Annotated in this window: 191 protein-coding genes, 2 tRNA genes and 32 pseudogenes (1 of these 225 cut by a window edge); 114 read left to right on the top strand and 111 right to left on the bottom strand. The window is 69.5% G+C overall.

The window, feature by feature from the left end; all coding sequences use genetic code 11:
• Nucleotides 1-283: the final stretch of an NADP-dependent oxidoreductase gene (locus CGL27_RS12295; protein ID WP_119986563.1), read on the top strand. 644 nt of this gene lie to the left of the window's left edge; 283 of the gene's 927 nt are visible here — the last part of the coding sequence; the start codon falls outside the window, past its left edge; its stop codon occupies nucleotides 281-283.
• A gap of 122 nt (nucleotides 284-405) precedes the next feature.
• Nucleotides 406-1623 (top strand): lipase, encoded by a 1218-nt coding sequence (locus tag CGL27_RS12290; RefSeq protein ID WP_119986562.1) that lies wholly within the window; start codon nucleotides 406-408, stop codon nucleotides 1621-1623.
• Nucleotides 1624-1663: 40 nt separating this feature from the next.
• On the opposite strand, the gene CGL27_RS12285 is transcribed toward CGL27_RS12290, so the two are convergent.
• The 4 genes from CGL27_RS12285 to CGL27_RS12270 all read right to left on the bottom strand — a co-directional run bounded on the left by CGL27_RS12285 (nucleotide 1664) and on the right by CGL27_RS12270 (nucleotide 3758).
• Nucleotides 1664-2002 carry a DUF202 domain-containing protein gene (locus CGL27_RS12285; protein ID WP_119986560.1) on the bottom strand — a complete coding sequence of 113 codons (339 nt, stop codon included), beginning with the start codon at nucleotides 2000-2002 and terminating at the stop codon, nucleotides 1664-1666.
• Between the two features lie 18 nt (nucleotides 2003-2020).
• Nucleotides 2021-2392: a DUF202 domain-containing protein gene (locus tag CGL27_RS12280; protein WP_119994362.1), complete on the bottom strand. Its 372-nt coding sequence runs from the start codon at nucleotides 2390-2392 to the stop codon at nucleotides 2021-2023.
• A 101-nt stretch (nucleotides 2393-2493) separates the two neighbouring features.
• Nucleotides 2494-3030: an NUDIX domain-containing protein gene (locus CGL27_RS12275; protein WP_078640568.1), complete on the bottom strand. Its 537-nt coding sequence runs from the start codon at nucleotides 3028-3030 to the stop codon at nucleotides 2494-2496.
• 29 nt (nucleotides 3031-3059) lie between these two features.
• Nucleotides 3060-3758, bottom strand: a complete 699-nt coding sequence (locus CGL27_RS12270; protein ID WP_119986558.1) for a hypothetical protein — start codon at nucleotides 3756-3758, stop codon at nucleotides 3060-3062.
• A 274-nt stretch (nucleotides 3759-4032) separates the two neighbouring features.
• On the opposite strand from CGL27_RS12270, the gene CGL27_RS12265 reads away from it, so the two are divergent.
• The 4 genes from CGL27_RS12265 to CGL27_RS12250 all read left to right on the top strand — a co-directional run bounded on the left by CGL27_RS12265 (nucleotide 4033) and on the right by CGL27_RS12250 (nucleotide 8421).
• A complete protein-coding gene (locus CGL27_RS12265; protein ID WP_078640566.1) occupies nucleotides 4033-5688 on the top strand; it encodes an FAD-binding dehydrogenase in 1656 nt (551 codons plus the stop codon).
• Nucleotides 5689-5856: 168 nt separating this feature from the next.
• Nucleotides 5857-6591: a molybdopterin-dependent oxidoreductase gene (locus CGL27_RS12260; protein ID WP_119986557.1), complete on the top strand. Its 735-nt coding sequence runs from the start codon at nucleotides 5857-5859 to the stop codon at nucleotides 6589-6591.
• A complete protein-coding gene (locus CGL27_RS12255; RefSeq protein ID WP_237298797.1) occupies nucleotides 6575-7249 on the top strand; it encodes a cytochrome b/b6 domain-containing protein in 675 nt (224 codons plus the stop codon). Before CGL27_RS12260 ends, CGL27_RS12255 begins: the two co-directional genes overlap by 17 nt.
• A 218-nt stretch (nucleotides 7250-7467) precedes the next feature.
• Complete coding sequence (locus CGL27_RS12250; RefSeq protein WP_240450971.1) at nucleotides 7468-8421, top strand: glycoside hydrolase family 6 protein; 954 nt, start codon at nucleotides 7468-7470, stop codon at nucleotides 8419-8421.
• 173 nt (nucleotides 8422-8594) lie between these two features.
• Here the strand turns inward: CGL27_RS12250 and CGL27_RS12245 are convergent, their stop codons facing one another.
• On the bottom strand, nucleotides 8595-9782 hold the full coding sequence (locus tag CGL27_RS12245) for an IS701 family transposase (protein ID WP_119994361.1): 1188 nt from the start codon (nucleotides 9780-9782) through the stop codon (nucleotides 8595-8597).
• Nucleotides 9783-10050: 268 nt separating this feature from the next.
• On the opposite strand from CGL27_RS12245, the gene CGL27_RS12240 reads away from it, so the two are divergent.
• A protein-coding gene (locus tag CGL27_RS12240; protein WP_240450477.1) for an IS5 family transposase occupies nucleotides 10051-10982 on the top strand; the annotation gives its coding sequence in 2 pieces (ribosomal slippage) (nucleotides 10051-10467 and nucleotides 10470-10982; 930 coding nt in all).
• A 34-nt stretch (nucleotides 10983-11016) separates the two neighbouring features.
• Here CGL27_RS12240 and CGL27_RS12235 read toward each other — a convergent pair.
• Nucleotides 11017-12870, bottom strand: coding sequence for a cellulose synthase catalytic subunit (locus CGL27_RS12235; RefSeq protein ID WP_240450970.1), 1854 nt, complete (start codon nucleotides 12868-12870; stop codon nucleotides 11017-11019).
• A gap of 343 nt (nucleotides 12871-13213) precedes the next feature.
• On the opposite strand from CGL27_RS12235, the gene CGL27_RS12230 reads away from it, so the two are divergent.
• Entirely contained in the window at nucleotides 13214-14407 is a 1194-nt protein-coding gene (locus CGL27_RS12230; protein ID WP_078640562.1) for a glycosyltransferase, read from the top strand.
• 23 nt (nucleotides 14408-14430) lie between these two features.
• Here the strand turns inward: CGL27_RS12230 and CGL27_RS12225 are convergent, their stop codons facing one another.
• Nucleotides 14431-15396, bottom strand: a complete 966-nt coding sequence (locus CGL27_RS12225; RefSeq protein WP_119986551.1) for an AraC family transcriptional regulator — start codon at nucleotides 15394-15396, stop codon at nucleotides 14431-14433.
• Between the two features lie 81 nt (nucleotides 15397-15477).
• Between CGL27_RS12225 and CGL27_RS12220 the strand changes: the two genes are divergently transcribed.
• Complete coding sequence (locus CGL27_RS12220) at nucleotides 15478-16350, top strand: NAD(P)H-binding protein (protein ID WP_240450476.1); 873 nt, start codon at nucleotides 15478-15480, stop codon at nucleotides 16348-16350.
• 34 nt (nucleotides 16351-16384) lie between these two features.
• Here the strand turns inward: CGL27_RS12220 and CGL27_RS12215 are convergent, their stop codons facing one another.
• The 8 genes from CGL27_RS12215 to ribA form a co-directional block, all read right to left on the bottom strand.
• Entirely contained in the window at nucleotides 16385-18934 is a 2550-nt protein-coding gene (locus CGL27_RS12215; RefSeq protein ID WP_119986547.1) for a SpoIIE family protein phosphatase, read from the bottom strand.
• A gap of 42 nt (nucleotides 18935-18976) precedes the next feature.
• Nucleotides 18977-19222, bottom strand: a complete 246-nt coding sequence (locus tag CGL27_RS12210) for a hypothetical protein (RefSeq protein ID WP_205587680.1) — start codon at nucleotides 19220-19222, stop codon at nucleotides 18977-18979.
• Between the two features lie 102 nt (nucleotides 19223-19324).
• Nucleotides 19325-19450 carry a hypothetical protein gene (locus CGL27_RS53120; RefSeq protein WP_276147835.1) on the bottom strand — a complete coding sequence of 42 codons (126 nt, stop codon included), beginning with the start codon at nucleotides 19448-19450 and terminating at the stop codon, nucleotides 19325-19327.
• Nucleotides 19451-19471: 21 nt separating this feature from the next.
• A complete protein-coding gene (locus CGL27_RS12205; protein ID WP_119986546.1) occupies nucleotides 19472-20386 on the bottom strand; it encodes an NAD(P)H-binding protein in 915 nt (304 codons plus the stop codon).
• A gap of 2 nt (nucleotides 20387-20388) precedes the next feature.
• Complete coding sequence (locus CGL27_RS12200; protein WP_119986544.1) at nucleotides 20389-22521, bottom strand: xanthine dehydrogenase family protein molybdopterin-binding subunit; 2133 nt, start codon at nucleotides 22519-22521, stop codon at nucleotides 20389-20391.
• Complete coding sequence (locus CGL27_RS12195; protein WP_119986542.1) at nucleotides 22518-23507, bottom strand: xanthine dehydrogenase family protein subunit M; 990 nt, start codon at nucleotides 23505-23507, stop codon at nucleotides 22518-22520. The genes CGL27_RS12200 and CGL27_RS12195 overlap by 4 nt, the downstream gene beginning before the upstream one ends.
• Complete coding sequence (locus CGL27_RS12190) at nucleotides 23504-24010, bottom strand: 2Fe-2S iron-sulfur cluster-binding protein (RefSeq protein ID WP_119986540.1); 507 nt, start codon at nucleotides 24008-24010, stop codon at nucleotides 23504-23506. The genes CGL27_RS12195 and CGL27_RS12190 overlap by 4 nt, the downstream gene beginning before the upstream one ends.
• A gap of 168 nt (nucleotides 24011-24178) precedes the next feature.
• Nucleotides 24179-24835 carry a GTP cyclohydrolase II gene (gene ribA / locus CGL27_RS12185; RefSeq protein ID WP_119986538.1) on the bottom strand — a complete coding sequence of 219 codons (657 nt, stop codon included), beginning with the start codon at nucleotides 24833-24835 and terminating at the stop codon, nucleotides 24179-24181.
• A gap of 95 nt (nucleotides 24836-24930) precedes the next feature.
• Between ribA and CGL27_RS12180 the strand changes: the two genes are divergently transcribed.
• Both CGL27_RS12180 and CGL27_RS51955 read left to right on the top strand, forming a co-directional pair.
• Nucleotides 24931-25680 (top strand): creatininase family protein, encoded by a 750-nt coding sequence (locus CGL27_RS12180; protein ID WP_078640552.1) that lies wholly within the window; start codon nucleotides 24931-24933, stop codon nucleotides 25678-25680.
• Nucleotides 25680-26318, top strand: a pseudogene (locus tag CGL27_RS51955) (RibD family protein); the annotation flags it as partial. The gene CGL27_RS12180 and the pseudogene CGL27_RS51955, both read left to right, overlap by 1 nt.
• A gap of 273 nt (nucleotides 26319-26591) precedes the next feature.
• Here the strand turns inward: CGL27_RS51955 and CGL27_RS51950 are convergent.
• The 5 genes and pseudogenes from CGL27_RS51950 to CGL27_RS12155 all read right to left on the bottom strand — a co-directional run.
• Nucleotides 26592-27347 (bottom strand): annotated as a pseudogene (locus CGL27_RS51950) (lysylphosphatidylglycerol synthase transmembrane domain-containing protein); the annotation flags it as partial.
• Between the two features lie 86 nt (nucleotides 27348-27433).
• On the bottom strand, nucleotides 27434-28270 hold the full coding sequence (locus tag CGL27_RS12170) for an SAM-dependent methyltransferase (RefSeq protein WP_119986534.1): 837 nt from the start codon (nucleotides 28268-28270) through the stop codon (nucleotides 27434-27436).
• Nucleotides 28267-29373: a glycosyltransferase family 4 protein gene (locus CGL27_RS12165; RefSeq protein WP_119986532.1), complete on the bottom strand. Its 1107-nt coding sequence runs from the start codon at nucleotides 29371-29373 to the stop codon at nucleotides 28267-28269. The genes CGL27_RS12170 and CGL27_RS12165 overlap by 4 nt, the downstream gene beginning before the upstream one ends.
• On the bottom strand, nucleotides 29370-29768 hold the full coding sequence (locus CGL27_RS12160) for a 6-carboxytetrahydropterin synthase (RefSeq protein ID WP_078640548.1): 399 nt from the start codon (nucleotides 29766-29768) through the stop codon (nucleotides 29370-29372). Before CGL27_RS12160 ends, CGL27_RS12165 begins: the two co-directional genes overlap by 4 nt.
• A 78-nt stretch (nucleotides 29769-29846) precedes the next feature.
• Entirely contained in the window at nucleotides 29847-30845 is a 999-nt protein-coding gene (locus tag CGL27_RS12155) for a zinc-binding alcohol dehydrogenase (RefSeq protein WP_119986530.1), read from the bottom strand.
• A 118-nt stretch (nucleotides 30846-30963) separates the two neighbouring features.
• On the opposite strand from CGL27_RS12155, the gene CGL27_RS12150 reads away from it, so the two are divergent.
• A complete protein-coding gene (locus CGL27_RS12150) occupies nucleotides 30964-31707 on the top strand; it encodes a CDP-alcohol phosphatidyltransferase family protein (RefSeq protein ID WP_119986528.1) in 744 nt (247 codons plus the stop codon).
• Nucleotides 31708-31735: 28 nt separating this feature from the next.
• On the opposite strand, the gene CGL27_RS12145 is transcribed toward CGL27_RS12150, so the two are convergent.
• Nucleotides 31736-32443 carry an SDR family NAD(P)-dependent oxidoreductase gene (locus CGL27_RS12145; RefSeq protein WP_119986526.1) on the bottom strand — a complete coding sequence of 236 codons (708 nt, stop codon included), beginning with the start codon at nucleotides 32441-32443 and terminating at the stop codon, nucleotides 31736-31738.
• Between the two features lie 102 nt (nucleotides 32444-32545).
• On the opposite strand from CGL27_RS12145, the gene CGL27_RS12140 reads away from it, so the two are divergent.
• From CGL27_RS12140 to CGL27_RS12130, 4 genes are all read left to right on the top strand, one after another.
• Nucleotides 32546-33385, top strand: a complete 840-nt coding sequence (locus CGL27_RS12140) for a helix-turn-helix transcriptional regulator (RefSeq protein WP_119986525.1) — start codon at nucleotides 32546-32548, stop codon at nucleotides 33383-33385.
• Nucleotides 33386-33609: 224 nt separating this feature from the next.
• Entirely contained in the window at nucleotides 33610-33768 is a 159-nt protein-coding gene (locus tag CGL27_RS50000) for a hypothetical protein (RefSeq protein ID WP_014059559.1), read from the top strand.
• Complete coding sequence (locus CGL27_RS12135; RefSeq protein ID WP_078640543.1) at nucleotides 33765-34313, top strand: sigma-70 family RNA polymerase sigma factor; 549 nt, start codon at nucleotides 33765-33767, stop codon at nucleotides 34311-34313. The genes CGL27_RS50000 and CGL27_RS12135 overlap by 4 nt, the downstream gene beginning before the upstream one ends.
• On the top strand, nucleotides 34310-35107 hold the full coding sequence (locus tag CGL27_RS12130) for a hypothetical protein (protein ID WP_078640542.1): 798 nt from the start codon (nucleotides 34310-34312) through the stop codon (nucleotides 35105-35107). Before CGL27_RS12135 ends, CGL27_RS12130 begins: the two co-directional genes overlap by 4 nt.
• A 15-nt stretch (nucleotides 35108-35122) precedes the next feature.
• On the opposite strand, the gene CGL27_RS12125 is transcribed toward CGL27_RS12130, so the two are convergent.
• The 8 genes from CGL27_RS12125 to CGL27_RS12090 form a co-directional block, all read right to left on the bottom strand.
• The gene (locus CGL27_RS12125; RefSeq protein WP_203348401.1) at nucleotides 35123-35272 is read right to left on the bottom strand and encodes a hypothetical protein; all 150 of its coding nucleotides are present in this window, start codon (nucleotides 35270-35272) and stop codon (nucleotides 35123-35125) included.
• Between the two features lie 80 nt (nucleotides 35273-35352).
• Nucleotides 35353-36021: a potassium-transporting ATPase subunit C gene (locus tag CGL27_RS12120; RefSeq protein ID WP_119986523.1), complete on the bottom strand. Its 669-nt coding sequence runs from the start codon at nucleotides 36019-36021 to the stop codon at nucleotides 35353-35355.
• 5 nt (nucleotides 36022-36026) lie between these two features.
• Nucleotides 36027-38165 (bottom strand): potassium-transporting ATPase subunit KdpB, encoded by a 2139-nt coding sequence (kdpB, locus tag CGL27_RS12115; RefSeq protein WP_205587679.1) that lies wholly within the window; start codon nucleotides 38163-38165, stop codon nucleotides 36027-36029.
• Nucleotides 38165-39826 carry a potassium-transporting ATPase subunit KdpA gene (gene kdpA, locus CGL27_RS12110; protein ID WP_119986521.1) on the bottom strand — a complete coding sequence of 554 codons (1662 nt, stop codon included), beginning with the start codon at nucleotides 39824-39826 and terminating at the stop codon, nucleotides 38165-38167. The genes kdpB and kdpA overlap by 1 nt, the downstream gene beginning before the upstream one ends.
• A 32-nt stretch (nucleotides 39827-39858) precedes the next feature.
• Nucleotides 39859-39948, bottom strand: coding sequence for a K(+)-transporting ATPase subunit F (kdpF, locus tag CGL27_RS12105; RefSeq protein WP_037770757.1), 90 nt, complete (start codon nucleotides 39946-39948; stop codon nucleotides 39859-39861).
• Nucleotides 39949-40253: 305 nt separating this feature from the next.
• Complete coding sequence (locus CGL27_RS12100) at nucleotides 40254-40847, bottom strand: TetR/AcrR family transcriptional regulator (RefSeq protein WP_078640539.1); 594 nt, start codon at nucleotides 40845-40847, stop codon at nucleotides 40254-40256.
• Nucleotides 40848-40977: 130 nt separating this feature from the next.
• Entirely contained in the window at nucleotides 40978-41832 is an 855-nt protein-coding gene (locus tag CGL27_RS12095; protein WP_162952966.1) for an oxidoreductase, read from the bottom strand.
• Nucleotides 41833-41976: 144 nt separating this feature from the next.
• Complete coding sequence (locus CGL27_RS12090; RefSeq protein ID WP_119986517.1) at nucleotides 41977-42828, bottom strand: helix-turn-helix transcriptional regulator; 852 nt, start codon at nucleotides 42826-42828, stop codon at nucleotides 41977-41979.
• Between the two features lie 86 nt (nucleotides 42829-42914).
• Here CGL27_RS12090 and CGL27_RS12085 point away from each other — a divergent pair, with 86 nt between their 5' ends.
• Nucleotides 42915-43697 carry an SDR family oxidoreductase gene (locus CGL27_RS12085; RefSeq protein ID WP_119986515.1) on the top strand — a complete coding sequence of 261 codons (783 nt, stop codon included), beginning with the start codon at nucleotides 42915-42917 and terminating at the stop codon, nucleotides 43695-43697.
• A gap of 89 nt (nucleotides 43698-43786) precedes the next feature.
• Here CGL27_RS12085 and CGL27_RS12075 read toward each other — a convergent pair.
• A tRNA-Leu gene (locus tag CGL27_RS12075) sits at nucleotides 43787-43874 on the bottom strand.
• 233 nt (nucleotides 43875-44107) lie between these two features.
• Here CGL27_RS12075 and CGL27_RS12070 point away from each other — a divergent pair.
• Both CGL27_RS12070 and CGL27_RS50945 read left to right on the top strand, forming a co-directional pair.
• Nucleotides 44108-45445 (top strand): M20/M25/M40 family metallo-hydrolase, encoded by a 1338-nt coding sequence (locus CGL27_RS12070; RefSeq protein WP_119986511.1) that lies wholly within the window; start codon nucleotides 44108-44110, stop codon nucleotides 45443-45445.
• A 327-nt stretch (nucleotides 45446-45772) separates the two neighbouring features.
• Complete coding sequence (locus CGL27_RS50945; RefSeq protein WP_119986509.1) at nucleotides 45773-46672, top strand: chaplin family protein; 900 nt, start codon at nucleotides 45773-45775, stop codon at nucleotides 46670-46672.
• A gap of 211 nt (nucleotides 46673-46883) precedes the next feature.
• Here the strand turns inward: CGL27_RS50945 and CGL27_RS12060 are convergent, their stop codons facing one another.
• Complete coding sequence (locus CGL27_RS12060) at nucleotides 46884-47072, bottom strand: DUF5703 family protein (protein WP_014059547.1); 189 nt, start codon at nucleotides 47070-47072, stop codon at nucleotides 46884-46886.
• Between the two features lie 47 nt (nucleotides 47073-47119).
• On the opposite strand from CGL27_RS12060, the gene CGL27_RS12055 reads away from it, so the two are divergent.
• Entirely contained in the window at nucleotides 47120-47803 is a 684-nt protein-coding gene (locus CGL27_RS12055) for a hypothetical protein (RefSeq protein WP_119986507.1), read from the top strand.
• A gap of 112 nt (nucleotides 47804-47915) precedes the next feature.
• Here the strand turns inward: CGL27_RS12055 and CGL27_RS12050 are convergent, their stop codons facing one another.
• Both CGL27_RS12050 and CGL27_RS12045 read right to left on the bottom strand, forming a co-directional pair.
• A complete protein-coding gene (locus CGL27_RS12050; protein WP_240450475.1) occupies nucleotides 47916-50690 on the bottom strand; it encodes a helix-hairpin-helix domain-containing protein in 2775 nt (924 codons plus the stop codon).
• Nucleotides 50687-51667 (bottom strand): aldo/keto reductase, encoded by a 981-nt coding sequence (locus CGL27_RS12045; protein WP_119986505.1) that lies wholly within the window; start codon nucleotides 51665-51667, stop codon nucleotides 50687-50689. The genes CGL27_RS12050 and CGL27_RS12045 overlap by 4 nt, the downstream gene beginning before the upstream one ends.
• 127 nt (nucleotides 51668-51794) lie before the next feature.
• On the opposite strand from CGL27_RS12045, the gene CGL27_RS12040 reads away from it, so the two are divergent.
• A complete protein-coding gene (locus CGL27_RS12040; RefSeq protein ID WP_119986503.1) occupies nucleotides 51795-52844 on the top strand; it encodes an LLM class F420-dependent oxidoreductase in 1050 nt (349 codons plus the stop codon).
• Between the two features lie 414 nt (nucleotides 52845-53258).
• Nucleotides 53259-54065 (top strand): hypothetical protein, encoded by an 807-nt coding sequence (locus CGL27_RS12035; RefSeq protein ID WP_078647302.1) that lies wholly within the window; start codon nucleotides 53259-53261, stop codon nucleotides 54063-54065.
• 31 nt (nucleotides 54066-54096) lie between these two features.
• On the opposite strand, the gene corA is transcribed toward CGL27_RS12035, so the two are convergent.
• On the bottom strand, nucleotides 54097-55089 hold the full coding sequence (corA, locus tag CGL27_RS12030) for a magnesium/cobalt transporter CorA (protein ID WP_078640531.1): 993 nt from the start codon (nucleotides 55087-55089) through the stop codon (nucleotides 54097-54099).
• 97 nt (nucleotides 55090-55186) lie between these two features.
• Between corA and CGL27_RS12025 the strand changes: the two genes are divergently transcribed.
• The 4 genes from CGL27_RS12025 to mshC all read left to right on the top strand — a co-directional run bounded on the left by CGL27_RS12025 (nucleotide 55187) and on the right by mshC (nucleotide 58982).
• Entirely contained in the window at nucleotides 55187-55882 is a 696-nt protein-coding gene (locus tag CGL27_RS12025) for a histidine phosphatase family protein (RefSeq protein WP_078640530.1), read from the top strand.
• A gap of 124 nt (nucleotides 55883-56006) precedes the next feature.
• Complete coding sequence (locus CGL27_RS12020; protein ID WP_078640529.1) at nucleotides 56007-56597, top strand: DUF3090 domain-containing protein; 591 nt, start codon at nucleotides 56007-56009, stop codon at nucleotides 56595-56597.
• A complete protein-coding gene (locus CGL27_RS12015) occupies nucleotides 56561-57505 on the top strand; it encodes an SCO1664 family protein (protein WP_205587678.1) in 945 nt (314 codons plus the stop codon). Before CGL27_RS12020 ends, CGL27_RS12015 begins: the two co-directional genes overlap by 37 nt.
• A gap of 247 nt (nucleotides 57506-57752) precedes the next feature.
• On the top strand, nucleotides 57753-58982 hold the full coding sequence (gene mshC, locus CGL27_RS12010; RefSeq protein WP_119986499.1) for a cysteine--1-D-myo-inosityl 2-amino-2-deoxy-alpha-D-glucopyranoside ligase: 1230 nt from the start codon (nucleotides 57753-57755) through the stop codon (nucleotides 58980-58982).
• Between the two features lie 176 nt (nucleotides 58983-59158).
• Here mshC and CGL27_RS12005 read toward each other — a convergent pair whose 3' ends face one another.
• A complete protein-coding gene (locus tag CGL27_RS12005) occupies nucleotides 59159-60310 on the bottom strand; it encodes a PAC2 family protein (protein ID WP_119986497.1) in 1152 nt (383 codons plus the stop codon).
• Between the two features lie 260 nt (nucleotides 60311-60570).
• Here CGL27_RS12005 and CGL27_RS12000 point away from each other — a divergent pair, with 260 nt between their 5' ends.
• From CGL27_RS12000 to CGL27_RS11970, 7 genes are all read left to right on the top strand, one after another.
• Entirely contained in the window at nucleotides 60571-61956 is a 1386-nt protein-coding gene (locus CGL27_RS12000; protein ID WP_240450969.1) for an enolase C-terminal domain-like protein, read from the top strand.
• Entirely contained in the window at nucleotides 61953-62729 is a 777-nt protein-coding gene (locus CGL27_RS11995) for an SDR family oxidoreductase (protein WP_119986493.1), read from the top strand. The genes CGL27_RS12000 and CGL27_RS11995 overlap by 4 nt, the downstream gene beginning before the upstream one ends.
• A gap of 135 nt (nucleotides 62730-62864) precedes the next feature.
• The gene (locus CGL27_RS11990; protein WP_119986492.1) at nucleotides 62865-63899 is read left to right on the top strand and encodes a sugar ABC transporter substrate-binding protein; all 1035 of its coding nucleotides are present in this window, start codon (nucleotides 62865-62867) and stop codon (nucleotides 63897-63899) included.
• Nucleotides 63900-63901: 2 nt separating this feature from the next.
• A complete protein-coding gene (locus tag CGL27_RS11985) occupies nucleotides 63902-65488 on the top strand; it encodes a sugar ABC transporter ATP-binding protein (RefSeq protein ID WP_119986490.1) in 1587 nt (528 codons plus the stop codon).
• A complete protein-coding gene (locus CGL27_RS11980) occupies nucleotides 65485-66522 on the top strand; it encodes an ABC transporter permease (RefSeq protein ID WP_078640521.1) in 1038 nt (345 codons plus the stop codon). Before CGL27_RS11985 ends, CGL27_RS11980 begins: the two co-directional genes overlap by 4 nt.
• Before the next feature lie 20 nt (nucleotides 66523-66542).
• A complete protein-coding gene (locus CGL27_RS11975; RefSeq protein WP_203348399.1) occupies nucleotides 66543-67565 on the top strand; it encodes an aldo/keto reductase in 1023 nt (340 codons plus the stop codon).
• A gap of 2 nt (nucleotides 67566-67567) precedes the next feature.
• Entirely contained in the window at nucleotides 67568-68419 is an 852-nt protein-coding gene (locus tag CGL27_RS11970; protein WP_119986489.1) for an amidohydrolase family protein, read from the top strand.
• A gap of 22 nt (nucleotides 68420-68441) precedes the next feature.
• On the opposite strand, the gene CGL27_RS11965 is transcribed toward CGL27_RS11970, so the two are convergent.
• From CGL27_RS11965 to CGL27_RS11940, 6 genes are all read right to left on the bottom strand, one after another.
• Nucleotides 68442-69113 carry a FadR/GntR family transcriptional regulator gene (locus tag CGL27_RS11965; protein WP_078640519.1) on the bottom strand — a complete coding sequence of 224 codons (672 nt, stop codon included), beginning with the start codon at nucleotides 69111-69113 and terminating at the stop codon, nucleotides 68442-68444.
• Between the two features lie 159 nt (nucleotides 69114-69272).
• Nucleotides 69273-69743: a hypothetical protein gene (locus CGL27_RS11960; RefSeq protein WP_014059527.1), complete on the bottom strand. Its 471-nt coding sequence runs from the start codon at nucleotides 69741-69743 to the stop codon at nucleotides 69273-69275.
• A gap of 344 nt (nucleotides 69744-70087) precedes the next feature.
• Nucleotides 70088-71698, bottom strand: coding sequence for a glycerol-3-phosphate dehydrogenase/oxidase (locus CGL27_RS11955; RefSeq protein WP_078640517.1), 1611 nt, complete (start codon nucleotides 71696-71698; stop codon nucleotides 70088-70090).
• A 3-nt stretch (nucleotides 71699-71701) separates the two neighbouring features.
• Nucleotides 71702-73249 (bottom strand): glycerol kinase GlpK, encoded by a 1548-nt coding sequence (gene glpK, locus CGL27_RS11950; protein ID WP_119986487.1) that lies wholly within the window; start codon nucleotides 73247-73249, stop codon nucleotides 71702-71704.
• Between the two features lie 33 nt (nucleotides 73250-73282).
• Nucleotides 73283-74077, bottom strand: a complete 795-nt coding sequence (locus tag CGL27_RS11945) for an MIP/aquaporin family protein (protein WP_119986485.1) — start codon at nucleotides 74075-74077, stop codon at nucleotides 73283-73285.
• Between the two features lie 276 nt (nucleotides 74078-74353).
• Entirely contained in the window at nucleotides 74354-75118 is a 765-nt protein-coding gene (locus CGL27_RS11940) for an IclR family transcriptional regulator (RefSeq protein WP_078640514.1), read from the bottom strand.
• Between the two features lie 227 nt (nucleotides 75119-75345).
• Between CGL27_RS11940 and metH the strand changes: the two genes are divergently transcribed.
• From metH to CGL27_RS11920, 4 genes are all read left to right on the top strand, one after another.
• A complete protein-coding gene (metH, locus tag CGL27_RS11935; protein WP_119986483.1) occupies nucleotides 75346-78852 on the top strand; it encodes a methionine synthase in 3507 nt (1168 codons plus the stop codon).
• Between the two features lie 149 nt (nucleotides 78853-79001).
• Nucleotides 79002-79703 (top strand): HAD family phosphatase, encoded by a 702-nt coding sequence (locus CGL27_RS11930; protein WP_078640512.1) that lies wholly within the window; start codon nucleotides 79002-79004, stop codon nucleotides 79701-79703.
• Between the two features lie 338 nt (nucleotides 79704-80041).
• Nucleotides 80042-81640 carry an ABC transporter substrate-binding protein gene (locus tag CGL27_RS11925; RefSeq protein ID WP_119986480.1) on the top strand — a complete coding sequence of 533 codons (1599 nt, stop codon included), beginning with the start codon at nucleotides 80042-80044 and terminating at the stop codon, nucleotides 81638-81640.
• 51 nt (nucleotides 81641-81691) lie between these two features.
• The gene (locus CGL27_RS11920) at nucleotides 81692-83287 is read left to right on the top strand and encodes an ABC transporter substrate-binding protein (protein WP_119986478.1); all 1596 of its coding nucleotides are present in this window, start codon (nucleotides 81692-81694) and stop codon (nucleotides 83285-83287) included.
• 86 nt (nucleotides 83288-83373) lie between these two features.
• Here CGL27_RS11920 and CGL27_RS11915 read toward each other — a convergent pair whose 3' ends face one another.
• Complete coding sequence (locus CGL27_RS11915; RefSeq protein WP_009719179.1) at nucleotides 83374-84045, bottom strand: response regulator transcription factor; 672 nt, start codon at nucleotides 84043-84045, stop codon at nucleotides 83374-83376.
• Nucleotides 84046-84162: 117 nt separating this feature from the next.
• Nucleotides 84163-85107: a RecB family exonuclease gene (locus CGL27_RS11910; RefSeq protein WP_078640509.1), complete on the bottom strand. Its 945-nt coding sequence runs from the start codon at nucleotides 85105-85107 to the stop codon at nucleotides 84163-84165.
• Nucleotides 85108-85190: 83 nt separating this feature from the next.
• Between CGL27_RS11910 and CGL27_RS11905 the strand changes: the two genes are divergently transcribed.
• The 3 genes from CGL27_RS11905 (at nucleotide 85191) to CGL27_RS11895 (ending at nucleotide 88182) form a co-directional block, all read left to right on the top strand.
• The gene (locus CGL27_RS11905; protein WP_119986476.1) at nucleotides 85191-86441 is read left to right on the top strand and encodes a site-2 protease family protein; all 1251 of its coding nucleotides are present in this window, start codon (nucleotides 85191-85193) and stop codon (nucleotides 86439-86441) included.
• A gap of 49 nt (nucleotides 86442-86490) precedes the next feature.
• A complete protein-coding gene (locus CGL27_RS11900; protein WP_014059516.1) occupies nucleotides 86491-87456 on the top strand; it encodes a tRNA (adenine-N1)-methyltransferase in 966 nt (321 codons plus the stop codon).
• A 126-nt stretch (nucleotides 87457-87582) separates the two neighbouring features.
• Nucleotides 87583-88182 carry a hypothetical protein gene (locus CGL27_RS11895; protein ID WP_119994358.1) on the top strand — a complete coding sequence of 200 codons (600 nt, stop codon included), beginning with the start codon at nucleotides 87583-87585 and terminating at the stop codon, nucleotides 88180-88182.
• An 18-nt stretch (nucleotides 88183-88200) separates the two neighbouring features.
• Here CGL27_RS11895 and CGL27_RS11890 read toward each other — a convergent pair whose 3' ends face one another.
• Nucleotides 88201-88524, bottom strand: a complete 324-nt coding sequence (locus tag CGL27_RS11890) for a ferredoxin (RefSeq protein WP_043236825.1) — start codon at nucleotides 88522-88524, stop codon at nucleotides 88201-88203.
• A gap of 224 nt (nucleotides 88525-88748) precedes the next feature.
• On the opposite strand from CGL27_RS11890, the gene arc reads away from it, so the two are divergent.
• The 5 genes from arc to prcA all read left to right on the top strand — a co-directional run bounded on the left by arc (nucleotide 88749) and on the right by prcA (nucleotide 94422).
• Nucleotides 88749-90515: a proteasome ATPase gene (gene arc / locus CGL27_RS11885; protein WP_078640505.1), complete on the top strand. Its 1767-nt coding sequence runs from the start codon at nucleotides 88749-88751 to the stop codon at nucleotides 90513-90515.
• 259 nt (nucleotides 90516-90774) lie between these two features.
• Nucleotides 90775-92286, top strand: a complete 1512-nt coding sequence (gene dop, locus CGL27_RS11880; RefSeq protein ID WP_078640504.1) for a depupylase/deamidase Dop — start codon at nucleotides 90775-90777, stop codon at nucleotides 92284-92286.
• A gap of 135 nt (nucleotides 92287-92421) precedes the next feature.
• On the top strand, nucleotides 92422-92640 hold the full coding sequence (locus CGL27_RS11875) for a ubiquitin-like protein Pup (protein ID WP_078640503.1): 219 nt from the start codon (nucleotides 92422-92424) through the stop codon (nucleotides 92638-92640).
• 109 nt (nucleotides 92641-92749) lie between these two features.
• Nucleotides 92750-93595, top strand: coding sequence for a proteasome subunit beta (prcB, locus tag CGL27_RS11870; protein WP_078640502.1), 846 nt, complete (start codon nucleotides 92750-92752; stop codon nucleotides 93593-93595).
• Between the two features lie 53 nt (nucleotides 93596-93648).
• Nucleotides 93649-94422, top strand: a complete 774-nt coding sequence (prcA, locus tag CGL27_RS11865; RefSeq protein WP_078640501.1) for a proteasome subunit alpha — start codon at nucleotides 93649-93651, stop codon at nucleotides 94420-94422.
• A 137-nt stretch (nucleotides 94423-94559) separates the two neighbouring features.
• Here prcA and CGL27_RS11860 read toward each other — a convergent pair whose 3' ends face one another.
• The gene (locus tag CGL27_RS11860; RefSeq protein ID WP_119986474.1) at nucleotides 94560-95540 is read right to left on the bottom strand and encodes a LacI family DNA-binding transcriptional regulator; all 981 of its coding nucleotides are present in this window, start codon (nucleotides 95538-95540) and stop codon (nucleotides 94560-94562) included.
• 452 nt (nucleotides 95541-95992) lie between these two features.
• Here CGL27_RS11860 and CGL27_RS11855 point away from each other — a divergent pair, with 452 nt between their 5' ends.
• The 11 genes from CGL27_RS11855 to CGL27_RS11805 all read left to right on the top strand — a co-directional run bounded on the left by CGL27_RS11855 (nucleotide 95993) and on the right by CGL27_RS11805 (nucleotide 107274).
• The gene (locus tag CGL27_RS11855; RefSeq protein WP_119986472.1) at nucleotides 95993-97276 is read left to right on the top strand and encodes an MFS transporter; all 1284 of its coding nucleotides are present in this window, start codon (nucleotides 95993-95995) and stop codon (nucleotides 97274-97276) included.
• A 9-nt stretch (nucleotides 97277-97285) separates the two neighbouring features.
• Nucleotides 97286-98647, top strand: a complete 1362-nt coding sequence (gene pafA / locus CGL27_RS11850; RefSeq protein WP_078640498.1) for a Pup--protein ligase — start codon at nucleotides 97286-97288, stop codon at nucleotides 98645-98647.
• 113 nt (nucleotides 98648-98760) lie between these two features.
• Nucleotides 98761-99756 (top strand): FKBP-type peptidyl-prolyl cis-trans isomerase, encoded by a 996-nt coding sequence (locus tag CGL27_RS11845; RefSeq protein ID WP_078640497.1) that lies wholly within the window; start codon nucleotides 98761-98763, stop codon nucleotides 99754-99756.
• A 39-nt stretch (nucleotides 99757-99795) separates the two neighbouring features.
• Nucleotides 99796-100170, top strand: coding sequence for an FKBP-type peptidyl-prolyl cis-trans isomerase (locus CGL27_RS11840; protein WP_078640496.1), 375 nt, complete (start codon nucleotides 99796-99798; stop codon nucleotides 100168-100170).
• Nucleotides 100171-100284: 114 nt separating this feature from the next.
• On the top strand, nucleotides 100285-101250 hold the full coding sequence (locus CGL27_RS11835) for a WYL domain-containing protein (RefSeq protein WP_119986470.1): 966 nt from the start codon (nucleotides 100285-100287) through the stop codon (nucleotides 101248-101250).
• 19 nt (nucleotides 101251-101269) lie between these two features.
• Nucleotides 101270-102229, top strand: a complete 960-nt coding sequence (locus tag CGL27_RS11830; RefSeq protein WP_119986468.1) for a WYL domain-containing protein — start codon at nucleotides 101270-101272, stop codon at nucleotides 102227-102229.
• The gene (locus tag CGL27_RS11825; protein WP_119986466.1) at nucleotides 102222-102485 is read left to right on the top strand and encodes a hypothetical protein; all 264 of its coding nucleotides are present in this window, start codon (nucleotides 102222-102224) and stop codon (nucleotides 102483-102485) included. The genes CGL27_RS11830 and CGL27_RS11825 overlap by 8 nt, the downstream gene beginning before the upstream one ends.
• A 10-nt stretch (nucleotides 102486-102495) precedes the next feature.
• Nucleotides 102496-102699 (top strand): hypothetical protein, encoded by a 204-nt coding sequence (locus CGL27_RS11820; RefSeq protein ID WP_119986465.1) that lies wholly within the window; start codon nucleotides 102496-102498, stop codon nucleotides 102697-102699.
• Nucleotides 102700-102981: 282 nt separating this feature from the next.
• Entirely contained in the window at nucleotides 102982-103272 is a 291-nt protein-coding gene (gene tatA, locus CGL27_RS11815; protein WP_119994357.1) for a Sec-independent protein translocase subunit TatA, read from the top strand.
• A gap of 66 nt (nucleotides 103273-103338) precedes the next feature.
• The gene (gene tatC, locus CGL27_RS11810) at nucleotides 103339-104304 is read left to right on the top strand and encodes a twin-arginine translocase subunit TatC (protein ID WP_119986463.1); all 966 of its coding nucleotides are present in this window, start codon (nucleotides 103339-103341) and stop codon (nucleotides 104302-104304) included.
• Between the two features lie 147 nt (nucleotides 104305-104451).
• Nucleotides 104452-107274, top strand: a complete 2823-nt coding sequence (locus tag CGL27_RS11805; RefSeq protein ID WP_119986461.1) for a DEAD/DEAH box helicase — start codon at nucleotides 104452-104454, stop codon at nucleotides 107272-107274.
• 23 nt (nucleotides 107275-107297) lie between these two features.
• Here the strand turns inward: CGL27_RS11805 and CGL27_RS53115 are convergent, their stop codons facing one another.
• From CGL27_RS53115 to CGL27_RS11785, 4 genes are all read right to left on the bottom strand, one after another.
• Complete coding sequence (locus tag CGL27_RS53115) at nucleotides 107298-108743, bottom strand: IPT/TIG domain-containing protein (RefSeq protein ID WP_276147929.1); 1446 nt, start codon at nucleotides 108741-108743, stop codon at nucleotides 107298-107300.
• A 222-nt stretch (nucleotides 108744-108965) separates the two neighbouring features.
• Nucleotides 108966-109748 carry an IPT/TIG domain-containing protein gene (locus CGL27_RS11795; protein WP_119986457.1) on the bottom strand — a complete coding sequence of 261 codons (783 nt, stop codon included), beginning with the start codon at nucleotides 109746-109748 and terminating at the stop codon, nucleotides 108966-108968.
• Between the two features lie 518 nt (nucleotides 109749-110266).
• A complete protein-coding gene (locus CGL27_RS11790; RefSeq protein ID WP_119986455.1) occupies nucleotides 110267-111148 on the bottom strand; it encodes a siderophore-interacting protein in 882 nt (293 codons plus the stop codon).
• 46 nt (nucleotides 111149-111194) lie between these two features.
• On the bottom strand, nucleotides 111195-112106 hold the full coding sequence (locus CGL27_RS11785) for a 5'-3' exonuclease (RefSeq protein WP_119994356.1): 912 nt from the start codon (nucleotides 112104-112106) through the stop codon (nucleotides 111195-111197).
• A gap of 292 nt (nucleotides 112107-112398) precedes the next feature.
• On the opposite strand from CGL27_RS11785, the gene CGL27_RS11780 reads away from it, so the two are divergent.
• From CGL27_RS11780 to CGL27_RS51930, 6 genes and pseudogenes are all read left to right on the top strand, one after another.
• Nucleotides 112399-113487 carry a glycine betaine/L-proline ABC transporter ATP-binding protein gene (locus tag CGL27_RS11780; RefSeq protein ID WP_240450473.1) on the top strand — a complete coding sequence of 363 codons (1089 nt, stop codon included), beginning with the start codon at nucleotides 112399-112401 and terminating at the stop codon, nucleotides 113485-113487.
• On the top strand, nucleotides 113480-116098 hold the full coding sequence (locus CGL27_RS11775; protein ID WP_119986451.1) for an ABC transporter permease/substrate binding protein: 2619 nt from the start codon (nucleotides 113480-113482) through the stop codon (nucleotides 116096-116098). Before CGL27_RS11780 ends, CGL27_RS11775 begins: the two co-directional genes overlap by 8 nt.
• A gap of 418 nt (nucleotides 116099-116516) precedes the next feature.
• Nucleotides 116517-118148 carry a TROVE domain-containing protein gene (locus tag CGL27_RS11770; RefSeq protein ID WP_119986449.1) on the top strand — a complete coding sequence of 544 codons (1632 nt, stop codon included), beginning with the start codon at nucleotides 116517-116519 and terminating at the stop codon, nucleotides 118146-118148.
• A gap of 176 nt (nucleotides 118149-118324) precedes the next feature.
• A complete protein-coding gene (locus tag CGL27_RS11765) occupies nucleotides 118325-119062 on the top strand; it encodes a helical backbone metal receptor (protein ID WP_119986447.1) in 738 nt (245 codons plus the stop codon).
• Between the two features lie 46 nt (nucleotides 119063-119108).
• A pseudogene (locus tag CGL27_RS53110) lies at nucleotides 119109-119939 on the top strand (alpha/beta hydrolase); the annotation flags it as partial.
• Between the two features lie 195 nt (nucleotides 119940-120134).
• On the top strand, nucleotides 120135-120869 hold the full coding sequence (locus CGL27_RS51930; protein ID WP_240450967.1) for a virginiamycin B lyase: 735 nt from the start codon (nucleotides 120135-120137) through the stop codon (nucleotides 120867-120869).
• A 263-nt stretch (nucleotides 120870-121132) separates the two neighbouring features.
• Here the strand turns inward: CGL27_RS51930 and CGL27_RS11755 are convergent, their stop codons facing one another.
• Both CGL27_RS11755 and CGL27_RS49985 read right to left on the bottom strand, forming a co-directional pair.
• On the bottom strand, nucleotides 121133-124432 hold the full coding sequence (locus CGL27_RS11755; protein ID WP_119986443.1) for an amidohydrolase family protein: 3300 nt from the start codon (nucleotides 124430-124432) through the stop codon (nucleotides 121133-121135).
• A 31-nt stretch (nucleotides 124433-124463) separates the two neighbouring features.
• Nucleotides 124464-124715: a hypothetical protein gene (locus CGL27_RS49985; RefSeq protein WP_162952965.1), complete on the bottom strand. Its 252-nt coding sequence runs from the start codon at nucleotides 124713-124715 to the stop codon at nucleotides 124464-124466.
• Between the two features lie 16 nt (nucleotides 124716-124731).
• Here CGL27_RS49985 and CGL27_RS11750 point away from each other — a divergent pair, with 16 nt between their 5' ends.
• Nucleotides 124732-125682 (top strand): alpha/beta hydrolase, encoded by a 951-nt coding sequence (locus CGL27_RS11750; protein ID WP_119986441.1) that lies wholly within the window; start codon nucleotides 124732-124734, stop codon nucleotides 125680-125682.
• A gap of 33 nt (nucleotides 125683-125715) precedes the next feature.
• Here the strand turns inward: CGL27_RS11750 and CGL27_RS11745 are convergent, their stop codons facing one another.
• Together CGL27_RS11745 and CGL27_RS11740 are read right to left on the bottom strand one after the other, a co-directional pair.
• Nucleotides 125716-126645 carry a transketolase gene (locus CGL27_RS11745; RefSeq protein ID WP_119986439.1) on the bottom strand — a complete coding sequence of 310 codons (930 nt, stop codon included), beginning with the start codon at nucleotides 126643-126645 and terminating at the stop codon, nucleotides 125716-125718.
• Nucleotides 126646-126676: 31 nt separating this feature from the next.
• Complete coding sequence (locus CGL27_RS11740; protein WP_119986437.1) at nucleotides 126677-127378, bottom strand: transketolase; 702 nt, start codon at nucleotides 127376-127378, stop codon at nucleotides 126677-126679.
• Nucleotides 127379-127615: 237 nt separating this feature from the next.
• On the opposite strand from CGL27_RS11740, the gene CGL27_RS11735 reads away from it, so the two are divergent.
• Nucleotides 127616-127692: transfer RNA gene (locus CGL27_RS11735), tRNA-Pro, on the top strand.
• A 448-nt stretch (nucleotides 127693-128140) separates the two neighbouring features.
• On the opposite strand, the gene CGL27_RS11730 is transcribed toward CGL27_RS11735, so the two are convergent.
• Entirely contained in the window at nucleotides 128141-129253 is a 1113-nt protein-coding gene (locus tag CGL27_RS11730; RefSeq protein WP_119986435.1) for an integrase core domain-containing protein, read from the bottom strand.
• Nucleotides 129254-129462: 209 nt separating this feature from the next.
• On the opposite strand from CGL27_RS11730, the gene CGL27_RS11725 reads away from it, so the two are divergent.
• Nucleotides 129463-129864 carry a hypothetical protein gene (locus tag CGL27_RS11725; RefSeq protein WP_119986433.1) on the top strand — a complete coding sequence of 134 codons (402 nt, stop codon included), beginning with the start codon at nucleotides 129463-129465 and terminating at the stop codon, nucleotides 129862-129864.
• A gap of 267 nt (nucleotides 129865-130131) precedes the next feature.
• Here CGL27_RS11725 and CGL27_RS11720 read toward each other — a convergent pair whose 3' ends face one another.
• A complete protein-coding gene (locus CGL27_RS11720; RefSeq protein ID WP_119986431.1) occupies nucleotides 130132-130740 on the bottom strand; it encodes a hypothetical protein in 609 nt (202 codons plus the stop codon).
• Nucleotides 130741-131624: 884 nt separating this feature from the next.
• Here CGL27_RS11720 and CGL27_RS11710 point away from each other — a divergent pair.
• Nucleotides 131625-132737 carry an integrase core domain-containing protein gene (locus tag CGL27_RS11710; protein WP_119986429.1) on the top strand — a complete coding sequence of 371 codons (1113 nt, stop codon included), beginning with the start codon at nucleotides 131625-131627 and terminating at the stop codon, nucleotides 132735-132737.
• Between the two features lie 104 nt (nucleotides 132738-132841).
• On the opposite strand, the pseudogene CGL27_RS51925 reads toward CGL27_RS11710, so the two are convergent.
• Both CGL27_RS51925 and CGL27_RS50930 read right to left on the bottom strand, forming a co-directional pair.
• Nucleotides 132842-133555: pseudogene (locus CGL27_RS51925) on the bottom strand (aminotransferase class III-fold pyridoxal phosphate-dependent enzyme); the annotation flags it as partial.
• A gap of 74 nt (nucleotides 133556-133629) precedes the next feature.
• Nucleotides 133630-134460: a hypothetical protein gene (locus CGL27_RS50930; RefSeq protein ID WP_205587677.1), complete on the bottom strand. Its 831-nt coding sequence runs from the start codon at nucleotides 134458-134460 to the stop codon at nucleotides 133630-133632.
• 191 nt (nucleotides 134461-134651) lie between these two features.
• On the opposite strand from CGL27_RS50930, the gene CGL27_RS50925 reads away from it, so the two are divergent.
• Nucleotides 134652-135287, top strand: a complete 636-nt coding sequence (locus tag CGL27_RS50925) for a hypothetical protein (RefSeq protein WP_205587676.1) — start codon at nucleotides 134652-134654, stop codon at nucleotides 135285-135287.
• On the opposite strand, the gene CGL27_RS11695 is transcribed toward CGL27_RS50925, so the two are convergent.
• From CGL27_RS11695 to CGL27_RS11680, 4 genes are all read right to left on the bottom strand, one after another.
• Nucleotides 135262-136098 carry a carbohydrate ABC transporter permease gene (locus tag CGL27_RS11695; RefSeq protein WP_119986427.1) on the bottom strand — a complete coding sequence of 279 codons (837 nt, stop codon included), beginning with the start codon at nucleotides 136096-136098 and terminating at the stop codon, nucleotides 135262-135264. The two genes, CGL27_RS50925 and CGL27_RS11695, sit on opposite strands and share 26 nt — an antisense overlap.
• A complete protein-coding gene (locus CGL27_RS11690; protein WP_119986425.1) occupies nucleotides 136095-137084 on the bottom strand; it encodes a sugar ABC transporter permease in 990 nt (329 codons plus the stop codon). Before CGL27_RS11690 ends, CGL27_RS11695 begins: the two co-directional genes overlap by 4 nt.
• A 2-nt stretch (nucleotides 137085-137086) precedes the next feature.
• Entirely contained in the window at nucleotides 137087-138388 is a 1302-nt protein-coding gene (locus tag CGL27_RS11685) for a sugar ABC transporter substrate-binding protein (protein ID WP_119986423.1), read from the bottom strand.
• An 85-nt stretch (nucleotides 138389-138473) separates the two neighbouring features.
• Nucleotides 138474-139718: an aminotransferase class V-fold PLP-dependent enzyme gene (locus CGL27_RS11680; protein ID WP_119986421.1), complete on the bottom strand. Its 1245-nt coding sequence runs from the start codon at nucleotides 139716-139718 to the stop codon at nucleotides 138474-138476.
• Nucleotides 139719-139958: 240 nt separating this feature from the next.
• Between CGL27_RS11680 and CGL27_RS11675 the strand changes: the two genes are divergently transcribed.
• Nucleotides 139959-140657: an FCD domain-containing protein gene (locus tag CGL27_RS11675; protein ID WP_119986419.1), complete on the top strand. Its 699-nt coding sequence runs from the start codon at nucleotides 139959-139961 to the stop codon at nucleotides 140655-140657.
• Between the two features lie 76 nt (nucleotides 140658-140733).
• Here CGL27_RS11675 and CGL27_RS11670 read toward each other — a convergent pair whose 3' ends face one another.
• Together CGL27_RS11670 and CGL27_RS11665 are read right to left on the bottom strand one after the other, a co-directional pair.
• A complete protein-coding gene (locus tag CGL27_RS11670) occupies nucleotides 140734-141315 on the bottom strand; it encodes an integrase core domain-containing protein (protein WP_119986417.1) in 582 nt (193 codons plus the stop codon).
• A 9-nt stretch (nucleotides 141316-141324) separates the two neighbouring features.
• A pseudogene (locus CGL27_RS11665) lies at nucleotides 141325-142196 on the bottom strand (integrase core domain-containing protein).
• Between the two features lie 3 nt (nucleotides 142197-142199).
• Here CGL27_RS11665 and CGL27_RS51920 point away from each other — a divergent pair.
• Nucleotides 142200-142367, top strand: coding sequence for a hypothetical protein (locus tag CGL27_RS51920; RefSeq protein ID WP_240451082.1), 168 nt, complete (start codon nucleotides 142200-142202; stop codon nucleotides 142365-142367).
• Nucleotides 142368-142603: 236 nt separating this feature from the next.
• Here CGL27_RS51920 and CGL27_RS11660 read toward each other — a convergent pair whose 3' ends face one another.
• From CGL27_RS11660 to CGL27_RS11650, 3 genes are all read right to left on the bottom strand, one after another.
• Entirely contained in the window at nucleotides 142604-143353 is a 750-nt protein-coding gene (locus tag CGL27_RS11660; RefSeq protein WP_119986415.1) for a sulfite exporter TauE/SafE family protein, read from the bottom strand.
• 145 nt (nucleotides 143354-143498) lie between these two features.
• Nucleotides 143499-144863, bottom strand: coding sequence for an MBL fold metallo-hydrolase (locus CGL27_RS11655; RefSeq protein WP_119986413.1), 1365 nt, complete (start codon nucleotides 144861-144863; stop codon nucleotides 143499-143501).
• A gap of 251 nt (nucleotides 144864-145114) precedes the next feature.
• On the bottom strand, nucleotides 145115-145804 hold the full coding sequence (locus CGL27_RS11650) for a rhodanese-like domain-containing protein (RefSeq protein ID WP_119986411.1): 690 nt from the start codon (nucleotides 145802-145804) through the stop codon (nucleotides 145115-145117).
• Nucleotides 145805-146109: 305 nt separating this feature from the next.
• On the opposite strand from CGL27_RS11650, the pseudogene CGL27_RS11645 reads away from it, so the two are divergent.
• A pseudogene (locus CGL27_RS11645) lies at nucleotides 146110-147166 on the top strand (NAD(P)/FAD-dependent oxidoreductase).
• 18 nt (nucleotides 147167-147184) lie between these two features.
• Here CGL27_RS11645 and CGL27_RS11640 read toward each other — a convergent pair.
• A pseudogene (locus tag CGL27_RS11640) lies at nucleotides 147185-147487 on the bottom strand (cupin domain-containing protein); the annotation flags it as partial.
• On the opposite strand from CGL27_RS11640, the pseudogene CGL27_RS51915 reads away from it, so the two are divergent.
• The 3 pseudogenes from CGL27_RS51915 to CGL27_RS51905 all read left to right on the top strand — a co-directional run.
• A pseudogene (locus tag CGL27_RS51915) lies at nucleotides 147488-147613 on the top strand (IS630 family transposase); the annotation flags it as partial.
• Between the two features lie 51 nt (nucleotides 147614-147664).
• Nucleotides 147665-147766 (top strand): annotated as a pseudogene (locus CGL27_RS51910) (IS630 family transposase); the annotation flags it as partial.
• Between the two features lie 48 nt (nucleotides 147767-147814).
• Nucleotides 147815-147985: pseudogene (locus tag CGL27_RS51905) on the top strand (IS5/IS1182 family transposase); the annotation flags it as partial.
• 261 nt (nucleotides 147986-148246) lie between these two features.
• Here CGL27_RS51905 and CGL27_RS11625 read toward each other — a convergent pair.
• From CGL27_RS11625 to CGL27_RS11615, 3 genes and pseudogenes are all read right to left on the bottom strand, one after another.
• Nucleotides 148247-148975, bottom strand: coding sequence for a DJ-1/PfpI family protein (locus tag CGL27_RS11625; protein ID WP_119986409.1), 729 nt, complete (start codon nucleotides 148973-148975; stop codon nucleotides 148247-148249).
• 225 nt (nucleotides 148976-149200) lie between these two features.
• Nucleotides 149201-150481 carry an IS701 family transposase gene (locus CGL27_RS11620; protein WP_119986408.1) on the bottom strand — a complete coding sequence of 427 codons (1281 nt, stop codon included), beginning with the start codon at nucleotides 150479-150481 and terminating at the stop codon, nucleotides 149201-149203.
• 70 nt (nucleotides 150482-150551) lie between these two features.
• A pseudogene (locus tag CGL27_RS11615) lies at nucleotides 150552-152232 on the bottom strand (ISAzo13 family transposase).
• A 90-nt stretch (nucleotides 152233-152322) separates the two neighbouring features.
• On the opposite strand from CGL27_RS11615, the pseudogene CGL27_RS11610 reads away from it, so the two are divergent.
• Nucleotides 152323-152499, top strand: a pseudogene (locus tag CGL27_RS11610) (transposase); the annotation flags it as partial.
• A 32-nt stretch (nucleotides 152500-152531) separates the two neighbouring features.
• Nucleotides 152532-153289, top strand: a pseudogene (locus CGL27_RS11605) (MMPL family transporter); the annotation flags it as partial.
• Nucleotides 153290-153371: 82 nt separating this feature from the next.
• On the opposite strand, the gene CGL27_RS11600 reads toward CGL27_RS11605, so the two are convergent.
• Entirely contained in the window at nucleotides 153372-154073 is a 702-nt protein-coding gene (locus tag CGL27_RS11600) for a TMEM175 family protein (protein WP_119986406.1), read from the bottom strand.
• Nucleotides 154074-154205: 132 nt separating this feature from the next.
• Complete coding sequence (locus CGL27_RS11595) at nucleotides 154206-154610, bottom strand: hypothetical protein (RefSeq protein WP_119986404.1); 405 nt, start codon at nucleotides 154608-154610, stop codon at nucleotides 154206-154208.
• Between the two features lie 107 nt (nucleotides 154611-154717).
• Between CGL27_RS11595 and CGL27_RS11590 the strand changes: the two genes are divergently transcribed.
• The 4 genes and pseudogenes from CGL27_RS11590 to CGL27_RS11575 all read left to right on the top strand — a co-directional run.
• A complete protein-coding gene (locus CGL27_RS11590) occupies nucleotides 154718-155752 on the top strand; it encodes a helix-turn-helix transcriptional regulator (RefSeq protein ID WP_162952964.1) in 1035 nt (344 codons plus the stop codon).
• A gap of 130 nt (nucleotides 155753-155882) precedes the next feature.
• Nucleotides 155883-156425, top strand: coding sequence for an RNA polymerase sigma factor (locus CGL27_RS11585; protein ID WP_119986400.1), 543 nt, complete (start codon nucleotides 155883-155885; stop codon nucleotides 156423-156425).
• Nucleotides 156422-157123, top strand: a complete 702-nt coding sequence (locus CGL27_RS11580) for an alpha/beta hydrolase (protein WP_119986398.1) — start codon at nucleotides 156422-156424, stop codon at nucleotides 157121-157123. Before CGL27_RS11585 ends, CGL27_RS11580 begins: the two co-directional genes overlap by 4 nt.
• 363 nt (nucleotides 157124-157486) lie before the next feature.
• A pseudogene (locus tag CGL27_RS11575) lies at nucleotides 157487-158413 on the top strand (IS481 family transposase); the annotation flags it as partial.
• 21 nt (nucleotides 158414-158434) lie between these two features.
• On the opposite strand, the gene CGL27_RS11570 reads toward CGL27_RS11575, so the two are convergent.
• On the bottom strand, nucleotides 158435-159043 hold the full coding sequence (locus CGL27_RS11570) for a TetR/AcrR family transcriptional regulator (protein ID WP_119986396.1): 609 nt from the start codon (nucleotides 159041-159043) through the stop codon (nucleotides 158435-158437).
• 160 nt (nucleotides 159044-159203) lie between these two features.
• Between CGL27_RS11570 and CGL27_RS11565 the strand changes: the two genes are divergently transcribed.
• The 4 genes and pseudogenes from CGL27_RS11565 (at nucleotide 159204) to CGL27_RS11555 (ending at nucleotide 162135) form a co-directional block, all read left to right on the top strand.
• Nucleotides 159204-159917: an SDR family oxidoreductase gene (locus CGL27_RS11565; protein ID WP_119986395.1), complete on the top strand. Its 714-nt coding sequence runs from the start codon at nucleotides 159204-159206 to the stop codon at nucleotides 159915-159917.
• 161 nt (nucleotides 159918-160078) lie between these two features.
• Nucleotides 160079-160504 (top strand): helix-turn-helix domain-containing protein, encoded by a 426-nt coding sequence (locus tag CGL27_RS51900; RefSeq protein ID WP_240450472.1) that lies wholly within the window; start codon nucleotides 160079-160081, stop codon nucleotides 160502-160504.
• On the top strand, nucleotides 160411-161241 hold the full coding sequence (locus tag CGL27_RS11560) for an IS630 family transposase (RefSeq protein ID WP_346345786.1): 831 nt from the start codon (nucleotides 160411-160413) through the stop codon (nucleotides 161239-161241). The genes CGL27_RS51900 and CGL27_RS11560 overlap by 94 nt, the downstream gene beginning before the upstream one ends.
• Before the next feature lie 77 nt (nucleotides 161242-161318).
• A pseudogene (locus tag CGL27_RS11555) lies at nucleotides 161319-162135 on the top strand (IS5 family transposase).
• Between the two features lie 173 nt (nucleotides 162136-162308).
• On the opposite strand, the pseudogene CGL27_RS11550 reads toward CGL27_RS11555, so the two are convergent.
• The 4 genes and pseudogenes from CGL27_RS11550 to CGL27_RS11535 all read right to left on the bottom strand — a co-directional run.
• Nucleotides 162309-162566, bottom strand: a pseudogene (locus CGL27_RS11550) (IS701 family transposase); the annotation flags it as partial.
• Nucleotides 162567-162596: 30 nt separating this feature from the next.
• Nucleotides 162597-163677, bottom strand: a pseudogene (locus CGL27_RS11545) (integrase core domain-containing protein).
• A 108-nt stretch (nucleotides 163678-163785) separates the two neighbouring features.
• Entirely contained in the window at nucleotides 163786-164043 is a 258-nt protein-coding gene (locus tag CGL27_RS11540) for a hypothetical protein (protein ID WP_240450471.1), read from the bottom strand.
• 119 nt (nucleotides 164044-164162) lie between these two features.
• Nucleotides 164163-164759: a dihydrofolate reductase family protein gene (locus tag CGL27_RS11535; RefSeq protein WP_119986393.1), complete on the bottom strand. Its 597-nt coding sequence runs from the start codon at nucleotides 164757-164759 to the stop codon at nucleotides 164163-164165.
• 1195 nt (nucleotides 164760-165954) lie between these two features.
• Between CGL27_RS11535 and CGL27_RS11530 the strand changes: the two genes are divergently transcribed.
• Entirely contained in the window at nucleotides 165955-166302 is a 348-nt protein-coding gene (locus CGL27_RS11530; RefSeq protein WP_119986391.1) for a MerR family transcriptional regulator, read from the top strand.
• Between the two features lie 548 nt (nucleotides 166303-166850).
• Here CGL27_RS11530 and CGL27_RS11520 read toward each other — a convergent pair.
• The 3 genes and pseudogenes from CGL27_RS11520 to CGL27_RS53465 all read right to left on the bottom strand — a co-directional run.
• Nucleotides 166851-167932: pseudogene (locus CGL27_RS11520) on the bottom strand (integrase core domain-containing protein).
• A 256-nt stretch (nucleotides 167933-168188) separates the two neighbouring features.
• Nucleotides 168189-168356 (bottom strand): hypothetical protein, encoded by a 168-nt coding sequence (locus tag CGL27_RS50920; RefSeq protein WP_205587675.1) that lies wholly within the window; start codon nucleotides 168354-168356, stop codon nucleotides 168189-168191.
• A 4-nt stretch (nucleotides 168357-168360) separates the two neighbouring features.
• A pseudogene (locus CGL27_RS53465) lies at nucleotides 168361-168492 on the bottom strand (integrase); the annotation flags it as partial.
• Nucleotides 168493-168615: 123 nt separating this feature from the next.
• Here CGL27_RS53465 and CGL27_RS11505 point away from each other — a divergent pair.
• Both CGL27_RS11505 and CGL27_RS11500 read left to right on the top strand, forming a co-directional pair.
• Nucleotides 168616-168804 (top strand): annotated as a pseudogene (locus CGL27_RS11505) (isocitrate/isopropylmalate family dehydrogenase); the annotation flags it as partial.
• 172 nt (nucleotides 168805-168976) lie between these two features.
• A complete protein-coding gene (locus tag CGL27_RS11500; RefSeq protein WP_119986386.1) occupies nucleotides 168977-170092 on the top strand; it encodes a M20/M25/M40 family metallo-hydrolase in 1116 nt (371 codons plus the stop codon).
• A 94-nt stretch (nucleotides 170093-170186) separates the two neighbouring features.
• On the opposite strand, the gene CGL27_RS11495 is transcribed toward CGL27_RS11500, so the two are convergent.
• Nucleotides 170187-170912, bottom strand: coding sequence for a TetR/AcrR family transcriptional regulator (locus tag CGL27_RS11495; RefSeq protein WP_119986385.1), 726 nt, complete (start codon nucleotides 170910-170912; stop codon nucleotides 170187-170189).
• A 190-nt stretch (nucleotides 170913-171102) separates the two neighbouring features.
• On the opposite strand from CGL27_RS11495, the gene CGL27_RS11490 reads away from it, so the two are divergent.
• The 6 genes from CGL27_RS11490 (at nucleotide 171103) to CGL27_RS11465 (ending at nucleotide 178853) form a co-directional block, all read left to right on the top strand.
• Nucleotides 171103-172812 (top strand): peptide ABC transporter substrate-binding protein, encoded by a 1710-nt coding sequence (locus tag CGL27_RS11490; RefSeq protein ID WP_119994354.1) that lies wholly within the window; start codon nucleotides 171103-171105, stop codon nucleotides 172810-172812.
• Nucleotides 172794-173873 (top strand): ABC transporter permease, encoded by a 1080-nt coding sequence (locus tag CGL27_RS11485; RefSeq protein ID WP_240450470.1) that lies wholly within the window; start codon nucleotides 172794-172796, stop codon nucleotides 173871-173873. Before CGL27_RS11490 ends, CGL27_RS11485 begins: the two co-directional genes overlap by 19 nt.
• Nucleotides 173870-174778: an ABC transporter permease gene (locus tag CGL27_RS11480; protein WP_119986383.1), complete on the top strand. Its 909-nt coding sequence runs from the start codon at nucleotides 173870-173872 to the stop codon at nucleotides 174776-174778. The genes CGL27_RS11485 and CGL27_RS11480 overlap by 4 nt, the downstream gene beginning before the upstream one ends.
• Complete coding sequence (locus CGL27_RS11475) at nucleotides 174775-175824, top strand: ABC transporter ATP-binding protein (protein ID WP_119986381.1); 1050 nt, start codon at nucleotides 174775-174777, stop codon at nucleotides 175822-175824. The genes CGL27_RS11480 and CGL27_RS11475 overlap by 4 nt, the downstream gene beginning before the upstream one ends.
• Nucleotides 175821-176858, top strand: coding sequence for an oligopeptide/dipeptide ABC transporter ATP-binding protein (locus CGL27_RS11470; RefSeq protein ID WP_119986379.1), 1038 nt, complete (start codon nucleotides 175821-175823; stop codon nucleotides 176856-176858). Before CGL27_RS11475 ends, CGL27_RS11470 begins: the two co-directional genes overlap by 4 nt.
• Before the next feature lie 99 nt (nucleotides 176859-176957).
• Nucleotides 176958-178853 carry a prolyl oligopeptidase family serine peptidase gene (locus CGL27_RS11465; protein ID WP_119986378.1) on the top strand — a complete coding sequence of 632 codons (1896 nt, stop codon included), beginning with the start codon at nucleotides 176958-176960 and terminating at the stop codon, nucleotides 178851-178853.
• Nucleotides 178854-178985: 132 nt separating this feature from the next.
• Here CGL27_RS11465 and CGL27_RS11460 read toward each other — a convergent pair.
• The 5 genes and pseudogenes from CGL27_RS11460 to CGL27_RS11445 form a co-directional block, all read right to left on the bottom strand.
• Nucleotides 178986-179705, bottom strand: a pseudogene (locus CGL27_RS11460) (integrase core domain-containing protein); the annotation flags it as partial.
• Between the two features lie 289 nt (nucleotides 179706-179994).
• Complete coding sequence (locus CGL27_RS11455; RefSeq protein ID WP_162952963.1) at nucleotides 179995-180477, bottom strand: tyrosine-type recombinase/integrase; 483 nt, start codon at nucleotides 180475-180477, stop codon at nucleotides 179995-179997.
• A gap of 31 nt (nucleotides 180478-180508) precedes the next feature.
• Complete coding sequence (locus CGL27_RS11450; protein WP_346345717.1) at nucleotides 180509-181525, bottom strand: IS3 family transposase; 1017 nt, start codon at nucleotides 181523-181525, stop codon at nucleotides 180509-180511.
• The gene (locus tag CGL27_RS53460) at nucleotides 181522-181968 is read right to left on the bottom strand and encodes a hypothetical protein (protein WP_346345718.1); all 447 of its coding nucleotides are present in this window, start codon (nucleotides 181966-181968) and stop codon (nucleotides 181522-181524) included. The genes CGL27_RS11450 and CGL27_RS53460 overlap by 4 nt, the downstream gene beginning before the upstream one ends.
• 81 nt (nucleotides 181969-182049) lie before the next feature.
• Nucleotides 182050-182400, bottom strand: a pseudogene (locus tag CGL27_RS11445) (transposase); the annotation flags it as partial.
• Between the two features lie 983 nt (nucleotides 182401-183383).
• On the opposite strand from CGL27_RS11445, the pseudogene CGL27_RS11435 reads away from it, so the two are divergent.
• The 3 genes and pseudogenes from CGL27_RS11435 to CGL27_RS11425 form a co-directional block, all read left to right on the top strand.
• A pseudogene (locus tag CGL27_RS11435) lies at nucleotides 183384-184457 on the top strand (integrase core domain-containing protein); the annotation flags it as partial.
• 89 nt (nucleotides 184458-184546) lie between these two features.
• On the top strand, nucleotides 184547-186175 hold the full coding sequence (locus CGL27_RS11430) for an ISAzo13 family transposase (RefSeq protein ID WP_119986369.1): 1629 nt from the start codon (nucleotides 184547-184549) through the stop codon (nucleotides 186173-186175).
• A 71-nt stretch (nucleotides 186176-186246) separates the two neighbouring features.
• A complete protein-coding gene (locus tag CGL27_RS11425; protein ID WP_119986369.1) occupies nucleotides 186247-187875 on the top strand; it encodes an ISAzo13 family transposase in 1629 nt (542 codons plus the stop codon).
• Between the two features lie 183 nt (nucleotides 187876-188058).
• Here CGL27_RS11425 and CGL27_RS11420 read toward each other — a convergent pair.
• Nucleotides 188059-188927: pseudogene (locus tag CGL27_RS11420) on the bottom strand (integrase core domain-containing protein).
• Here CGL27_RS11420 and CGL27_RS51895 point away from each other — a divergent pair.
• From CGL27_RS51895 to CGL27_RS11410, 3 genes and pseudogenes are all read left to right on the top strand, one after another.
• The gene (locus CGL27_RS51895) at nucleotides 188868-189101 is read left to right on the top strand and encodes a hypothetical protein (protein ID WP_240451081.1); all 234 of its coding nucleotides are present in this window, start codon (nucleotides 188868-188870) and stop codon (nucleotides 189099-189101) included. The pseudogene CGL27_RS11420 and the gene CGL27_RS51895 overlap by 60 nt on opposite strands.
• 243 nt (nucleotides 189102-189344) lie before the next feature.
• Nucleotides 189345-189650: pseudogene (locus tag CGL27_RS11415) on the top strand (sulfite exporter TauE/SafE family protein); the annotation flags it as partial.
• Between the two features lie 276 nt (nucleotides 189651-189926).
• Nucleotides 189927-190109 carry a hypothetical protein gene (locus CGL27_RS11410; protein ID WP_240450468.1) on the top strand — a complete coding sequence of 61 codons (183 nt, stop codon included), beginning with the start codon at nucleotides 189927-189929 and terminating at the stop codon, nucleotides 190107-190109.
• A gap of 26 nt (nucleotides 190110-190135) precedes the next feature.
• Here the strand turns inward: CGL27_RS11410 and CGL27_RS11405 are convergent.
• The 3 genes and pseudogenes from CGL27_RS11405 to CGL27_RS11395 all read right to left on the bottom strand — a co-directional run.
• Nucleotides 190136-190306: pseudogene (locus CGL27_RS11405) on the bottom strand (IS701 family transposase); the annotation flags it as partial.
• Between the two features lie 321 nt (nucleotides 190307-190627).
• Nucleotides 190628-191815 carry an IS701 family transposase gene (locus tag CGL27_RS11400; protein WP_119994352.1) on the bottom strand — a complete coding sequence of 396 codons (1188 nt, stop codon included), beginning with the start codon at nucleotides 191813-191815 and terminating at the stop codon, nucleotides 190628-190630.
• Nucleotides 191816-192026: 211 nt separating this feature from the next.
• Entirely contained in the window at nucleotides 192027-192491 is a 465-nt protein-coding gene (locus tag CGL27_RS11395) for a MarR family winged helix-turn-helix transcriptional regulator (protein ID WP_119986367.1), read from the bottom strand.
• 127 nt (nucleotides 192492-192618) lie between these two features.
• On the opposite strand from CGL27_RS11395, the gene CGL27_RS11390 reads away from it, so the two are divergent.
• From CGL27_RS11390 to CGL27_RS11380, 3 genes are all read left to right on the top strand, one after another.
• On the top strand, nucleotides 192619-193356 hold the full coding sequence (locus CGL27_RS11390; RefSeq protein ID WP_037953782.1) for an SDR family NAD(P)-dependent oxidoreductase: 738 nt from the start codon (nucleotides 192619-192621) through the stop codon (nucleotides 193354-193356).
• Nucleotides 193357-193497: 141 nt separating this feature from the next.
• The gene (locus CGL27_RS11385; RefSeq protein WP_119986365.1) at nucleotides 193498-194457 is read left to right on the top strand and encodes an LLM class flavin-dependent oxidoreductase; all 960 of its coding nucleotides are present in this window, start codon (nucleotides 193498-193500) and stop codon (nucleotides 194455-194457) included.
• Complete coding sequence (locus CGL27_RS11380; RefSeq protein WP_020867395.1) at nucleotides 194417-194803, top strand: VOC family protein; 387 nt, start codon at nucleotides 194417-194419, stop codon at nucleotides 194801-194803. The genes CGL27_RS11385 and CGL27_RS11380 overlap by 41 nt, the downstream gene beginning before the upstream one ends.
• Nucleotides 194804-194816: 13 nt before the next feature.
• On the opposite strand, the pseudogene CGL27_RS51890 reads toward CGL27_RS11380, so the two are convergent.
• A pseudogene (locus CGL27_RS51890) lies at nucleotides 194817-195400 on the bottom strand (transposase); the annotation flags it as partial.
• A gap of 816 nt (nucleotides 195401-196216) precedes the next feature.
• Between CGL27_RS51890 and CGL27_RS50915 the strand changes: the two are divergent.
• The gene (locus CGL27_RS50915; RefSeq protein ID WP_205587673.1) at nucleotides 196217-196360 is read left to right on the top strand and encodes a hypothetical protein; all 144 of its coding nucleotides are present in this window, start codon (nucleotides 196217-196219) and stop codon (nucleotides 196358-196360) included.
• Between the two features lie 75 nt (nucleotides 196361-196435).
• On the top strand, nucleotides 196436-197116 hold the full coding sequence (locus CGL27_RS50910) for a hypothetical protein (protein ID WP_205587672.1): 681 nt from the start codon (nucleotides 196436-196438) through the stop codon (nucleotides 197114-197116).
• A gap of 388 nt (nucleotides 197117-197504) precedes the next feature.
• Here CGL27_RS50910 and CGL27_RS11365 read toward each other — a convergent pair whose 3' ends face one another.
• The 10 genes from CGL27_RS11365 to CGL27_RS11320 form a co-directional block, all read right to left on the bottom strand.
• Nucleotides 197505-198416, bottom strand: a complete 912-nt coding sequence (locus tag CGL27_RS11365; RefSeq protein WP_119986361.1) for a phosphatase PAP2 family protein — start codon at nucleotides 198414-198416, stop codon at nucleotides 197505-197507.
• Between the two features lie 285 nt (nucleotides 198417-198701).
• Nucleotides 198702-199658: a hypothetical protein gene (locus tag CGL27_RS11360; RefSeq protein WP_119986359.1), complete on the bottom strand. Its 957-nt coding sequence runs from the start codon at nucleotides 199656-199658 to the stop codon at nucleotides 198702-198704.
• Nucleotides 199655-199996 (bottom strand): helix-turn-helix transcriptional regulator, encoded by a 342-nt coding sequence (locus CGL27_RS11355; protein ID WP_119986357.1) that lies wholly within the window; start codon nucleotides 199994-199996, stop codon nucleotides 199655-199657. Before CGL27_RS11355 ends, CGL27_RS11360 begins: the two co-directional genes overlap by 4 nt.
• A 111-nt stretch (nucleotides 199997-200107) precedes the next feature.
• Nucleotides 200108-201193 carry an integrase core domain-containing protein gene (locus tag CGL27_RS11350; RefSeq protein ID WP_119986355.1) on the bottom strand — a complete coding sequence of 362 codons (1086 nt, stop codon included), beginning with the start codon at nucleotides 201191-201193 and terminating at the stop codon, nucleotides 200108-200110.
• Complete coding sequence (locus CGL27_RS11345; RefSeq protein ID WP_240450467.1) at nucleotides 201190-201723, bottom strand: IS5 family transposase; 534 nt, start codon at nucleotides 201721-201723, stop codon at nucleotides 201190-201192. The genes CGL27_RS11350 and CGL27_RS11345 overlap by 4 nt, the downstream gene beginning before the upstream one ends.
• Nucleotides 201724-202108: 385 nt before the next feature.
• Nucleotides 202109-202837, bottom strand: a complete 729-nt coding sequence (gene npdG, locus CGL27_RS11340) for an NADPH-dependent F420 reductase (RefSeq protein WP_119986353.1) — start codon at nucleotides 202835-202837, stop codon at nucleotides 202109-202111.
• 45 nt (nucleotides 202838-202882) lie between these two features.
• A complete protein-coding gene (locus CGL27_RS11335; protein ID WP_119986351.1) occupies nucleotides 202883-204292 on the bottom strand; it encodes an NAD-dependent succinate-semialdehyde dehydrogenase in 1410 nt (469 codons plus the stop codon).
• Nucleotides 204293-204385: 93 nt separating this feature from the next.
• Nucleotides 204386-205129 carry a transglutaminase family protein gene (locus CGL27_RS11330; protein WP_119986349.1) on the bottom strand — a complete coding sequence of 248 codons (744 nt, stop codon included), beginning with the start codon at nucleotides 205127-205129 and terminating at the stop codon, nucleotides 204386-204388.
• Nucleotides 205130-205176: 47 nt separating this feature from the next.
• Entirely contained in the window at nucleotides 205177-206238 is a 1062-nt protein-coding gene (locus CGL27_RS11325; protein ID WP_119986347.1) for an LLM class flavin-dependent oxidoreductase, read from the bottom strand.
• Nucleotides 206235-207065, bottom strand: coding sequence for a GntR family transcriptional regulator (locus tag CGL27_RS11320; RefSeq protein WP_240450466.1), 831 nt, complete (start codon nucleotides 207063-207065; stop codon nucleotides 206235-206237). The genes CGL27_RS11325 and CGL27_RS11320 overlap by 4 nt, the downstream gene beginning before the upstream one ends.
• A gap of 161 nt (nucleotides 207066-207226) precedes the next feature.
• On the opposite strand from CGL27_RS11320, the gene CGL27_RS11315 reads away from it, so the two are divergent.
• The 5 genes from CGL27_RS11315 (at nucleotide 207227) to CGL27_RS53455 (ending at nucleotide 212765) form a co-directional block, all read left to right on the top strand.
• Nucleotides 207227-207538, top strand: a complete 312-nt coding sequence (locus tag CGL27_RS11315) for a putative quinol monooxygenase (protein ID WP_119986343.1) — start codon at nucleotides 207227-207229, stop codon at nucleotides 207536-207538.
• A gap of 68 nt (nucleotides 207539-207606) precedes the next feature.
• On the top strand, nucleotides 207607-208920 hold the full coding sequence (locus tag CGL27_RS11310; protein ID WP_119986341.1) for an MFS transporter: 1314 nt from the start codon (nucleotides 207607-207609) through the stop codon (nucleotides 208918-208920).
• A gap of 288 nt (nucleotides 208921-209208) precedes the next feature.
• Nucleotides 209209-211773: a bifunctional FO biosynthesis protein CofGH gene (locus tag CGL27_RS11305; protein WP_119986339.1), complete on the top strand. Its 2565-nt coding sequence runs from the start codon at nucleotides 209209-209211 to the stop codon at nucleotides 211771-211773.
• Nucleotides 211774-211775: 2 nt separating this feature from the next.
• Nucleotides 211776-212429, top strand: coding sequence for a 2-phospho-L-lactate guanylyltransferase (gene cofC, locus CGL27_RS11300; RefSeq protein ID WP_119986337.1), 654 nt, complete (start codon nucleotides 211776-211778; stop codon nucleotides 212427-212429).
• 81 nt (nucleotides 212430-212510) lie between these two features.
• Nucleotides 212511-212765: a hypothetical protein gene (locus CGL27_RS53455; RefSeq protein ID WP_162952959.1), complete on the top strand. Its 255-nt coding sequence runs from the start codon at nucleotides 212511-212513 to the stop codon at nucleotides 212763-212765.
• 21 nt (nucleotides 212766-212786) lie between these two features.
• Here CGL27_RS53455 and CGL27_RS11290 read toward each other — a convergent pair.
• The 3 genes and pseudogenes from CGL27_RS11290 to CGL27_RS11280 all read right to left on the bottom strand — a co-directional run.
• Nucleotides 212787-213985: pseudogene (locus tag CGL27_RS11290) on the bottom strand (IS30 family transposase).
• Between the two features lie 75 nt (nucleotides 213986-214060).
• Nucleotides 214061-215158 (bottom strand): integrase core domain-containing protein, encoded by a 1098-nt coding sequence (locus CGL27_RS11285; RefSeq protein WP_119986335.1) that lies wholly within the window; start codon nucleotides 215156-215158, stop codon nucleotides 214061-214063.
• A gap of 124 nt (nucleotides 215159-215282) precedes the next feature.
• Nucleotides 215283-216261, bottom strand: a pseudogene (locus tag CGL27_RS11280) (IS110 family transposase); the annotation flags it as partial.
• A 229-nt stretch (nucleotides 216262-216490) separates the two neighbouring features.
• Here CGL27_RS11280 and CGL27_RS11275 point away from each other — a divergent pair.
• A pseudogene (locus CGL27_RS11275) lies at nucleotides 216491-216948 on the top strand (IS5 family transposase); the annotation flags it as partial.
• 24 nt (nucleotides 216949-216972) lie between these two features.
• On the opposite strand, the gene CGL27_RS11270 reads toward CGL27_RS11275, so the two are convergent.
• The 3 genes from CGL27_RS11270 to CGL27_RS11260 form a co-directional block, all read right to left on the bottom strand.
• Nucleotides 216973-218343 carry an FAD-linked oxidase C-terminal domain-containing protein gene (locus CGL27_RS11270; RefSeq protein WP_205587914.1) on the bottom strand — a complete coding sequence of 457 codons (1371 nt, stop codon included), beginning with the start codon at nucleotides 218341-218343 and terminating at the stop codon, nucleotides 216973-216975.
• A 330-nt stretch (nucleotides 218344-218673) separates the two neighbouring features.
• Nucleotides 218674-219528, bottom strand: coding sequence for an alpha/beta hydrolase-fold protein (locus tag CGL27_RS11265; protein WP_119986333.1), 855 nt, complete (start codon nucleotides 219526-219528; stop codon nucleotides 218674-218676).
• Nucleotides 219525-220751 (bottom strand): amidohydrolase family protein, encoded by a 1227-nt coding sequence (locus tag CGL27_RS11260; RefSeq protein ID WP_119986331.1) that lies wholly within the window; start codon nucleotides 220749-220751, stop codon nucleotides 219525-219527. The genes CGL27_RS11265 and CGL27_RS11260 overlap by 4 nt, the downstream gene beginning before the upstream one ends.
• 86 nt (nucleotides 220752-220837) lie before the next feature.
• Between CGL27_RS11260 and CGL27_RS11255 the strand changes: the two genes are divergently transcribed.
• The 3 genes from CGL27_RS11255 to CGL27_RS11245 all read left to right on the top strand — a co-directional run bounded on the left by CGL27_RS11255 (nucleotide 220838) and on the right by CGL27_RS11245 (nucleotide 223864).
• A complete protein-coding gene (locus CGL27_RS11255) occupies nucleotides 220838-221440 on the top strand; it encodes a TetR/AcrR family transcriptional regulator (RefSeq protein ID WP_205587671.1) in 603 nt (200 codons plus the stop codon).
• Nucleotides 221441-221934: 494 nt separating this feature from the next.
• Complete coding sequence (locus CGL27_RS11250; RefSeq protein ID WP_119986328.1) at nucleotides 221935-223245, top strand: FAD-dependent oxidoreductase; 1311 nt, start codon at nucleotides 221935-221937, stop codon at nucleotides 223243-223245.
• A gap of 358 nt (nucleotides 223246-223603) precedes the next feature.
• Entirely contained in the window at nucleotides 223604-223864 is a 261-nt protein-coding gene (locus CGL27_RS11245) for a hypothetical protein (protein WP_119986326.1), read from the top strand.
• A gap of 26 nt (nucleotides 223865-223890) precedes the next feature.
• On the opposite strand, the gene CGL27_RS11240 is transcribed toward CGL27_RS11245, so the two are convergent.
• Nucleotides 223891-225147 carry a helix-turn-helix domain-containing protein gene (locus tag CGL27_RS11240; protein WP_119986324.1) on the bottom strand — a complete coding sequence of 419 codons (1257 nt, stop codon included), beginning with the start codon at nucleotides 225145-225147 and terminating at the stop codon, nucleotides 223891-223893.
• A gap of 434 nt (nucleotides 225148-225581) precedes the next feature.
• Nucleotides 225582-225887 (bottom strand): annotated as a pseudogene (locus CGL27_RS11235) (LysR family transcriptional regulator); the annotation flags it as partial.
• Between the two features lie 231 nt (nucleotides 225888-226118).
• Here CGL27_RS11235 and CGL27_RS11230 point away from each other — a divergent pair.
• Nucleotides 226119-226964, top strand: coding sequence for an IS5 family transposase (locus CGL27_RS11230; RefSeq protein WP_119986322.1), 846 nt, complete (start codon nucleotides 226119-226121; stop codon nucleotides 226962-226964).
• A 31-nt stretch (nucleotides 226965-226995) separates the two neighbouring features.
• Here the strand turns inward: CGL27_RS11230 and CGL27_RS11225 are convergent.
• Nucleotides 226996-227376: pseudogene (locus tag CGL27_RS11225) on the bottom strand (LysR family transcriptional regulator); the annotation flags it as partial.
• A gap of 135 nt (nucleotides 227377-227511) precedes the next feature.
• Between CGL27_RS11225 and CGL27_RS51880 the strand changes: the two are divergent.
• On the top strand, nucleotides 227512-228294 hold the full coding sequence (locus CGL27_RS51880; RefSeq protein WP_240450465.1) for a DUF664 domain-containing protein: 783 nt from the start codon (nucleotides 227512-227514) through the stop codon (nucleotides 228292-228294).
• Between the two features lie 233 nt (nucleotides 228295-228527).
• Here the strand turns inward: CGL27_RS51880 and CGL27_RS11215 are convergent, their stop codons facing one another.
• Nucleotides 228528-229511 carry a LysR family transcriptional regulator gene (locus CGL27_RS11215; protein ID WP_162952958.1) on the bottom strand — a complete coding sequence of 328 codons (984 nt, stop codon included), beginning with the start codon at nucleotides 229509-229511 and terminating at the stop codon, nucleotides 228528-228530.
• Nucleotides 229512-229833 lie beyond the last annotated feature (322 nt).

The following is a 229833-nucleotide window of genomic DNA, read 5'->3' as shown; positions in this document are numbered from 1 at the left end:
GCTCGACCCGGTCGGCGGCGACGCGCTCGCCGTCTCCGCCGAACTCCTCGCCCCCGAAGGCCGCCTGGCCTCCATCGCCGATCCCGCCGTCCTCGGCCTCGGCGGCCACTACGTCTTCGTCCGCCCCGACCCCGACGACCTCCAGGACCTCACCGACCTCGCCGAGCGCGGCGCCCTCGGCGTCGAGGTCGCCGCGGTCTTCCCCCTCCGGAAGACGGCGGACGCCCAGCGTCTCAGCATGGAGGGTCACGTCAGGGGCAAGATCGCCATCGCGGTGGACTGAGCGACAGGGGTCACCGTCTTGGTGGCCCTGAGAAACCGGCCCGGACACCCCATGGAATGCCAGGGGGCGCCTCCGCCTCCCGGCCGAGGCGTGCTCGCGAACGCCCGGGCAGAGTCGGCCCTATGCGAATCCATACAGGTCTCACCACGTCGGCGGCCCTCGCCCTCGCGCTGATCGTCGGCGCGGGTACGGCCGCCTCCGCCGCCGGTCCGGCCGACCCCGTGCGCTTCGAACTGCCCGCACCGACGGGGCGGCATTCGGTCGGGGTGACCGAACTCCATCTCGTCGACCGGGCCCGGACCGACCCCTGGGTGACCGGCGGCAAGAGGGAGCTGATGGTCAGCGTCTGGTATCCGGCGCGTTCGGTGAGCGGGTACCCCCGCCAGCCTCATATGCCGCCCGGCACCGCCCGTGCCGTGGACGAGTCGGGCTCGTTCGGCCTGGCGGCTCCCGGGGAGGTGGACTGGGCCGCCACGCGGACCGACGCCGCCACCGCCGCCCCGGCGGACGACCACGCGCCCCGGCCGGTCGTGCTGTACTCGCCGGGCCTTGGGAGCACCCGCTCGCTGGGAACGTCCACGGCCGGGGAACTCGCCAGCCGCGGCTATGTGGTGGTCACCATGGACCACACTCATGAGACGTCCCCGGTCGAGTTCCCCGGCGGCCGGGTCGAGCTTCAAAAGGACCCCTTGACCGGTCCGGGGAAGCGCAAGCAGGCCATCGAGACCCGGGTGGGCGACACCCGCTTCGTGCTCGACCAGTTGGCCGTCCTGCGGGACGGCGGAAATCCCGATGCCGCGGGGCGTCGGCTGCCCCGCGGCCTGGGCAAGGCGCTCGATCTGACCCGGGTCGGCATGTACGGCCACTCGGCGGGGGGAATCACCGCGGCCGAGGCCATGCGCGTCGATGGCCGCATCGACGCGGGCATCGACATGGACGGCACGCTCAAATACAGCGGCACCGAATTCGTCCCGGCCGCGGTGGAAGGGCTGAACCGGCCCTTCATGCTCATGGGCAAGGCCAATCAGACCCACCTGAACCAGCCGTCCTGGCAGTCGCTCTGGGACCACTCGACCGGCTGGCAGCGCGACCTGAGCCTGGAACGGGGCGGCCACTTCAGCTACACCGACGCCCAGACGATCGTGCCCGCGCTGGACGACCGCCTGGACATCCCGGCGCAGCGGCGCGAGCAGGTCATCGGGACCGTGGTTCCCGGGCGCAGCACCGCCGCCCAGCGCGCCTACCTCCCCGCCTTCTTCGACCAGCACCTGCGGGGCCTGCCGCGAGACCTGCTGGACGGGCCGTCCCCCTCCCATCCCGACGTGCGCTTAGTCCAGTAGGCGCGACGGCCATGGGCGGGGGCCAGTAGGCGGCGCGGCCTCAGCGCAGCATCGCCGCCCCCAGAACGGCCAGGGCGAGGGTGCAGGCCACCGCGGCCACGGCCGCCCGCGGGGACAGGGCGGGCGGACGTGGCATGCGCATGGCCCGGATGCGGCGGTGGGCCAGTGCCAGGAAGGCCGGCCAGGCCACCACCACCAGGGCCAGGACCACGAGCGAGGCCGGGTCGATACCGCTGTGCAGGGTCTGCCGCCCCGCGAGCGAGGCGGCCACCGCGCACGCCAGCGTCGTACGCCGCCAGGCCAGCCGCGTCCGCTCCGGCTGGAGCCCGGGGTCCCGGTCCCGCGTTGGTGGTCCGTGCGTCCCCTTCCCGTCCAGCATCGCCTCACACCTCCCGGGTCACGCGCCCCACCCGAAGGCGGCCACGATCACCATCAGCAGCGCGACCACCCCGACCGCGAGCCCCAGCACCACCGGGAAGCGGGACATCGGCAGGTCCTCGCCCCGCCGCATGGCCCGCTCGCAGCGCACCCAGTGGCTGATGGCCCGCAGCGCGCACAGCGCGCCGCCCGCCAGCAGGATGAGCGCCAGCGCGAGCCGCAGCGGCCGGGCTGTCTCCGGGAGGAACTGGTCGACCGCGAATCCGCCGCCCACCAGCGCCATCGCGGTGCGCAGCCAGGCGAGAAAGGTCCGTTCGTTGGCGAGTGAGAAGCGGTAGTCGGGGGTGCCGCCCTCTTCCCGTAGCCGCTCGGGCGCGAACCACAGCCGTATGTCCGCCGCCGCCGAGGCGAGACCGCCGCCACGCGGCTCGGCAGGCTGCGCGGGCTCCGAAGGCCGCGGCGGCTCCGAAGGACCGGGCCCGGAGGATTCGGTCACGCTTCGACCCTCTCACGGCGCCACTCCATCAGCCGCCGGTACGCCTCCCGCCCGTCCGGCACCCACTCCCACTCGGGCAGCCGCCGGGTCAGCTCCTCCTCGGTGAGAAAGGCGTGCCAGGCGACCTCCTCGGCCTGCGGATCGACCGGCAGCTCGCAGCGCACCTCGTAGACCCGGCTCCACCAGGTGTGCTCGGGCGTCTCGTAGAGGAACGAGAACAGCGGTACGGGTGCGGGCAGCCCCCGCACCCCCAGCTCCTCCTCCGCCTCGCGCAGCGCCGCCTCGTCATAGCCCTCGCCCGCGCCGACGACCCCGCCGACGAACATGTCGTAGAGCGAGGGGAAGACCAGCTTCTCGGCGGTGCGGCGATGGACGAAGACGCGGCCCTGGGCGTCCCGGGCCTGGATGAAGACGCAGCGGTGCCGGAGCCGGTGGGCCATGGCGTCACCGCGTCGGGCCTGGCCCATCACGCGGTCCCGCTCGTCCACGATGTCGAGTAGTTCGTTGGCGGAAGGCGGTTCCTGATCAGGCATACCGCCATACAAGCAGATAGCGGGCGCGGTCAGCGCCGGTGGCCGCCGCCGTATCCGCCGCCGTAGTCGCCCCCGTGGCCGCCGCCATAGCCGCCGCCGTAGCCGTCCCCGTAACCGCCGCCCTGCCCCTGGCCCTGCCCCGGCGTGTACGGCCCGGAGCCGCCGCTCTCGCCGCGCTGCCGCTCCTGCTGCTGCTCGGCCCAGCGGTCGAACGCCTCCACCGCGTCCTGCCAGTCGTCGTACTCTCCCGGCCCCCGGGACGACCAGTCCGGCCAGGACGGCGTGGAGCGGCCCTTGCCGGACGACGGGGTCCGGGGCTTGTCCGGTGTGGTGTCGGCCGCCGGGGCCTGGGCCACAGGCTGGGCGGCGGGCGGCTGCGGCTTGGGCTTCTCGGCGCGCGCACCGCGCAGCGGGGTGTCGCCCACCGCGGCCTCGGCGTACGGGACGGCATGGCTCTCCGGCTCGTCCGGGACGGCCGTCGAGGTGTCGTGTCCGGAGGAGGCCGTCGCCTGACGGGCGTCCTTGCCCATGAGCATGAAGAGGGCGGTGGCGGCGCCGGTGGCGGACAGCAGAATCGCCCCGGCGGCGGCCTTACGGCGGTTGTCCACGGGGCGGCGGCGGGCGTGCCGGGGCCCGATCACCTCGCCGCGGAGCACCTGTGCCTCGTCCGCGGGTGGCCCGGCTTGGAGGGGCTGCGGGCCGGGGGTGACGAGCGTCGGGTTCACCACGCGACGTTCCACCTCGGGCGTCGGCCCTGAATGCTCAACGGAGCGGTCAGCCATGGTCGATGATGATGCACGGTTGGCCTAACCGTGTCCAATCTCGGTGAACGATTGTGACCTTTTGTTCTACGTCCAGGTTTCGCGGGGGGAGTTGGCGGTCGGGAAGCGGCCGGAAACCGCTCCCACACCTCGGGTTGACGCCGTACTGGGCGGTAGGCAGGATCGCGGTCATGACGCCGTCGGCGGGCGTCGGCGGGCTCACGAGAACGGACACCACACCATGGCGTACGACGCGGACGTGATCGTGGTCGGCGCGGGGCTCGCGGGCCTCGCCGCCACCGCCGAACTGGCCGACGCCGGCCGTAAGGTGATCCTGCTCGACCAGGAGCCCGAGCAGTCGCTCGGCGGCCAGGCCCACTGGTCCTTCGGCGGTCTCTTCCTCGTCGACTCACCCGAGCAGCGCCGCCTGCGCATCCGCGACAGCCATGAACTCGCCTGGCAGGACTGGCTGGGGACGGCCGGGTTCGACCGTGAGGAGGACCACTGGCCGCGCCGCTGGGCCGAGGCGTACGTGGACTTCGCGGCGGGCGAGAAGCGGTCCTGGCTGCACGCCCAGGGGCTGCGGCTGTTCCCGCTCGTCGGCTGGGCCGAGCGCGGCGGCTACGACGCGACCGGGCACGGCAACTCCGTGCCCCGCTTCCACATCACCTGGGGCACCGGCCCCGGTGTCGTGGCCCCCTTCGAGCGGCGGGTGCGGGCGGCGGCCGCGCGTGGCCTGGTCGAGCTGCGTTTCCGGCACCGGGTGACGGGGCTGGCCCGCAGCGCGGGCACGGTCGACACCGTCACCGGCGACATCCTGGAGCCCAGCGACGCCGAGCGCGGCTCCCCCAGCGGCCGCGAGGTCGCCGGGGCCTTCGAACTGCGCGCCCAAGCCGTGATCATCACCTCGGGTGGGATCGGCGGCAACCACGACCTGGTCCGCGCCAACTGGCCCGAGCGGCTGGGCTCCCCGCCCGAGCGGATGATCTCCGGGGTCCCGGCCCATGTGGACGGCCATATGCTCGGCATCGCCGAGGCGACCGGCGGCCGCATCATCAACCGCGACCGGATGTGGCACTACACCGAGGGCATCGAGAACTGGAACCCCATCTGGCCCCGGCACGGCATCCGCATCCTGCCCGGCCCGTCCTCCCTGTGGTTCGACGCGCGCGGCAAGCGGTTGCCGGTGCCGCTGTTCCCCGGCTTCGACACCCTCGGCACGCTCGAGCACATCATGCGGACCGGCTACGACTACACCTGGTTCGTGCTCACCCGGAAGATCATCGAGAAGGAGTTCGCGCTCTCCGGCTCCGAGCAGAACCCGGACCTCACCGGCAAGAGCGTCCGCGATGTGATCGGCCGCGGCCGGGCCGGTGTCCCGGGCCCGGTCCAGGCGTTCATGGACCACGGCGCGGACTTCATCGTGGAGCGGTCGCTGACGGGGCTGGTCCGGCGGATGAACGAGCTCACCAAGGAGCCGCTCATCGACGAGGAGGGGCTGCGGCGGGAGATCGTCGCCCGGGACCGCGAGATCGCCAACCCCTACACCAAGGACCTCCAGGTCACCGCCCTGCGCGGCACCCGCAAGTATGTGGCCGACCGGCTGATCCGCACCGCCGCCCCGCACCGCATCCTCGACCCCAAGGCGGGTCCGCTGATCGCCGTGCGCCTGAACATCCTGACCCGCAAGACGCTCGGCGGCCTCGAGACGGATCTCTCCTCCCGCGTCCTGACCGAGGGCGGCGAACCGCTGCCCGGCGTCTACGCGGCCGGGGAGGCGGCGGGCTTCGGCGGCGGGGGAGTGCACGGCTACCGCTCCCTGGAGGGCACCTTCCTGGGCGGCTGCCTCTTCTCGGGCCGTACGGCGGGGCGGGCGGCGGCCAAGGCGGTGGGGTAGGCCCGGCGCGCGGCGTGGGCCCGGCGCGTGGCGTGGACCTGGGGTGTGGCGTGGACCTGGCACGTGCCGTAGACCCCGCACGGCCACCGGGACCCGGAGTCTTACCGAAGTCTGACGAATCCCGGGCGGATCTGGCGCACCACCCCCGCCCGGTGCTCTTATCGACCCATGGACCCCAACACCGGTGCCGGATCCGACGGCCACGGCGCCCCCGTCGGCCGGCGCCTCGTCCTCGGCATGCTCGGCCTCGGCGCGGGTGCGATGGCCGCGGCCCCCTGGCTGCAGGGCCGCCTGGAGAGCGCCCTGGGCGCGGTGGCCGACAAGGACCCGACGGGGGTGACCGGACTCCTCCCCAACGGCGGGGGATTCCGCTACTACTCCGTCACCTCCTCCGTGCCCCACAAGGACGCGGGCGACTACCGCCTCACCGTCGACGGACTCGTCGACAAGCCCGCCGAGTACCGCCTCGCCGACCTGCGCGCGCTCCCGCAGACCCGCCTGGTCCGCGATGTCCAGTGCGTCACCGGCTGGCGGGTGCCCGAGACCCCGTTCGAGGGGGTGCGGCTGTCGACGCTGCTCGACGCCGCCGGGGTGGGTCCGCGGGCCAAGGCCGTCCGCTTCACCTGCTTCGACGGCGCGTACAGCGAGAGCCTGACCCTCGAGCAGGCGCGGCGCGCCGACGTCCTGGTCGCGCTGAAGCTGCGGGACAAGCCGTTGGGGCACTCCCACGGCGGGCCGGTGCGGCTGTATGTGGCGCCCATGTACTTCTACAAGTCGGCGAAATGGCTCTCCGGTATCACCGTCACCGACGAGGTGCGGCCCGGCTATTGGGAGGACCGGGGCTATGACGTCGACGCCTGGGTCGGTAAATCGAACGGACGCGACGATGACCCCACCGCCTGAGCGGGTGCGCCGGTTCAGCCTCGCCGAGCGCTGGATCCACCGCACCACGGCCCTCCTGCTGGGCGTGTGTGTGGTCAGCGCGGGCTGTCTCTATCTGCCCGAGCTCGCCGAGCTCGTCGGGCGGCGCGCCCTCGTCGTCACCGTGCATGAGTGGAGCGGCATCCTGACGCCGCTCCCGGCCCTGCTCGGACTCGTCTCCCGCGCCTTCCGCGCCGATCTCACCCGGCTCAACCGCTTCGGCCCGCACGACCGCCGCTGGCTGCGCGCGGCGCTGCGCCGCGACCACCGGCGACAGGAGCGCCCGGCGGGGAAGTTCAACGCCGGGCAGAAGCTGTACGCGGGGTATATCGCGGGCGCCGTGATGGTGATGGCGGGCACCGGGCTGCTGATGTGGTTCACCGGTCTGGCCCCGCTGGTGTGGCGTACCAGCGCCACCTTCGTCCACGACTGGCTGGCGCTGGCCATCGGCATCGTCCTGATCGGCCATATCGGCAAGGCGTTCGCCGATCCGGAGGCCCGGCGGGGGATGCGTACGGGCAGGGTCGAGCGGGCGTGGGCGGCCCGTGAGCATCCGCTGTGGCGGACGGACGAGGACGCCGCGGACGGCCACCAGGACGCGGGGCACGCCATCGGGGACCACGAACACCGTGTCCGCTGAGCCAGCGGCGACGCACCCACGTCCGCCGAACCAGCGGCCACGAACGCCGCGTACCGCTGGACCAATAGCCACGCGCCGCATCCGCTGAACCAGTGGCCACGAGCGCCACGTCCGCTGAACCAGTGACACCCGGTGCCATGATGCGTCGCATGCGCGAGAAAGGTGCAACAAAGACCGTTATGCGGCTTGCGACGCATGCCGCCCTATGCGCCGTGGCGATGCTTCCGCTGAGCGGCTGCCGCATGTTCGATGCCCCGCTGCGGCGGGGCGGGCTCTGGGTGAACCCGGACAGTCCGGCCGCCCGGCAGGTCCGTGAGCGGCAGGACGAGGGAAAGAACCGCGATGCCGCGCTCATCCGGCGGATCGCTCAGCAGCCGGTCGCGGAGTGGCTCGGCCCCGCGCCGCCCCGTGAACGGGTCCGCTTCATCACCGAATCCGCGGCGCGGAACGGGTCCACCCCGGTCCTGGTCGCCTATCACATCCCGTACCGCGACTGCGGACGGTACTCGGCGGGCGGAGCGCGGAGTGCTCGGGCGTACCGGCATTGGATCGAGCAGATCACCCTGGGCATCGGCGACCGCAAGGCGATCGTCGTCCTGGAACCCGACGCGGTGGCCCAGCTCGTCGACGGCTGCGTACCGGCCAGGCTGCGCACCGCCCGGCTGGCGATGCTCCGCGACGCGGTCGCCATGTTCGCCGCGCTGCCCCACGTGCGGGTGTACGTGGACGCGGGGAACCCGGGCTGGATCAAGAATCCCGACCGGCTGGTGCGGTCACTGCGCGAGGGCGGTATCGAGCAGGCGGACGGCTTCGCGCTGAACGTCTCCAACTTCCAGCCGACCCGGCCCACCAAGGCGTACGGCCACCGGCTCTCCGCCGCCCTCGACGGCGCCCACTTCGTCATCGACACCAGCCGGAACGGCAACGGCCCGCTGCGGCTTCGGGGCGCGGCCCGGCACGGTATCCGGGCCCGGGACTCCTGGTGCAACCCGCCGGGGCGGGCGCTGGGCGAGCGGCCCAGCACCACCACCGGGGACCCCCTCGTGGACGCCTACCTGTGGATCAAACGGCCCGGAGAGTCCGACGGAACCTGCAACGGCGGCCCTCCGGCAGGCCACTGGTGGACCGAGTACGCGCTCGACCTGGCCCGTAACGCCCCCCGCCGCCACTAGTACTCCAGCAGCGTTTCGCTATCTGGCCTGGTCAGGGGTGTCGTCCGGAGTGTAGTGGGCTGGTGGTGTGTCAGGGGCGGTCTTGCCGGAGTGCCCCTCCAACGAGTGGAGTCGTCGCCGGTAGTGGCAGTGGCGGGCGACGAGCTGGCGCCTGCGGCGCCAGCGTGACCAGTTCAGCATGTGCGCGCGAAGCGACCGGTCGGGTCGGCGGTTCCCGGTGAGGCGAGGCGCCAGGAGCCGCCGGACTTCTGCCACGGTGAGCGGAGCCAGGGGGCCGGAAGCGTTTCTGCACCCCCCTTTGCTCCCGCGTCGGCCGCCATGACCGCGAGGTAGGCATGGGCAAGCATGGCCAGGGTGATGTGCCGGTACCAGCCGATGTAACGGCGGACCTCGTACTGGTCCAGGCCGCACTCGTTCTTCGCGGCCTGGAAGCACTCCTCGATCTGCCAGCGCATCCCGGCGATCCGCACCAGGTCGGCCACCGCGGCCTCCCGTGGGGCGTAGGCGAGGAAATACGCGATCTGCTCGGGCTTGCTGGGACTGCGGCGGGCCAGTGCCCACCGCCGACGGACGGGAACATCGCCCTGGTAGTCGAACTCGGCCACCGTGGGCAATTCCAGTGCCGCCCAGTGGTAGAGCCGCGGCCCCTTGGCCCCGTCGCCGCACGAGATCGGCTCCCATGCCTCCACGGGGGCCTGAGCGAAGAGGTGGTCGATGCGCGGGCCGAAGACCTGCTGGGACTTGGGCACTGCGAGCACATAGCCGAGACCGGACTGCTCCAGCAGACGGCGGAAGCGTCCCTCTTGCCCGTAGGCGGCGTCCGCGGCCACCCAGGCGAGGGGGAGATCGGAGGCCAGGGCACGCAGTACGAGGCGCTTGGCCAGCTCTCCCTTGGTGGCGAAGCCGCGTTCGTCGGGGACTTTCGCCGCCCGGCAGCGCTCGCGGTCGTCCGTCCACGACCTGGGCAAGTACAGCTCCCGGTCCACCAACGCCCGTCCGGTGCTGGTGGCGTAGGCGGCGAAGACACCGATCTGGCAGTTCTCGGTGCGGCCGGCGGTGCCGGAGTATTGGCGCTGCACTCCGGCCGAGGTGGTGCCCTTCTTGATGAAGCCGGTGTCATCGATGACGAGCACCCCGCCGTCATCGCCGAGGTGCCTGGCGACATATGACTGCAGGTCGTCGCGGACGTCGGCGGCGTTCCAGGTTGCTCCATTCAGCAACCGCTGGAGGCCATCGGGGGTGCGATGCCCGGCGAACTCGGCCAGTTGCCAGCCGTTCTTGCGGCCGACAGGGGCGAGCAGGCCCCGCACATAGTCCCGCATCCGGCGCCGCAGGTCGGCACGGCCAAACCGGTGGCCGATGCAGAGGAAGAGGTCGTCGAGTTCTCGTTCCCAGGCCGCGTCCGCATGTTCGTCGATCACGTTGGGAGGCTGTCCGTATCACAGCCCGGCCATTTCCCCGATCCACTCGTTGGAGGGGCACTCCGGCAAGACCGCCCCTGACACACCACCAGCCCACTACACTCCGGACGACACCCCTGACCAGGCCAGATAGCGAAACGCTGCTGGAGTACTAGGGCTTGTCCGGCCGATCATGTGACTACTCGCCGTCCGGGTCGTTGATGTGGACATGGGGCGGGGTGACTTGAGCGATGCTGAGTGGGAACGGCTGCGGCCGTTCCTGCCGGTCAGCAATAGGCGTTGTGGCCGGTGGAGGGATCACAGGCAGGTGATCGACGGGATTCTGCACCGGGTGCGGACTGGTGTGCAGTGGCGTGACCTGCCGGAACGGTTCGGGCCGTGGAAGACGGTCTATGAACGGCACCGGCTGTGGTCGGCGGACGGGACGTGGGAACGTCTGCTGCAGCAGGTCCAGGCTGCGGCTGACGCGGCGGGTGAGATCGACTGGGACATCTCGGTGGACTCCACCATTGTTCGCGCTCATCAGCACGCGGCCGGCGCCCGGACCGATCCGCCGCCGATCCCGGCATCAAAGGGGGCCGAGCAAGCAGAACACCAGGGCGAAACAGCGTGGCAGAGCCTGCATGCCCGCCTGGTGGAGGTGGTGCAGGAAGTGAGGGCCTGGGCCGCTCGCGGGGCGGGTTCACCAGCAAACTCCACCTGAGCGCCGACGGCCGGTGCCGCCCGCTGTCCCTCATCGTCACACCAGGCCAGCGGGCGGACTGCACCCAGTTCACGAAGGTGCTGGACAAGATCCGCGTTCCTAAGCTCGGCCCGGGCAGGCCCCGCAAGGGGCCTGACAGCCTCGCCGCGGACAAGGCCTATAGCAACGGACCCATCCGCAAGTACCTGCGACGCCGGGGAATCCGGCACACCATCCCGGAGAAGGCTGACACCCAGGCCGCCCGCCTGCGCAAAGGCTCACGCGGCGGACGGCCACCCGGCTTCGATGAAGAGCGGTACAAGAAACGCAACACCATCGAACGAGCCATCAACCGACTCAAGCAGCACCGGGCCGTGGCCACCAGATACGACAAGCGCGGCTACGTCTTCCTCGGCACAGCCACCGCAGCAGCACTCGCCATCTGGCTCAGAACATGATCGACCGGACAAGCCCTAGCCGCCCAGCCGCCGGTCACAGCGCGCAGACCGGCGCCTTTTCCTTGTCCTCGTTCTTGCTCTTGTTCTTCTTGTTCTTCGCCTTCGGGACCGCACAGGGGCTGGCCGCGTCGCGCGCCGTCGGCACCGTTCCGCGCGCCGGGCGCTTCCGGCCGCGGCGCAGCAGCCCCACCGACCAGATCGCCACCGGCGCCAGACACAGCGCGAGGGCGAGCGCCGCCCAGGTCCGCATCACCACATGGGCGTGGCCCAGGAAGAACGAGGCGACCAGAGAGGAGCCGAACACCCCGGCCCACAGCAGATGGATACGGAACGTGGAGAGCCGGTCCGGGCTGGACGAGTCGCCCTTGGGCGTGACCACGAACCGGCTGGTGCGGCGCAGCGCCGCGTCGCACAGCGACTTGGCGTAGATCGGGGCCGACAGCGCCGAGAGCAGCATCCCGGCCAGCCCGCCGGAGCCCTCCGGCTCATGCGGGGAGACGTTGTGCCGCCGGTTCCAGATGTACAGCCCGATCTGCAGCATGGCCGCGTCGCTGTAGAGCATCATCCACATCTCGGCGGGGATGTGGATCCCGGCCGCGCCCAGCACCAGGAACAGCGCACACGACAGCGCGGAGAGGATCCAGTTGAGTGCGGTCATCGGGTAGTACGCGATCATCAGCGAGTAGTTGAGCAGCTTGCCGGGCGACAGGGTGAACGGGCCCTTCCAGAACTGCTTGAGCACGGTCTCGTAGGTGCCCCGGCTCCACCGCATCTGCTGGGTGAAGAAGTCCGTCCAGGTGCTCGGCCCCTCGCCGACCGCGAGCACATCGGGGGTGTAGACCGAGCGCCACTTCTTGCGCGTGGCGGGGTTGCGGTGGCGGTGCAGCTCGAAGCCGGTGGCCATGTCCTCGGTGATCGAGTCGTACAGCCCGCCGATCGAGCGCAGCGCGCTGATCCGCACCGCGTTGTTGGTGCCCACGAACATCGGGCCGCCATAGGCGTTTCCCGCCCGCTGGATCAGCGCGTGGAAAAGGAACTGCTGGCTTTCGGCGGCCTTGGTGACCGGGGTGTCGTAATTCCCGTAGACCTGCGGACCGACGACAAAGGCGATATCCGGATCCCGGAAGTAACCCAGCATGCGCTCCAGGAAGTTGGGCAGCGGCACATGGTCGGTATCCACACACGCCATGAATTCGTACGCGTCGCCATGGGCGTCCAGCCAGGCGTTGTAATTCCCGTGCTTGGTCCTCGCCCGGAAAGCGCCCTTCGGCTGATTCCACTTCTCGATGCCCTTGCGGGAGAAATGCCGTACGCCCAGTCGTGCGCACAGCGCCTTGACCTCCTCGTCGTCCCCCTCGTCCAGCAGCCATACGTCCAGCGGCCCGGTGTGCCGGATCCGCACCGCCCCCTCCAGCGTGGCCCGGACCATCGCGATCGGCTCCTTGCCGGGCACGAAGCTGGTCAGGAACGCCACCCGGGTCCCCGGCTCGGCCACCACCGGCACCGGATCCCGCGCCACCAGCGTCGCATGGGCGTTGGAGACGACCGTGAACAGGCGAAAGCCCTCGATCAGCGCGATCGAGACCAGCATCGCGAGGTCCGCCGCCCGCTGCCACCACGGCGCATAGTCGCGCTCCAGCCAGTGATCGGGGTGCAGCAGCCACAGCAGCAGCAGCGCCGAGCACACCGGCGCCGCGCACAGCAGCAGCGCGGCACGGATCCGGTGCGGCTCCTGCGCCAGCAGACTCCGGCAGCGCACCCGGTAGGGGCGGTCCGTGGGGGCGTTGGTCAGCGGGCCCGCCAGCTCGCTGTACCGCTTGTACTCGTACACCGAGGCGGAACGGTGGTGCGGGACGCGGGAATCCGACGCGGTACGCGCGGGCGGCATCCCGGCGGATACGGTGTGTGCGGTGGCTTTCCGGGGGGAATCTCTGACGGGGGTCGGTGCAGACATCTGGGCACTCCCGCGGGGCTGGCTCGAACCGAATGGCGCGCCGCGATGACCCATACGGGCCATATTCTTCAGGTCATCGCGCGAGATGAGAAGGTAACAATCCCATGAGGGCTGGCGGTGCACATCGGATATTCGGCGCGCCCTTGTTGGCGGCCCGTAAGACATCCACTCCGACGGCCCAGCGGTGCGCGTCTTACGTGATTTACATCCCGCCGTCTGGCAGGGTCGGCACCGATCGAAGCCCATCGGAATACGGAGGATGGGGCGCAGTCGCCCGATGAGAGTCCTGCACATCATCTCCCGCCTCGGGGCCGGAGGAGCCGAACAGCAACTGAGGCTGCTACTGCGCCATTTGCCGGTGCGCTGTGACGTCATCGCCCTCTCGGGCCCCGGCGCCACCGCGCACGGCATTCGCGCGGACGGCATCCCGGTCACCCATGTGCCCCTGGGCAGCGGGCGCGAGCGGCAGCTCACCACGGTGCCCAGGCTGGTGCGGATCATCCGGTCCGGCGGCTACGACCTGGTGCACACCCATCTGTACCGGGCATGTGTGCTCGGCCGGATCGCCGCCCGGCTGGCCGGGGTGCGGGCGGTCATCGCCACCGAACACAGCCTGGGCGAGCGGCGGATCGACGGCCGTCCGCTCACGGCCGCCCTCCGCGCCCGCTATCTCGCCGCCGAGCGGCTGGGCTCGGCCACCGTCGCCGTCTCGGCCGCCGTCGCCGACCGGCTGCGCGACTGGGGCGTGCCCAACCCCCGGATCCATCTGGTGCCGAACGGGATCGACGCCCGCCACTTCCGCTTCGAACCGGCCGCCCGGTCGGCCGCCCGCGCCCGTCTCGGCCTCCCCGACCGGGCCTTCGTGGTCGGCGGGGTCGGCCGCCTGGTGGCCGACAAGCGGTTCGACGCGGCGGTACGGGCCGTCGCCGAGGTGCCGGACACCCGGCTGCTGCTGGTCGGCGAGGGCCCCGAGCGCCCCGCCCTGGAGGACCTGGCCGCCCGGCTCGGCGTGGCCGACCGGGTGCGGCTGCTGGGGGAGCGCGACGGCGCGGTGGCCCCGCCGGACGACCGGCCCGCGGGGCTGCCCGGACTGCTGGCCGCCATGGACGTCCTGGTCTCGCCCTCCACCGAGGAGGCGTTCGGCCTCGCGGCGTTGGAGGGGCTGGCGGCCGGGCTGCCGGTGCTGCACACCGTCTGCCCCGCCCTCGACGAGCTCCCCGCCGGGGCCGTCCCCGGCGCCCGCCGCATCGCCCCCGGCCCGGCCGCCCTCGCCGACGCCCTGCGCAGGCAGGCCGCCGGGGGCCCGCTGCGCTTCCCGGTCCCGGACGCCATCGACCGCTACGACATCGCCCGCGGCGCCCGCCGCCTGATGGACCTCTACGACCGCGCCACCACCTGCGGGCCGGACGGCTGTCTGCGGGTGTCACCCATCAGCCGCCGCATGCCGCGGCGCGGCGCGCCCGCGGGTTGAGAGGGCTCGCGGCAAAAAACGAGTCAGCTTTTGTTGCCGAAAGCGTTGGCCCCGCTTAATGCCGCCTCACGGTACGCCCGCGGGCTGAGGCCGCGCTCGCGCGTGAACGCCGCGCTGAGGGCGAACGCACTGCCGTAGCCGACCCGCCGGGCCACCGCCGCCAGGGTGCTCTCCGGGTCCCGGAGCAGATCCGCCGCGAGCGCCAGCCGCCAGCCGGTCAGATACGCCATGGGCGGCTCGCCCACCAGGTCGGTGAAGCGGCGGGCCAGCGCCGCACGCGAGACCCCCGTCTCGGCGGCGAGCCCGGCCACGGTCCACGGATGTGCCGGGTTGTGCTGCAGCAGCCGCAGCGCACGGCCCACCACCGGGTCGCCCAGCGCCCGGTACCAGCCCGGCGCCCGGGCCTCCGGCCGGGAGAACCAGGCCCGCAGCACGGAGATCAGCAGCAGATCCAGCAGCCGGTCCAGGACCGCCTCCTGCCCGGCCTCGTCCCTGACGATCTCCTCGCCGAGCCAGGGCATCAGGGGGCAGTCCCACACCTCGCCGTCCAGTGCCAGCAGCGGGGGCAGCGCGTCCAGCAGCCGTCCGCTGATCTCCCCGTCCAGCTGATAGGTGCCGATGAGCATCGTGGCGGAGCCGTCCGGGCTGTTGCCCCAGGTGCGCACCCCCAGCGCCATCGCCTCGGCCAGATCCGCGCCGTCCGCCGTGCGGCACACCTCACCGGGGAGGATCCACGCCTGCGGCGCGGTGGCGGGGTCGTCGGCGACCGTGTACGGGGCGGGGCCGCGCGCGATGGCCACGTCCCCCGGGCGCAGCCGCACCGCCTCGCCCTCGTCCGGCACCACCCATGCCTCGCCGCGCGCCATGGTCATCACGCACAGCGGGGCCCGGTCCTCGATCCGTACCGCCCAGGGCGGCTCCATCACGACCCGCAGCAGAAAGGCCCCCCGGGCCCGCGGGCCGTCCAGCAGACTCGCCAGCGCGTCCATGGCGCACAGCGTAGACGCTCGCTTATGCGGCCGAGCCTCTCGGCCATGGCCCGTCTCACCGCCCGCGAGTTGACTGGCCGTATGACGACACAGCACACGGAAACACAGCCCGCGCAAGCACAGCCCGCCGACCCCACGACCGTCCTGGTGCTCGGCGGCACCGGCAAGACCGGCCGCCGGGTCGCGGACCGACTGGTCCGGGCCGGGCACCCGGTGCGGATCGGCTCCCGGTCCGGCGAGACGCCGTTCGACTGGGAGGATCCGCGCACCTGGGAGCCCGCGCTGGACGGCGCCGTCGCGGTGTACCTCGCCTACTATCCCGACGTCTGCGACCCGGGCGCCGCCGCCACCCTCCGCGCCTTCGCCGAACGGGCGGCCGAGCGCGGCACCCGGCGGCTGGTGTTGCTCTCCGCCCGGGGCGTGGAGGCGGCGCTGCCCGCCGAGGAGGCGGTGCGGGTGCCGGGTGTGGAGTGGACCGTGCTGCGGGCGAGTTGGTTCTGCCAGAACTTCGACGAGGGCATTCTGCGCGAGGGGGTGCTCGACGGCGAGATCGTCTTTCCGGCCGGGGAGGTCAAGGAGCCCTTCGTGGACGCCGACGACATCGCCGAGGTCGCGGTCGCGGCGCTGACCGGGGAGGGACACGCGGGCCGGAGCTACGAGATCACCGGGCCGAGGCTGCTGACCTTCGCCGAGGCGGCCGCGGAGATCGCCGGGGCGACGGGCCGCGCGGTGCGCTATGCGCCGGTCCCCGCCGAGGAGTACGGGGCCGCGCTGGTGCGCGACCACGGGCTGCCGGACGAGCTGGGGGCGTTTCTCACCGACCTGTTCGCCACCTTGCTGGACGGGCGCAACGCGCGGCTGGGGGACGGCGTTCACCGCGTTCTGGGCCGGGCGCCCCGGGACTTCGCCGACTACGTCCGCGAGACCGCCGGGAGCGGCGCCTGGGCCGACTGAAGCACGACGGACACCGCCGCCTCCCGCCGGGGCGTCAGGGGAGTGGCTGTGCGGTCCAGATGCACTTGCCGGTGGACGTGTAGCGGGTGCCCCAGCGCTGGGAGAGGGCCGAGACCAGTTGGAGCCCGCGTCCGCCCTCGTCGGTCTCCGAGGCATGGCGGATCCGGGGTGTGGTCAAAGAGCCGTCGGTCACCTCGCAGATCAACTCCTCGCTGCGCAGCAGCCGCAGCCCGATCGGGCCCCTGCCGTGCCGGATCGCGTTCGCGACCAACTCGCTGACCAGCAGCTCCGCGATGGGGGTGAGCGGGGCCAGCTCCCAGCGGGTGAGCTGGTCCCGGACGTGATCGCGGGCCTCGCCCGCGGCGATCGGCCCTTCGGACAGCGGCCATGCGGCGATGTGGTCGGAGGCGAGCGCATGGGTGCGGGCGATGAGCAGCGCCGCGTCATCGGCGGTGAGCTGCTTCTCTGGTAGCAACTCGGCCAGCACCTCGTCGCACAGCCGCTCCAGCGACGCGTGCTCGCCCCGGTCTCCGTCGCCCCGGTCTCCGTCGCGCCGGGCGTCCCCCGGGCCGGGCGCGCGGGCCGCGCCGGCCAGCGCGCTCGCCAGGTGCCGCATTCCGCGGTCGATGTCCCGGGCGGCGGATTCCACCAGACCGTCGGTGTACAGCACCAGCAGACTGCCCTCCTCCAGAGCCACCTCGGTGGTCTCGAACGGCGGCCGGGCCGCGCCCAGCGGTGGATCGGGGGCGCCGCCGACGAAGCGGACCGGGTGGCCGGGGCGTACGACGGCCGGTGGTGGATGTCCGGCGCTGGCGAAGACGCAGGTGGCGTTGGCCGGGTCGTACACGGCGTACAGGCAGGTCGCGTAGAGGTTGTCCCCCAGGTCGCTCACCAGGTCGTTGAGGCGGGTGAGCAACTCGGCGGGCGGAAACTCCAGCTCGGCCAGGGTGTTCACGGCGGTGCGCAGCCGGCCCATGGTGGCCGCCTCGGACAGCCCGTGACCCATCACATCGCCGATGACCAGGGCCACCCGGGCGCCGGAGAGCGGGATCACGTCGTACCAGTCACCGCCCACGTCGATGCCCTCGCTGGCGGGCAGATAGCGTGCGGCGGTGGTGACCGAGGACAGCGACGGCAGAGCACGTGGCAGCAGCCCGCGCTGGAGCTCCTTGGCCCGGGTGTGCTCCATGTCGTACAGCCGGGCGCGCTCGATGGCCTGGCCCATCAGTGCGCTGAGTGCGGTGAGCAGGGCCCGCTCCTCCGCGTCGAGCCGGCGCGGCTCGGCGAAGGCGACCACGGAGCAACCGATGTTCCGGCCGGAGACGATCAACGGCAGAAAGGCCCATGCCTGCTTCTGCGCCGCGGCGGGCCGCCCGCCCATGCCGGGATAGCGCGCGGTGTACTCCTCGGCCGACTCGACGAAGGCCGGCGCCCCGGTCCGGTATACCTCCGAGACCGGCGACACATCATGGATCGAGGCCCCGTCGATCGACTCCAGGAAGGGCTGCGGATAGCCGACGGCCCCGGCGATCCGGATCACGTCGCTCTCGATGAGCTGCACCACCATCCCCGAGGCGCCGAACGGCGGCAGCACCCGGTCGGCGATGGCGTTCACCACGTCGCGCATCGTCAGGGCCTGCGCGAGGGCGTCGGTCAGCTCGCCGATCCGCGCGGTGCGCTCGGCCGCCGCGTGCTCGGCCGCGGCCCGCTCCGCCTCCCGCGCCCGGCTCGCGGTGATATCGGCGGCGTAGACCGTGAGCCCGTTCGGCACCGGGACCAGCCGCATGGAGTACCAGCGCTGATTGGTGGGCCAGCGCACGTCGAACCCGACCGGGGTGCCGCTCTCGGCGGCCTGCTGGTAGCGGTTCCGCAGGCCCGGTTCCGCGTCGTCGACGCTCAGTCGCGCGAAGGCGTCCCACAGGGTCCGGCCGAGAGTCGTCCGCGCGGCGCCGAGCAGCCGCTCCGCCTCGCCGTTGACGAAGGTGATGCGCCAGTCGCCGTCGACCGCGAAGAACGCGTCGCTCATATGCCAGAGCGCCTGGCTCACCTGGTCGTCCGCCAGCGAATTGCCGGTGCCGCCCCGGTCCCGGTCCCGGTCGGGAGGGTACTCCCGCAGCCGCGGGGCGGCCCACGCGGCCAGCGCCTCGACGGCCGCCCGCCGCTCCGGTGTGGGCCGCTCGGCCGGGGCCGTCAGCACCGACAGCGCGCCGATGACCTTCTCCGGAGTGATCAGTGGAACCGACAGCAGCCCGCTTCCGGCGGGCAGCGCCGGGCCCGTGCCGCCCCCGGCGCCGAGGGCCGGCGCCCACACCGTCGCGCCCTGGGCCACCGCGCGGGCCGGGGCGCCGGCGCCGGCCGCCTCGACCTCCGCCCAGTCCCGGGCGACCGTACGGATCAGCCCGTGCACCGCCGCGAGCCGCAGCGACCGGGTGCCGGGGCCGCGCAGATGCACCATGCCGCCGAGACCGCCGGTCTCCGTCACGGCATGGTCGAGCGCGAATCCGAGCAGATCGGGGCCGCTCAGCCGGTCACCCGCCTCGGTGATCATGCGTATCCGCGCGGCGATGGCCTCGTCCATGCCCATGGAGAAAATTTACTCCCTCAGCGGTATATCCAAGACAATGTGCTACCCCGTCGGGCGACGGTCGTCCGGGGTCGGTGGGGACCGGACGGACAGGGTGGTGCGGCGGGGGCCCGACCAGGGGGCCGGGACCGCGTCGATGTCCTGGGCCAGGTGGTAGGCGAGCGTCTCGTAGTTCACCCGCCGGCCGCGGAAGTGCGGCCACGCCTCCTCCGCTGTGCGCTCCATCGGATAGCCGTAGGTGCGCATCCGTTCCACCCCGCGCAGGAAGTCCTCGTAGCCGAGCCGCACCGGATCCTCCGGGCGCGGGTCGGCGTCGTACGGGATGCCGCGGAAGAGGTCGCCGATGTCGTCCAGCAGGTCGACCTGGGCCCATGAACCGGAACGGTCGGCTCACCGAGCGCTGGACGAAGCCGGTGAAACCGGCCGGGTCGGCCGGGGAATGACCAGGGTGCGCAGCACCGAGGCGAAGATTCCCAGCACGATGACCGCGCCGATGATGCCCAGCAGTACCCGCACCGCGAATCCGTTCCGCCCACGTCATTTCGTGAACATCTCGGGGTGCTCATGGACGAAGTCCCGCACTCCGGTCGCGGGCCTCCCCGTGATCGTCTCGATGTCGTCGGTCCGGCGGTCGTAGCGGTTCTCCGCGTGCAGCCGGGCCATGGTCGCCAGATGCTGGAAGACGTGGTCGGGCAGGCCCAGGGCCCGCAGGTCGTGGTTGACCCAGGCTTCGTAGGAGACGTCCACGTAGCTGACCGGCCGGCCGAGCGCGTCGGCGAACTCCCCGGCCATGGTGGTCATGTCGACGGAGGCCGGGCCGGTCAGATGGTAGGTCCTGCCGATGTGCGAGGAGGGGTCCACCAGGATCTCCGTCACCACCGCGGCGACGTCCCGCGCCGCGACCGGGGAGGTGCGCCCGGTGCCGAACGGCAGCCGGATCGTGCCCTCCTGCGCGATGGAGGAGTGGACGAAGACCGAGAAGAGCGGATTCTCCATGAAGACGGTGGGCCTGAGGTGGGTGACGGGCAACCCGGACCAGTCGAGGGCCTGTTCGCCCAGCCACTGCAGCCGGTGCTGATCGGACTCCGTGGTGCTGGTGAGGTCCATCTGGGAGACCGTCATCTGCGACATGTTGACCAGCACCTCCAGCCGCGCGTATTCGCGGGCGACCGCCGCCGTCGTCACCGTGGCCTCCAGATACCGCGACGAGACGCTCATGCCGAAGTACATCCGTCCGCAGCCGTCCATCGCGCGGACCACGTCCGGGGCGCGGGCCAGATCGCCCGCCACCACCTCCGCGCCCGTCGCGCGCAGCGCGTCGGCCCGCTCGTCCTCCCGGTGGACCATGGCCCGCACCGGCAGATCGCGCCGGCGCAGCTCCTCCACGACGGTGCGGCCGATGCCTCCGACGCTCCCCGCGGCGCCGGTCACCAGGATGGGTGCCGGGGCCATGGCTAGGACACCAGCTTGTCGAGAGTGATGGGCAGTTCGCGGACCCGGACCCCGGTGGCGTGGTGCACGGCGTTGCCGATGGCCGCGGCGGTGCCCACGATGCCCACCTCACCGAGGCCCTTGGCCCCCATGGGGTTGGTGTACGGATCGGGCTCGTCCAGCCAGTGGGCCTCGATCGCGTGGACATCGGCGTGGGAGGCGATGTGGTACTGGGCGAAGTCGTGGTTGACCACATGGCCGAACCGCGGGTCGAGCACACTGTGCTCGTACAGCGCCATCGACATCCCCTGGGTCATCCCGCCGATGAGCTGCGAGCGGGCCGTCTTGGGATTGATGACCCGGCCCACGTCGAACATCCCCAGCAGCCGCGTCACCCGCAGTTCACCGGTGTCCCCGTCGACCCGTACCTCGGCGAACTGGGCGCCGAAGCTGTGCATCGCATAGCGCTCGGCCTCCGGGTTGCCGCCGGGCATCTCCGCGGTGACTTCCAGCCCCTCCGGCGGCGCGATACCGCCGTGTTCGGCCCGCAGCCGGTCCCGCAGCCGGTCCGCCGCCTCCCAGATCGCGGTGCCCCAGCTGTTGATGCCGGCCGAGAACCCGGCGACCGACGCGGCCGGCAGCGCCGTGTCCCCGATCCGCATCTCCACCTGCCCGACCGGGACGCTCAGCGCGTCCGCGGCGATCTGGGTGAGCGCCGTCCAGGTGCCGGTGCCCAGGTCGGCGGCGGCGATCCGCACCGTGTAGCGGCCGTCCGGGCCGACCCGGATGGTGGCCGCGTTGCCGGGGAAGCGGGGGGAGGGATACGTCGAGACGGCCACGCCGGTGCCCACCAGCCAGCGCCCCTCGCGGTGCGCCCGGGGGGCCGGGTCACGGTGCTCCCATCCGGACCGGCGGGCGCCCTCGCGCAGACAGTCGGTCAGATGGCGGCTGGAGAACGGCAGCCCGGACTCCGGATGCACCTCCGGCTCATTGCGGATCCGGAACTCCACCGGGTCAAGACCGCAGGCGATCGCCATCTCGTCCATGGCCGACTCCAGCGCGTACATCCCCTGTGCCTCGCCCGGCGCCCGCATGATCGTCGGCACCGGGATGTCCAGCGGGGCCAGCCGGTGGGTGGTGCGCCGGTGCGGCGCCGCGTACATCAGCCGGGAGCAGACGCCCACCTGCTCCGCGTACCCCTTGGCCTTGGCGGTCTGCTCGATCACATCGTGGGCCAGCGCGGTGAGCCTGCCGTCCCGGCCGGCGCCCAGCCGGATCCGCTGGATCGACGCCGGACGGTAGCCGACCAGGGCGAACATCTGCTGCCGGGTGAGGGTGAACTTGACCGGCCGCCGGACGATCCGGGCGGCCATCGCGGCGAGGACGGCGTACGCGTGGGGGTAGACCTTCGAGCCGAACGCGCCCCCGACATGCGGGGAGACCACCCGCACCCGCCCCGGCTCTAGCCCCAGCACCCCGGAGATCAGGGCCTGGCTCATGGAGACGCCCTGGGAGGAGCAGCGCACCAGCAGCTCGCCGTTCAGCCAGGTGACGACGGCGGTGTGCGGCTCCATCGGGTTGTTGTGGTACATCGGCGTGGAGTACGTGGTGTCCACCATGATCGGCGACGCCGCCAGCGCCGTATCGACGTCCCCCAGCAGACTGTCGGCGGGCGAGCCGTCCTGCAGCTCTCCACCGCCCGTGCCGAAGGCGGCGGCGTGCACCGGGGAGTAGAGGTCGTCGCGGTCGGCGCGCAGCACCACATCGGGGGGCCGGCTCTCGTAAGTGACGCGGACGAGCCCCGCCGCGCGGCGCGCGGTCTCCAACGACTCGGCGACGATCGCCCCGATGAACTGGCCGCGCCAGGCGACCTCGTCGGACTGCAGGACCGCGAGCTCCGGATCGTCGGGCCGGGTCAGTGTGGGGGCGTTGAGATGGCTGAGCACGGCCAGCACTCCCGGCTCCGCCTCCGCGAGCGCGCTGTCCACCCCGGTGACCCGGCCGGAGGCGATCGTGGACTGCAGCGGATACAGATAGACGGGCTGGTCGAGGGGCCATTCATAGGCGTAGGTGGCGGTGCCGGTGACCTTCTGCGCGCCGTCGACGCGGTCCATCGGGAGGCCGATGGCGTGGGGGCGGGCTGTGACGTGGCTCATCGCGCCTCCTCCAGCAGCTCCAGCAGGGTGGCGACCATCGTGTTGCGGGCGAGCGGGACCTTGAAGGCGTTGCCCGGCAGCGGTCGCGCCGCGGACAGCTCGGCCGCGGCCGCGTCCAGGAAGCTCTCCCGGGTCGCGGGCGCGCCGCGCAGCACCGCCTCGGCCGTGGTGGCCCGCCAGGGCTTGTGCGCCACCCCGCCCAGCGCGATGCGCGCGTCCCGTACCGCCCCGTCGGTGACCTCCAGCGCGGCGGCGACGGAGACCAGCGCGAAGGCGTACGAGGCGCGGTCGCGCACCTTGCGGTAGCGCGAGCGGACCGCGGAATGCGGGGGCGGCAGCTCCACCCCGGTGATCAGCTCACCGCGCGCCAGGACGGTGTCGCGCTCGGGGGCGGCCTCCGGCAGCCGGTGCAGCTCGGTCAGCCGGATCCGGCGCTCGGAGGCCGGGCCGGCCACCGTCACCACCGCGTCCAGCGCGGCCAGCGCGACGGCCATGTCGGAGGGGTGGGTGGCCACACAGGTGGGGGAGGCGCCCAGGATCGCCATATCGCGCTGATAGCCCTCCATGGCCGAGCAGCCCGCGCCCGGTGTGCGCTTGTTGCAGGCGGTGGTGACGTTCTGGAAGTACGGGCAGCGGGTGCGCTGCAGCAGATTCCCGCCGGTGGTGGCGAGGTTGCGCAACTGGCCGGAGGCGCCCGAGAGCAGCGCCTGGGAGAGCACCGGATAGCGTCGCCGGACCCGGGGGTCGGCGGCCAGATCGCTGTTGGGCACGGCCGCGCCGATCCGCAGCCCCCCGTCGGGCAGCTCCTCGATCCGGTCGGAGGTGAGCCGCCGGACGTCGATCAGCAGTTCCGGGGTCGCCACCTCCAGCCGCATCAGATCGACCAGATTGGTCCCCCCGGCCAGATAGGCCGCGTCCGGCTCCCGGACCAGGGTGGTGACGGCCGCCGACACCTCATCGGCGCGCTCGTAGCGAAAGGGCCTCATCGGTGCGCCACCTCCGCGATCGCCGGGACGATGTTCGCGTACGCGGCGCAGCGGCACAGGTTGCCGCTCATCCGCTCGGCGATCTCCTCGTCGTCCAGCACCACATCGGTGGCACCCAGGTCCTTGCTCACGGCGCTCGGCCAGCCCTCCCCGGCCTCCTGCAGCATTCCGGCCGCCGAGACGATCTGACCGGGTGTGCAGTAGCCGCACTGGAAGGCGTCATGGGCGATGAACGACTGCTGGAGCGGGTGCAGCTCACCGTTGGTGAGCCCCGCCGCCGTGACGATGTCCGCGCCCTGGTGGGCGACGGCCAGCGCGAGGCAGCCGAGGACCCGGCGGCCGTCGAGCAGCAGGGTGCAGGCGCCGCACTGTCCGTGGTCGCAGCCCTTCTTGGGGCTGGTGTTCCCCAATTGCTCGCGCAGGGCGTCCAGCAGCGTCGTACGGGTGTCGACGGTGAGGCGGTGCTCGGTCCCGTCCACCCGGAGCTCGATCTCCAGGTCCATGGTCCCTACCCTTGATCGTCGTCCGTCGGAACGTCACGCAGCACCCCCATTCTCGGACATATGGGCACTGATCGCCCGTTCGGCGGTATGGCCACACCGATGGCGGGCCGCGGCTCGCGTCCGGTCGACGCCGGTGGACGGGGCCGCGGCCCCCGGCCGGGCTCTCCTTCAGGTGCGCTGGATCACGGCTTCCAGATGGGGCAGATAGTGGTCCATGCGATCCCGCTTGGTGAGCAGATACGGGAGGTTCTCCTTGTGCGGAGTCATCAGCAGCGGCACCTGCTCGCTGACCCTGACGCCATGCCGCAGCAGCGCGTCCCGCTTCTGGGGGTTGTTGGACAGCAGCCGCACGGAGCGCACCTTGAGGTCGTGCAGGACGTCCGCCGCCACCTTGTAGTCCCGGGCGTCCGCCGGCAGGCCGAGGGCGAGGTTGGCCTCGACGGTGTCCAGCCCCTCCGTCTGGAGCTTCATCGCCTGGAGCTTGGCGAGCAGCCCGATCCCGCGTCCCTCATGACCCCTCAGATAGACGAGAATGCCCCGGCCCTCGGCCGCGATCGCCTTCAGCGCCGCGGAGAGCTGGTCGCCGCACTCGCAGTGACGGGAGCCGAACGCGTCTCCGGTGAGGCACTCCGAATGCAGGCGGGTAAGCGCTTCCTCACCGGTGACATCGCCGTATACCAGCGCCATTTGTTCATCACCGCGAACGAGGTCCCGATAGCCGATCGCGAGAAAGTCGCCATGCTTCGTGGACAGCCGGACATTCACCACTCGTTCGACACCCGAGGGGCGGGCGTCGACATCGAACACGCCATCACTTTCTGTCATGTCCCGATCTTATCTGGAAAACCACCGCCCTTGTACAGGAGAATGACAAAGCCGCGGCAACAAGCTGTCCGGCCGACACCTGAAAGGTCCACGATATGAGCGGTTCGGGAACGCGTCCGCAGGTCGGCATGGTCTTGCCGACACAGACGACGGAGGAAGTGCGGGCCGACCGGGCCGATGTCGCCGTGCTTCCCGTAGGCAGCTTCGAACAACACGGCGCATTTCTCCCGCTGGCGACCGACACGGTCATCGCCGGCACGATCGCAGGCGAGATCGCGGCCGCGTATCCGGTGCTTCACCTGCCCCCGGTGACGATCTCCTGCTCCCATGAACATGCGGCCTGGCCAGGCACGGTCTCCCTGTCCGCGGCCACCCTCTACGCCGTGGTCCGCGATATCGCCGACTCGCTCCGGCGCTCGGGTATACGCGGTCTGATTCTGGTGAACGGACACGGCGGGAATTACGTACTGCGCAACATCGTTCAGGAATCCGCCGGTGGTGACTTCGGTATGGCGCTATTCCCTGGATCGGCGGACTGGGACGCCGCCAGGACCCGCGCCGGAGTACGTACCCCGTCGAACAGCGATATGCATGCGGGGGAACTGGAGACATCCATACTCCTGCATGCCCATCCAGAACTCGTCCGGCCCGGTCATGAAACCTCCGACTGGATATCCGACGATCGGAAACATCTGCTCACCCTCGGTATGTCCGCCTATACGGAGTCCGGCGTCATCGGCCGGCCTTCCAGGGCGTCCGCACATAAGGGAAAGGAACTGCTGGCCGGGCTCGTCGATTCCTTCGCCGAGTATCTTTCCCTGGTCGGTGCCGAGAAGGAGGCGTGATGACCTTTCTGGAAACGGAAGAGGCATGGGAGCGGCTGCGCTCCGTCCGGAGCGAGGCGGACACCGGGGCCGCCGGTCTGGTCCGGGGCCCGGACGGCAGGCGGCGGTGGAGTGAGCCCGCCTCGCCGGAGGCCCGGCTCCTGGTCGACCGCTATCTCCCGCTGTGCCTGGCCGGGCCGCGGCTGACGATCGCTCAGCTCGGTCAGAGCCTGGACGGATTCATCGCCACCCGCACCGGCGACGCCGACTACGTCACCGGCGAGGAGGACCGCCGCCATCTCCACCGGCTGCGCGCCCTGGCCGACGCGGTGGTCGTCGGGGCCGGCACCGCCGTCGCGGACGACCCCCAGCTCACCGTCCGCGTCTGCGCGGGCACCCACCCGGTACGGGTCGTCCTCGATCCCCGCGGCCGGGTGCCGCTCGACCGACGCGTGTTCACCGATGGCTCAGCTCCGACCCTGTGGGTGGTGGGCCCCACCGGCGAGCGCCGGCCGGCGCCGCCGGACGGGGTGGAGCTGCTGACGCTCACGGAGCCCGACGCCTTTGCCCCCCACCGGCTGGTGCGGGCGCTCGCGCGGCGCGGACTGGGCCGGGTGCTCATCGAGGGCGGCGGCGTCACCGTGTCCCGCTTTCTGCACGCGGGGGCGCTGCACCGGCTCTATGTCACCGTGGCCCCGGTCCTGCTCGGCGACGGCATCCCCGGGCTGCGCTTCGACGGGACGCCGGTCATGCGGGACGCGCTGCGCCCGCCCGTCCGCCGCTCCACCCTCGGCGAGGACACCCTCTTCGAACTCGACCTGTCGGCCCCGCGGCCGGGCGCACCACTGGACGGCCAGCACTGCGACACCGGGGAGGCTCGCGGCGAAGGTGAGCACCCCGTAGACCACGGCCACGGTCAGCCCCTGGCCCGCGCCCAGGCCCGCGGCGCCGAAGGCCCAGGCGGTGACGCCTTCGCGGGGGCCCCAGCCGCCGACGTTCAGCGGCAGCGCCATGGCGATCAGGGCGAGCACCATCAGGGGCAGCAGCTCGGTCAGCGGAGCGTGTGACCCCGCGGCCCGCGCGGCGAGGACGAACGTCGTCAGATGCCCGGCCAGCACCACGACCGAGGAGACCACCACCCCCGGCCAGCTGCCCCGGGCCAGCAGCCCGCGGCGCGCCTCGGTCAGCGCGCCGCGGACCGCGCCCCGCCGCCGCGCGGCCACCGGCGCCGCGCGGCGTCGGCGCCGGACGGCCACGGTGACGAGCAGCGCGACACACCCCGCGAGCACCGCCGCCCAGGCCATCGGGGAGCCGAGACCGCCGACCAGCCGGCCCAACTGCTCCACGGCCAGGGAGGGGTGGGCCAGCAGGATCGCCACCCCCACCGCGATCAGCACCACCTGGCCCGCGACCCGCTCCAGCACCACCGCGCGTACGCCCCGGCCGACATCCCCCGCGTCCCGCCCGTGCCGCACCGCGCGATGCACATCGCCGAGGACCCCACCGGGCAGCGCGGCGTTGAGGAACAGCGCGCGGTAGTAGTCGGCGACGGCCGGGCCCAGCGGCAGCCGGATCCGCAGCCCCCGCGCCACCAGACACCAGCGCCATGCGCTGAAGACCGTGGTGAGCAGGCCGAGACCGAGCGCCGCCAGCAGGGTGAGGCCGTCGATGGTGTGCAGGCCGTCCACAAAGGCCCCGGTGCCCAGCCGCCACAGCACCACCCCGAGGATGGTGACGCCCGCGACCGCCCCGAGCCGGGCCCGCAGCGCGCCGGTCACGCGGCCGCCCCCAGCGTGCGGGACGCGGGCAGCGCCAGCAGATCCCGGTGGTGCACCACCACCCGCAGCGCGCCCGTCGCGGCGATCGCCAGCCGGCGGCGCAGATACGCCTCGGCGCGCCCGGCCAGCTCCGGCCGGTGCTCCACGGCCGCGCCCACCCAGCCCCGCAGCCACTCGGCCGTCAGCGCGGCGTGGTCGGCGCCGAGCGTCCAGGGGCTGGCGTGGGTCCGTACCGTCGCGCCGTAGCGGGCGAACGTCTCGGAGGCGACCGCCATCGCGTCGGGGCCCACCAGATCGCCGCGCCGCTGATGGGCGTTGAACGCCTCGGTGATCTCCGCGTCCAGCGGATCGGCCGGGGTGATCTCGACCCGCCCCACCACGGACAGCGCCAGCAGCGCCGGGCACTCCGCCGCGGCGCAGGCCGCGGCGATCCCGTCCACCTCCTCGACGGTGAGCACGTCCAGCAGCGCGGACGCCGTCACCAGCGAGGCGCCGTCCAGCGTGCTCGCGGTCAGCCGGGCGAGGTCGCCACGCGCCGTCGCGATGGCGATGCGGCTGCCGTCGGTGGCCGCCCGGGGCATCCGCAGGGCCGCCCGGTCCAGCAGATCGGGGTCGCGGTCGTGCAGGATCCACAGCTGCGGGCCGCTCAGCCGGGGCGCCAGCCAGCGCCCCATGGAGCCGGTGCCGCAGCCCAGATCGTGAATCACCAGCGGCGGGCCGGACAGCCGGGGGCGGAGCTCCTCGATGAGTTCGGGGGAGCGGGCCGCCGCGTCGGCGCTCTCCCGCAGCTCCAGCCAGTCGGGGGTGTAACGCGGTACGTCGGTCGTCTTCACGCGGCCCTCCGCGGTTCGTCTCGAAGCTCTTCCAGCGCACCGGCCAGGTTCCGGGTGGTGTTCTCCCACCCGGCCAGCGCGGTGCGCCGCTCGTGCGCGGCGGCGGTCAGCCGGCGGCGTATACCCGGATCGCCCAGCCAGCGGCGCAGCGCCGCCGTGAGCGCCCCGGGGTCGTCCGGGTCGATGAGCATGCCCGGCACCCTGCCGTCGGGTGCCTGCCCGACGGCCTCCGGAACCCCGCCGACGGCCGTGGCCAGCACCGGGATCCCCCGGGCGAGCGCCTCGGTCACCGCCATGCCGTAGGTCTCGGCGTACGAGGCGAGCACCATCGCGTCGGCACCCGCGTAACCGGCGTCCAGCTCGGCGCCGGTCTTCGGGCCGAGCAGACGCACCCGGTCGCCCACGCCCAGCTTCTCGATCAGCTCCCGGAGCCGGGCGGTGTACTCCGGGTCCTGGTCCAGGGATCCCACGCAGTCGCAGGTCCAGGGCAGATCCGGGATGTCCGCGAGCGCCTCCACCAGCCGCAGCTGCCCCTTGCGCGGGGTCACCGAGGCCACGCACAGCAGCCGTGAGCCCGCGCCGCCCGAGGAGGCGAGGGGCGCGATATCGGCGCCGGGCGCCGACACATGGACCCGGTCGGGCACCAGCCCGTGCAGATCCACCAGCCGCCCGGCCGCCCATGCGCTGGTGGCCACCACCGCCCGCACCGAGCGCAGCGTCCGGCCCTCCAGCGCCGTCAGCTCCGCGGCCCGGCCGGGGGCCAGCCCCGTCTCGTCGCCCAGCGGCAGATGCACCAGCACCGCCAGCCGCAGCCGCTGGGCCTGCGGGACGACGATGTAGGGGAGCGCACAGGCGACCAGCCCGTCGAGCAGGACGGCCGTGCCGTCCGCCAGCCCGGCCAGGATCCGGGTCAGCTCGGCGCGGGCGGCGGGGCCGGGCTGGGGCCAGTCGCCCGCGACCGCGTGCTCCTCGACCTGCCAGCCGGCGCCGGGCAGATCCCGGCAGATCCGCCGGTCGTAGACGTTGCCGCCGCTCGGCGCGGCCGGCTCGGCCACGGCGCCGGGCATCACGATGTGCACCGTGCGCGGTGCGGCCGGGCTCATAGGCCGCGCTCGTAACTCGCCCAGGCGACATGCGACTCATGCAGGGTGACGGCGATTGCGGACAGCCCGCGGGCGCCCTCGCCCAGCGCCCCGGAGTGGACTCGTTCGGCGAGGCGGTCGGCGATCACCTTGGCGAGGAACTCGGTGGAGGTGTTGATCCCCTCGAAATCGGGTTCGTCGTCGAGATTGCGATAGCTGAGCGCGCCGCACACCTCCCCCAGCTCACGGGTGGCCAGGCCGATGTCGACGACGATGTTGTCGTCGTCCAACTCGGCACGGCGGAAGGTGGCGTCCACGAGGAACGTCGCCCCGTGCAACCGCTGCGCGGGTCCGAAGACGTCCCCGCGAAAACTGTGAGCGATCATGATGTGATCGCGGACGGTGATGCTGAACAACGGATGACCCTCCAGATACGGCGGTTCGGGCCCTCAGCCGGGGCACGCCCTCTAGTACGGCCGTCACGTTCCCCGTGTTCAGACGGATGACACGGCAGATTCCGCGCCGTAGCGAACCCGGTGGCACAGCCCCGGAATCGCCCCGGACGCGAGCCCCGGCAGCACCTGAGGAAGCTCCTCGAAACCGCATTCGCCGGTGACAAGGGCGTCGAAGGCCGGATCGGCGAGCAGTTCGAGCGCCAGCGCCATCCGGTCGCCGTAACCGCGGCGGGTGCCCCGGGCCGGTGAGACCGTCCCCACCTGGCTGGCGCGCACCGTCAGCCGGCGGGAGTGGAAGGCTTCCCCCAGCGGCAGGCTGATCCGCCGGTCCCCGTACCAGCTCAGCTCCAGCACGGTGCCCTCCGGGGCGAGGAGCTCCAGCGAGCGCGCGAGCCCCTGTTCGGTGGCGCTGGCGTGGACGACCAGATCGAGGTCGCCCGTCGCCTCCTCGGGGAGCGCGAAGTCCACCCCGAGCGCCCGCGCGACCTCGGCGCGCGCCGGCTCGGCGTCCACCAGTTGCACCCGTACGGCGGGGAACCGGGCCAGCACCGCCGCCACCGAGGCACCCACCATCCCCGCGCCCACCACGGCGATCCGGTCGCCCAGCAGGGGCGCGGCGTCCCACGCCGCGTTCACCGCGGTCTCCACCGTCCCCGCCAGCACGGCGCGCGGGGCGGGCACGCCCTCCGGCACCGGGGTCACCGCGCTCGCCGGGACCACATAGCGGGTCTGATGCGGATACAGGCAGAAGACGGTGCGCCCCAGCAGGGCCGCTGGTCCCTCCTCGACCAGACCCACATTGAGATAGCCGTACTTGACCGGCCCGGGGAACTCACCGTCCTGGAACGGCGCGCGCATCGCGGTGTGCTGACTCTCCGGTACGCCACCGCGGAAGACCAGGGTCTCCGTACCGCGGCTCACCCCCGAGCACAGCGTGCGCACCACCACGTCCTCGGGCCCCGGGTCGGGCAGGGCCACCTCCCGTATCTCGCCACGGCCGGGGGAGCGGAGCCAGAAGGCGCGGGCGGTGCGCGTCATACGACGTTCTCCAAAGGGGCTGAACAATCGGGCGGTGGCTCACGTACCGATGACCATGAAGCCGCGAACACGGTACGCGGCACCCATCCACTCCGCCACACAGCCCGGAGGGTGCACGGTGGCCCTGAACAATCCCTACAACACGACGCTGGTGCGGAACGAGACGGCCGCGGGCGCGGCCGCGCAGCTGCTGCTGCTCGTGCTGCTCGGCACGGCGCTCGACCTGGGACCCGCGGGCTGGCTGACCGGCCTGGCCTTCGCGGTCGCCACCTGGGCGGTGCTCACCCGCGCCCTGTCGCGGCACTGGCTCGCCTCCTTCGGCGCGGCCAACCGCGTCACCCTCGCGCGGGCCACGCTCGTCGGCGGGGTGACCGCGCTGGTCGCGGACTCCTTCGAGAGCCCGCCGCCGGTCACCGTCCTGGTGGCCCTCACCGCGGTCGCGCTGCTCCTGGACGCGGTCGACGGCCAGGTGGCCCGCCGCACCGGCACCTCGTCCTCCCTGGGCGCGCGGTTCGACATGGAGGTCGACGCCGTCCTCATCCTGGTGCTCAGCGTCTATGTGGCCACCTCGCTCGGCCCCTGGGTGCTGCTGATCGGCGCCATGCGCTACGTCTTCGTCGCCGCCGCCCGGGTGCTGCCCTGGCTGAACGGCCAGTTGCCCCCGAGCACGGCCCGCAAGACGGTGGCCGCGCTCCAGGGCGTGCTGCTGCTGGTCGTCGGCGCCGATGTCCTGCCCTACGCGCTGGCCTTCGGCGCCGCCCTGCTCGCCCTGACCCTGCTCAGCTGGTCCTTCGCCCGCGACATCAGGTGGCTGTGGCGCACCCGGGACAGCCGGGCCGAGGTGAGCGCGGGGACCCGGTGAGGGCGGCGCCGCCGACCGGCCCGCTGCTCTACCAGGGGAGAGTGCCCTCGATGTCGAAGTACCCTCCCGTCGGGCCGTCGGGCCCCACCTGGGCCATCCGGACGATGATCTCGGCGCCCTCCTCGACGGTCTGGTGGCCGGTGTGCGCGTTGAGGTCCGTCGCGGTGTAGCCGGGCTCGACGGCGTTGATCCGCATCTGCGGGAACGCCTTCGCGTACTGCACGGTGACCATGTTGACCGTGGCCTTCGACGCCGGATAGGCGACCCCCGGATAGGCGTGCGCCGGGTCGTCCGGGGTGGAGACCCGCTCCAGCGAGGCCAGTCCGCTGCTGACATTGACCACGACCGGGGCGGCGGACCGGCGCAGCAGTGGCAGGAAGGCGTGGGTGACCCGCACCACGCCGAAGACGTTCGTCTCGAACACCGTCCGCATCATGTCGGCGGTGACCTCGGCGGCGCCGATCACCCCGCCGTCCGGCGTCCGCGCCTCGATACCGGCGTTGTTGATCAGCACATCCAGCCCGCCGTCGGCCTCGATGGTCTTGGCGGCGGCGGCCACGGACGCGTCATCGGTGACATCGAGGACGACCAGCCGCGCCCCCAGCCGCTCGGCGGCCCGGCGTCCGCGCTCGGCGTCCCGGCTGCCGAGGTGGACGGTGTGGCCCGCGGCGATCAGTCGGCGGGCGGTCTCGAAGCCGAGACCCTTGTTGGCTCCGGTGATAAGTGTTGTCGTCATGTCTCCAGGCTGCGTCCGGGGCGTGGGTGCAGCCAGCTGCCCCGTCTTCCTGGGACCGCGAGTACCAGGAAGGGGCCCGGCCCGCGGTGCACACTGGTGGTCATGGCGACCACGGAGTTCGGGCAGGCGGTACGGCGCTGGCGGGACCGGGTCCCCCCGGAGGCCGCCGGGCTGGCGTCCGGCGGGCAGCGGCGCGCGGCCGGGCTGCGCCGCGAGGAGCTGGCGATGCTGGCCGGGATCTCCGTCGACTACGTCACCCGCCTCGAACAGGGCCGGGCCTCCCATCCCTCCTCCCAGGTCGTCGAGGCGCTGGCCAGGGCGCTGCGGCTGTCGGGGGCCGAGCGTTCCCATCTCTTCCGGCTGGCCGGGCTGGCGCCACCGGGTCCGGAGACGGTGCCGGCGTACATCACCCCGAGCGTCCAGCGGCTGCTGGACCGGCTGACCGGAACACCGGTCGCCGTGAGCGACGCGTCCTGGACGCTGCTCATGGCCAATCCGCCGTATGTGGCCCTGAGGGGCGATCCGTCCCGGTGGCGCGGCAACGAGCGCAACGGAGTCTGGCGCCACTTCGTCGGCGAGGACAGCGGATCCCGGCAGACGCATGAGGCCCGCGGCGAGTTCCAGGCCGCGCTGGTCGCCGATCTCCGCACGGCCGCCGCCCGCTACCCGGCCGACCAGCGGCTGCGGCAGCTGGTCGCGGAGCTGCGCGCGAACAGCGAGCGGTTCGCCGAGCTGTGGGACTCCGGCACCGTCGGCCGCCATGAGGCGTCGCGCAAGATCATCGACCATCCGCGGGTGGGTTCGCTGACGCTGGACTGTGATGTGCTCACCGTGGCGGGCAGCGATCTGCGTATCGTGGTGTACACCGCCGAGCCCGGCACCGAGGACGCCGAACGCCTCGCCCTGCTCACCGTGCTCGGCACCCAGACGCTCACCGGCTAGCCCGCCCCCCCGCACGGCGGCGATCGGGGACGGATCAGCGGACCAGGTCCATATGTTTTTCATATTTGCGTAATTGGATCGATGCGTTCCGTAAGATTTTAAGCTCATCCGATGCACGAACCGGCGTCCGTGAGCGCTATCTGAAACAGAGAGCGCAACACCGCGCACTCGCGGGGCGTGTGGGGGCCACCCCCCGTACAACGAACAGAAGGACAACGAAGTCCGTGAATCTTCAAACCGTGGTGAACGTCGTCACCGCCGTGCTCGTCGCGCGGGTATTCGGCAGTGACGCCATCGCCCTCCTGCGCCGCGCGGCCGCGATGGGAGTCCGCGTCGGCGTATCGGAACTGCATCGCAGCGACCGGGAGGGAGGGGAGCGGTGACCAACGAATTCCTGCGCTCGCGCGAAACCACCTCGATGACACCCGGACTCCCCGCGGACTTCCGTGCCTTCCACCAGCTCCACCGGAAGGCGTACATCGACCGGGCCGTGGTCTACCTCGGCAACCACGCGGACGCCGAAGAGGCCGTCGACGCCGCCTTCGAGCAACTCCTGCGCTGCTGGCCCAAGGTGCTGAGCATGGAGAATCCGGCAGCCTACGCCTGGAAGGTCATGAAGAACCGGGCCGTCGACCTCGCCCGCGCCCGCAACCGCGGCCCCGCCCTCCTGGACAACGCGACCTTCGAGACCGCGATGCTCAGGGACGCGGTCGACCCCATCGCCGTACTCGAGGAGAGCCTGAACCTCTACCAGGCCATCAAGAAACTCCCCGAGCGCCAGCAGGACGTGGTCATCCTGCTCCACTGCCGCGGCTACCGCGTCGCCGAGACCGCCACCCACCTCGGCATCACCGAGGCCGGAGTCCGCTCCACCGCCCGCTACGCCCGCCGCCGTCTGCAACAACTCCTGGCCAAGGAGGACCGATGACCTCAGCCATTGACCGCATCCTCGCGCGGGCCCTGCTCAACCCCACCCCTCCCATCGACTTCGAGGCCGCCGAGGCCCGGCTCGCCATCCGCCACGCCGACCCCGGCGGCGCCCCACCCCAGGAGCGCCCTCCGCAGCACGCTCAGCGGACATCCGCGGCCGCGGGGACCGCGGCGCCGGGCGTGGACGAACGGATGGCGCAGGACCTGCACACGCTGTGTGAGGCGATCATCGCCCGCCCCGATGCCCTGACCCAGCTTCGGGACTTCCTCACCCGCCGCATCCTCGAACCGCCCGGCTCCCGTGTCCTCGGGTGTGTGCTGCAACTGGCCGGCCATGAGGACCACGCCCAGTTCTGGTGGCAGTTCGCCGCCGGCGCCGGTGACCCCGCCGCCGCGTACTGCCTCTACCTCCACCACATGGCCCTGGGCGAGGACGGCCAGGCGCACGCCTGGCTCGAGTGGTGGCACGAGCAGGCGGGCAACGAGATCCCGCCGGTCACCGACACCGTGGAGGACTGGGCCGCCACCGACCATGAGATGGCCGCCGCCCTCCGCATCCTGCACGGCCTGAAAAGGGAACAAGAGGTGCCGCCCGCCACCACGGCCGTCATCCACTACGTCGCCCGGGCCGTCGACTTCACCGACGACCCCGACATCGATCTCCCCCTGCCCGAACCGGGATTCGCCGACCGCATCGAAGACCTCACCACCACCGTGACCACCACGGCCACCGCGCCCTCGCCGGACCGGGCCGTGCTGCCCGAGCGGCCGCGCAGCGGTTCCCCCGCGTAGCGGCTCACCCGCGTATCACCAGGTGAAGGCGAGTGGCCTTCCCGGTCGGCCGGGGGCCGGCACCGGGCCGGTGTGCCGGACGAATCCCTTGCCGGGCGCGCCGACCTCCTCCGCCGGCCAGTTGGCGGCGTCGATGAGCCGGGTCAGGCCGATTCCGGTGCGCACCCCCGCCAATGACGACGGGAGCCGGCGGCCGGAGAGTGTCCCCGGGCGCCGGCTCCCGCTTCTCGGGGCGCGTAACGCCGTCAGTGCTTGGCCACGAGGTCCTTGAGCGCGATGTTGAGTTCGAGGACGTACACCCGCGGCTCGCCGATGAAGCCGAGCATGCGGCCCTCGGTCTTGTCCTCGACCAGCTTCTCCACCTGGGCGACGGACAGCCCGTTCTGCTCCGCGACCCGGTGGACCTGGATCTCGGCGTAGCGCGGGGAGATGTCCGGGTCCAGGCCGGAGCCGGAGGACGTCACCGCGTCGGCGGGGACCTGGGACGGCCTGACGGTGTAGCCGGGCACCGAGTTGTTCTTGACGACCGCGGCCTTGGCGTCCTTGACCTGCTGGAGGAGGTCCTTGCTGTCGGCGGAGAGGTTGGTGGCTCCGGACAGCAGCAGCGTGTACTGGGTGTTGAAGCTGTTGGTGCCGAGGCCGTTCGCCGGGCGCCCCTGGAACCACTTCAGATCGGGGTCCGGGGTCTCCTGACCCTTCTTCAGCGGCAGGTTGTACGGCTGCCCGATCAGCGAGGAACCGACGACCTTGCCGTCCGCCTTTATCTCGGAGCCGTTCGCCTTGTCGTGGAACAGCCCCTGGGCGATGCCGGTGACCACCAGCGGGTAGATGACGCCCGTGACCAGGGTCAGCACGAGGAGGGCCCGCAGGCCGGCCCCGAACAGCCGGGCGGTGTTCATGACGGAATGGTTCATGGCGGTCAGCCGATCCCGGGAATGAGGGAGATGAGCAGGTCGATGATCTTGATGCCGATGAAGGGCGCTATCAGGCCGCCGAGGCCGTAGATCCCGAGGTTGCGCCGCAGCATCTTGTCCGCGCTCATCGGCCGGTAGCGCACGCCCCGCAGGGCCAGCGGCACCAGCGCGATGATGATCAGCGCGTTGAAGATCACCGCGGACAGGATCGCCGAGTCCGGCGAGGACAGCTGCATGATGTTCAGCTTGTCCAGGCCCGGGTAGACCGCCGCGAACAGCGCCGGGATGATCGCGAAGTATTTCGCGACATCGTTGGCGATGGAGAAGGTGGTCAGCGCGCCACGGGTGATCAGCAGTTGCTTGCCGATCTCCACGATCTCGATGAGCTTGGTCGGGTTGGAGTCGAGGTCGACCATGTTGCCGGCCTCCTTGGCGGCCGACGTACCGGTGTTCATCGCCACCCCGACGTCCGCCTGGGCCAGCGCCGGGGCGTCATTGGTGCCGTCGCCGGTCATCGCCACCAGCTTGCCGCCCGCCTGCTCGCGCTTGATCAGGGCCATCTTGTCCTCGGGAGTGGCCTCGGCGAGGAAGTCGTCGACGCCCGCCTCCTCGGCGATGGCCTTGGCCGTCAGCGGGTTGTCACCCGTGATCATGACGGTCTTGATGCCCATGCGGCGCAGTTCGTCGAACCGCTCCCGCATGCCCTCCTTGACGACGTCCTTGAGGTGGATGACGCCCAGCACCCGCGCCCCGCCGGCGTCCTGGACCGCCACCAGCAGCGGGGTGCCGCCGGCCTCGGAGATCCGGTGGGCGATCCGGTCCGCGTCCTCGGCGACCGTGCCGCCCCGCTCCTGGACCCAGGTGATGACCGAACCGGCCGCGCCCTTGCGGATCTTCCGCTCGCCGACGTCCACACCCGACATCCGGGTCTGCGCGGTGAACTCGATCCACTCGGCGCCCACCAGTTCGCCCTGGTGGCGCTCGCGCAGCCCGTACTTCTCCTTCGCCAGGACGACGATGGACCGGCCCTCGGGGGTCTCGTCGGCCAGCGAGGAGAGCTGGGCGGCGTCGGCGACCTCGGCCTCGGTGGTGCCGCGCACCGGCGCGAACTCCGCTGCCTGCCGGTTGCCCAGGGTGATCGTGCCAGTCTTGTCCAGCAGCAGTGTGGAGACGTCACCGGCGGCCTCGACCGCCCGGCCCGACATCGCCAGGACGTTCCGCTGGACGAGGCGGTCCATGCCCGCGATGCCGATCGCGGAGAGCAGCGCGCCGATCGTCGTCGGGATCAGACAGACCAGCAGCGCCACCAGCACCACCATCGTCAGATGCGTGCCCGCGTAATCGGCGAACGGCGGCAGCGTGACGCAGGCGAGCAGGAACACGATCGTCAGCGAGGCGAGCAGGATGTTCAGCGCGATCTCGTTCGGCGTCTTCTGCCGGGCGGCGCCCTCCACCAGGTTGATCATCCGGTCGATGAAGGTCTCGCCCGGCTTGGTGGTGATCCTGATGACGATGCGGTCGGACAGCACCTTGGTGCCGCCGGTCACGGCCGAACGGTCGCCGCCGGACTCGCGGATCACCGGCGCCGACTCGCCGGTGATCGCCGACTCGTCGACCGAGGCGACGCCCTCGACCACATCCCCGTCGCCGGGGATGACATCGCCGGCCTCGCAGACCACCAGGTCACCGATCTTCAGCCCGGTGCCGGGGACCCGCTCCTCGGCCGTGCCGTCCGCCGCCAGCCGCCGGGCCACCGTGTCGGTCTTGGCCTTGCGCAGGGTGTCGGCCTGCGCCTTGCCACGGCCCTCGGCGACCGCCTCCGCCAGATTGGCGAAGATCACGGTCAGCCACAGCCAGGCGCTGATCGCCCAGCCGAACCAGTCGCCCGGATCCTTGAAGGAGAACACGGTGGTCAGCACGGACCCGACCAGCACGACGAACATCACGGGCGACTTCACCATCACCCGCGGGTCCAGCTTGCGGAAGGCGTCCGGCAGCGACTTCAGCAGTTGCCCGGGATCGAAGAGGCCCGCGCCGACACGGTCCTCGGCCGGGCCGTGTCCGGTGGGAACGCCGCCCCGCGGCGCCCTGGTCGGAGTGGCAGTGGACATGGAGTCCTCGTGGTTTTCTGTGCGGGTGGTCATCACGCCAGCCCCTCGGCCAGCGGCCCCAGCGCCAGCGCGGGGAAGTACGTCAGACCGGTGATGATCAGGATCGCGCCCACCAGCAACCCCGTGAACAGCGGCTTCTCGGTGCGCAGGGTGCCCGCGGTGGCCGGCACCGGCTTCTGCTCGGCGAGCGAGCCCGCGAGCGCCAGGACGAAGACCATGGGCACGAAGCGGCCGAGCAGCATCGCGAGACCGGTCGTGGTGTTGAACCAGTCGGTGTTCGCGTTCAGGCCCGCGAAGGCGGAGCCGTTGTTGTTCGAGGCGGAGGTGAACGCGTACAGCACCTCGGAGAAGCCGTGCGCACCGGAGTTGAGCATCGAGTTCGGCGGCGTCCGCAGGGCCATGGAGGCGGCCGTGAAGATCAGGACCAGCGCCGGGGTGACCAGGATGTAGCAGGCCGCCAGCTTCATCTCGCGGGCACCGATCTTCTTGCCCAGGTACTCGGGCGTACGGCCGACCATCAGCCCGGCGATGAACACCGCGATGATCGCCATGATCAGCATGCCGTAAAGACCGGATCCGGTACCACCGGGTGCGATCTCGCCCAGCATCATGCCGAGCATGGTGATACCGCCGCCCAGGCCCGTGAAGGAGGAGTGGAAGGAATCCACCGCTCCGGTCGAGGTGAGCGTGGTCGACACCCCGAAGAGCGCCGAGGCGCCGACACCGAAACGGGCCTCCTTGCCCTCCATCGCGCCACCGGCTGCCTCAAGGGCCGGGCCGTGGTGGGAGAACTCGGTCCACATCATCAGGGCGACGAAGCCGACCCAGATGGTGACCATGGTCGCCAGGATCGCGTAACCCTGCTTGACCGAGCCGACCATGATGCCGAAGGTGCGGGTCAGCGCCAGCGGGATGACCAGGATCAGGAAGATCTCGAAGAGGTTGGTGAACGGGGTCGGGTTCTCGAACGGGTGGGCGCTGTTGGCGTTGAAGTAACCGCCGCCGTTGGTGCCCAGCTCCTTGATGGCCTCCTGCGAGGCCACGGCCCCGCCGTTCCACTGCTGCGAGCCGCCCATGAACTGGCCCACCTCGTGGATGCCGGAGAAGTTCTGGATGGCTCCGCAGGCCACCAGGACCACGGCCGCGATCGCCGCGCCCGGCACCAGGACGCGGATCGTACCGCGCACCAGATCGGCCCAGAAGTTGCCGAGCTCACCGGTGCGCGAGCGCGCGAAGCCGCGCACCAGCGCCACCGCGACGGCGATACCGACGGCGGCCGAGACGAAGTTCTGCACGGCCAGACCGGCGGTCTGTACGACGTGGCCCATGGCCTGCTCGCCGTAGTACGACTGCCAGTTGGTGTTCGTCACGAAGGACGCGGCCGTGTCGAAGGCCTGCGCGGGCTCGATCGAGGAGAACCCGAGCGAACCGGGCAGGCTGCCCTGCAGCCGCTGCAGCAGATACAGGAAGAGCACACCGGCCGCCGAGAAGGCCAGCACCCCGCGCAGGTACGAGGCCCAGCGCATCTCGGTGTCGGGGTTGGCACCGATGCCCTTGTAGATCCACTTCTCCACACGCCAGTGCTTCTCGGAGGAGTAGACCTTGGCCATGTGATTGCCGAGGGGGACGTAGGCGAGCGCCAGCGCCCCTATGAGGGCGAGCAGTTGGAGCACGCCCGCGAGCACGGGACCCATGCCTCCCGCCGCGGTAGCAGCTGATGTCACCGTCAGAACCTCTCCGGGAAGATCAGGGCGAGGACGAGATAGCCCAACAGGGCGACGGCGACGACGAGGCCGACGACGTTTTCGACGGTCACAGCTTCGTCACCCCTTTGGCGACAAAGGCCACCAGCGCGAACACCGCGAGCGTGGTGACGACGAAGGCCACATCGGCCATCGCGAACTCCTGGAAAGAGGTCGGGGGAATCCGCAAGCGGCGGATCGGACGGGTTATCGATAGAAGAAAACCCCGCCCATGGCCGGATCCAAGCGTCGTTGACGGGTCCCATACGCCGATCCGCACCCCCTTGACGCGACCCTTACGGGCGCTGGGATGAGGGATGCGGGTGTTCGCCGTGCCCGTGCCGAGGTCCTCGGGTGCGCGTCGAGGACCGGGGCATGATCACTTCATGACACGACGCCAGATCTCGACGGTGGTCGCGGTCGCCTCGGCGAGATCTTCCCCGGGCGAGCAGGCGGCGCGGTAGAAGGTCCGTTCCGTCATCCAGCACAGTGCGCGGGCCAGCGCGGCGGCTCCGCCGGGCCCGTCCTCATCGGGGATCCCCACCCGCCTCAGCACCTGCGTCATGGCTTGGGCGAAAGCGTCGACCGTGTCGTTCCAGGCGGAACCGACCACCGGATGCAGCGCGGAGTAGTCCACAGCCGCCCGCATGACGGTGCCGTGCTCACGCCAGACCCGCTCCACCCCGTGGACGGCCCGTTCCATGACATCGACGGGCGGGGACGCCGCGTCCTGCGCCGTGCTGTCGGCCGCGGCCCGGATGGTGCGCATGGTGCGCTCGACGAGAGCGGCGAGGACCTCGTGCTTGTTGCCGAAGTAGAAGTAGAGGGAGCCGCGTGAGATCCCGGCGCCTTTGGCGATCGCCTCGACCGTGAGCTCCTCGAGGCTCGTGTGCTCGAGCAGCGCTTCGGCGGCGTCCAGAAGGGCCTGCTCGCGCAGGTCTCCCTTCCTCGGAGCGGCACTGCGCCTTCCCACTGCGGTCTCCCCTGATCGACTCTCCCGAGCACTGTACTTCCGCCGGACAAGGGCCCACGGCATGGCCGTTGTCCGGCGGAGGAGCCACGCGCTCGCCACGGCCTTCGGTGGCCGCGTCCCGGCACGGTGATCAGCCGTTGAGCTGAGCTCCGTCGGGGAAGTCGGTGGACCGCGACAGCTTCTCCCAGGTGCGGATGTCGTCGTCCACCGCCTGCCGGGCCGCCGTGACCAGGCGCAGCGCGTCCGAGCCCAGCACCAGGTGGGCAGGGGGCTCGGGAACATCGAGGATGTGCAGCACCGCTTCGGCGGCGCTCAGGGGATTGCCGAGCTGGTTGCCACTGGCCTTGACCCGCGCCTCGCGGATCGGTGTGAACAACGCGTCGTAGTCGGCGATGGCACGTTCGGCACGGGTCATCGACCGGCCGGCCCAGTCCGTACGGAACGAACCGGGCTCGATGGCCGTGACGTGGATGCCGAACGCGGCGACCTCCTTGCTGATGCTCTCGAGCATCCCCTCCAGCGCGAACTTGCTCCCGCAGTAGGCCGACATACCGGGCACCGCCATCAGGCCGCCCATGGAGGTCACCGCCATCAGGTGGCCCGCGCGCCGCTTGCGCATATGGGGGAGGACGGCCTGCAGGGTCGCCGCGGCACCGAAGACGTTGGTCGCGAACTGCGCACGGACCGCCGACAGCGGTGTCTCCTCGAAGATCCCCTCCAGGCCGTAACCGGCGTTGGCGATGGCCACATCGAGTGGACCGACAGTCGACTCGACCTCGTCGACCACGGCGCATACGGCCTCGTCATCGGTGACATCCAGCAGACGCGCGCGGGCACGTCCCGGCGCCAGGGCCTCGAAGGCCGCCATATCGGCTTCCCGGCGAACGGTGCCGACCACCGTGTGCCCCGACGCGAGGGCCCCCTTGGCGAACGCCTGCCCCAGCCCGCTGCTTACACCGGTGATCAGGAAGGTCTTCATGTCCAACTCACATCCTTCGGCCGCGGCAGCCGCGCCGCGGGTACGCTCCGATCTCTCTCACCTGAAAATCTACACCGCGTCGATTTTTTTCGCCACGACGTAGAAAAGGTGGTGCGGGCGCGGGCCGGGCCGAGAATCGGGCCGTGTCCGCTACCGCAGAGATTCACCGGCCTCGGCTCCCAGCACGTTCAGAAGAGCCAGAGCCTCGGCGTCAGGGGATCCCGGCGGCGCGCTGTAGAGCACGAGGTGCTGGTCGCGGTCGGTGAGCGCGAGTGAGTCGCAGTCGACGGTGATCTCCCCGACGACCGGGTGGCGGAAGGTCTTCGTGAGCATCGGCGCGGCCTGTACGTCGTGCCGCTCCCAGAGCCGGGCGAAGTCGGGGCCGGCGTCGCGGAGCTCGTCCACGAGGCCGGTCACCGCGGGATCCGTCGGGTAGCGGGCGAGGGTGGCACGGAGCTCCATGACGACGTGGTGCCGGAACTCGGCGGCGTCGGAGATCCCGTACAGCGGAGTGTCAGGTGGCATCGGCCCGAGGAATGCCCGGCGCGCGAGATTGCGGTCCTCCGGGGCGAGCCCGGCGAAGTTCTCCATGAGCGCGGCCGCGAGGTCGTTCCACGCGAGCACCTCGAACGCGGCGGACACCACGAAAGCGGCCGTCTGCGGCAGCCGATCGAGGAGCGCGAGGATGCTCGGACGGACGTCGCGCCGGTGCACCCGGGTACGAGTCGGTGCGGTACCCGCGAGGACGTGGAGGTGGTCGGACTCGGCGTCGGTGAGCCGCAGCGCGCCCGCGATCCCGGCGAGGACCTCGCCCGACGGCCGCGGCGCCCTGCCCTGCTCGAGCCGGACGTAGTACTCCGTGGAGATGTGCGCGAGGACCGCTGCCTCCTCGCGGCGCAGACCCGGTGTCCGGCGTCGCGGTCCGGAGGGAAGGCCGACATCCTGCGGCCGCAGCCGCTCGCGCCGGCTGCGGAGGAACGCCCCGAGCTCCTGCCTGTTCATACCCCAAGTCTGCTCGCCGTGCGGCCACGGATCCTGGTACTGCCTGTGCCTGCATCCGGCCCGGAGACCGGCCTGACACTGTCGTCATGACGAACAACATCGACATCGCACCCATCGGCCTGCTCACCGGCAAGGTCGTGTTCATCACCGGCGCCAGCCGCGGCATCGGAGAGGCCGCGGCCCGGCTCTTCGCCGCCGAGGGCGCCGCCGTCGTGCTCGCCGCCCGCGGCACGGACGCGCTCGACCGCATCGTCACCGAGGTCCGCGCCGCCGGAGGCGTCGCCGACGCCGTCACCCTCGACCTCGCCGACCGTGCGAGCGTCCGCGCGGCGGTCGACCGCGTCGAGGAACTGCACGGACGGCTCGACGGCGCGTTCAACAACGGTGCGGCGATCCAGCGGCCCGGCCCGCTCGAGACCACGAGTGACGAGGACATCGACGAGCAGTTCGCCGTGAATTTCCGCTCGCACTGGACCGCCATGACCGCCGAGGCCGCACTCATGCGACAAAACGGTGGCGGGGCGATCGTCAACACCTCGAGCATCGGCAGCCGCCGCGCGAACCCCGCCCTCCCCGCATACGGCGCCATGAAGCGCGCCCTCAACAGCATCACCGAGACCGCGGCCGTGACCTGGGGCCCTCAGGGGATCCGAGTGAACGGCATCACCCCCGGCGGCACCGCCACGGCGATGATCGACGCATGGGAGGCGGCAACCCCGGGCATCAGCGAGCGCATTGACGCGGCGAGCCCGCTCGGTCGCATGGCCGAGCCCCGCGAGGTGGCCGAGGTGGCCGCGTGGCTGCTCAGCGACCGTGCCTCGATGGTGACCGGCGCGATCGTGCCGGTCGACGGGGGCGCCGGCGCCTGAACATGGGGGTACGCCAGGCTGCTGGGCACGTGGTTGGTCACGCCACCGTCCTGAAAAGCAGAAAACCCCACATGAAGTGGGGTATCAGCTGGTGTCCGAGGGGGGACTTGAACCCCCACGCCCGATAAAGGGCACTAGCACCTCAAGCTAGCGCGTCTGCCATTCCGCCACCCGGACCAGGTGTCTGCCGGTCGGCCTGCGGCCGTTCCGACGTGGAAAACCATAGCAAACATCGGGACGTGCTCGATCACAGCCGGTCGCGCCTCCGCGGCCGCGCTGTGTGACGGGGGCGTGACGGCGGTATTGCAGCCTTGGGCTGGGCGGGCGAGCGGAGGAGGATGGGCGGGTGACCCCTGCCGCGGGGGTCCGTACCTGGGCGTTCCGCGGCAGCGCAACGACGAGGAGGCATCGTGAGTGAGTCGCTTTCGGGCGCGACGACGACCGGAACGGTCAGGGGCGAGGACGAGGTGGTCGACCTCTGCCGTGACCTGATCCGGATCGACACCAGTAACTATGGCGACCACTCCGGCCCCGGTGAGCGCGCGGCCGCCGAGTACGTCGCCGAGAAGCTCGCCGAGGTGGGGCTCGAGCCGAAGATCTTCGAGTCGCACAAGGGCAGGGCGTCGACCGTGGCACGGATCGAGGGTGAGGATCCGTCCCGTCCGGCGCTGCTCATCCACGGCCACACCGACGTCGTACCGGCCAACGCCGAGGACTGGACCCACCACCCCTTCTCCGGCGAGATCGTGGACGACTGCGTCTGGGGCCGGGGCGCGGTGGACATGAAGGACATGGACGCGATGACGCTCGCGGTCGTCCGGGACCGGCTGCGCAGCGGCCGCAAGCCCCCGCGCGACATCGTGCTGGCCTTCCTCGCCGATGAGGAGGCGGGCGGGGTCTACGGAGCCAAGCACCTGGTCAACAACCACCCCGATCTCTTCGAGGGCGTGACGGAGGCGATCGGCGAGGTCGGCGGCTTCTCCTTCACCGTCAACGAGGATCTGCGGCTCTATCTGATCGAGACCGCGCAGAAGGGCATGCACTGGATGCGGCTCACGGTGGACGGCACCGCGGGGCACGGCTCGATGACCAACAACGACAACGCCATCACGGAGCTCACGGAGGCGGTCGGGCGGCTCGGGCGGCACAAGTTCCCGGTGCGGGTCACCAAGACCGTACGGTCCTTCCTGGACGAGCTGTCCGATGCGCTCGGCACCCCGCTCGACCCGGAGAACATGGACGAGACGCTCGCCAAGCTGGGCGGCATCGCGAAGATCATCGGGGCCACGCTCCAGAACACCGCCGCCCCGACCATGCTCAGCGCCGGCTACAAGGTCAACGTCATTCCGGGGCAGGCCACGGCGCATGTGGACGGGCGCTTCCTGCCGGGGTTCGAGGAGGAGTTCCTGGCCGACCTCGACCGCGTCCTCGGCCCGCGGGTCAAGCGGGAGGACGTGCACGCGGACAAGGCGCTGGAGACCAACTTCGACGGGGCGCTGGTCGATGCCATGCAGTCGGCGCTGAAGGCCGAGGACCCGATCGCCCGCGCCGTGCCGTACTGCCTCTCGGGCGGTACGGACGCGAAGTCCTTCGACGACCTCGGCATCCGCTGCTTCGGATTCGCGCCGCTGCGGCTGCCCCCCGAGCTGGACTTCGCCGGGATGTTCCACGGGGTCGACGAGCGGGTGCCGGTGGACGGTCTGAAGTTCGGTGTGAGGGTGCTGGACCGGTTCCTGGACGCCTGCTGAGGGCTGCACGAACGGCCTAATCGATCACACATACCGAAGGAACCAAAAAGGGTGAATGATGTCGTAGCTTGATAGCTTGATTGCTCCCTCCTCGTTACATGGTGTGTGCGGCCCGTAACCGGGCCGCGGTGCCGACAAGGGGTGGTGCTGTACCCCGCCTTCGGCAACTACCGCATCGATCACGTGACATCGGGTCACGGTCCACCGGAGTGTGAGCCCCGGGTGGTTTCGGAGTGTGCGTGCTCCGGGACGCCCGGGGATGGGGGTGCGGGCGAGATCGCCCGCGCGCACTCCGGCCGGGACGGAAGGCTAGGGGAGCAGAAAGTTATGCGACAGGTTGCGAAAAAGGGCCTGATCACCGTAGCCGCGGCGAGCGGCGTTCTCGCCGTGACCGGCGGCTACGCCCAGGCGGCGGGTCCGGGGGCCGCTGGTGGCGCCGCGTACTCGCCGGGCGTCGTCTCGGGCAACAACATCCAGGCCCCGGTGCATGTGCCGGTGAATCTGTGCGGAAACACGGTGAGCGTCATCGGCGTCTTCAACGGTGCCGGTGGGGGCCGGTGCGGCGGCGGTTCGGACGACTCGTCCGGCGGTGGCGGTACCCAGGCCGGCGGTCCGCAGGCGCAGGGCAGCGCCAGTGGCTCGTCGGGGATCGGTTCCGGCAACAACATCCAGGCCCCGATCGGCGTTCCGGTCAATGTGTGCGGGAACAACATCAGCGCGGTCGGGTTCGGCAACACCGGCGACGGCGCCGACTGCGCTGAGACGGTCCCGGCGGTACCGGAGAACCCGGGTAACCCTGGGAATCCGGGTAACCCTGGGAATCCGGGTAACCCCGGCAACCCCGGCAACCCCGGCAACCCCGGCAACCCTGGCAACCCTGGTAACCCCGGGAACCCGGGTCAGCCCGGCAACCCTGGCAACCCCGGGCAGCCCGGTGAGCCGGGTAACCCCGGCAATCCTGGCAACCCCAGTAACCCTGGTGGCTCGAACCCCGGTGGCTCGAACCCCGGTGGCTCGAACCCTGGTGGCTCGAACCCCGGTGGCGGTGACTCGGATGACCCCGCTGAGACGGGAAACCACGGCCTCCACCCGTCCGCGAACCTCGGCGGCAAGGAGCAGCTGGCGCACACCGGTGCCGGCCCCGTCGAGCTGGCCATTCCGGCCGCCGCGGGCCTGCTGCTGGCGGGCACGGTGCTCTACCGACGGGCCCGCGCCGCGCAGCGCTGATCACACATCGCGCTGCCAGGTGCGACGGCTGGGACAGGTGCTGATCGTGCCGCGCGGTGGTCGTAACGCGACACCCGTCGTGCACCGCACACCGCGCACCGCACCTCGTACGGCACGCATCACACACCGGATCTGCTACACCGGGTGACCGTGGCGTCACTCACGGCGGGCCCCGCACCAAGCGGGGCCCGCTCCGTCTTGTCCCGGCCCGCTACCAGGTGGCCCGGAGCTGGCGGATGATCCGGCGCCGCAATCGCACTCTGCGGCTGCCGTCGGGGTTGAGTCTCAGGCGATCCAACTCCCAGTGTCCGTACTCAGCATGGTCGGTGAGCAGGCGGGTAGTGGCCTTGCGGGAAACCCCGCGCGGCACATACACATCACAGAATTCGTATTCCGGCATCGCATCTATTGTGCGGGAACTGCCCTGCTACGGATAGCGTCTGCACTATGTCTGATGCTGCGCAGCCATCCGCTGCCGAGGTACGCGCCGCTGCCGAAGCGGTGAAAGTCGCACTGGATCGTCACCTCGACGCTGTCGAACGCCGGTCGGGGGAAGGCGATCCGGCCGTCTACGCCGCGTTCAACGAACTGGCCGCGGCAGCCGAGGTCTACGACGAGCTGCTCTATGACGCCTACGACGAGGTGACGCCCTTCGAGATCCCTGGTGATGACCGCCTCCCCGCCTACGCCGGGCCGGAGGAGCCGAGCGCGCTGAGCGTGCTGATCCGCAGGGACTACGTCGTCGTCGAACCGCAGCGGCTGCTCTCGCAGGCGCAGCGGATCGCTGACCTGGATCCGGACATCGACACAGGGAGCGACAGGCAGGGCGGCGGCGCGGCCGCCGGGGAGAGTGTGCACACCGCCTTGGGCGTGGTCTTCGGCGAGTTCGAGGCGGATGAGATCGCCTCTCGCCACAAGGAGTTCGGCCTCGAGGAGGGCGACTCCACGCTCTGGGTGGTGGCGGCCGAGGAGCCCCCGGAGCCGGGGGAGTGGCTCTCGGCCCCCTTCGACCAGGCGGATCCGCATATGGTCGTGTGCCGCTTCGACATGAGTTCGGTCTTCGACGAGGAGCTCGAGGACGAAGAGCTCGAGGACGAGGACGAGCTGGAGGTGCTGGAACCGGGTAGCTGAGCACCGCGGCTCCGGACCGATCGCCCGGCCCCGGATCGCCCCGCCTCAAGGCTGGGCGATCCGGGGCCATGGTGTTCCCGGGGCCTGTCGCGGGCCGCGGCCGGGCCGCCGGTCAGCCCGCGGACCCGGCCGGGACCTGAGCCTGGAGCAGGGCGCGCAGCCGTGTGGTGCGCTCCTTGAAGGGGATCTCCGCCACCGCCCGGGGCAGCGCCGCGTCCGCGCCGTGGACCACCGACAGATGGCGCTCACCGCGGCTGAAGGCCGTGTAGATCCAGGCGCGGGTCAGCCCCGCCGCGGCGTCGCCCGGCAGCACCACCACGGCCGCGGGCCAGCGTGCTCCGGCCGCCTGGTGCGCGGTGAGGGCCCAGCCGTGCCGCACCAGCTCGCCGACCTCCGTGCGTGGGACGACGACGGGGGTGCCCGCGCAGTCCAGACGCAGCCCCTCGGCGTCCGCCGAGACCACGGTGCCCGGCACCGTACGGCCCGGAGCCGGGGTGTACGCCACGCGGTCGCCCGGGTCGAAGCCGCCGAACCGGCCGGGGCCGGGATTGAGCCGGGTCTTCAGTGCGGCGTTGAGCGCGCGGGTGCCGGCCGCGCCACCGTGGCCCGGGGTGATCACCTGGGTCTGCTCGGCCTGGATGCCGATCGCACGGGGCACCGAGTCGGCCACGAGCTGCACGGTGCGGTGCACCGCCTCGCCCGCGTCCCGCACGGGCACGATCACGACCTCCTTGCCGGGCGCCTCCACCTGATTGAGCTCGCCGATCCCGATCCCCGAGACCAGCTCGCCGATCGGGCCCGGGTCGGGGGTGCGGGAGACGACCTGCGGGCAGCGGCGGGCCGCCACCAGATCCGCGAAGACCCGGCCGGGGCCGGCCGACCACAGCACTCCGGGATCCCCGCTCAGCACCAGACGGGCGCCGTCCGGCAGCGACTCGACGAGCATCGCGGCCGTTTCCACATCGAGCTGCGGGGCGTCCAGCACGGCGAGCAGATCGAGCGCGAGCGCGCCCTCCTCGTCGCGTCCGGGACCCTCGGCGTCGGCCAGCAGCCCGGCGACGGTGACGGCTGCAGAGGCGGCCTCCGGATCCGCGGAGGCGGCCTCCGGGCCGGTGCCCGGGGCCTCGCTCAACGCGGCGGCCAGCCGCCGCCTGCCGTCCTCGCTGTGCGCGGCCGCGTAGGCCCGCAGGCCCAGGGCGCGGGCGGCGGCGACCAGCGCCGCCGGTTCGGCGCGCGCCGCCTCGCCACCGCTGTGGGCGACCAGTCCGTGGGCCGCGACCGTACGGATGAGCTCCGCGGCGGAGGCGGTCGGCGCGGCGCCGGCCGCGCTCTCCCACTCGGGCGCGCCGGGGCCGCCCGCGGGCGCCTCGCCGTCTGCCGCGCCGCCCTGTGACGGGGCGAAGGTGCTCGCCAGCCGGGCGAGAGCGTCGGCCAGGCTCTCCTCCGCCAGGGCATAGCGGTCCAGCCCCAGCAGCACCCGCACCGGCTGCTCGGCGTCCTCGTCGTCGGCCGCCGGGGGACGCGCCCCCGGCGGGGCGTCGAGCGCGTCATGGAAGACCAGCACCGCGCCCTCCGCGATCGCGGTGCGCAGTGCCTCGTCCGGGTCCGGCACGGACACCTTGGCGAGCGCGTCGCGCAGCGTGGACGACTCCAGCGCGGTGTGTCCTTCGAGGGCGGCGCGCTCGAGCAGCCAGCCGGTGAGGGCCAGCGCACGGCGCTCGTCGCCGGGCTCGCAGGCCGGGCCGAGGAGGGAGCGGGCGAAGCCGTCCGCCTGTTCGGGGCGCACGCCGGGCACGGCCAGCAGCTGCCAGGGGTCCTCGCGCAGCGCCTCGGCGGCGCGCTCCCCGAGCGTTTCGGCGACCGGCCCGGCCAGGGTCTCGGGGGCGCCACCCGCCGCGAGCACCTGCCGGACGTCGCTGCTGCCGGGGACCTCGCCCCCTGGCCCGGACGCCGGACGGGCCGACGGCGGGCGCACGGGAGCGGGCGCGGCGGCGGGGGCCGCCGCACGGGGCTGCTCGCGCATGGGTGCGGCGGGTGCGGCGGGCGCCGCCGGACGGCGCGCGGGGGCGTCGTTGAAGAACGACGCCGCCGACCGCTCACCGCTCTCCACGGCCCGCACAGCGGCGGCCAACGCCTCAGCCGCCGCCGACCGCCGCCCCTTCCCGCTCGTCCCGTCCCCGGGGGCAGCCGGGGTCGGCTCGCGGTCGGCGCTCCCGCCGTGGGTGCCGCCCGTTCCGGCGGCGGAAGCCTCGGCGTCGTCGCCCCCGCCCCGTCCGGCGGCGGCTCCCGAGGGGGCATCCGCGCCGCCGGGCCCGCCCTGTCCGGCGGATACGGAAGCACCGGCTCGTGCGCCCGCGCCCGGGGCGGCGTCAGCGCTCGCCCCGGCAGGGCCGGGCGCTTCCGTGCTCCCGGAGTCCTGGCCCGCCCCTGGGCCGCCGCTCGTCCCGTCCCCGGGGGCAGCCGGGGTCGACTCCCGGTCGGCGCTCCCACCGTGGGTGCCCGCTCCCGTAGCGGGGCCGTCGGCCTCGCCCGCTGGGTGCTGTTCGCCATCGGCGCTTCGGGGGCCGTGGGCGCCCGTTCCGGCGGCGGGAGCCTCGGCAGCGTCGGCCCCGCCCCGTCGGGCGGGCCCGGCGGCCGCGGTCCCCGCGTCGTTCCGGTCCGCCCCCGCCAGGGCGTCCGCGCCGCCGGGCTCGCTGTGGTCGCCCGGGGCCTGGTCCGGGCCCGCCACGGCCCCGGTGTGGTCCGGGTCCGGCCCGGCGGCGTCGGGACCTCCGGGCCCGCCCGGCTCCGGGGCCCCGGGCCCGCCCGGCTCCGCCGGCCCGGCGGGATTGGGCTCGGCCTCCTCGGGCGCGGATGCGGCCTCGCCGGCGAGGCGGTCGGTACTCACAGCGTGCTCCAGTCCTGATCGGGATAGCGGTGCACGGGCGCCGACACATCGTCGAGCGCCTGGCAGATCTCGTCCGGAAGACTAAGGCTCTCCGCCGACAACGCCGCTCTCAGCTGCTGTGCGTTGCGCGCGCCGACGATCGGCGCGGTGACCCCCGGGCGGTCGCGGACCCAGGCGAGCGCCACATTGAGCGCGGTGGTCGCCAGGCCGTCCGCGGCTATGGCGACCGCCTCGACGATCCGGCTCGCCTCCTCGTCCAGATACGGGGCGACGAAGGCCGCGAGCTCGGAGGCGCCGCGCGAGTCGGCGGGCGTCGTATGGCGGTACTTGCCGGTGAGCACACCGCGGCCGAGCGGCGAGGACGGCAGCAGCCCGACGCCGAGGTCGAGGGCGGCGGGCAGCACCTCGCGCTCCACACCGCGCTGGAGCAGTGAGTACTCCATCTGCGTGCTGGCCAGCCGGGTGTGCGCACCGGAGGAGGCCAGCTGCCAGGTGGCGGCCTTCGCGAGCTGCCAGCCGCTGAAGTTGGACACCCCCACATAGCGGGCCCGGCCGCTGCTGACCGCGATGTCGAGCGCCTGCAAGGTCTCCTCGAGCGGGGTGAACGGATCGAAGGCGTGCACCTGCCACAGGTCGACATAGTCCGTGCCCAGCCGCTCCAGGGAGGCGTCCAGCGCGCCCAGCAGATGGCCGCGCGAACCGTCGAAGCGGCGGTCGGGATCGGGCACGCTGCCGGCCTTGGTGGCGATCTGCAGATCGCGCCGCGGCAACAGCCCCTCCAGTAACTGCCCCAGGAGGTATTCGGCGCCGCCGTCCGCGTAGACATCCGCGGTGTCGACCAGTGTCCCGCCCGCCTCCCAGAACGACTTGAGCTGATCCGCGGCGTCGTGTTCGTCTGTGTCCCGCCCCCAAGTGAGCGTGCCGAGCCCGAGCCGGGAGACGCGTAGGCCCGTGCGGCCGAGGTGCCTTAGCTCCATGAACGTCGAGATTACTGTCCGGAAAGCGCCCCGTGGCAGCCTGTGGATAACCCACCCCTGACGTATCCCGGCCATGCGCGCTAGAGTCCCCGGAACAGCGACGTTACTGATCAGTAAGGGGTGCGGTATGAGGCTCGGCATCAACCTCGGCTACTGGGGCGCCGGAATGGACGCGGACAACCTCGAGGTCGCCCGCGAGGCCGACCGGCTCGGCTATGCCGTGTGCTGGGCCGCCGAAGCCTACGGTTCGGACGCGGCCACGGTCCTCGCCTGGGTCGCCGCGCAGACCGAACGCATCGACGTCGGCTCCGCCATCTTCCAGATTCCGGCCCGTACCCCGGCCATGACGGCCATGACCGCCGCCACTCTCGACACCCTCTCCGGTGGCCGCTTCCGCCTCGGGCTCGGCGTCTCGGGGCCCCAGGTGTCCGAGGGCTGGTACGGGACGCGGTTCGACAAGCCGCTCGCCCGCACCCGCGAGTACGTGGAGATCATCCGCAAGGCGATGTCACGCGAGCGGCTGACGCACGAGGGCCAGAACTGGACGCTGCCGCTGCCCGACGGCCCCGGCAAGCCCCTCAAGCTCACCGTGCACCCGGTGCGGGAGTACATCCCGCTGTACATCGCGGCCATCGGCCCGAAGAACCTGGAGCAGACCGGCGAGATCGCCGATGGCGCCCTGGTCCTCTTCTACGCGCCCGAGCACGCCGAGGCGACCACCCTCAGCTCGCTGCGCGCGGGCCGGGAGAAGGCGGGCAAGGACCTCGAGGGCTTCGACGTGGTGCCCACCGTTCCCATGGCCCTCGGCGACGACGTCCGCGCCCTCGCCGACCAGTTCCGCCCGTACACGGCGCTCTACGTGGGCGGCATGGGCAGCGCCAAGCAGAATTTCTACAACAAGCTCGCGCAGCGCATGGGATACGAGAAGGAGGCCGCCGAGATCCAGGAGAAGTACCTCTCCGGGGACAAGCAGGGTGCCGCCGCGGCCGTCCCCCACGAGCTGATCGACTCCACCTCGCTGCTCGGCCCCGTCGAGCGCATCGCGGACCGCATGCAGGCGTACGCGGAGGCCGGGGTCACCACCCTGTCGCTCACGCCCTCGGGCTTCACGCTGGAGGAGCGTCTCGCCGGGCTGCGGGCGGGCGTGGAGGCCCTGGAGCGGGCCGGAGTCGCGTAAGGCCGGCGACGAGCGCCAAGGGCCGCCATCGGGCGCTGAGGGGACGACGAGCGCCAGGGGCGGCCCTGCTCGCCGTAAGGCCGCGATGGCGCACGCAAGGCCGTGGCAATCCGCACAGCGGCCGTCGAAGGCCCTTGGGGAGTCGGCTCGGCTGGGAGTCGGCTCGGCGCCGCGCCGGGAGAGTTCTGCGGCCGTGGTGGGGGCTCGGGGGTCTCCCCGCCACGGCCGTCATCCAGCACAACGCCTACGCCGCCCAGGAGTTACGGGGACGCGGCGCCCGCGCAGTCCTCCGTTCGGCCGAGCCGTGAGCCTGAGCTGTTGCCACCGCGCCCACCGGGCCGTTGACTTTTTCTGCGCAGCCCCTGCGTGGATGTCGGCACGGCGGCGCACGACAAGCGCACGGAGGTGGCGGCGATGCTCTCGGCGAAAAGCGTGTTCCAGGAGATCCTCGACGACGACGAGTCGTTCCGGCTCTTCTGCTCCGTCGCGGCCAGCGGGGAGGCCCAGGGAGGCTGGGAGAACGGCCGGATCGCCGCCCTCGTGCCCGAGAGCCTGCGCGACCTCGCCCCCAAGATCGCCCGCCATGGCGCCGACGAGGACAAACACGGCCGGATCTTCAACGCCCTGCTGAGCAAGCGCGATCTGGAGCCCATGGAGGTGCCGCGCGAGGCCGACTACACGATGCTCCTGGAGGCGCGCGGCATCGGCCTCGCCCATGACAAGCTGCGCCGCGACGACCCGCTCACCGAGCACGACATCGTGATCTACCTCGCACACAGCCGGGTCACCGAACAGCGCGCCGCCGCGCAGATGGGGATGTTGCGCAGGTACTTCGGTGACCACCCCGACCTCGGCCGTGCCGTGCGCATGATCGCCGAGGACGAGGACAACCACCTCGCCTACTGCCACGAGGAGCTGCTGCGCCTGGCCGCCGCCGGATACGGCCGGACCATCCAGCGGGCCCTGCGGGAGACCGCGCTCGTCGAGATGGAGGTCTACCGGGACGTCAGCCTGGCCGTGATGGCCCACATGGCGCGCGTGCTCGGCTGGCCCGAGCCGAAGTCCGCGCTGTTCGCGGCCGGGATCCACGCCCTGCACAGGTACGAGCGGCTGGGCGGCTGGCGGCGCATGGTGTCCCTGCGGATGCCCGAGCGGCGCAACGCGCTCGGCGGGCCCGCCCAGAGCGCTTCCGGAGCACCCGAGGCGCCCGAGTTCGTCTGAGCCCGACTACGGCTTCGGCGGCGCCACCGGCTCAGAGCCACCCGCGGCGCTTGAACCAGCGGTACAGCACGGCGATCACACCGCCCATGAGCGCGACCACCCCCGGGTATCCCCAGGGCTGCTTCAGCTCGGGCATGTGCTCGAAATTCATGCCGTAGATTCCGGCGATCATCGTCGGCACCGCGGCCATCGCCGCCCATGCCGAGATCTTCCGCATGTCGTCGTTCTGCCGCACGCCCATCTGCGCGAGATGGGCGGAGAGGATGTCCGACAGCAGCCGGTCCAACCCCTCCACATGCTCGTTCACCCGGGTCAGATGGTCGCTGACATCGCGGAAGAACGGCCGGGAGCCCTCGTGCACGAACGGCACCCCGGCGCCGGTGAGCCGCTCCATCGGCTCCCCCAACGGCCCGGTCGACCGGCGGAATTCCATCACCTCGCGCTTGAAGGCGTAGATCCGCCCTGCGGTGTTCTGCCCGGCGCCCGCGTTCGGGGCGAACACCTCCGTCTCCAGCCCCTCCAGGTCCCCGTGGAGCGCGTCGGCCACGTCCAGGTAGTGATCCACGACCGCGTCCGAGACCGCGTACATCACCGCCGTCGGACCGTGCTGCAGGACCTCCGGCATCTTCTCCAGCCGGTCCCGCACCGTGCCGAGCGGATTCGCCTCGCCGTGCCTTACGGTCACCACGAAGGAGTCACCGACGAAGACCATCAGCTCACCCGCTGTGACGGTGCCGGCCTTGTCGTCGTACTGGATCGGCTTGAGCACCAGGAACAGCGAGTCGTCATAGACCTCCAGCTTCGGCCTCTGGTGGGCGCACAGGGCGTCCTCCACGGCCAGCGGATGAAGTCCGAACTCGCTGGTGACCAGCTCGAACTCCTTCTCGGTCGGCTCATGCAGGCCGATCCACAAGAAGGCGTCCCCGCTCGCGCGCGCCTCATCGAGGGCGTCGGAGAAGTCGGCGGGTCCCTCGGTGCGGCACCCGTCCCGGTAGATGGCACAATCCACGATCACGCAGCGCATTCTGCCTCGCGTGATGCCGGTACGCACAGGGGGCCCTGGTGCGGGATCGGTGCGCACCCCCGCTGAGCGGCGCCGGAGGGGTCGTAGGGTGGCAGGCATGCCCATGCTGATCCTCGTACGGCACGGCCGGTCCACCGCCAACACCGCGGGCGTCCTGGCGGGCTGGACCCCCGGTGTCGCCCTCGACGAGCGCGGTACGGCCCAGGCCGCGGCGCTGCCCGGCCGGCTGGCCGGGCTGCCCCTGGCCGCCGCCGTCACCAGCCCCCTGCAGCGCTGCCGGGAGACGCTGGCCCCGCTGCTCGCCGCCCGCCCCGAACTGCCGCTGCACCCTGACGACCGGATCGGGGAGTGCCACTACGGCGACTGGTCGGGCCGTAAGCTCGCCGAGCTCGCCGATGAACCACTGATGAACATCGTCCAGCAGCATCCGTCCGCCGCCGCCTTCCCCGGTGGCGAGTCCATGCGCGCCATGCACACGCGCGCGGTCGAGGCGGTGCGCGACTGGAACGCCCGGATCGAGCGGGAGCACGGCGCCAACGCGGTCTATCTGATGTGCTCCCACGGGGACGTCATCAAGGCACTGGTCGCGGACGCCCTCGGACTGCATCTCGATCTCTTTCAGCGGATCTCGGTCGAGCCCTGCTCGGTCACCGCGATCCGGTACACCCCGACCCGGCCCTTCGTCGTCCGGCTCGGCGACACCGGCGACTTCGCGGGACTGGCGCCGCGCGAGGAGACCACCGGGGACCGGGGCGGGGACGCGGCGGTGGGTGGCGACGCGGGAGCACCGTGATCTCCGTGCGCAGTAGGGTGGTGCCGCGGTGCGAGGGCGCCGTGACAGCCCTGACCGGGCGGTCGTGGCACCCAGCGGTCAGCAGTCAGTCAGCCGAGCAGTCGAACCAAAATGGAGCAGGACGTTGTCCCGTCAGGTGTTCCTCTATGACCCGCCGGACCGTTTCGTGGCCGGTACGGTCGGGCTGCCTGGTCGCCGTACCTTTTTCCTGCAGGCGTCCGCCAGCGGCCGGACCACCAGTGTCGCCTTGGAGAAGACGCAGGTCGCCGCGTTGGCCGAGCGGATAGACGAGCTGCTGGACGAGGTGGTGCGGCGCACCGGCGGAAACGCCCCGGTCCCCGCCGTCGCACCGACCGAACTCACCGACACCGCACCGCTGGAAGCCCCCGTGGAGGAGGAGTTCCGGGTCGGCACCATGGCACTCGCCTGGGATGGCGAGGAACAGCGGATGATCGTCGAGGCGCAGGCCCTGGTCGAGCTGGAGGCCGAGTCCGAGGAGGATCTGGCCGAGGCCGAGGAGCGGCTGCTCCAGGACGATGTGAACGGCCCGCCCATGCTGCGGGTGCGGCTCACCGGGACGCAGGCGCGGGCGTTCGCCAAGCGCGCCTTGGAGGTCGTCAACGCCGGCCGGCCGCCCTGCCCGCTGTGCAGTCTGCCGCTCGACCCGGAGGGACACGTATGTCCGCGCCAGAACGGATACCGCCGCGGAGCCTGACGCCGCCCACCCGTCTTCCACCACCACCCTCAACGGAGGCTTCGCGCCTCTTGCCCCCGTCCGAGCTGCTGGCTCTCGGTGAGCTGACGGTGCGCGGACAGGTGCGGGAGGCGTCCAACGCGGTGCTGTACTGCACGGTCGAGTACGACGGCCACAGTGCTCCCTGCGTCTACAAGCCGGTGGCCGGGGAACGGCCGCTGTGGGACTTCCCGGACGGCACGCTCGCCCAGCGCGAGGTCGCCGCGTACGAGATCTCCGAGGCCACCGGCTGGGGCCTGGTGCCGCCCACCGTGCTGCGCGACGGGCCGTACGGGCAGGGGATGTGCCAGCTCTGGATAGAGGTCGAGGTGGCCCCCGACGGGGCGGACGGCGACGGGTCCGCGGACGGCGACGCCGATGGCGATGGATCCGGGGAGACCGGGGGAGCGGAGCTGCTCGCGCTCGTCGAGGGCGACGAACCGGGCCCCGGCTGGAAGGCGATCGGCTACGCCGAGGTGGGCGAGGGCCGCACGGCGCTGCTGGTCCACGCCGACGACGTACGGCTGCGCCGGCTGGCCGTCCTCGACGCGGTGATCAACAACGGCGACCGTAAGGGCGGCCATCTGCTGCCCGCGGCCGGTGGCCGGCTCTATGCGATTGATCACGGAGTGACCTTCAACGCCGACGACAAGCTGCGCACGCTGCTGTGGGGCTGGGCCGGGGAGCCGCTGCCGGACGATGTGCTGGAGGTGCTGCGCCGGTTGGCGGACCAGCTCGCCGACGGCGGCCCGCTCTGCGCCCGGCTGGCGGAGCTGATCACCGGGGCCGAGATCGAGGCCCTGAGGGCCCGTGTGGCCACGCTGCTGCGGACCGGGAAGCACCCCGAGCCCAGCGGCCAGTGGCCCGCCATCCCCTGGCCGCCGGTCTGAGGCGGCCGGGCCCGGTGGCCGTGGGTGTGAGGCGGCCGGGCCCGCTCCGGGTCCCCCTGGCCGCCGCCCGGAGTCGGGCCGGTCCGTTCCGCCTCCGGGCGGCGCTCCGCCGCGTCCCCGCCCGGCAGCCGTGGAACGCAGCTCAGAGGGCTCATGCAGCTCACGGGCGCATCCACAAGACCGCCCATCCGGCCAACACCACTGGTCCGGTTCGTATGCGGACGCTGCATCCGGTTACGCTCATTGCATGTATGCCTGGCCCGCTTCTGAGGTTCCCGCCCTGCCCGGCAGTGGCCGGGACCTGAGCATTCACGACACCGCGACCGGGGGACGGATCACTCTGACCCCCGGTCCCGTCGCGCGCATCTACGTCTGCGGGATCACCCCGTACGACGCGACCCACATGGGTCATGCCGCGACTTACAACGCGTTCGACCTCGTTCAGCGCGTATGGCTCGACACCAAGCGCCAGGTTCACTACGTCCAGAACGTCACGGATGTCGACGATCCCCTGCTGGAGCGGGCCCAGCGGAACGGCGACGACTGGACGGCCCTCGCCGAGCGCGAGACCGCCCTCTTCCGCGAGGACATGACGGCCCTGCGGATGCTGCCCCCGCGCCACTACATCGGCGCCGTCGAGTCGATACCGGGCATCGTGCCGCTCGTGGAGCGGCTGCGCGACCTGGGCGCCGCCTATGAACTCGAAGGCGACATCTACTTCTCCGTGGAGTCCGACCCCTCCTTCGGGTCCGTCAGCCGGCTCGACGCCGAGGCCATGCGGCTGCTGTCCGCCGAGCGCGGCGGCGACCCGGAGCGCCCCGGCAAGAAGAACCCCCTCGACCCGATGCTGTGGATGGCCGCCCGTGACGGCGAGCCGAGTTGGGATGGCGGATCGCTCGGTTCCGGCCGCCCCGGCTGGCACATCGAGTGTGTGGCCATCGCCCTGGACCACCTCGGCATGGGCTTCGATGTGCAGGGCGGCGGATCCGATCTCGCCTTCCCGCACCATGAGATGGGCGCCTCACACGCCCAGGTCCTCACCGGTGAGCGGCCGTTCGCCAAAACGTATGTGCACGCCGGAATGGTGGCCCTGGACGGCGAGAAGATGTCCAAGTCCAAGGGCAATCTGGTCTTCGTCTCGGCGCTGCGCCGCGACGGTGTGGACCCGGCGGCCATACGGCTCGCGCTGCTGGCCCACCACTACCGCTCGGACTGGGAGTGGACGGACGGGGTGCTGCGGGAGGCCGAGGAGCGCCTCGGACGCTGGCGTGCGGCCGTCTCGCGGCCGGACGGGCCCTCGGCCGCCGCGCTGGTGGAGGAGGTCCGCGAGGCGCTCGCGAACGACCTGGACTCTCCGGCCGCCCTGGCCGCCGTCGACCGCTGGGCGGCCGCGCAGACGGCCACCGGCGGTACGGACGAGGGGGCGCCCGGGGTGGTCTCGCGCGCCGTGGACGCGCTGCTGGGCGTGGCCCTCTGACGCGGCGTCGTATCGCCGCACCGTGATGACGGTGAACGCATGAACCCGCGCCGGGATCCTCCCGGCGCGGGCTCGTCGCTGCTTCCCGCGTGCCGTGCCACGCGGCCGACGTGGGGGCGTGCGGCCCCGTGGAGCGTGGCGTACGCGCGCGGCGGCGCGGTTGTGGGGTTACCGGCCTACCGGCCGGAGCCGGACCCCTCGTCCCCGTCGCCGCCCCGCTCCGTGCCGCTCTCGTCGCGGCGGGGGACGTCCTGGCCCTCGGTGCCCTGGGTGCCCTGGGCACCGTCCGGATCCTTGGCGTCGTCCTCGGCGCCGCCGGTGTCCTCGGCGTCGTTGGCCACCTCGTCCTTGGGGGACGGCCTGCGCGGCCGCCCATGGCCGGTGGCGGGATCCCGTAGATAGGGCGCGCCCGGGCCGCCTGTGCCGCCCTCCCGGCCCTCCGCGAGGCCGCCGCTCTCGGTCGCATGACCGCCGGGGCCGGGCTGGCCGTCGCGCCGCCGCAGATAGCGCTCGAATTCGCGGGCGATGGCCTCGCCCGACGCCTCCGGCAGCTCGGCGGTGTCCCGCGCCTCCTCCAGCGACTGGACGTACTCGGCGACCTCGCTGTCCTCGGCGGCCAGCTGGTCCACGCCAAGCTGCCAGGCCCGCGAGTCCTCGGTCAGCTCGCCGAGGGGGATGCGCACCGAGATGAGGTCCTCGAGGCGGTTGAGCAGCGCCAGGGTGGCCTTCGGGTTCGGCGGCTGCGAGACGTAGTGCGGCACGGCCGCCCACAGGCTCACCGCCGGGACGCCGGCGTGGGCGCAGGCCTCCTGGAGAACTCCGACGATCCCGGTCGGGCCCTCGTAGCGGGTCTCCTCCAGATCGAGGCTGCGGGCCAGGTCCGGGTCGGAGGTGACCCCGCTGACCGGCACCGGCCGGGTGTGCGGGGTGTCGCCGAGCAGTGCGCCGAGGATGACGACCATCTCCACGCCCAACTCATGGGCGTAGCCGAGGATCTCGTTGCAGAACGACCGCCAGCGCATGCTCGGCTCGATGCCGCGCACCAGCACCAGGTCCCGGGACGTCTCCCCGGTGTCCGCCCGGACCACCGAGAGCCGGGTCGTCGGCCAAGTGATCTTGCGCACACCGCCCTCCAGGGCCACGGTGGGCCGGTTCACCTGGAAGTCGTAGTAGTCCTCGGCGTCGAGCGAGGCGAAGACCTCGCCCTTCCACTCCCGGTCCAGGTGCCCGACCGCGGTCGAGGCGGCGTCTCCGGCGTCGTTCCAGCCCTCGAAGGCACAGATCATGACCGGGTCGATCAGCTCGGGAACCCCCTCAAGCTCGATCACCCAGCGCCTCCTTCCGACCGGGGCGGACGGATCGGTGCCGCCACCGGCTGCAGTTCCCATTGCGTGCCACCCAAGCCTACGGCTTTCCGGTGCTCCGGCCGCAGCCCCCGTCCAGGGGCACTAAGAGATTCATCCGATCTGTCCTTCGAAAGTTCCGGCGCACCTCTGGACGAAACCCTTGGGGCAGCGCTATACATCGGATCACCGCGAAAGGTCCGATGTTCTCTCTCGCGCATCGTTTCAGGGAGCACCCATTGAGTCTGCGTCCATCCGTCACCGAGCTCGAGGTCCATGACATCCGGTTTCCCACCTCGGAGCAGCTCGACGGCTCGGACGCCATGAACCCGGACCCCGACTACTCCGCCGCCTACGTCGTGCTGCGCACGGACGCGGGGGAGGGGGCGGCGTCCGAGGGACACGGCTTCGTCTTCACCATTGGCCGCGGCAACGATGTCACCGCGGCCGCCATCCGCTCTCTCCGCCCCCATGTGGTGGGCCGCCCCGCGCCGCTGACGGCGGCCGATCTGGCCGCCCTGCACCGTGAGCTGACCCATGACTCGCAGCTGCGCTGGCTCGGGCCGGAGAAGGGCGTCATGCATATGGCGGCGGGCGCGGTGGTCAACGCCGCCTGGGACCTCGCCGCCCGGCAGGCCGGCCGGCCGCTGTGGCAGTTCCTCGCCGAGATGTCGCCCGAGGAGCTGGTCGAGCTGGTCGACTTCCGCTACCTCACCGACGCGCTCACCCGTGACGAGGCGCTCGCCATCCTGCGCGCCGCCGAGCCCGGCCGCGCCGAGCGCGCCGCGCTGCTGCGCGAGCGGGGCTACCCCGCCTACACCACCTCGCCCGGCTGGCTCGGCTACTCCGACGAGAAAATGATCAAGCTGGCGCAGGAGGCCGTCGCCGACGGCTTCGGCCAGATCAAGCTCAAGGTCGGCGCCGATCTCGACGAGGACCTCAGACGGATGCGGCTCGCGCGCGAGGCGGTCGGCCCCGATGTGCGCATCGCCGTGGACGCCAACCAGCGCTGGGACGTGGCGGAGGCGGTGCGCTGGATGAGCGCCCTGGCGCCGTACGACCCGCACTGGATCGAGGAGCCCACCAGCCCGGACGACGTCCTCGCCCACGCCGCCATCCGCGCCGGACAGCCGGTCAAGGTCGCCACCGGCGAGCATGTCGCCAACCGCGTGGTCTTCAAGCAGCTGCTCCAGGCCGAGGCGGTCGACTTCGTCCAGATCGACGCGGCACGGGTCGCCGGGGTCAACGAGAACCTCACGATCCTGCTGCTCGCCGCCAAGTACGGACTTCCGGTGTGCCCGCACGCGGGCGGCGTCGGGCTGTGCGAACTCGTCCAGCATCTGGCCATGTTCGACTTCGTGGCCGTATCGGGCAGCTGGGACGACCGGGTCATCGAGTATGTCGACCACCTCCACGAGCACTTCGCCGATCCCGTGGTCATCGAGTCGGGCCGCTACCGCACCCCGACCGCGCCGGGCTTCTCCGCCCGTATGTACCCCGAGTCGATCGCCGCCTACCGCTATCCGGACGGGCCCGAATGGCGGGCCCGCCTCGCGGGGCCCGAACCGGCACCGCCTGTACCGGCAACGCCCGCACCCGCACAGCCCGTACGACAGGAGGACAACCAGTGACCACCGGCGACTTCGAAGGGCTGGCCGCACTCGTCACCGGGGGCGCCTCCGGTATCGGCGCCGCGATCGCCGCCACGCTGCGCGACCGGGGAGCGCGGGTCGCCGTGCTCGACCGCGATCCGTCGGGCGCCCCGGACGGCACGCTGCCGCTCAAGGCCGACGTCACCTCCGACGAGGCGATCAGGACCGCGGTGGACGCGGCGGTGACCGAGTTCGGCGCCCTGCACACCCTCGTCGGCAACGCGGGCATCGGCGCGATCGGCAGTATCGAGGACAACTCCGACGAGGAGTGGCACCGGCTGCTGGACATCAATGTGCTGGGTCTGGTCCGCACCGCGCGGGCCGCGCTGCCCCATCTGCGCGCCGCCGCGGCCGACCGGCCCGGCGCCGTCTCCATCACCCACACCTGCTCGATCGCCGCCACCGCCGGACTGCCGCAGCGCGCCGCCTACAGCGCCAGCAAGGGCGCGGTGCTGTCGCTGACCCTCGCCATGGCCGCGGACCACATCCGCGAGGGGGTCCGCGTCAACTGCGTCAACCCCGGGACCGCGGACACCCCGTGGGTCGGCCGGCTGCTCGACCAGGCCCCCGATCCGGCGGCCGAGCGCGCCGCCCTGGCAGCCCGTCAGCCCACCGGACGGCTGGTCTCCGCCGACGAGGTGGCCGCCGCCGTCGCGTATCTCGCCAGCCCCGCCGCCGCGGCCGTCACCGGCACCGCGCTGGCCGTCGACGGAGGGATGCAGGGACTGCGGCTGCGCCCCGCCTCCTCCTGAGACACCGCCTTCTCCTGAGACACCGCCTCCACCCCGGACAACGCCGCAACCCTGGACAACGGCCTCGCCCGACGCTACGCCCAAGACCAGCACCACCCGCACCACTCGACCCAGAACGACCAAGGACGGGACTCGATGACGAGACTCCGCACCACCGGCACCGCCGCCTGCGCCGTGCTGCTGGCCGTCGCAGCGCTCACCGGCTGCAACCGCGAGAGCAATGGCGCCGGCGGCGGCAAGGTCGGGATCGACATGCCGCGGACGGACACCGACTTCTGGAACTCCTACCAGCAGTACCTGGAGAAGGGTGTCGACAAGGGCACCGTCTCCGCGCTGCCGCTGTCCAATTCGCAGAACGACATCTCCAAGCTGGTCGCCAACGTCCAGGCGTTCACCGACCAGGGCGCCAAGGCGATCGTCATGGCCCCGCAGGACACCGGCGCCATCTCCTCCACCCTGGAACAGCTGGAGGAGAAGAAGATCCCCGTGGTGAGCGTGGACACCCGGCCCGACTCCGGCAAGATCTACATGGTGGTACGGGCCGACAACCGGGCGTACGGCACCAAGGCGTGCGAGTACCTCGGTGAGAAGCTGGGCGGCAAGGGCCGGGTCGCCGAGCTCCAGGGCGACCTCAGCTCCATCAACGGCCGGGACCGCTCGCAGGCGTTCGCCTCCTGCATGAAGAAGAAGTACCCCGGCATCAAGGTGCATGAGCTGCCCACCGACTGGAAGGGCGATGTGGCCTCCGCCAAGCTGCAGAGCCTGCTGGCCCAGCACAAGGACATCAACGGCATCTACATGCAGGCGGGCGGCGTCTTCCTGCAGCCCACACTCGCGCTGCTGGAGCAGAAGGGGCTGCTGAAGCCGGCCGGTTCGGACAAGCACATCACGATCATCTCCAACGACGGGATACCCGAGGAGCTGGACGCGATCCGCTCCGGGAAGATCGACGCCACGCTCTCCCAGCCCGCCGACCTCTACGCCAAGTGGGCCCTGAACTACGCGAAGGCCGCTCTGGACGGCAAGACGTTCAAACCCGGCCCCACCGATCACGGCTCCAACATCGTCAAGATCGAGAACGGTCTGGAGGACCAGCTTCCGGCGCCGCTGGTCACCAAGGAGAACGTCGACGACAAGAAGCTGTGGGCCAACCAGCTCGAGAAGAAGTGACCATGGGCACGGTCGAGCAGCCCGCCGTGGTGCGGGCCCAGGGCATCGTCAAACGGTTCGGTCCCACCGTCGCCCTGGACCAGGCCCGGCTGGCCGTCCGGCCCGGGGAGGCCCATGCGCTCGTCGGGCGCAACGGGGCGGGCAAGTCCACGCTGGTGTCCGTCCTGACCGGGATGGAGCGCCCGGACGAGGGCGAGGTGACCTTCGGGGACGAGCCCGCCCCCGGCTACGGCGACACCGCCGCCTGGCAGCGCAGGGTGGCCTGTGTCTACCAGAAGTCGATGGTGGTCCCGGACCTGACGGTCGCCGAGAACCTCTACCTCAACCGCTTCCCGGGGGCGCGCCACATCCGCTGGCGCGCCCTGCGCGAGGACGCTCGCGCGCTGCTGGCCGAGTACGGCGTGGAAGTGGATCCGCAGACGCGCGCGAAGGACCTCAGCGTCGAACAGCGGCAGTTCGTGGAGATCGCCCGCGCCCTCTCCTTCGGCGCCCGGCTGATCATCCTCGACGAGCCCACCGCTCAGCTCGACGCGGGCGGTATCGACCGGCTCTTCGCCAAGCTGCTCGAGCTTCGCCGGCAGGGGGTCGCCTTCCTGTTCATCTCGCACCATCTGCAGGAGGTCTACGAACTCTGCGACACCGTCACCGTCTTCCGCGACGCCCGGCATGTGCTCACCGCCCCGGTCGCCGACCTCCCCAAGGAGGAACTGGTGGCGGCGATGACCGGGGACGACGGCACGGCGCCCGGGGGCGACTCCCGGGCGGCCGTCCGCGCCCCCGTCGCCCGTAAGGCGGCCGACCCGGGCGGGGAACCGGTGCTGCGTACCGAAGGGCTCACCCTGGAGGGCGAGTTCGACCCGCTGGACCTGGTGGTGCGCCCCGGCGAGGTGCTCGGCCTGGCCGGGGCCACGGCCAGCGGCAACACGGCGGTCGGCGAGACCCTGGTGGGCCTGCGCAAACCGGCCGGCGGGCAGCTGTCGGTGCGCGGCCGCCCGGTGCGGCCGGGCAGCGTGCCGCACGCCATCGACGCGGGCATCGGCTACGTCCCGGAGGACCGGCACGACCAGGGCCTGGTCCTGGGCCGCAGCGTCGCCGAGAACGCCACCTTGACCGTCACCGACCAACTCGGGCCCTACGGCATGGTGCTGCCCTCCCGGACCCGCGCCTTCGCCCAGCGGATGATCACCTCCCTGGACATCAAGACCTCGGGCCCCTCGCAGCCCGTTTCGGGTTTGTCCGGCGGAAATCAGCAGAAGGTCGTCATCGCGCGGGCGCTGGCCCGTGAGCCCAGCCTCCTGGTGGCGATCCGCCCGACCGCCGGGGTGGACGTGAAGTCCAAGGACGCGCTGCTCGGCGTCGTACGGGACGTCGCCGCGGCCGGGAGCGGCGCGGTCATCGTCTCCGACGAACTGGACGATCTGCGGGTCTGCGACCGGATCCTGGCGTTCTTCCACGGGCGCGTGGTCGCGGAGTTCGACAGCGGCTGGAGCGACCGTCAGCTCGTCGCCGCCATGGAGGGCATGACGGAGCCGGGCACCAACGGCACGGCGGAGGACACAGAAGACCGCACAGAAGGAAGGCAGTCATGACCGATACGGCACGCCAGCGGACCGCCGAGGCGGTGGCTGACGGCCCGGTGGGGCGGGGCCGGCCGCGGTTCGACATCGCGCGCTGGCGCGATCTGTCACTGGTCCCCGTGATCTTCGTCCTCGGGGTCATCGGCTTCATCGTCTCGCCCGCCTTCCTCACCGAGGACAACCTGATCGGCGTCGTCCAGCAGTCCACCGAGCTGGGGCTGCTGGTGCTGGGCGAGGCGCTGATCCTGATCAGCGGGCGGATGGACCTCTCCCTGGAGTCCACCATCGCCGTGGCGCCGGTGATCGCCCTGTGGCTCGTCCTGCCCGATCACGGGGCACGGTTCGAGGGCCTGGGGCTGCTGCCGGTGTGGACCGCCATACCGCTGTGTCTGGCGGTCGGGGCGCTGATCGGCGCGGCCAACGGCTTCCTGATGCTCAAGCTGCGCGTCAACGGCTTCATCGCGACCCTGGGCATGCTCACCATGCTGCGCGGACTGCAGGTCGGCGTCGCCGAGGGCCAGTCGATCGTCAACGTCCCCGAGTCCTTCCGCTATCTCGGCAAGGCCGACTGGCTGGGCGTGCCCGCCGCCGTGTGGATCTGCCTGGGGCTGTACGCCCTCGGCGGCCTGGCGCTGGGCTATCTGCGGCACGGGCGCGCGCTGTACGCGATCGGCGGCAACCCCGAGGCCGCGAGGGCGGCGGGCATCCGGGTGGACCGGATCACCTGGATCGTGCTGAGCGTCGGCGGACTCCTCGCCGCCTTCGCGGGCATCCTCTACACCGGCCACTACGGCTCGGTCGCCGCGACCCAGGGCAACGGCTGGATCTTCCAGGTCTTCGCCGCCGCGGTCATCGGCGGAATCAGCCTCAAGGGCGGCCGTGGCACGCTCTTCGGAGCGCTCACGGGCGTGCTGACGCTGCAACTGGTCGTCAATGTGATGACCCTGGGCGGGGTACCGCCCCTGTGGAACCAGTTCATCAACGGCTCGATCATCATCGTCGCGCTGATCATCTCCCGCTACGCCAGCGGCGAGAAGCAGGACTGAGAGCCGGTCGGGAGGAAGCCATGGTGGGCGACGGAGGACGGGCACCCAGCGGCCCGCGCGAACTGGGGCGCTCGGGGGTACGCGTACCACCCCTGGGCCTTGGCTGCGCGCCGCTGGGCAATCTCTACGAGGCAGTGCCGGAGGAGCGCGCGCGGGACACCGTAAGAGCGGCGTTCGACACCGGCCTCACCTATATGGACACCGCGCCGCACTACGGCGTCGGTCTCTCCGAGGAGCGGCTGGGGCGGGTGCTGGCCGGGCGCGAGCGCGCCGGGTACACCCTCTCCACCAAGGTGGGGCGGCGGCTGCGCCCACGCGCCCCCGGGGAGCCGGTCCAGGCGGACGGGTTCGCCGACACCCCCGACCGGGTCCGCGAGTGGGACTTCACCCGGGACGGCATCCGCGCCACCCTCGAGTCCTCCCTGGAGCGGCTCGGGGTCGACGCCCTGGACATCGTCTACGTTCACGATCCGGAAGACCACATCCGTGAGGTCTATGAGACGGGGTTCGCCGCGCTGGCCGAGCTGAAGCAGGAGAAGCTCGTCCGGGCCATCGGCTTCGGCATGAACCACAGCGACCTCCTCGCCCGGTTCGTCGCCGACTTCGATGTGGACGTCGTGCTGTGCGCCGGGCGCTGGACGCTGCTGGACCGCACCGCCCACGACGATCTGCTGCCGGTGTGCGAGCGGCGCGGCACCTCCGTGGTGGTCGGCGGGGTCTACAACTCCGGGCTGCTCGCCGACCCCGCCCCCGGGGCCCGCTACAACTACCAGCAGGCGCCGCCCGAGCTCTTGGCGCGGGCCCGGCGGCTGGCCGAGGTGTGCGCCGAGTACGAGGTGCCGCTGCGGGCCGCCGCGCTGCGCTTCCCCTTCGGCCATCCCGCGGTGGCCGCGGCGGTGGTCGGCTGCGCCACCCCGGCCGAAGTCCGGGACAACGCCGAGCTGTTCACCCACGACATCCCCGATGAGCTGTGGCAGGCTCTGGTGGCGCGCGGGCTGCTCGACGAGGACATCCCGCTGCCGGTCCCAACCCCCGAGGAGTGACCTTGCCTCGCCGTATCGACGCCCACCACCATCTGTGGGACCTGACCCGCCGCGAGCAGCCCTGGATGGACGGCCCGTGGGCCGAGCCCATCCGCCGCACCTTCACCCCGGACGACCTCATTCCGCATCTGGACGCCCAGGGGATCGACGCCACCGTCGTCGTCCAGTCCAGCTCCTCCGTCGAGGAGACCCGGGAACTCCTGGCCCTGGCCGGCGGGTCGGACCGGATCGCGGGCGTCGTCGGCTGGGCCGACCTCACCGATCCCGGGGTGGGCGAGGTGCTCGCGGAGCTGGCCGCCGGGCCGGGCGGCGACCGGCTGGTGGGCCTGCGCCACCAGGTGCAGGACGAACCGGATCCGCGCTGGCTGGACCGCGACGACGCCCGCCGGGGGCTCGCCGCGGTGGCCGCCGCGGGGCTGGTCTACGACCTGCTGGTCACCCCGCGCGAGCTTCCCGCGGCCATCGACGCCGTCCGCGAGCTGCCGCAGGTGCGCTTCGTCCTCGACCACGCGGCCAAACCGCCCGTGGCCAGCGGCGAGCGCGACCACTGGGCCCGGCAGCTCACCTCGCTCGCGGCCCTGCCCAACGTCGGCTGCAAGCTGTCCGGCCTGGTCACCGAGGCCGACTGGGACGGCTGGAAGCCGGAGCAGGTGCTGCCGTACGCGCAGCACGTGCTGGACGCCTTCGGGCCCGGCCGGGTGCTGTTCGGCTCCGACTGGCCGGTGTGCGTCCTGGCCGCGACCTACGACGAGGTGGTGGCCCTCGCGGAGCGGGCCACCCGCCGGCTCGGCGAGGACGAGCGCGCCGCCGTCTTCGGCGGCAACGCGGCCCGCGCCTACGGCCTCCAGCCGTAAGGCGCGCGCCGCCTGCCGACGCTCACAGCGTGGAGCGCAGCCACTGCTCCACGCTCGCGATGTGCACCGTCGCCCAGGACCGTGCCGCCTCCGCGTCGCGGTCCCGCAGCGCGGAGAGGATCGCCCGGTGCTCATGGAGGGTGCGGCTGACCGCGTCCTCCTGGGTCAGACCGCGCCACACCCGGGCCCGGGTGGTGGGGCCGGAGAGCCCGTCGAGCAGTGAGCAGAGCACCGAGTTGCCCGAGCACTGGACGATGCCGCGATGGAATTCCAGGTCGCAGGCGACCAGTTCCTCCACCGACGGCGTCTGCCCGAGCGCGTCCAGCTGCGCCTGGAGCCGGTCCAGGTCGGCCTCGCTGATCCGGGTGGAGGCCAGCGCCGTGGCCGCGGGCTCCAGAATCCGCCGTACCGCCAGGAACTCCAGTACGGTGTCATCGCGGTGGAAGTCCACGACGAAGCTCAGCGCCTCCAGCAGCAACTGGGGGTCGAGGCTGGTCACATAGGTGCCGTCGCCCTGCCGAACGTCGAGGATCCGGATCAGCGACAGGGCCCGCACGGCCTCGCGCAGCGAGTTGCGGGACAGGCCGAGATCGGCGGCCAGCTCGCTCTCCTTGGGGAGCCGGTCACCGGGGCGCAGCGCGCCCGAGACGATCATGCCCTTGATTTTCTCGATCGCCTCGTCGGTGACCGCCATGGTGGACCTCCCCGGAGCAAAACATCCGATGTATCAGGGGTCCATTATGACTTATGGCGTGCGCGAAACCGGCGGCGTCTGCCGGGGACGCCGCCGGTCCGCTGGGACCTGCTGCCGGGAGGGCCCGAAGACGGGCTCAGAGCCGGTTCATCGGAGGGCTCAGAAGGTGAACGGCCCCGGGGTCTGGGGCGAGGTGGCGGTGCAGTTCACCGTGATCAGGCCGAAGATGACCAGCTTGAGCGACTTGGCCTCCAGGACGTCGCCCGCGGCCACCGTGCCCTTGAGCGGGCCGGTGGTCACGTCGGAGCCGGTCGGGATGGCCGGGTTGGCGTTGCCGGTGAAGGTGGTGGTCCCGGAGCCGTTCTTCGACAGCGTCAGCGTCGAGCTCACCGAGCCCGCCGGAACGTCGATCGGAGCCTTGATCGCTCCCGAGGACAGGGTGATGGTCGCGGCCGTCCCGCTCTGCGTGGCCGTGAGGGTGGCCAGGCCCGACCCGTAGGTCCCGCAGTCGGCGGTCAGGGTCGCGGTCGTGGGGTCGACCGCGGAGGCGGTCGGCGCCAGCGCCAGCGCGCCGGCGGCCAGTGCTGCTGTTCCCATTGCCGTGCTGATCCCGAGCTTGAAGCGTCTCATGGGACTGCCTTCCGGAGTGGGGGAGTGCGCTGATGTGTGGGGGGTTCCCGCCCGTCGTCCACGGGCGATGTCATTGATGCGCGCACAGCCGAAGAAGGCAAGAGCGATTCAGCAGATTTTTAACGCGCGAGTAGGTCTGCGGCCGTCTCGCGGGATCACCGCCAACTGCCGTACAGGTGACGGAACTTGGGGAAGCCTCAGGTCAGCTCAGCGGCGTGCTGGGCGCCTCCCCGGCGCACCATCGGGGCGATCCGGCCGGGGCCTGAACCGAGTCCGGGCGACCGAGTGAGAAGACGTTTCCTCTCACCCGGCCGCCCGGACCTGGGGAGGCGGCCCCGCGGGGGTCAGGGTCGCTTGGCCAGCAGGTCCTCGACCCGGCTCCGGATGTCCTCGGAGTCCAGGCCGCGGATGGTCAGGGTGGTGCGGCGGCGCAGTACGTCGTCCGCCGTGCGCGCCCACTCGTAGTCCCGGGCGTAGACGACCTGCGCCCAGATCTCCGGGGCGTCCGGGTGGACGCGCTCCGCGAGCGCCGGGTCGCCGCTGGCCAGCCGGGCGATGTCGAAGGAGAGCGAGCCGTAGTGGGTCGCCAGGTGGCGGGCGGTGTCGGCGGCCATGCGCGGGCCGGGGGTGCCGCCGTCCACCAGCAGCCGGTGCTCGACGGCGTGCGGATTGGCCAGGCCCGGCAGCGGCATGTGCTTGGGCAGCTGCTTGACCGGCTCCATGTCGTCGGCGAGCGGACGGCCCGGCAGCTCGGCCAGCTTGTGCATCACGGTGCGGCCGATGTGGCGGAAGGTGGTCCACTTGCCGCCGGCTATGGAGAGCATTCCGCCCTTGCCCTCGGTGACCACGGTCTCGCGCTTGGCCTTGGCGGTGTCGCCGGGGCCGCCGGGCAGCACCCGGAGCCCTGCGAAGGAGTAGGTGATCAGGTCGCGGGAGAGCTGCTGGTCGCGGATGGAGAAGGCCGCCTCGTCCAGGATCTGGGCGACGTCCTTGTCGTTGACCGCGACATCGGCCGGGTCGCCCTCGAACTCCTCGTCCGTGGTGCCCAGCAGCAGCATGTCCTCCCAGGGGAGGGCGAAGGTGATGCGGTACTTGTCGATCGGGGTCGCCAGCGCCGCCCGCCAGGGGGAGGTGCGCTTGAGGACCAGATGCGCGCCCTTGGACAGCCGGATCGACGGCGCCGCGTTCGGGTCCTCCATCCGGCGCAGATGGTCCACCCAGGGGCCGGTGGCGTTGAGCACCAGACGGGCGTTCACCCCGAACTCGGTGCCGTCGGTGCGGTCCTTGAGCTCGGCGCCGGTGACCCGGCCGTCGCTCTTGCGCAGGCCGATGACCTCGGCGTGGTTGAGGACGGTGGCACCCGCCTCCGCGGCCGCCCGGACCGTCATCAGGGCCATGCGGCTGTCGTTCATCTGGCCGTCGCCGTAGACCGCGACCGCCTTGAGGTTCTCGGTGCGCAGCTCCGGGACGTCGCGCGCGGCCCGCTCGGCGCCGATCACATGGCCGACGCCGTCCCGGAACGCGGAGAGCGCCGAGTAGGCGAAGACACCCGCGCCCAGCTTGGCCGCGCCGTGCGGGCCGCCCTTGTAGACCGGCAGATAGAAGGTGAGCGGGTTGGCCAGGTGCGGGGCGACGGTACGGGAGACCGCGCGCCGCTCGAAGTGGTTCTCGGCGACCAGCTTGACCGCGCCGGTCTGGAGATAGCGCAGGCCGCCGTGGAGCAGTTTGGAAGAGGCGGAGGAGGTGGCGCCGGCGAAGTCACCGGCATCCACCATCGCCACCCGCAGCCCGGACTGCGCGGCGTGCCAGGCAGTGGTGATGCCCAGAATGCCGCCGCCGATCACCAGGAGGTCGTACGTCGCCTTGGAAAGCTGTTCCCGGGTTTCGGCTCGGCTCGGGTTCGAACCGGCAGCCGGGTGCGTTCCGAGGGACGGAACGCTCTGCAGGGTGGTCATTGATTACTCCTCGTCTTCGATCCAGCCCATGGTCCGCTGCACGGCCTTGAGCCAGTTCTTGTACTCGCGGTCGCGGACGTCCGCGTCCATTCGGGGGGTCCATTCGGCCGCCCGGCGCCAGTTGGCGCGCAGGGCGTCGGTGTCCGGCCAGAAGCCGACGGCCAGACCGGCGGCGTAGGCCGCGCCGAGGCAGGTGGTCTCGGCGACCATCGGGCGCACCACGGGTGCGTCCAGGGCGTCCGAGAGGGTCTGCATCAGAAGGTTGTTGGAGGTCATGCCGCCGTCGACCTTGAGCGCGGTGAGCTCGACCCCGGAGTCCTTGGTCATCGCGTCGACGATCTCGCGGGTCTGCCAGGCGGTGGCCTCGAGCACAGCGCGTGCGATGTGCGCCTTGGTGACATAGCGGGTCAGGCCCGCGATCACGCCGCGCGCGTCGTCCCGCCAGTACGGGGCGAACAGGCCGGAGAAGGCGGGCACGAAGTACGCGCCGCCGTTGTCCTCGACGGAGCTGGCGAGGGTCTCGATCTCGGCGGCGCTGTTGATCAGGCCCATCTGGTCCCGCATCCACTGCACCAGCGAACCGGTGACCGCGATGGAGCCCTCCAGGGCGTAGACCGGCTTCTCGTCGCCGATCCGGTAGCCGACGGTGGTCAGCAGCCCGTTGTAGGAGTTGACCGGCTTCTCGCCGGTGTTCATCAGCAGGAAGGTGCCGGTGCCGTAGGTCGACTTGGCCTCGCCCTCGGCATAGCAGGTCTGGCCGAAGAGGGCCGCCTGCTGGTCGCCGAGCGCCGAGGCGACCGGCACGCCCGCCAGGATGCCCTCGGCCGTGTGGCCGTAGACCTCGGCGGAGGAGCGGATCCGCGGCAGCAGGGCGGCCGGGATGTCGATCGACGTGAGGATCTTCTCGTCCCAGTCGAGGGTGTGGAGGTTCATCAGGAGGGTGCGCGAGGCGTTGGTGACGTCGGTGACGTGCACGCCGCCGTTGACGCCGCCGGTCAGGTTCCAGATGACCCAGGAGTCCATGGTGCCGAAGAGGATGTCGCCCGCCTCGGCCCGCTCCCGCAGCCCCTCGACGTTGTCGAGCAGCCAGCGGATCTTGGGACCGGCGAAGTAGGAGGCCAGCGGAAGGCCGGTCTCGCGGCGGAAGCGGTCCTGGCCGACGTTGCGGCCGAGCTCGCGGCAGAGGGCGTCGGTGCGGGTGTCCTGCCAGACGATGGCGTTGTGCACCGGCTCACCGGTCTTGCGGTCCCACAGCAGGGTGGTCTCGCGCTGGTTGGTGATGCCGATCGCCTTGACGTCGATGGCGGTGATGCCGGCCTTGCTGATGGCGCCGGCGACGACCTCCTTGACGTTCTCCCAGATCTCGGTGGCGTTGTGCTCCACCCAGCCGGGCTTGGGGAAGATCTGCTCGTGTTCCTTCTGGTCCACCGAGACGATGCGGCCGTCGCGGTCGAAGACGATGCAGCGGCTGGAGGTGGTGCCCTGGTCGATGGCCGCGATGAACGGGCCCTGGCCGTGGGACGAGGCGCTCGTGGTGTGGGTGTCGGTCATGATCTGCTGCTCTCCTGCGGGTGGTGGGGTGGGCTAGGCGAAGGCGATCTCGTAGATCCCGCCGGCGATGGCGCCGCCGATGAGCGGGCCGACGACCGGGATCCAGGCATAGCCCCAGTCCGAGCCGCCCTTGTTGGGCAGCGGCAGGAGGGCGTGGGCGATACGGGGGCCGAGGTCACGCGCCGGGTTGATGGCGTAACCGGTCGGGCCGCCGAGCGAGAGGCCGATGCCGACCACCACGAAGGCGGTGATCATGACGCCGATGACGCCCAGGCCCTTGCCGTCGCCGTTGAGCCCCTGGGTGAGGATGGCGAGCACCAGCACGGTCGTGGCGATGATCTCGGTGGCCAGGTTCTGCGCGACGTTCCGGATCTCGGGGCCGGTGGAGAAGACACCCAGCACCGGGCCGGCGTCGCCGGCCTGCTGCTTGTCCGCCGCCACCGTGTCCTGGGCGCCCGGGCCGCCGACGATCTCGCGGTCGGTGAGATGGGCGTGGAAGTGGCCGAGGTAGGCGAGCCACACCAGCGACGCGCCGATCACCGCGCCGAGCATCTGCCCGAGGAAGTAGACCGGCACATCGCTCCACTCGATGCCGCCCTTGATGGCGAGGCCGAGCGTCACCGCCGGGTTGAGATGGGCCCCCGAGAGAGGCGCCGAGATATACGCGCCGGTGAGCACGGCGAAGCCCCACCCGAGGGTGATGGCGACCCACCCCGCCTCGAACGCCTTGGATCGCTTCAAGATCACGCCGGCGACGACACCGCAGCCGAGCAGTATGAGTACGGCGGTACCGATGGTCTCGCCGATGAAGATGTCGGAGCTGGACACCCGCGACTCCTTTGTCCTTCGTCCAGGGGAAGGCGAACCCCCGGGTTCTCTCCGGTGGTCCGCGCCCTCGTGGGAGGGCGTTGGTCGGCCCGCGGCGAGTCCACCATAGCGAATATTGTCGTCAGGTGTTCGACAATGCCGACCGATGAACGGCAGTTTTCTTCACGGCGAAGACCCCGTCAAGGGTCGTGTGAAGGAAAAATCACGGGTATGTGAAACCGTGATGAAGCAGGTCATGCCGGGATATGGGGGCAGATCCGCGCGGGTTGCCACGATTCAGAAACGGAGGGCGCCCAAGTCCCGGGAGACGGCGCGGGCGCAGTCCCGTACGGCGGCCACGAGCTCCGAGCGCAGCTCCCCGTCGTCGCACACCCGCTCGACCGCGCCCGTGATCCCCACCGCGCCCACGGGCAGCCGGCGCCGGTCGTGGATGGGCGCCGCGACCGACGCCACGCCCTCCCAGGTCTCCTCCACATCGGAGCCCCAGCCGCGCGCCCGGATCAGGTCCAGCACGCCCTCGAACTCCCGCTCCCCGGTCACCGTGCGGGGGGTGAACGCCTTACGGTCGGCCTCGGTCACCTCGCTGTGGGCGACCGGGTCGTACGCGGAGAGCACCTTGCCCAGGGCCGTGGAGTGCAGCGGGTGCATCGCGCCGACCTCCAGCACCTGGCGGCTGTCGTCCGGCCGGAAGACATGGTGGACGATCAGCACGCCCTGCTGGTGCACCACGCCCAGGTACACGCTCTCGCCGCTGGAGCGGGCCAGGTCGTCCGTCCACACCAGGGCGCGGGCGCGCAGCTCGTGCACGTCCAGATAGCTGTTGCCCAGGCGCAGCAGCTCCGCGCCGAGCTGATAGCGGCCGGACGCCTCGTCCTGCTCGACGAAGCCCTCCTGCTGCAGCGTGCGCAATATGCCGTGCGCGGTGCCCTTGGCCAGCCCCAGGGTGGAGGCGATGTCGGACAGTCCCAGACGTCGCTCACCACCGGCGAGCAGGCGTAGCATCGCGGCGGCGCGCTCCAACGACTGGATGTTCCGGGCCATCGCCAACCTCCTGACTGCGGTTCGACAATGCTGAACACTATCGGTCCATGTCGACCTCGCGGTACCGCAAGGCCATGTGTCGACGATCAAGGGCCCGCAGGCCGCCTCCCATCCCGGGTGATGGAACGACCATCGTGAAACGACCACTGGCAGCTACGCTGGCGTGGTGCGCCGTCCCCAGGGGAGGGCGCAAAGCCGACAGCCGTCGCACTCCAGGGAGCACATCCATGGCCTCGCATACGCCATCGCCCACATCCGCCGCCCGAGCCGAAGCGCTCCGCGAAGCACTGGCCACCCGCGTGGTGGTCGCCGACGGCGCGATGGGGACGATGCTCCAGGCGCAGGACCCCAGTCTCGACGACTTCCAGCAGCTCGAGGGCTGCAACGAGATCCTCAACATCACCCGCCCGGACATCGTCCGCTCGGTCCACGCGGAGTACTACGCCGCCGGGGTGGACTGCGTCGAGACCAACACCTTCGGCGCCAACCACGCGGCGCTCGGTGAGTACGACATCCCCGACCGCGTCCACGAGCTCTCCGAGGCCGGCGCCCGGATCGCCCGTGAGGTCGCCGACGAGTTCGCCGCCGACGGACGCCAGCGCTGGGTGCTGGGCTCCATGGGCCCCGGCACCAAGCTGCCCACCCTCGGCCACGCCCCCTATGTCACCCTCCGGGACGCCTACCAGGCCAATGCCGAAGGCATGATCGCCGGTGGCGCGGACGCCCTCCTGGTGGAGACCACCCAGGACCTGCTGCAGACCAAGGCCGCGATCCTCGGCGCCCGCCGCGCCCTGGACGCCACCGGTGCCAACCTCCCCCTGATCTGCTCGGTCACCGTCGAGACCACCGGCACCATGCTGCTCGGCTCCGAGATCGGCGCGGCGCTCACCGCCCTCGAGCCGCTCGGCATCGACATGATCGGCCTCAACTGCGCCACCGGCCCCGCCGAGATGAGCGAGCATCTGCGCCATCTCGCCCGCCACTCCCGTATCCCGCTGTCCTGCATGCCCAACGCCGGCCTTCCGGTGCTGGGCAAGGACGGCGCCCACTACCCCCTGACCCCCGGCGAGCTGGCCGACGCCCAGGAGACCTTCGTCCGCGAGTACGGGCTCTCCCTGGTCGGCGGCTGCTGTGGCACCACGCCCGAGCATCTGCGCCAGGTCGTCGAGCGGGTCCGCGGTCTGGCCCCCACCGAGCGCTCCCCGCGCCCGGAGCCCGGCGCCGCCTCGCTCTACCAGACCGTGCCGTTCCGCCAGGACACCTCGTATCTGGCGATCGGCGAGCGCACCAACGCCAACGGCTCCAAGAAGTTCCGCGAGGCCATGCTGGAGGCCCGCTGGGACGACTGTGTGGAGATCGCCCGGGAGCAGATCCGCGAGGGCGCCCATCTGCTCGACCTGTGTGTGGACTACGTCGGCCGGGACGGCGTCGCGGACATGGAGGAGCTGGCCGGGCGGTTCGCCACCGCCTCCACCCTGCCCATCGTCCTGGACTCCACCGAGGTCGACGTCATCCGGGCCGGGCTGGAGAAGCTCGGCGGGCGCGCGGTCATCAACTCCGTCAACTACGAGGACGGGGACGGCCCCGAGTCGCGGTTCGCCAAGGTCACCCGGCTCGCCCAGGAGCACGGCGCCGCCCTGATCGCGCTGACCATCGACGAGGAGGGCCAGGCCCGCACGCCGGAGCACAAGGTGGAGATCGCCGAGCGGCTGATCGCCGACCTGACCGGCAACTGGGGCATCCACGAGTCGGACATCCTCATCGACACCCTGACCTTCACCATCTGCACCGGCCAGGAGGAGTCCCGTAAGGACGGCATCGCCACCATCGAGGCGATCCGCGAGCTCAAGCGGCGCCACCCGGACGTCCAGACCACGCTGGGCCTGTCGAACATCTCCTTCGGCCTGAACCCGGCCGCCCGGATCGTGCTCAACTCCGTCTTCCTCGACGAATGCGTCAAGGCGGGCCTGGACTCGGCGATCGTGCACGCCTCCAAGATCCTTCCGATCGCGCGGTTCGAGGAGGAGCAGGTCAAGACCGCCCTGGACCTGATCTACGACCGCCGCGCCGAGGGCTACGACCCGCTGCAGAAGCTGATGGGGCTCTTCGAGGGCGCCACCGCCAAGTCCCTCAAGGCCGGCAAGGCCGAGGAGCTGGCCGCGCTGCCCCTGGACGAGCGCCTCAAGCGGCGCATCATCGACGGTGAGCGCAACGGCCTGGAGGCCGACCTCGACGAGGCGCTCCAGGGGCGCCCCGCCCTGGAGATCGTCAACGAGACGCTGCTGGACGGCATGAAGGTGGTCGGCGAGCTCTTCGGCTCCGGCCAGATGCAGCTTCCATTCGTGCTCCAGTCCGCCGAGGTCATGAAGACCGCGGTGGCGCATCTGGAGCCGCATATGGAGAAGTCGGACGACGAGGGCAAGGGCACCATCGTGCTCGCCACCGTCCGCGGCGACGTCCATGACATCGGTAAGAACCTCGTGGACATCATCCTGTCCAACAACGGCTACAACGTGGTCAACCTGGGCATCAAGCAGCCGGTCTCCGCGATCCTGGAGGCCGCCGAGGAGCACCGCGCCGATGTGATCGGCATGTCCGGGCTGCTGGTGAAGTCCACGGTGATCATGAAGGAGAACCTGGAGGAGCTCAACCAGCGCAAGCTGGCCGCCCAGTTCCCCGTCATCCTCGGCGGCGCCGCCCTCACCCGCGCGTACGTCGAGCAGGATCTGCACGAGATCTACGAGGGCGAGGTGCGCTACGCCCGCGACGCCTTCGAGGGCCTGCGGCTCATGGACGCCCTGATCGCCGTCAAGCGCGGTGTGCCCGGCGCCGCGCTCCCCGAGCTCCGGCAGCGCCGCGTCCCCCAGCGCGCCGCCCAGGTGCGGGAGCCGGAGCCGGACGAGGGCCCGGCGCGCTCGGACGTGTCCACCGACAACCCCCTCCCCACCCCGCCCTTCTGGGGCACCCGCGTCGTCAAGGGCATCCAGCAGGCCGACTACGCCTCCTGGCTGGATGAGGGCGCGCTGTTCAAGGGCCAGTGGGGGCTCAAGCAGGCCCGCACCGGCGAGGGGCCCGGCTACGAGGAGCTGGTGGAGAGCGAGGGGCGGCCCCGGCTGCGCGGCTGGCTGGACCGGCTGCACACCGGGAACCTGCTGGAGGCGGCCGTCGTCTACGGCTACTTCCCGTGCGTCTCCAAGGGCGACGACCTGGTCCTGCTGAACGAGGACGGCAGCGAGCGGACCCGCTTCACCTTCCCGCGCCAGCGCCGCGGCCGCCGGCTGTGCCTGGCCGACTTCTTCCGGCCCGAGGAGTCCGGTGAGACCGATGTCGTCGGGCTGCAGGTGGTGACCGTCGGCTCGAAGATCGGCGAGGCCACCGCCGAGCTGTTCGCCGCCGACTCCTACCGCGACTATCTGGAGCTGCACGGCCTGTCCGTCCAGCTGGCGGAGGCGCTGGCCGAGTACTGGCACGCCCGGGTCCGTGGCGAGCTGGGCTTCGCCGGTGAGGACCCGAGCGAGATGGAGGACATGTTCGCGCTGAAGTACCGCGGCGCGCGCTTCTCGCTGGGTTACGGCGCCTGCCCCGACCTGGAGGACCGCGCGAAGATCGCCGATCTGCTGCGGCCCGAGCGGATCGGGGTGAAGCTCTCGGAGGAGTTCCAGCTCCACCCCGAGCAGTCCACGGACGCCATCGTGATCCACCACCCGGAGGCCAAGTACTTCAACGCGCGGTAGTCCTCCGGCGGCTGTTCGTGACCGCCTTACGGTACTCACGAGGCGCGTCGGCGCGGCGCGACGTAGACTGGTCGATCCGGTAGAGGCCGGTCGCCTTCCCGTCAGTGGAAGGGGGCCGGCCTTCGTGCCCCTTATCCGGAGGTGTTTGGATGACCAGCAGCATCCCGGCCGTCGATACCCGTACGGCCGAAGGCTCGGCACTGCAAGCCGTTCTGCTCGACATGGACGGCACCCTGGTCGACACCGAGGGCATCTGGTGGGACGCGGAGGTCGCCATCTTCGCCGAGCTCGGTCACGCTCTCGCCGAGGAGTACCGCCAGGTCGTCGTCGGCGGCCCGATGTCGCGCAGCGCCCAGTTCCTGATCGAGGCCACCGGCGCCGAGATCGCCCTCGCCGAGCTCACCGGCCTGCTCAACAGCCGCTTCACCGAGCTGATCGACGGCAGTGTGCCGATGCTGCCCGGCGCCCGCCGGCTGCTCACCGAGCTGGCCGCGCAGTCCATCCCCACCGCCCTGGTCTCCGCCTCCCACCGGCGGGTGATGGACCGGGTCCTGCGCTCGCTCGGCCCGGAGCACTTCACCCTGACGGTCGCGGGCGACGAGGTCGAGCGGACCAAGCCGCATCCGGACCCGTATCTGTTCGCCGCGGCCGGACTGGCCGCCGAGCCGGGGCGGTGCGTGGTCATCGAGGACACCGACACGGGCGTACGGGCCGCGGAGGCGGCCGGGTGCCGGGTGGTCGCGGTGCCGTCCGTGGTGCCGATCGAGCCCGCCGCGGGGCGTACGGTCGTCGGTTCGCTCGAAGAAGTCGATCTTTCATTTCTGCGTACTCTGGTCACCGCAATGCACTGAACGCGCACCGAGCGTATTTCTGTAAATTGCAAACTGAATAGCGCGGGCGCACTTTTCACGTTCCGTTGGCGACAAGGGGGCGTGATGTTTATCACTGCACATGCGGTGAGCGGATGGGGCGGTGGCCTGCCGCGCGTCCTGTCTGATGCGATTTGGGTGAACCCATGTGTCCGGATTGGTGGCATGCCGTACGAATCGTGGCAGCGTCCGGATATCGGTCGATGGCCGCTCGTTATCGGGGCGTGATATCGCCTCAACTTCGTTGTGTCTGAGCATGGTCGGCGCCGCGGACTAATCTCGTCGCGAGTAGTTGATCGATGGCAGGGAGACTCCCGACAATGACGCGCAAGTCGCTGGTGCTGCCGGCTGTGGCCGGCCTCCTGATCTCCACGCTCGCCGCGTGCGGTGGTACCGACGGCTCGGGCTCGGACGGTGAGGCGATCGTCCTGGGCAGCACGGACCGCATAGAGGCGTCGAAGGCCGCGCCCGCTCCGCTGGACCCGGCCCTGGCCTACGACTTCGCCTCCTGGAGCGTGCTGCACAACGCCTTCCAGACGCTGATGAGACTGCCCCGCTCCGGAACCGAGCCGATACCCGACGCCGCCGAGAAGTGCGGCTTCCAGGACCGGCAGAGCGAGCAGTACCGCTGCACGCTGCGCAGCGGGCTGAAGTTCTCCAACGGTCACGACCTGACCTCCGAGGACGTCAAGTTCTCCCTCGAGCGCGTGCTGCGCATCGACGACCCCAACGGCACCAAGTCGCTGCTGTCCAACGTGGACAAGATCGAAACCCCCAGCGACCGCGAGATCGTCATCCACCTCTCGCAGTCGGACGCGACCTTCCCGTCGAAGCTCACCACTCCGGCCGCCGCGATCCTGGACAGCGAGGTCTACAAGCCCGACGCGCTGCGCAATGGCTTCGAGATGACGGGCTCGGGCCCGTACTCCGCGAAGACCGAGGTGCGCAACAACCGGCTGGTCAAGGTCGTCTTCACCAAGAACTCCCACTACAAGGGCGATGTCCAGCTCAAGGCCGACAAGGCGGAGATGCGTTTCTACGACTCCGCCTCGACCATGGAGAAGGCGCTGGTCAAGGGCGACATCGACGTGGTCCACCGCGGCTTCTCGCCCGAGCAGATCGACAAGCTCAACAAGGGCGACGTCAAGGGCGTGCGCCTCTTCGAGTCCTCCGGGCAGGGCATCCGCTATCTGGTCTTCAACACCTCGGACCCGGCGGTCAAGAACAAGGCGGTCCGGCAGGCCATCGCCCATCTCGTGGACCGCCAGGCGCTGGTGCGCGATGTGTACAAGCGGACCGCCGAGCCGCTCTACTCGATGATCCCCACCAGCATCTCCTCGCATATCAACTCGTTCCACAACGAGTACGGCGACCCGGACCCCGCGGTCGCCAAGAGCGTGCTGCGCGACGCCGGTATCAACACCCCGGTGAAGCTGACGCTGACCTACACCACCGACCACTACGGTCCGGAGACGGCCGCGGAGTTCAAGGAGCTGAAGAAGCAGCTCAACCGCAGCGGCCTCTTCTCCGTCACGATCAAGGGCTACCCGTGGCGGGACTTCCGTCCCGCGCTCGTCAAGCGCCAGTTCTCCGCCTCCGGGATGGGCTGGCTGCCCGACTTCCCGGACCCCGACAGCTACACCGCGCCGTTCCTCACCACGGACAACTTCCTCAACTCGCCCTACCGCAACAGCACCATCCAGGACGAGCTGATCCCCAAGACCCGGCAGGAGGCCCAGCGCAGCCTCGCCGACAAGGACTTCCAGTCGATCCAGAACGCCGTCGCCAGCGACGTGCCCTATCTCCCGCTGTGGCAGGGCAACACCTATGTGGCCGCCCGCGAGGGCGTCATCGGCGCCGAGTACGCCTTCGACTCCTCGACCATGCTCCAGCTGTGGGAGCTCGGCAAGGGCGACTGAGAACGTCCCACGGGGGTCAGGCACGGAACGACGAATGTGTGAGGAAGACCGTTGAGGAAACGTGATCAGTGGCTGGCAGCTCCGCTCGGCGCGGGACTGGCCGCCGCCCTGCTCACCGGATGCGGCAGTGAGGACGGGGACGCGGCGGGCAGCGGCGAGCACGTGGTCATGGGGATGTCGGACGAGGTGCTCGCCACCGACCCGGCATCCGGCTACGACCCGGGCTCCTGGCTGCTGTTCAACAACGTCTTCCAGTCCCTGCTGAGCTTCCCGAAGGGCAGCACCACACCGCAGCCGGAGGCGGCGGAGAAGTGCTCCTTCAAGGACAACGCCAGCCGGGTCTACTCCTGCACGCTGCAGAACGACCTGACGTTCTCCAACGGCCATCCGCTCACCTCCGAGGACGTCAAGTTCTCCTTCGAGCGCACCAAGCGGATCAATGACGCGAACGGTCCGGCGCTGATGCTCACCTCCATCGGGAGCATCGACACCCCGGACAAGCGGACCGTCGTCTTCCATCTGAAGAACTCCGACGCGACCTTCCCGCAGAAGATCGCCTCCGGCGCCGGATCCATCGTCGACCACCGGGAATACCCCGCCGACAAGCTGCGCACGGACCACATGGCGGTCGGCTCCGGCGTCTACAAGCTGGACTCCTTCACCAAGGACGAGGCCGACTTCTCCGTCAACGGCGGCTACCAGGGGCCCGCCCGGCCGAAGAACTCCGGGCTGAACCTGAAGTTCTTCCACGGCGGGCAGGCCCGGCTGAAGTCCGCCGTGCAGAAGGGCGATGTGGACCTCGCCTACCGCGGGCTGGCCATGCGGGACCTCGCCGACCTCCAGGCGCAGAGCCTCGGCGGCGGCAAGAGCCTGAACGTGGTCGAGGGCACCGGCGCCGAGGTCCAGCACCTGGTCTTCAACATGAAGGACCCGGTGGCGGGCAAGCTCGGCGTGCGCAAGGCCATGGCGTACCTCATCGACCGCTCCACCCTGGTGCGGGACGTCTACAAGCGCACCGCCGAACCGCTGTACTCGGTGGTCCCGGCCGGGATCACCGGCCACAACACCGCCTTCTACGACAAGTACGGCGACCGCCCGCAGCCCGAGAAGGCCAAGCAGGCGCTGCGGGGCGAGGGCATCTCCGGCAAGGTCAAGCTGACGCTGTGGGGCACCCCGATCCGCTACGGCCCCGGCACCCTCCCGGGCCTGCGCCAGATCGCCGAGCAGCTCAACGCCAGCGGGCTGTTCGACGTCGATGTGAAGAGCGCGGACGTCGCCGCGTACGAGAAGGGCGTCGCCGGCGGGAAGTACGGCGTCTATGTGAAGGGCTGGGTGCCCGACTACCCGGACCCGGACAACTTCGTCGCCCCGTTCTTCGGCGCCGGCAACGTCCTGGCCAACCACTACACCTCGCCGCGGCTGTCCGCGCAGCTCATCCCCGCCACCGCCGAGCAGCCCAGCCGCGAGGCCACGGTCGGCGACTTCCAGCGGATCCAGGACATCATCGCCGACGAGGTGCCGATGCTCCCGCTGTGGCAGGGCAAGCAGTACGCGGTGGCCCAGGACGACATCTCCGGGCTGCAGTGGACCCTCGACTCCTCGACGGTCTTCCGCTTCTGGGAGATCGGCAAGTCGTCCGACGGCTGACGGGGACGGGCGGCCTTACGGCGGTACGGCAGGAGGCCCGGGGCGCGCCCCGGGCCTCCTGCCGTACCGCCACCGTCCCGGTGCCGCTACTGCGCGCCGGGGCGGACCAGGCCGCTCTCGTAGGCGTACACGGCGGCCTGCACCCGGTCGCGCAGCCCCAGCTTGGTCAGCACATGGCCCACATGCGTCTTGACCGTGGTCTCGCTGACGAACAGATCCGCGGCGATCTCCGCGTTGGACAGCCCCCGGGCCACCAGCTTCAGCACCTCGACCTCGCGCTCGGTCAGGGTGTGCAGGGTGTCCGGCACCGGCTCCTCGCCCGACGGGAGATGCCCGGCGTACTTGTCGAGCAGCCTGCGGGTGATGCTGGGCGCCAGCATCGCCTCGCCCGCCGCCACCACGCGGATGGCCTGCACCAGCTCGGTGGCGGGCGCGTCCTTCAGCAGAAAGCCGCTGGCCCCGGCGCGCAGCGCCTCCACCACGTACTCGTCCAGGTCGAAGGTGGTCAGCACCAGCACCTTGGCCGGGCCGTCCCGCCCCGGACCGGTGATCTGGCGGGTCGCCTCCACACCGTCCATCCGCGGCATCCGGATGTCCATCAGGACCACATCGGGCTGCAGCGCCCGCACCTGATCGAGGGCCTGCAGACCGTCCCCTGCCTCGCCGACGACCGCCAGATCCTGCTCCGCCTCGAGGATCATCCGGAAGCCGGTGCGCAGCAGCGGTTGGTCATCGACCAGTAGGACGCGGATCGCCACGGGAACTCCTTCGCTAGACCGCGTCCATTCTGCCCGCCCGTCACCCACCACCACCCTCAGGGGGCGCTACGCGGCACCTTCTTCTTGCCCGTCACCCACCACCACCCTCAGGGGGCGCTACGCGGACCCTCGATTCTGGAGAGGCACGACCGCCAGGGGATACGGCGGCGGCGTACCCCCGAACTCGGGACAGTGCGCCTGGTGGTCGCACCAGCCGCACAGCCTGGTCTGGCGGGGTACGAACGCACCGGTCTCCGTGGCCAGCCGGATCGCCTCCCACAGGGCCAGCACCTTGCGCTCCACCGCCCGCAGATCCCGCTCGTCCGGGTCGTACGTCCGCACATCGCCGCTGCCCAGATAGACCAGCTGCAGCCGCCGCGGGATCACCCCGCGCAGCCGCCACAGCACCAGCGCGTAGAACTTCATCTGGAAGAGGGCCTCGCCCGCGTACTGCGGCGCGGGGGCCTTGCCCGTCTTGTAGTCCACGATCCGCACATCACCCGTGGGAGCGATGTCGATCCGGTCGATGATTCCGCGCAGCCGCAGCCCGGATTCGAGCTCCGTCTCGACGAACAGCTCCCGCTCCGCGGGCTCCAGACGCGTCGGGTCCTCCAGCGAGAACCACTGGTCCACGAGCGTCTGAGCCCCCGTCAGCCATTCGGCCAGCCGGTCCGGCGCCGGGGCGCCGTCCTCCTCCTGGAACAGCTCCGCCAGCTCCGGCTTGGCCGCCAGCAGCCGATCCCACTCGCCCGGCACCAACGCCCGGGCCCGCGGCGAGGTGCGCTCGGCGGCCGGGGCGTCGAAGAGCCGCTCCAGCACCGCGTGGACCACCGTGCCGCGGGTGGCCGCCGCGCTGGGCTTCTCCGGCAATTTGTCGATCACTCGGAAGCGGTACAGCAACGGGCACCGCATGAAATCGGCCGCCCGCGACGGTGACAACGAGGCGGCTGGACCGGACCTCGGCGGTCCGTCCGACGGTTCGGCCTTCCCGGTGGTGGTTCCCGTGGTGGTTCCCATGGCGAAGACCCTACGACCCGCCACTGACAGCCGGACGCATACCATCGACGTCCGAGCCCCTCGCACTGCATGATCGTGGGGACCGTATCAAAAGAGGGGTGCGACCGAGCATCCGACGAGGGGACACCGTGGACAACAGCGGGCAGCGGCAGTCCGACAACGGGGAATCGGACCGCACGACCGAGCCCGAGGGTGGCAAACAGCCGCGCCCACGCGAGCCGGGCGGCGGCATTCTCATGGGCCGCCCGTTCGGCGTGCCCGTGTACGTATCGCCCAGCTGGTTCCTGGTCGCCGCCCTCATCACCTGGGTCTTCGGCGGTCAGCTCGACCGGGTGCTGCCCGAGCTCGGCGCCGCCCGCTATCTGGTCTCGCTCTTCTTCGCGGTGGCCTTCTACGCCTCGGTGCTGGTGCACGAGCTCGCCCACACCGTGGCCGCGCTCCGCTTCAAGCTGCCGGTGCGCCGGATCCAGCTCCAGTTCTTCGGCGGTGTCTCGGAGATCGAGAAGGAGACCGAGACCCCCGGCCGGGAGTTCGTGCTCGCCTTCGTCGGCCCGCTGCTCTCCCTGGTTCTCTCGGGCGTGTTCTACCTGGGCATGCTGGTCGTGGAGCCCGGCACGGTGCCCGGGGTGCTGCTCGCCGGGCTGATGATCTCCAACCTGATCGTGGCCGCGTTCAACCTGCTGCCCGGGCTGCCGCTGGACGGCGGCCGGATGCTGCGCGCCGTCGTCTGGAAGATCAGCGGCAGGCCCATGACCGGCACCGTCGCCGCCGCCTGGAGCGGCCGTGCGCTGGCCGTCGCGGTGCTCGTCGGGCTGCCGCTGCTCACCCAGGCGGGCGGGCTCGGCGACGAGCCCGAGAGCTTCGGCAGCGTCGACTCGCTCACCGACGCGCTGCTGGCCGCCATACTCGCCGCGATCATCTGGACCGGCGCGGGCAACAGCCTGCGCATGGCCCGGCTGCGGGAGCGGCTGCCGGACCTGCGCGCCCGTACGCTCACCCGGCGAGCCGTCCCCGTGGCGGCCGACACCCCGCTCTCCGAGGCGCTGCGGCGGGCGAACGAGGCCGGGGCCCGTGCCCTGGTCGTGGTGGACGGCCACGGCACCCCCACCGCCGTGGTGCGCGAGGCCGCCATCGTGGGGATCCCCGAGCACCGCCGCCCCTGGGTCGCGGTCAGCGGTCTCGCCCAGGATCTCAAGGACGGTATGCGGGTCTCCGCCGAGCTCACCGGCGAGGAGCTGCTGGACACCCTGCGGGCCACCCCCGCCACCGAGTACCTGGTGGTGGAGGAGAGCGGCCAGATCTACGGAGTGCTCTCCACGGCCGATGTCGAGCGCGCCTTCGTGGCGGCCATGGCCAGGACACCCGCGGGCCCCTCCTGAGGCCCCCGGTGTGGTCCGGGCAGGGTGAAGTGCCCGGTAGGCTGTTCACATGTCCGAACCGACCGGTGCCGCCCGCCGTCGCGGGCCCTTCCAGGTCGGGGACCAGGTCCAGCTCACCGACCCCAAGGGACGCCACTACACCTTCACGCTCGAGGCCGGGAAGAACTTCCACACCCACAAGGGATCCTTCCCCCATGACGAGCTGATCGGTGCCCCTGAGGGAACCGTCGTGCGTACCACGGGAAACGTCGCGTATCTCGCGCTGCGCCCCCTGCTCCCCGACTATGTCCTGTCCATGCCACGCGGTGCCGCCGTGGTCTACCCCAAGGACGCGGGGCAGATCCTGGCGATGGCCGACATCTTCCCCGGCGCACGTGTCGTCGAGGCGGGCGTCGGCTCCGGCTCGCTCTCCATGTTTCTGCTGCGGGCCATCGGCGACCAGGGCATGCTGCACTCCTACGAGCGCCGGGCCGACTTCGCCGAGATCGCCGCCCAGAACGTCGAGCGCTACTTCGGCGCCCCGCACCCCGCCTGGCGGCTCACCGTCGGCGACCTCCAGGACAACCTCAGCGACACCGAGGTGGACCGCGTGATCCTGGACATGCTCGCCCCCTGGGAGTGCCTGGAGCCGGTGTCCAAGGCGCTCGTCCCCGGCGGCATCCTGTGCGCGTACGTCGCCACCACCACCCAGCTCGCCCGCACCGTGGAGTGCATCCGCGAGCACGGCACCTTCAACGAGCCGTCGGCCTGGGAGACCATGGTCCGCACCTGGCATGTCGAGGGCCTGGCCGTACGGCCCGACCACCGCATGATCGGCCACACCGGCTTCCTGCTCACCGCCCGCCGGCTCGCGGACGGTGTGGAGCCCCCGATGCGCCGCCGCAGGCCCGCCAAGGGCGCCTACGGCGAGGACTACGTGGGCTGGGGCACCGCGAAGGACACCGGCGCCGCGGACGCCTCAGGAGGCGGCCGGAGCGCATCCGGCGGCCAGGACACCCCGTCCGGCGACGCCTGACGGCCGCCTGACGGACACCGGCGCCACAACGGCTCGGCGCGGCCACCGAATTCCCCGTGTGCGGGCGGTGGCCGCGCCCCTGTGAGATGTGGCACGATGCGGGACATCTCCCGCCTCAGCCCTTACATGGAGTCATCCCGCGTGCAGCCTCTGGGCCCGGATCTCGCGCACACCCATCCCCGTCCGGTGCACTGGGTCGCGACCGCGGCCGCCGTGGCCGCCGTCATCGCCGGGGGGTCGTTCTTCCAGCCCTCCGACGCCAAGGCCACCACGTCCACCGCCGCCTCCGCCCCGCGTGCCGGGGGGCTTCCGGCGGCCAAGGCCCCCGATCCCCGCGCCGCGGACTATCCGATGGACTGCGGACGGGCCAGGCCCGACGTCATCGACCGGGCCTCGGCGGACCTGGACGGCGACGGGCGGCCGGAGACCGCCGTCGTGGTGCGCTGCGCGACGGCGTTCGGCACCCCGCCCAGTGGCGTGTACGTGCTCTCCCAGCCGGCCCGTGCGGGAGCCGCGCCCCGCGTGGTGGCCACGTTCGTGGACCCGAAGGAAGGGATGAGCGTCACCGATTTCGCGGTGCGCGGAAAGACGGTTTCGGCCACCTTGCTCGGATACTCGTCGGCCAAGGTGCCGCGGTGCTGCCCGGATCAGCAGCGCAAGGTCAACTGGCGGTGGCGGGAGGGCAGGTTCGTCCTGAAGGCGCTGCCGGTTCCGGGGAGTGTGTGAGCGGTCGCTCGCGGAGTGTCACTCCGCGTCGGGGCCGTAGACCTCGATCCGGTCCGTGACGCGGCGTACATGGATGCAGTCGCCGGGGCACTCCTTGGCGGAATCCTTGACCTCGGTGAGCAGGGTCAGGGGGACCGGAGTGGTGGCACCCTTCTCCTGTAGCAGCTCATCGTCGGCGCTCTTGACGTAGGCTAGACCGTCGATGTCGAGTTCGAAGACCTCGGGAGCGTACTGGGCGCAGATGCCGTCGCCGGTGCACAGGTCCTGGTCAATCCACACTTCAAGATCGCCGAGCTCCTCGTTTCGCACGGTGTGCCCCCTGCTGTTCCTTCGATACGCCATTCAACAGTGTCTAAATATCGCCAGCCCTGACGGGTGTTGACCGTGTCGACGATACAACCGGTCGCTTTCCGATGTTGTTGGGTGGGTATTCGGCTGGTGTGAGGGAGTGCGCAAGGGTGAAGATCGGACACACGCCGACCGGGTTTGTGATCTAGGGGTTTCAACCCGCACCGGCCCAGGTAGGGTCAGGAAGCGTCCAGCTCCCCTTGGAGGAGGTGAGGACCGTGGCAGCCCACGACGACGACATCAACCGCGGCATCCGGCCGGGGCGGGGGTCTGATGACCCTGCCGGCCAGGTTGCCTATCTCGAGCAGGAAATCGCCGTCCTGCGCCGCAAGCTCGCCGACTCTCCGCGTCATACGAGGATTCTCGAAGAGCGGATCGTCGAGCTGCAGACCAATCTGGCGGGAGTCTCCGCACAGAACGAGCGGCTCGCGAACACACTCCGTGAGGCCCGCGACCAGATCGTGGCCCTCAAGGAGGAGGTCGACCGGCTTGCCCAGCCGCCGGCCGGTTTCGGAGCCTTTCTGCAGGCGAACGAAGACGGTACGGCCGACATCTTCACCGGGGGCCGTAAACTCCGGGTGAATGTCAGCCCAAGCGTCGAGCTCGACGACCTCAAGCGCGGCCAGGAGGTCATGCTCAACGAGGCGCTCAATGTGGTCGAGGCCATGGAGTTCGAGCGCGCCGGGGACATCGTCACCCTCAAGGAAGTCCTTGAGGACGGCGAGCGCGCCCTGGTGATCGGGCACACCGACGAGGAGCGGGTGGTGCGGCTGGCAGAGCCGCTGCTGCACACCACCATCCGCCCCGGTGACGCCCTGCTGCTCGAGTCCCGGTCCGGCTATGTCTACGAAGTCGTTCCGAAGAGCGAGGTCGAGGAGCTCGTCCTCGAAGAGGTTCCGGACATCGACTACACCAAGATCGGCGGTCTGGGAAACCAGATCGAGCTGATCCGCGACGCGGTCGAGCTCCCGTACCTCTACCCCGACCTCTTCAAGGAGCACGAACTGCGGCCGCCGAAGGGTGTGCTGCTGTACGGTCCGCCCGGCTGCGGCAAGACGCTGATCGCCAAGGCCGTGGCCAACTCCCTTGCCAAGAAGGTCGCCGAGGTAACCGGCAAGCCCGCGGGGAAGAGCTTCTTCCTCAACATCAAGGGTCCCGAGCTGCTCAACAAGTACGTCGGTGAGACGGAGCGGCACATCCGGCTGGTCTTCCAGCGGGCTCGGGAGAAGGCCAGCGAGGGCACGCCCGTCATCGTCTTCTTCGACGAGATGGACTCCCTCTTCCGCACCCGTGGCTCCGGGGTCAGCTCGGACGTGGAGAACACCATCGTCCCCCAGCTGCTCTCCGAGATCGACGGCGTGGAGGGCCTGGAGAACGTGATCGTGATCGGTGCCTCCAACCGAGAGGACATGATCGACCCGGCGATCCTGCGCCCCGGCCGCCTCGATGTGAAGATCAAGATCGAGCGTCCGGACGCCGAGGCCGCCAAGGACATCTTCTCGAAGTACCTCACGGAGTCCCTGCCGATTCACACGGACGACCTCACCGAGCACGGCCAGTCGCCCAAGGCCGCGATCGGCGGAATGATCCAGTCGGTGGTCGAGCAGATGTACACCGAGTCCGAGGAAAACCGCTTCCTGGAAGTCACCTACGCCAATGGCGACAAGGAAGTCCTCTACTTCAAGGACTTCAACTCCGGCGCCATGATCCAGAACATTGTGGACCGGGCCAAGAAGATGGCGATCAAGGACTTCCTGGACCACAACCAGAAGGGCCTTCGCGTCTCCCATCTGCTCGCCGCCTGCGTGGACGAGTTCAAGGAGAACGAGGACCTGCCGAACACCACGAACCCGGACGACTGGGCCCGGATCTCCGGCAAGAAGGGCGAGCGGATCGTCTACATCCGCACCCTGGTCACCGGAAAGCAGGGCGCGGACACGGGACGCTCCATCGACACGGTGGCGAACACCGGTCAGTACCTGTAACACCGCAGTCCGGCTGCGGATGTCCTGGACGGGGCATCCGCAGCCGGATGCGCTTTTCGGACCGCATTCTTCGTATGAGTCCTACGAGCCCGACCGGAGCAATGACTGAAATGATCTCCGCAGCACCGCTTGGCCGTTCTAGGCTCTTCGGTACCGCACGATCGCGGCACGGGGGATCGGGGGCCGCATATGGACCGGGAGCGCAGCGGTACTTGAGCGCCGACCTCAGCCGGGGGCGGCGCCGGGCAAGGAGGGCCGCATGACCGTACGGCGCGTAATGGGTATCGAGACGGAGTACGGGATCTCCGTCCCCGGGCACCCGAACGCCAATGCCATGCTCACCTCATCCCAGGTGGTCAACGCCTACGCGGCGGCGATGCACCGGGCGCGTCGCGCCCGCTGGGACTTCGAGGAGGAGAACCCGCTGCGGGACGCCCGCGGCTTCGACCTCGCGCGCGAAACCGCAGACTCCAGCCAGCTCACGGACGAGGACATCGGCCTGGCCAATGTGATCCTCACCAACGGCGCACGGCTCTATGTGGACCACGCCCACCCCGAGTACTCCGCCCCCGAGGTCACCAACCCCCGGGACGCGGTGCTCTGGGACAAGGCGGGCGAGCGCATCATGGCCGAGGCCGCCCTCCGCGCCGCCGAGCTGCCCGGCGGACAGTCGATCCACCTCTACAAGAACAACACCGACAACAAGGGCGCCTCCTACGGCACGCATGAGAACTACCTGATGAAGCGGGAGACCGCCTTCTCGGACATCGTGCGCCACCTGACGCCCTTCTTCGTCTCCCGCCAGGTCGTCACCGGCGCCGGCCGCGTCGGCATCGGCCAGGACGGCCATGAGCACGGCTTCCAGATCAGCCAGCGGGCCGACTACTTCGAGGTCGAGGTCGGCCTGGAGACCACGCTCAAGCGCCCGATCATCAACACCCGCGACGAGCCGCACGCCGATGCCGAGAAGTACCGCCGGCTCCACGTGATCATCGGGGACGCCAACCTCTCCGAGCTCTCGACCTACCTCAAGCTGGGCACCACCGCCCTGGTGCTGTCGATGATCGAGGACGGCTTCATCGCCGTGGACCTCGCGGTGGACCAGCCGGTGCGCACCCTGCACCAGGTCTCGCACGACCCGACACTGCGCCGTCTGATCACGCTGCGCAGCGGCCGCACACTGACCGCGGTGCAGCTCCAGATGGAGTACTTCGAGCTCGCCCGCAAATACGTCGAGGACCGCTACGGAGCGGACGCCGACGAGCAGACCCGGGACGTCCTGACCCGCTGGGAGGACGTGCTGAACCGGCTGGAGCGCGATCCCATGAGCCTGTCCGGCGAGCTGGACTGGATCGCCAAGCGGGAGCTGCTGGAGGGCTACCGCCGCCGCGACACCCTGGAGTGGGACGCGGCCCGGCTGCATCTGGTGGACCTGCAGTACGCCGACGTACGCCCCGACAAGGGCCTGTACAACCGGCTGGCGGCGCGCGGCAAGATGAAGCGGCTGCTGGACGACCAGGAGGTCGCCCGCGCCCAGAACAAGCCCCCGGAGGACACCCGCGCCTACTTCCGCGGCCGCTGCCTGGAGCAGTACGCGGACGACGTCGCCGCGGCCTCCTGGGACTCGGTCATCTTCGATCTGCCGGGTCGTGACTCTCTGCAACGGGTCCCCACGCTGGAGCCGCTGCGCGGCACCCGCAACCACGTCAAGGAGCTGCTGGACCGCTGCCGCACGGCCGAGGACCTGGTCCGGGTGCTGTCCGGCGGCTGAAATGCCCCCCAGCCGGGAATCATCGAGGTGGCCTCCGTACGTTGTAGCGAGTGGGAGGCCGATGTCGGACCCGGCTTGTAGGGTCTGATCTTGAGACCGATCGAATCAGCGGGCGAACCGAGCGGGGTGAGGGACATGGCGACCAAGGACACCGGCGGCGGTCAGCAGAAGGCGTCGCGCTCGACCGAAGAGGTCGAGGAGCAGGCGCAGGACGCGCAGGCCGCGGACGACCTGAAGGAGCGGCAGGAGAAGCTCTCCGACGACGTCGACTCCGTGCTGGACGAGATCGACGACGTGCTCGAGGAGAACGCGGAGGACTTCGTGAGGTCGTTCGTCCAGAAGGGCGGGCAGTAAAGCGCGTCCTCTCCGTCCTGCGTCCCCGCGAAGGGGGCGCAGGACGGATGACTTCCATGGCCAGGGGTATGGTCCGTGCAGTATTTCAAGATCTGGTGGAAGGAAACGTGTGGAAGCCAACACTCGTAGCACAGGGCGTCTGCCGGCTGCCTTCCTGACGCCCGGCTCCTCGTCGTTCATGGACTTCCTGGGCGAGCACTCGCCCGAGCTGCTTCCGGGGAACCGTCCGCTGCCCCCGGTACAGGGCGCCATCGAGGCCCCCCACGGCACCACCATCGTGGCGGTGAGCTTCCCCGGCGGTGTGGTGCTCGCCGGTGACCGCCGCGCCACCATGGGTAATGTCATCGCGCAGCGTGACATCGAGAAGGTCTTCCCCGCCGACGAGTATTCGGCCGTCGGGATCGCGGGGACCGCCGGTATCGCCGTGGAGATGGTCAAGCTCTTCCAGCTCGAGCTGGAGCACTTCGAGAAGGTCGAGGGCACCGTTCTCTCGCTCGAGGGCAAGGCGAACAGGCTCTCGACCATGATCCGCGGCAACCTCGGCATGGCGATGCAGGGCCTTGCCGTGGTCCCGCTCTTCGCGGGGTGGGACGTCGACCGGGAGAAGGGCCGCATCTTCTCCTACGACGTGACCGGCGGGCGTTCGGAGGAGCGCGGCTTCGCCGCCACCGGCTCGGGCTCGATGTTCGCCCGGGGCGCGCTCAAGAAGCTCTATCGCCAGGACCTGACCGAGGAGCAGGCCGCCACCGCCGTGCTCCAGGCGCTCTATGACGCCGCCGACGACGATTCGGCCACCGGAGGGCCGGATCTCGCCCGCCGTATTTACCCGATCATCACCTCCCTCACCGAGGACGGTTTCAAGAGGTTCAGCGAGGACGAGGTGTCCGAGCTCGCCCATGCCATCCATGAACGGCGCCTCGAAGAGCCGGACGGCCCCCGCGCCGCCCTTCTCTGAGAGGACGGTCCAGCCGGAATGCATTCGCCATTGACAGAAGGGACGGACAGCCGGTGACGACGCCGTTCTATGTTTCTCCTCAGCAGGCCATGGCCGACCGCGCCGAATACGCCCGTAAGGGCATCGCTCGCGGCCGCAGCGTGGTCGTGCTGCAGTACGCCGACGGCATCGTCTTCGTTGCGGAGAACCCGTCCCGCGCGCTGCACAAGGTCAGCGAGATCTATGACCGGATCGCCTTCGCGGCGGTCGGTAAGTACAACGAATTCGAGAATCTGCGCATCGGCGGTGTCCGTTACGCCGATCTGCGTGGCTATACCTATGACCGTGAGGATGTCACGGCCCGCGGGCTGGCGAATGTCTACGCCCAGACCCTGGGCACGATCTTCTCCAGTGCCGCTGAGAAGCCGTACGAGGTCGAGCTGATCGTCGCCGAGGTCGGGGAGGGCCCCGAGGACGACCAAATCTACCGCCTCCCGCACGACGGCTCCATCGTGGACGAGCACGGCTCGGTCGCCGTCGGTGGCAACGCCGACCAGATCAGCACCTATCTCGACCAGCGCCACCGGGACGGCATGACCCTGGCCGAGGCCCTCAAGCTGGCCGTCGACTCGCTCTCCCGCGACAACAACGGCGGGGAGCGCAGCCTCACCGCCGAGCAGCTCGAGGTCGCGGTCCTGGACCGCAACCGCCCCCAGAAGCGCAAGTTCAAGCGTGTCCTGGGCGGCCAGCTCTCCCGGCTCCTGGAGTCGGGAGAGGGAGCGGCGGACTCTGAGGAGTCGGCCGAATCCGGCGGGGCCGAGGAGTCCACCCCGGAGTCCGAGGACTGACCCAGCCGCTGCCGTTCGTTTCTCCGTCGCCGCCGCCCCGGGCCCACCCCGGGCGGCGGCGACGTTGTGCGGCGACGAGCCCACACGGCCCCCGCACCCAGGCCGCGCAACGACCGGAGCGGTAGCCCCGAGGCGGGTCAGGACCGTGGGGGAGGGGCCGTGGAGCCGCGGGGGATCAGCTCTACGGGCAGCACCGTGTCCCGGGGCGTCTCGCCGTCCATGAGCGTCATCAGGGCTCGCATACCGGCCGCACCCACCGCCTCCGCCGGGAGCCGCACCGTCGTCAGCTCCGGTTCCACCGCCGTGGCCAGCGCCAGATCGTCGAAGCCGGTCACCGAGATGTCGTCCGGGATCCGCAGCCCCAGCCGCCGGGCCGCCTTGCAGGCGCCCGCGGCCAGGATGTCGTCGTCGCAGACGAGCGCGGTCGGCCGGGGCCCGGGGCGGGTCAGGACGCGTTCGGCGGCCCGGCGGCCCTCCTCGACGGTCAACCCCGCCGGTTCGGTGCCCAACGCGGTGCCCGGGACCTCGTCCATCGCCTCCGCCAGGGCCCGGGCACGGACTTGGAAGGTCCAGGAGTCCACCGCCGCCGCGAGATGGGCCACCCGGCGGTGCCCGAGCGCCAGCAGATGCCCCGCCGCCTGCCGCGCCCCGTCCGCGATGTCGAGGTTGACGGTGGCCGCCGCGGCCGCGTCGTCCGGGTCGCTGTCGAGCATCACCAGCGGCAGTCCGCCGCCGCGCACCGCGGCCAGCGCGTCGGCCGCCATGGAGGAGGCGATCACCCCGTCGAGCGAGGCGCGCGCCGAGTCGAACGGGTCCCGGGCCGGGCCCACGCCCTCGGGGGACGGATAGAGCACCATCCCGAAGCCATGGTCGGCGGCGACCCGCTCGGCGCCGGTGTAGACACGGGCGAAGAACTCGGTCGTCAGGGCGGGCACCACCATGAGCACGGTCCTGGTGCGGCCCAGGCGGAGGCTGCGGGCCGCGAGGTTGGGGCGGTAGCCGAGATCGCGCGCGGCGGCCCGTACGGCCTCCACGGTGCGCTCGGAGACCCGTCCGGGCCACTTCTCGCCGAGCACCAGGGACACGGTCGCCTGGGACACGCCCGCCAGGCGCGCCACATCCCGGCTCGTCGCCCGTCCCGCGACCGGCCGCCCCGCGGCCGCCGGGCCGCCCGGACCAGCGGCAGCCCCGGCCCCCGGGCCGGCGGCCGACGTGTCCGCCGGGCGAGCGGCAGTCCCGCCCCCGCCCGGGCCCTCGCGCCGCGCGGACTCACCCGTCCGGCCGGTTCCCCGGGAACCTTTCCCGGCGGCCCCGTCCGCCGCGTGGGCGCGGTCCGCGCTCGCCACCATCGCCTCCGCTCCCTCCGCCGCCACGCGTCTCGCCGCCGGCTGCTCATTTCGGCCCGCGAGTGGACCCGCGGTGGCGGCCATGGTACGTATGACGCTGGCAGTTATACGTACAACGTCACACACGACCCGCGACGCACCCGCGACGCACTCGCGACAACCCACAGGAACCCGCAGGACCTGAAGCAGAACCTGAAGCGGACCTGGCAAGGAAGGGGCAGGCAATGGCGGCTGGTTACGGGGAACTGCTGCGCACCCCGCACGCGGCACGGCTGCTCATCGGCACGCTGCTGGGACGGCTTCCGAACGCCACCGCCGCCCTGGCCGTGCTGCTCTTCTCCCGCGCCGAGGGCGGCAGCTACGCCCTCGCCGGGGGGCTGTCGGCCGTCTACGGCGCGGCCAACGCGGTGGGCCAGCCGCTGCTGGGCCGGGCCGTGGACCGCTTCGGCCAGCCCTGGGTGATGCTGCCCGCCGCCGTGGCCTCCGCGCTCGGGACGGTCCTGTTCGCCGTCGTCGGGCTCGACCCGCTGCCCGTGGCGTACGCCGCGATGCTGATCGCCGGGCTGTTCACCCCGCCGCTGGAGGGCGGGCTGCGGGCGCTGTGGCCCTCGGTGCTGCGGCGCGAGGACCAGGTGCACGCGGCGTACGCGCTGGACGCCGTGGCCCAGGAGGTGATGTTCGCCGTCGGCCCGCTGCTGGTCACCCTGAGCGTGGCCGTGTGGTCCGAGGCGGCCGCACTGCTGGTCATCAACGCCATCGGGGTCGCGGGCGCGCTCTGGGTCGTGGTCTCGCGGCCGTCGCGGCAGTGGCGCTCGGCGCCGCGCGAGGCGCACTGGCTGGGCGCGCTGCGCTCGCCCGGGCTGCTGGTGCTGCTCGGCTCGTTCTTCTTCATCGGGCTCGCCCTCGGCGCGATCGCGGTGGCCGCCGTGGCGTACGCCGACGAGCACGGCGGCGGCGCGGTCTCCAGCGCGCTGCTCTCCGCCCTCGGCGTGGGCGCGCTGGCCGGCGGCATCGTCTACGGCGGCCGCACCTGGCCCGGCGCGCCCGAACGGCGGCTGCGACTGCTGGTGGCCGCGCTGGCGCTCGGCTATCTGCCGCTGATGCTGGTGCCTGGCGTCGTCATGATGACCGTCCTCGCCGGGGTGGCTGGGGTGTTCCTGGCCCCGGCGCTGGCCTGCGCGTTCGTCGTCGTGGACCGCCACGCGCCCACCGGCACGGTCACCGAGGCGTTCTCCTGGCTGGTGACCACGTTCGTGGTGGGCAACGCGGTCGGCACCGCCGTGGCGGGGCCCACGGTCCAGCTCGGCGGAGTGGCCCCCGGATTCGCGGTGCCCGCGGCCGGTGGAGTGGCCGCGCTGGCGGTGCTGCTGGCCGCCCAGCGGTTCCTCCTGGACCGGCCACACCCCGTCGTCCGGCCGACCGTTCCCCCAACACCGGATGAACCCTGCGCGGAAAATGATCGCAACCGTGCCGTCGAACCCGGTTTCAGAGCACGCCATCAGGCGTAATGTTCAGGCATGGACCGCCGCATTTTCGGGCTGGAGAACGAGTACGGCGTCACGTGCACATTCAGGGGACAGCGCCGGTTGTCTCCTGACGAAGTGGCGCGCTACCTCTTCCGCCGTGTCGTCTCCTGGGGCCGCAGCAGCAATGTCTTCCTGCGCAACGGCGCCCGCCTCTATCTCGACGTGGGCTCGCACCCGGAATACGCAACCCCCGAGTGTGACAACGTGACCGAGCTGGTCACTCACGACAAGGCAGGCGAGCGCATTCTCGAGGGTCTGCTCGTGGACGCGGAGCGTCGCCTGCACGAGGAGGGAATCGCGGGCGACGTCTATCTCTTCAAGAACAACACCGACTCCGCGGGCAACTCCTACGGCTGCCACGAGAACTATCTGGTGGCACGGCATGGCGAGTTCTCCCGCCTCGCCGACATTCTCATCCCGTTCCTGGTGACGCGACAGCTGCTGTGCGGTGCGGGCAAGGTGCTCCAGACCCCGCGTGGCGCCGTCTACTGCGTCAGCCAGCGCGCCGAGCACATCTGGGAGGGCGTCAGCTCCGCGACGACCCGATCCCGGCCGATCATCAACACCCGCGACGAACCCCACGCCGACGCCGAGCGCTACCGCCGGCTGCATGTCATCGTGGGCGACTCCAACATGTCCGAGACCACCATGCTGCTCAAGGTCGGCGCCACCGATCTGGTGCTCCGCATGATCGAGGCGGGCACCGTGATGCGTGACCTGACCCTGGAGAACCCCATCCGGGCGATCCGCGAGGTCAGCCATGACATCACCGGGCAGCGCAAGGTGCGGCTCGCCAGCGGGCGCGAGGCGTCCGCCCTGGAAGTGCAGCAGGAGTACTACGAGAAGGCCGTCGACTTCTGCGAGCGCCGCGGCATCCGCACCGGCATGGTCGAGCGCGTCCTCGAGCTGTGGGGCCGCACCCTGGACGCGATCCGCACCGAGGACCTCGACCGGATCGGCACCGAGATCGACTGGGTGATGAAGTACAAGCTCATCGAGCGGTACCGAGCCAAGAACAACATCACCATGTCCCATCCGCGGATCGCCCAGATAGACCTCGCCTACCACGACATCCACCGCCGCCGCGGCCTCTACTACCTGCTGGAGAAGCGGGGTCAGGCGGCCCGGGTCTGCAACGACTTGAAAATCTTTGAGGGCAAGTCGGTGCCACCGCAGACCACCCGCGCCCGGCTGCGCGGCGACTTCATCCGCCGGGCCCAGGAGCAGCGCCGCGACTTCACCGTCGACTGGGTACATCTGAAGCTCAATGACCAGGCACAGCGCACCGTGCTGTGCAAGGACCCGTTCCGTTCGGTCGACGACCGCGTGGAGAAACTCATCGCCGGTATGTGACCGGCGTACGGCTTACCTTGCCCTCGGGCCCCGTGCGTTCTCCGGACGGGGCCCGAGTCACGTCGTAGAGTGGCGCGCATTGGCCATCGCAAGATCTACCTAACGAGGACTCCGTGCGCCGACGCTCCGTACTCCTTGCCGTGCCCGCGGGCCTGCTGACACTCGCGGGCTGTGGTGACGACAAATCAGGGTCCGACAAGTCCAAGCCGTCACAGGAGCCGACGAGCCAGAGTCCTTCACCGGCCCCCAGCGGCAAGATCGTCTCCGGACCGGTGCCGCCCATTACCGCTGGTAAGAAGTTCGGTGAGAAGCCGAAGGTCGCCAAGGGAACGGGTAAGCCGCCGCACGATCTCGCGGTCAAGACGATCAGCCAAGGGGACGGCAGGAAGACGGTCAAGGGGGACTGGGTCCAGATCAACTACCTGGCGCAGATCTGGGACACCGGTAAGGCCATCGACAACACCTTCGACAAGAAGAAGACCGCCGCCTTCCCGATCGGCAAGGGCCAGGTCCTCCCGGGCTGGGACCAGGGCCTGCTGGGCCGGAACCTCGGCAGTCGGCTGGAGCTGGCCGTCCCGCCCGCGTACGCCTACGGCAAGCAGGGCCAGCCGCAGGCCGGTATCAAGGGGACCGACACGCTGGTCTTCGTCATCGACCTCGTGGGTGCCTTCAACGCCAAGAGCTCGGCCAAGGGCAGCAAGGTGGAGCAGACCGACGCCGACCTGCCCAAGGTGTCCGCCAACACCGACGGCAAGGCGCCCACCATCACCCTCCCCAAGAAGGCCGCGCCGAAGAAGCTGGTCTCCGAATACGTCATCGAGGGTGACGGCCAGGAGGTCAAGAAGACCGATGCCCTGCTCGTCCAGTACAAGGGCGTGCTGTGGGACGGCGGCAAGGAGTTCGACTCCACCTACAAGCGCGGTGAGCTCGCCCAGTTCTCGCTGCAGCAGGTCGTCAAGGGCTGGTCGCAGGGGCTCACCGGCAAGAAGGTCGGCAGCCGGGTGCTGGTCGTCGTGCCCCCGGACCTGGGCTACGGCAAGGCGGCCCAGAAGGGCATCCCCGCCAACTCCACGCTGGTGTTCTCCGTGGACATCCTGGCGGTTCTGTAACCTGTGCGGGTTGCCCACAACGTCACAAGGAGCAATTTCGTGAGCATCGAGAAGCCCGAGGTCGACTTCCCGGGCGGCGAGCCGCCGGCCGAGCTGGAGATCAAGGAGATCTGGGAGGGCGACGGGCCCACGGCCAAGGCCGGCGACAACATCGCCGTGCACTATGTGGGCGTCTCCTTCAGCACAGGTGAGGAGTTCGACGCGAGCTACAACCGCGGCACCCCGCTGCGGATCCAGCTCGGGGTCGGCCAGGTCATCTCCGGCTGGGACCAGGGACTCCAGGGGATGAAGGTCGGCGGCCGCCGGCAGCTCATCGTCCCGCCGCACCTCGGTTACGGGGACCGTGGCGCCGGCGGTGGCCGGATCAAGCCGGGCGAGACGCTGATCTTCGTCTGCGATCTGGTCTCCGTCTGAGACGGCGGTCCGTCGCGCCGAGGGCTCCTGCCAATGGGCAGGGGCCCTCGGCTTTTGCCGCGCGTCCCCGTAGCGGTACGGTCACGTGCGTAAGGTCACGAAGAAAGGGCGTCGATGGCGATTGCCAAGGCCGAGCGGCTGATGAACCTGGCCCTGTGCCTGCTGGGAACGCGGCGTCCGCTGACCAAACGGGAGTTGCGGGGCTCCATAGAGGCGTACCTCCAGACCGACGCGGCGAACGATGAAGCGTTCAACCGCATGTTCGAACGCGACAAGGACGACCTGCGCGAACTCGGCCTGATCATCGAGACGGTGGAGGGCCTCGACGGCGAGATCGGCTATCTCGCCCGCCGGGACAGCAACCGCCTCCCGCCGATAACCCTCGACGCCGAGGAGGCCGCCGCCCTGGGCCTGGCCGCCAAGGTCTGGCAGCAGGCCCGGCTCGCGGGCGCCGCCAGCGGCGCGCTGCAGAAGCTGCGCGCCGCCGGGATGCCGGTCACCGAGGATCCGTACGACACGCCGGGGCACAGCGCGCTGGAGCCGCGCATCCCGGTCCACGAGGCCGCCTTCGAGCCGCTGATGCTCGCCTGCCGCGACCGCCGCCCCGTTCTCTTCGACTACCGCAAGTCGAACGCCGCGCGCCCCGAGCAGCGGCAGGTCGAGCCCTGGACGCTGGAGTCCTGGCGCGGCCACTGGTATCTCGCCGGATGGGACCGCGAGCGCGCCGCCGAGCGGGTCTTCCGGCTCTCCCGGATCACCGGGCGGGTCCGGCTGCGGTCCGACGCGTACACCGCCGAGGTGCCCGACCACGTCACCGTCCGGGAGACCGTGGAGACCTGGGCGGGCGAGACCGCCACCGGCACCGCCCGGATCAGGCTGCGCTCGGGCCACGGCTATCCACTGCGGGCGAGGGCGCTGTCCACCCGGGCGGCCGACGACGGCTGGGACGAGCTGGAGATTCCCTACGGGCACGGCCTGGACGCCTGGCTCGTGGAGTTCGGTCCGGACGTGGTCGTATTGGGGCCCGACGAGCTGCGGGCGGATGTCGTGGACCGGCTGCGCGCGGTCGCCAAGGGCTGAGGGGACGGATCACTTCATCATGGCCGGAAACGCCATTGACCAGACCCGGCGGATGCTCTCCCTGGTGACATATCTGCGCGAGCGCCCCGGCGCCCGCGTCGCCGATGTCGCCCGGGCCTTCGGCATCAGCGAGGACGAGCTGATCGCCGACCTCGATGTGCTGCCGCTGTGCGGCACCAGCTTCCGCGGCGGCGATCTGCTGGACATCGACACCGACGGGGAGCGGATCTGGTGGCATAACCCCGACGACGTCGCCGAGCCGCTGCGGCTGGCGGCCGACGAGGCCACCGCGCTGCTGGTCGCCGCCCGCGCCGTCGCCACCCTCCCCGGGCTGCGCGAGGGCGACCGGGAGGCGCTGCTGCGGGCCACCGCCAAGCTGGAGGCCGCGGCGGGCGAGGTGGCGGGCGCCAGCTCCCGGCTCTCGGTGATCTTCGAGTCGGAGGGCGGCGTCTTCGCCGACGTCGACCGTGCCATCTCCGAGCGCCGCAGGCTGTGGCTGCGCTACTACTCGCCCGCGCGCGATGAGATCACCGAGCGCGAGGTCGACCCGATCCGGCTCTTCGCCGTCGGTCGCACCTACATGGAGGCGTGGTGCCGCCTCTCCGAGGCGCGGCGGACCTTCCGGCTCGACCGGGTCGTCGAGATCAAGCTGCTCGACGAGGCGTCCGATCCGCCGCCCATCGAGCTGCGCGATCTGTCGGACCTGTCCTCCGCGCTGGTGCAGACCGGTGCCGAGGACCCCGAGGTGGTCGTCGAGGTCGGCCCCGGCGGGCGCTGGGTCGCCGAGTACTACCCGCACGACAGCGCGGAGGAGCTGCCCGACGGCGGCCTCCGGATCACTCTGCGCGCGCCCGACCCCGGCTCGCTGCGGCGCCTGGCGCTGCGGCTGGGCAGGGACGGCCGGATCGTCTCGCCGCAGGGTCTCGCGGACAGTGCCCGGGACGCGGCGCGGCAGGCGCTCGCGGCGTACGGTGAATGAGGGGACGCACACAGTGACCGCACGGGGGAGTGCCGCTTCGGTGGTTTTCAAGGCAGCCTGTCCGGAGTGCCGGGGCAGGTTCGAGCTGGCCGCGGGCGCGCTGCGGCTGGCCATCGGGGCCAGCGACCGCACCACCTTCTACTCCTTCACCTGCCCCGACTGCGGAACCATGGTGCGCAAACCGGCGGGGGAGCGGATCGTGGAGCTGCTCACCGGTGGCGGGGTGCGCACGCTGCGGCTGCACTCCACCGTCTAGGCTCTGCCGCATGCTCTGGCCGATGCTCGCCCTCGCCCTCGCCTTCTGCGGAATCGCCGTACTCGCCGTGCTCTCGGTGCGGGTCCACGCGGAGGTCCGCAGGCTGGCCCGGCAGGTGTCGGACAGCTCGCAGCGGATCACCCGGGCCGCCGAGGACCTGGAGCGGGCCTCGGCTCCGCTGGGATCAACGGTGGACGCTCTGCGTCGCGAGTGAGAGCCGCCCTGCGTCGCGAGTGAGAGCCTGCTGCGCGTCAGGAGCACGGTCCGCAGGGGTCCGCAGGTGATGGGCGCTCTGCTGCGCCACAGCCAAGCGGGGTACGCTGAGATTTCGCGGCCCTGGTAGCGAGGCGGAGGGTCGCAACCCGGAGTCCGCACGGGGATTGCTTCCGGTTTACCCCTGCGCGCTACGATCGCTGACAGCACGGCTGCCGGACACCAGTCCGACCGTCGGGCAGCCCCACCCCCAGCCGCCTCGGTGAGAAGGAAGACGCTTATGCTGTTCGGAAAGATCGGCGTTCCCGAGATTCTCCTCATCCTTGTCGTCGTGCTGCTGCTGTTCGGTGCCAAGAAGCTTCCGGACATGGCCCGCTCGCTGGGCAAGTCGGCCCGGATCCTCAAGAGCGAGGCGAAGGCCATGAAGTCGGATGGTCAGCAGCAGCAGACCACGCCGGCCGACCCGCCCCAGCCCGGCCAGGACGAGTCCACCCATCGTACGATCCAGGCCGCGCCCGGAGACGTGACCAGCTCGCGTCCGGTGTCGGAGCCGAGCGACACCACCAAGCGCTGACCCAGGGCCACTTGAAGGCGGCGGCATTGGAAGGCCGCCACCGGACGCACGAGATGAGGACGTGGGTTGCTCAAGTCTGCCCGCACGAAGGAGAAGGACCCCGAGGGGCGGATGCCCCTGGCTGAGCACCTGCGTGAACTGCGCAACCGGTTGCTCAAGTCTGTCCTGGCGATCTGCGTGGTCACGATCGTCGCGATGTTCTACTACATGGACATCGCCAAATTCCTGATGCAGCCGGTGCTGGACGCCGTCGGCTGTGGCGGGGTCTCGCTGTCCGATCTCTCCGGCAAGGGGAGCAAGGGCCACGACTGCGCCTACTTCACCGTGAACGGTCTGCTGTCGCCGTTCACGATCATGCTGAAGGTCTCCTTCACAACCGGGCTGGTGGTGGCCACCCCCATCTGGCTCTACCAGCTCTGGGCCTTCCTCGCGCCCGGGCTGCACCGCAACGAGAAGAAGTACGGCCTGTTCTTCGTCGGGCTCGGCGTACCGCTCTTCGTCTGTGGCGCGTACTTCGCGTACATGATCCTTCCGACCAGCGCCAAGGTCCTCATCGGCTTCACCCCCGAGGGGGCCAACAACCTCCTCCCGCTGGACGACTTCCTCGATCTGCTCGCCCGGATGATCGTCGTCTTCGGACTCGCCTTCGAGCTTCCGCTGCTGCTGATCCTGCTGAACTTCACCGGCATCCTCACCGGACGCCGGATGCTCGGCTGGTGGCGCGCCATGATCATGGGCATCACGGTCTTCGGCGCCATCGCCACCCCCAGCACCGACCCGATCGGCATGTTCGCCCTGGCCGGACCGGTCGTCGTGCTCTACTTCGGCGCCGTCGGCGTCTCCCTGCTCAACGACCGGCGCAAGGCGCGCCGCCGGGCCGCCGACCCGGACTTCGGCCTGAGCGACGACGAGGCGTCCGAGCTGGATCTGACCCCCGAGGCCGTCGCCGCGCCCAGCGCCAGGCCGGAGCTCACTGACGGGGACGACTCCGGCGGCACCCCCCGGCGCAACGGCTACGACGACGTCACCTAGCCGTCCGTAACCGCTCCGGGCACGGGCGGGGCAGCGTCCACGGCCCCGTCCCGGCCCGGTGGGCCGAACAAAGCTCCGGCGGACCGAACAAAGCCCCGATAAAGATCGCGTGCGCTGTCGGAGGTGGCCGGTAGGCTCGTAGATACGATGACCGACGAGCTATCTCCCGCCGAGCGCTATGCGGCGTCCCGCGCCCGGGCCGCCGAGCAGGCCACCGCGCTGGCCCCCTTCCGCGAGATGTACGACTTCGAGCTGGATCCCTTCCAGATCGAGGCGTGCAAGGCCCTGGAGTCCGGCAAGGGCGTGCTGGTCGCCGCCCCCACCGGCTCGGGCAAGACCATCGTGGGCGAGTTCGCCGTCCACCTGGCGCTGACCCAGGGCCGCAAGTGCTTCTACACCACGCCCATCAAGGCGCTGTCCAACCAGAAGTACACGGACCTGGTGAGGCGCTACGGCGCCGACAAGGTCGGTCTCCTCACCGGGGACAACAGCGTCAATTCCGATGCCCCGGTGGTCGTGATGACCACCGAGGTGCTGCGGAACATGCTCTATGCCGGCTCTCAGTCGCTGCTCGGCCTAGGCCATGTGGTGATGGACGAGGTCCACTATCTCTCCGACCGGTTCCGCGGCGCCGTCTGGGAGGAGGTCATCATCCACCTCCCCGAGTCGGTGACATTGGTGTCACTCTCCGCGACGGTTTCCAATGCCGAGGAGTTCGGCGACTGGCTCGACACCGTCCGCGGTGACACCGAGGTCATCGTCTCCGAGCACCGCCCCGTGCCGCTGTGGCAGCACGTGCTGGCCGGGCGCCGGATGTACGACCTGTTCGAGGAGAAGAGCGGCCAGGACGGCGACCAGAGCGGGCGCCGCGAGGTCAACCCCGATCTCGTCCGGCTGGCCCGGACGGAGAGCAGCCGGCCCACCTTCGGCCGCGACAAGCGCCGCGGCCGCAATATGCGCGAGGCCGACCGGGAGCGCGAGCGCCGTCAGCGAAGCCGGATCTGGACCCCCGGCCGGGCCGAGGTGATCGACCGGCTCGACTCCGAGGGGCTGCTCCCCGCCATCACCTTCATCTTCAGCCGGGCCGGCTGCCAGGCCGCCGTCCAGCAGTGTCTCCACGCGGGGCTGCGGCTCAACGACGAGGCGGCGCGCGCCCGGGTGCGGGCCCTCGTCGAGGAGCGCACCGCCGGGATCCCGGACGAAGACCTCCATGTGCTGGGGTACTTCGAATGGCTGGAGGGGCTGGAGCGGGGCATCGCGGCCCACCACGCCGGAATGCTCCCCACCTTCAAGGAAGTTGTCGAGGAGCTCTTCGTCCGCGGCCTGGTCAAGGCCGTCTTCGCCACCGAGACCCTCGCGCTCGGCATCAACATGCCCGCCCGTTCGGTGGTGTTGGAGAAGCTCGTCAAGTGGAACGGCGAGCAGCACGCGGACATCACCCCCGGTGAGTACACTCAGTTGACCGGCCGGGCCGGGCGGCGCGGTATCGATGTCGAGGGCCATGCGGTGGTGCTGTGGCAGCGCACCATGGACCCCGCGGCGCTCGCCGGGCTGGCCGGCACCCGGACGTATCCGCTGCGCTCCTCCTTCAAGCCGTCGTACAACATGGCGGTCAACCTCGTCTCCCAGTTCGGGCGGCACCGCTCGCGCGAGCTGCTGGAGACCTCCTTCGCGCAGTTCCAGGCCGACAAGGCGGTCGTCGGCATCACCCGTCAGGTGCAGCGCAACGAGGAGGGGCTGGAGGGCTATCGCGACTCCATGACCTGCCATCTCGGCGACTTCGACGAGTACGCGCGGCTGCGCCGCGAGCTCAAGGACCGCGAGACCGAGCTGGCCAAGCAGGGCGCGGCCCAGCGGCGCGCGGCCGCCACGGTCGCCCTCGAGAAGCTCCGGCCCGGCGATGTCATCCATGTGCCCACCGGCAAGTTCGCCGGGCTCGCGCTGGTGCTGGATCCCGGGCTGCCCGCCGGGCGGGTCGGCGGCCACCGCGGCATGGAGTACCACGACGGGCCGCGGCCCCTGGTGCTCACCGCCGAGCGGCAGGTCAAGCGGCTGGCGTCGATCGACTTCCCCGTCCCGGTCGAGCCGCTGGACCGGATGCGGATCCCCAAGTCGTTCAATCCGCGCAGCCCCCAGTCCCGTCGCGATCTGGCCTCCGCGCTGCGCACCAAGGCCGGTCACCACGATGTGGGGCGCCGCCGTAAGGAGCGCTCGGCCGCCGCCGACGACACCGAGATCGCCCGGCTGCGCGCGGCCATCCGCGCCCACCCCTGCCACGGCTGCAGCGACCGCGAGGACCACGCCCGCTGGGGCGAGCGCTACCAGCGGCTGCTGCGCGACACCCGGCAGCTTGAGCGGCGCATCGAGGGCCGTACGAACACCATCGCCCGCACCTTCGACCGGATCTGCTCCCTGCTGAGCGAGCTCGGCTATCTGCGCGGCGACGAGGTCACGGACGTCGGGAAGCGGCTGGCGCGGCTGTACGGCGAGCTGGACCTGCTGGCCAGCGAATGCCTGCGCGAGGGCGTCTGGGAGGGGCTGCCCCCCGCCGAGCTCGCGGCCTGCGCCTCCGCGCTCGTCTACGAGGCGCGGACGGCCGATGACGCGCTGCCGCCCAAACTGCCCCCGGGCCGGGCCAAGGACGCGCTCGGCGAGATGGTCCGCATCTGGGGGCGGCTGGACGCTCTCGAGGAGGAGCACAAGATCAACCAGGCGGAGGGCGTCGGTCAGCGCGAGCCGGACCTGGGCTTCGCCTGGGCCGCCTACCGCTGGGCGTCCGGCCACGGGCTCGACGAGGTGCTGCGGGACATCGACATGCCCGCCGGTGACTTCGTGCGCTGGACCAAGCAACTGATCGATGTGCTCGGCCAGATCGCCGCGGCGGCCCCGGAGGGCACGGTGGCGCGGAACGCCCGCCGCGCGGTCGACGAACTGCTGCGCGGGGTCGTGGCGTACTCCTCGGTCGGCTGAGCCTGTCGCTCACTTCGGTGGGCTCAGGCCGGGTCGTAGGTGAAGGGGAGGGTGTTGCTGTTGCCCGCGGGGGTGTGGAGCTGGACATTGACCGTTCCGGCCGCGTGGGTCGGCGTCGTCGTCACGACCAGGGTGTCCGAGAGCACGCTGAAGGAGGCCGGGGTTCCCCCGAAGGTCAGGGCGTCGGTGTACGTGAGGTTGGACCCGTTGATCGTGACGGAGTCGCCGCCCAACTCCGAGCCCTGGTTCGGGACGAGCGTATTGATGACCGGAGCGCCGAGGTAGGTGTAATACGGGTTCCCGGGGCCCAAAGTGCTGGTGCCGCCCGGTGTGGTCACGGTGACCACGACCGTGCCGGTTCCGGAAGGCGCGGTCGCCGTGAGCTGATTGTCGGAGATCACGGTGAAGCCGGTGGCGGGGGTGGGGCCGAAGTTGACGGCGCTGGCCAGGGCCAGGTTGCTGCCGGTGATGGTGACGGTGTTACCGCCGGTGTCCGGACCGAACTGTGGGCTCACACCGATGACGACCGGGGCGGCGACATAGACGTACGGCAGCGGATTGCTGGTGCCCCCCGGCGTGGTGACGGTCACATTCACCACGGACGGCGGCCCCGCCGGTGCGGTGACGGTGATCTGGGTGGGGGTGTTGGTGAGGATGGTGGCAGGGGTGGCGCCGAAGAGCACCTGGATGGCACCTGAGAGTCCGGTGCCGGTGATGGTGATGGTGTTGCCGCCGGTGGTGGGGCCGTTGGGTGGGTTGAGGTTGGTGATGGTGGGGGCGGGGATGGTGGTGTAGGTGTAGGTGAGGGGGTTGCTGGTGCCGCTTGGGGTGGTGACGGTGACGTTGGTGGTGCTGGTGCCTGCGGGGGCGGTGGCGGTGATTTGGGTGGGGGTGTTGGTGAGGATGGTGGCGGGGTTGGCGCCGAAGAGGACTTGGGTGGCGCTGGTGAGTCCGGTGCCGGTGATGGTGATGGTGTTGCCGCCGGTGGTGGGGCCGTTGGGTGGGTTGAGGTTGGTGATGGTGGGGGCGGGGATGGTGGTGTAGGTGTAGGTGAGGGGGTTGCTGGTGCCGCTTGGGGTGGTGACGGTGACGTTGGTGGTGCTGGTGCCTGCGGGGGCGGTGGCGGTGATTTGGGTGGGGGTGTTGGTGAGGATGGTGGCGGGGTTGGCGCCGAAGAGGACTTGGGTGGTGCCGGTGAGGTTGGTGCCGGTGATGGTGACCGTATTGCCGCCGCTGGTAGGCCCCGAGGCCGGACTGAGCGCGGTGAGCACCGGAGCCGCGACCGTCGTGTAGAGGAAGAACACGTTCTGGGTGCTGGTCCCCGTCGGTCCCGTGACCGTCACTTTCACGGTGCCGCTTCCCGCGGGTGTTCTGGCCGTGATCTGCGTACTGCTCACGACGACCACATTGGTGGCCAGGTTGGAGCCGAACCTGACCACGGTGGCGCCGGTGAAACCGGAACCGTTGATCGTGACGGGGGTGCCCCCGATGGATTGCCCTGAGAGGGAGTCACGCTCGTCACTACGGGAGCCATGATGCTCGTTCTCCTTCTTGTGCCATGAGGACGACCGCGCCCTGACCGGCGGCTGTCGGCCAGGGCGCGGGGGATCGGCGCTCAGCGTGTGCCATGCGGCGTTGATCCGAGCGGGGACCGTGCGGGGTGTCGTTCCTACCCGGCCACGGTCGGTGGATCAGGCGACCGTGAAGGCGGCGGGGCCGGATGTGCCACCACATGTGGTGACCGTGAAGGCTCCGGCGCCCGCGGCCGCCGCGTCGGGCACCGCGGTGACGAGGGAGGTGGCGTCGATGGGGGTGAAGGGCCGGCCCGCGAAGACGGTGGCCGCCGAGTCGGTGAACGTGACGTCGGTGACGCCGATGAGGCAGGTGGCGTCGGAGATGGTGGTCTCGGTCCCCGCCGGGCCCGTGGCGGGGGACAGCGTGGCGGCGGTCAGAGACGGCGCGTTGTAGTAGTCGACCAGGGTGGTGCCCGCGGTGCCCGTGCCGCCGGCCGTGGTGACCGTGACCCCCTGGCTGTCGAAGCAGCCGGCCGGTGCGTGAGCCGGAGCGGTGACGGTGACCGAGGTGTTGCTGCCGCCGGCGGCGAACGCGACTGGGGTGAGGGCGCCCACGTTGACGGTGCCCCCGGCCGCGAAGCCGGTGCCGAAGACCGTGAGCGCACCACCGGCGGCGGGCAGGCAGGTCGCGCTCAGCCCTGTGGTCGTCGGCCTCGCGATGACGAAGAACGGCACCGCGTTGGTCCTGGTGCCGTTCGACAGGTTGGTGCTGATCGAGACCTGGCCCGAGCACGGCGCGGTGGCGGGAACCACGAAGGTGACCAGGGTGTTGGAGACCGTCGCCGGGCTGACGACGGCGCCGCCGAAGTTCACCGAGACGGTGGTGCCCAGCGCCGTGCCGTTGATGCTGACGCTGGTGCCGACCGCGCCCTGGCTGGGGGTGAGGGAGGTGATGGGCATGAGGTTTCTCCTGTTCGATTGTCCTGCTCTGGTGTGTGGGTGTGCCGGAAGCGGGAGGGATGGGCAACGCGGCCGTTGACCGCACCGGGTTCCGCCGTACAGAGGGGTGGGGAGAGATGGATCCCACGGACCCGGAACGCCACGGCCTTCAGTGGAGACGGCATGACCGGTGATGGCGACTTGAGAGTGACTCGTGCCTGGGGCCGGCCGCAGTAGGGCGAGTCGTGCGGAGAACTGGCCGGCGCCGAGATCTACTGCGGTGCCGGAACTCTCGCTCGTTGTGAGTGAACCAAAAGAGCGATAGATGCGTAAGGTGCGAAAAAGGCGTGTGCGGAGCCCATATGACCATATGTTAAGGATTCGCAGTCATCTTCCGTGAGCCGGAGTGCGCTCTCCGCCGCCGGATCGACGCCGGTACTCTGCCGTGCCTGCTGGGGGCCGGAACACGCGCCGGAATACACAACGGCCCCGGCCGGATGCTCCCGGCCGGGGCCTGATGGTCGTACGCGCCGCGTCCCCTACGCCGCGGCCTCCTCGGGCCGCGCCTTCTCCTGCTCCGCCTCGACCTGCTGGTTCCACTCCCGCTTGGACGCCTGCCAGCCGTCCTCGTCATGGCCGCGCCGCCAGTAACCGGAGATGGACAGCCGCTCGCGCGGGATCTGGTGCTCCAGGCGCAGATGGCGGCGGATCTCCTTCACGAAGCCCGCCTCGCCGTGGACGAAGGCGTGCACCTGCCCGGGCGGGAACTCCAGCCCCCGGACGGCCGCCACCAGCGCCTCGCCGACCGGTGCGGCGCCCCGGTGCAGCCAGCTCACCCGGACCCCCTCGGGCACGGTGAGCTTGAGCTCCTCCGTCTCGTCCGCCACCTCGATGAAGGTGTGCACCGGCACCTCGGCCGCGCCACCCGCCCGGCTGTCGGTGAGCCGCTCCAGCGCGGCGGCGATCGCGGGCAGCGCGCTCTCGTCCCCCGCGAGCAGATGCCAGTCGGCCTCGGCGCCCGGGGCGTAGGCGCCGCCCGGCCCCATGAAGTGAATCTCCTCACCCGGCTGGACCTGGGAGGCCCACGGCCCGGCCAGCCCCTCGTCGCCATGGGTCACGAAGTCCACCGTCAATTCGCGGGCCGCCGGATCCCAGGCGCGGACCGTGTACGTCCGGGTGACCGGCCACTGCTCGCGCGGGAAGTCGGCGCGGATCCGCTCCAGGTCGAACGGCTCGGGGTAGGTGGCGCCCCCGGTCGGGAAGAGCAGCTTGATGTAGTGATCGGTGCACTCGCCCACGTGGAAGTCGGCGAGGCCGTCGCCGCCCAGGACGACCCGCACCATGTGCGGGGTCAGCCGGTCGGTGCGCACCACCTGTGCGCGATGCGGCGTGCGCGTCTTACGGGCCGGACGGTCCGCCATGGCAGCTCCCTGATCAACTAGAGTTAGGTATACCTAACCTAACAGCTCACCCCTCGAGAGTGGACAGCAATCTGCGCAAAGATCCGCCCAATCCCCACCGTTCCGCCAGCGCCTCCACGGCCCCGGGGTCGCGCGGTGACCGCGGCAGCGCCGGATCGAAGGCCGGCAGCGCCACATCCGAGGCGACCCGCACCACCTTCGGGGCGACCTCGATATACGGCCGCGCCTCGTCCAGCCGCTTGCGCTGGGTCGAGGTCAGCTTGGCGGCGGGGTCGTCGACCGCGGCCATGATCCCGGCCAGGTCGCCATGGGCGGCCAGCAGCTTGGCGGCGGTCTTCTCGCCGACGCCGGGCACCCCCGGCAGCCCGTCGCTGGGGTCGCCGCGCAGCAGCGCCAGATCCACGTACCCCCGGCCGTCGACCCCGTACTTCTCGCGTACGTAGGACTCGTCGACCAGCTGCAGCGTGCCCACGCCCTTGACGGGGTAGAGCACCCGCACCCCGCGCTCGTCGTCCACCAGCTGGAACAGATCGCGGTCGCCGGTGACGATGTCGACCGGGCCGCTCGCCCGGCCCGTGAGCGTGCCGATCACATCGTCGGCCTCGTAGTCCGCGGCGCCCACCCGCGCGATGCCGATCGCGTCGAGCACCTCGTCGATCACCGGGACCTGCGGGGAGAGGGTGTCCGGCACCTCCTCCTGGTCCGCCCCGGCGCCCTCCGGGGCCTCCTCGGCGACCCGGTGGGCCTTGTACGTGGGGATCAGCGCGACCCGCCAGGCCGGGCGCCAGTCGAAGTCCATGCAGGCCACCAGGTCGTCCGGGCGGTGGTCCTGGACGAGCCGGGCGATGAAGTCGAGGAGCCCGCGCACGGCGTTCACCGGCGTACCGTCGGGAGCCCGGACCGAATCCGGCACTCCGAAATAGGCCCGGAAGTAGAGGGAGGCGGTGTCGAGGAGCATCAGGCGTCGCGTCACCCCCCGATCATGCACTACCCGAAGGACAGAACTCCTGGGACAATGTGAGCTGGATCACCGTTTGGTTTACGCCAAACGGATCAGGGCAGGCGCGCCCCCGGAGCGAACCCGTTCAGTACTTCAACTATTGCGGCGGTCCGCGGTCCGATGCCGTGCCGCTCCACGACCCGCCGGCGGGGGTGGCGGGTCGTTTTTTGGTGCGATCTGAGAGGTGCATGTGGCCACATTGCGAGCCGAACGCCTATACAAGGTGTTCGGCAGACGACCCGATGAGGCGGTGGCGCAGCTCGAGAGCGGCGCGGGCCGTGAAGAGCTCCGCGCGAGCGGGACGACAGCAGCGGTCATCGATGCCTCCTTCACCGTCGAAGAGGGTCAGATCTTCGTCGTCATGGGTCTGTCCGGATCCGGTAAGTCCACGCTGCTGCGCATGCTGAACGGGCTGCTGGAGCCGACCGCGGGACGCGTGCTCTTCGACGACGACGACCTGACCGTGCTCAGCCCCAAGGAACTGCGCGAGGTGCGGTCCCGCAAGATCAGCATGGTCTTCCAGCACTTCGCCCTCTTCCCGCACCGCAGCGTGCTGGAGAACGCCGCCTACGGCCTCGAGGTGCAGGGTGTGCCGCGCGAGGAGCGCATCCGGCGCGCCACCGAGGCGCTGGAGATGGTGGGCCTGGCCGGCTGGGAGAAGTCCTGGCCCGATGAGCTCTCCGGCGGTATGCAGCAGCGCGTCGGCCTCGCCCGCGCCCTGGCCACCGACGCCGACATGCTGCTGATGGACGAGTCCTTCAGCGCGCTCGACCCGCTGATCCGGCGCGATATGCAGGACCAGCTGCTCCAGCTCCAGAAGCGGCTCAAGAAGACCATCGTCTTCATCACCCACGATCTGAACGAGGCCATGCGGCTCGGCGACCGTATCGCCGTGATGCGCGACGGCCACATCGTCCAGATCGGTACCGCCGAGGACATCCTGGTCACCCCGGCCAACGACTACGTCGCCTCCTTCACCCAGGACGTCGACCGCAGCCGGGTGCTCACCGCCGGCGCGATCATGGCCGAACCGAGCGAGGCGCTGGGCAGCAAGACCGACGACGGCACCACGCTCCGCACCGAGCAGGACGTGCTGGCGGCCGCCCCCGCCACCGTCCCCGAGTCCACGCCGATCATCGAGCTGTTCCGGCCCTGTTCGCTCAGCGGGGTCGCGGTCGCCGTCACCGACGACGACGGCGCGCTCGTGGGCGTTGTCACCCGCGCCCGGCTGCTCGCCGTCCTCGGCGAGCCGGACGCCGGACCCGACGGCGCGCAGCCGCCGACCGGTGACAACCCGGACGCGCCCGAGGCAGTCAAGAAGGTGATCACCGGTGCCTAGACTTCAGCTCGGCGACTGGATCAACTCCGGCGTCAACTGGCTCCGAGACAATCTGAGCTGGCTCTTCGATTTCATCTCCACCGTCGTCCAGGGCATGTACGACGGGCTGAACACCGTGCTCAGCGGCCCCGAGCCGCTGCTGTTCGCGGGCATCCTGGCGCTGCTCGCCTGGTGGCTGCGCGGGCTGCTGCCCGCCGTGCTCGCCTTCCTGGGATTCGCCCTCATCGACTCGATCGAGTTGTGGGGCGAGGCGATGAACACCCTCGCACTGGTGCTGGTCGCCGGTGTGATCACCATCGTGTTCGCGGTGCCGCTGGGCATCTGGGCCTCGCGCAACCGCGCGGTGAGCGCCGTGATCCGCCCGGTGCTGGACTTCATGCAGACGATGCCCGCCTTCGTCTACCTGATCCCCGGCATCTTCTTCTTCGGCCTCGGGGTGGTCCCCGGCGTCGTCGCCACCGTCATCTTCTCGATGCCCCCGGGCGTCCGCATGACGGAACTGGGCATCCGGCAGGTGGATGCGGAGCTGGTCGAGGCGGCCGACGCCTTCGGCACCCATCCGCGCCGCACCCTCCTGCGCGTCCAGCTCCCGCTGGCCCTGCCCACCATCATGGCGGGCGTCAACCAGGTGATCATGCTGGCGCTGTCCATGGTCGTCATCGCCGGCATGGTCGGCGCCGAGGGCCTGGGCTCCACCGTCTTCCAGGCGATCAGCTCCGTCGACGTCGCCATGGGCTTCGAGGGCGGTATCGCGGTGGTCATCCTGGCCATGTACCTGGACCGGATGACCAGCGCGCTCAACCAGCGCGTCTCCCCGCTGGCCCGCCGTGCGCTGGCCAAGGAGAAGGCCAAGGCGGTCAGCGGCCTCAAGGTGCTGCACTGGCGCCCCGCGACCTCCGTCGCCATGGTCGGCGTCGTCGTCCTGGCGCTCGTCGCCGGCGGCATGAGCATGTTCGGCGACGACGAAAAGGGACCCGAGGTTTCCGCCAACGTCGGCAAGGGCCAGTCGGTCAACATCGGCTACATCAACTGGGACGAGGGCGTCGCCTCCACCTTCCTGTGGAAGGAGCTCCTGGAGCAGCGCGGCTTCAAGCCCAAGGTCCAGTCGTACGACGTCGGCGCGCTGTACACCGGTATGGCCGCGGGCAACATCGACTTCGAGACGGACTCCTGGCTGCCCACCACCCACGCCTCGTACTGGGCGAAGTACAAGGACAAGCTGGAGAACCTCGGCTCCTGGTACGGCCCCACCTCCCTGGAGGTCGCGGTGCCCTCGTACGTCAAGGGCGTCAAGACCCTGGAGGACCTGGAGAAGAAGTCCGGCACCTTCAAGAAGAAGATCGTCGGCATCGAGCCCGGTGCCGGTGAGATGAAGCTGATGCAGGACAAGGTCATGCCGGGCTACGGCCTGAACAAGAACTTCTCCCTGGTCAAGGGCTCCACCGCGGCCATGCTCTCCCAGCTGGACCGCTCCTACGCCAAGCAGGAGCCGATCGCGGTCACCCTGTGGTCCCCGCACTGGGCGTACAACAAGTACAACCTCATCAAGCTGAAGGACCCCAAGGGCGCCTTCGGCAAGGGCGATCGCATCGACTCCCTCGCGCGCAAGGGCTTCTCCAAGGACAACCCGCAGGTCGCCAAGTGGATCAAGAACTTCAAGCTGGACGAGAAGCAGCTCACCAGCCTGGAGGCGGCGATCCAGGACGCCGGTAAGGGCAAGGAGCAGGAGGGCGTGCGCGCCTGGCTCAAGAAGAACCCCAGCCTGGTCAACAAGCTGGCCCCGGTGCCCGGCGGCGAGCAGAAGGGCAAGGACGCCGGAGCCGCGCCGAAGATCGGCTACTTCCCGTGGGACGAGGACATCGCCACCACCTACCTGTGGAAGAACGTCCTCGAGCGGCGTGGCTACAAGCCGTCGATCAAGCAGTACGACGTCGGCTCCATGTTCACCGGAATGAGCACCGGGCAGGTCGATGTCGAGTTCGACGGCTGGCTACCGGTCGCCCAGAAACAGTACTGGGACAGATACAAGAAGAACCTGGTCGACGTCGGCTCGTGGTACGACAAGACCTCCCTGGAGATCGCGGTGCCGTCCTACGTCAAGGACGTGAAGTCCCTGGCGGACCTGAAGGGCAAGTCGTCCACCTTCAAGGGGAAGATCATCGGCATCGAGCCGGGCACCGGCGAGATGAAGATACTCAAGAGCAAGGTGCTGAAGGCATACGGCCTGGACAAGGAGTACCAGGTCAGCGACGGCTCCTCGCCGGCGATGCTGGCGCAGCTGGAGCGCTCGTACGCCAAACAGGAGCCGGTGGCCGTCGTCCTGTGGTCCCCGCACTGGGCGTACAGCAAGTACAAGCTCACCAAGCTGGCCGACCCCAAGCAGTCGTTCGGGGCCAGCAACCAGCTCCATACGCTCGCCAACAAGTCCTTCCCGGAGAAGTTCCCCGAGTTCAACGGGTGGCTCAAGAAGTGGCACATGACCGAGAAGGAACTCGGGAGCCTGGAGGCGGCCATCCAGGACGCCGGTAAGGGCAACGAGGAGAAGGGCGTTCAGAAGTGGATGGACGCTCACCCCGGCATCGTCGACAAGATGGCGCCGGTGGCTTCCTGACCTGCCACCAGGTGGTCTGCTGACCCACCGCGGACACCACGCACACCGCGGCCCGGAGCACCCGCTCCGGGCCGCGGTGTTGTGGTCCGCGGTCCTCCGGGCGGAGAAAACCGGATGACGGCCGAGGAACCGGCCCCCTACTGTCGTAGCCGTGAACGCACCTCCCGGTGCGAAGACGACGGTTACTTCGGTCGATTTGGGTTCGATTCCTGAAACACCCCGCCGGCGCGGGGTGGGAAACGTACCGTCGTCGACTCTGATCTCGGGAGGCGCGCGCACGGCATCGGAGCGCCTGGTGCGCGGGCCGCGGTTACTTCCTTTCCAGAACAGTCCGCCGCCCACTTTCGACCTCAGGCGCTGCCGACGCACCGGTGCGCCGCCTCCCTCCTATGCCCACTCGGGGGAGAGGCATGACCGCATGACGAAGTACAACCGGGCCATCCGGCGCGCCACGGCCACGACGACCACCATGGCCACCACGACCACCTATGAGGGCGGCGCCGCCGTCACCCGCGACAGCAAGTCCGAACTGGTGCTGCTGGCCGTGGTGAACATGGTCGGCGAGCAGACCTTCTACGAGTCCTCCGGTGACCGCGACGACCGCTTCCGCACCCTCGTCCGCACCGTCGCCGTCGAGGACGCCGACTGGACCGCGCGCTTCATCACCTGGCTGCGCGGCGAGGCCCAGATGCGCACCGCGTCGCTGGTCGCCGCCGCCGAGGCCGTCGCGGCACGGCTCGCGGCCGGGCTGCACGGCGGCAACCGCCGCATCGTCGACGCCGCGTGTCTGCGCGCCGACGAGCCCGGTGAGTTCCTCGCCTACTGGACCGCCCACCACGGGCGCGCCCTGCCCAAGCCGGTCAAGCGCGGCCTCGCCGACGCCGCCCGCCGCCTCTACACCGAGCGCTCGCTGCTCAAGCACGACACCGAAAGCCACGGCTTCCGCTTCGCCGACGTCCTGGAACTGGTGCACGCCGCCCCGGACCCCGAAAAGCCGTGGCAGAGCGAGCTGTTCCGGCACGCCATCGACCGCCGCCACCACCGGGACGCCGCGCCCCCGGTCTCGCTGCGCATCCTGCGCGCCCGCGCCCGGCTGACGGCCCTGCCGCAGTGGGAGCGCCGTGCCGTGCTGGAGCGGCCGGACGCCGCCGACGCGCTCCATGCCGCCGGGATGACCTGGGAGGCGCTCGCGGGCTGGCTGCAGGGGCCGATGGACGCGGTGGCCTGGCAGGCCGTGCTGCCCTCGATGGGCTACATGGCGCTGCTGCGCAACCTGCGCAACCTCGACGAGGCCGGGCTGCCGGACGCGGTCGCCGAGCGGGTCGCGGCGCGGCTGGCCGACCCGGCGGAGGTGGCCCGCTCCCGTCAGTTCCCGTACCGCTTCCTGTCCGCGTACCGGGCCGCGCCGTCCCTGCGCTGGGGCCACGCCCTGGACCGGGCGCTGACCGCGGCCACGGCGGCCGTCCCGGCGCTGCCGGGCCGCACCCTCGTGCTCGTGGACACCTCCGGCTCCATGCAGGCGCCGGTCTCGGGCCGCTCCCAGGTGCGCCATGTGGACATCGGCGCGCTCTTCGGGGTCGCGCTCGCGCACCGCGGCTGCCAGGTGGACCTGGTCGGCTTCGCCTCCGGGCACTTCGGCCATCGGCTGCCCCCGGGTGGTTCGGTGCTCCGCGACATCGAGGGATTCTGCGCGCGGATCGGCGAGGCCGGGCACGGCACGGAGACGGGGGCGGCGCTGCGGGCGGCCTACCGCGGCCACGACCGGGTGGTGATCGTCTCGGATATGCAGGCGTTCGCCCCTGCGCGCGGCGGCCGGTCCGTTCCGGTCTCGGAGGCCGTTCCGGCGCGGGTACCGGTGTTCGGCGTCAACACCACCGGCTACGCGGCCACCTCCATCGACACCGGCCGGCCGAACCGGTACGAGATCGGCGGCTTCAGCGACAAGCTGTTCACGATGGTCGGGCTGCTGTCGGAGGGCGACCGCGGCAGTGGCGGCGACCGCGGTGGGCGGACCGTCTGGCCGTGGGAGGCGCTGGGGGAGGCGGCGTAGGTGCGGGCCTTACGGCTCGTGCGGGGGCCGTACGGGTATGTGGCGGGGCCGGTAAGGCTCGTACGCGGGCCTTACGGCTCGCATCCGGCGTTGCCGGAACCGCCCGACCGGTCGTGCCGGAACCGCCCGACCGGTCGCGTCGTACGGTGGAACGGGTCGCGTCGTACGGTGGAGCGATGAGCCCTCGCACCCCCGTACGAAGCGTGGTGTCCCTCGTGCCCTCGCTCACCGAGGCCGTCGCCGCCACCGCGCCGGAGCTGCTGGCCGGGGTGACCGACTGGTGCACCCATCCGCCCGGCCTCGCCGCGGAGCGCATCGGCGGCACCAAGAACCCCGACACCGCCCGGATCGCCGTCCTCGCACCGGATCTCGTGATCGCCAACGAGGAGGAGAACCGCCCCTCCGACCTCGCCGCGCTGCGCGCCGCAGGTCTCGAGGTCCTGGTGACCGAAGTGCGCACCCTGGACCAGGCGTTCACGGAGCTGGAGCGGGTCCTGGTGCGCGGCTGCGGACTGGCCCGGCCCGGCTGGCTGGACGCGGCCGAGGCCGCCTGGGCGGACGTAACGGCCAGTGGCCCGGTGCGGCAGGCCGTCGTACCGGTGTGGCGGCGTCCGTGGATGGTGCTGGGCCGGGACACCTTCGCCGGTGACGTCCTGGCCCGGCTGGGCGTACGGCACCTCTACAGCGCGCATCCCGAGCGCTACCCCCGCATCCCGATCCAGGAGTTGACGGCGCGGGACGCGGATCTGGTGGTGCTGCCCGACGAGCCGTACCGCTTCACGGCCGACGACGGCCCCGAGGCGTTCCCCGGCCTCCCAGCGGCCTTGGTCAGCGGCCGTCACCTCACCTGGTACGGCCCCTCGCTGGCGGAGGCGCCCGCCGCCCTTACGGCCGCGTTGACGGCGGCGCGCTGACGGGGACGCGCTCACGTCCTGGGGGATACGGCTGAGGGCGACGGCCATGGCCTCCTCGCACTGGTCGTGCATAGTGATTCTCGCTACGGGAGTCGATCTCGACCCTCGCGAGTCCCGACCACCCCACGACGGAGGACCCTTGCTGAACGTCATCGCCGTTCCCGCGGAGCCCGAGGCGGTCCAAGCGGTCCGCGACCGCGCCGACGCGCTGATCGCCGCCCCGCTCCCGGACGACGCCGAGGTGCGCGGCGACTGGGTACGCGCGCCCGGCGCCCGGGGCGGCGCGGTGATCTATGTGCACGGCGGCGGGTTCGCCCACACCATGCCCGAGGCCGAGCGGGTGATGGCCTATCGGCTGTCGAAGGCCACCGGACGCCCCGCCCTGCGGGTGGACTACCGGCTGGCGCCCGAACACCCCTATCCCGCGGCGCTCGAGGACGTCCTGGCCGCCTGGCGAGGCGTGCTGGACGAGGGCGTCCCCGCCGCCGAGGTCGTACTCGCCGGTGAGTCGGCCGGGGCCACGCTGGTGCTGTCCGCCCTGCTGGAGATCGGGCGGACCGGCGGCCCGCGGCCCGGTGCCGCGGTCGTGGTCTCACCCGTCACCGACTTCGCCCTTACCGGTGCGTCGCTTGCCGCCAACGACGGTAAGGACGTCATGGACCAGGCCGCCCTCGGCTCCATACGCGCCCAGTACCTGGCCGGCGCGCCCGCCGACCAGGCCCCGCAGTCGCCGCTGTACGGGGATCCGCGCGGGCTGCCGCCGCTGCTGATCGCCGTCGGCACGGATGAGGTGCTCCTGGACGACGCCCGCCGCTTCGCCGAGGCGGCCGACGCCGCCGGGGTGAGCGTGCGCCTGGAGGAGTACGCGGACATGCCGCACGCCTTCCACCTGTCCGAGCCGGGCGAGGTGCTGCTGGACCGGATCGGCCGGTGGCTCGCCGACCCGGTCCGCGTCTTCACCGTCAGCGAGCAGGACGCGGGGCCCTACGCGCTCACCGGCGGCCCCGACGGAGCCCTGTGGTTCACCCTGGTCCACCAGGGTGCGATCGGCCGCAGGGACGCGGACGGCAGGATCACCGTCCACCCCGTCGGAACCAAGCCGACGATGATCGCCCAAGGTCCCGACGGCGCCCTGTGGTTCACCGAGTACGGCACCCACCGCATCGGCCGGATCACCGTGGACGGCACGGCCTCCTCCTACGAACCGCCGACCGCCGACGGCGGGCCGTACGGGATCGCCGCGGGCCCGGACGGGGCCATGTGGTTCACCCTGTCGGGCGCCGACCGCATCGGGCGGATCACCATGGACGGCGACATCACCGAGTACCGCGCGCCCGGAGCCTTCCCGTCCGCCCTGGCGGCGGGGCCCGACGGCGCGATGTGGTTCACCCTCAACCAGGGCAACGCCATCGGCCGGATCACCATGGACGGCCTGACGACCGCCCACCCCCTGCCGACCGAGGCCGCCGCGCCGGTGGGCATCGCCCAAGGGCCGGACGGCGCCCTGTGGTTCACCGAGATCGGCGCGGGGCAGATCGGCCGCATCACGGTGGACGGCACCGTCACCGAGTACCCGCTGCCCGACCGCCAGGCGCGGCCGCACGCCATCACCCCTGGCCCGGACGGGGCGCTGTGGTTCACCGAATGGGGCCGCGGCGGGGTCGGACGCATCACCACCGACGGCCTGATCACGGCGTACGACCTGCCCCGAGCCGACTGCGAACCGCACGGCATCGCCCCGTACGACGGCGCGCTGTGGTGCGCCCTGGAAACGGGCTCCCTGGCCAGGCTCGACGTCCCCAGGTGACCGTCTCGGCCCCCGGCTCCGATCCCCGAATCCGCCATCCGAACGCCCGACGAAAGGGATTCCGCTGGCCCGGAGCCCCTTCGAGGCGGCTCGTTCGGCGGTTCACGGTGCGGCGTGGGGCCTTGGCTCGGCGTGTGGGGGTCCCTTGGGCAGGCATACGGTGCCACGGGCCAGGGCGAGGCGAGGCCGGAACCGGGGCGAGGCGGCCAGGAACCAGGCGGGGCGGGCCGGAGACCGGAGCCCCCGCCCCACCCCCAGCACCCTCAGCCCTCCGCAGCGCAGCAGGAGTCGCGCCGCAACAGGCGCCCCACCTCCAGCCACTCATCCGCCGACCGCCCGTGCGGTGCCGCCGCGGCACCGGCCCCCGGGAAGGACTCGACCAGCTCGCGCTGCTCGTACGGCGCCCCGCCCCGCAGCACCGACACCGTCCTCACCAGCGAGTCGAAGTCCGTGAAGGGATCGCCGTCGACGACCGTCAGATCCGCCAGCTTCCCGACCTCCAGGGTCCCCAGGTCGCGATCGGCACCGAAGGCCCGCGCCGGGAGGATGGTCGCCGTCCGCAGCGCCTCCTGCGGCGACAGCCCGAACCGGTGCAGGGCACGCAGGGCCAGATGCAGATGGAGGCCCACCGGCACCAGCGGCTGGTCCGTCCCCAGGGCCACCACCCCGCCCTCGGCCAGAATCCGCCGGTAGACCCCGATCTCGGTGCCCAGCGTGGTCAGTTGGTCCGCCGTCGGGGGCGTCCCGGCGAGCTGCCGTACGAGCGCGGTGTCCCACGGCGGCATCAGCCGGGTGACCCGCTCGTCCTCCGCCAGCGAGGGGTCCGCGCCCACCAGGGGCGAGGCCGTGAACGGCGTGGCGATGAGCCGGAAGTCGGAGGTCGCGGTGTAGATCTCCGCCACGTCCTGCTGGGAGTGCCCGGACGCCGTCGTGGCGTGCCCGTACTCCAGCCGCTGGGTGGCCTGCAGATGCGTCGTCAGGTCCTGTCCGAGCTGTATGCCCGGTGAGCACAGATGGCTGCCGGTGCGCACCCCGAGCCGCTCATGCGCGAACCGGGCCGCCTCCTCCATGATCCATCCCGGTGCGCGGACATACGTCTTGACGAAGTCCCAGTCGAGCGCGGCACCGCGCTCCAGAGAGCGCCGCAGACCGTCCCGGGTGCGATGCGCCCGGCCCATGCTGTACGCGACGCGCGGTCCGTCCAGCAGCTCGCCGGTGGCCAGCAGCCGCGGCCCGGCCAAGGCGCCCGCCGCGACGGCCTCCCTGAGGCGCGCCTGCTCATAGGCGAAGCCGCCGAGGGAAACGGCCGTGGTGATGCCGTAGGCGAGCTGCAGGGCGGTCTGACGGCCGCCATAGGTGTACTGCCAGGGGTGGGTGTGGGCGTCCCACAGCCCCGGGATGACGGTGCGCTCGGAGGCGTCGACGCGCCGCTTCGCGGGCCGCCCGGCCCGGTGCGCCTCCACGGCCGCGATGCGTCCGCCGCGCACCACGATGTCCACGTCCTCGCGGACCGTGCCGTCCTTACGGCCGTCACCGTCACGACCGGCGCCGCCGCCCCCGCCTCCGGTGCCGTCCCAGAACCGCCCGGCGTGGACGACGGTGTCCGCGGGGCGCGGCCTCCGGTGGTCCAGTGGGACACGGACCGTCCGGGCGGTGCCGCGCTCGACGTCCAGCAGCCGCAGTCGGCCCGCCGACAGATACAGGACATGGCGGGAGTCGCCGGACCAGGAGGGATGGTCGGCGGCCTCGTCGGTGAGCCGGCGCGGCGCGCCGTCGGGGGTGCCGTCCGCCCTCACCGGCAGCAGCCACAGGGCGGACTCGACGATGAGCGCCATATGGCGGCCATCGGGGGACCAGACGGGTCCGGAGTCATAGCGGTCGGAGAGGGAGGTATGCGGTGCGACGGCATGCTGCCTGGCCGTACCGGTATCGGTGTCGATCACCCGGATCAGGTTGTAACCCTCGCGGAACCGCTGGTTCAGCCGGTTGCGATCGCACAGGGCGACATAGCGCCCGTCGGGCGACCAGCTCGGTCGGCCGGGCAGTCCGCCGGCGCCCATCGGCGCGGCGAGCACCCGTTCCGTACCGGCGTCGAGATCGCGTAGAACCAGGTTTCCCGACATGTCGACACAGGCGAGGCGCTTGCCGTCGGGGGAGAGCGCCGGATGCACCCTGCCGCCTGAGGCCAGCACGGTCTCCTTGCCCGAGGCGAGGTCCCGGCGGCGCGCGGCCAGCAGCCCGTCGCGGTCGTCGGCGTACACCAGGGCGCGCCCGTCGGGCGTCCAGGTGGGGGCCAGCAGATACCGGGTGGGAGCCGCCCGTACGACCCGGCGCGGGGCGCGGCCGCCGGAGACATCGGCGACCCAGAGGGAGTTGAGGGCGGCGAAGGCCACCGTACGGCCGTCAGGAGAGAGCGCGGGCAGATGCAGCCCGCGCACCGGCCGCACCCCGCCACCGTCGAAGTCGTACCGCTTGACGCGATACCGGGGCCGGTCGATGGGCAGGGTGGCGGAGAAGGGTATCTCCTCGTACGCAACGCCCTTACGGTCGGCTTCCTCACCGCTTCCGGCCGCGCCCGAGCGCACCGCCGGGGACACCCGGAACACCCGGAACCGCCCGTCGACGGTGAGCAGCAGCTCCTCGCGTGACACCCAACGGGGCGGCACGGGCTGCACATCCCCCGTGATCGCCACCGGCTCCCCGGCCACGACCAGCGTGCAGGAGGCGGCGGGAGCGGCTGTGGTCCGCAGATAGGCGAGGTGGCCGTCCGCCGACACGGACGGCGTCATCACTTGGGCGTTGGCGGTGGGATCGGTGTGCTCGGCCGTGACCGGACCGGTGCCGTCGGCCCGTACGGAGGCGACCGTACGGGCGTTGAGCGTCGTCCCGGCGAGCGCACCGCGCACGAACAGCACCCGTTCGCCGTCCGCGGACCAGGTGGGGTCGAAGTCCTCCCAGGCGCCGTCCTGGAGCGGCCCGTCCTGCCCGTCCGTGCCCGTGAGCCGGGTGAGCTCACCGGTGGCCACCTCCAGTACCCAGATCCGGTACGGGCTACCCGCCACGGGGTCGCCGCCACGCTCGGAGGCGAAGGCGATCCGGGTGCCGTCGGGCGACCAGGCCGGACCGCGGTCGTCCCAGGGGCCGTCCGTTCGCTGTCGCAAACCAGAGCCGTCGGGGCGCAGCGTCCAGATATGGAATCCGCCGCCCCGGTAGGCGCAGACGGCCAGCAGCTTTCCATCGGGGGAGTAGACCGGCCGGGTGGGTTCCAGATCGGCCGGTGTGAGCGATACGGCCTCGCCACCCTTACGGGCGACCGACCACAGGACGTTCTGGACTTCGGCGATCACGCGGTCGCCGGACGGGGAGAGGGTCGCGGCGCCGTTGGTGGCGGCGGTGAAGGAGAGCGAGACGGGCCTGGCCGGTGCGGCGGCGGCCGTCTCGAAGGGCAGAGTGGCCGCGGTGGCGGCGGCGGTGCCCGCGGCGGCGGCCTGCAGAAAACGCCGCCGCGACAGGGCGGAGGCAGCAGCCGAGGCGGGGGAGAGCGAAGTGTCGTGCGTGTCCAACGGTCCTCCTGGAGCAAGGGAGTTGCATGGATCAGGAGTCGATACGCGGTACCAAGCCCTTGATCGTTACACCCCCCACGCCCCGGAGGACAAGAGCGCGTCGATGCCCTTGGCTTGCGGGCCGGGCAAAGGGAGAGTGGGCTTCCGTCCGCACCCCTCCACGCCAGACGGATTCACACCAGATCCACTCGCACAGACCGACCAGCACGAGACCGGCTGACACCAGACCGACCAGCACCAAATCGATGAGCAACAGATCGATATGCACCAGATCGACGAGCACCAGGAGATGAGACGGCATGCCCGACGGCGGTATCACCCACCGCACCGACCATCTGCCCACGCCCGACGGTGTGCGGGTCGCGACCTACACCTGGCTGCCGGAGAACGGCGCCCCGCGCGCGATCGTCCAGATCGCCCACGGCGCCGCCGAACACGCCCGGCGCTACGACCGGTTCGCCCGCTTCCTCGCCGCGCACGGCTATGCGGTGGTCGCCTCGGACCACCGCGGCCACGGAGCCACCGCCGAGTCGACGGGCGGCTTCGGCGTCGTGGGCGAGGAGGGCGACAGCTGGCGGGCGATCGTCTCCGACCTGCGCGCCATCGGCGACCGCGCCCGGGCCGCGCACCCCCGTGCGCCCCTGGTCCTGCTCGGCCACAGCATGGGTTCGATGCTGGCCCGCGACTGCGCCCAGGAGTACGGCGAGGAGCTGGCCGGGCTGATCCTCTCCGGGACCTTCCGCTCGCTGCCGGGGACCGAGACCGAGGAGGCGCTGGAGGGCATCGCCCAGGAGATCGCGGAACGGGGCCGGACCGCCCCGTCCACCTTCACCCCGACCCTCTTCGCCTCGTTCAACGACCCGTACGAGTCCCTTCAGGACCGGACGGGCTTCGAGTGGCTCTCGCGCGACGCGGCGGAGGTGGCCGCGTACGCGGCGGACGAGCGGTGCGGCTTCGCGTTCAGCGCCGGGCTGTCCCTGGACTGGGTCCATGGCGTCCGTAAGATCAACGACCCGCGCCACCAGGCCCGCATCCCGGCCGCGCTGCCGGTGCATCTGGCGGTGGGCACCGAGGACCCGTGCAACCAGGGGATGACGCTCGTCTACGAACTCCTGGAGGACTTCCGCTACGGCGGCACGCGGGAGCTGAGCTGGAAGGGATACCAGGGGGCCCGGCACGAGATCCTCAACGAGACCAACAGGGACGAGGTCCAGCAGGACCTGCTGACCTGGCTGGAAAAGCGCCTCTGAACCACACCGCCCGGCCCCGGCGGAGCCACCGCCTCAGCGCAGGAAGCCGGAGACGCGCTCGCGCAACGACGCCGGGTCCAGCCCCTGGCCCGCGAGATGCTCGTCGATCGTGCCGTAGCGGCGCAGCTCGCGCCGGGGGATGCCCAGGCCGAGCACCCGATGCGGGCGATCGGCGAGCGCGTCGTTGACGGCGGCGGTCGAGGTGCCCGCGAGATACGGCTCGACAAGCACGACATCGACTGCCGCCCCGGCACCCGCTCCCGCCCCGACACCCGCTCCCGCCCCGGCCGTCGCACGCAACGTCCGCTCGTCGAAGGGCCGCACCGTAGTGGCGTACAACACGGTCACATCCAGCCCCTCGACAGCCGTGAGCACGCTGTCGAGCATCGGCCCGACCGCGATCACCACGCCGCCGCGCCCCTCCCGTACGGTCAGGAAGCGGCCGGGGACGATATTCCGCGGGGCGGAGTTGGAGTGTGCCGACAGCCGGACGTACACCGAGTCGTCACCGGCCGCGGCCGCGTCCCGCAGCAGCGTCTCGGCCTCGTCCGGGTGGCCGGGCACATGGACGGTCCAGCCGTCGAGCGTGTCCAGCAGGGCCACATCGCCGGGGGCCATATGGGTGTAGCCGCCCGCGGGCCAGTCGTACGAACCGGCCGCGCTCACCAGCACCCCGCCCACGCCCTGATGCCCGAAGTCCAGCTTGACCTGCTCAAAGGGCCGCTCGACCAGAAAGCTGGCGAAGGTGTGCAGAATCGGCCGTATCCCGGTCAGGGCCAGTCCACCGCCGACGCCGACCAGCAACTGCTCGCGGATGCCGACATTGATCACCCGGTCGGGATGCGCCCGGGCCGCGTCCGTGAAGCCGTCCTTACCGATCTCCGCCAGCACGACGGCCAGCCGGGGGTCGTCGTCGAGAAGACGGGAGGCGGTGGCGGCGAAACGCTCACGCATGGTGTCCATCGAAGACAGTTCCTCTCACCTTGGAAACGAATCAGACCTTGGCCTCGACCCGGGCCACCACGGCATGCGGCCGCCCCGGGTGCGTCGCGGTGTACGCCTCGTAGAGCGCCTGGTGATCACGCCCGTCCACGGTCGTCGTGGACCACCCCGCGGCCTCGAAGCGCGCCGCGATGCCCCCGGGCCGGCCATGGGTGGCGGAGGCGTTGTCGACAACGACCGTGTGCAACCGCTCCAGCCCGACGGCCCCCGCATACGCGATCGCCTCGTGGTTGCTGCCCTCGTCCAGCTCGGCGTCGCCGACGAGCACCCACACCGCCGGCCCGGAGAGCCCCTGCGCCCGCAACCCGAGCGCACTCCCCACGGCCAACGGCAGCCCATGCCCGAGTGAGCCACTGCTGATCTCGGCGCCTGGTACGAGCACCCGATCCGGATGGTGCCCCAGCGGCGACTCGTACGCCCCGAACCCCGGCAGCAGCGACTCGGGCAGGAACCCCTTGGCGGCGAGCACGGCGTAGTACGCCATCGGCCCGTGCCCCTTGGACAGCAGAAACCGATCCCGGTCCGGAGCATCCACGGCCACCGGCGAGACCCGCAGCACGCGGTGGTAGAGCACCCAGACCACGTCAAGCGTCGAGGTCGCGGCCGGCCCGTGCTTCTCGTCCCCGGTCATCAGACTCATCAGCCGAGGAAGATCGTCGTACCCCTGCGCGGTGTGAACGTCGGTGAAGGTCATGGACCGAGCGTGCAACTTAAACCAAACTTCGAGTCAAGCACCCACCCTCCCCGCCGACGCCGCAGCCCGCAACCTCCCGCTAACGCTGAGCAATCACCCAATCCCACTGAGCGAACACCCCGGCTGGTCCCGCCGGACTCCCGATCTTCACCCTGGGGTGGCAGCGGCCACCCCCTGAGGTGCGGTATTGTTCTTCATGCGCGGTCGGCGAGGGGAAAGCCCAAGCCGAACGAGCACCGGGACGTGGCGCAGCTTGGTAGCGCACTTGACTGGGGGTCAAGGGGTCGCAGGTTCAAATCCTGTCGTCCCGACCAGCGTTTTCGCAGGTCGGAGGCCGTTTCCGTGGGTAGCGGAAGCGGCCTTAACCGTTTCCCGGCTGGGAGCAATGGGGAGCCCTCTGGGAGCCCTCGTGCTCCCAACTCGCAGACGTGTCAACGGTGCCCGATTCGTCCGTCACTCGATCCGGTAGACCTACGGCGCCGTACCGCGCCCCTGCGCGCCGCCGTCAACCGTAGGCCCCCGCGGTCACCCCATCGATTCGGATGCTCTGTACATCAAGAGGCATAAGGACCCTTGTCGACTCCCGACCCCCTTCCGGGGTGGGAGCACGGAGTCGCGCTCCCCGTGCGACAGGGGAACCGGGGGACTGTCAGTGATCTCTTCGGGTCAGTTTTTGCAGGTCGGCGGGCACGCGGGTGTTCTGGTCGCTGTAGGTGGCCTACGTCAAGGCGAGGTAAAGCCTGAAGGGTGTCATTATTCCGATCAGGCTGCTGAGCTGGGCGTTCTCTGTCGATGGTGAGGCAGTCGGGGTGGCGTGGTGTGGTACTCGTTGAGCAGTCCACCGAGCACCTGCCGACGCCTGACCGTGCCAGCAGGTAGGGGGATGATGTCCGGGTCGTCGTCGGGGGCTCGTAGGTCCAGGCTGCGGTGGGGTCGTCTGGCGTTGTAGTGCTGGGCGTACGTGGTGAGGACGGTGTGCAGGTCTCGTTCGCCGGTGATGAGGAGTCGGTCGGTGCATTCGGCGCGGGCTGTGCGTATCCATCGTTCGGCGAACGCGTTTGACCGGGGGCTCTGCGGCGGGGTCGGGATGACGGCTGTGCCGTTGCCGGCGAAGACGGCATCGAACTCGGCGGTGAACTTGCTGTCACGGTCCCGGATGAGGAATCGGAAGCACCCAGCCCTCTCCTCGAGGTCCATGAGCAGGTTGCGGGCGAGTTGAGTAACCCATACGCCTGTAGGACGTGTGGTGACGCCCAGGACATGGACGCGCCGGGTCTTGATCTCCATGACGAAGAAGACGTAGAGACGCTTGAGGAAGACGGTCTCTACGTGCATGAAGTCGCAGGCGAGCAGCGTGTGGGCCTGGGCGCGGAGGAAGGAGCGCCAGGTCTGCTGGGATGCGCGCTGCGGTGCGGGCGGTAGACCGGAGCGGCGCAGGACGCGCCGGATCGTGGCGGCGGCGACCCGATGGCCGAGCCGTCGCAGTTCACCCTGGATTCTGACGTATCCCCAGGTCGGGTTCTCTGTCGCCAGGCGCTGGATGAGCGCGACTGTCTCTTCCAGCAACGGTGGCCGACCGGGTCCGACCGCCGTCTGGCGCCACTTCCAGCGCACCAGACGGCGGTGCCAGTTCAGCAGGGTGCCCGGGGTGACCAGCCGATGGCGGCGCAAGGCGGATGGCAGGTGCCGCGCGAGAGCGGAGAGGACGGCACGATCAGCCCATGAGAGCTTTGGCCGCTTGATCTGCCGGCGAAGCACGGCGACCTCATGATGAAGGGCAAGGATTTCGGCGTTGCTCGCGGCGGTCGAGCGGCCCAGCAAAAGGAAGCAGCCCAGCAGACGGCAGAAGATCAGGTAGAGCAGTCGCAGACTCACAATCACTGATCATGCCCACACTTGGGCGAGCACAAAGCCCCAGGTCAACCACCGTACGGCAATAAAGACACCCTTCAGGCGCGAAAGGCCCGCGCTACTACGACTGGGCCTGGATCCACATCGGCACCAGCCCCCACCGCCACCTGCTCATCCGCCGCAACCGCACCACCGGCGAACTCGCCTTCTACCTGTGCTGGTCACCCACCGAAGTGCCCCTGTCCGAACACATCCGCGTCGCCGGTGTCCGCTGGAGCGTCGAGGAATGCTTCCAGGCCGCCAAGGGCCAGGTCGGGCTCGACCACTACCAGGTCAGGCACTGGACCTCATGGCACCGGCACATCACCCTCGCCATGCTCGCCCTGGCCTTCCTAACCGCCCTCGCCGCCGACGCGGCCCCCGAACGGCCCGCCCACGCGCACCACCCCGCCCGCAGCCGCGATCCGATCACGCTGACCGTCCCCGAAATCCGCCACCTGCTCGCCGCCGTCTTCAACTCACCGACCGTGACCGCGACGAGGCTGCTGCACTGGTCAAACTGGCGCAGACGCCACCAGGCAACAGCCCGGCGCAGCCACTACCAACGACGGACCACCAGCGAACCCACTGGGTAGATCACGAAACCGCACTGTAGTACTAAGCCTCGCCTGAGCACGAAGTGGACGTCACTCGACTACGGCGAAGCCCTGAGGGCTGTCGCAGAATAACTTCAGGCTTTGATTTTGGTCAGGCGGTCTGTCTCGCGAGGTCATCGAGTGCAACGGCGCTTCGTCGTTCGTGAGTTATTTTCCGACGGCTCCCTGGGCCGCTCAGGGGTCGACCGGGTCCGGCGCATGCGTTCTCGGCGTTCCCTCAGGCCGAGAACGAGAGGTAACGCCGCCTCAGATGGTCGGGGTGTCGTCAACAATCGGCCTGTGAATCTCAATGACCGGCTTCCACCCCGCGGAGAACTCGATGAAGTCTGCACGGGTGGGGTAGGTGTCGAACGCGCGGCGGTCACGTTTGGGGCTGTCGGTCCCCTTGCGCCCCCGCGGAATCTGCTCCTCGAAGATGTCCACCTTCACGTCGGGAACCTCCTTGAGGCCCTGGCGCCAGATCTGTACGGTGTCGGCGCCGAAGGCCTGCCGGGCCGCAGCGTAAAGGGCTGTGAGGGCTCCCTTGTCCCCACCAGGGACGAAAAGTGCCAGGTCCAGCACGACACCGGCGGACTGGAGGACCTCGATGGTCACCGAGCCGTTCTCGTCAGCCAAGTAGATTCCGGCTTCATTCTCGTCGTCGGGAAGGCAGGAGACCTCTTCCTGGAATACGGTTCTCGCCGTGATCGAGCCGCCCTCGAAATCCTCACCGGACTTGGTCAGAAAAGCAGGGACATAGCAGTCGGGAAGCTTGAGTTCTGCCGTGTCGGCGGAAATGAAGAGCCTGTCCTTCACGCCGAGCTTCGTCACCTCTTCCAGCGAGAGGCGGCGAGCGGTGATCTTCTCCGTGTTCACGATTTCCCTTTCAGCTTGCACTGTCCCTCCGAACAAGGACGCTATCACGAAACCCTGAGGCCAACTGCCCAGTAATCTTTGGGTAAATGGCCTCGATGTCCTGCGCGGGAGGATGCCGAAGCGAGTGCCACTCGGTGGGGAACGCGCATCCGCCAGGTAGTGTCCCTCGTCATGCTGTTGGGGATCAACTGGCGGTTGCATTGCGGTGGGTTGGGTAGCACGGAGGAACTATAAGAGAGTTTACGGCAGATATCACCCATATCCCCTTCGGGGAGGTGGCGGCGAGGTAAGGCGATCTATTCGTCGTGCATCTCGAAGAGCGCAGCGGAAACCAACCGGATGGTCCGACAGCGCAACAACGGAGACCCCCATCGGCAGCATCTGGATGGAGCGCGAACCGGAAGTCGCGTACTACCGCGGTCTCTTCGGTCAGGACTTCGCCGTAGTCGGCTGACGCCCGGTTGCTGACGGCTCGTCATGTTGGGCGGGGTTCGGTACACAGCAGGCACGGACGTCCGCGATCATGGAGTTCTCTACGCTCTGTGACCTTGGACTGCCCGTGCCTGCCGACGCATCATCTCTGACCTACCCGGGTCACTCAGTCGAACAGCGGCGCCAGTGCGTTCGGCCCGGCCAGAATGCGCCAGGCGGGGATACGCACGACTCGTGCGATGGGTCCGGCCTTCGTGCTCCGGCCGCCGGAGGGCAACCCGATGAGCAGACCGGCTCGTTCGTGCGTCAGGCGGAGGTGTCGTGCCGGGTCACGGCCGGATGGGGGCCGGTGTCGACCAGGACCGCTGTGTTGCCTGAAGGGTGTCTTTATTGCCGTACGGTAGTTGACCTGGATCTTTTCGATCGCCCAAGTATGGGCATGATCTCTGATCGTGGGTCTGCGACTGCTCTACCTGATCTTCTGCCGACTCCTCGGCTGCCTCCTTGTGCTGGGTCGATCGACCGTGGCGAACAACGCTGAGATCCTTGCTCTCCGCCACGAGGTCGCTGTGCTGCGCCGACAGGTCCGGCGGCCGCGGCTCTCGTGGGCTGATCGCGCCGTACTCTCGGCTCTCGCCCGGTACCTGCCACCCGTCCTACGTCGCCATCGGCTGGTCACCCCGGGCACCCTGCTGACCTGGCACCGTCGTCTGGTGCGCTGGAAGTGGCGCCAGACGACGGTCGGACCCGGTCGGCCACCGCTGGCGGAAGAAATAGTCGTGCTCATCCAGCGCCTGGCGACAGAGAACCCGACCTGGGGGTACGTCAGGATCCAGGGCGAACTGCGACGGCTCGGTCATCGGGTCGCCGCCGCCACCATCCGGCGCGTCCTGCGCCGTTCCGGCCTGCCGCCCGCACCGCAGCGAGCATCTCAGCAGACCTGGCGTACTTTCCTCCGTTCCCAGGCCCATACGCTGCTCGCCTGTGACTTCATGCACGTGGAGACCGTCTTCCTCAAGCGTCTCTATGTCTTCTTCGTCATGGAGATTGCCACTCGGCGCGTCCATGTCCTGGGCGTCACCGCCCACCCGACCGGCGCATGGGTCACTCAACTGGCCCGCAACCTGCTCATGGCCCTCGAAGAGAGGGCTGGGTGCTTCCGGTTTCTCATCCGGGACCGGGACAGCAAGTTCACCGCCGCATTTGACGCCGTCTTCGCTGGCGACGGCATAGCCGTCACCCCGACCCCGCCGCAAAGCCCACGGTCCAATGCTTTCGCCGAACGATGGATACGCACAGCCCGCGCCGAATGCACCGACCGACTCCTCATCACCGGCGAACGACACCTGCGTACGGTCCTGACCAGGTACACCGAGCACTACAACTCCGGACGAGCCCACCGCAGCCTCGACCTACGTGCTCCAGACGATGACCCGAACATCATCCTCCTGCCCGCCGCCACGGTCAGGCGCAAGCAAGTACTCGGCGGACTGCTCAACGAGTACCACTCCACGCCACCCCGACCGCCTGACCATCCACAGGAAATGCCCAGCTCAGCGGCCTGATCGGAATATTGACACCCTTCAGGCTTGGGGTCGGTGAGTCGGTCTGGTGCCCGTTGTCCGAGGGATTGATGCGGCCGGTGTCTGTTGTAGTGCTCCGTGTACTCGCCGACGACAAGGCGCAGGTGGCGCTCTCCGGTGATCAGGACGCGGTCGGTTGCCTCGCGTCGGCATGATCCGGTCCAGCGTTCCGCGATGGCGTTCATCCGGGGCACCTGGGGCAGTGTCGGAATGACGTGCACGCCGTTCGCCTGGAAGACGGCGTCGAAGCTGTCGGTGAAGTAGGTGCCGCGGTCCCGGATGAGGAAGCTGATCGACTCTGCGCGGTCACCGAGGTCCACGAGGTAGTTCCGTGCTTGCTGGGTGATCCAGGGGCCGGTCGGGTGCCGGGTGATGCCGGCGATGTGCACGTGTCGGGTGCCGTGGTCGATGAAGAACAGCACGAACCAGCGCCGCAGGAAGAGTGTGACCGTCATCGGCGGTGTCACGCGAAGGACGTTGCCCAACAACCCGTCCTTCCCGATGAGTAACCCGCGCTCACGGCACTGCGCGTGAACGGCGTTCGTCGCCGCGACTGCCGGGACCTTGGTCTTCGGTTCGATGAGTTCGAACCCGAGCATGAGTCCGGTGCCTCGGACCTCTCCAATCAGCGAGTAGCGGGTAGCGAGTTCTCGCAGTCCGTCAAATAGAAAGCGGCCGACCTCGACGGCGTTGGCTTGCAACTCGTGCGAATCGATGAAGTCAAGTACGGCGTTGCCTGTGGCCATCGCGATCGGGTTGCCACGAGAGGTCGATATCGAGTTCGCGGTGAGACAGTTCATCAGGTCGTCCACCCGTCCGGCGGTGTCGCGAATCCACCCGCGCCTGACCAATGGCCAGGGCCGTCTACGGCTGTCTAGAGCGGAAGCGGCGGCCACGCACCCCAGGGCTGGGACCACGTGTACGTGCGTTCCGCGTTGTCCGTCCGCCAGCGGCGCGGGGCCGTGGTCCCGAGCCAGTCCAGCGGTTCGACGCCGCCGGGCGATCCGCCGTCCAGCGCGAGCCGGACGGCCGCGCCGAGGTCGGCATCGGTCTGCGGGGTACGGGCGGCCGGGGCGACGGAGACGAACAGCGCGGTGCCGGAACGGGCCACCAGGTCCAGGAACTGACGGTTCAGCCGGCACTCGGTGGCCGGGGTACAGGGCACGCAGTCGGCATCCACCGCGTAGAAGCGGCTGTGCTGGGCCAGCCGGAAGGCGAGGGTGTTGATGCCCATCCGTCGGGTGCGCTCCCAGTGACGGCCCGAGGTGTCGTCACCGGTTCGCTGCACCTGCACCAGACCCGCAGCCAGATGTCCGACGGTGTTGCAGCCAAGCACCACGGCGTCCCCGGCCGCCTTGGCGATGGTCCGGTAGAGGCCCACCAGCACTTCGGCGGTGGTGCGGGTGCGGTCGGCGAGCCGCCATCCGGCACCGGCCATTTCGTGCGGTGTGTCCGGGTGGAAGCGGCCGAAGACGTCGTACGTGCTGAAGTCGTGCTTGATCAGCTCGAAACCCCAGGAGCGGAAGCGGGCGACATCGGCGGCGACGATCGCCAGCGTCGCGTCCAGCGACGGGTCCAGGGGGATCCGGCCGGGAGCGCCGGTGTCCGTGCGCATCCCCTCCGTCGGCACCCGGGACAGCAGCGGCCGGAACCACAGGCCTGGCCGGGCGCCACGGTCGGCGATGCCCGCGGCCAGGCCCGCCATGTCGTCGAACAGGCCCGGGCAGGCTGGTGTCCCACGGCCCTCCCGGGGCGCTTCCTCCGCCCTCCGTCCAGCCGTCGTCGACGACACAGAACGGCCGCACTGGATGGTCCCCGGCGAACTCGGCGATGGTGGCCGCGTCGCGCAGTACGGCGTCCGGGCCGAAGTCCTGGCCGTAGGCGTAGTACCAGTTGTTGCAGCCGACCACCGGCTGCGCGGGCAGCAGCGGATCGGGGGACATGGCGGCGCACAGCTCCTGGAGCGCCGCGTATGGGGTGGTGTCCGCACCCGTCGCCACCCCGACCACCGTGGCGGCGGCGATCTCCCGGTCGCCCGGCAGCGCAGGCAGGCCGCCGGAGCGTACGTCCAGCCACAGCGTGGTGCCGTCCTCGTCCACCGTCCAGCAGCACAGCGCCCCGGCGCGGGTCCGCACGCCCAGCCCGGCACTGGTGCCGGTGGCCGGGTCGGTGCCCAGCCAGTACCAGGGCAGCGGGCGTTCCGGCTGGATGCCACGCCACTGCAACTCGCCGTACGAGCGCTCCCACGCATCGCCGAGCACCAGGGCGGGGCGGTGGCCGCCGGGGTGGTGGCGCCAGCGCAGCGCCACGGTCGACAGGCCCTCCGGACCCGGCGCGGCGAGCGTCAGCCGCAGGGCGCTGTACGGATCGTGTCGCGCCGTCACCTCGGCGCCGGGCACGGTCCAGCGGCCCGTCCCCGCCGGTGCGGCGGTGCGCGCGTCACCGGACGGACCGGTGAGCACATGGACGGAGTCGGGCAGCGGAACGTCGATCGTGGCCATCGCCCTCACCCCTTCACGGCGCCGGAGGTGAGCCCCTGCACGATGTGGCGGCTCGCGAAGGCGAAGAGCACCATGGTCGGCAGGATCGTGAACACGGCCGCAGCCGACATCGAGCCCCAGTCGATGTTGAAGCTGGAGATGAATCCGTTGAGGGCCGTGGGGACGGTCTTGTTGGCGTCGCTGTTCATCAAGGTCACCGACAGGAACAGCTCGTTCCAGCAGTTGACGAAGTTGAAGATGAACGCCGCCACGATCCCCGGACGCATCACCGGGAGCAGTACCCGGAACAGCGCCGAGAACCGGGAGAGGCCGTCGATCATCGCTGCCTCCTCCAGCGCGTCGGGGATGTTCTCGAAGAAGCCGCGGAGCATCACCGTGCAGAAGGGGATGCACACGGCGATGTAGACGAGGATGAGCCCGAGCCGGTTGTCGACCAGCTTCAGGTCGGTCATCAGCAGATACAGCGGGCCCAGCGCGATGAAGGCCGGGATCATCTGGGTGACCAGGGCGGCCGTCAGCAGCGCGGACTTGGTGCGGAACTCGAAGCGCGCCAGCACATACGCCGACAGCATCGAGATGGCGGTGGCGACCGCGCCCGCGACGGTCGCGACGATGAGGCTGTTGGTGAGATAGGTCCCGAAGTCGGCCTTGTTGAACAGCTGGCGGTAGTTCTCCAGCGAGAAGTGCTCGGGCCAGTAGGCGAGGGGGAAGGAGAAGATGTCGCCCGGCGCCTTCAGCGAGGTGATGAGGATCCAGTACAGCGGGAAGACGGTGAAGGCCAGCCACAGCACCAGGAAGACGATCCGGACGGCCCGGCCGGCCGCGGTCTCTTTGCCGATCACGACCTCACCTCTCGCTTTTCGCGCGTGGCCAGCAGGAAGAACACCGTGAACAGCAGCAGCCCCGCGATCACGAGGAGACCGAGCGCCGACGCCTTGCCGTAGTCGCCCTGCTGAGTGATCTTGATCATCCAGGTGGTCACGATGTGCGTCTCGTTGTTCGGCCCGCCACCGGTCATCCCGAAGATCAGATCGGGGAAGTTGAAGATCCAGATGACCCGCAGCAGCACCGTGAGCACCAGCGTGACCCGGATATAGGGGATGGTGATCTGGAAGAGCGTGCGCGCCTTCCCGGCCCCGTCCAGCGCCGCGGCCTCGTACAGCTCGTCGGGGACCGACTGGAGCGCGGCCAGGATCATGATGGCGAAGAAGGTGACGCCGTACCAGGTGTTGGCGATCAGCACGGCGATCATCGCCTTGTGCGGATCGGCCAGCCACGCCACCGGCTCGTCGATCAGCCCCGCCTTCTGGAGCAGGTCGTTCACGACGCCGAACTCGCTGTTGAACATCCAGCGGAACAGGATGCCGATGAGGAACCCGGAGATCGCCCAGGGGAAGAAGATCAGCGCCTGGTAGACGCCGCGGAAGCGGAACCGGCGGCGCAGCCACAGGGCGAGCGCGAAACCGATCACGAGCTGGGGCACGATCGATCCGATGACCCAGGCGCCCGTATTGCCCAGCACGGTGCCCCAGTTGGGGTCGGAGAAGACACGGTGGAAGTTGTCCAGGCCCACCCAGGAGGTGTCGGTGAGATCGTTCAGATCCCAGTGGCGGAAGGCCATCTGGCTGCCCGCGATCATGGGGTAGTACGTGAACACCGCCACGAAGATCGCGGCAGGCGCCATGAAGGCGGCGATGAGCAGGCCCCGGCGGGTCGTGAACTCCCGCTTCCGGCCGCCCCGCGGCCCGTTCCGGGCCCGCGGGGCGGCTTGCTTCCGGACGGGGCGCGAAGTCTTCGGCCCGGTCGTCGTTGCGGACGTGGCGGGCATCCCTACTTCTCCTGCTCCCACTTCTTGGTCCAGTACGCGTCCCAGCCCGTCAGCAGCTCCTTGGGCGACATCTTGCCGATCACCATCTTCTGCACGTCGGCGTCGGACTTCTGTTCCCACTCGCTCCACCAGGTCACGCCGCGCGGCTGGCTGACGTTGAGATAGGTGTCGGGGTGCTTGGTCATGGTGACGTAGGACGACCACGGGCCGGTCTTGTAGAACGGGTCCTCGGTCGCCGACTTGAGGATCGGCACCAGGCTGTTCTTCTTGGTGAAGTCCGTCGACGCCTTGCCCTGGGACAGGAACTTGATCAGCTTGACGGTCTCGGCCTTGTGCTTGCTGCCCTTCGCGATGCCCCAACCGGCGGTGGCCAGCGGCTGGACGGTCTTCCCGCTGGGCCCGGCCACCAGCGGAGCGGTGTCCCACTGCTCCTTCGAGATCGACTTGGACTCGGAGATCGTGGCGATGACTTCCGGATCCTGGAGCAGGAAGGCCGTGGAGCCGTTGGAGAACGCCTCGACCATCTCCGGGTAGCCCCAGGACACGGACGACTTGGGCGATGCCTTCTTGAAGAGTGTGAGGTAGGTCTTGAGGGCGTCCAGGGCCTCGGGCGCGGAGAAGATCGTGCGCCCGTTCTTCAGCTTGTAGCCGTTGGCGAGGTCGACCTTGTCGGCCACGTACGCCTCGATGATGGCGGTGGCGTTGCTGTTGGCGTTGGCCCCGCCGCGGAACGCGTAGCCGTAGCGGCGCTTCGCCGGGTCGTTGATGGCGGACGCCTGCTTCAGCAGCTGGTCCCAGGAGGCCGGGGGCTTGCTGAACCCGGCGTCCTTGATCAGGTCCTTGCGGTAGAAGAGGCTCAGCCCGTAGAAGCCGTAGGGGACGAAGAAGGTACGGCCCTTGGCGTCCTCGGACGCCTTGACGGCGTTCTCCGTCATGGCGTTCCAGCCCTGCCAGCCCTTGAGGTCCTTCTCCATGTCGTACAGCCAGCCGTTGTTCGACCACGGGCCGACCGTGATGTCCCGTACCTCGAGCGCGTCCACGCCGCTGCCGGACTGGAGCATCTGCTGGATCTTCTGATCGGCCTGTTCGGTGGGCGGCGAGATCAGGTTGACCTTGATCTTGGGGTTCTGCTTCTCGAAGTCGGCTATGAGCCCCTTGAGCAGATCGGTGCGGGCGGGGTTGGTCAGGCTCTCGACCATGTTGAGCGTGACCGTGCCGTTCGCGTTCGAACTCATGGCGGAACAGCCGGTCAGGACCATCGCTGCGGCGGTGCCGAGGGCGAGGGCTGCCGTCCTTCTCCTCATCGTGCTGACCTCTTTCTTGGGTGCGGGCCGCGCTCGGAGCGGCTTGGGGAGTCGGGGGTGGGGAGGGGAGTACGGTGTCGCGCCGCTATGGCGCGCCGTGCCGCCCGCGAGCCGCGCGGGCCCACTCAGCCAGGACGGGGACGCAGGTCTCGGCGAAGTACTCGTAGTCGGCGGCGGTGTTGTAGACGTGGGCGGACACCCGCAGATAGCCGATGCCGCCGAAGCTGGTGAAGGCCGCCTCGACACCCAGCTCCCCGGCGACCCGGTCGCGCAGCGCGTCGGCCTCGACGCGGGTGGTGCCGAGCCCCTCGGGCAGCCGCACCAGACGCATCCCGGGGACCGGCATGCCGACGTCGACGCTGCTGTCGGCGCCGGTCAGCTCGGTGAACGCGGCACCGATGACCTGCGCGGCGTAACCGGCTAGGTGGTCCATATAGCGGCGGGCGCGCCTCCAGCCCCAGGTGTGCTCGATGAAGCCGAACGCCGTCGGTGCCGCCAGATAGCAGGTGGCATCCACCGTGCCCTGCTGGTCGAAGCGGTCGGGGTACGGGTCCTCTGCACCCCATGAGTCGATCGGTGGGTAGAGCCGCTCACGCAGCGGACCACGGGCGACGAGCGCTGCGGTGCCCCGGGGCGCGCATCCCCACTTGTGCAGGTTTCCGACCCAGAAATCACAGGTCAGCCCCGAGAGCGGGGCGGGGAGCAGACCAGGTGCGTGCGCACCGTCCACGAGCAGCGGGATCCCGCGCCGCCGAGCCTCCGCGCCGATCCGCTCCACCGGCAGCCGGCGGGCGGTCGCCGAGGTGATCTGGTCCACCACGATGAGGTCCGTCGCCTCGGACAGTTCGGCGAACACGGCCTCGCACGCTTGCTCCTCATCTGCGTCGAGGGGTACCCGCGCGGTGCGGACCCCGCCATCCCAGCGGTCGCGCGCCAGCCGCTCGGCGCCCATGGTCACGGCGCCGTAACCGTGGTCGGTGACGACGATCTCCCCGCCGCGGCGGCGGTCGAGGGCGGCGTACACGGTGCTGATGCCCGCGCTCGCGTTCGGCACCAGGGCCAGGTCGTCGGCGGCCACCGCCAAGAAGTCGGCGATCTCGCCCCTGGTGTCGGCGATCCGCTGAGGCAGCGCCGGGAACCACACCACCGGGGAGCACTCCATCTCCACCCGCAGCTGCTTCTGCCGTTCCTGTGCCACCAGGGGAACCGCGCCGAAGGAACCGTGGTTCAGGTGTCTCATGGCGGGGTCCAGCGTCCACGCTCGGTCGGCGGGACGGCCGTCGGCCAGCAACAGGGGGCGTGGCGCCGCGATGACATCGGTCTCGCTCACATGAGTCCCGATCTGCCGGGGTCCGGGTGTTCCGAGGGGCGTCAGAAACGAGAGAGATCTGATCGCGACCAGAACACGTATGATGACTCGGCATCCTGCATGACGGATCCCATGCAATCAAGGGGTGCAGCAGCGTGGATCATCAGATGACTTCCGATCGATACCTCTGACATATCTGATGAATCGGTACAGTGCGGCGAAGGGCGCGGGACCGCGCCCCGCCCGTTCGGGAGGAATCGGATGTCCGCAGTCGACAAGGCGTTCCACGGCCTACGCCACATGATCGCCACCGGGCGCCTCAGCGCCGGAGGGCGCATTCCGCCCGAGGGCGAGCTGTGCGAGGAACTCGGCGTGTCCCGGGGGTCGTTGCGCGAGGCCGTACGGATGCTCGCGGCCCTGGGGGTGATCGAGCCGCGGCACGGCTCCGGTACTTATGTCTCCCAGCTCAGGCCGGAGGACATCATAGGTAGCCTGTCGCTCACCCTGGAACTGCTGCCGCTCTCCGGCCTGCTGGAGGTGTACGAGATCCGGCGTGTCCTGGAGTCCCACGTCGCGGCGCAGGCTGCGGCCCGCAGCACCCCGGAGACGGTGCGGGAACTCTTCGCGCTCATCGAGGCCATGGACGCCACCGACGACCCCACCGAGGCATCGGACCTCGACCACCGCTTCCATGCCGAGATCGCCACCGCGGCCGGAAACCCCGCCCTCGGCTCCCTGCTCTCGGTCTTCCGCGCCCGCTCCCGCAAGTACCAGATCTTCAACCTCCCCGAGGGCGAGCAGATGCGGCGCAAGAGCGACGAGGATCACCGAGTGCTGGCCACCGCGATCGCCGACCGCGATCCGCGCGCCGCCGCCGGAGCGGCCGAGGCCCATGTCGCCCAGACGGAGCGATGGCTGCGCGCCTTCATGCCGCCCATGGAGGAGGACTCCCCGGCCTGACGCGTTGCGTTGCGTTTGACGCGTCAGACCATTGCGCGTTCGCAATGCGCCTGTGGGTGCCGGAATCTGTGTCACCCTATGCGACCTGCGAGTATTCGTGGATGAGGCCGCCGAGTCGATCGTGTCGAGTGATGCGAGTGTGGTCCTTGGCGATGGGCGGCTTGGGGTCGGTGAGTCGGTCTGGTGCCCGTTGTCCGAGGGATTGATGCGGCCGGTGTCTGTTGTAGTGCTCCGTGTACTCGCCGACGACAAGGCGCAGGTGGCGCTCTCCGGTGATCAGGACGCGGTCGGTTGCCTCGCGTCGGCATGATCCGGTCCAGCGTTCCGCGATGGCGTTCATCCGGGGCACCTGGGGCAGTGTCGGAATGACGTGCACGCCGTTCGCCTGGAAGACGGCGTCGAAGCTGTCGGTGAAGTAGGTGCCGCGGTCCCGGATGAGGAAGCTGATCGACTCTGCGCGGTCACCGAGGTCCACGAGGTAGTTCCGTGCTTGCTGGGTGATCCAGGGGCCGGTCGGGTGCCGGGTGATGCCGGGGATGTGCACGTGTCGGGTGCCGTGGTCGATGAAGAACAGCACGAACCAGCGCCGCAGGAAGACCGTGTCGATGTGGAAGAGGTCGGTGGCCACGATGGCGGAGTGCGGGTGCCGATAAATCATCCGCGCAGCTCAGGCGGCGTGCTGGTACTGGTGGAGCGTTCCGCCGAGCCGGTCTCGTCTGTGGACTTCCAGGTGGGTGAGCTGGGCTTGTTGGGGGATGGGTGCGGGTAGTGGGCGGCATGGGGCGGCGTTTTTCAGTGCCCGGTGCGGGCGGTGTTCGTTGTAGAAGGATTCGTACTCGCGCAGGGCGTGGAGGAGGTGGCCCTGGTTCCAGATCAGGGTCCGGTCCAGGAGTTCGCTGCGGCAGGTCTGTATCCATCGCTCCATGAGCGAGTTCATCCGTGGTATCCGAATGCCGGTGGTGACGACCTTGAGACCGGCATCGGTCATCAGGGCGTCGAAGGCGGTTGTGAACTTCGAGTCGCGGTCGCGGATCAGGAACTTCGCCTTGCTGCCCGCGTTCTTGAGGTCCATGAGGAGGTTGCGTCCGAGCTGCACGATCCAGTCCCCGGTCGGATGTGCGCTGGCGCCCAGGATCCGGATGCGCCTGGTGGTGTGCTCGATGACGGCGAAGACGTACAGGCGCGCCCCCATCAGCGTGCGGACTTCGAAGAGATCGCAGGCGAGGAGGGCCTTGGCCTGGCTGCGGAGGAAGTCGGCCCAGGTGGTGTTCTGCCGTTCGGGTGCGGGTGGGATGCCGTGCTCGCGGAGGATCTCCCAGACCGTTGAGGCGGCGACCTTGATCCCCAGTGCGGCGAGTTCGCCGTGGATCCGGCGATATCCCCACGCGGCATTTTTCCTGGCCAGACGCAGGACGAGGGCACGGATCGAGCGGATGGTGCGGGGCGTCCACGCCGCTTGGACACGCAGGTCTCGGCATGGCACCGCCTGAGCAGCTCACGATGCCAGCGCAAGACCGTCTCGGGGCGGACCAATAGCAGAAGGTGCCGCAGTCTGTCTTTGGGCAGGTGATACAGAAGGCCGGCGAGGACAGCGCGATCACTGTCATTGAAGGCAGGCTTGTCGACCTGACGCTGCAGGACCAGCAGTTGATGCCGGAGCACCAGGATCTCGATGTCCTTGCCTCTGTCGCTCATCGGCAGGAGACGTAGGAACGCCAGGGTGTTGGTCGCGGCGAGGTAGGCCAGGCGCAGCAGCACGACAGATCATGATGCCGTCGGGGCCTTGTACAGGTGAAGACGCCGGGGTGAGCGTCGGCCAAAGTCGAAGATCTCTGAACAAGCTCTCACCTGCGTGGATGATTTACCGGCACCCGCAGGGTTGGCGGCCGGGGATACCGGGCGGATGCGGGCCCGCCTGGACAAGTTGTCGCCGGTCTGGGCTGCTGTCACGTCACGGCGTCGGCGAGCATGAAGGCGGCCACGGCCAGCAGGACCACGGCGAAGATGCGCTGCAAGTGGGGCCCGGAGACCTTCGCGGCTATGCGCTTTCCGTCCCAGGCGCCCAGGATCGCGGTTCCGATGAACGGGCCGATCAGCGCCCAGTCGACCGAGGCAGCGGTGCCGGAGCGAGTGGCCAGGGAGGCCAGTGAGTTGGCCGTGATGATCAGCAGGCTGGTGCCGACTGCGGCATCCATCTCGAAGGCCAGGACGGTGACCAGGGCGGGGACGGCGAGAAAGCCGCCGCCCACACCGAGCAGTCCGGTCAGCGTGCCGAGTGCGGCACCGGCCCCGGCTGCCTTGCCCGGCCGTACACCGCCGTCTTTGGGGCGGGCGGTGTAAGCGGGCCGGAGCATCTTGATGGCGGAGAGGGCGGCTATGGCGGCGAAGGCGAGGGTGAGGACGGCTTGAGGCAGGTGGGCGGAGGCTGCCCCAGCGACAGCCGCCGGAAGAATCCCGGCGGCTGCGAATGCCGCTCCGGCCTTCCACCGCACCCGCCCGGCCCGGGCGTGCGCGTACAGGGCGGTCAGAGACGTGGCGGTGACGATGATCAGGCTGGCGGTGGTGGCTGAGGCGGGGGTGAAGCCGAGCAGGTAGATCAGGGCGGGCACCGCCAGGACGCTGCCGCCGCCGCCGAGGGCGCCGAGCATCAGGCCGACAACGGCTCCTGCAATCAGGGCCAGGATCAGGGCGGTCACGCTATTCGCCCACTGTGTCTGCTGTCGCCGGCCGACGGCATTGCGGTACCGGTGACACGGGGGTGGGCCTGTACGGGGCCGAGGCAGTCAAGAGCCTGGCGGTAGAGGAACATCACGTGCCTTCTGTGCAGGTGGAGCAAGGGATTCATGACCGGGTGAGGCTCAGGCCCGCGTCGGCGGCCGCCTCGAAGCTGTCATCGATGGCGACGACCTGTCGTCCGGCCGCGTCCAGGAGAGAAGCGGCGATCGCCGCGCGCATCCCGCCGGCGCAGTGCACCCACACCGTGCCGTCCGGCACGTCGCCGACCCGGCCGTGCAGTTCGTGGAGCGGAATGTGCACGGAGCCCTCGATGAAGCCGTTCGCACGTTCGGAATCCCGGCGCACATCCAGCACCACCACGTCCTCGCCGCGCTTGTGTGCAGCGGCGAGGTCGGCGAAGCCGGCGCGGGGGAAGAAGGCGAGCCGTTCGCCCTGACGGACCCAGGCGGCTGGATCACCGGTGGCGGCGGCGGCCGGGCGGTCGATACCGACCCGGGTCAGCTCCCGCTGCGCCTCGGCAATCTGCCCCGGGGTGTCGCCGAGCAGGGTGACCGGCTTGCCCCACGGGATCAGCCAGGCCAGATAGGTGGCCAGCTTGCCTGTGCCCTCGAAGTTGAACGATCCGGCCACATGGCCGTCGGCGAAGGCGACCCGGCTGCGCAGGTCCACCACCCACTCACCCGCCGCCAGCCGTTCGGCGATCTGTGCGGCGTCGGCGGGCTCGGGCGGGGTCAGGTCGACGGGCCCGGGTCCGGCGGCGTTGGCCGGGCCCATGTGCGTGTAGTAGGCGGGCACGTTCTCCAGCCCGGCCAGGACCCGCTTCACGAAGTCGTCGACATCCAGGGTGAATGCGTCGTTGCCGGCGCGTTCCTGGCCGATCGTGCTTGCATCGCCCTCGGCTTGGGAGGAGGAGCAGAAGCTGCCGAAACCGTGCGTGGGCAGCACCGGCACCTCGTCGTCGAGTGTCGCCGCCAACCGGTGGACGGAAGCGTGCTGGGCACGGGCCAGTTGCTCGGTCAGTCGCGGGTCCACCAGGTCCGGTCGTCCCACGGAGCCGATCAGCAGCGAGCCGCCCGTGAAAGCAGCCACCGGGCTTCCCTCCTCCTCCAGGACGTACGAGGTGTGGTGCGGGGTGTGGCCCGGGGTGGCTATCGCGCGCAGCACCAGGTACTCGTCCACCTCGGACACGTCCCCGTCCGCGATAGGAGTGCGAGGGAAGGAGACGCGGGCCCCGACCGGGACGAGGTAGCGGGCGCCGGTGAGGCGGGCCAGTTCCAGCCCGCCGGTGACGTAGTCGTTGTGCAAGTGCGTCTCCGCCACGTAGGCGATGCGCACCCCTCGCCGCGCAGCGAGGGCGATCACCTGATCGACGTCCCGCGGCGGATCGACCACGACCGCAGCTCTCCGACCCCCTGCCAGATAGCTACGGTTGCCCAGCCCCTCGAACTCCAGGGTGTCGACAAAAAACATGGCGTGACTCCTCTCCGGGCTGGTGTACCCGGTTAATTCCGTTTCGGGAAGCCGCCGCCGAAGCTCCGGAACCGTTGCGCCACTCCGAACCGCTCGCGATATCCGCGGTTCTCATTTCCTGGGCCATTGCGCAAACGGTCACCGTCTGGAATGGCGGTAGCGAATTCTCCGAAGACTGCGGGCGGACGGCGTATCCGGCCGGCCTCATGCCGGCGGACGTATGCGACGGTTATCTGCCGGTTTTGCTTTCGTCAGCTCTCGCGCACCGCATCTGCGACGCGATCGCCGTTGTTCTCGGCGCTTTCGCTCCCGGGAAGGACGACCGGCAGCCCCGCTGCTTCCCACGCCTCAAGGCCGCCCGCCACGCTGTAGACGGAAGACCGGCCCGCGCGGATCGCCTGCACGCCGCCCTGCGCGCTGCGGTTGCCTGTGCGGCAGACGAAGGCCAGTGGGCCGTCAGGCAGATCCGACAGCGACGCTGGCAATGTGCTGAGCGCGGCGTGGACGGCGCCGGCCGGGTGGCGCGCTGCCCATTCATCGTCTTCACGGACATCGACCAGTGTGAGTTGCCCATCCTCGGCACGGCGACGCGCCTCAACAGGAGACAGGTCAGCGGGCATGTGACCGTCGCCGGAACTCAGGCTCTGCGTGGGCAGGACCGTCCGGATCGCCTCGTAGTTCGAGGCATGGACGACCGCTATCTGCTGTCCCATCATCGGGCAGACATTCATCGCCTCTTCCCAGTGACGGGTGGACTCCCATTCCGCCACGTTGACGAGAGAGAATTTGCTCCCCGGAACGATCGTGCGGAACATGTACGTCCGAATGAAACCGGGCTGCGCCGCCATCACCTCCGCAGCATCTTGCCATGCGGCGAGATAAGAGGCTTCCTTCTCCTCATCGATCTCGATCGGAATGATCACGACGTGGCGATTTTCCATCTGCTGCTTCCTCAAGTATTTCAACTACCGGCATGCCGCTCGATCCGGAGGAATTCCCAACGAATGCGGGAACACGACCGAGTCCTGGAGATACCGGCTTTCAGTTGGGGGCCGGAACCATCTGGACGCAGCTTGCACACACGTATCCGCAGGCGACGAGTCCTCTTGCTGGACTGGCAAGATGCTCGGCGTGGTCCGGGGCCGTCGGCCGATCGGCGAGCCATCCCCGGCGGCGAGAGCCAGCGCGTCTTGCCAGGACAGCATGAACCGATGCGGCATCCGTGGCGCCGTCGCACGCTGATGGCATGAGCGAGTTCGAGTTGATACGAGATGGTGAACAGACCTGGGACGTCGTGGTGGTCGGGGGTGGGACCGCCGGCCTTTCCGGGGCTTTGAATCTGGCCCGGGTGCGCCGGTCGGTTCTGGTGATCGACAAGGGTGAGCCCCGCAATGCTCCGGCTGCTGGCGCCCATGGTGTGCTCGGCCGCGAGGGCATCTCTCCTCTGGAGCTACTGCGGCTCGGGCGCGAGGAGGTCGCTTCGTACGGCGGTCGTGTCGTTTCGGGGCAGGTCACGCGGATCTCCCGGGACGGCGCGGGCTTCCGGGTTGTCACCGAGGACGGGCAGCACCTACGGACACACAGAGTGCTGGTGACCACTGGTTTGGTCGATGTGCTGCCGGACGTGCCAGGGCTGGCCGAACGGTGGGGGGGAGGGGGGACGTGCTGCACTGCGTGTACTGCCACGGCTGGGAAGTCCGGGACAAGGTCATCGGGGCGCTCGGCAACTTCCACCAGGCACTGTTGTTCCGTCAGATGTCCAAGGACGTCACGCTGTTCCTGCACACCGCAACGGAACTGACCGACGAACAGTGGGAGCAGCTGGCTGCTCTCGGTGTCGGCGTGGTCGACGGTGAGGCCACCGGGCTCGAGGTCGACAGCCAGGACCAGCTGGCGGGCGTGCGGCTGGCATCGGGAAAGGTGGTGGCGGTCCAGCAACTGGTGGTCGCCCCCGGTTCCTCGCGCGCGCGGGTTTCCTGCGCGAGCTGGGCGTGACGATGCAGAAACACCCGATGGGCCTGGGGGAGCAGCTCCAGGTGGACGCCTCCGGGTTCACCGGAGTGCAGGGCGTGTGGGCCGCGGGGAACGTCAGCGATGTACTGGCCGGGGTTCCCGCCGCGGCAGCAGCCGGCACCACCGCGGCCGCCGCGATCCACATGGACCTGCTGAAGGCCGACGCGGAAGCCGCCGCCCGTGCGGCGAAGGACGGTGAAGTGTTCAGCGGGGCGATGGAGGCCGAGGTGTCGCGGCGGGTGCAGGGCAGCCGTGCGCACGGACTGGGCTCCCTCCCCGGCGGGAACTGAGCCCTTACCGCGACCGGGTCAGGTGGCGCGGACCCGGAGGTGGGCCCGTTCTCCCTGGCGTCCAAGCAGGATGAGAAGTTCAACGGCCTGGTCGCCGTCGGCGCCAATCCAGTGCGGCACGTGCGTGTCGAACTCCGCGGCCTCGCCCGGCTTGAGGCTCAGGCTCTGCTCGCCCAGCAGCAGGCTGAGCCGTCCGGCGAGCACATAGAGCCACTCAAAACCGTCGTGAGTCTGCAGCTCCGGCTCGCTCTGGGACGTGGGTGAAATGAGAAGCTTATAAGCTTGGGCGCCGCCAGGATCGCTCAGCGGCACCAACGTCATGACGTCCGTGCCTGGTTGGCCGACTGGAACGACAACCCGCGACCGTTCACCTGGACCAAGACCGCCGACGAGGTCCTCGACAAAGTCGCCACATACTGCAAGAGAATCTCCGACTCAGGACACTAGCCGGTTTTCCAGGGAGCCTCCATCGATCAGTTCCATCACGATCCAGGGCCGCTCCTCCAGACCGTCCGACGCGGCCTACGACACATCCAGTACCGTAGCCACCTCATAGACGGCTGCCTCGCTGAGACAGGCCTGCTGATCAGAGCGACCTGACACAGCACGACATCACGAGTTCAACCTCAGTAACGAGACCGAACCCGACCGCGCCGACGGCGTCCGAGATGCTGCACGGCGACAAGGGCTACGACTACGACCCAGCATCGATGGCTACGAGCACCTGGCATCACACTCCGCATCGCCCGCCGCGAGACCGAGTCCTCCCAGCCGCTGGCCAGCCACCGCCGGGTGGTCGAGCGCACCACGTCCTGGCTTTCCGGCTGCCGTCGCCCGCACCGACGCTACGCGCGCAAACCCGAGCACTTCCTCACCTTCACCGCCGTAGGCGCCAGCCTGATCAACTACCGCCGACTCACCAAGTGGAACGACGCCCAAGGTTGCGCGTGGTCGGCAACTTCTGCTGCGACGATCGCGTCTATCACCTCTGACGGTCCCGCCAGCGGCCAACCTGCTTCGGTGTCCGCTACCCTTCCTCGACCGAGTCCTTTCATCTGTCCCCGGCGGGACCGCCCTTGGTCAGTTCTTCCGCCAGACGGTTCCGCGCGCCTCGTACTCCAGCATCGTCTCCACGCCCGTCGCCACATCCGGCCCGAGTTCGCGGTTGACCAGCCACAAGCCCAGGTCGAGACCCGACGTGATACCCCCGGCCGTCACAAGATCCCCGTCATCGACCACGCGAGCGTCCTTGACGAGACCGCCCTGTTCCCTCAGATAGTTTTTCGCGCCGTGGTGTGTTGTGCACGGGCGTCCCTTCGTCAGGCCGGCCGCAGACAGAATCACCGCTCCCGTACACAGCGAACTGATCGTCAGCCCTTCACGGGGAGCGGCAGCGAGGGCACGGGGGAGAGTGGCGCCATCGATTTCGGCCCATACGCCGGGACCTTCACGGTGGGCGTAGCCGCCGCCGGGCACGATGACCACGTCCGCCGCTTCCGGCGACCACCGATACTTCACCTCTATGCCCGTGCCGTATCCGCAACGGACCAGCCCAGGCTGTCCCGTCGTGACATACCGGACCTCGATGCCGTTCGGACTGTGCATGGCTGCGGCGGAGAAGACCTCGTACGGGCCGATGCAGTCCATCTCCTCAACACCGTCGAAAATCACGATGTGGACGCGCAGCGCGTCTGTGCGCCGCGTCGAGGCGACTGCTGCGCCATCGTCCAGGGCGGTGGTAGCCAGTGCCCCTGCGGATATGACGCCCGCGGCTGCTGACGTGTGGCGGATGAATTCTCTGCGGTGCATGGATGCGCCTTCCTGCGTGTGCGCCGGGGCGTTGGTATCGGGCCCGCTTGGTGGACCGCCCCCTCCGTAGTGGTCGTTCCGGACGGTCGCAGAGTTCCGGTACGAGGACGTGTTTCCGCAGGGGGCGGTACTTAGTAGGACTCCGTTAGGTCTGTCTTGATCTAGGTGTTGTGGTCCTGGTGGGGAAGGGTTGGTGGCAGGTGGTGCAGGTGCCGGTCCAGCACCTCAGGATGTCTTGGAGGGCGTCGAGGATCTGGTAGAGGGTGAGTGCGGTCCAGGTGCTTTTGGGGCCAGACGTTGTTCGGTGAGAAACGCGTGGGCCGCGGTCACGAGGGTGACGTGGTGGTGCCAGCCGGGCCAGGACCGGCCTTCGAAGTGGTCCAGGCCCAGGCCGTGCTTGAGTTCGCGGTAGTCGTGCTCGATGCGCCAGCGGACCTTGGCCAGACGGACCAGGTCGGCGATCGGAGTGTCGGCCGGCAGGTTGGACAGCCAGTAGTCGGTGGGAGCCTCGGCCTCTTCGGGCCATTCGACCAGCAGCCAGCAGTCGGGCAGGATGCCGTCCCACCAGCCCTGTTCGGCAGAGGCGGCGGCCCGGATGGGACGTTCGACGGCGTTGCCGGCCGGGCGGACGCGCACGGCGGCGAAGCGGGAACGTAACTCGCCGCGTGAGCCCTGCCGCCAGGTGAGGGAGGTGAACGCCTCCTGCCCGAGGCCGGTGGCAAGGGCTGCCACTGAGGGTGCGGGGTGGCGGTAGCGGGGCTGGGGCCAGCAGCCGACGGGGCCCTTGCGGTCCGGGGCTGTCGGCTGGGCGCCGAATGGGTGGGCGGTCACGTCCGCGCGGACGGCCAGCATGTAGTCGATTCCCCGCTCTGCCAGGCCGGCCCGAAGGTGGGCGTTGGTGCCGTAGGCGGCGTCGGCCACCACGACCGGCGGCCTCATGGCCCAGCCGGCCAGCGTGTCGAGCATGTCCAGAGCCAGCCGCCACTTCTCGCGGTGCCCGGCCTCGGGCGGGATGCGGGTGACGGTCCTGCGGTCAGTGTCCGCCGCCCACTCCTTGGGCAGGAACAGCCGCCACTGCAGTGGACAGGAGGCCGTGTCACTGGCGGCGTGGACGCTGACCGCGACCTGGCAGTTGGCGCGTTTGCCCAGAGCTCCGCAGTACTGCGGAGCCACGGCGACCGACATTCTTCCGTCCTTGGGCAGCGACACGTCGTCGATCACCCAGGCCGTCGGGTTGACCAGTGGCAGCATGCGTTCGCAGATCCGACGCTGCACCGGCACCGGGTCCCAGGTGGACTGGTTCACGAACTGCTGAAGGTTCTGTTCGTTGCCGTCCGGCAACCGCGAGGCCATGGCCTGGATCGACTTGCGGCGGCCGTCCAACATCAGTCCCCGCAGGTAGCAGTCACCTTTGGCCCGCTGGTCCTTGCGCGGCACCGACGCGAACACGTCAGCCACGTATAACCCCAACTTCGCCCGGACACGGTTCACTTCATGTGCGTCCATCCACCCAACATGCCCAGGAACAGGCTGAACCGGAAGACCTAACGGAGTCCTACTAAGGGCTTGCAGATCATTAACATGCTTTCTTGATCTTGCTGTGGTTCAGGAACGCCGCGATGTCGGATGGTGTGCGAAAGCGAGCGGTGGAGGCGCTGATGGGATGGTCGTGTGCTTCCAAGAGGGGGCGGACTTCCTGGCTCGCGCGGCTGATGGTTGGGGTGGTGACGCCGAAGAGCTGGGCGAGGAGGTCCCATGGGGGAGATCTTGCGCAGGTGGAGCACGGTGACCAGGACTCGCTCGGCTGGGGTGAGTTTGGCTTTGGCGCCTGTGCCGGGGCCACCAAGCGTTCGCGACCGCGGCGTGTGCGAAGCACGTGCTCGCGTTGAAGTTCCATCGCGGGAGTCAGTGTGTCGATGAGGTCGCTGAGTTGCTGGTGGGTCATGCCGGTCAGCTCCGGGTCCTGCAGGGAACGCAGCGTGAGTTGATGTGATGTGTTCGCTAGCGCCTGGCCCGCTGCGTTGTTTGTGGTCGTCGCCTCTTCGGGCAGTTGGGGGTGGAGAGTGTAGTTCCAGTCGCCGTGGAAGTGGTGCCGTGTGATCGGCAAGGTGTCGATGTCCTCGTCGCTGACCTGGATTCCTGTGGGGTACCGGCCGGTGTCCAGTTCGGCGTGCACCGTCAGGCCGGTCTTGGTGGTGGTCGCGGCGATACTCTGGACGATGACTTCGTGGCTGGTCAGGGGCCTGCCGCGCCAGTTCATGGTGATGTGGGAGAACAGCCTGTGCTCGATCTGGTTCCACTTCGATGTTCCGGGAGGCAGGTGGCAGACGGTGATCGCCAGGCCGGACTCGGTGGCGAACTGGGCGAGCTTGGTCTTCCAGGTGCGGGTGCGATAGCCGTTGGAGCCGCCGGCGTCGGCGGTGATCAGTAGCCGGCCAACCGTCGGATAGGCAGTCCGTCCGGCGCCGTTCCACCAGCGTCGGATTGATTCGACGGCGAACGCGGCGGTGTCGTGGTCGGTGCCCACATTGACCCAGCCGGTGTTCGCGGTGACATCGTAGATGCCATAGGGCACGGCCTTGCCCAGCTCACGGTCGGGGAAATCGTGGGTGTCGACTTGCACCGGTTCACCCTTCGGCTCCCATTCGCGGCCGTTGTTCTTGAAGAGGCCGACCAGTTCCTTTCTTCTTCGTGTCCACACTGATCACCGGAGCCCCGTTGTCCCGGTGGTTGCGGGCCTGCTCGTTGAGGTAGTGGAACTGGGCGTCCCGGTCGGGGTGCTGCTTGCCCTCCAGGGTCTTGGTGTTGCTCTGCAGGCTGAAGCCCTCCTCGCGCAGCAGGTCCCCGACCGTGTCGGCCGAGATCCGGTGACCCTGCCGAGTCAGCTCGGCTGCCAGGTTCCGCGTCGACTTCGTCGTCCAGCGCAGCGGCGACATCGGGTCCCCACGCACGTCCGGCTCCACCAGCGCCAGCAACGCATCACGCAGACCGGGATCCAGATCCACGACCCGTTTGCGGCCGCCGCCCGGCCGCCTGGTGCGTCCCAGCGGCGGTTCACCGGACTCCAGCTCGCGCACCCCCAGCGAGACGGTCGCCTGCCGCACACCGGCGGCCTGTGCGACCAGCCGGATCCCGCCGTGACCGATCGATCGCGCCTCCGCTCCCAGCAGCAGACGACGCTGACGTTCATCGAGATGCGGCAAGATCGTCTCGAACTTCCTCGCCAGCACGGCCCGTTGCTCCGCCCCAATGCTCATAGCACACCAACGAGGCACAGAGCAGGAAGCTACGAGTTAATGATCTGCACGCCCTTACTGACGGTTTCAGAATGAGTTCTGTGCAGGGGGTTGGCTGCGTGGTGGGGTGGCGGCAGACTTTCTCGGGTGTCGGATGATCTTGTGACTGATGACCTGTGGGAATGTGTGGCTCCGCTGCTGCCGGCTCGTCCGCCGCGGCGTGAGCGGTATCCGGGCCGGTTGCCGGTGGACGACCGGACCGCCCTGCGCGGGATCGTGTACGTCCTGTGTAAGGGTGTGAGCCGACCTGGCAGAAGCAGACACGGGCCGAGGTCTCGGTGACCGGTACGACCGCTGTGAACATCGACGTCTCCGACCGGTTGGCGAGCTCTCTGATCCCCTTCGCGCTCGTTGTCGTCGGCCTGTCGCTGCTGCTGTTGCTCCTGGTTTTCCGCTCGGTGATCGTCCCGTTGAAGGCCAGTCTGGGCTTCCTGCTGTCGGTGGCCGCCACCTTCGGCGCGGTCGTGGCCGTGTTGTGTTCCAGTGAGACTGGCTCGCGAGCGCGCTCGGCGTCGCCGAGACCGGTCCGGTGGTCAGCATCCTGCCCATCCTGGTGATGGCAGTGCTGTTCGGACTCGCCATGGACTACGAGGTATTCATGGTCAGCCGCATCCGCGAGGCGCACGTCCACGGCGCCGCGCCACCGGAAGCCGTCCTGGCCGGTTCGCGCCATGCCTCCCGCGTGGTCACCGCCGCCGCCCTCATCATGTTCGCGGTGTTCGCGAGCTTCATCCCCGGCGGCAGCACGATGCTGAAGCCGATCGCCTTCGCCCTCGCCGTGGGGGTCTGCATCGACGCCTTCCTCGTCCGGATGACGCTTGTCCCCGCCGTCCTCGCGCTCGTCGGCCGAGCGGGCTGGTGGCTTCCGAAGTGGCTGGACCGGCTCCTGCCCGACCTCGACATCGAGGGCGAACGGCTCACGGCGGATCGGCAGAAAGACGGCACGGACGGTCACGGCCCGACCCCGCCCGTCGCGGTCGGCGCGTCCTCGTGCATCTCCCCACGCAGGATGTCTTGAGCCATAGCAGCGATCATGTCGAGCTGCGGAGCGGCTGTCCCCAGAGCTCAGGCTGGTGTCCGGGCGGCGGCCGTTCCCGTGGTCAGCGGGCGGTGCGTTGCCGTCGGGAACGCGCCAGCCTCGGCAGGACGGCGAGCAGCAGCAGGCTGTAGTACTGCAGGACGGGTACGGCGAGCGCGATGGCGAAGGCGAGGACCAGGGCGAGGACGTTGAGCCAGCTCTCGGTGTACAAGTCCTCGGCCCTCCGGCGGACCGCCGGGCCGTCTTCCTCGAAAAGTGCCGGGGTGGCTTTCAGGATCCTCAGCATCGCGAACCGGCAGACCATGCCGGCCAGGAGGGTCGAGTAGTAGAACGCCGCCACGAATCGGTCGCGGCCGAAGGTGCCGAGCATCTCGGTCGGCAGAGGAAGGACGACGACGGAGAGCAGCCACCCCATGTTCCATACCATCAGGGAGCGGGTGAACTCCGTGACCGATGAGAAGGTCCGGTGGTGCTCCCGCCAGATGTTCGCGATGACCGCGAAGCTGAGCAGGAAGCTCCAGATCTGGTCGAGGTGACCGGTGATCACCTTGCTGGCGCCCTCGTGGGCGGAGGCGGCTTCCGGGACGAGGTCCACCAGCGGCAGGATCAGCAGGGTGATGGAGATCGCGGTCACCGCGTCGGTGAAGAGCACCACGCGCTCCCCCGAAACACCCCCCTCGATCCTGTCCGCCGCGGGAACCGACGGCTCTGCCTGGTCGGACCCTCCCGTCCCGGTCTCGCCGATGACACCACTGGCACCCATACGTTTGCACCTCTCTCTTGCCGCCCCGGCGCGCCTGCCGCCGCTGCCGGACGCTGCTGGTCGTGGACGTTCCCGTACACTCTCCACACCCAAGCCGTTGACCAGCATTGATGGATGAGTCCGGACCAAGTCCTAGACTAGTGGCCCGCGTTCGGGCCACCACCGCTGGACGGCCTCGACGGTTGTCGACGGGCTCACGTTGAAACAGAGCTTCGCACCGGGCGCCAGTTCGTGAGTGATGCCGACCAGGACCTCGAAGAGCGGGGTCAGCACCGGGTCCAGCCGGACACCGGCGCCGATCACCACGATGTCGTAGTCCTTCCCGGACAGCGCGGCGCGGTAGACCGCCTCGGCCGTGCGGCCGTAGTCGAGCAGGCAGACGTCGACAGTGAAACCGAGTTCCGCGAGCCGGGCCCGCTCGGCGGCCACGCCCGCCCGGACCACTTCGGCGTCGAGCTCGGGGAACGCCGCCCGCGACGAGGCCGAGTCGTCCACCAGCGCGGGATCGAGTCCGACAGTGAGAATGGACGGGGACATGCCGTGACCTCCTGTGCATTTGCCTGTGCATTTGCCTTTTCCGGACTGAGGGTAGGCACCGGAGCAGCCATACGGGCATCCCACACTTCTGGGGTATCGTTCGGCCGGTGAGTTCCCCGGTGGCCCGGCGCGAGACCGTGCGCGACATCGAGGCGATCTGCCGTCTCGACCTCGACTCCCGGGAGCTGCGACGCCGGATCGCCGAGCGGCTGACGCGGCTCGTCCCGGCCGACTCCTACTGTTTCGGCACGATCGACCCCACCACGTTGCTGATCACCGACGACGTGAGTGCCGGGCTCACGCCGGCCGCGGCCGCAGCAGCCGCGCACAACGAGTACCTGGTGGACGACGTACTGAAGTTCGCGGCGCTCGCCCGCTCCGAAGTGCCCGCAGGCACGCTCGGTGCGGCCACCGGCGGTGACCCGGAATCCAGCCACCGGTACCGGGCTGTGCTCCCGATGATCGACGCGCGGCACGAGCTGCGGGCGGGCTTCGTGGTGGACCGCCGGTGCTGGGGCGCCATCGCCCTGTTCGGCGATGGTGGGCGGCCCGATTTCACCCCGGCCGACGTCGACGTTCTGCGGCTGCTGTCCGCCCCGGTGGCCGCGGCCCTGCGCCGGGCCGTCCACCGGGCACCCGCCGACGCCGCCCCCGGCCCGGCCGAGGCGGGTGTGCTCCTGCTCGACCAGGACTTGCGGCTGCTCTCGGAGAATCCGGCCGCGAAACTCTGGCGGGACGAACTGGCCTGGTCCGGGGCGGAGCTGCCCATCGCGGTACTGGAGGTCGCCGCGCGAGGGAGAGGTGCGGCGCTGCCGGCCTACGGGCGGATCCGCGGCCGGTCCGGCCGGTGGCTCTCGGTCCACGCCTCGCCGCTGAGCGGTGGCCCGTACCCGGCGCCCCTCGCCGTGACGATGCACCCGGCGCCGGCCGCCGAAGTGGCCGAGGTGCTGCTACTCGCGTACGGGCTCACGCCCCGCGAGCGGGACGTCCTGGAGAGGGTCGTCGCCGGCCTGCCCTCGCGGGCCATCGCCATGGAACTGCATATCACCGCAGCCACCGTGCAGGACCACCTGAAGAGCGTCTTCGCGAAGACCGGTGTCCGCAGCCGACGCGAACTCGTAGCGACCATGCTGGACTTGTAAGCGGACCGTTTTCACGGTTCCGCTTGCCGCGATCCAACTCGTCTGAATCCTTTGCCCCGGCCACCGGCTCTTATGAACGTAAGGGGTTGAGCGGCCATACGGCCGAAGAGTCGAGGAAGGTGGGAGGACCGTGGCCCAGTTCACCAGGAGCTCATGGCCGGGTGACCAACTCGTCAGCGCCGCACAGCGCGGCGACGAGTCGTCGATCGGAGTGCTGATCTCCGGCGTGTACCCGCATGTCCGGCGGTTTGCGTTCTCGTTGTGTGCCAGCAGTCAGGACGCCGAAGACGCGGCGCAGGAGGCGATGATCGTCCTGTTCCGCAGGATCGGGACCCTGAGGGCCACCGCCGCGCTCGCCTCATGGATGTTCCGGATCGTGCGCAACGAGTGCTTGCGGCGCACGCGGAGCCTCGCGCATCGCCCGGAAACGGCCGTCGACCCGACCGTGTCCTCGGCCGAGGACGACGTGCTGGGCCGGCTACAGATCGAGCGGCTGGTCGCCGTGATTGCATCCCTGCCGGACGATCAGCGCCGCGTCCTGATCATGCGGGACATCCAGGGACTGCCGGGGAAGACCGTCGCCTCGGCGCTCAGGCTGAGTACACCGGCGATGAAGTCCCGGCTGCACCGCGCCCGCCGCGCCGTGCGTGAGGGGCTGGGTGAGCCGGAGTGAGCGCGAACACCTCCCCGGCCGGGCCCCGAGGAGTGCTCCTCGTACACGGCGCCTGGCACAGCGGCAGAGCGTGGCACGGCGTCGCCGCCGGGCTGCGTACACAGGGCGTTCCCGTGGCCGTCGCCGAGTTGCACCGAGGCTCACTGGCGGGGGACGTTGCCGCCGCCGAAGCCGCACTGGACGACATCGCCGAGTCCGGTCCCGTCGTCGCCTGCGGCCACTCCTACGGCGGCGCCGTCATCAGCGGGCTGCCCCCGCGGAAGGTGGCGCATCTCGTGTACCTGGCCGCGATGATGCCCGACGTCGGCGAGACCAGCTTCGGGCTGCTCGCCCAGGCACCGCCGAGCGACTTGGGCGCATGCATGATCGGTGACATCGCCGGCACCACCACGATCGACCCGACCCGGGCCGGTGAGCTGTTCCACGGCCGGCTCGATACGGACCGGCAATTGCGTCACGTCACCGAGTTGGTCCCACAGGTCATGGCGGCCGGCCACCAGGCGGCCGTGACCGCGGTCTGGCGCTCACGGCCCAGCACCTACGTCCGCTGCACCGACGACCGGGTCATCCACCCGGAACTGCAACGCCGCTTCACGCAGCGCGCCACCCACACGGTCACCTGGCACAGCGACCACGGCGCCTTCGCTTCCCACGAGTCGGACACCGTCGCCCTGCTGTCCCTGCTCGCCCGGCTCTGAACCACAGCGCTCACCACCACACCGCTCGCTACGGGCACCGCACACACGACAAGAGGGAACCTTCGGCCCCGGCTCAGCGCTCCCCCATGGAGGGGAGCGAAGAACCACGGACGGAATGGGCGACGTGCCGCTCCTCGGCGGCCGCCACCGGCTCGGCTCGATGCCATAGATCAAAGACCTCGCCCCGGCCGCCTATTGATCACAACTCGATACGCGCCCTAGCTGTTCTGTCCTGGGAGGTTGTGGACGGGTGAGCGAGATCTCGGCTGAGGGATCTTGAACGGGTGAGGGCCTTCCGGGTTCGGTGTGGATTGCGACGTCTACACCGACCAGAAAGGCCCTCGTGGTCACCGTAATGCACCCCTGACCCAGACCGGCCGCCTGCGAGTTGCCCGTTGCGTTGTTGAGGACGGCTGGCCCCTGCGCCGGGCCGCGGAGCGTTTCCAGGTCTCCCCGACGACGGCCCAGCGGTGGGCAGGCCGATACCGGGCCCTGGGCGAGGCCGGCATGAGCGACCGCTCCAGCCGCCCCCACCTCAGTCCTGGGCGGACACCGACCCGCACCGAACGCCGGATCATCAAGGTCCGCGTCCTTCGCCGGTGGGGACCGGCCCGTATCGCCTACCTGCTCGGGCTGGTGCCCTCGACCGTCCACCGCGTACTCACCCGCTACGGTCTGGCCCGCCTGACCCACCTGGACCGCGCCACCGGCCGGAACATCCGCCGCTACGAACGTGACCGCCCGGGCGAACTGGTGCACGTCGACATCAAGAAGCTCGGCAACATCCCCGACGGCGGCGGCCACAAGACACTCGGCCGCCCAACGGGCCGCAAGACCCGCTCAGGTGTCGGCTACAGCTACATCCACACCGCCGTCGACGACCACTCCCGCCTGGCCTACAGCGAGATCCTCACCAACGAGAAGAAGGAGACCGCCACCGGGTTCTGGACCCGGGCCCAGGAATTCTTCCTCTCCTGCGGGATCACCGTGGAACGCGTCCTGACCGCCAACGGCGCCTGCTGCAAGTCCTACCTCTGGCGCGATGCCCTGACAGCGGCCGGGATCACCCACAAGCGAACCCGGCCCTACCGGCCCCAGACCAACGGCAAAGTCGAACGCCTCAACCGCACCCTGCTCGACGAATGGGCCTACGCAAAGCCCTACCACTCAGAACAGGAACGACGCGACGCCTACCCCGCCTGGCTCCACACCTACAATCACCACCGCGGACACACCGCCCTCAAAGGCCAACCACCCGCCAGCCGCGTCCCCAACCTCACAGGGCAATACAGGCTGGTTGGCCGCTGCGGGTCAGCCGCGCACCGCAGCCAGGCACTCGTCGTACAGGTCCATGATTTCGCCCTTGCCGTCGTTGGCGACCCACGTCGTCAATGCCGCGTCCAGGCACGCGAGCGCCGTCGCGATCACCGCGCGGGCCTTCGCGCCCTCGTTGCCGGTGGCTGCGTCCATTCGGGGCTCGATGAGCGGCAGCAGGTTCTCCTGGAACCGCAGTTGCTTTTCGAGCCAACCGGCGCGCAGCGAGGCGGTGTTGTGCAGGAGGCGGAACCGCTCCAGGGCCTGTTCTCGGCTGTCGTGCAGGGCCAGTACGGCAGCAAGTCCTGCGCGCAGGGCCTCCCAGGCACCGGCATTGGCGGGCTGTTCGCTGATCGTGTCCGCCAGGATCTGCCCGAACCGGTCCCGACTGCCGCCAAGCAGGTCCTCCTTGGTGCCGAAGTAGCGGAAGAGGGTGCGCTGGGAGACGCCAGCCTCCCGGGCGACCTGGGCGATGGTCGTCTCGTCGTAGCCCTGCTCGGTGAACAGGCGCAGCGCCGTCGCGAGGATCTCCTGGGAAGCCAGCTGCCGCGTCCGGTCCCACAGCGTGGTTGGTGCGCCCGTCGCTGAGTCGGCTTGCTGCTTCATGCCGCCAGCCTAGCGCAGTGCTGTCAGGACGACAGTCACATGAAGCTTGGCAGTCACTGCCAAATTGCCGTACGCTGCCAGAAGTAGGGACGCGGTGCCACCCGCTAGTCACGGGCGGCGCTACTCAGCCCCCGCTCAGAAGCACGCGAAGGAGCGCATCATGCCTGCACACACAGCTTTGATCACCGGCGGAACCAGCGGCATCGGCAAGGCCACCGCCGAACTACTGCACTCCCGCGGCTATCGCGTCATGGTCACCGGCCTCGGCAGTGTCGCTGACGCCGGACTTCCCGAAGACGTCACGGTCGTCCGGGCCGACGCACGCTCCCTGCCGGACATCGACCACGCCATGGAGCAGGCGCGCCGGCAATTCGGCTCCCTCGACCTGCTCTTCCTCAACGCGGGCATCTTCCGGCCCGGCCCGATCGAGTCAACCGACGAAGCCGACTTCGACGCCCTGTTCGACGTCACCGTCAAAGGCAACTTCTTCACCCTGCAAAAGGCGCTCCCGCTCCTCAATGAGGGCGCCTCGGTCGTGTTCACCGTGGGCGCCGGCGAAGGGATCGGACCCGCCATGACAGCCGCCAAGGGTGCTCTGCTGCCCCTCATGCGGTCCCTCGCGCTCGAACTCGCCCCCCGCCGCATCCGCGTCAACGCCGTCAGCCCAGGGCTGATCAACACCCCTGCCTACAGCAAGATGGGCGTCTCCCAGGAAATGATCGACACCTGGGCTCGGGACACCCCGCTCGGCCGCGCCGGTGCTCCCGCAGACATCGCCGAAGCCGTGGCCTTCCTCGCCTCGGACGCAGCTGGCTACATCACCGGTGACAACCTCGTCGTCTCCGGGGGCATCGGTGTTCACGCCCGCGCCTGACGAGTGAGCTGGCCCTGTCCTGGAAAGTCCACCGGGTCCGATGCTCAGGCTGCGGCCCTGGCGAGCCGACGGGCCGTGCGGCAAGCCGGCCGGCCGCCGGGCACCGGACCGCGACAGGATGCGGCCTGCCGTGATCCACTTCTCGTGATCGGCCCGCCGCCTTGCCCGTTGCCCCTGCCTGCCCGATAGCCCTGACCGCCTACGAGCGCGAGCGGCTGAAGAAGATGGCCTACGGCCACAAGACCGAGCACCGGATCCGCCAGCGCGCCCAGGTCGTCCTGCTCGCCGCCCGGGGCCGTTCCAACGCCCGTATCGCCCGCGAGATGGAGCTGCACCGGGACACCGTGCGCACCTGGCGCGGCCGCTTCGCCGCACACCGGCTGCCCGCCCTGTCCGACCGCAAGCGCTCCGGGCGCCCGCCCCGCTTCACGCCACTGCAGACCGCCCAGGTCAAGGCCCTGGCCTGCCAACTGCCCCCGAGAGCGGCACACCGCTGGCACGCTGGTCGGCCCCGGAACTGGCCCGCGAAGTCGTCGCCCGCCACATCGCCCCCACGATCTCCGCCTCCACCGTGCGCCGCTGGCTGAAGCAGGACGCGGTCAAGCCCTGGCAGCAGCAGTCCTGGATCTTCATCACCGACCCCGCCTTCCGACCCAAGGCCGAACGCGTGCTGGATCTGTACGCCCGCACCTGGGGCGGCCTGCCGCTCGGCGTGGACGAGTACGTCATCAGCGCGGATGAGAAGACCTCGGTCCAGGCCCGCTGCCGCTGCCATCCCACCCTGGCCCCCGGACAAGCCCGCGCGATGCGGGTCAACCACACCTACGGGCGCGGCGGAGCCCTGGCCTACCTGGCCGCCTATGACGTCCACCGCGCGAAGGTCTTCGGCCGCTGCGAGCCCACCACCGGTATCGACCCGTTCATGAAACTGGTCGCCCAAGTCATGAGTCAGGAGCCCTACACCAGCGCGAGACGCGTGTTCTGGGTCGTGGACAACGGCTCCTCCCACCGCGGCAAGAAAGCCACCGACCGGCTGACCGCGGCCCACCCCAATGCGGTGCTGGTCCACACCCCGGTGCACGCCTTCTGGCTAAACCAGGTGGAGATCTTCTTCTCCGTCGTGCAACGCAAGGTCGTCACACCCAACGACTTCACCGACCTCCAACAGGTCGGGGACCGGCTCAGAGCCTTCGAAGACCGCCACAACGCCACGGCACAGCCGTTCCAGTGGAAGTTCACCACCTCCGACCTGGACGATCTGCTGGCCAGGCTCGACCGGCACACCGCCGATCACCCAGAAGAATCCTCTGCCACCCCAGCCTGATGCTCAACCTCCCGAAGGATTTACGACGCAGACCACTAAGACCGTGTCCTATGTGGTGAGGCGGACGTTGACTCGGTATGGGGCAGGGAACGTGGAGTTGGATCGTGCCGGACGGCTTGTGGGAGATTGCCAGGCCGCTGATCCCGGAGCAACGAACACGGCAGCAGGGCGGCGGAACAGCCAACACACCTGATGAGACGCTGTTCGCGGCCATCATCTACGTACTGGTCAGCGGCTGTGCCTGGCGAGCGTTGCCGCCGTGCTTCGGCGTGTCGAAGTCGACCGCGCACCGGCGCTCTCTGATCTGGTCCAGAGCCGGTGTGCGGGGCGCCTGCACGAAGCGGTCCTGCACCGGCTGGATGACGCCGGCCTCATCGACGTCACCCGCGTCGTCCTCGACACCGCTCACTCAGGGCGAAAAAAAGGGGCGAACACACAGGTCCGAGCCCCGTGGACCGAGGCAAGCCGGGTTCCAAGATGCACGTCCTGTCGGATGCGAACGGACTGCCCCTCCTCGTCGGCGTCTCGGCCGGCAACACCCACGACAGCGAAGGACTGAAGCCCATGGTGGTGGGTCACCAAACGAGACACGACCCCGACCGCGGCCGCTACTTCAAGCCCCAGCGCCTGCATGCGGACAAAGCCTATGACCGGTCCGACCTGCGGAAATGGTTACGCGGCAAGCGCATCGGAGTCCGGATCGCCCGCAAAGGTATCGAGTCCAGCGAACGGCTGGGCCGTCGCAGATGGGTGATCGAGCGGACGATGTCATGGCTGTCCGGCTACCGCAGGCTCAGCCCCCGCTATGAGCGCAATCCCCGCAACTACCTGGCCTTCCTCGGTCTCGCCGCAGCCATCTGCTGCTACAAGCGACTCGTCCGCCTCACCACATAGGACACGGTCTAATACTGCAACGGTGCTTGCTGTGATTGCTGGCCAGTTTCAGGGGCTGTGTCCGCGTCGTTTGTGGTGACTGATTCGGGCCTGGTGCTGGCGTCGGCGGCGCCATGTCGACCAGTGCAGGATGTGGTCGACCGGGGTGGGGTGGCGGTTTGTGAGTCGGGTGATCAGGCGTCGGATCTCGGCGAGGCTGAGGTGGATGAGCTGGGAGGATCCGTTTCTGCTTTGTCGTCGTCGAGTTCGCGGGCGCGCAGGATGGTGAGGCAGGCGTGGGCGGCCATGGCCAGGGTCATGTGGCGGTGCCAGCCGGGGTAGCGGCGGACTTGGTAGTCGTCCAGTCCGCATTCCTGCTTCGCGGTCTGGAAGCATTCCTCAACGGCCCATCGGCTGCCCGCGATGCGGATGAGCTCGTTCAGAGTGGTACCGTGTGCCGCTCGAAAAGTCATCGCTGCATGTCATGCCGCGTATCTGTACTCGTTGATGAGGCCGCCGAGGATCCGGGTGCGTAGGACTACGCCGGTGCTGAGGCCATGCGCCGCGGCGGGTTGTTCGTGGGCGTCGGGTGGTAGCTGGTTGCGGGCCTGGTGGGGTCGGTGTTCGTTGTAGTGCTGTTCGTAGACCGCGAGGACATGGCGGGCGTGGGCCTCGTTCATGATGAGGACGTGGTCGAGGGCTTCGCGTCGGATGCTGCCGATGACGCGTTCGCAGTGTGCGTTCATGCGGGGAGCCTGCGGCGCACTTGTGAGGATGTCCATCTCCTCGGCTGCAAAGACGGCGTCGAACGCTTCGCCGTACTTGCCATCGCGGTCGCGTAACAAGAAGTGCAGGGACTCGATGCGTATGCCCAGGTCGGCGGTGAGATTCCGCGCCTGCTGCATCGCCCAGTCCCGTGTCGGGCGGGTGGTGACCCCGGTGATGTGCAGCCGCCGGGTGCCGTGCTCGAGGAACACCAGCGCGTACAACCGCCTGCCGAGGGCGGTGTCGATGTGAAAGAAGTCTGCCGCGTGATGCCCTCGGCTTGCGCGGTCAGGAACTCGCGCCAGGTGGGGCCTGAGCGACGTGGCGCGGGGTCGATGCCGGCCGCGTTGAGGATCTCCCACACCGTCGAGGCGGCGATTTGGTGTCCGAGTCGGGTCAACTCCCCTTGGATCCGTCGGTGTCCCCACCGCGGATTCTCCCGGGCCAGCCGCATAACGAGCGTCCTGATCGCTACCGGGGTGGGTGGTCGTCCCGCGCGTCGGCGCGCGGTGTAGTCCCACTTCGCGGCGACGAACCTGCGGTGCCAGGCAAGCAAGGTGCCCGGGTGACAGGGAAGATCTCGCGCCAGTGGCGCCGGGGTATCAGCCCGGACAGCGCGGCGAACCAGAACCGGTCGGTGGGCTCATAGCGGACCGGTCCGGCCAACTGGCGGCGCAGGACCGCGTTCTCGTGCCGCAGCACCAGAAGTTCCGCGTCCTTCGCCGTCCCGCGACGGAGGAGCACCGATGGAACAGTCAGCAGCTTCCGGGTCACCTTGTACAGCAAGGACACGATCACGGAGGACATGATCCCAGCGGGCTGACCGCATCCAGCTCACCTGCGGCGATGACTTTTCGAGCGGCACAGGGTTCCCGTACGGGCCACGTCCTGTCGCGGGCCTGGCTGTCAGCTGCCGGGGTGAGCGGCGGTCTTCAGTTTCCATCCGTTGCCGGTGCAGCGATCCGGCAGAGGTGGGAATCGGTGGCCCTTGACGTCCGTGCTGTATTCGTGCGAATCGCCGCAGTTGCACTCATAGATCCCGGACTCCGGCACGATCTCTCCCGGGTGATGGACGGTGCCGTTTTCATCGCTCATGCGTCTTGTGTACGACAGGACCGCGCGGCCCGCGATCCAGACATGCCGTACGAGGTTGTCCGGATCCATCGGCCTGATGTTGCGCCACCTCGAAGAAGTGAAGGTGCAGGCGCGCCTAGGGCGTATCTCCTTGATGCTCTGAGGGGCCGCGCATTCCGCGATTGGTGTGGGTGCGTGGCCAGAACCGATCAGTCCAGTTCACCCGCAGGGGTGGCAGGTGCGCGCCTCGTCTCGTACCTGGTCAGGACCACGCCGCCGGGAAACGTCCGCGTCTCCACCAGGTTCAGGTTCACCGAGCTGTCCAGCGCGGTGAAGAACGGCGTGCCGCTGCCCACCAGGACCGGATAGGCGGCGATCGCGTACTCGTCGATCAGCCCGGCGCGCATGGCCGCCCCGGCGAGCGTTGCGCCGCCGATGTTCATTGGGCCGCCGTCCTCGGCCTTGAGTCGGGTGATCTCGGCGATCGCGTCGCCGGTGACCAGGCGGGTGTTCCAGTCGACCTTGTCGATCGTCGAGGAGAACACCACCTTCGGCGTGTCCCGCCAGTTCCGCGCGAACTCGATCTCCGCCGGGGTGGCGTTGGGCTGCTGGTCGCCGGTTGGCCAGTAGGAGCTCATCGTCTCCCACAGCTTGCGCCCATACAGCGACAGGCCACTCGCCTGCTCGTGGTCGAGCCACCACTGGAACAGCTCGTCGCTCGGCGGTCCGCTCCAGCCGATGTCGTCGCCGGCCGCGGCGATGTAGCCGTCCAGGGTCAGGTTCATGCCGTAGATCAGTTTCCGCATGGCGCTGCCTTCCGTCCGTGGGTGTCCGGCGTATAGACCAGCGCGGCGCGGGAAACTCATCGGTGCGCGATCTGGGCTCGCCGGTAGTCCTCGTGCTCGGGGCTCAGCGTGGTGTACTCGGCCGACTCGGGCAAGCCGCCTGATCTCGACCTCGCCCTCGCGAGGAAATGCCACGGATTTGAGACTGATCATGGGTGACAAGGCCGTGAGACAGCCAAGAACGCCCAGGTCACGCAAGATCGACAGGTCACGAGCGGCGCCGCGATGACTTTCAGCCGGGGCCGGAGGCGACGCGGCGGCCGCTGGTGGCAGACGCCCGGCCTGAGCACACCGATGCCCGTGGCCTGAGCCGGGAGGGCGAGCCCTCATCCGGTCCAGCGTTCGAGGTCCGCTGAGGGGCGGCGGATACGGGCGATGTCGTCGCCATGGTCAGGGGCGCGGAGGTCGATTACCTCACCGCCGTCGAACACGCGAAAATCTATGTTGACCGGAGTAGACATTGGGTGATGGCGTGGTTATGGTTTCTCTTGTAGCCGAGATCAGCAGGGCCTGGCAGAGACGAACTGCCGGCAGCAGTACACGCAGTTGCAGTGCGCAGGACGGTGCGGTGGTGGAGTTCCGAAGCCAGGGTTGCTGCAGGACGGCGACGGGACTGACGGCCGGACCGGGTGGCCCGCAGTGATCAGGGGCCGCCGTGAGCAGGACCGCAGTAAACGCAGTGGCAGTACCCGTAAGTGCATTTCGCAGTACCCAGCAGTGAAGTCAGTGAGCAGCACCTCGGTGAAGGCGTCGGCTGCGGACGCGCGCACCGGGAAGTTCGGCAGTGGGGTTCTAAGCCAGAGCAGACGCAGGACAGGCGACGGGGCTGGCTGCCGAAGAGTGGCGCTGTCGCAGGCCACTGAGCAGTACGCAGTACCCGTTGGCAAGTGTTGATCAAGAGGGAAGAACGGAGGAGCCCCGCGCCATCAGGATCGCCCGGGCGGAATCGCTGAGCCCGGGTACCGCAGGACATCGATAGTGAGGTGGTCTCCGGTCAAGCAACCGCGATCCCCGCACCCCCGACAGCATCTCGGTCGGGTCTGCGGAAACAGAAGGCCGGCGCAGTACCAGGGTCGGCAGATGGTGTAGCAGTTCCTTCGGGGCTCTGGTGCCAGATGGCACCAGAGCCCCTCCATGCGTTCCACAGAGAGGTGCAATGACAGCAGACGAATCGTTCGACCGTCTCGATGACGACGACTACCCCGCCTACACCATGGGCCGGGCCGCCGAGATGCTCGGCACCAGCCAGGGCTTCCTCCGCGCCATCGGCGAAGCCCGCCTGATCACCCCGCTCCGCTCCGAGGGCGGCCATCGCCGCTACTCCCGTTACCAGCTGCGCATCGCGGCCCGCGCCCGGGAACTCGTCGACCAGGGCACCCCGATCGAGGCCGCCTGCCGCATCGTCATCCTCGAAGACCAGCTCGAAGAAGCCCAGCGCATCAATGCCGAATACCGCCGCGCCGCCGAATCAGCGAACCCGACGACCGTGGCCCGAGACGGCTGAGACACCCGCAACCCCCAGGGGCTTCGCGGCTGCCGCCCGCGCATGCTGCCCGGAACGCTGAAGCGTTCCGGGCAACTTCGTCTTCTACGACGCTGCGGCCGAGAGCGACTTACGCACGGGGAGTCACTTCTCGGGCAGATACCGCGGCGGATATCGGAGGTGCGAGGGTTGCCCGGCGGCGCCGTGGGGAGGCAATTTCACGCTGTCGGGCGACCTCGCCAGGCCCCCTGCCCCCGCGGGCCCGGCCCAGTCCCGCTATGATGCGGATGAGTGGCGACCCGCTGAGTTGTGCGAAGAGCTCGGGGCCCTCCAGCTCGAAGAACTTCAGCAGCAGACTGAAGCCGAGCCGCGTCGCCCCGGTCTTGTTCGCCACCAGGTCCCAGTCGCCGTCCACCAGCGTCCAGCTCGCCAACAGCTCTTCCGGCGACCACTCTTGCCGCACACCCGTCCCTTCCCTCGCCTGCCCTGGGCTTCATCCGAACGGCCCAACGAGGCCTGTGCCGCTCGAAAATACGATTCGGTACTGTGAGCTGCGGCGATGCCTTCACTCAGGCAGCCTGGTGGTACTCGTTGATCAGGCCACCGAGTACGGGCCGTCGTTGGATTCGGTGGGCTTGGATGTCAGTGACGTTGGCTGGTGCGGGCGGCTCGGTACTGTCCGGGGATAGCTGGTGCCGGGATTGCTGCGGGCGGTGCCGGTTGTAGTGCCGGATGTACTCGGTCAGGACTGCTCGGGCGTGGGCTTCGTTGTAGATCAGAGTTCGGTCGAGGACTTCGCGGCGTAGGGTGCCCACGGCTCGCTCGCAGATTGCGTTCGCTTTTGGTGCCCGGGGCGGGCTGAGCAGGATCCTCATGTCGTCGGCCTGGAAGACGGCGTCGAAGGCGCTGGTGTACTTGCTGTCCCGGTCGCGGAGGAGGAAGCGCGGGGAGTCCATCCGGCCCCCCAGCGTCATGGTGAGATTTCTGGCCTGTCGGACGGTCCACCGGGCGGTGGGGCGCGCGGTGACGCCAGCGAGGTGAACGCGCCGGGTGTCGTGTTCGATGAAGACCAGGGCGTACAGGCGCTTGAGCGCGATGGTATCGATGTGGAGGAAGCCAGCGGAGAGGATGTTGTGCGCCTGGGCGGTGAGGAATTCACGCCAGGGCGGACCGGAACGCTGCGGAGCGGGGTCGATGCCTGCCGCATGCAGGATCTCCCAGACTGTGGACGAGGCGATTGGGCAGCCGAGGCGTGCAAGTTCGCCCTGTATGCGGCGGTGGCCCCATGTGCTGTTCTCCTTGGCCAGACGCAGGATGAGCTGTTTGACTGTGGGCACGGTTGACGGCCTGCCGGGGCGGTGGCGCTCGGAGAACGTCCACTTCCGCGCAATGAGTTGCCGGTGCCAGGCCAGCAGTGTGGTGGGGGTGACTGCGAATACGCGGCGCCAGCGTTGCCGCGGGACCAGTCGGGAAAGAACGGTCAGCCAGATTCGGTCAGCGGGTAGCGGACTCGGGCGATCTGGCGGCGCAACACCGCGTTCTCGTGCCGCAACGCCAAGACCTCCGCATCCTTGGCCACGCGGCTGCGCAGCACGGCAGCGGGCACCTTGATCAGGTTCCGGACCAGCGCGGTGACGATCTGCAGTGGCATCGGGAGATCATCCCAGGCGCCGTGCAGGCCGCCACCCTGCGCGGAGAAGCGGCAGGCCAGAGACAGATTCGTATTTTCGAGCGGGACAGGGGGCGTAGAAGTCGGGCCCGTGGTCGAGGAGTCGGGGCGGGCCGGTGGCCTCGAAGGAGTCGCCGTGGTCTTCGCCGGTCAGGGTCAGGACGTGACGTGCGCCGTCGTGATCGTTCCAGGCGCTGATGATCAGGGCGCCGCGCCCGGAGGCGTCGGCCGCCGGCAGTTACTGGGGGCACTCCCAGCCCTCGGCCGTGAGCAGTCCGGTGTCGCCCCCGGGCTGGTCCGACGCACCGGTGAAGAAGGGGCGCCGGTAGGTCCAGTCTTCCAGGCCGGGCGCGTCGTAGAGGAGGACCGCGGGGCGGCCGTCGGCGAGGGCGGCGCCGACCAGCATCCGCCAGCGGTCGCTGCAGGACCAGTAGTTGGTGCCGAAGCACGAGAATCTCGATGTCCTTGTCTCTGTCGCTCATCGGCAGGAGACGTAGGAACGCCAGGGTGTTGGTCGCGGCGAGGTAGGCCAGGCGCAGCAGCGCGACAGATCATGATGCCGTCGGGGCCTTGTGCAGGTGAAGACGCCGGGGTGAGCGTCGGCCAAAGTCGAAGATGTCTGAACAAGCTCTCACCTGCGTGGATGATTTACTGGCACCTGCAGTATCGCCAACCCGCTGGGTGCCATCTGGTCCGCCGCCATGATGCTGGAGCACCTCGGGCACGACGAGGCGGCCAGGCGGATCACCGCGGCGATCGCGGCCGTCCTCTCGCAGACGCGCGTGCGCACCCCGGATCTCGGCGGCACCGCCACCACCGACGAGTTCGCCGAGGCCCTGATTGCCTTCCTGTGAACGGCGAGCGCGGGCATCGGAGCGAGTGCATGGCAATGACCGTAGTCAATGCCATAGGCTAACTTCGTGAGGTGAGCTTTGGGGGTGGGCTCTGCGGGAGGGCCGGCAGCCTCGGCACGCCCCTCCCGCAGGACCCCACCTCGTCCCCAGGCCCCCGCGCGAAGGATCTGCTGTGAAACCAGCCACAGGACACAAACCCGAGCTGTTCCTCACCCGGCTACATCAACTGGTCGACATCGAGACCCCGACAGGCCACTCACCGGGACTGGACGCGACCTATGAGCTGCTGACGGAGTGGTCCGACGGTCTACTCGGAACGCTCCACCGCGAGGTCCGCGAGGGCGTACCCCACTTGTACCGGGAGGAGAAGGACCGCTCCGGGGCCCCACCGGTCCTTCTCCTCGGGCACGCCGACACCGTGTGGCCGCTCGGTACTCTCGCCGACTGGCCGTTCCACGTCGACGGCGCGCGGGTCACCGGACCTGGGGCGTTCGACATGAAGTCCGGGCTGGTGCTCGCTCTCGAGGCGCTGGAGCTCGCAGGCGACACCGACCACGTCCGGCTGCTGGTGACGGGCGATGAGGAGCGCGGCTCCCTCACCTCGCGCGACCTGATCGAGGACGTGGCGCGGGACTGTTCCGCCGTGCTTGTCCTGGAACCTAGCTTGGACGGGGCGCTCAAAACCGCACGCAAGGGCGGCGCCATGTTCGAGGTCACAGTGAAGGGGCGGGCGGCCCACGCCGGCCTGGAGCCGGAGCGCGGGGTGAACGCCTTGGTCGAGCTGTCCCACCAGGTGCTTGCGATCGATGCCCTGGGCGACCCCGCTCAAGGGACGACCGTTACGCCGACCGTCAGCAGGTCCGGTAGCACCAGGAATACGATCCCGGAGAGCGCGACGGTCGAGATCGACGTACGGGCATGGCATCGCGAGGAGCTCGTACGGGTGGAGAAGGATCTGCGGACCCTGCGGTCCCGGACCCCCGGTTCGCGGCTCGAACTCGCGGGCGGCATCAATCGCTTCCCCCTGGAACACAGCATGTCCGCCGACCTGCTGGAACTGGCGCGGGCACTCGCACGGGCGGAGGGGCTGTCACCTGTGACCGAAGTCAAGGTCGGCGGCGCGTCCGACGGGAACTTCACCGCGGCGCTCGGCATCCCCACTCTCGACGGACTGGGGCCGGGCGGCGGCGGGGCGCACGGGCGCGACGAATGGGTGGACGCCGACTCCGTGCGGGAGCGGGCTGCCCTGGTCGCCGCCCTGATCTGTGCCCACGCCTGCCCGAGGTAGGGGGCGGGAGAAAGTCCGTCGGCCGGAGCGGGAGCGACGGCCGACGGACCCTCGGACGGCGTACGGGAGCGAACCCAACGGCGCGTTCGGTACGTCAGGACGCCGACGCGGACAGGACGGCCACCCGTGTTTCGACGGCGTCGAGAAGCATTTCCACCGCCTGGTCGAAAACATGCGGGTCGCCGATGGAGGTCAGGTGGTCGGACATCGAGGCGATGCGCGGATAGGCCTCCGGGGAGAGGCTGCGGTACTCGACCTCCCAGGCCAGCGCGTCACCGCGCCGGGTGTTGTCGTCGAGAGCGTGCAGCCCCGACTCCATGCTGGACAGCGCGCGGATGACGTTGCCGAAGACTCGCATCGTCGACGTGGCTTCCTCCGGCGGCAAGCCCGCCCGCACCAGCGCGTCCAGCGCGAACTCCACGTTCTTGAACTCGGCGGGCCGGCGCGTGGTGCGCGCGGCCATTTGGAGAGCGAACTGGGGGTAGCGCAGGTAGTGGTCGTGGATGTGCCGGGCCATGACGCGCAGGTCGTCGCGCCAGGAGTCGGTGGCCTCGAGCTGCCCGCCGTAGGAGCCCGCACGCAGGCTGTCGATCAGTTCGAGAACCAGCTCGTCCTTGTCGCGGAAGTGCCGGTAGATCGAGGTCGGATGGGCTTCGAGTTCCTTACCCAGGGCCTGGAAGGTCAGCCCATCGAGACCGTCCCGCACGGCGATGGTCTCCGCAGCCTCCAGGATCATTTCACGGCTCAGGCTGTGACGGGCCCGCCGCCCGGGCCTCGGCTTCTTCGCTGTCGAGCGCTTCCCGTCCTGGCTCGTGCTCATCAGGGCCTTCCCTCCGTCCGACGGGGCGATGAAACCCCATTAGGGACGACTCTGCCCGAAGCCTGACTCACGAAGCAAGTCATCGTCATTGACTATAGGGTTGTCGACACCTCTTGCTGTGGCTGGATCCGCTCCCTACGATGAGGCCGCATAGCGCCCGCCAGGGCCGTATGGAGGGAAGGTGATGGCGATGGGCCAACACGAGAACGGCCGCACGCGGACCCTCGTGGGAACCCGGAGGGCTACCGCCGCAGCCGCCCTGTCGCTGAGCGCCGTGCTCGCGGGATGCACGTCCTCGGGCGGCGGGCAGGCCGGGACCACGCAGAACCCTGTGGTGCCGGTCAAGGAGGGCGGGAGCCTGGTCATCGGCGCAGAGCAGGAACCGGACTGCGCCGACTGGATATCTGTCTGCAGTGGCTCCATCTGGGGTGACTACCTGATGCGGACGACCACGATCCCGAAGGTATTCGACACCCGGCGCTCGGGTGACGCCTGGGTACCGGTCGCCTCCCCGCTGATGGCCGACGAACCGACCACGACCACCAGCGGCCCGCAGAGGATCACGTACCGGATCTCGCCCGACGCGGTCTGGTCCGACGGCGAGCCGATCACCTCGGCCGACCTGAAATACACCGCCCTGCAGATCCGCGACGGCAAGGACGTCCTGGACAAGACCGGCTACGACAAGATCAGCAAGATCGAGACGCCGGACGCCAAGACCGCCGTGGTCACCCTCCGTGAGACCTACGGCGGCTGGCGCACCTTGTTCAGCTCGATCTACGGCGTCCTGCCCGAGCATCTGCTCAAGGGCAAGAACCGCAACGCGATCATGAAGGACGGCTACTCCTTCAGCGGCGGCCCGTGGAAGATCCAGTCCTGGAAGAAGGGCACCTCAGTCACTCTCATCCCCAACGACCGCTACTGGGGCCCCAAGCCCAAGCTCGACAAGGTCACCTTCCAGTTCACCACCGACACCGCCGCGGCCTTCCAGGCTTTCAAGAGCGGCCAGCTCGACGCCCTCTTCCCGACGCCGCAGCTCGATGTCGTCGAACAGCTCAACCAGACAGCCGGGGGCACCCGACGGCAGATCGACGCCGAGACGGGCAACCTGGAGGCGATCTGGATGAACAACGAGAAGTTCCCTTTCGACTCCGTCGACGTGCGCCGCGCCGTCGCCTACGCCATCGACCGCACCGCCATCGTCAAGAAGCTCTACGGCTCCCTCGGCGTGGACAAGCCCGCCCAGAGCTTCCTCACCCCGATCCTTTCCTCCTACGCCGGCACCGACTTCTCCCACTACACCCAAGACCTCAAGGCCGTTGACAAGGCAATGCAGGGGGACGGCTGGGCCAAGGGCAGTGACGGCATCTGGGCCAAGGACGGACGCCGGGCAGAGTTCACCATCGTCTCCCTCGCCGGCAACAAGCGGCGCGAACTCACCGAGCAGATCCTCCAGACCCAGCTAAAGCAGGCCGGCTTCCGGATGACCATCAAGAACACCACTCCGGCCAACCTGTTCGGCAAGCAGGCACCAGCCGGCACCTTCCAAATGGGGCTGTGGACGCTCATCGACACCTTCCCCGACCCCACGCAGAGCAACAGTTTCAGCAGCACCTCCATCCCCACTGAGGCCAACGGCCGCTCCGGCCTCAACTTCGTCCGCGCCCGGATCGACGGCCTCGACCCGCTGCTCGCCACCGTCGACCGCGAGACCGACCCGAGGAAACGCGTCGAGGCCTCCCGCCAGGCGGACAAGATCATCGCCGACCAGGTGCCCGCGATCCCGATCAGCACCGTCCCGAACATCCTCCTATGGAACGACCGCGTCGGCGGCCCGCTCAGCAACAACCCAAGCGAAGGCCCTTGGTGGAACCTCGCCGAATGGGGATTGGCAAAGTGACGGAGGCTCTGCGGGCCGCCCCCGCTCCCGAGGGCCGGCACTCCGAAGGCCGCGGCGCGCAGGGCCGTGGCCGCGTGGGCCGGTCCCGGCAGATGCTCCGCTACGCGGTCCGCCGGTTGGCGTACTCGGTTCCCGTCGTCCTGGTCGCCTCGTTCGTCTTCTTCTGGGCCGTCCGCTCCACCTTCGACCCGCTCACCAAGCTGCGCCAGGCCCGCGACCCCGGCGTCCTCGCCCGCGAATCCGCCCGCCTCGGCCTCGACCGGCCGGTCCTCGAACAGTACGGACTGTGGATGAAGGCCTTCGTCACCGGCGACTGGGGCGTGAGCACCCGCACCGGCGACCGCGCCCAGGCCATGATCGGCTCCGCCCTCGGCACCACCCTCCAACTAGTCGGCTGGGCCGTGCTGTTCGCCGTGATCGTCGCCCTCGCGATCGGCACCTACTCGGCAGCCCGCCAGTACTCAGCGGGCGACCACCTGCTCACCGGGTTGTCCTACCTGGGCGTGGCCATGCCTGCCTTCTGGCTCGGCCTCCTGCTCATCCAGGTGTTCGCCATCTGGCCGCGCGAACAATTCGGGCTCGAACAACCCCCACTGTACTTCGTGGGCCTGCACTCGCCGGGCATGAGCGGTGTCAACGCCGACTACTTCCGGCACCTGGTCCTGCCGGTCATGACCCTCACCGTCGGGCTGATCGCCAGTTGGTCCCGCTTCAGCCGGGCGTCCATGCTTGAAGCTCTGAAGAGCGACTACGTCAAGACCGCTCGTGCCAAGGGTGTGCCCCCACGCCGGATCTTCCTCCGGCACGCGCTGCGCAACTCACTGGCGCCCTTCGTCACCGTCGTCGCTGCCGACACAGCTCTGCTCATCGGTGGCCTCGTCGTCACCGAGCAGATCTTCGCCATCTCCGGCATGGGCCGGCTGTTCCTCGACTCCCTGCTGGCCGGCGACGTGTACGTACTCCTTCCTTGGATGCTGATCGTGGCGCTGGCGATGGTTCTGTTCAACCTGGCGGCCGACCTCGGATACGCGCTGCTCGACCCGAGAGTGACCTTGCGATGACCGTACCCAGTCACCACCCCGCGGAGCGGGCGCTCCCGCCGACGCCGCGGCCCGCAGACAAGAGCCGGCGGCGGATCCTCGTCGAACGGTTCCTGCGCCACCGCCTGGCCGTGGTCGGCCTGCTGATCCTGCTGGCGCTCATGATCTGTTGCTACGGAGCGGCGTGGGTGGCGCCCCATCCACGCAACGCCCAGGACATCCTCACCGGAGCCCTGCCCCCCTCCTCGGAGCACTGGCTCGGCACCGACGACCTCGGCCGCGACTATCTCACCGAACTCCTCTACGCAGGACAGGTCTCCTTGACCGTCGGCCTCGGTGTCGCCTTCCTGTCGACCGCCGTCGGCACCCTCGTCGGAGCGGTCTCCGGTCTCCTCGGCGGCTGGATCGACGAGGTGATCATGCGGATCACCGACCTCTTCCTCATCATCCCGGCCATCGCACTCCTCGCGCTCGCCATGCAGACGCTCAGCCCCTCACCCGTGACCATCGTGCTCGTCCTCGCCGGACTCGGCTGGACCGTGATCGCACGCGTCGTCCGTTCCCAGGTCATCAGCCTCCGGGAGAAGGAGTTCGTGCAAGCCGCGCAGGTGCTCGGCTCCTCGCGAACCCAGATTGTCCTGCGGCACCTGCTGCCCAACCTGACCGGTGTGATCATCGTCAACGCCTCCATCGCGGTGGCCGCCGCGATCATCCTGGAATCCACACTCAGCTTCCTCGGCTTCGGCATCCAGCCGCCCCAGTCCAGTTGGGGCAACCTCCTCAACCAGGCCGCCGGGCTCGTCGGCACGCCCAAGGACTACCTCCTGTACGCGCCCGGCGTAGCCATCCTCCTCACCGTCCTCGCAGTCAACTTCCTGGGCGACGGACTGCGAGACGCCTTCGACCAGCAGAGCAGGCAGTCATGACCTCTCTCACTTCCGACACCGGCAACGACCGGCCGGACACCGCCACCGACCTGCTCTCCGTCCGTGACCTGACGGTCGAGTACCGAACCGACACGGGGCACGCCGCCGCCGTGGAACGCCTGTCCTTCGACGTGCACGAACGCGAGACACTCGCCCTCGTCGGGGAGTCGGGCTCCGGTAAGAGCGCGGCGGCCATGGCCCTGATGGGCCTGCTCCCGCCGTCCGCGCGGGTCAGCGGCTCGCTCCGCTTCCGGGGGCGGGAACTCCTCGGACTGCCCGAGCGGGAACTGCGCGCGGTGCGGGGTCGGCAGATTGGCATCATCTTTCAGGACGCACTGGCCGCGCTGAACCCCATGATGACAGTCGGCGACCAGATCACCGAGGCCGTCGCCGTCCACGACCCCGGCCTCGGCCGCGATGCCCTCACCGAGCGTGCCATCGACCTCCTCGGACTCGTCGGCATCCCCGCACCCCGATCCCGGCTGCACGCCTACCCACACGAGTTCTCCGGCGGCATGCGCCAACGCGTCATGATCGCCATCGGCATGGCCAACGAACCCGACCTGCTCATCGCAGACGAACCGACCACTGCCCTCGACGTGACCGTACAGGCTCAGATCCTCGACGTCCTGCGCCACGTGCAGGAACGCACCGGCACCTCGGTGCTGCTGATCACCCACGACCTCGGCGTCGTCGCGGGCGTCGCCGACCGCGTCATGGTCATGTACGGCGGTCGCAACCTGGAGTGCGGCGACGCCGAGTCGGTCTTCTACCGGCCCGCGCACCCGTACACGAAGGCCCTGCTGGACGCGCTCCCGCGAATCGACCGGCGCGTCCCCCGGCTCACTCAGATCCCGGGCCAGCCTGACCCGCCCGGACGCCGCCCGCGCGGCTGCCCGTTCCAGCCCCGCTGCTCCCACGCCCTGCCCGAAGTCTGCGGCACCGAGATTGGGGCCGCAGTCCGGGTTTCCGACCTGCATACCACCGCGTGCGTCCGGACGCACGAGATCGCACTCGCCACCGACAGGGAAGGGGACCCGCGATGAAGACGAAGACGTCGACGGTCGCGGTACCGAAGACGGACGCGCCCGCCGTGCACGTCCAGGCCCTAGTCGCCGAGTACCGCACCGGCCGCCGCGCCGGCACGGTCCAGGCCGTGTCCGGCGTCGACCTCGCCATCGGCCGTGGCCGCACCCTCGGCCTGGTGGGAGAAACCGGCTGCGGCAAGAGCACCCTCGGCCGCTGCCTGGTCCGCCTCGTCCAGCCGGTCGGCGGCCAGGCCCTGATCAACGGCCTCGACATCGCCCGGGCCCGAGGCGACGAAATCACCCGGCTGCGCAAGCAGATCCAGCTCGTCTTCCAGGATCCGTACTCCTCGCTCGACCCCCGGATGACCGTCGAGCAGATCCTCGTCGAACCCCTGCGCATCCACCGCCTGCACCGCACCCGCCGGGCCGAGCGGGTCCGCGAACTCCTCGAACAGGTCGGCCTTGATCCCGACCACGCCCGGCGCTACCCCAGCCAGTTCTCCGGCGGACAACGCCAGCGCATCGGAATCGCCCGCGCCCTCGCCGTCGAACCGGACGTCCTCGTCCTCGACGAACCGGTCAGCGCTCTGGACGTCAGCGTGCAGGCGAGCGTCATCAACCTGCTTCAGGACCTCCAACGGGAGCTGGCACTCACCTACCTCTTCATCGCCCACGACCTGTCGGTGGTGCGTCAGATCAGCGACGAGGTCGCCGTCATGTACCTCGGCCGGATCGCCGAGAGCGGTCCCGCCGACGCACTGTACGGCACCCCGCACCACCCCTACACCCAGGCGCTGCTGTCGGCGGTCCCGATCCCGGACCCACGCGCCGAGCGGGCCCGCCGCCGCATCGTGCTCCAGGGTGACGCCCCCAGCCCGCAGAGCCCGCCGTCCGGCTGCCGGTTCCGCACCCGCTGCTGGAAGGCACAGGAGATCTGCGGTCAGCAGACGCCCGTCCTCCGGCACACTGCCACGGGCCACCGGGTCGCCTGCCACTTCCCCGAGCCCGCGACGCCTGTGGTTTCCGTCGGCCGCCCGCCCACTGAAACGTGACACCGGCGAACCGCTCGATCTTCTGACGGCACGATCCCCGACTTATACGCCCCTACCCGTACGACCTCCGGCGTACGGCGATATCCAAGGAGTCTGGCAGTGACTCACGACTGGCAGCGGTTCTTCGACGCCCGGCAGTGCGTATCCTCCCGCCGGGGACGCGGCATGGGGGACGACCTCGAACTCATGGTGCACGACGGCCCCGACGGAGCCTTCCTCACCGTCTGGGACGTCGTCCGCGACGTCACCCGGCCCGTGGCGGGCGCCTACGGCGACCCCCGCAACGCGGTCCTGTCCGGCGACGGACGAGCCGTCCTCAACCTCCTCGACGACAACGGTTCGGAGGTGGGCCACCTGTGGTCCGTGCCGATCGACGGCGGCTCCGGCACCGACCTGACGCCTGGCCTCCCGCCGTACACGCTGCGAGGCATCGACGTCGCCCGTACCGGCGCCCTCGCCGTGCTGTCCGCGGTGGCCGAAGACGGCTTTACGCTCTGGCTGGTCGACACTGACGGAGGCCGCTCGCCCCGGCGCCTGTTCGGCTCGACGGCAGAGGCCTGGAACGCACGTGTCTCCGCCGACGGCCGCTGGGCGAGCATCGACACCACGGACCACAACCCCGGCCTGCGGCGCTTCGCCGCGACGGTCCTCAGCACCACCGCCGATACCCCGCGGGAGACGATCCGCACCCTGTCCGACGGACCTGAGGCCCCCGTCCGCGGCATCCGGTTCTCACCCGTGCCCGGTGACAGCCGACTGCTCGTCTCCACTGAGCGATCCGGTCACCAGCGGCCTTGCGTCTGGTCTTTTACCGACGGCTCCCGCATCGACCTGGACGCCGAGCACCTGGACGGCGACGTCGTGCCGCTCGACTGGTCCGATGACGCCGCGTACGTACTGCTGGTCCATGTCGACCACGGAGTGCACCGCGTCCTGGAGTGGGAGCCGGACAGCGGGCGGCTCCGCGCTGTCGACCACCCGGCAGGCGCCTTCTTCGAAGCCGACATCGGCGACGCCCACCCCGACTACTGGGCCTCCCACTACGGCGCCGACGGTCAACTGCGACTACTCCACCAGCGCTTCGACCTTCCCCTCACCCTCCTGCGCGAGGACAGGGGCGGCGCCACCGTCACACCCGTCTGGACACCGTCCCTGCGCCCGGCCGGCGTCGCCCTGACCTCCCACATCGTGCGCTCCATCGACGGCACACCCGTACAACTGTGGGCGGGCCGCCCTCCGGGCCTCAAAGGGCCCGCGCCCACCCTGCTCAGCGTCCATGGCGGCCCCCAACTGGTCACCGTCGACCGTTACACCCCCGAGGCCCAGGCCTGGCTCGCCGAAGGATTCGCCTACGCCGCCGTCAACTACCGCGGCTCGCAGACCTTCGGCCGCCGCTTCCGCGAGGGGTTCTGGCACACGATCGGCGAGCGGGAACTGGAGGACATCGAGGCCTCCGTTCACTGGCTGGTCCACGAAGGCATCGCCGACCCCAGACAGATCTTCATCACCGGTGCCTCCTACGGCGGATACCTGTCCCTTCTATCTCTCGGCCGCCTGCCCGATCTCTTCGCCGGAGCGCTTGCCTTCGTCCCGATGGCAGACTGGCTCGCCGCATACGCGGACATGAACCCCGCACTGCGCAGCGCCTGGCGCTCCTTCTTCCACGCCGATCCCGACGACGACCCCGAGGTTTTCCATCGCGCGTCGCCCATCTCTTACGTCGACGGGGTGCGCGCCCCCGTATGGATCTCGACCGGCACGCACGACACGAGGACACCACCGCGCCAGGTCCACAGGTACGCGCAGGCCCTGGAGAAGGCGGGCGGGGATGTCACCGTGGAGTGGTTCAGCGGCGGGCACGAGACCTATAGCCGCACCTCCGAACTCGCGGATCAGCGGCGGATGATGGAGCTGATCACGAAGGCGGTGCACGGCGAGCGCTGGGCCGAAGGGCCGATCACTCCGCCGCCACCAGGCTCAATCGGCTACATGTGATCCTCGCCCACAGAGCCCTCCGCCCGCCACGGGCTCACCTCGTGGCCTCACCCGTCGGTTGTACGACCTGTCCGTACCGACTACCGAGCACGCCGTTGCGCCTGTAGGCGCCAAGAACTACGTCCGTACTGGTCACGCAGCATGTCGGTACTCGTGCAGGAGGCCGCCGAGGCGATCGCGTCGATGGACGTGGAGATGGGTGAGCTGGTCCGGGGCGGTGATCGGTTCGGGTAGGGGGTGGAGTGGCGCGGCACTTGCGAGAGTGCGGTGAGGTCTGTGCTCGTTGTAGAACCCCTCGTATTCGCGCAGCGCGTGGAGGAGATGCGGCTGGTTCCAGACGAGGGTGCGGTCGAGGAACTCGGTTCGGCATGACCGCACCCAACGCTCCATGATCGCGTTCATGCGCGGCATTTGAACGCCAGTCTGGACGACCTCGACGTCCTCGGCTTGCAGGACGGTGTCGAAGGATGCTGGATAGCGCACGTCCCGGTCCCGGATCAAGAACTTCGCCCTGGAGCCTGCGTCTTTGAGGTCCATGGCCATGTTCCGGGCGAGCTGAGTGACCCAGGCGGCGCTGGGGTGTGCGGTCGCGCCGAGGATCCGCACGCGGCGGGTGGCGTGCTCGATCACCGCGAGGACGTGCAGCGTCGCTCCGTTCAGGGTCTTGGTCTCGAAGAAGTCTGCGGCGAGGATGGCCTGGGCCTGGGAGCGCAGGAAGGTCGCCCAGGTGGTGTGGTCGCGCTGGGGTGCTGGATCTATGCCGTACTCCTTGAGGATGTTCCGCACGGTGCCGGCGGCGACCTTGATGCCGAGGGAGGCGAGTTCGCCGTGGATGAACCGCCCCGGGTTCGATAGAGATCTCAGATTGTGGTTGTGACCTGGGGCTTCGTGGATTCCATGTAGTGGTTGGTCTCGTATTCGACGGGCTGGGGGTCAAGGGGTCGCAGATTCAAATCCTGTCGTCCCGACGGTGTGACCAGCGGGTTTGCCAGTGATGGCAGACCCGCTGTTTGCGTTCGTGTGACACGTGATGGTGACGTGATGACACCCGGTGAGCGCTGAGGCGCCACCGCTACGGTGCCCCTGGCCAGGGGCACCGTAGTAGAGAGAATCCCGAGCGGGAGCGGGGCGGATGAAAGGTTCAGGCCGCCCGATGTTCTGACGCTCCGCCAGGATCGCCGGTGGCGTGTTTGCGGTCGGCGCGTTCCAGGGCTGTGCCGATGGCGGTGACCGCGTCGCGGGCGGCGTGGGGGAGCAGGTGGCCGTAGAGGTTGACGGTGGTGGCCGGTGTCGAGTGGCGCTGGGTCTTGGAGGCCATGGCCAGCGGCACCCGTGAGCTGATCATGATGGTGGCGGCGGTGTGTCGTAGGTCGTGCACGCCGATCCGTGGCAGGCCGAGCTCGGCGGCGCGCCGCCGCAGCTCGACCAGCACCCCCTGCGGACGCAGCGGCGAGCCGTCCGGGCGACAGAAGACCAGCCTTTCCAGTGGCGTCCCCTTGGGCTGGCCGGCCCGGGCGAGCGCCGCCTGGCGCTCGAGGGCGGCGACCACGCGCGGGGCCAGGCTCACCCAGTTCCGGCTGGCCTTGGTCTTGGGGTGGCCGAGGTAGAGGTGGTTGTTGTTCACGGCCGTCACCTGTCAATTTCGGTGAGACACGTCAGGCTGCGGGTTCTTCCTGATGCTTCTCCTTGGCGGGTTGGTTGATCCAGGCCGCCTTCGGGAGGCGGGGTGGCGTCGGTCTTCGGCGGAACCGGTGCGGGTTGGTGGCGTAGGCGTCGGCCAGGACGTCGGCCCGCCGGGCTCGGATCGTGACTGCGGTGCCGTCGTGGACGGATGCGGGGGTGTGCAGTCCGATGCCGGAGTGCCGGTGGACGGTGTTGTAGTAGGTGAAAAACCGCTGGCAGAAGGCGCGGGCGTCGGCCAGTGAGCCGAACCGGTCGGGGAAGACCGGGCAGTACTTCAGGGTCTTGAAGTTTGCTTCCGAGTACGGATTGTCATTGGACACGCGTGGCCGTGAGTGCGAGCGGACGATGTTCAGATCGACGAGCAGCTGGGCGACTGGCTTGGAGGTCATCGAGGTGCCCCGGTCGGCGTGGACCACGTCCGGGACGACCCCGCCGTTGGCGCGGAAGGCGTCTTCGATGAACTCCTTGGCCAGTGCGGCCGATTCGCGCGGCACGACGAGCCAGTGGACCGCTTTGCGGGAGTAGATGTCGAGCATCACGAACAGGTCGTAGTACATCCCGCGGTCGGGGCCCTTGAGCTTGGTGGCGTCCCAGGTCCACACCTGGCTCGGGCCGGTGGCCACCAGCTCGGGCTTGGTCCTGGGCGGGTGGGCGGCCTGCGCGCGGCGCTCGCGGACCTCACCGTGCTCACGCAGCAGCCGGTACATCGTGGACACCGAGCACAGGTAGGTGCCCTCGTCCAGCAGGGTGGCCCAGATCTGCGCGGGGGACTTGTCCACGAACCGCTGCGAGCGCAGCACGCTCAGTACCCGTGCCTGTTCCAGCTCGGACAGGGCCGCCGGGTGCGTTGCCGGCGGCCGGCGCGGCCCGGCCACGCGGGGCTTGGGGTGGCGCTGCCGGTAGACGGTGGCCCGCGAGCGGCCGGTCAGCTCGCAGGCCGGCTTGATCCCGACGACCGACTCCAGGGCGGCGAACGCCTCGGTGATCACTTCCTCCGCTTGGGCTCGGAGTCCTCGCTCTCGGAGAGCAGTTCCAAGAGCTCGTGTGCTTTTCCCAGGATGGCCAGCGCCTTCTGGGACTTGGCCAGCTCTGCGGCCAGCTTCTCGTTCTCCCCCCGCAGCCGCTCGGCTTCCTTCTCGGCCGCGCTCTTGCCCGTCGGTCCGGACGGCCTGGCGGCCAGCGCATCCAGTGCGCCCGCGTCCCGGGCGGTCCTCCAGTCGATGATGTGCGAGTGGTACAACCCCTCACGGCGCAGAAGCGCGCCCTTCGCGCCCGGCTCGGTCAGCCGCTCGTACTCCTCCACGATCCGCAGCTTGTACTCCGCGGTGAAGGTCCGCCGCTTCGGCCCGCCCGCGCGGGGACCGCGCTTCTTCTTGCCCACGACCTCATCATCGGCCACACCGGCCAGGAGATCGGCATTGCTCAGCGTCACGCTCGAAAGATCCTGTTCTCGCCCTACTAACAACAGAAGACTCGATTGTCCTCATGTCTCACGAGAGTCTGACAGGGAGGGATGGGCGGCAACCCGGGTGCGGAACTGGGAGAGGACACTGAAGTCGAAGCCGGGATCCTCCAGCCCCAGTCCGAGCGCGTAGGACCACGAGAGTTTGTCCCGCACCGCCTCGGCAGCCTGCCGGTCAGTCAGGTTCTCGGCCATCTGCAGCACCGTGACCAATGCCAAGCGGCCCGGTGACCAGCCACGCGGCCCCGTAACCGCGAACGCTTCCGCGAACTCGGCATCCGCGAACAACTCACCGAGCCGATCACGTACCGCGACCGGTAGCGGCACCTGACGGCCGGAGTACTTCGCCCGCACCGCCCGCGCCACCTCCGGCGCCGGCTCCGGCCACGACCGCGGCTCCATCGACACAGGCCCCTCCCGCTCCGTGACCGGGAACGAGAAAGACCGGCCACCAGACCAGCCTGCCGCAACAATCAACACCCCGACCAGCACAAACAGCAAATGGGCAACAGGATCGGGCACCGCTGACGTCCACGGTTGTTCACGCAGTTAGACACTCGCCGTGCCTCACGCCTCTCGTTGCGCATAGTGGGTGGAACAGCTGGGCGGGCTGGGGCTCTTGCGCGGTCCGTGCAACGAGCGGCAGGGCGAACTTCACAGCGGCAGCTAACCGGCTGTCAGTGGCGCCGTCTATCTTGCGGCTTGTGGATTGGTTAACAGACGACGAGATCGTCGCCCTGACGAGTGAAGAGTTCGATGCATGGGTCGATACTTTGGAACCGTGCAAGGTGTGCTTCGACAAGCTTTGGCGGGTCGATGCGGGACCCAAGGGGAGGGTATGTCCGCAGTGCGGCAATGCCGAACGGCAGGCACGACGACACAACCTGACGCGTGCTCGTGTCAATGCAATCCTCAGAGTTCAGGATGACACCTGCCCCCTCTGCGGCAGCCTGGGAGGTGACTCCTCAATGGAAGGGCCGTCGTGGTGGCACATTGATCACGACCATTGCTGCTGTTCCGGTCCAACCTCTTGCGGACAGTGCGTACGAGGACTGCTGTGCAAGGACTGCAACACTCGCGGCTTGGCTTGGTATGAGAGTCTCACTGCCGACTTGCAAACCTGGGATCACGCCAACGCCTACTTAACGGATCCTCCTGCGCACAGACCAGAGGCAGCGGTGCTGTTCCACGGAGATCTCACCGGCGTCCGTTCGCGGGATGGGTCCTTTGCTGACTGGCGCTCCAACAGGCCCCTCTGTGAGCCCTTTTAGCCATGAAGCACGTACCGCATCAGCGAGACGGAGCTCACGCCTGTGGGGCTCGGTTATTCATCGCTGCTGGTCAAACGCCACCACTGGCGCGCAGAGAGCTGCAACCATGTGTGGATGATCGTGTCGCTTCTGTACCAGGTGACTCGACGCCTTCTCTCCGTCCCGTCGGTGCTTGTGCGGCGGGACACCTCGAAGGAGGCTGAGCTTCTCGTCCTGCGTCACGAAAAGGCCGTGCTACGACGCCAGCTGCAAGGGCGAGTACGGTACGAGCCCGCCGACCACCTGTGGTTCGCGTCCCTGTCCTCGCTGATCCCCCCACACCAGTGGGCCAGGGTCTTCCCCATCACACCGAGCACGCTGTTGGCCTGGCACCTCAAGCTCATCGCCCGTCGATGGGACTACTCTCGACGACGCCGCGGTCCCGGACGGCCGCCCACGCAAGCCACCATCAAGAAGCTCGTGCTGCGCCTCGCCCGGGAGAACAGCCGATGGGGCAATCGCCGGATCCAGGGCGAACTGGCCCGGCTCGGACATCCGATCGCCGCCTCGACCGTCTGGCAGATCCTCCACGCTGCAGGCATTGATCCCGCACCACGCCGCACTGGCCCAACCTGGCGCGCGTTCCTCTCTGAGCAGGCCACCGGACTGGTCGCCTGCGACTTCCTCCACATCGATACCATCGGCTTTCAGCGTCTGTACGCCCTGATCTTCCTCGAGCACCACACCCGGCGCCTGCACATCGTCGGCGTCACCGCACACCCGACCGCGGCCTGGGCCACCCAGCAAGCCGGCAACCTCGCCACCGATCTCGGCATACGCATGGACTCGCTGCGCTTCCTCATCCGGGACCGCGACAGCAAGTACACCGACGCCTTCGACGCCGTGTTCCAGACCGAGGACATCGAGATCATCAAGACGCCGATCCGCGCGCCAAAGGCCAACGCCCACTGCTAACGAGTGATCGGCACCCTCCGCCGAGAAGTCCTCGACCACATACTCATCCTTGGCGAAGGTCACGCGCGCCAGGTCCTGGCCGTGTACCAGAGGCACTACAACGCGCACCGCCCCCACCGGGCCCGATGCTAACTACCTCCCCAAGCCCAGGAACAACCACCTCCAGTCCTGGAGCCAGCCAGCCGCAAAATCCTGCGTACCCACGTCCTCGGCGGCGTGGTCAACGAGTACAGGGCAAGAATTATTCGAGCCCCACAGCGTTTGACTAAGGGCTTGCAGATCATCAAGGTGTTGCTTCCCGTCCCATGGCTCGTTGATGTGGTATGCGCATCCCAAACGAGATCCGTACCCAACTCGCTGTGAAGTTCGCGGTGTTGTTCCCACATCTGGATGAGCGGCAGCGACGGCTGCTGATGGCCGCAGAGGCCCGTGTCCTGGGACACGGTGGTGTTCGGGCCGTCGCGCGGGCGGCCTCGGTGAGTGAGACCACGGTCCGCAAGGGCGTGTTCGAGTTGGAGGCCGGCGAGGAGCCTCTGGGGCGGGTGCGGCGGCCGGGCGGGGGCCGCAAGAGGGTCGCAGATCTCGATCCGGGGCTGCGGCCGGCCCTGCTGGCGCTGGTCGAGCCGGACGAGCGCGGTGATCCGATGTCGCCGCTGCGGTGGACGGTGAAGTCGACCCGCACGCTGGCGCGGGAGCTGGCCCGGAGCGGGCACAAAGTCAGTGCGGACACCGTCGCGGACCTGCTGCGGGAGGAAGGCTTCAGTCTGCAGGCCAACGCCAAGACCATCGAGGGCAGCCAGCATCCGGACCGGGATGCCCAGTTCCGCTATCTAAATGAGCAGGCCCGTGATCACCGGGATACCGGCCAGCCGGTGATCAGCGTGGACACCAAGAAGAAGGAGCTCGTCGGCGAGTTCAAGAACAACGGCCGCCAGTGGCGGCCTGTGGCTGATCCTGTGCCGGTGAACGTCCATGACTTCGCCGACCCGCATCTGGGCAAGGCCGTCCCGTATGGGATCTACGATCTCGCGGCGAACACCGGCTGGGTCAATGTGGGCACCGATCACGACACCGCCGCGTTCGCAGTGGAGTCGATCCGCCGCTGGTGGTGCGGCCAGGGCCGGGCCGCCTACCCGCAGGCAACACGACTGCTCATCACCGCCGACGCGGGCGGCTCGAACGGCTACCGCACCCGGGCCTGGAAGCTCGAACTCGCCCGGCTCGCGACCGAAACAGGACTGATGATCACCGTGTGCCACCTGCCGCCGGGCACATCGAAGTGGAACAAGATCGAGCATCGGCTCTTCTCGCACATCACCTTGAACTGGCGCGGCCGCCCGCTGACCAGCCACGAAGTCATCGTCCAGTCCATCGCTGCGACCACCACCCGCACCGGATTGCGCGTCATGGCCGAGCTGGACACCAACATCTACCCAACCGGAGTCCAGATCGGCGACGCGGAGATGGCGGCCCTGCCACTGACCCGACACGCCTTCCATGGCGACTGGAACTATGCCGTGCACCCCCAGCCGTGCCCTGCCATCCCAGCGCCCCGGGCTCCGCAGGAACCCGCCCCGGAGTGGGACCATGCTCTCCTGTCCGACCCCGTCCTGACCGGCATGTCCCGGCAGCAACTGAGCGATCTCACCAACACTTTGGCCCTCGACGGCAACGTCAAGCGCGGCCGCCCGCCCCGACTCGCCTTCCCCGACCAGGTCCTGGCGGCCGTCCTTCACCTGCGGGTCGCCCTGGCCGCGGAACCCCTCGCCGTGCTGTTCGACAGCAGCCGGACCGCCATGCACCGCACCCTGCTGAAGATCAGGGCACTGCTCAAGGCGCACGGCATCGTCATCCCGCCGGCGGTCACCCCGCCCTCCGCCCTCACAGCCCTCCAGGCCCGGGTTCGAGCCCTGAGTGCCGACCCCAGCAGCATGATCAAGACAACGTGTTAATGATCTGCAAGCCCTAAGGGCTTGCAGATCATCAAGGTGTTGCTTCCCGTCCCATGGCTCGTTGATGTGGTATGCGCATCCCAAACGAGATCCGTACCCAACTCGCTGTGAAGTTCGCGGTGTTGTTCCCACATCTGGATGAGCGGCAGCGACGGCTGCTGATGGCCGCAGAGGCCCGTGTCCTGGGACACGGTGGTGTTCGGGCCGTCGCGCGGGCGGCCTCGGTGAGTGAGACCACGGTCCGCAAGGGCGTGTTCGAGTTGGAGGCCGGCGAGGAGCCTCTGGGGCGGGTGCGGCGGCCGGGCGGGGGCCGCAAGAGGGTCGCAGATCTCGATCCGGGGCTGCGGCCGGCCCTGCTGGCGCTGGTCGAGCCGGACGAGCGCGGTGATCCGATGTCGCCGCTGCGGTGGACGGTGAAGTCGACCCGCACGCTGGCGCGGGAGCTGGCCCGGAGCGGGCACAAAGTCAGTGCGGACACCGTCGCGGACCTGCTGCGGGAGGAAGGCTTCAGTCTGCAGGCCAACGCCAAGACCATCGAGGGCAGCCAGCATCCGGACCGGGATGCCCAGTTCCGCTATCTAAATGAGCAGGCCCGTGATCACCGGGATACCGGCCAGCCGGTGATCAGCGTGGACACCAAGAAGAAGGAGCTCGTCGGCGAGTTCAAGAACAACGGCCGCCAGTGGCGGCCTGTGGCTGATCCTGTGCCGGTGAACGTCCATGACTTCGCCGACCCGCATCTGGGCAAGGCCGTCCCGTATGGGATCTACGATCTCGCGGCGAACACCGGCTGGGTCAATGTGGGCACCGATCACGACACCGCCGCGTTCGCAGTGGAGTCGATCCGCCGCTGGTGGTGCGGCCAGGGCCGGGCCGCCTACCCGCAGGCAACACGACTGCTCATCACCGCCGACGCGGGCGGCTCGAACGGCTACCGCACCCGGGCCTGGAAGCTCGAACTCGCCCGGCTCGCGACCGAAACAGGACTGATGATCACCGTGTGCCACCTGCCGCCGGGCACATCGAAGTGGAACAAGATCGAGCATCGGCTCTTCTCGCACATCACCTTGAACTGGCGCGGCCGCCCGCTGACCAGCCACGAAGTCATCGTCCAGTCCATCGCTGCGACCACCACCCGCACCGGATTGCGCGTCATGGCCGAGCTGGACACCAACATCTACCCAACCGGAGTCCAGATCGGCGACGCGGAGATGGCGGCCCTGCCACTGACCCGACACGCCTTCCATGGCGACTGGAACTATGCCGTGCACCCCCAGCCGTGCCCTGCCATCCCAGCGCCCCGGGCTCCGCAGGAACCCGCCCCGGAGTGGGACCATGCTCTCCTGTCCGACCCCGTCCTGACCGGCATGTCCCGGCAGCAACTGAGCGATCTCACCAACACTTTGGCCCTCGACGGCAACGTCAAGCGCGGCCGCCCGCCCCGACTCGCCTTCCCCGACCAGGTCCTGGCGGCCGTCCTTCACCTGCGGGTCGCCCTGGCCGCGGAACCCCTCGCCGTGCTGTTCGACAGCAGCCGGACCGCCATGCACCGCACCCTGCTGAAGATCAGGGCACTGCTCAAGGCGCACGGCATCGTCATCCCGCCGGCGGTCACCCCGCCCTCCGCCCTCACAGCCCTCCAGGCTCGGGTTCGAGCCCTGAGTGCCGACCCCAGCAGCATGATCAAGACAACGTGTTAATGATCTGCAAGCCCTAAGGGCTGTCCTGTAACAGGGAGGCGCCTCCACACCAATCCCGGATCGAGGCCTGTCAGTGGCTGGTGACAGGATCCAGGGATGCTGATCAAAGGATACGACGACGGCTCGCTGGTTGCGGGCGAGTCACTGCTGGCCCTGCGGGTGCCGATACATCATCTGCGCAGTTCAGGCGGCGTGCTGGTACTGGTGGAGCGTTCCGCCGAGCCGGTCTCGTCTGTGGACTTCCAGGTGGGTGAGCTGGGCTTGTTGGGGGATGGGTGCGGGTAGTGGGCGGCATGGGGCGGCGTTTTTCAGTGCCCGGTGCGGGCGGTGTTCGTTGTAGAAGGATTCGTACTCGCGCAGGGCGTGGAGGAGGTGGCCCTGGTTCCAGATCAGGGTCCGGTCCAGGAGTTCGCTGCGGCAGGTCTGTATCCATCGCTCCATGAGCGAGTTCATCCGTGGTATCCGAATGCCGGTGGTGACGACCTTGAGACCGGCATCGGTCATCAGGGCGTCGAAGGCGGTTGTGAACTTCGAGTCGCGGTCGCGGATCAGGAACCGTGCCCTGCTGCCCGCGTCTTCGAGGTCCATGAGGAGGTTGCGTCCGAGCTGCACGATCCAGTCCCCGGTCGGATGTGCGCTGGCGCCCAGGATCCGGATGCGCCTGGTGGTGTGCTCGATGACGGCGAAGACGTACAGGCGCGCCCCCATCAGCGTGCGGACTTCGAAGAGATCGCAGGCGAGAAGGGCCTCGGCCTGGCTGCGGAGGAAGTCGGCCCAGGTGGTGTTCTGCCGTTCGGGTGCGGGTGGGATGCCGTGCTCGCGGAGGATCTCCCAGACCGTTGAGGCGGCGACCTTGATCCCCAGTGCGGCGAGTTCGCCGTGGATCCGGCGATATCCCCACGCGGCATTTTCCCTGGCCAGACGCAGGACGAGGGCACGGATCGAGCGGATGGTGCAGGGCGTCCACGCCGCTTGGACACGCAGGTCTCGGCATGGCACCGCCTGAGCAGCTCACGATGCCAGCGCAAGACCGTCTCGGGGCAGAGCAGCAGCAGAAGGTGCCGCAGTCTGTCTTTGGGCAGGTGATACAGAAGGCCGGCGAGGACAGCGCGATCACTGTCATTGAAGGCAGGCTTGCCGACCTGACGCTGCAGGACCAGCAGTTGATGCCGGAGCACCAGGATCTCGATGTCCTTGCCTCTGTCGCTCATCGGCAGGAGACGTAGGAACGCCAGGGTGTTGGTCGCGGCGAGGTAGGCCAGGCGCAGCAGCACGACAGATCATGATGCCGTCGGGGCCTTGTACCGGTGAAGACGCCGGGGTGAGCGTCGGCCAAAGTCGAAGATCTCTGAACAAGCTATGGCGTCCAGGGGGACGTTTCTCATCCCACCACCGTACTGGCCGGGACGCGAAGGAAAGGTGCCGGTTTTCGCATGCCGGAAGGGCGACGCCCCTGGTGGGGTGGTCCCGTGGACATTGCGATATTGCTCGGGATCGGGCTCCTCACCGAAGTGACGACGGTTCTGTTCGGGCTCGGCGGCGGGTTCGCCGCGGTCCCCGTGGTGGTGTGGACGGACGCCGCGCTCGGCGCGGACGCGATGCGGGTGGCGACGGTCACCTCGGCCGTGGTGATGGTGGTGAACGCGGCGTTCGCGACGGCCGTCACGGCCCGGCGCGTGCTCGGCGCCCTCCGCGGCAGTACGGGGCTGCTCCTCCCGCTGGCGGCCGGGGCCACGGCCGGTGCGTTCGCCACCCGCCTCGCCCCACCGGTGCTGGTCTTCGAGTGATGTCGGGGTCCAGGAAAAGCGACCGCACCATGACTAGAACATCGCCGGAGCCGCCGGGCGCCACCGCCATCGCCGACCCGGGCCGGCCCTCCTCGGCGGAGCAGCGCGCCGTGGCCAAGGCGATCCGTCACATCATCCCCTCGCCGTGATCGGCCTCTTCGTGTCGTTCATCGACCGGACCAACATCGCCGTCGCCGGACCCGCCATGGAGGGGCGCTGGGTCTCACACCAGCGGTCTTCGGCCTGGCCTCCGGCCTGTTCTTCGTGGGGTACGTCCTCTTCGAGATCCCCTCGAACCTGGCGCTGCGGCGCTTCGGCGCCAAGCTGTGGATAGCGCGGATCATGATCACCTGGGGGATCATCTGCGTGCTGACCGCCCTGGTGCAGGGGGTGACATCGCTCTACGTCACTCGCCTGCTGCTCGGTGTCGCCGAGGCCGGGTTCTAAGCGTCGGCATCTCAGCGGGCATAGCGCAGCAGGCGCTGCATCGGCCCCGGCCGGGCCAGGCCGGCCTGCTCGGCCAGCTGCCGGCAGTTCTTCCGCTCGGCACGCGACAGCAGCCCGAGCGGATAGGAGCGGGCACTCGCCCGGGGTTCAACTCGACCGAAATGTCCCACGATCCGGGCCATGGCCTGGTCGAACATCGCCTGCCAGCGGGCGGGGTCTACGCTATGGCCAGCGGCCACCGCACGATCTTCGTTTGTCCACACACCGACCGATGATCACGCGGTGGCCGTACCCGTTCCCGGCCGGGTACGGCCACAAGATCGCGAAGTCAGACTGGAGTACTAGTACTGCAGCAGCGTTTCGCTATCTGGCCTGGTCAGGGGTGTCGTCCGGAGTGTAGTGGGCTGGTGGTGTGTCAGGGGCGGTCTTGCCGGAGTGCCCCTCCAACGAGTGGAGTCGTCGCCGGTAGTGGCAGTGGCGGGCGACGAGCTGGCGCCTGCGGCGCCAGCGTGACCAGTTCAGCATGTGCGCGCGAAGCGACCGGTCGGGTCGGCGGTTCCCGGTGAGGCGAGGCGCCAGGAGCCGCCGGACTTCTGCCACGGTGAGCGGAGCCAGGGGGCCGGAAGCGTTTCTGCACCCCCCTTTGCTCCCGCGTCGGCCGCCATGACCGCGAGGTAGGCATGGGCAAGCATGGCCAGGGTGATGTGCCGGTACCAGCCGATGTAACGGCGGACCTCGTACTGGTCCAGGCCGCACTCGTTCTTCGCGGCCTGGAAGCACTCCTCGATCTGCCAGCGCATCCCGGCGATCCGCACCAGGTCGGCCACCGCGGCCTCCCGTGGGGCGTAGGCGAGGAAATACGCGATCTGCTCGGGCTTGCTGGGATTGCGGCGGGCCAGTGCCCACCGCCGACGGACGGGAACATCGCCCTGGTAGTCGAACTCGGCCACCGTGGGCAATTCCAGTGCCGCCCAGTGGTAGAGCCGCGGCCCCTTGGCCCCGTCGCCGCACGAGATCGGCTCCCATGCCTCCACGGGGGCCTGAGCGAAGAGGTGGTCGATGCGCGGGCCGAAGACCTGCTGGGACTTGGGCACTGCGAGCACATAGCCGAGACCGGACTGCTCCAGCAGACGGCGGAAGCGTCCCTCTTGCCCGTAGGCGGCGTCCGCGGCCACCCAGGCGAGGGGGAGATCGGAGGCCAGGGCACGCAGTACGAGGCGCTTGGCCAGCTCTCCCTTGGTGGCGAAGCCGCGTTCGTCGGGGACTTTCGCCGCCCGGCAGCGCTCGCGGTCGTCCGTCCACGACCTGGGCAAGTACAGCTCCCGGTCCGCCAAAGCCCGTCCGGTGCTGGTGGCGTAGGCGGCGAAGACACCGATCTGGCAGTTCTCGGTGCGGCCGGCGGTGCCGGAGTATTGGCGCTGCACTCCGGCCGAGGTGGTGCCCTTCTTGATGAAGCCGGTGTCATCGATGACGAGCACCCCGCCGTCATCGCCGAGGTGCTTGGCGACATATGACTGCAGGTCGTCGCGGACGTCGGCGGCGTTCCAGGTTGCTCCATTCAGCAACCGCTGGAGGCCATCGGGGGTGCGATGCCCGGCGAACTCGGCCAGTTGCCAGCCGTTCTTGCGGCCGACAGGGGCGAGCAGGCCCCGCACATAGTCCCGCATCCGGCGCCGCAGGTCGGCACGGCCAAACCGGTGGCCGATGCAGAGGAAGAGGTCGTCGAGTTCTCGTTCCCAGGCCGCGTCCGCATGTTCGTCGATCACGTTGGGAGGCTGTCCGTATCACAGCCCGGCCATTTCCCCGATCCACTCGTTGGAGGGGCACTCCGGCAAGACCGCCCCTGACACACCACCAGCCCACTACACTCCGGACGACACCCCTGACCAGGCCAGATAGCGAAACGCTGCTGGAGTACTAGGCGGATTGAGCACCATCGGAGTCCATCCCGCTGCGCCGGGCTATGAGTTCATCCTCGATACGCCGGAGCGTGGCATTGACGATCTCGATGGTGGCGGGGTCGTCGATGATGCCTCGGAGGGTCCGGTCCCAGTTGTCGCGGAGGATCTGGTGATTCTGGTGGGCCTTGTCGGTGGGGTACAGACGCACGCCTCGGGCGTTGCGGTCGTCCACGACGCGATCCACGAGCCCCCTCTTCTCCAGGCCGCGCAGTACCCGGCTGAAGTTGCTCGACGGAAGCAGGGTCGCCTCCGACGCGGCGCGCGCGGACGTGCCGGGGTGGTGGTGGATGAACCGCATGACGCTGATCTCGATCGGCGTGCACGGCTCGAAGGCGGGGTCCGCCGGGGGCCGAAGCTGCCGCCCCACGGCGAAGACCAGGTCGGCCAGCTCGTGGAGACTGGCGGCTTTGACGTCGCTCATGCCACGAGGATACCTTCCTATTGCTTGATAGCTATCAATTGATAGCATTGAACGGCGGACGCCCCCGCGCCTCGAAGGCCGTGGCGCTGCTCAGGCAATCCACCGACTCATGGATGAGGAATCCCCTATGGAGATCAGCGGAGCAGTAGTACTCGTGACCGGAGCGTCGTCAGGCATCGGAGGGGCCACCGCACGCGCCGCCTCCCGCGCCGGTGCGCGCGTGGTACTCCTCGCTCGCCGCGAGGAACGCATCCGGCAGCTCGCCAAGGAACTCGGCGAGTCCGTGGCCCTGGCCGTGCCATGCGATGTGACGGACCGGGCCCAGGTCGCGGCGGCCGTAGAAGCCGCGATCGAGAAGTTCGGGCGGATCGACGTCCTGGTGAACAACGCAGGCCAGGGGCTGCAGGCGACCGTCGACGCCATCGACCCCGAGGACTTCCGGGCCGTCCTCGAACTCAACCTCGTCGCACCCCTGACCGCGACGCAGGCCGTCCTTCCGCAGATGCGCAAGCAGGGAGCCGGGGCCATCGTGAACGTGGGCTCCGGGATCATCTGGTCGTCGCTGCCCGGATCCGGCGCATACTCCGCTTCCAAGGCCGCCCTCGCCAAGCTCTCGGCTATCGCCCGCGTCGAACTCGCCGACGACAACATCGCCGTGTCGATGATGTTCCCGTCGATCACCGAGACCGAGTTCGTCAGGACGGTCCGCGGCGACGTCGCAGACGCGCTGAAAATGGAGGGCTCCAGCGGCTTGGTACCCCAGTCGCCCGAGGGCGCCGCCGACACAATCCTCGATCTGATCAGGAGCGGCGCCGAGCAGGCCGACCTCGTCCCGGAGGAGTACGGCGGCACGCTCAAAAGCTGAGCCACCGAAAACTGAAAATACCCCGACGCACGTCATGAGGCCGGGCGGGCAACGCCTTCCGCTGCTGTCGACGAAGCACAGCCGGCAGCGGTGGAAGGATACGCACCACCCGGTCCGTTACCGAAGGAAGAGACACGGCACATGGAGATAGGCGTAGGGCTGCCGGGTCATGTCACCGGAGTCGAGGAGCGTACGTTGGTGACGTGGGCGCGGCGGGCCGAGGAACGGGGATTCGCCTCGCTGATCGCCAGCGACCGCCTGGCCTGGTCCACTCCGGAACCCCTGATCACACTGGCCGCGGCAGCCGGGGCCACCGAACGCATCCGGTTGGTCACCAGCGTGCTGCTGGCCCCGCTGCACACCAACCCCGCATTGTTCGCCAAGGCCGCGGCGACCTTGGACCGGATCGCGGGCGCCGGACGGCTGCATCTCGGTCTCGCTCCCGGAGCCCGCGAAGACGACTACCGGGCGAGCCACCTGGACTTCAGTACTCGAGGGCGTGCCCTGGACACACTGGTGGAACGCGTCACCGCCATCTGGCGGGGTGAAGAGGAGGTGGGCCCGGCCCCGGTCACCCCCGGAGGGCCGCCACTGTGGTTCGGCGGCACATCGAAGGCGACGCTGCGGCGTATCGCCTCCCACGGCACCGGATGGATCGCCGGAACCGGCGGAGACATCGACGAGTTCACCACATTCGCCACCCACCTCCACAGCCGCTGGAAGGAGGCCGGCAGGCAAGGACGTCCGCGCACCAGGGCCACGGCGATGTTCGCCCTCGGCGGCCACGCACACCGATCCCTCGCCCGCGCCGTCAACGACTACTACGCCTTCGCCGGCCCCGACTACGTCCGGACCGTCATCGACACAGCGGCCACCACCGCCGACGTGATCCACGCAACCGTCACCGCCCACGAAGCAGCCGGACTCGACGAACTCGTCTTCGTGGGCAACCACACCGACCCGAAACAGATCGACCTGCTCGCCGACATCCTCGGGGACAAACTCACCTCCCCGAACAGCACAACCAGGGCGCCGGACCGCTCACATCGAAGGAACCAAGATGCCGAACGAGTTGAACCACTTCATCGTCCACTGCCGTAACCGGCGAGAGTCCGCTGCGTTCCTGGCCGACCTGATGGCCGCCCCCGCCCCCTTCGACTACGGCCGGTTCACGCAGGTCAACACATCAAACAACGTCGGCATCGACTTCGCCGACGACTTGGTCCCCGCCGACCGCATCAACGAAAGCCACATCGCATTCCTCGTAACCGACGAAGAGTTCGACGCAATCCTGGCCCGCCTCAAGAAGAACTCCGTCCCCTTCTGGCCGAACCCGGTCAAGATCCGCGAAGGCGAGATCAACCACCTATTCGGCGGGCGCGGCCTGTACACACTCGACCCCGGCGGCACGGTCCTGGCCGAGTTCATCACCACGCCCTACAGCTAAGCTTGTTCTTTATCTACCAAGATCTTCCAGGCTTGCCGATGGCCTTGAGAGTCTCGGGGTGTTTGACGGTCTTGCCGACGGCGTAGCGGGGTGCCCGGTGTGTGTTCTTGACGCCGGGTGGCGGTCCGGGGCCGGCGCCTCGGGGTTTGGGAACACGGGCCGGTCAGGCGAGGTAAGCGCGGATGTTCCTGAACCCCCGGCGGACCCGGGCCGGGGTGAGCCGGTCGGAGGTGGTGGGTTTCTCCCAGGGGCGCCGGAGGTCCGCGGCGAGCGGCCGGGCGAGCCGGAGCTGGGTGTGAGCGATGATCAGGATCCAGGTCCAGCGGTCCGCCGCCTCGGGAGTACGGAGTTCGGAGTGGTCCAGCCCAGGGTCTGCTTCGCGAATCGGAAGGTGTGCTCCAGATCGAAGCGGCGGAGAAATGCCTGCCAGAAGCGGTCCACGTCGTCCGGAGTGGCGCCGGTCTTGGAGGACCATAACCACACCGGCGGGGCCTCCCGGTCCTTGGACAGATGCTCGACCTTCGGCCGCATCAACGTCCCCTCGACCAATGGCAGTTCACCATCGTGGTCAAGCCAAGAGGAGCGGTGGGTGAGCCTTTTCCTCGAGGACACCGCGCTCGCCGGAGACCTGCGCGCCGCGCCCACCGTGACGCCCGCCGCCGCATACCCGCACGGAGCCACCGTCGACTTCGTCGCCACCCGTGGTCCCCACCACCTCCAGCTGCGCGTCCACGAACGCGGCGTCGGCGAGACCCGCGCCTGCGGCACCGGAGCCCGCGCCGCCGTCGTGGCCGCCCGCGCCCACCAACCGTCCCCGCCCCTGGCCGTCGACTACACCGCGGACCTGCCCGGCGGGCGCCTCCACATCGTCGTGCGTCCCAGCGGGGCCATAGACCTCACCGGTCCCGCCGTCATCACCGCTCAGGGCACCCGCTCCCTGACGACCGGATCATGGCTGCTCATGCCGACAGGCCAGCGCGGATACATCTCGCCACGTGGCTCAGCACTCCGCACCCCACCCGACCCCGATTCGGCGACCCCGGCGAGCTGTCCGACGCACTACGGCACATCGACCAGACCGGCGCCGCCTGACGTAGACCGAAGCCGCGTGCCGATGGCCCGAGCCCGGACGGTGGGGACGGGGGAACGGTGGGGTGCGGCCTTTCCGCCCTTCCTGTTGGTGCCACATCGGTTGACACCCAGGGCTGAACAATCCTCCTCCTTGCTTGCCGTGAACAAGTGCGGATCGCACCGAGAGAGAGGTGGAATAGGGAGGCGAAACTGCGGAGCGGACCCGATCTTCCCCGGTGCTATGGGGATGAGGGCAGCCAAGCGGAGGGGAGGCTGACAGTCGCAGGAACGGGAGTGCCGACGGCAGTAAGCAGCCCACCGGGGGCCGGCCCCGTCGCGTGGTTGAAGGCCACTGTGCCGCCGGAGAACGTCGCGCTGAAGAACTCAACCCTGCTCCCCGAGAACATCGTGCTGTTGAAGGTCACCGTGCTGCCGGAGAACGTCGCGCTGGAGAAGTCCACCGTGCCCGAGAAACACTGCGCCTAGGAAGTTCATGGTGACGCCAGTGAGGTCGAGATCGCATGCCTGCCAGGAACGGTGAGTCCCCTCGGGGCGCCGGTAGTGGTCGCCGATGATGCGCAGGATCGTGTGCCGGACCTTGCGGAAGGCCAGGTAGCGGTGGCGTTCTTCCTGGCGAGCGGGATCGTCACCGGTGTCGGCGGTGAAGGGAAGCTGGAGATAGGCGCACAGAACATCGATGCACGTCTGGCGCAGCCCGTTGTCGGGTGCGTCGTCAGCAAGGCCGGCAAGGGCGTGAACGCCACCGAGCCGGACGGCCGGGGAGTCGGAGCCGAGCTGTTCGACGGCCTGGGAGAAGCGCTCGGTATGGAGCCGGGTGGCCTCCCGGTGAGCGCCTACCTCGTCGACGCGCTGGCGACGGTAGGCAACGACCAGGGCGACGAGCGCGCCGGCCCCGGCGACCACTCCGAAGGAGAGCTTCACCAGGTCGAAAAGCGTCTTCGCGTCGAGCTTGGCGGTGCTGTCGATCCCCCGGAAGCCCAGAAGGACCACCAAACCGTAGAAGACACCGCTCGCGACACGAACGCAGCAACGAAGGTGACGGCCAAGGCCCGGCCGACCCTCCACAGTCGCAGCTCCTGGTCATTCGGGGTTGGTCGCGGCCGTCGCTTGGCTGTCATGAAGGTGGAGACAACGCTCGGAGATCTCCGGTTGCAATGGGCGGTGGAAGCAGGGGCGCGAGAGAACGATCCAGCCTCCCCATCGGATTGGATCGGCGTCTAAGCGATCACCGTCGCCACGGCAGCCGAGGCTCCGAGTCGATCGACACCTCGAAGAGGCCATGGTCCGAGGCCCTGACCCCCTTCACTGCGCAATAGCGCCCGCAGCATCCCGAATGTGGTTGGCAGTAGTCACCCGATCTCCTCGGTTCGCTGACTTTCGTTACTGGTGGACTCGCGTATTCAACTGTCGCGAGTACTGCTGCCCAAGCGTCGTTGCAGTCACTGTGTGTGCTGGGGGGCGTCGCAGACCTGTTGACCGGACTATGGGAGGACACGCCGGGCGGGAGCGCATCCCCGCTCGGGAGTCGACGGCTTCTACGACTGGGCGGTGGCATCGGATCGCCGCTTTGCCAGGATGCGCCGGTTCCCGCCCGGAGCCGGCCGCGTGGTCAGCCCAGTGCGGGGCGTGTGCGGCGTGCGGTGTGTGCGGGCCGCCCGACTGCGGCGTACCAGACCAGGGCCGCACATATGAAGGCCGTCGCCGCGGAGACCAGTGACCTTGTGAGGGTGTCGTTCCGTGCGCCGGAAACGAGGGCGATGGCCAATGCCACCGTCAAGGTGATGACGGGCAGCGCACGGGTGCTCCGCGTGGCGCCTGGAGCGGCGGCCGGCGGCAGCAGCCAGGTTGCGAGGCCGTAACAGGCACAGGCCAACAGTGTGGCTCCCAGCACTTCGCTGGGCCGGTGGCCGCCCATGGTCGCGCTGGCAGCGGCGATGCAGGCGAGCCAAAGCACACCGGCCGTGGCGACGTAGGGGCGGATGCGGGGGGAAACCACGAGGACGGCGGCGAGAGTCAGCGCGGCGGGGATGGCGGTGTGCCCGCTGGGGAAACCCTGATCAAGGAGATTCTCGGGCGCGCCCACCAGATCGGGGCGGGGCAGGATCGATTTGAGCACCTCCTTGCCTCCGGTCGTGAGAATGACGACGCCGAGCGCCGCGCACCCCGGCCACCAGCACCGCCGCACCAGGGTGAGGACCACGATGACGGCCAGGCCCACCATCAGGGTGGGCTTGGCGCTCAATTCCAGCGGCGGCAGGGGCGTCGAGCCGTAGGCCGATCCTGACAGGGGATAGATCCATGCGTCTTCGCTGCCCTCTGAACCGAGACCAAACAGGGCGTTCTCAGCTCGTTGCCCCCACGGGGTGCAGATGGCGAGCAGGTAGAGCGTCAGGAACCCCAGGGTGTAGAGCAGAGCCGGCATCCACGGCCGTGTCGTACGCGACGGGCTGGGGTCGGCGGGGGCCTGCCTTGAGGCCGCCGGACGGTGCGCGGGCAGGGCCGGAGAATCGTGCTGAGTCATCGCTCTGTTTCTTCCGTTGAGGGGAGTTAGGGTCCTTCTGACGGATCTCCGTGGAAGAAGGAGCGGCGTCAGGGGGCACCTCCCAGCGGTAGCTGGGGGAGTGTGCTCTCGGCGTGCCGCGCGGAAGCCCTCGTAGCGGAGCTACTTGGGTTTTCGCGCGGTGCGGCGAGAGGGCGTGCCGGGCGTCGCGACGCCGCGGAGATCCGTCAGAAGGGCCCTAGGTCACGCACGTCTTGTGGCACGACGTGGGCCGCCGGGCTCGGCCGGCCCACCAGGGGGCCGCTCCTATTCGGCGAGTGCCTGCCCCTGTCGGCGCTGGGCGGTGAACGCCAGGGCGGGGAGGGGTGCGATCAGCAGGATGAGGACGACCAGGTCCGGAAGGGACTGCATGAACGCATCCGGCTGGACGACGATCGCCTGCGTGCGGACGATCGCGACCGCCGCGACGGGGATCAGCCACCGGCGGTCGCCGGTGGCGGCCGTCGCCACCCACGCGGAGATCAGCGCGGTGACTTCGAGGGCGAACAGGCCGCGTTGGAAGGCCGGACTGACGGAGATGATGTGCAGGCCCCCGGCCACGAACATGGCGAGCACGACGGGGGCCAGCCAGCGGTACGAGCGGCGTCGCAGGCGGCTGGGACGGCAGAGCGCCAGCACGGCGCACGTGGCGCACAATGTCCCCGAGAGCACCAGGTCACGGGCCGTTATCGGGGCGCCAAGACCGTAGTAGCCCAGGCCCGCCATGCCCTCGTCGCCGAAAAGGGTGCGGCCGTGGGTCGTGGCGCCGGCCCAGATCATGGCTGCCGCGGCCGGCAGCGCGATCCACGGTCTGCCACGCAGCAGCGCGATCAGGCAGCCCAGCGGGAGCAGCCCGTAGGGCAGCAGCCGTATCCGCGTGGGACCTTCGGCCCACGGGTACCAGCCGGAGAAATGGAAGGCGATGGCGTGCTGTTCGGGGTCGATGTGCAGTGCCCAGTGCCACACATCCTGCAAATACGGAACCAGCGCCAGCGCGGCGAGGGCGAGAGCGGCCAGATGGATGCCGTCCAGCCACCACGGCCGCGCCGTGTCGTCGACGACGGCACGGGCGCGGGCCTGCACCCCGGCGCGCACCAAGGCGGCAACTTCCCGCGGCGGGGGCCAGGAGCGGCCGGGATACGCCTCGGCCAGGCAGCCCAGCAACTCCTCTCCCTGCCGGGAACGGTAGGGCTCGGGATAGGCCGCAAGCAGCAGACGATTCATGCCGGGGCCACTCCGGCATCCCGCGAGCGTCCGATGACGACGGCCGCCGCCTGCTGCATCCGCAGCGCCTCCCGGCCGAGCGCCTCGGTGCCGTCCTCGGTGAGCCGGTAGTAGCGCCGCGCCCGCCCGTCCACGATCTCCTCATGGCAGGCGGCCACCAGCCCGGCCCGCTCCATCCGCTCCAGCGCGCCGTAGAGCGTGCCGACAGCGATCCGGAGCCGCCCGTCGGTGGCCTGCTCGGCTGCCTTGATGATGCCGTAACCGTGCAACGGTCCATCCATGAGCGCAGCAAGGATGAAGTACTGCGGTTCCGTCAGGGACGGGTTCCTTCGTGTCATGCGTCGAGCATATATCGAGCTACGAAATATATCTGCCAACCCTGGGTGATCGCCGGCAGTGCCTCCACGCCCGCGGCGAGCGTGTCGGGCTCGAAAAGTCATCGCTACTGGTCAAGCGGTGTAGTGGTACTCGTTGATGAGGCCGCCGAGGACGCGTGTGCGCAGGAGTCTGCGTGCGTTGAGGTTGTGCACGGTGATGGGCTGCTGCCCGGCGTCAGGAGGTAGCTGGTCTCGGCTTCGATGAGGGCGATGTGTGTTGTAGTGCCGCTGGTAGGCGGCCAGGACCTGTCGGGCGCGTGCCTCGTTCGTGATCAGGATGTGGTCGAGGGCCTCGCGCCGGATGCTGCCGATCACCCGTTCACAGTGGGCGTTCATCCGCGGCGTTCGTGGCGCGCTCTTGATCACCTCCATGCCATCGGCTTCGAAGACGGCGTCGAAGGACTGTCCGTGCTTGCCGTCGCGGTCACGGAGCAGGAATCGCAGGGACTCCATACGCGTGTTCAGGTCGGCGGCTACGTTCCGGGCCTGCTGCACGGCCCATTCCCGGGTGGGATGGGCCGTGACGCCTGAGATGTGGAGGCGCCGGGTGCCGTGTTCGAGGAAGGCGAGCGCGTACAGTCGGCGTCCGCGCACGGTGTCGAGATGGAAGAAGTCTGCCGTGATGATGCCCTCGGCCTGGTTCGTGAGGAACTCGCGCCAGGTTGGGCCGGTGCGGCGTGGGGCTGGATCGATGCCCGCGGCTGTCAGGATGTTCCATACGGTGGATGCGGCGATCGGGTGCCCCAGGCGAGCCGGCTCGCCCTGGATCCGCCTGTGGCCCCACCTCGTATTTTCCCGGGCCAGTCGCAGTATGAGCTTCCTGAGCGCCGCCCTGGTCGGTGGTCTCCCGGCCGGGGCGCGTCGCGCGTTGTAGTCCCATTTCGCCGCGATGAACCTGTGATGCCAGGCCAGCAGGGTGCCGGGCGTGATCGGGAAGACCCCACGCCACCGGCAGCGGGGTATCAGCCCGGACAGCGCAGCCAGCCAGAATCGATCAAAGGGCTCATACCGGACTCGGCCGTGGATCTGACGCCTCAACACCGCGTTCTCGTGCCGCAACACGAGCAACTCCGCGTCCTTCGTGGCCTGGCTGCGCAGCAGTACCCGGGGGATGGACAGTAGCTTGCGGGCGATCTTGTACACCAGTGAGACGGTCACGCGGACATGCTCTCAGCCGAGGCCGAATACCTGACGTCACCTGCAGCGACGACTTTCCGAGCCCCACAGGCTGCGCGGTCGCCGACATCCGCGCTGGTGACCATCACGCCCAGCAGCAGGCCGAGGGTGTCGACCACGACGTGCCGCTTACGGCCGTTGATCTGTTTGCCGCCGTCAAAGCCGCGGCTGTCGGCGCCGACGACGGCGTCCGCCTTGATGGACTGCGAGTCGATCACGCCGGCCGTCGGCTCCGCGTCCCGGCCCAGCCGCTCGCGGACCTGGCCGCGCAGGCGGTCATGGAACTCCTTGACCAGGGCGTGGTCGCGCCAGCGGCGGAAGAATGCGTATACCCGGTCCCACGGCGGGAAGTCGGCGGGCATCGCCCGCCACTTGACGCCGTTGTCCACGAGATAGCGGATCGCGTCCAGCACCGCGCGGTGGCAGTATCCCTCCGGCCGGCCGCCCCGCCCGCGCATCCAGCCCGGCGTCGGCAGCAGCGGCCGGACCTCAGCCCACTCCACGTCCGTCATGTCCGACGGGTACCGGCGCTGCCGCTCGGGCCGGACAGCCGCGTTGCCGTACACGTGCGCGAGGCAATCACACGTTGGAGCGGCCGAGTTGGACTGCCCGGCCGTCGACACGGAAGACTGCGGCACCGGGGCCTCCTGATGCTCTATGGATTCGACACCCACGAGCTGTTCAGGAGGCCCCTTCCTCATGCTCTGGCCACGGCAGGATCACCCGACCGAGAACCCGCGTTCGACTGCCACCGCTCAAGATCGAAAAGACAACAGCTTCTCACACCCCTGGAGACACGACAGCGGTTCCGCAACGACCAAACACTCGCAGTGCAGAAGAAGAGTGTCCAGGATCATGGGGGAACTTCACCTGAAGAAGTGCGGGTCTGTGGCCGAGTTACGCGGAGCGGCCGAATCCTGGTCGGGCGAGAGGTTCGGGGAGACCTGTGAGCCGAATGCCGGCGTGGGTCTTGTAGCGCCTGTTGATCCCGATCAGCAGCGCGGTGATCCGCTCGCAGACACCGCTCATGTCCAGCAGGCCGCAGTCGACGGTGCGCAGCCCGGGGATACGGTCGATGAGATCCGCGGCCAGGACCTTGTCGGCCGTGTGATCGCCGCAGAGCAATACGTCCTCGTCCAGCCGGAGATCGATGTCCTGCAAGGTGGCGGCGCTGACCGTCTGCAGAGCCGAGACCACGCTTGTGCCGTCCGGCAGCAGGGCCTGGGCCTGTTCGGCGGCAGAACCGGCCCAGGGGACGATGGGACGTAGGCCGCGGGGGCCGACGGGCAGAAGGGGCGCGGTCGTGTCGATGACCAGTTGTCCGGGCTGGATGGCTTTCGCAATGGAGCGCATCGTCTCGACGTGTGCGCTGAAGGGCACGGCGACGACCACCGCCGCCGCGCCTTCGATCATTGTGGTGTTGTCCCCGCCGACCGCTCCGGGGAGTTTGTCGGCGCAGCTCTGCGCCGCTTCTGTACGCCGGGATCCGATGCGGACGTTGACGCCGCTGTGGGCCCACCGGGTGGCGAGCCCAAGACCGAGGGCGCCGGTGCCGCCGACGATGGCGACGGTGTTCTCGTGATGTGTTCTTGTGCTGGGAAACGGGTCCGGCTGAGTGACTGTCATGGGTGATCGCCTTCGGTCGGCTGGTTCGGGAGAAGAGAATGCTGGTCATTCACTGAGGGGGTGGCTCTGTGCGTTGTGTGCGGGGCCGATCCACACGCTCTTGACGTTGGTGAACTGACGAAGTCCGAAGGCGCCCAGCTCGCGTCCGTAGCCGCTGCGCTTGATGCCGCCGAACGGCAGCCGCGGATCGGAGGCGACGGTCCCGTTGACGAACACCGCGCCGGCCTCGATGCCGGGAATCAGGCGATCGGCGCGCTCCAGGTCGGTTGTCCACAGCGCGGCGCCGAGACCGAATTCGGTGGCGTTGGCGATGTCGACGGCCTGGGCCGGGTCCTTCGCGGAGACGACGGCGGCCACCGGCCCGAACGTCTCCTCCGCTGCGACAGCCATCGTCGGGGTGACCTGGTCGAGGACGGCAGGTACATAGAAATACCCGGGGCCGTCGGGGACCGTGCCGCCGGTGACGACTCGGGCGCCCGCTGCGGTGCTGCGCTCGACCTGGTCGACGAGGTCGGAGCGAAGACCGGACCGGGCGAGCGGGCCGATCGTTACGTCTCGGCGGAACGGGTCGCCCACGGCCAGGGCAGCGACACCGGCGGTGAACGCGTCGGTGAATTCCTCGACGACCGTTTCCTCGACGATGAACCGCTTGGCGGAGATGCAGCTCTGCCCGGCGTTGTGCATGCGTGCGCTGACCGCCGCCGCGGCGGCGGCCGGGACGTCCGCGTCGGCGAGGACGATGAAGGGGTCCGAGCCGCCGAGTTCGAGGACCTGTGGCTTGAGGTGGTGCGCGGCCATGGCAGCGACGGCAGAGCCCACTTCGGTCGATCCGGTGAGGGTCACGGCGTGGATGCGGGGATCGGCGATGAGGTCCGGCACCGCGTCGGGGCCGACGAGCAGCGTGGTGAACAGACCGGGCGGGCAGCCGGCCCGGTCCCAGATGTCGGCGATGGCCAGGGCACAACGCGGCACGTTCGAGGCGTGTTTGAGCACGGCACCGTTGCCGGCCAGCAGCGCGGGCGGCGCGAAGCGGAACACCTGCCAGAGCGGATAGTTCCAGGGCATGACTGCCAGGACGAGGCCCAGCGGGTCGAAGGCGACGTGGCTGCGGGCGGCCCCGGTTGCCACGGGCTGGTGCATCAGTAGTTCCGGTCCCTGCGTCGCGTAGTACTCGCAGCACCAGGCGGACTTGTCGACCTCGGCTTCCGCTTCGGCGATGGGCTTGCCCATCTCCTCGGTGATGAGTGCGGCGAGTTGGTCGCGTTCGGCGCGCAGTAGCGCGGCGGCCCGCTTGAGGTGCTCGGCCCGTGCCGGTACGGGTATCGTCCGCCACCTCCTGGCGGCGAGGGATGCCCGCTCGACTGCCGCGTCGACAGCTGTCGGCGAGTGGGGGGTGAACTGGGCGATGACTTCCTCGGTGGCCGGGTTGACGGAGTTGATCTGGTGAACGGCCATGGTGGCCTCACTCCCTGGGGGTTGACGTGATGGTCCGCGAGGGGCGGGCATGTGCGCCGGTCGGTGTCTCGGGGCGCTCCTCGCGTGGCCGGATCAGGCGACGGAGGTGCGGCCGACCAGCTCCGGATCGGGGCCGCTCCACAGCACGTCGTCGCCGGCGACCCGCTCATGCGCGGCGGGCGAGGCAAGCGCTTCGAGGACTTCGCCGGCGACCTGCTCGTACCATCGCGCCACTTCGGCGGGATAGTCGGCGTAGCTGCCGTTCTCCCGCAGGACGGGCCCCTCGACGGTCGGGATGTCCGTGACGCCGTCGTAGGTGACGGTGTAGGGCTTGCCCAGACGGGTCGCTGTGGGCGCGTCGATGGTTGCGTCCAGCTTGATCCACCGGCCGTTGAGGAAGGCTTCGCCGAGCGAGTGCCAGGGCAGTGGCCGTCCGACCGGCCCTCCCCACAGGGTGCGGACCTCCGGTGAGAGGAATTCCATCTTCGGGGCGTCGAGCGCCTGGAACGCGATGCGGGCAGGGATGCGGGCGGCCCTGGACAGGGCGACGAACGAACTCGCCTTGCCCATGCAGAAGGCGACGCCGTGGGCGAGGACGTCGCTGGCCGCCGATTCGCCCTCGGCGAGATAGCGGAACGAGGCGAGGATGTCGTAGGGCAGGTCGCGGACGTAGTGGTAGATGCGGCCCAGTCGTTCGCTGTCGGTGGTGGCACCGTCCGTCAGCTCTCGTGCGGTGGATACCACGAGCGGGTGGTCGGAATCGATGTAGGCGGTCGGCCTCAGGTACGCCTCGTCGATGGTGGTGAGCTCGTTGTGCGCGGTCGTCTCGGAGGTCACGGAGTAGCCCTTCGTTGAGTCGTTGGCGTCGTGGTCGCGCGGCTGGGTCAGGTGAGTTGCGTGTGCTGTGCGGGCTTGATGTGGGGCAGGATCTGCTCCCCGACGACGTCGAGATAGGTCGAGTCCGCGACGTCGGGGATGGTGAACAGGAAGTGGTCGATGCCGGCGTCCTGGTAGGCGCGGATGCGCTCGACACAGGCTTCCGGCGTCCCGGTGATCAGTCCGGTGTCGGGAATCGACTGGAAGCGGGTACGCAGCTCGTCCTGCTGTGCCGAGGAGTCGGTCGGTGCGAGCAGGGTGGTGATCGACAGGCGCAGGGTCGCCGGGTCGCGGCCGATCGCCTCGCACTCACGGTCCAGGAACGCGCGGCGCTCCGCGCACTTCTCGGCGGGCCACCATCGGACGTTGACGCCGTTGGCGTGCCGGGCGGCGATGCGGTGGACCCGCAGCCCCTCGCCGCCCACCCACAGGGGCGGATGCGGCTGCTGGAGCGGGGGCGGATCGCAGACCGCCCCGTCGATGCTGTAGAAGTCGCCGTGGAAGGCCGGGTGCGGGTCGGTCCACACCTGGCGCATCACCTGGAGCGACTCGCCGAGCGCGGTGACCCGGTCCCCGGTCGGGGGGAACGGGATGCCGTATGCCTCGTACTCCTGCTGGAACCAGCCCGCGCCCATGCCCAGGTCCAGTCGGCCGCCGGAGATGACATCGAGGGTGGCGGCCATCTTGGCGAGCACGGCGGGGTAGCGGTAGGAGTTGCACAGCACACTGGTGCCCAGGCGCACGGTGGTGGTGTCGCGGGACAGGGCCGACAGCGCGGTCCAGCATTCGAGCAGCGGGACCGACTGCGAGCGGCTCTGCTGGGCGCCGCCGTCGCTCTCGGGTCCGGCGGTGATGCCCGCGTCCCGGACGTAGTCGTCGGGGCTGAGGGTCAGGAAGTGGTCGCACAGCCACACGGAGTCGAATCCGTAGGACTCGGCCGCCTGCGCGGCGCGGACCATGTCGGGATAGTTGCCCACGGCGAGGCCGCGGATGGTCAGGGCCAGGATCAGCCCGATGTGCGGCTGGGGCTCGTGGGCGGGACCCGCGCCGGAGGGATCGTCGTGGTTCATGGACGTCGCCTTTCTGTCATGTCGGTCATGCCGACCGGGGCACCGGAGACGGTGCGGGGAAGCGTTACGGTGAATCCGTAGCGTTCCGGGCGGTAGTGGAAGATCACGACTTCCAGTGGACGGTCGTCGTGGCCGAGGCTGACCCGCTCCAGGACGAGCACGGGTGCGGACTCGTCGATCTCCAGCGCCGCGGCGACGTCCGGAGAAGCTGCGGCCGCGTGGATCTGGTGCCGGGCCTGCGCGATCCGCACCCCCAGGCGCTGCTCCCACATCGTGTACGTGGTCTCGGTGGCGGGTTCGCCGGAGCGCAGCGGCCCGGCCGCCTCCAGCACCCGCGTCGGGAGGTGGATCGTGACGAGCGCGACCGGCTTCTCCCCGTCCCCGTACCGGCGCCGGATCGTCAGTACCTCGGGCTCCCCGAGGACCTGCGCGACGTGGGGCGCAGCGGATTCGACCCCGAAGCCCAGGACGTCGATGTGCGGTGTGACGCCCTGTTCGAGCAGGACCTCGGTGATGGTGCGCACGCCGGAGGACAGCTCCTGGTCCACCGGTTCGGAGACGAAGGTGCCCAGTCCTTGCTTGCGTACCACCCAGCCCTGCGACTCCAGTGCACCCACGGCGGCACGGACCGTGATGCGGCTCAGACCGGTCTCAGCCATCAGCTCCCGTTCCGTGGGCAGCCGCGTTCCCGGCGGCAGCTGCTGCTTGAGGATCAGTGCCTTGATCTGCTCCGCCAGCTGCGTCGTCGCTGATGTCCGGCCCCGTTCGATCCGGAATCCGGCGGCCGACAGGTCGAAGCGGGGCTCGTTGCCCATGTCAGATGTCATAAGTCGTATTGAACCCGGCAGCGGGCCCGGACGCGTAACAACCCCTTCGGGTGTCACGGCCGGCGGGGTCACCGAACCCTTGACGCATGTCATGAGACGTTTTATAACGTCTTACATCTGGTGGGCGCAAGTAGCCCCCGCCGGGAATCAAAGGAGTCTCCGTGCCAGACCAGAACCCTGTGACCGTGATCGCCCGCTTCACCCCGGCCTCAGACCGCGCTCCGCAGCTGCGGGCCCTGCTCGAAGGAATGATCGCCCCGACCCGCTCCGAGCCGGGATGCCGCTCCTACGACCTCTACACCACCGAGACGGAAGCCTCGGACTTCGTTCTCCTGGAGCGCTACCAGGACTCCGCCGCCCTGGAGGCGCACCGCACGACGGCCCACTACAAGGCGTACCGCGCCCAGTTGTCCGACCTCCTCGCCAAACCGGTCGAGGTTTCCGTCCTCAGGCCGGTCAACGTCATCGGTTGACGACGGGCACGTCGCGACGTCGCGCGACCGCTCACGCGACGTCGCGCGACCGCTCAAAGGAGAGCACCATGTTCGACCTGCGCACCATTGACAAGAGCAGCCGCCGTGCGCTGTTCGCGTCCTGGCTGGGGTGGACCTTCGACGGGTTCGAGACCTACGCCCTCGTCCTCGTCGGCCCCACAGCCGTCATGGCGGTGGGCACCGAAGCACAGCTGGCAGACCTTCCCACCTACGTCAGCGGCCTGCTTGCGGCCACCCTCGCCGGCTGGGCGCTCGGCGGGATCCTCGCCGGCTTCGCGGCCGACCGACTCGGCCGACGCCGCACCCTCATTCTCTCCATCCTCTGGTACGCCCTCTTCACCGGTCTGACCGCACTCGCACCCGACTACTGGTGGCTGCTCACCCTGCGCTTCATCACCGGCATGGGACTGGGAGCGGAGTGGGGCAGTGCCACCGCCCTGATCGGCGAACTCTGGCCGGACCGTTCACGAGGACGAGCCGCCGCAGTACTTCAGTCGGGCTTCGGTGTCGGCGCAGTCATCGCCGCGCTGGCCTGGTACCTGCTGGAGCCCGTGGGCGACAACGCCTGGCGCTACCTCTTCCTGATCGGCACGCTCCCGGCACTCATCGTCCTCTACGTACGGCGGGCCGTCCGCGACCCGGAGATGTGGACCTCGGTCCGCGACCGGCGGCGCAAGGCCAAAGCCGTCCAAGAAGCCGGCGACACCGTCGCAGCCGCAGACAGGGAACTCCTGCGCTCCCCCTTCACCGCCGTCTTCAGCCACGCCCACCTACGCCGTCGCGGGCTGCGGCTGCTCGTGCTGACCGTCGTGTCGGTCATCGGCCTGTACGCCGTGTCGGCCTGGATCCCCGCATACACCGCCCAACTCGCCAAGGACACCGGCGAGACGGGCACCCGATGGGGTGCCAACGCCGGCCTGGTGTTCAACGGCGCCTCCGTACCCGGCTACCTCCTGCTCGGTTACCTGGCCGACCGCTGGGGCCGAAAACCCACCATGCTCCTCTACTACGCCGTATCCGCGGCCGTCGTCCCGGTCTTCTTCTTCGCCGTCCACACCCCGCAGGCGGCACTGGCCGTGGCAGCCGTGGCCGGATTCTTCATCCTGGGCCAGTTCGCCTGGATGCCCATCTACATGCCCGAGCTGTTCCCCACTTCCGGTCGCGCCACAGCGATCTCCACGGTGTTCAACTCCGCACGCATCGCAGGCGCGCTGGTCACCCTCGGCACCGGAATGCTCATCAGCCTGCTCGGCGGGATCACCGCCGCTGCCACAGTCGTCGGAGTGGTGATGTACGTCATCGCCATCGCCACCGTCTGGTTCGTCGGGCCGGAGACCAAGGGACAACCCCTCCCTCGGTGAACCGCTTCCAGGTCCCCACCGGCCACGACCGCACAACGGCAGCCGGTGGGACCAACTGCGAACTCCACCTGGCCGGTCAAGCACCACCCCACCCTGGGCCAGGAGCACCGAGCCGCATCACGGCCCCTGGACCCGCCGAGCGCAAGGCCGAGAAGGACGACTCGTCCGCGTCGTCCGCCGGCCACAAGCCGGTCCGGGCACTGGTCTGATCCGCCCCACCACCAGGAAAACCCCCGCGAGGCGGAACCGCTCGCCCCGCGGACACGTACGAGATCTGGAGAACCGACCGTGGCCCCTACTGCGAACTCCCTGCGCCGGGCGCTGAAAAGAGCCAGGGACGGAGTGGCCCTCGACGTCGCCGAGGCGGCCGTGCTGCTCCAAGCGCGCGACGAGAACCTGGTCGACCTCGCCGCCTCCGCCGCCCGGGTGCGCGACGCGGGTCTCGAAGCGGCCGGCCGCCCCGGCGTGATCACGTACTCCAAGAGCGTCTTCATCCCTCTCACCCGCCTCTGCCGCGACACCTGCCACTACTGCACCTTCGTCACCATCCCCGGCAAGCTGCGCCGGGCCGACCACGGCATGTTCCTCTCCCCGGACGAGGTCCTGGACATCGCCCGCAAGGGCGCCACGCTGGGCTGCAAGGAAGCCCTCATCACCCTCGGCGACAAGCCGGAGGACCGCTGGCCCGAGGCCCGTGAATGGCTCGACGCGCACGGCTACGACGACACCCTCGCCTACGTACGGGCGATCTCCGTCCGCGTCCTGGAGGAGACCGGCCTGCTGCCGCACCTCAACCCCGGCGTGCTGACCTGGACCGACTTCCAGCGCCTGAAGCCGGTCGCGCCATCAATGGGCATGATGCTGGAGACGACGGCGACCCGGCTGTGGTCGGAGCCCGGCGGCCCGCACCACGGCTCCCCGGACAAGGAACCGGCGGTACGGCTGCGGGTCCTGGAGGACGCCGGCCGCTCCTCGGTGCCGTTCACCTCGGGCATCCTCATCGGCATCGGCGAGAGGTACGAGGAGCGCGCCGAGTCGCTGTTCGCACTGCGCCGGGTCGCCCGCGCCTACCACGGCGTCCAGGAACTGATCATCCAGAACTTCCGGGCCAAGCCGGACACGGCGATGCGCGCCATGCCCGACGCGGAACTGGACGAGCTGGTCGCCACGGTGGCCGTCGCCCGGCACATCATGGGCCCCGCCGCCTGCCTCCAGGCGCCGCCCAACCTGGTGGACGACGAGTACGAGCGGCTGATCGGTGCCGGCATCGACGACTGGGGCGGCGTCTCCCCACTCACCATCGACCACGTCAACCCCGAACGCCCCTGGCCGAAGATCGAGGAACTAGCCCGGCGTTCCCTCGCGGCCGGCTTCGAGTTGCGGGAACGTCTCTGCGTCTACCCGGAGTTCGTCCGGCGCGGCGAGCCCTGGCTGGACCCGCGCCTGCTCCCGCACGTCACCGCCCTCGCCGACCCGGAGACCGGACTCGTCCGCGAGGCCGCGGTGGTGGAGGGGCGGCCCTGGCAGGAGCCCGATGAGGCGTTCACCGCCTCCGGCCGCACCGACCTGCACCGCACCATCGACACTGAGGGCCGTACCGGCGACCGCCGCGACGACTTCGACGAGGTGTACGGCGACTGGGGCGCCCTGCGCGAGGCCGCCGCCCCCGGGATGGTCCCCCAGCGCATCGACACCGACGTCCGCCAGGCGCTGGCCACCGCCGCCGAAGACCCGACCCGGCTCACCGACGCCGAGGCGCTGGCCCTGCTGCACGCCGACGGGCTCGCTCTGGACGCGCTGTGCCGGGTCGCCGACGACGTACGCAGCTCAGCGGTCGGCGACGACGTCACGTACATCGTCACCCGCAACATCAACTTCACCAACGTCTGCTACACCGGCTGCCGCTTCTGCGCCTTCGCCCAGCGCCGCACCGACGCCGATGCCTACACCCTCTCCCTGGACCAGGTCGCCGACCGCGCCCAGCAGGCCTGGGAGGTCGGCGCGGTCGAGGTGTGCATGCAGGGCGGCATCCACCCGGACCTACCGGGCACCGCGTACTTCGACATCGCCCGAGCGGTGAAGAGCCGGGTGCCCGGGATGCACGTGCACGCCTTCTCACCGATGGAGGTCATCAACGGCGCCACCCGCACCGGCCTGTCGATCCGGGAGTGGCTGACCGCCGCGAAGGAGGCCGGCCTGGACTCCGTCCCCGGCACGGCCGCCGAGATCCTCGACGACGAGGTCCGCTGGGTCCTCACCAAGGGCAAACTGCCCGCCGCCACCTGGATCGAGGTCATCACCACCGCCCACGAAGTGGGCATCCGCTCCTCGTCCACGATGATGTACGGCCACGTCGACCAGCCCCGCCACTGGCTCGGCCACCTGCGCACCCTGGCCCGCATCCAGGAACGGACCGGCGGCTTCACCGAGTTCGTCACCCTCCCCTTCGTCCACACCAACGCGCCCGTCTACCTGGCCGGCATCTCCCGCCCCGGCCCCACCGTCCGCGACAACCGCGCGGTGACCGCCATGGCCCGGCTGCTGCTCCACCCTCACATCCCCAACATTCAGACGAGCTGGGCCAAACTGGGCGCAGAGGGCGCAGCCGATATGCTCCGGTCCGGCGCCAACGACCTGGGCGGCACCCTGATGGAGGAGACCATCTCCCGGATGGCGGGGTCCTCCTACGGCTCCTACAAGTCGGTCCGGGACCTGGTCTCGGTGGCGGAGGCGGCGGGGCGCCCGGCCAGGCCGCGGACCACGCTGTACGGGGAGGTCCCGGAGGAGCGCAGGCGGGCCGCCGAGGCCTCCGACGGGCACCTCCCGGAGCTACTCCCGGTCCTGGACGCGTGATGATGTCCGGCTCACCAGGCAGCCGCTGGACCGTGCTGTTGCCGGTCAAGCCGTTCGCCCTGGGCAAGAGCCGTCTCGGGTCGTGGGCGGGTGCCGCCAGGCGGGACATCGCCCGGGCCGTCTTCCTGGACACGATGGACGCCATTCTCCACACCCCGGAGGTGTGCAGACTGATCGTCGTGACCGCTGATCCGGAGGCCCACGCCCTCGCCGCCGGGGCCGGTGCCGAAGGGATCCACGAAGCCTCGGTCGGCGGTCTCAACGCCGCCGCTCGCCTGGGTGCCGCAGCCGCAGCCGGCCATGGTGCCGGTGTCCGTACCGACCCGGTGGCTGTAGTCGCGGCAGACCTCCCGGCGTTGAAGCCGCACGAACTGGCGAGTGTTCTGGCCGAGGCCAGCCGTCATCCTCGTGCCGTCCTCGCCGACCATAGGGGCCATGGGTCCACGATCTTGACCGCGCAGGACCCGTCATTCCTTCTGCCCGGCTTCGAAGGCGCCTCACGCGCACGGCATGCGGCAAACGGCGCCTACGAGATCGCGCACTCCGGGGTTCCTGGCGCCCGACTGGACATCGACGTACCCGGAGACCTCGCCCTGGCCGCTGCCTTGGGTCTGGGGACGCACACCGCAGCGGTGCAGGCGAATCTCCCCCAGTGAGTCGCGCCGCGGCGAGCGGAGTGCGTTTCCCGTGTCGGAAGCCGGAAGAGGCTGAACGGCGGACAACGCAGCCTGGACGGCATGGAACCGGGCCCACCGCTGGGCGAGTTCACGGTCGAGTTCAGCGGCCTCGGCGAAGACGTCCAAGACGCGGTGGACAGCCTTGCACAGGTCATCCGCTTCAAGGAGCGTCAGCGCGCGGGACTTCAGCAGTATGCCGCCATCGTAGGCTTGAGCACGGCCCAGAAGCTTTCGGCTGCGGCGTTGTCAAAGCAGGAGCCGGTCCGGCCCGTGCTCTGGCGAAGCCCCAACCTGCCTGTCTCAGCGCGGAATTGAACTGAGGTGTATTCCTCAGATTCAACTGGTCGATGCAACACCGTCTTGTTGGAGCAACTGTAGGTACTTGTTGAATGCTTCGGCGGGTGTCTTCCAGCCGAGTGTCTTTCGTGGTCGGGTGTTCAAGGCGTGAGCGACTGCCTCGATCTCCTCGGCGCTCCAGCGGGACAGGTCGGTGCCCTTGGGGAAGTACGGACGCAGCAGGCCGTTAGTGTTCTCGTTCGTGCCGCGCTGCCAGGGGCTTTGCGGGTCGGCGAAGAAGACGGGGATTCCGGTCTCGACCTTGAACTGGGTGTGGGCCGACATCTCCTTGCCGCGGTCCCAGGTCAGCGATCGAGCGGCTGCGCGGGCAGGGTCGACATCGTTGTGGCCAGCGCGTTCTTCATCGATACTGCGCCGTAGCCGGCCAACGCAGGACCGTTCTTCGTCCGTTGGATCTCGCCGTACCCCTCTTCCCGGGGCAGGTGGACCAGCATGGTGAACCTGGTCGTTCGCTCCACGACGGTGCCGACCGCTGAACGTTCCAGCCCGATGATCAAGTCGCCTTCCCAGTGGCCAGGAACAGCGCGGTCCTCAGCTTCAGCGGGCCGCTCACTCAGGAGCGCTTCGGGCGTGACGTGTGCCCAGGTCTTGCGACGTGAGCGGGCTCGGGGTGCGCGTAGTGCGCGACCGGTGCGTAGACACAAGATGAGCTCGCGCTTGAGCGCGCCCCGACTCTCGATATAGAGCGCCTGGTAGATCGCCTCGTGGCTGATGCGCATGGACTCATCATCGGGGAAGTCGAGCTTGATCCGGTTCGCGATCTGCTCCGGGCTCCACGCCTGCACCCAGGCGCGGTCCTTGCGGTGCGGCTTGTTCCGGCCGGTCCACTTCCCCGTCGTTGGTCCCTCGATGGGGGTCCCGTCGGGGCGGCTGATCTGCCCGGACAACCGTTCTTGGACGTAGGCATGCAACCGAGGGTTCGTGACCAGCTTTGCCGTCTTCGGCCGCCGCGCGACCAGGTCGGCCTTCCACTGAGCGACCGACGCCCGGTACTCAACCTTTCCGCTGCGGGTCGCGGCATTGCGTCGCAGCTCGCGCGAGATCGTCCCAGGATGGCGACCGATGGTCCGAGCGATCTCGCGTACGCCTTTGCCCTGGACCTTGAGTAGCGCGATCTCCTCACGTTCACGAAACGACAGGTATCTGCCCGTAGGCGGCGTCGGGTCGAACGGGCGCATCCCGCCACCGTGGCGGAACCACCGGCCGCCAACAGGCTGTGACACTGTCCCTGCCGAATACTTCATCCGTGCAGGTCATGCTGCATGTTGGTATTCGTGGAGGATGCCGCCGAGGTGGTCGTGGCGGCGTATGTCCAGGCGGCTCAACTTGTCCGGATCGTTGATCGGTGTGGGCAGTGGGTGCAGCGGTCGGGCGTTGGCGATGCCCTGGTGGGGTCGGTGGGCGTTGTAGAACTGCTCGTCCTTGTGCAGGGCGTGCAGGAGGTGGCGCTGGTTCCAGATCAAGGTCCGGTCCAGGAGCTCACGTCTGCAGGTCTGTATCCACCGTTCGATGAGCGAGTTCATTCTCGGCATCTGGATGCCGCTGAGAACGATTGTGATCCCCGCGTCCGCGAGGACGCCATTGAACAGGGCGGGGAACTTCCCGTCCCTGTCTCGGATCATGAATCGTGCCCGGCAGTCGACGTCTTCGAGGTCCATGACCAGGTTCTTCGCCGCTTGTGTTACCCAGGAGGTGGTCGGGTGTGCGGTGGCGCCCAGGATCCGGATGCGGCGACTGCTGTGTTCGATCACCACGAGTATGTACATTCGCGCGCCGGACACGGTGACCGTCTCAAGGAAGTTGCAGGCCAGGAGGGCGTCGGCTTGCGAGCGCAGGAAGTCGGCCCACGTGCTGGAGCTCCGGTCGGGCGCCGGATCGATGCCGGCATCCTTCAGGATCTTCCAGACGGTCGACGCGGCCACCTTCACTCCCAGCACGAGCAGCTCACCGTGCAGCCGTCTGTACCCCCACTGTGGGTTCTCCCTCGCCAGACGCAGCAGCAGAATCCGGATGGAGCGCACCGTGGGAGGTCGACCAGGTCGCTGGGGTCGCGATAACGCGGCATGGTGGCGTGTGACGAGGTCGCGATGCCAGCGCAGCACCGTGTCAGGACGCACGAGCAGCCGCACACGCCGCAGGGTGGGTAGCGGAAGCCGGTGCAGCAGCGCCGCCAGGAACGCCCGGTCGCTTGAGCTGAACCGGACCTTTCTCTTGCCGAGTTGGCGTTCCAGGACCGCGATCTGATGGCGCAGGGCGAGGATCTCTGCATCTTTGTCCTGGTCGCTCATCGGCAGCAGACGCAGCACCGCGAACGCATTCGTCACACCGAGGTAGGCCAGTCGTAGCAGCACGATCGGTCATCATGACGCGTGGACCACCGGCTACGCGAGAGCGCCGGCTCGAGCGACCGCGGCCGACGACTGTGAGGTCCAGTGCGGGCCTCCGACCAGGGAGGATGAATTCTCGGCAAGCACAGTGTTCGCCGCGGATGGAGGAGCCGGATTGCCGGGTGACCGGCGCGAGGCCGGCGTAGGCGGCGAGGTGGCCGGCGGTGGCAAAGCCGGATCCGTCGCCGACGTCGATGAGGATGCGGGCCGCGGTCCTGATCCCGATGCCGGGCATCGAGATCAGGACCTGGGAAAGAGGGTGGGCCTCCAGGAGTTCTTCGATCCTCGCAGCGAGAACTTTGCGCTGGTCAAGCACGGACTGGAGCGAGCGGGCGAGGCTAGGGACGATCAAAGCCGCAGCGTCGGTGCCCGGGACCACGACGGTCTGTTCCTCGAGTGCGGTGAAGATGTCCCCGACCAGCCGCTCAGCCATCCGCGGTGCCTTGGGGCGTATCAAGGTCACGAGGCGACGGCGTCCGGCCTTTCGGATCTGAGCTGGGGAGCCGAACTGGTCCAGCAGCTTGAGCACGGCCGGGTGCTGGATGCGCGGGCCCAACACCCGTTCCAGGGAAGGGTGGATCTGGGTGAGCAGGCCACGGAGCCGGTTGGCGATCCGGGTTGACTCACCTGCGAGGTCGTCGTCGAACCCGGCGATCATCGCAAGCTCGGCAACGGTCTCGTCCGCGGGGTCGATCGGCCGCAGAGTGTGAGACATCGCTCTGGCGGCGTCCGCGATGATGAACGCGTCGCGGGCGTCTGTTTTCGCTTCGCCGGGATAAAGATCGGCGATCCGTCGCATCGTGAGTCCGGGCAGGTAGGCGACCTGGCATCCCGCGTCCTGAGCGACCGCCAGCGGCAGGGCCCCGATAAGCCGGCTGGTCGACGACCACCAGTACCGTTCCGTGCTTGGCCTGGAGCTTGTCGAACAGCTCCCGCAGCTTCGGTTCGCTGTTGGGCAACGGCTTGTCGAACGCCTTCTTCCCCGCCCGGTTGACGGCGGTGGCGTGGTGATCACCCTTGCCGACGTCCAGGCCCAGATAGATGTCGACACTACTCTCGTCCGTCATGCCTTCGCTCCCGTACTCGCGCTCTCCCCGGCCTCACCTGCGGCATCAGCGTGCCAGCATCCACGTTACGAAGAGACTGCCCACGGGGCGCTCTTGCCTCTAATCAGCGGTCTGCCAATGCCTCCGGCACCGGCGACACCACCTTTTCGATCATCTCGACTGGGGGACCAAGTCATACCGGGGCCGAAGAAGGCCGGGAGCCTCATTACGAGGCCACGAAGACGGTAACGGGGACCTGACAGCCCCGAATCCTGTCGACCGGGGCACGTACGGGTCGAAGATCCATCTGATCACCGAGCGGACCGGTCTGCCCATCTCCGTCGGGATACCGGCGCTACCGTTCACGACAGCCAGGCCATGATCCCGCTGGTGAAGGGCATACCTCCGATTCGATCCCGCCGAGGACCTCGCCGCCGCAAGCCCGGCAAGCTCCACGCCGACAAGGGCTACGACTACCGCCACCTGCGGCAATGGCTCTCCGGCCGAGGCATCCGACACCGTATCGCCCGCAAAGGCATCGAGACCTCACAGCGCCTCGGCCCACATCGCTCGACCATCGAACGCACCCTGGCCTGGCTCGCGGGATGCCGCCGACTCCACCGCCGCTACGGACGCAAGGCCGAACACTTCCTCGCCTTCACCAGCATCGCCTGCACCCTCATCTGCTACCGCAGACTCGCCAAATGAGATGGCCCCTACTTGGCCAAGGGGTCATGCCGGCCCGAAAACTTTGCCAGGGTTGAGAATCCCGGCCGGGTCGAGAGCACGCTTCACCGCGCGATGCATCTCCAGGACGGCCGGGCCGAGTTCACGGGTGAGGCCGGGCCGCTTGAGCAGTCCCACACCGTGCTCACCAGTCACCGTCCCACCCAATTCAAGGGCGTCCGCGATGATGTCGTCGAACGCCGCGCGGGCCCGGACCTGAGCCGCCGCGTCACCGTGTTCCGTCACCAGCAGCGGATGCAAGTTGCCGTCGCCGACGTGCGCGATGTTAGCGATGGTGATTCGGTGCCTCTCCGCGGTCCGGTCGATGCGGGCCAGCATCTCCGCCACCGCCCCGATGGGCACACAGACGTCCTCCGTGAGTACCGGCCCCAGCCGCTCGAGCGCGGGGAAGGCCAGCCGGCGGGCCGCGAAGAGCATCTCGGACTCTTCCTTTGTCTCCGACCGGTCCGCCCAGGTAGAGCCAGCCCCGCGGAAGCAGTCGACCATCCGGCGGGCGCCCTCCTCGGCGGCGGAGCCATCGTCGTCGAAACGGGCCAGGAGGACCACGTCCGCCTCGGCGGAGAGCCCCATGTTCTTCCAGGCATCGACCGCGCGCAGGCAGTGCCGGTCGACGAGTTCCAGCGCGGCCGGCCGCAGCCCGGCGGCAGCCGTCGCGCGCACCGCGTCACCGGCCTGCCCGACGCTGTCGAAGTAGCCGACGGCGGTCACGCCGACCGGAGGCAGGCGTCGCAGCCGGACCGTGATCTCGGTGACGACACCAAGAGTGCCCTCGGCACCCACCATGAGGCCCACAAGGTCGTAGCCGGCGACCCCCTTCGACGTACGGCGCCCGAGCCGGACCACCTCGCCCGTGCCGGTCACGACCTCCAAACCGAGGACATAGTCGCGAGTGACGCCGTACTTGACGCAGCACACTCCGCCGGCGTTCGTCGCGACATTTCCTCCAATGGTCGACCAGGGCGAACTGGCGGGGTCAGGCGGGTACCACAGGCCGAGCGCCGCTACATGGGCGCGCAGGTCGTCGTTGACCACACCGGGCTGCACGACGGCGAGGCGCTCCAGCTGGTCGACATCCAGCACCCGATCCATGCCGTCCAGCGCGAGGATCACGCCGCCTTCGACGGCATTGGCGCCCCCCGACAATCCAGTACCGGCGCCGCGTGCAATCAACGGGGCTCCTTCCTCCAAGCACGCACGAACCACGGTCCGGACCTCGTCGGTGGTCTTGGCGCGCACGACGGCCACCGCTCGGCCGACAGGCGCCCACACCGCCTGGTCGTGGGAGAGACCGGCGACGATGTCCGGGTCGGTCACCACCCGGCCGGCGGGCAGCCGTCGCCTGAGTGCTTCGGCGATACCCACGGCAGGGGGCGTCGTGCTGGCGAAGTCCCGCTCGGTCACCCGCACACCTCCAGAGAAGTTGACTCAAATATGAATGCAACACAGATGGCACCATGCCGCCGGGCAGCCGGTTCATGGACGATGTTCACGAAAGACCGATGAAGTCTTGAGGCGCCTCTTGCTCCGTTCCTCCCCCTGGGTGGCGCGCTTCCCGGCGCGACCGGCTCGGGCTCGAAACGCGTACCGGTCGGGTGCGGCGAGTGGTGCCAGGCACTCGGGGCGGCGGCACTGGCCAGGAGCGCCGCCGCCCAGCGCGGCGGTCAGGCAGAGCCGCGGCGTCCAGGCTTACTGGGCACGGCAGGTCCTGAGGTAGCTGAGGAACGATGCCTGCAGCCCAGTCACGTGCGTATCGTGCATGAGTGCGCTGGTGACGGATCCGCTGCGTGAGGTGAGGCGGTGAAGGAACGTGGCCGTGTTCTTCGTTAGAGTCTGGTAGACCGCCAGGTCTCCGAGGATCTCTCGGTCGTTGAAGGTCACGTGAAGTTTGGTAGCAGGCAGGGTGTCACCCATTGCTTGAAGACGAGCGAAGACCTGACTGTCTGCATTGACAATTCCGGGGCTGCCCGCGCCGATGCTCTCGAAGAAGGTGCTATTGGTGAGCCAGGCGTAGAGACTGAAGAGTCCGCCGTAGGAATAGCCGAAGAGGCCGTGACCGCTCGGGGCTGTGCCGTAGTCGCGTTCGATCCGCGGGTGTAGGTCGTTGGTAAGGAAGTTCAGGAACATATCCCCGCGGCTGTCGCTCAATTCAGCGAGGTAGGCGTCGGCTTGCTCGCGAGTCGTCGTGCCCGCTTCGACCCCCATCTCCACCGCATCGACGTACTCCTTCGCGATGGGTTCGCCGGGGGGCACGAGGTCTCGGTTGCGCAACCGCTCCCAGTGCTCTGCTTCCTCGCCTGCGTAACCCACGCTGACTTGGACGTAGGGTTGAATCGGCTGCATGGGGTCCAGTTGGGTGACGATGAGTGGGGCGGTCATGCCCACGGCCCAGTTGCCGTCGAGCACGTACACGACAGGCGCTTGCGCCGCGGCAGGGTCGTAGCGCGGTGGCGTGGTGACCCAGACGCCGTAGTCGTGCCCACCGCTGGAGCGCATCTCGAAGTAGTCGGTGTGGGGGAGGCAGCCCTGCCACATGGTGCTCATCTGAGGTCCTTTACGATTTGGCCGGCCTGGATTACGAGGACGGCGTTGGTGGGGTCGGAGAACAGTTCTGGGTCTTCGAGCGGGTTGCCGTTCCAAAGAACGAGGTCTGCCTGCGCGCCGGGAGTGATGACACCCACCTGGCCGGACAGGCCGAGGATCTCGGCGTTGGTCCGGGTCGCCGCCACGAGCGCTTCCATCGGCGTCTCGAGGGCTGCGCGCAGGCTGAGTTCTTTGCCGCGACAGTCCTGGGCCGGACCGATGAGATCGGAACCCAGCCCGATCCGTACTCCGGCGTGCTTGGCGACAGCGAGCGCCTTCGTCATCTGCTCGCGTACGCCCTTGGCCCGGTCGCGGATCGACTCGGCGAGACCGGCTCCGGCGGTGTCGTGCAGCAGTTGCTCGACGACAGCGAATGTGGGCACGAGGGCAACCTCGCGAGCGGCCATCAGGGTCGCTGTGGATTCGTCGAGGCTGGTGCCGTGCTCGACACAGCGCACCCCGGCCTCGACCGCATTTCGTATGCCCTCGTTGTTGTGGGCGTGAACTGTCACATAGGTGTTCCGTGCCGCAGCTTCCTGAACTGCAACAGCGATCTCTTCGACGGTGAACTGGGTATCGGTCAGTCGATCATGTGCGCCCACCACTCCGCCGGTCACGCAGAGCTTCAGGAAGGAGGCTCCGCGACGGAACGCTTCGCGGACGTTGTGTCGCAGCTCGTCCGCGTTGCCCGCCATCATGGAGAGGGCGCACAGGCCCGGGATGTGGTGGCTGCTCCACAGCTCGGTGGGTTCCCATTCGGCTCCGTAGTAGCCGTGCCCGCCGATCTGGCACTGAACAGGTCCGCACGACAGGACGCGCGGCCCTCTGACCTTGCCCTTCGCAATCGCGGTGACGACACCGCCGTCGATCCCGCCGGTGTCGCGAACGGTGGTGAAGCCGGCGTCGAGCGTCGCGCCGGCCGTGGCGAAGATGTCCGCCGCGATCTCGGCGGCGCTTATCTGAAACGAGAAGTGCGGCTGGATCGGGCTCGACAGGCCCAGGTGGACGTGAGCGTCGATCAGACCGGGCGTCATCGTCAATCCCTCGGCATCGAGACGCTCGCCGTGCGAGCTGGAGGCACCGAGCTGGGTGATGCGGCCGTTCTCGACAGCGATGACGACGTTGCTGGGATCGCGCCCCGATCCGTCGATGACCGTCGCGCCGACTACCTGAGCAGGTCCCATGGTCGATCCTCCGCCGTTGCGAGCTGACTGCGACCATGTGTGAAGCAACACGGAACCGCCAATCCTTCTTTTCCAATGGATAAACTGTGGGAGTGATCCTGTCAACCTCGGAACGCAAGGGCAGCGCGCGCGAGCGACTCCTGGTACGGCTTCTCGACGCCTTCGGCGAGGTCCTTCCCCCGCCCGAGATGTCGCTCCGTGAGATCGCCGCCCGGATCGAGACCAGCCACGCCTTGTTGCGATACCACTTCGGGTCACTCTCGGGCGTCTTGGCCGCCATGCTCACGGCGCAGCGATCCCGTGACAACGAGGCACTTTTGGAGGCCGCCCAGCAGGGCACCTTCGACGACTTCGTCGTGGCGATCTGGCGTGCCTACACCCGGCCGGAGCAGCTGTCGCGTGCCCACGGCTTCTTTTACGTCGTCGGACTGGCCGCGTACGGCCCTGAGGACTTCCGTGAGTTCGTAGAGTCGATCGGCGACCTGACCGTGATGCTGTCCTCACTCGCGGAACGCGAAGGGCTGGACACCAAGGAAGCGCGGGATGTGGCCACCGTCACCATTGCCGCGATGCGCGGCCTCCTCTTGCAGGAAGTCCTGACGCCCGGAACCCGCTCGGAGGAAGCGGTCACCTTGATCCTGCGCATGCGAGAGGGCCAATCCGTTCCACGATCACGTCCGGAGCGTTAAGCAGGCCCCCGGCTCTTGCCGCCGCCTCACCTGATCCCGCGGACCCTGTCCGCAGACGCACTGACAAGCAGCCTCGACCATCGGTTGCTTCACCTTTCCACGTGCTAACCGAATGTTCGGTTTGCACGAAGGGAGGTCTGCTCAGCTGTCGCGTCCGGAGCCGACCTCACCTTTGTGGCCCCGCCTATGGCGGGGATGTCCTCACGGTGACCGCCGAGGAGCGCGCGACTTGGCTCTCGAACCATCCGAGGTCGCCGCGGGATACGACCTCACCAGCCAGTCCTTTCCCGCCTCTGCCAGTCTCATGGCTTCTGACAGCGGGGCATCGGCGCACACGCGCGCGACAACTGTTGGGTACGACGACGGAAAGTGGCGACAACAGTCGCCGGAACCTGGACTCTGACCTGCGTAATGTGCGGACAACGGGCGGAGCGGCGACCCTCCGCGCCGCCAGAGGAACCGTCTGGTCCGGCAACGAGAAGGTGGGTTGGAACATGGCTGAGAGCACAGACGCTGTCGTCGTCGGGGCCGGGGTAATCGGATCCTCCATCGCTCTCGAACTGGTGCGGAGCGGTCTGCGGGTCGTCGTGGTCGACAAGTTCGGCGGCGCAGGCAACGGCTCCACCAGCGCCTCGAGCGCCGTGGTCCGCTTCACCTATCCCACGATCGCGGGCGTCAACGCTGCTTGGGAGTCCCGTCACGGCTGGGAAGCATGGCGCGACCATCTCCAAGCACCCGCCAGCGAACCCCTCGCAGCGTTCAACCGCTGCGGCGTCACCATGCTGGACGTGGACTTCGCACCCTGCGGCCTGTTCACGCGACACTTCGACAAGGTCGGTGTCCCGTACGAGAAATGGGGTGCACGAGAGCTGTCCAAGCGGTTGCCCGCCGTGGACACCGGCCGGTACTTTCCGCCCCGCCCCGTGGACGACGACGAGTTCTTCGCCGACGCGTCCGCTCGGCTCGGTGCTCTCCACACACCCGACGGGGGCTTTATCGACGACCCGAAACTCGCCGCGCACAACCTTGCTACGGCGGCCCAGCGGCACGGAGCCGCCTTCCGGTGGAAGACCCCCGTCACCGCGGTGATGCGGCGCGGGGGACGCGTGCGCGGGGTGCGCCTCAAGGATGGAACCGAACTGTCCGCCGGGGTGGTCGTCAACGCGGCCGGCCCATGGTCGGGACAGCTGAACCGGCTCGCCGAAGTGGGCGGCGACTTCACCGTCGGTCTGCGGCCGCTGCGCCAGGAGGTGCACCACGTAGCGGCGCCCGCCGGCTACCACGACGCCGGCGGCGACGGGCACGCACCGGTGCTGGCCGATATGGACCTCGGCACGTATATACGGCCCGAGGGCAGGGAGTTCCTGCTCGTCGGCGGCACGGAACCCGAGTGCGACCCGCTGGAATGGCTCGACGATCCGGACGACGGGAGTCCCACTCCGACCGTGTCGCAGTTCAGGACGCAGGTGACGCGGGCGGCTCGCCGACTGCCCGGCCTGCGCGTTCCCAACAAGCCTCGTGGTGTGGCAGGCGTGTACGACGTGACCGACGACTGGACCCCCGTATACGACCGAACCGAACTTGCCGGCTTCTACGTGGCCATAGGCACCAGCGGCAATCAGTTCAAGAACGCCCCTCTGGTAGGCCGCCTCATGACCACCCTGATCCACGGTGTCGAAGGCGGGCACGACCACGACCGGAGTGCGCTCACGCACACCTGCGAACACACCGCCCAAACCATCGACCTCGGTGCGTTCTCACGCCGACGTCGGCCGGCCCCATCCACGGGCACAGTCCTCGGCTGACGCCGGCCGCTGAGCCGGGTTCCCCGTCGAAAAGGATGGCCTCGTACCAGGCGGTCGACCACCTGTGCAAACCCGGCGAGCCGGAGCTGGGCAACCCCACGCACTGTGCGAAGCGCACATCAGCGTCACCAGCGATGTCTTCGACGAGCTGGCGGATCCTGCTCGCCGTTGCCGCCCCGAAAGCGTCAACAGCAGTTCTCTTCTCTGCTGGAGTCAACGACCGGTGTGGTGGGGGTGTCACCTGTCCCCCGGTCGCGGTCTGGGCCGCCGGGGGCCGGTCAGGCGCGCTCGCGGCCATCCGGCAGCGCATCAGCCGCCTGACGGGGGAGAGCACACCCAGCTGAAGGAGCCCACCTGCATGGACCACTACATCGTCTCGGCCGACCTGGTGCCGGGCAACCGGTCAACGTCGCTGCGCATCATGGCGACTTTGCACAGCCGCAACGCCGACATCCACGAGGTGAGCTTCCGGCGCAGGCCCGCAGGCACGTCCGTCTTCAGCGCCGTAGTATGCGCAGATCCCGAGCGCCTTGACCATCTCGTTGCGGCACTGGGCAGGCTCGTGCACGTCACGGGGGTGACGGCACGGCGAACGCCGCAGGTTCTGCGGCAACCGTAGCAACGTTGCCTAGCTGCTGCCCGTGCTCAGAACACCACGTCCGGCGCTTTCATCGATGTCGGCAAGCGGGGGTGCAACTCTGCCATCTTCAGGCCGATATGCGCGGCCAGTCGGTCATCGCCGACGTCCAGTCGCAGTCCAGTGAGCTGCTCAACGCGATGCAGCCGTTTGTAGAGTGTGGAGCGGTGGATATGTAGGGCGGTGGCGGCATGCTGGGCATCGCCGGCGTGATCGAGATACACCCGCAGGGTTTCAACCAGCCCACGGTGCGCGGGGTTTGAAAGCAGGGATCGCAGCCCCGGGTGGATGCCCTCGGCAAGCTCGTCGGGGGTGAGCTTGCCCAATAGCGCGTACACGCCCAGCTGTGTATGAGCCACCACTTGACCCAGGGTGCCCGTGATGCGGGCGACCTCGGCAGCGCGGCGGGCTTCCTCGTAGGAAGAGTGGGCCTCCGTGAGGCGTGGGCGTGGCCCGCCTACGCCTACCCAGCACAGGGCGGCCCGTCCCAGGCCGAGTTCTGCGACCAGCTTTTCGCGCAGTACCTCGGCAAGCTCGGCGGCATTGCGCTCGATGACCTGGGAACGTGCCCCAGGCCAGATCGTCAGCAGAAGCGCGTGATCCGGACGCGTCAGGGCCAATCCGCGCGAGGGGGGAAGCCGTCGTCGACAGTGGTCGACGGCGATCTCGAGGGCCAGACGGCGTTCTTCAGCCAGAGGCTCGCCTTCTTCGCGCGCCACCATGGCTACCAGGACGGTGACCGGGCCAGCCACGGCGTGTTCCTCCTCGACGAGCGCGGCACCCGCCTCCGTCCGGAGTGCCTGGTCCGGGGCGATCAGGTCGCGGACCAGCTCCCTGGCATGGCTGCGAGTCACTTCGACGCCAAGGTAGCCGCGGTGCAGGACCAGGGCGGCTTGCGCAGCCGCCTCGCGCAGCAACTCGACTGCCCGGTCGCCGATAGGGCCATCGGAGCCGATCAGCCATACGTAGCCGAGTAGGGCATCGTCATAGCGGATCGGCATGCCGACCCGTTCCATCGTGATGCCGATCTGGGGGCACGGCGGAAGAGTGAAGACATCGGAAGCCTGGGCAGCGCCCTGCTCGCAGACGTGCGCGACCAGCGCGGTCGACACACCACGGTGCATGACCGATTCGATCCGGGCGTCGTCCACGTCGCCAGTGTGCGCGTTGTACGCGAGCAGCTTGAGTCGCGTGTCGTCGATGGCGATCGACCGACCAAGGCGGGCACCGAACGCGTCGACAAGTCGCTGCAGCTCCGAAACCATCTCGGCACTGTATAGGGGGCATGAACTTTCCACAGATCGACATACGGCGCCAGCCATCCATCAGGGACGCGACATACGAAGCGGGGCATCAGGACCGCATGTTCCTACAGTAGTAGCTCGTCTTGCATCGTTGGCCGGGTGGTCGACGTGCCGCTGGTCGGGTGAGCAGACCTGTCTGCAGGACCTGATCTTGGAGGTGGTCGTGGGGCGTCGACTGACTGTGTTCGTCCGGCCGATCAGCGTGGAGGAAGGCCGCCGCTTGCAGCGGATCAGCCGGACGGCGAAGGAGCCGGTGTGGCTGCGGTGGGCGATCGTGGTGGCGTTGTCCGCCCAGGGCCAGACGGTCAAGGACACTACCTCGCTGATGCAGGAGCGTAGAGCTGCCAGTTGCTTGATGGGGGCTGTCGTTGGGTGGCCGCCCTCCTCATCCGGGTTCAATGACGTGTTGCCACGCGGATCAGGTCGGCAACTGTACGAAGGCGGCTGTGCGGCGGCCAGGCGATCGCCGTTGTCACGGGCGGAGCGTCCAGGACCGGTACGGCGGCGAGGTTCCGGCGCAGGTCGGCGCCGGCTGACTCGGGAATGACCGCGGTGCTGCGGCCGAGCGCGATCAGCTGGAAGAGCTGTGTCAGGTTCCGTACCTCTGCGCCCGGTCCTTCGGGGTAGCTGCCGCCGGGGTCGGGCCAGCGGGCCATCGGGAGCGTTGGCAGGGTGGTGATGTCGGCCATCCGGATCTGAGAGGACGTTCGTGTCATCTATACGCCGGTTTGGGGCAGTTGGGCCGCGCTGGATTCGTCGCGTACAGGCAGAACAAGCGGTATGCCTCTTCAGTCGGAGCACACTGGGACTTGGGTTTTGCCCGGGTTACTACCGGTACCTTCTGTCCGGTTCGAATACGACCCTGAAGCTGGCTTTTGCCTCGCTCGATCGAGCGATATGCCCGGTTGGGGACCTCGTGCATGAGTGGTTCCATGACCTCTTCGCAGCAGCGCGAGCCCAACCCGAGCGATCTCTCCGATGCCCGCTGGGCGTTGATGGAACCGGCCTTGACAGCCTGGCGGGCCGAGCGTCAGAAGACCTCGCTCAACCTCGGCGGAAAGGTCACTGACCTGCGAGAAGTCATGAACGCGATCCTCTTCCTCAACCGGACCGGCGTCCCATGGCGCTACCTGCCCCACGACTTCCCGCCGCACACCACCGTGTTCGGCTACTTCAGCGCCTGGACCGCCGACGGCACCATCGAGAAACTCGGCCTCCATCTGCACCGCATGGTCCGTGAGCAGGCAGGACGCACCGCCGAACCCACTGCCTGCGTCATCGACGCCCAGAGCGTCAAGACCGCTAGCAGCGTGCCCATCGACACCCAGGGCACCGACGCCGGTAAGAAGATCGTGGGCCGCAAACGCAGCATCGTGGTCGACACCCTCGGCCTGTTACTGCTGGTCATGGTGACGGCCGCCAGCGTCTCAGACAACGAGGCCGGCAAGGAACTCCTTACCCAGATCGCCGCCGACCACCCCACGATCACCAAGGCATGGGTCGACACCGGCTACAAGACCCAGGCCATCGAGCACGGCGCCGCCCTCGGCATCGATGTCGACGTCGTCCCAAGGAACGCGCAGGTCAAGGGATTCTCGGTGATCGCGAGGCGCTGGGTGGTAGAGCGAAGTTTCGGGTGGATCATGATGCACCGCCGCCTCGCCCGGGACTATGAGACGAAACCCGCCCACTCCGAGAGCATGATCCGCCTCGCGATGATCTCCAACCTCGCGAAACGAGCAACCGGCGAAACGCCCATAACTTGGCACAACCCATGAACTATCCGGTTTTTAACCGGAACGTCCTCCGAGAGCGGTCGGCGAGCGGGTGTGAGGCCGGCAGGATCGCGACCTGTCCCTCTGTGTACAGGGTTTCGGTGTCGAGCCCGGCTGCTGAGTCGAAGGGCAGGTGGAGCAGAGCTACGTCGGCTTGCCCGTCCTGCAGCAGTTGCTGGTGCTGGTGTGCCTCGCAGAGCAGTAGCTCGACGGTGGCTGCGCCGGGTTCCGCGGCGTAGGCGTCGAGCAGTTTGGTCAGCAGCTCGCCGGCGGTGCCGGTTTTGACGGCGAGGACGAGGCTGGGGTGTGCTGTCGCGGCCCGTTGGGTACGCCGCTCAGCCGCGGTCACTGCGCTGAGGATCGCGCGTGCTTCGGCCAGCAGCACGGCTCCGGCCTCGGTGAGCGTGACCTTGCGGGGCCGCCCTCAGTCGTGCCGCCCCGCCCCGCAGCAACCAAGATCACCGGGTGGCAAAGGGAAGGCTGGGCGTTGGTATCCGGCTCTTGGCATGAGGGGTGGCTCGCGGGAGGGGGCCCTTGCCATCATCGTTTGGTGAACGATGACCAGCGCATACACCCCTCGAAGGTGGCCGACGACCGTGCGTCGCTCACCTCGTTCCTAGACTGCCAGCGGGCCACCCTGGCCATGAAGCGCCAGGGGCTGACCGGCGAGCAGCTGAAACAGAAGGCGATCCCGACCTCACGGCTCACACTTTTGGGCCTGTTACGCCACGCGGCTTCCATCGAGCGAAGCTGGTTCCGTTTCGCCCTGGGCGCTGAGGATGTCAGGTCGCTTTGGCCTGGCGAGGTCGACGGCACGTTCGCCGAGCTCCACGTCGAGGACGCCGACGTGGATGAGGCGTTCGGAGTCTGGCGCGAAGAATGCGCCCGTGCCCGCGCAGTCGCTTCTTCCTTCGCTTCCCCCGACGACACCGTCAACGTTCTGGGCGTCACCGCCCACCCTACATGCGCATGGGTCAACCAACTCGCCCGCAACCTGCTCATGGACCTCGAAGACAGAGCTGGGTGCTTCCGGTTCCTCATCCGTGACCGGGACAACAGGTTCACCGCCGCATTCGACGCCGTCTTCGCCGGCAACGGCACAGCTGTCATCCCGACTCCGCCGCAAAGCCCCCGGTCAAACGCGTTCGCCGAACGATGGATACGCACAGCCCGCGCCGAATGCATCGGCCGACTCCTCATCACCGGCGAACGACACCTCCGTGCCGTCCTCACCACGTACGCCGAGCACTACAACACCGGACGGGCCACCGCAGCCTCGACCTACGCGCCCCAGACGACCGCCCGAGCGTCATCCTCCGGCCCGCTGCCGTAGTCCGACGGCGACAGCTACCCGGCGGCCTGCTCAACGAGTACCACACCACGCCACCCCAACGACTTCTCCATCCACAAGAAGCACCAAGCTCAGCGGCCTGATCGGAATATTGACACCCTTGACGGGACCGCGACCGCGAACGTGGGACGGCGGTGGCTGGGCCGATACGGCAAGACCGGCGGCCTGCCGAAGGCCACCCGGCAGCACCATCCGGCCCGAGACGATCGCCGACCTCATTCTGCGGGCTGCGCCCCCGCGTGGCTCGATGTGTCTGGTTCGCCGGTGTAGCCCCCGTGAACGCGGGAGACTCCTCGCGGGGAATCGATCTCGGTGGCGCGCGTGAAATCCAAAAAGCGAGCCGCGACGGGCGAGAGGTCCTGAGAGCAGTGGTACATCACGCCGATGACCCTGGTTGCTCCCGGAGAATCCACGGGTACCGCCACGAGATCATCCAGGCCGAAACCCTGCAACTCCAAGGCCGGCAAAGCTGCCACGCCCACGCCGGCCCGTAGCAGCCCACGGATCGTCGCCGCGCTACAGGCATTGAAGTGGTGGCTCACCGAGATCGAGTACTTGCTGAACGCAGCGTCAGTGATCGCTCGGATGCTGGTTCCGGGCCGCGTTGCGACCACGGTCTCACCGTTGAAGTCCGACCACGAAATGGAGCTCTGCGCTGACCAAGGATGGCTGTGGTGCGCGACGCCGTAGAACTGTTCCCGCAGCAGTGGTGTGAAGCAGAAGCCGTCCGGCAGGTCACCATGGGCGGTCACGCCGAGTTCGACAGTCCCACTTTCGAGGCGTTCGACAACTTCATCCGCAGCCCCGTCGATGATCTCGAACTCCACCTCGGGGTGATCCAGCATGAAGCCGCGCATCATGTCCGGCAGCACAGCCGCCGCGAGCGACGGAAGCGCGGCTACGGAGATGGTTCCGGACTGAGCCGCTACGTATGACATGAAGCGGCTCAGTCGCATGTCCATGTCGTCGAGGACAGCGCCCGTCATGAGCAGAAAGGCCTGCCCTGCGGCCGTGATGTCGAGTTGCCGAGTGGTGCGGTCGAACAACCGCACTCGCAGGAGACGCTCGACTTCCTTGATCCTTCTGCTGAGGACTGACTGAGAGATGTGCTCCGCCGCGGCTGCTTTCGTGAAACTGCCGGATGCGGCGAGTGCCCGGACTGCGCGAAGCTGCTGCAGCGTCAGGTCAGGGATTGGCATGGCTCCACCTATAGCCGCACACTCGGGTGGACGTGGCATTCACGACTGAGCCTGCGGTCCGGCAGCGTAGTAGCCGTTGTCGGTGTGCCCTGCCAGCTCCGAGCGCTTGACCGTTTCCCGCGACATGCCGCAGGGCACAGGGGGGCGGACAACAACAGCTGACGGCCACGGCAGGCACGGGACAGGACGACGTGATCGTTGATCAACACGTAGAGTGCACGAGAAGGGTGTTCAGGTCTTCGTTCACACGTCAACCTTGAACGCCCTCCTCCCACGCCTGCGGACCGACCTCAGTTCACGTGGTCTTCACGCGATCAACCGC

Origin of the sequence: Streptomyces sp. 11-1-2, from assembly GCF_003595545.1 — a bacterium.
Taxonomy (GTDB): Bacteria; Actinomycetota; Actinomycetes; order Streptomycetales; family Streptomycetaceae; genus Streptomyces; species Streptomyces hygroscopicus_B.
The sequence above is the reverse complement of the archived record's forward strand: the minus strand, read 5'-3'. Positions and strand labels throughout refer to the sequence as shown.

Coding starts and splice junctions, on each gene's coding strand:
- CGL27_RS12145 (WP_119986526.1), bottom strand. CDS start 32,443: ATGACGACAACACTTATCACCGGAGCCAACAAGGGTCTCGGCTTCGAG.
- kdpB (WP_205587679.1), bottom strand. CDS start 38,165: ATGACCACCCGCACAGAAAACCACGAGGACTCCATGTCCACTGCCACT.
- CGL27_RS11390 (WP_037953782.1), top strand. CDS start 192,619: ATGGAGATCAGCGGAGCAGTAGTACTCGTGACCGGAGCGTCGTCAGGC.
- CGL27_RS12205 (WP_119986546.1), bottom strand. CDS start 20,386: ATGGCCCCGGCACCCATCCTGGTGACCGGCGCCGCGGGGAGCGTCGGA.
- CGL27_RS11925 (WP_119986480.1), top strand. CDS start 80,042: ATGACGCGCAAGTCGCTGGTGCTGCCGGCTGTGGCCGGCCTCCTGATC.
- CGL27_RS12275 (WP_078640568.1), bottom strand. CDS start 3,030: ATGCCTGATCAGGAACCGCCTTCCGCCAACGAACTACTCGACATCGTG.
- CGL27_RS11495 (WP_119986385.1), bottom strand. CDS start 170,912: ATGAGCACGAGCCAGGACGGGAAGCGCTCGACAGCGAAGAAGCCGAGG.
- CGL27_RS12250 (WP_240450971.1), top strand. CDS start 7,468: ATGCTTCCGCTGAGCGGCTGCCGCATGTTCGATGCCCCGCTGCGGCGG.
- CGL27_RS11485 (WP_240450470.1), top strand. CDS start 172,794: ATGGGGATTGGCAAAGTGACGGAGGCTCTGCGGGCCGCCCCCGCTCCC.
- CGL27_RS11655 (WP_119986413.1), bottom strand. CDS start 144,863: ATGTTTTTTGTCGACACCCTGGAGTTCGAGGGGCTGGGCAACCGTAGC.
- CGL27_RS11690 (WP_119986425.1), bottom strand. CDS start 137,084: ATGCCCGCCACGTCCGCAACGACGACCGGGCCGAAGACTTCGCGCCCC.
- CGL27_RS11625 (WP_119986409.1), bottom strand. CDS start 148,975: ATGCACCGCAGAGAATTCATCCGCCACACGTCAGCAGCCGCGGGCGTC.
- CGL27_RS11325 (WP_119986347.1), bottom strand. CDS start 206,238: ATGAACCACGACGATCCCTCCGGCGCGGGTCCCGCCCACGAGCCCCAG.
- CGL27_RS11260 (WP_119986331.1), bottom strand. CDS start 220,751: ATGGGACCTGCTCAGGTAGTCGGCGCGACGGTCATCGACGGATCGGGG.
- CGL27_RS12215 (WP_119986547.1), bottom strand. CDS start 18,934: ATGGGCATGGACGAGGCCATCGCCGCGCGGATACGCATGATCACCGAG.
- CGL27_RS11960 (WP_014059527.1), bottom strand. CDS start 69,743: ATGAGACGCTTCAAGCTCGGGATCAGCACGGCAATGGGAACAGCAGCA.
- glpK (WP_119986487.1), bottom strand. CDS start 73,249: ATGACCGACACCCACACCACGAGCGCCTCGTCCCACGGCCAGGGCCCG.
- CGL27_RS11245 (WP_119986326.1), top strand. CDS start 223,604: ATGGACCACTACATCGTCTCGGCCGACCTGGTGCCGGGCAACCGGTCA.
- cofC (WP_119986337.1), top strand. CDS start 211,776: ATGTCCGGCTCACCAGGCAGCCGCTGGACCGTGCTGTTGCCGGTCAAG.
- CGL27_RS11335 (WP_119986351.1), bottom strand. CDS start 204,292: ATGGCCGTTCACCAGATCAACTCCGTCAACCCGGCCACCGAGGAAGTC.
- CGL27_RS11675 (WP_119986419.1), top strand. CDS start 139,959: ATGTCCGCAGTCGACAAGGCGTTCCACGGCCTACGCCACATGATCGCC.
- CGL27_RS12015 (WP_205587678.1), top strand. CDS start 56,561: ATGTCCGCGCCAGAACGGATACCGCCGCGGAGCCTGACGCCGCCCACC.
- CGL27_RS12235 (WP_240450970.1), bottom strand. CDS start 12,870: ATGCCGCCCGCGCGTACCGCGTCGGATTCCCGCGTCCCGCACCACCGT.
- metH (WP_119986483.1), top strand. CDS start 75,346: ATGGCCTCGCATACGCCATCGCCCACATCCGCCGCCCGAGCCGAAGCG.
- CGL27_RS11530 (WP_119986391.1), top strand. CDS start 165,955: ATGACAGCAGACGAATCGTTCGACCGTCTCGATGACGACGACTACCCC.
- CGL27_RS11570 (WP_119986396.1), bottom strand. CDS start 159,043: ATGAAGCAGCAAGCCGACTCAGCGACGGGCGCACCAACCACGCTGTGG.
- CGL27_RS11250 (WP_119986328.1), top strand. CDS start 221,935: ATGGCTGAGAGCACAGACGCTGTCGTCGTCGGGGCCGGGGTAATCGGA.
- CGL27_RS11360 (WP_119986359.1), bottom strand. CDS start 199,658: ATGAATCGTCTGCTGCTTGCGGCCTATCCCGAGCCCTACCGTTCCCGG.
- CGL27_RS11670 (WP_119986417.1), bottom strand. CDS start 141,315: ATGATTTATCGGCACCCGCACTCCGCCATCGTGGCCACCGACCTCTTC.
- CGL27_RS12230 (WP_078640562.1), top strand. CDS start 13,214: ATGAGAGTCCTGCACATCATCTCCCGCCTCGGGGCCGGAGGAGCCGAA.
- CGL27_RS11650 (WP_119986411.1), bottom strand. CDS start 145,804: ATGGAAAATCGCCACGTCGTGATCATTCCGATCGAGATCGATGAGGAG.
- CGL27_RS11595 (WP_119986404.1), bottom strand. CDS start 154,610: ATGTCCCCGTCCATTCTCACTGTCGGACTCGATCCCGCGCTGGTGGAC.
- CGL27_RS11380 (WP_020867395.1), top strand. CDS start 194,417: ATGCCGAACGAGTTGAACCACTTCATCGTCCACTGCCGTAACCGGCGA.
- CGL27_RS11385 (WP_119986365.1), top strand. CDS start 193,498: ATGGAGATAGGCGTAGGGCTGCCGGGTCATGTCACCGGAGTCGAGGAG.
- CGL27_RS12225 (WP_119986551.1), bottom strand. CDS start 15,396: ATGGACGCGCTGGCGAGTCTGCTGGACGGCCCGCGGGCCCGGGGGGCC.
- CGL27_RS11855 (WP_119986472.1), top strand. CDS start 95,993: ATGGCGGCTGGTTACGGGGAACTGCTGCGCACCCCGCACGCGGCACGG.
- CGL27_RS12165 (WP_119986532.1), bottom strand. CDS start 29,373: ATGAGCCCGGCCGCACCGCGCACGGTGCACATCGTGATGCCCGGCGCC.
- CGL27_RS11980 (WP_078640521.1), top strand. CDS start 65,485: ATGACCGATACGGCACGCCAGCGGACCGCCGAGGCGGTGGCTGACGGC.
- CGL27_RS12190 (WP_119986540.1), bottom strand. CDS start 24,010: ATGGACCTGGAGATCGAGCTCCGGGTGGACGGGACCGAGCACCGCCTC.
- CGL27_RS12260 (WP_119986557.1), top strand. CDS start 5,857: ATGGACCCCAACACCGGTGCCGGATCCGACGGCCACGGCGCCCCCGTC.
- CGL27_RS11835 (WP_119986470.1), top strand. CDS start 100,285: ATGGCGATTGCCAAGGCCGAGCGGCTGATGAACCTGGCCCTGTGCCTG.
- CGL27_RS11470 (WP_119986379.1), top strand. CDS start 175,821: ATGAAGACGAAGACGTCGACGGTCGCGGTACCGAAGACGGACGCGCCC.
- CGL27_RS11990 (WP_119986492.1), top strand. CDS start 62,865: ATGACGAGACTCCGCACCACCGGCACCGCCGCCTGCGCCGTGCTGCTG.
- CGL27_RS11910 (WP_078640509.1), bottom strand. CDS start 85,107: ATGGTATGCGTCCGGCTGTCAGTGGCGGGTCGTAGGGTCTTCGCCATG.
- CGL27_RS12035 (WP_078647302.1), top strand. CDS start 53,259: ATGCTCTCGGCGAAAAGCGTGTTCCAGGAGATCCTCGACGACGACGAG.
- CGL27_RS11345 (WP_240450467.1), bottom strand. CDS start 201,723: ATGACGGACGTGGAGTGGGCTGAGGTCCGGCCGCTGCTGCCGACGCCG.
- CGL27_RS12120 (WP_119986523.1), bottom strand. CDS start 36,021: ATGAACCATTCCGTCATGAACACCGCCCGGCTGTTCGGGGCCGGCCTG.
- CGL27_RS11785 (WP_119994356.1), bottom strand. CDS start 112,106: ATGCTCCTCGACACCGCCTCCCTCTACTTCCGGGCCTATTTCGGAGTG.
- CGL27_RS11790 (WP_119986455.1), bottom strand. CDS start 111,148: ATGGCGGACCGTCCGGCCCGTAAGACGCGCACGCCGCATCGCGCACAG.
- kdpA (WP_119986521.1), bottom strand. CDS start 39,826: ATGGGTCCCGTGCTCGCGGGCGTGCTCCAACTGCTCGCCCTCATAGGG.
- CGL27_RS11535 (WP_119986393.1), bottom strand. CDS start 164,759: ATGCGGAAACTGATCTACGGCATGAACCTGACCCTGGACGGCTACATC.
- CGL27_RS12130 (WP_078640542.1), top strand. CDS start 34,310: ATGACCTCAGCCATTGACCGCATCCTCGCGCGGGCCCTGCTCAACCCC.
- CGL27_RS50920 (WP_205587675.1), bottom strand. CDS start 168,356: ATGCTGGTCGGCGCCGCCCTCGCCGACGGCCGCCCCGCGGTCCTCCTC.
- CGL27_RS11430 (WP_119986369.1), top strand. CDS start 184,547: ATGCGCATCCCAAACGAGATCCGTACCCAACTCGCTGTGAAGTTCGCG.
- CGL27_RS11490 (WP_119994354.1), top strand. CDS start 171,103: ATGGGCCAACACGAGAACGGCCGCACGCGGACCCTCGTGGGAACCCGG.
- CGL27_RS11685 (WP_119986423.1), bottom strand. CDS start 138,388: ATGAGGAGAAGGACGGCAGCCCTCGCCCTCGGCACCGCCGCAGCGATG.
- CGL27_RS12255 (WP_237298797.1), top strand. CDS start 6,575: ATGACCCCACCGCCTGAGCGGGTGCGCCGGTTCAGCCTCGCCGAGCGC.
- CGL27_RS12055 (WP_119986507.1), top strand. CDS start 47,120: ATGTCTGATGCTGCGCAGCCATCCGCTGCCGAGGTACGCGCCGCTGCC.
- CGL27_RS11895 (WP_119994358.1), top strand. CDS start 87,583: ATGGAGTCATCCCGCGTGCAGCCTCTGGGCCCGGATCTCGCGCACACC.
- CGL27_RS11955 (WP_078640517.1), bottom strand. CDS start 71,698: ATGACCACCCTGCAGAGCGTTCCGTCCCTCGGAACGCACCCGGCTGCC.
- mshC (WP_119986499.1), top strand. CDS start 57,753: ATGTATGCCTGGCCCGCTTCTGAGGTTCCCGCCCTGCCCGGCAGTGGC.
- CGL27_RS11820 (WP_119986465.1), top strand. CDS start 102,496: ATGCTCTGGCCGATGCTCGCCCTCGCCCTCGCCTTCTGCGGAATCGCC.
- CGL27_RS12155 (WP_119986530.1), bottom strand. CDS start 30,845: ATGACGCGCACCGCCCGCGCCTTCTGGCTCCGCTCCCCCGGCCGTGGC.
- CGL27_RS11940 (WP_078640514.1), bottom strand. CDS start 75,118: ATGGCCCGGAACATCCAGTCGTTGGAGCGCGCCGCCGCGATGCTACGC.
- CGL27_RS12220 (WP_240450476.1), top strand. CDS start 15,478: ATGACGACACAGCACACGGAAACACAGCCCGCGCAAGCACAGCCCGCC.
- CGL27_RS11830 (WP_119986468.1), top strand. CDS start 101,270: ATGGCCGGAAACGCCATTGACCAGACCCGGCGGATGCTCTCCCTGGTG.
- CGL27_RS12285 (WP_119986560.1), bottom strand. CDS start 2,002: ATGCTGGACGGGAAGGGGACGCACGGACCACCAACGCGGGACCGGGAC.
- CGL27_RS11480 (WP_119986383.1), top strand. CDS start 173,870: ATGACCGTACCCAGTCACCACCCCGCGGAGCGGGCGCTCCCGCCGACG.
- CGL27_RS11805 (WP_119986461.1), top strand. CDS start 104,452: ATGACCGACGAGCTATCTCCCGCCGAGCGCTATGCGGCGTCCCGCGCC.
- CGL27_RS11240 (WP_119986324.1), bottom strand. CDS start 225,147: ATGGTTTCGGAGCTGCAGCGACTTGTCGACGCGTTCGGTGCCCGCCTT.
- CGL27_RS12025 (WP_078640530.1), top strand. CDS start 55,187: ATGCCCATGCTGATCCTCGTACGGCACGGCCGGTCCACCGCCAACACC.
- CGL27_RS12140 (WP_119986525.1), top strand. CDS start 32,546: ATGGCGACCACGGAGTTCGGGCAGGCGGTACGGCGCTGGCGGGACCGG.
- CGL27_RS11745 (WP_119986439.1), bottom strand. CDS start 126,645: ATGGACACCATGCGTGAGCGTTTCGCCGCCACCGCCTCCCGTCTTCTC.
- CGL27_RS11310 (WP_119986341.1), top strand. CDS start 207,607: ATGTTCGACCTGCGCACCATTGACAAGAGCAGCCGCCGTGCGCTGTTC.
- CGL27_RS11215 (WP_162952958.1), bottom strand. CDS start 229,511: ATGCCAATCCCTGACCTGACGCTGCAGCAGCTTCGCGCAGTCCGGGCA.
- CGL27_RS12180 (WP_078640552.1), top strand. CDS start 24,931: ATGAGCGGTTCGGGAACGCGTCCGCAGGTCGGCATGGTCTTGCCGACA.
- CGL27_RS11740 (WP_119986437.1), bottom strand. CDS start 127,378: ATGACCTTCACCGACGTTCACACCGCGCAGGGGTACGACGATCTTCCT.
- CGL27_RS11985 (WP_119986490.1), top strand. CDS start 63,902: ATGGGCACGGTCGAGCAGCCCGCCGTGGTGCGGGCCCAGGGCATCGTC.
- CGL27_RS12040 (WP_119986503.1), top strand. CDS start 51,795: ATGAGGCTCGGCATCAACCTCGGCTACTGGGGCGCCGGAATGGACGCG.
- dop (WP_078640504.1), top strand. CDS start 90,775: ATGACCGTACGGCGCGTAATGGGTATCGAGACGGAGTACGGGATCTCC.
- CGL27_RS12195 (WP_119986542.1), bottom strand. CDS start 23,507: ATGAGGCCCTTTCGCTACGAGCGCGCCGATGAGGTGTCGGCGGCCGTC.
- CGL27_RS11750 (WP_119986441.1), top strand. CDS start 124,732: ATGCCCGACGGCGGTATCACCCACCGCACCGACCATCTGCCCACGCCC.
- CGL27_RS11475 (WP_119986381.1), top strand. CDS start 174,775: ATGACCTCTCTCACTTCCGACACCGGCAACGACCGGCCGGACACCGCC.
- CGL27_RS11425 (WP_119986369.1), top strand. CDS start 186,247: ATGCGCATCCCAAACGAGATCCGTACCCAACTCGCTGTGAAGTTCGCG.
- CGL27_RS11620 (WP_119986408.1), bottom strand. CDS start 150,481: ATGGACGCACATGAAGTGAACCGTGTCCGGGCGAAGTTGGGGTTATAC.
- CGL27_RS51895 (WP_240451081.1), top strand. CDS start 188,868: ATGGCACCGCCTGAGCAGCTCACGATGCCAGCGCAAGACCGTCTCGGG.
- CGL27_RS11565 (WP_119986395.1), top strand. CDS start 159,204: ATGCCTGCACACACAGCTTTGATCACCGGCGGAACCAGCGGCATCGGC.
- CGL27_RS11795 (WP_119986457.1), bottom strand. CDS start 109,748: ATGCCCATCACCTCCCTCACCCCCAGCCAGGGCGCGGTCGGCACCAGC.
- CGL27_RS12090 (WP_119986517.1), bottom strand. CDS start 42,828: ATGAACAGGCAGGAGCTCGGGGCGTTCCTCCGCAGCCGGCGCGAGCGG.
- CGL27_RS50945 (WP_119986509.1), top strand. CDS start 45,773: ATGCGACAGGTTGCGAAAAAGGGCCTGATCACCGTAGCCGCGGCGAGC.
- CGL27_RS11965 (WP_078640519.1), bottom strand. CDS start 69,113: ATGGCGGTCACCGACGAGGCGATCGAGAAAATCAAGGGCATGATCGTC.
- CGL27_RS11600 (WP_119986406.1), bottom strand. CDS start 154,073: ATGGGTGCCAGTGGTGTCATCGGCGAGACCGGGACGGGAGGGTCCGAC.
- CGL27_RS11875 (WP_078640503.1), top strand. CDS start 92,422: ATGGCGACCAAGGACACCGGCGGCGGTCAGCAGAAGGCGTCGCGCTCG.
- CGL27_RS11975 (WP_203348399.1), top strand. CDS start 66,543: ATGGTGGGCGACGGAGGACGGGCACCCAGCGGCCCGCGCGAACTGGGG.
- CGL27_RS12265 (WP_078640566.1), top strand. CDS start 4,033: ATGGCGTACGACGCGGACGTGATCGTGGTCGGCGCGGGGCTCGCGGGC.
- CGL27_RS12200 (WP_119986544.1), bottom strand. CDS start 22,521: ATGAGCCACGTCACAGCCCGCCCCCACGCCATCGGCCTCCCGATGGAC.
- CGL27_RS11930 (WP_078640512.1), top strand. CDS start 79,002: ATGACCAGCAGCATCCCGGCCGTCGATACCCGTACGGCCGAAGGCTCG.
- CGL27_RS12060 (WP_014059547.1), bottom strand. CDS start 47,072: ATGCCGGAATACGAATTCTGTGATGTGTATGTGCCGCGCGGGGTTTCC.
- CGL27_RS11765 (WP_119986447.1), top strand. CDS start 118,325: ATGAGCCCTCGCACCCCCGTACGAAGCGTGGTGTCCCTCGTGCCCTCG.
- pafA (WP_078640498.1), top strand. CDS start 97,286: ATGGACCGCCGCATTTTCGGGCTGGAGAACGAGTACGGCGTCACGTGC.
- ribA (WP_119986538.1), bottom strand. CDS start 24,835: ATGACAGAAAGTGATGGCGTGTTCGATGTCGACGCCCGCCCCTCGGGT.
- CGL27_RS11540 (WP_240450471.1), bottom strand. CDS start 164,043: ATGGATCCGGACAACCTCGTACGGCATGTCTGGATCGCGGGCCGCGCG.
- corA (WP_078640531.1), bottom strand. CDS start 55,089: ATGCGCTGCGTGATCGTGGATTGTGCCATCTACCGGGACGGGTGCCGC.
- CGL27_RS11395 (WP_119986367.1), bottom strand. CDS start 192,491: ATGAGCGACGTCAAAGCCGCCAGTCTCCACGAGCTGGCCGACCTGGTC.
- CGL27_RS11900 (WP_014059516.1), top strand. CDS start 86,491: ATGTCCGAACCGACCGGTGCCGCCCGCCGTCGCGGGCCCTTCCAGGTC.
- npdG (WP_119986353.1), bottom strand. CDS start 202,837: ATGACAGTCACTCAGCCGGACCCGTTTCCCAGCACAAGAACACATCAC.
- CGL27_RS12290 (WP_119986562.1), top strand. CDS start 406: ATGCGAATCCATACAGGTCTCACCACGTCGGCGGCCCTCGCCCTCGCG.
- CGL27_RS11890 (WP_043236825.1), bottom strand. CDS start 88,524: ATGGCGTATCGAAGGAACAGCAGGGGGCACACCGTGCGAAACGAGGAG.
- CGL27_RS11770 (WP_119986449.1), top strand. CDS start 116,517: ATGACGAAGTACAACCGGGCCATCCGGCGCGCCACGGCCACGACGACC.
- CGL27_RS11320 (WP_240450466.1), bottom strand. CDS start 207,065: ATGACATCTGACATGGGCAACGAGCCCCGCTTCGACCTGTCGGCCGCC.
- CGL27_RS12045 (WP_119986505.1), bottom strand. CDS start 51,667: ATGGAGCTAAGGCACCTCGGCCGCACGGGCCTACGCGTCTCCCGGCTC.
- CGL27_RS11265 (WP_119986333.1), bottom strand. CDS start 219,528: ATGAGCACCATGTGGCAGGGCTGCCTCCCCCACACCGACTACTTCGAG.
- CGL27_RS11355 (WP_119986357.1), bottom strand. CDS start 199,996: ATGACACGAAGGAACCCGTCCCTGACGGAACCGCAGTACTTCATCCTT.
- CGL27_RS53455 (WP_162952959.1), top strand. CDS start 212,511: ATGGAACCGGGCCCACCGCTGGGCGAGTTCACGGTCGAGTTCAGCGGC.
- CGL27_RS50930 (WP_205587677.1), bottom strand. CDS start 134,460: ATGGCGGGCCTGGCCGCGGGCATCGCCGACCGTGGCGCCCGGCCAGGC.
- CGL27_RS12085 (WP_119986515.1), top strand. CDS start 42,915: ATGACGAACAACATCGACATCGCACCCATCGGCCTGCTCACCGGCAAG.
- CGL27_RS11230 (WP_119986322.1), top strand. CDS start 226,119: ATGACCTCTTCGCAGCAGCGCGAGCCCAACCCGAGCGATCTCTCCGAT.
- CGL27_RS11365 (WP_119986361.1), bottom strand. CDS start 198,416: ATGACTCAGCACGATTCTCCGGCCCTGCCCGCGCACCGTCCGGCGGCC.